General features: G+C 56.5%; 168 protein-coding genes, 1 tRNA gene and 7 pseudogenes. 79 read left to right on the plus strand and 97 right to left on the minus strand.

Features of this window, described 5'->3' with window-relative positions; all coding sequences use genetic code 11:
- Nucleotides 1-26 precede the first annotated feature (26 nt).
- Entirely contained in the window at nt 27-575 is a 549-nt protein-coding gene (locus tag A7Q03_RS07510) for an OmpA family protein (protein ID WP_049257983.1), read from the plus strand.
- Nucleotides 576-656: 81 nt separating this feature from the next.
- On the opposite strand, the gene A7Q03_RS07515 is transcribed toward A7Q03_RS07510, so the two are convergent.
- A complete protein-coding gene (locus tag A7Q03_RS07515) occupies nt 657-1010 on the minus strand; it encodes a PH domain-containing protein (protein WP_231863680.1) in 354 nt (117 codons plus the stop codon).
- Between the two features lie 606 nt (nt 1011-1616).
- On the opposite strand from A7Q03_RS07515, the gene fabG reads away from it, so the two are divergent.
- The 7 genes from fabG to A7Q03_RS07550 all read left to right on the plus strand — a co-directional run bounded on the left by fabG (nt 1617) and on the right by A7Q03_RS07550 (nt 11444).
- On the plus strand, nt 1617-2345 hold the full coding sequence (gene fabG / locus A7Q03_RS07520; RefSeq protein WP_067448700.1) for a 3-oxoacyl-ACP reductase FabG: 729 nt from the start codon (nt 1617-1619) through the stop codon (nt 2343-2345).
- Nucleotides 2345-3568 carry a beta-ketoacyl-ACP synthase gene (locus tag A7Q03_RS07525; RefSeq protein ID WP_067448702.1) on the plus strand — a complete coding sequence of 408 codons (1224 nt, stop codon included), beginning with the start codon at nt 2345-2347 and terminating at the stop codon, nt 3566-3568. The genes fabG and A7Q03_RS07525 overlap by 1 nt, the downstream gene beginning before the upstream one ends.
- Before the next feature lie 211 nt (nt 3569-3779).
- The gene (locus tag A7Q03_RS07530; RefSeq protein WP_067448704.1) at nt 3780-4943 is read left to right on the plus strand and encodes an efflux RND transporter periplasmic adaptor subunit; all 1164 of its coding nucleotides are present in this window, start codon (nt 3780-3782) and stop codon (nt 4941-4943) included.
- Between the two features lie 200 nt (nt 4944-5143).
- Complete coding sequence (locus A7Q03_RS07535) at nt 5144-7081, plus strand: MacB family efflux pump subunit (protein WP_067448949.1); 1938 nt, start codon at nt 5144-5146, stop codon at nt 7079-7081.
- 124 nt (nt 7082-7205) lie between these two features.
- Nucleotides 7206-8651, plus strand: coding sequence for a TolC family protein (locus tag A7Q03_RS07540; RefSeq protein WP_067448706.1), 1446 nt, complete (start codon nt 7206-7208; stop codon nt 8649-8651).
- Between the two features lie 506 nt (nt 8652-9157).
- Nucleotides 9158-11248: a carbon starvation CstA family protein gene (locus A7Q03_RS07545; protein ID WP_067440154.1), complete on the plus strand. Its 2091-nt coding sequence runs from the start codon at nt 9158-9160 to the stop codon at nt 11246-11248.
- Nucleotides 11238-11444 carry a YbdD/YjiX family protein gene (locus A7Q03_RS07550; RefSeq protein WP_067448708.1) on the plus strand — a complete coding sequence of 69 codons (207 nt, stop codon included), beginning with the start codon at nt 11238-11240 and terminating at the stop codon, nt 11442-11444. The genes A7Q03_RS07545 and A7Q03_RS07550 overlap by 11 nt, the downstream gene beginning before the upstream one ends.
- 296 nt (nt 11445-11740) lie before the next feature.
- Here the strand turns inward: A7Q03_RS07550 and A7Q03_RS07555 are convergent, their stop codons facing one another.
- A complete protein-coding gene (locus A7Q03_RS07555; RefSeq protein WP_067448709.1) occupies nt 11741-12322 on the minus strand; it encodes a LemA family protein in 582 nt (193 codons plus the stop codon).
- 952 nt (nt 12323-13274) lie between these two features.
- On the opposite strand from A7Q03_RS07555, the gene A7Q03_RS07560 reads away from it, so the two are divergent.
- From A7Q03_RS07560 to A7Q03_RS07600, 10 genes and pseudogenes are all read left to right on the plus strand, one after another.
- Nucleotides 13275-13928 carry a class I SAM-dependent methyltransferase gene (locus A7Q03_RS07560; protein WP_067448710.1) on the plus strand — a complete coding sequence of 218 codons (654 nt, stop codon included), beginning with the start codon at nt 13275-13277 and terminating at the stop codon, nt 13926-13928.
- Nucleotides 13929-14039: 111 nt separating this feature from the next.
- Nucleotides 14040-15944 (plus strand): ATP-binding cassette domain-containing protein, encoded by a 1905-nt coding sequence (locus A7Q03_RS07565; protein ID WP_067448712.1) that lies wholly within the window; start codon nt 14040-14042, stop codon nt 15942-15944.
- 82 nt (nt 15945-16026) lie between these two features.
- Nucleotides 16027-16473, plus strand: a pseudogene (locus A7Q03_RS10635) (glycosyltransferase family 2 protein); the annotation flags it as partial.
- Nucleotides 16474-16548: 75 nt separating this feature from the next.
- The gene (locus A7Q03_RS07570) at nt 16549-17691 is read left to right on the plus strand and encodes a glycosyl transferase family 2 (protein ID WP_067448951.1); all 1143 of its coding nucleotides are present in this window, start codon (nt 16549-16551) and stop codon (nt 17689-17691) included.
- The gene (locus tag A7Q03_RS07575) at nt 17684-18130 is read left to right on the plus strand and encodes a thioesterase family protein (protein WP_067448713.1); all 447 of its coding nucleotides are present in this window, start codon (nt 17684-17686) and stop codon (nt 18128-18130) included. The genes A7Q03_RS07570 and A7Q03_RS07575 overlap by 8 nt, the downstream gene beginning before the upstream one ends.
- Before the next feature lie 98 nt (nt 18131-18228).
- The gene (locus A7Q03_RS07580; RefSeq protein ID WP_067448715.1) at nt 18229-18825 is read left to right on the plus strand and encodes an outer membrane lipoprotein carrier protein LolA; all 597 of its coding nucleotides are present in this window, start codon (nt 18229-18231) and stop codon (nt 18823-18825) included.
- Nucleotides 18826-18974: 149 nt separating this feature from the next.
- Nucleotides 18975-19601 (plus strand): DUF4189 domain-containing protein, encoded by a 627-nt coding sequence (locus A7Q03_RS07585; RefSeq protein WP_067448717.1) that lies wholly within the window; start codon nt 18975-18977, stop codon nt 19599-19601.
- A gap of 237 nt (nt 19602-19838) precedes the next feature.
- A complete protein-coding gene (locus tag A7Q03_RS07590; RefSeq protein ID WP_067448719.1) occupies nt 19839-21494 on the plus strand; it encodes an AMP-binding protein in 1656 nt (551 codons plus the stop codon).
- On the plus strand, nt 21487-23799 hold the full coding sequence (locus tag A7Q03_RS07595; protein ID WP_067448721.1) for an MMPL family transporter: 2313 nt from the start codon (nt 21487-21489) through the stop codon (nt 23797-23799). Before A7Q03_RS07590 ends, A7Q03_RS07595 begins: the two co-directional genes overlap by 8 nt.
- A 44-nt stretch (nt 23800-23843) precedes the next feature.
- Nucleotides 23844-25088, plus strand: a complete 1245-nt coding sequence (locus A7Q03_RS07600; RefSeq protein WP_067448723.1) for an NAD(P)/FAD-dependent oxidoreductase — start codon at nt 23844-23846, stop codon at nt 25086-25088.
- 301 nt (nt 25089-25389) lie between these two features.
- Here A7Q03_RS07600 and A7Q03_RS07605 read toward each other — a convergent pair whose 3' ends face one another.
- The 14 genes from A7Q03_RS07605 to ndk form a co-directional block, all read right to left on the minus strand.
- A complete protein-coding gene (locus tag A7Q03_RS07605) occupies nt 25390-26805 on the minus strand; it encodes an OmpP1/FadL family transporter (RefSeq protein ID WP_067448725.1) in 1416 nt (471 codons plus the stop codon).
- A gap of 376 nt (nt 26806-27181) precedes the next feature.
- A tRNA-Met gene (locus A7Q03_RS07610) sits at nt 27182-27258 on the minus strand.
- 250 nt (nt 27259-27508) lie between these two features.
- The gene (gene rnhB, locus A7Q03_RS07615) at nt 27509-28093 is read right to left on the minus strand and encodes a ribonuclease HII (RefSeq protein WP_067448727.1); all 585 of its coding nucleotides are present in this window, start codon (nt 28091-28093) and stop codon (nt 27509-27511) included.
- Nucleotides 28090-29247, minus strand: a complete 1158-nt coding sequence (gene lpxB, locus A7Q03_RS07620) for a lipid-A-disaccharide synthase (protein WP_067448730.1) — start codon at nt 29245-29247, stop codon at nt 28090-28092. The genes rnhB and lpxB overlap by 4 nt, the downstream gene beginning before the upstream one ends.
- Nucleotides 29248-29442: 195 nt before the next feature.
- Complete coding sequence (gene pyrE, locus A7Q03_RS07625) at nt 29443-30087, minus strand: orotate phosphoribosyltransferase (protein ID WP_067448731.1); 645 nt, start codon at nt 30085-30087, stop codon at nt 29443-29445.
- A 135-nt stretch (nt 30088-30222) separates the two neighbouring features.
- Nucleotides 30223-32133, minus strand: coding sequence for an acyltransferase family protein (locus A7Q03_RS07630; RefSeq protein WP_067448733.1), 1911 nt, complete (start codon nt 32131-32133; stop codon nt 30223-30225).
- Between the two features lie 126 nt (nt 32134-32259).
- Nucleotides 32260-34071, minus strand: a complete 1812-nt coding sequence (gene typA / locus A7Q03_RS07635; protein WP_067448953.1) for a translational GTPase TypA — start codon at nt 34069-34071, stop codon at nt 32260-32262.
- Nucleotides 34072-34170: 99 nt separating this feature from the next.
- Nucleotides 34171-34590: a hypothetical protein gene (locus A7Q03_RS07640; RefSeq protein ID WP_067448735.1), complete on the minus strand. Its 420-nt coding sequence runs from the start codon at nt 34588-34590 to the stop codon at nt 34171-34173.
- Between the two features lie 93 nt (nt 34591-34683).
- Complete coding sequence (locus A7Q03_RS07645) at nt 34684-35079, minus strand: hypothetical protein (RefSeq protein WP_067440095.1); 396 nt, start codon at nt 35077-35079, stop codon at nt 34684-34686.
- A gap of 299 nt (nt 35080-35378) precedes the next feature.
- Nucleotides 35379-36656 (minus strand): flavodoxin-dependent (E)-4-hydroxy-3-methylbut-2-enyl-diphosphate synthase, encoded by a 1278-nt coding sequence (gene ispG / locus A7Q03_RS07650; RefSeq protein ID WP_067440094.1) that lies wholly within the window; start codon nt 36654-36656, stop codon nt 35379-35381.
- Nucleotides 36657-36668: 12 nt separating this feature from the next.
- The gene (locus tag A7Q03_RS07655; RefSeq protein ID WP_067448737.1) at nt 36669-37559 is read right to left on the minus strand and encodes a RodZ domain-containing protein; all 891 of its coding nucleotides are present in this window, start codon (nt 37557-37559) and stop codon (nt 36669-36671) included.
- Nucleotides 37556-38329: a type IV pilus biogenesis/stability protein PilW gene (pilW, locus tag A7Q03_RS07660; RefSeq protein ID WP_082880724.1), complete on the minus strand. Its 774-nt coding sequence runs from the start codon at nt 38327-38329 to the stop codon at nt 37556-37558. The genes A7Q03_RS07655 and pilW overlap by 4 nt, the downstream gene beginning before the upstream one ends.
- A gap of 5 nt (nt 38330-38334) precedes the next feature.
- Nucleotides 38335-39426 (minus strand): 23S rRNA (adenine(2503)-C(2))-methyltransferase RlmN, encoded by a 1092-nt coding sequence (gene rlmN, locus A7Q03_RS07665; RefSeq protein ID WP_067440088.1) that lies wholly within the window; start codon nt 39424-39426, stop codon nt 38335-38337.
- Between the two features lie 126 nt (nt 39427-39552).
- Entirely contained in the window at nt 39553-39978 is a 426-nt protein-coding gene (gene ndk / locus A7Q03_RS07670) for a nucleoside-diphosphate kinase (RefSeq protein WP_067448739.1), read from the minus strand.
- Between ndk and A7Q03_RS10240 the strand changes: the two genes are divergently transcribed.
- Nucleotides 39971-40165, plus strand: coding sequence for a hypothetical protein (locus tag A7Q03_RS10240; protein WP_151086444.1), 195 nt, complete (start codon nt 39971-39973; stop codon nt 40163-40165). The two genes, ndk and A7Q03_RS10240, sit on opposite strands and share 8 nt — an antisense overlap.
- A 57-nt stretch (nt 40166-40222) precedes the next feature.
- Here A7Q03_RS10240 and A7Q03_RS07675 read toward each other — a convergent pair whose 3' ends face one another.
- The gene (locus A7Q03_RS07675) at nt 40223-41035 is read right to left on the minus strand and encodes a sulfite exporter TauE/SafE family protein (RefSeq protein ID WP_067448741.1); all 813 of its coding nucleotides are present in this window, start codon (nt 41033-41035) and stop codon (nt 40223-40225) included.
- Nucleotides 41036-41178: 143 nt separating this feature from the next.
- A complete protein-coding gene (gene pssA, locus A7Q03_RS07680) occupies nt 41179-41967 on the minus strand; it encodes a CDP-diacylglycerol--serine O-phosphatidyltransferase (RefSeq protein WP_067448743.1) in 789 nt (262 codons plus the stop codon).
- 239 nt (nt 41968-42206) lie between these two features.
- Here pssA and lpdA point away from each other — a divergent pair, with 239 nt between their 5' ends.
- Nucleotides 42207-44009 carry a dihydrolipoyl dehydrogenase gene (lpdA, locus tag A7Q03_RS07685; protein WP_067448745.1) on the plus strand — a complete coding sequence of 601 codons (1803 nt, stop codon included), beginning with the start codon at nt 42207-42209 and terminating at the stop codon, nt 44007-44009.
- 363 nt (nt 44010-44372) lie between these two features.
- Nucleotides 44373-45401 (plus strand): ACP S-malonyltransferase, encoded by a 1029-nt coding sequence (locus A7Q03_RS07690; RefSeq protein ID WP_067448747.1) that lies wholly within the window; start codon nt 44373-44375, stop codon nt 45399-45401.
- Between the two features lie 432 nt (nt 45402-45833).
- Here A7Q03_RS07690 and A7Q03_RS07695 read toward each other — a convergent pair whose 3' ends face one another.
- From A7Q03_RS07695 to uvrA, 4 genes are all read right to left on the minus strand, one after another.
- Nucleotides 45834-46280, minus strand: coding sequence for a hypothetical protein (locus A7Q03_RS07695; RefSeq protein ID WP_067448749.1), 447 nt, complete (start codon nt 46278-46280; stop codon nt 45834-45836).
- Nucleotides 46281-46282: 2 nt separating this feature from the next.
- Entirely contained in the window at nt 46283-46693 is a 411-nt protein-coding gene (locus A7Q03_RS07700) for a hypothetical protein (RefSeq protein WP_067448750.1), read from the minus strand.
- Between the two features lie 327 nt (nt 46694-47020).
- On the minus strand, nt 47021-47176 hold the full coding sequence (locus tag A7Q03_RS10245) for a hypothetical protein (protein ID WP_153705531.1): 156 nt from the start codon (nt 47174-47176) through the stop codon (nt 47021-47023).
- A gap of 38 nt (nt 47177-47214) precedes the next feature.
- Nucleotides 47215-50064 (minus strand): excinuclease ABC subunit UvrA, encoded by a 2850-nt coding sequence (uvrA, locus tag A7Q03_RS07705; RefSeq protein ID WP_067448753.1) that lies wholly within the window; start codon nt 50062-50064, stop codon nt 47215-47217.
- A 303-nt stretch (nt 50065-50367) separates the two neighbouring features.
- Here uvrA and mnmG point away from each other — a divergent pair, with 303 nt between their 5' ends.
- The 8 genes from mnmG to hslV all read left to right on the plus strand — a co-directional run bounded on the left by mnmG (nt 50368) and on the right by hslV (nt 57337).
- Entirely contained in the window at nt 50368-52263 is a 1896-nt protein-coding gene (gene mnmG, locus A7Q03_RS07710; protein ID WP_067448755.1) for a tRNA uridine-5-carboxymethylaminomethyl(34) synthesis enzyme MnmG, read from the plus strand.
- Nucleotides 52264-52408: 145 nt separating this feature from the next.
- Nucleotides 52409-52693 (plus strand): hypothetical protein, encoded by a 285-nt coding sequence (locus tag A7Q03_RS10250; protein ID WP_153705530.1) that lies wholly within the window; start codon nt 52409-52411, stop codon nt 52691-52693.
- 466 nt (nt 52694-53159) lie between these two features.
- Complete coding sequence (locus A7Q03_RS07715) at nt 53160-54218, plus strand: AI-2E family transporter (RefSeq protein WP_067448756.1); 1059 nt, start codon at nt 53160-53162, stop codon at nt 54216-54218.
- Between the two features lie 125 nt (nt 54219-54343).
- Nucleotides 54344-54769 (plus strand): PACE efflux transporter, encoded by a 426-nt coding sequence (locus A7Q03_RS07720; RefSeq protein ID WP_067448758.1) that lies wholly within the window; start codon nt 54344-54346, stop codon nt 54767-54769.
- Nucleotides 54770-54892: 123 nt separating this feature from the next.
- Nucleotides 54893-55522 carry a 16S rRNA (guanine(527)-N(7))-methyltransferase RsmG gene (rsmG, locus tag A7Q03_RS07725; protein WP_003824470.1) on the plus strand — a complete coding sequence of 210 codons (630 nt, stop codon included), beginning with the start codon at nt 54893-54895 and terminating at the stop codon, nt 55520-55522.
- 60 nt (nt 55523-55582) lie between these two features.
- Nucleotides 55583-56356: a ParA family protein gene (locus tag A7Q03_RS07730; RefSeq protein ID WP_067448955.1), complete on the plus strand. Its 774-nt coding sequence runs from the start codon at nt 55583-55585 to the stop codon at nt 56354-56356.
- Nucleotides 56357-56396: 40 nt separating this feature from the next.
- Entirely contained in the window at nt 56397-56675 is a 279-nt protein-coding gene (locus A7Q03_RS07735) for a hypothetical protein (RefSeq protein WP_193563041.1), read from the plus strand.
- A 128-nt stretch (nt 56676-56803) separates the two neighbouring features.
- On the plus strand, nt 56804-57337 hold the full coding sequence (gene hslV, locus A7Q03_RS07740; RefSeq protein WP_067448760.1) for an ATP-dependent protease subunit HslV: 534 nt from the start codon (nt 56804-56806) through the stop codon (nt 57335-57337).
- 80 nt (nt 57338-57417) lie between these two features.
- On the opposite strand, the gene A7Q03_RS07745 is transcribed toward hslV, so the two are convergent.
- The 3 genes from A7Q03_RS07745 to A7Q03_RS07755 form a co-directional block, all read right to left on the minus strand.
- Nucleotides 57418-57720 (minus strand): hypothetical protein, encoded by a 303-nt coding sequence (locus A7Q03_RS07745; RefSeq protein WP_067448762.1) that lies wholly within the window; start codon nt 57718-57720, stop codon nt 57418-57420.
- A complete protein-coding gene (locus tag A7Q03_RS07750; protein ID WP_067448764.1) occupies nt 57717-58139 on the minus strand; it encodes a phage holin family protein in 423 nt (140 codons plus the stop codon). The genes A7Q03_RS07745 and A7Q03_RS07750 overlap by 4 nt, the downstream gene beginning before the upstream one ends.
- A 119-nt stretch (nt 58140-58258) precedes the next feature.
- Nucleotides 58259-58570 (minus strand): YqjD family protein, encoded by a 312-nt coding sequence (locus tag A7Q03_RS07755; protein WP_067448766.1) that lies wholly within the window; start codon nt 58568-58570, stop codon nt 58259-58261.
- Between the two features lie 469 nt (nt 58571-59039).
- Between A7Q03_RS07755 and A7Q03_RS07760 the strand changes: the two genes are divergently transcribed.
- The 6 genes from A7Q03_RS07760 (at nt 59040) to A7Q03_RS07785 (ending at nt 63190) form a co-directional block, all read left to right on the plus strand.
- Nucleotides 59040-59444, plus strand: a complete 405-nt coding sequence (locus A7Q03_RS07760; RefSeq protein ID WP_067448768.1) for a hypothetical protein — start codon at nt 59040-59042, stop codon at nt 59442-59444.
- Nucleotides 59445-59505: 61 nt separating this feature from the next.
- Nucleotides 59506-60003: an acyl-CoA thioesterase gene (locus A7Q03_RS07765; protein WP_023887520.1), complete on the plus strand. Its 498-nt coding sequence runs from the start codon at nt 59506-59508 to the stop codon at nt 60001-60003.
- A 139-nt stretch (nt 60004-60142) separates the two neighbouring features.
- Complete coding sequence (gene panD, locus A7Q03_RS07770; protein ID WP_003824535.1) at nt 60143-60526, plus strand: aspartate 1-decarboxylase; 384 nt, start codon at nt 60143-60145, stop codon at nt 60524-60526.
- Between the two features lie 178 nt (nt 60527-60704).
- Nucleotides 60705-61460, plus strand: a complete 756-nt coding sequence (surE, locus tag A7Q03_RS07775) for a 5'/3'-nucleotidase SurE (protein ID WP_067448770.1) — start codon at nt 60705-60707, stop codon at nt 61458-61460.
- A complete protein-coding gene (locus A7Q03_RS07780) occupies nt 61457-62122 on the plus strand; it encodes a protein-L-isoaspartate(D-aspartate) O-methyltransferase (protein ID WP_067448772.1) in 666 nt (221 codons plus the stop codon). The genes surE and A7Q03_RS07780 overlap by 4 nt, the downstream gene beginning before the upstream one ends.
- An 87-nt stretch (nt 62123-62209) precedes the next feature.
- Nucleotides 62210-63190, plus strand: coding sequence for a peptidoglycan DD-metalloendopeptidase family protein (locus tag A7Q03_RS07785; RefSeq protein ID WP_067448774.1), 981 nt, complete (start codon nt 62210-62212; stop codon nt 63188-63190).
- Nucleotides 63191-63340: 150 nt separating this feature from the next.
- Here the strand turns inward: A7Q03_RS07785 and prmC are convergent.
- A pseudogene (gene prmC, locus A7Q03_RS07790) lies at nt 63341-64159 on the minus strand (peptide chain release factor N(5)-glutamine methyltransferase); the annotation flags it as partial.
- Between the two features lie 57 nt (nt 64160-64216).
- Nucleotides 64217-64426: a hypothetical protein gene (locus tag A7Q03_RS07795; RefSeq protein WP_067448778.1), complete on the minus strand. Its 210-nt coding sequence runs from the start codon at nt 64424-64426 to the stop codon at nt 64217-64219.
- Between the two features lie 381 nt (nt 64427-64807).
- On the opposite strand from A7Q03_RS07795, the gene earP reads away from it, so the two are divergent.
- Nucleotides 64808-65998, plus strand: coding sequence for an elongation factor P maturation arginine rhamnosyltransferase EarP (earP, locus tag A7Q03_RS07800; RefSeq protein ID WP_067448957.1), 1191 nt, complete (start codon nt 64808-64810; stop codon nt 65996-65998).
- A 161-nt stretch (nt 65999-66159) separates the two neighbouring features.
- Complete coding sequence (locus A7Q03_RS07805; protein ID WP_067448780.1) at nt 66160-66948, plus strand: DsbC family protein; 789 nt, start codon at nt 66160-66162, stop codon at nt 66946-66948.
- A gap of 47 nt (nt 66949-66995) precedes the next feature.
- On the opposite strand, the gene A7Q03_RS07810 is transcribed toward A7Q03_RS07805, so the two are convergent.
- The 5 genes from A7Q03_RS07810 to A7Q03_RS10255 form a co-directional block, all read right to left on the minus strand.
- Nucleotides 66996-67364, minus strand: coding sequence for a DUF4298 domain-containing protein (locus tag A7Q03_RS07810; protein ID WP_067448782.1), 369 nt, complete (start codon nt 67362-67364; stop codon nt 66996-66998).
- A gap of 163 nt (nt 67365-67527) precedes the next feature.
- The gene (gene era / locus A7Q03_RS07815) at nt 67528-68442 is read right to left on the minus strand and encodes a GTPase Era (RefSeq protein ID WP_067448784.1); all 915 of its coding nucleotides are present in this window, start codon (nt 68440-68442) and stop codon (nt 67528-67530) included.
- 85 nt (nt 68443-68527) lie between these two features.
- The gene (locus A7Q03_RS07820; RefSeq protein WP_067448786.1) at nt 68528-68959 is read right to left on the minus strand and encodes a hypothetical protein; all 432 of its coding nucleotides are present in this window, start codon (nt 68957-68959) and stop codon (nt 68528-68530) included.
- Between the two features lie 136 nt (nt 68960-69095).
- The gene (rnc, locus tag A7Q03_RS07825) at nt 69096-69869 is read right to left on the minus strand and encodes a ribonuclease III (RefSeq protein ID WP_231863679.1); all 774 of its coding nucleotides are present in this window, start codon (nt 69867-69869) and stop codon (nt 69096-69098) included.
- Nucleotides 69870-69993: 124 nt separating this feature from the next.
- Entirely contained in the window at nt 69994-70152 is a 159-nt protein-coding gene (locus A7Q03_RS10255) for a hypothetical protein (protein WP_153705527.1), read from the minus strand.
- Between the two features lie 644 nt (nt 70153-70796).
- Between A7Q03_RS10255 and A7Q03_RS07830 the strand changes: the two genes are divergently transcribed.
- A complete protein-coding gene (locus A7Q03_RS07830; RefSeq protein WP_082880726.1) occupies nt 70797-71522 on the plus strand; it encodes a helix-turn-helix domain-containing protein in 726 nt (241 codons plus the stop codon).
- 82 nt (nt 71523-71604) lie between these two features.
- A complete protein-coding gene (trkA, locus tag A7Q03_RS07835; RefSeq protein WP_067448788.1) occupies nt 71605-73014 on the plus strand; it encodes a Trk system potassium transporter TrkA in 1410 nt (469 codons plus the stop codon).
- Between the two features lie 134 nt (nt 73015-73148).
- On the opposite strand, the gene dnaK is transcribed toward trkA, so the two are convergent.
- The gene (gene dnaK / locus A7Q03_RS07840; RefSeq protein WP_067448790.1) at nt 73149-75080 is read right to left on the minus strand and encodes a molecular chaperone DnaK; all 1932 of its coding nucleotides are present in this window, start codon (nt 75078-75080) and stop codon (nt 73149-73151) included.
- A gap of 405 nt (nt 75081-75485) precedes the next feature.
- Between dnaK and A7Q03_RS07845 the strand changes: the two genes are divergently transcribed.
- Together A7Q03_RS07845 and A7Q03_RS07850 are read left to right on the plus strand one after the other, a co-directional pair.
- On the plus strand, nt 75486-76241 hold the full coding sequence (locus A7Q03_RS07845; RefSeq protein WP_067448792.1) for a glutathione peroxidase: 756 nt from the start codon (nt 75486-75488) through the stop codon (nt 76239-76241).
- 178 nt (nt 76242-76419) lie between these two features.
- Nucleotides 76420-77817, plus strand: coding sequence for a dihydrolipoyl dehydrogenase (locus tag A7Q03_RS07850; RefSeq protein WP_067448794.1), 1398 nt, complete (start codon nt 76420-76422; stop codon nt 77815-77817).
- Nucleotides 77818-78473: 656 nt separating this feature from the next.
- On the opposite strand, the gene A7Q03_RS07855 is transcribed toward A7Q03_RS07850, so the two are convergent.
- The 6 genes from A7Q03_RS07855 to waaC all read right to left on the minus strand — a co-directional run bounded on the left by A7Q03_RS07855 (nt 78474) and on the right by waaC (nt 84954).
- Nucleotides 78474-79673 (minus strand): acetate kinase, encoded by a 1200-nt coding sequence (locus A7Q03_RS07855; RefSeq protein WP_067448796.1) that lies wholly within the window; start codon nt 79671-79673, stop codon nt 78474-78476.
- A 392-nt stretch (nt 79674-80065) separates the two neighbouring features.
- Nucleotides 80066-81331 carry a phosphoribosylamine--glycine ligase gene (gene purD, locus A7Q03_RS07860; protein ID WP_067448798.1) on the minus strand — a complete coding sequence of 422 codons (1266 nt, stop codon included), beginning with the start codon at nt 81329-81331 and terminating at the stop codon, nt 80066-80068.
- Between the two features lie 66 nt (nt 81332-81397).
- Nucleotides 81398-82036, minus strand: coding sequence for a YigZ family protein (locus tag A7Q03_RS07865; protein ID WP_067448800.1), 639 nt, complete (start codon nt 82034-82036; stop codon nt 81398-81400).
- A gap of 113 nt (nt 82037-82149) precedes the next feature.
- Nucleotides 82150-83085 carry an electron transfer flavoprotein subunit alpha/FixB family protein gene (locus A7Q03_RS07870; protein ID WP_067439984.1) on the minus strand — a complete coding sequence of 312 codons (936 nt, stop codon included), beginning with the start codon at nt 83083-83085 and terminating at the stop codon, nt 82150-82152.
- A 10-nt stretch (nt 83086-83095) separates the two neighbouring features.
- Nucleotides 83096-83845, minus strand: coding sequence for an electron transfer flavoprotein subunit beta/FixA family protein (locus A7Q03_RS07875; protein WP_067448802.1), 750 nt, complete (start codon nt 83843-83845; stop codon nt 83096-83098).
- Nucleotides 83846-83964: 119 nt separating this feature from the next.
- Entirely contained in the window at nt 83965-84954 is a 990-nt protein-coding gene (gene waaC, locus A7Q03_RS07880; RefSeq protein WP_067448804.1) for a lipopolysaccharide heptosyltransferase I, read from the minus strand.
- A 298-nt stretch (nt 84955-85252) separates the two neighbouring features.
- Here waaC and lpxC point away from each other — a divergent pair, with 298 nt between their 5' ends.
- A complete protein-coding gene (lpxC, locus tag A7Q03_RS07885) occupies nt 85253-86170 on the plus strand; it encodes a UDP-3-O-acyl-N-acetylglucosamine deacetylase (protein WP_064104127.1) in 918 nt (305 codons plus the stop codon).
- Nucleotides 86171-86372: 202 nt separating this feature from the next.
- Here the strand turns inward: lpxC and gnd are convergent, their stop codons facing one another.
- The 7 genes from gnd to A7Q03_RS07920 all read right to left on the minus strand — a co-directional run bounded on the left by gnd (nt 86373) and on the right by A7Q03_RS07920 (nt 97008).
- Nucleotides 86373-87839 carry a decarboxylating NADP(+)-dependent phosphogluconate dehydrogenase gene (gene gnd / locus A7Q03_RS07890; RefSeq protein WP_067448806.1) on the minus strand — a complete coding sequence of 489 codons (1467 nt, stop codon included), beginning with the start codon at nt 87837-87839 and terminating at the stop codon, nt 86373-86375.
- 322 nt (nt 87840-88161) lie between these two features.
- Nucleotides 88162-90030, minus strand: a complete 1869-nt coding sequence (locus A7Q03_RS07895) for a ribonuclease catalytic domain-containing protein (RefSeq protein WP_067448808.1) — start codon at nt 90028-90030, stop codon at nt 88162-88164.
- 152 nt (nt 90031-90182) lie between these two features.
- The gene (locus A7Q03_RS07900) at nt 90183-90980 is read right to left on the minus strand and encodes a phosphatidate cytidylyltransferase (RefSeq protein WP_067448810.1); all 798 of its coding nucleotides are present in this window, start codon (nt 90978-90980) and stop codon (nt 90183-90185) included.
- A 184-nt stretch (nt 90981-91164) separates the two neighbouring features.
- On the minus strand, nt 91165-91611 hold the full coding sequence (gene hpaR / locus A7Q03_RS07905; RefSeq protein ID WP_067439963.1) for a homoprotocatechuate degradation operon regulator HpaR: 447 nt from the start codon (nt 91609-91611) through the stop codon (nt 91165-91167).
- 481 nt (nt 91612-92092) lie between these two features.
- A complete protein-coding gene (fabB, locus tag A7Q03_RS07910) occupies nt 92093-93304 on the minus strand; it encodes a beta-ketoacyl-ACP synthase I (protein WP_067448812.1) in 1212 nt (403 codons plus the stop codon).
- Between the two features lie 93 nt (nt 93305-93397).
- The gene (gene fabA / locus A7Q03_RS07915) at nt 93398-93922 is read right to left on the minus strand and encodes a 3-hydroxyacyl-[acyl-carrier-protein] dehydratase FabA (RefSeq protein WP_067439957.1); all 525 of its coding nucleotides are present in this window, start codon (nt 93920-93922) and stop codon (nt 93398-93400) included.
- Nucleotides 93923-94170: 248 nt separating this feature from the next.
- A complete protein-coding gene (locus tag A7Q03_RS07920; protein ID WP_067448814.1) occupies nt 94171-97008 on the minus strand; it encodes a valine--tRNA ligase in 2838 nt (945 codons plus the stop codon).
- 194 nt (nt 97009-97202) lie between these two features.
- On the opposite strand from A7Q03_RS07920, the gene A7Q03_RS07925 reads away from it, so the two are divergent.
- The 3 genes from A7Q03_RS07925 (at nt 97203) to A7Q03_RS07935 (ending at nt 99867) form a co-directional block, all read left to right on the plus strand.
- Nucleotides 97203-97865 (plus strand): NAD(P)H-dependent oxidoreductase, encoded by a 663-nt coding sequence (locus A7Q03_RS07925; protein WP_067448816.1) that lies wholly within the window; start codon nt 97203-97205, stop codon nt 97863-97865.
- Nucleotides 97866-97954: 89 nt separating this feature from the next.
- The gene (gene gluQRS / locus A7Q03_RS07930; RefSeq protein ID WP_067448818.1) at nt 97955-98851 is read left to right on the plus strand and encodes a tRNA glutamyl-Q(34) synthetase GluQRS; all 897 of its coding nucleotides are present in this window, start codon (nt 97955-97957) and stop codon (nt 98849-98851) included.
- Nucleotides 98852-98997: 146 nt separating this feature from the next.
- Nucleotides 98998-99867 (plus strand): DMT family transporter, encoded by an 870-nt coding sequence (locus A7Q03_RS07935; RefSeq protein WP_067448820.1) that lies wholly within the window; start codon nt 98998-99000, stop codon nt 99865-99867.
- Between the two features lie 110 nt (nt 99868-99977).
- On the opposite strand, the gene A7Q03_RS07940 is transcribed toward A7Q03_RS07935, so the two are convergent.
- The 9 genes from A7Q03_RS07940 to A7Q03_RS07980 all read right to left on the minus strand — a co-directional run bounded on the left by A7Q03_RS07940 (nt 99978) and on the right by A7Q03_RS07980 (nt 106477).
- Complete coding sequence (locus A7Q03_RS07940; protein ID WP_067448821.1) at nt 99978-101159, minus strand: phosphoglycerate kinase; 1182 nt, start codon at nt 101157-101159, stop codon at nt 99978-99980.
- Nucleotides 101160-101384: 225 nt separating this feature from the next.
- Complete coding sequence (gene hpf, locus A7Q03_RS07945) at nt 101385-101705, minus strand: ribosome hibernation-promoting factor, HPF/YfiA family (protein WP_067448823.1); 321 nt, start codon at nt 101703-101705, stop codon at nt 101385-101387.
- Between the two features lie 43 nt (nt 101706-101748).
- The gene (gene rpoN, locus A7Q03_RS07950) at nt 101749-103119 is read right to left on the minus strand and encodes an RNA polymerase factor sigma-54 (protein WP_067448825.1); all 1371 of its coding nucleotides are present in this window, start codon (nt 103117-103119) and stop codon (nt 101749-101751) included.
- A gap of 18 nt (nt 103120-103137) precedes the next feature.
- A complete protein-coding gene (gene lptB, locus A7Q03_RS07955) occupies nt 103138-103872 on the minus strand; it encodes an LPS export ABC transporter ATP-binding protein (protein ID WP_067439935.1) in 735 nt (244 codons plus the stop codon).
- Nucleotides 103873-103952: 80 nt separating this feature from the next.
- On the minus strand, nt 103953-104309 hold the full coding sequence (locus A7Q03_RS07960) for a protease inhibitor I9 family protein (protein WP_067448827.1): 357 nt from the start codon (nt 104307-104309) through the stop codon (nt 103953-103955).
- A gap of 154 nt (nt 104310-104463) precedes the next feature.
- Complete coding sequence (locus A7Q03_RS07965; RefSeq protein WP_067448829.1) at nt 104464-104844, minus strand: MmcQ/YjbR family DNA-binding protein; 381 nt, start codon at nt 104842-104844, stop codon at nt 104464-104466.
- Nucleotides 104845-104854: 10 nt separating this feature from the next.
- Nucleotides 104855-105373: a lipopolysaccharide transport periplasmic protein LptA gene (gene lptA / locus A7Q03_RS07970; protein ID WP_193563040.1), complete on the minus strand. Its 519-nt coding sequence runs from the start codon at nt 105371-105373 to the stop codon at nt 104855-104857.
- The gene (gene lptC / locus A7Q03_RS07975) at nt 105351-105932 is read right to left on the minus strand and encodes an LPS export ABC transporter periplasmic protein LptC (protein ID WP_067448831.1); all 582 of its coding nucleotides are present in this window, start codon (nt 105930-105932) and stop codon (nt 105351-105353) included. Before lptC ends, lptA begins: the two co-directional genes overlap by 23 nt.
- Entirely contained in the window at nt 105929-106477 is a 549-nt protein-coding gene (locus tag A7Q03_RS07980) for an HAD family hydrolase (protein WP_067448832.1), read from the minus strand. The genes lptC and A7Q03_RS07980 overlap by 4 nt, the downstream gene beginning before the upstream one ends.
- 634 nt (nt 106478-107111) lie before the next feature.
- On the opposite strand from A7Q03_RS07980, the gene putP reads away from it, so the two are divergent.
- Both putP and putA read left to right on the plus strand, forming a co-directional pair.
- Nucleotides 107112-108629 (plus strand): sodium/proline symporter PutP, encoded by a 1518-nt coding sequence (putP, locus tag A7Q03_RS07985; RefSeq protein WP_067448835.1) that lies wholly within the window; start codon nt 107112-107114, stop codon nt 108627-108629.
- Between the two features lie 272 nt (nt 108630-108901).
- Nucleotides 108902-112501 carry a bifunctional proline dehydrogenase/L-glutamate gamma-semialdehyde dehydrogenase PutA gene (gene putA, locus A7Q03_RS07990; RefSeq protein WP_067448838.1) on the plus strand — a complete coding sequence of 1200 codons (3600 nt, stop codon included), beginning with the start codon at nt 108902-108904 and terminating at the stop codon, nt 112499-112501.
- A 317-nt stretch (nt 112502-112818) separates the two neighbouring features.
- Here the strand turns inward: putA and A7Q03_RS07995 are convergent, their stop codons facing one another.
- The 5 genes from A7Q03_RS07995 to A7Q03_RS08015 form a co-directional block, all read right to left on the minus strand.
- Nucleotides 112819-113685: a DUF808 domain-containing protein gene (locus tag A7Q03_RS07995; RefSeq protein ID WP_067448965.1), complete on the minus strand. Its 867-nt coding sequence runs from the start codon at nt 113683-113685 to the stop codon at nt 112819-112821.
- 317 nt (nt 113686-114002) lie between these two features.
- Entirely contained in the window at nt 114003-114836 is an 834-nt protein-coding gene (locus A7Q03_RS08000) for an HlyC/CorC family transporter (protein WP_067448840.1), read from the minus strand.
- A gap of 1 nt (nt 114837) precedes the next feature.
- On the minus strand, nt 114838-115365 hold the full coding sequence (gene ybeY / locus A7Q03_RS08005) for an rRNA maturation RNase YbeY (RefSeq protein WP_067448842.1): 528 nt from the start codon (nt 115363-115365) through the stop codon (nt 114838-114840).
- A 106-nt stretch (nt 115366-115471) separates the two neighbouring features.
- Nucleotides 115472-116302 carry a hypothetical protein gene (locus tag A7Q03_RS08010; RefSeq protein ID WP_067448844.1) on the minus strand — a complete coding sequence of 277 codons (831 nt, stop codon included), beginning with the start codon at nt 116300-116302 and terminating at the stop codon, nt 115472-115474.
- A gap of 384 nt (nt 116303-116686) precedes the next feature.
- The gene (locus A7Q03_RS08015; RefSeq protein WP_067448845.1) at nt 116687-118162 is read right to left on the minus strand and encodes an aldehyde dehydrogenase family protein; all 1476 of its coding nucleotides are present in this window, start codon (nt 118160-118162) and stop codon (nt 116687-116689) included.
- A 354-nt stretch (nt 118163-118516) separates the two neighbouring features.
- Between A7Q03_RS08015 and A7Q03_RS08020 the strand changes: the two genes are divergently transcribed.
- Nucleotides 118517-119593, plus strand: a complete 1077-nt coding sequence (locus tag A7Q03_RS08020) for an Ldh family oxidoreductase (RefSeq protein ID WP_067448847.1) — start codon at nt 118517-118519, stop codon at nt 119591-119593.
- Nucleotides 119594-119659: 66 nt separating this feature from the next.
- On the opposite strand, the gene A7Q03_RS08025 is transcribed toward A7Q03_RS08020, so the two are convergent.
- From A7Q03_RS08025 to A7Q03_RS08035, 3 genes are all read right to left on the minus strand, one after another.
- Nucleotides 119660-120136 (minus strand): low molecular weight protein-tyrosine-phosphatase, encoded by a 477-nt coding sequence (locus A7Q03_RS08025; RefSeq protein WP_067448848.1) that lies wholly within the window; start codon nt 120134-120136, stop codon nt 119660-119662.
- 15 nt (nt 120137-120151) lie between these two features.
- A complete protein-coding gene (locus A7Q03_RS08030; RefSeq protein ID WP_067448849.1) occupies nt 120152-120535 on the minus strand; it encodes an MAPEG family protein in 384 nt (127 codons plus the stop codon).
- A 382-nt stretch (nt 120536-120917) separates the two neighbouring features.
- Complete coding sequence (locus tag A7Q03_RS08035; RefSeq protein ID WP_067448850.1) at nt 120918-121823, minus strand: LysR family transcriptional regulator; 906 nt, start codon at nt 121821-121823, stop codon at nt 120918-120920.
- 165 nt (nt 121824-121988) lie between these two features.
- Here A7Q03_RS08035 and A7Q03_RS08040 point away from each other — a divergent pair, with 165 nt between their 5' ends.
- Entirely contained in the window at nt 121989-123140 is a 1152-nt protein-coding gene (locus A7Q03_RS08040) for an alpha/beta hydrolase (RefSeq protein WP_067448852.1), read from the plus strand.
- 133 nt (nt 123141-123273) lie between these two features.
- Here A7Q03_RS08040 and A7Q03_RS08045 read toward each other — a convergent pair.
- The 3 genes and pseudogenes from A7Q03_RS08045 to A7Q03_RS08050 form a co-directional block, all read right to left on the minus strand.
- Nucleotides 123274-124021 (minus strand): annotated as a pseudogene (locus tag A7Q03_RS08045) (class I SAM-dependent methyltransferase).
- Between the two features lie 56 nt (nt 124022-124077).
- Nucleotides 124078-124218 carry a hypothetical protein gene (locus A7Q03_RS10640; RefSeq protein WP_231863713.1) on the minus strand — a complete coding sequence of 47 codons (141 nt, stop codon included), beginning with the start codon at nt 124216-124218 and terminating at the stop codon, nt 124078-124080.
- Nucleotides 124219-124287: 69 nt separating this feature from the next.
- Nucleotides 124288-124827, minus strand: a complete 540-nt coding sequence (locus tag A7Q03_RS08050) for a hypothetical protein (protein ID WP_067448854.1) — start codon at nt 124825-124827, stop codon at nt 124288-124290.
- Between the two features lie 95 nt (nt 124828-124922).
- Between A7Q03_RS08050 and A7Q03_RS08055 the strand changes: the two genes are divergently transcribed.
- From A7Q03_RS08055 to A7Q03_RS08085, 7 genes are all read left to right on the plus strand, one after another.
- On the plus strand, nt 124923-125555 hold the full coding sequence (locus A7Q03_RS08055; RefSeq protein ID WP_067448856.1) for a 4'-phosphopantetheinyl transferase superfamily protein: 633 nt from the start codon (nt 124923-124925) through the stop codon (nt 125553-125555).
- 256 nt (nt 125556-125811) lie between these two features.
- A complete protein-coding gene (locus tag A7Q03_RS08060) occupies nt 125812-126558 on the plus strand; it encodes a beta-ketoacyl synthase chain length factor (protein WP_067448858.1) in 747 nt (248 codons plus the stop codon).
- Entirely contained in the window at nt 126537-127319 is a 783-nt protein-coding gene (locus tag A7Q03_RS08065) for a 1-acyl-sn-glycerol-3-phosphate acyltransferase (RefSeq protein ID WP_067448860.1), read from the plus strand. Before A7Q03_RS08060 ends, A7Q03_RS08065 begins: the two co-directional genes overlap by 22 nt.
- Nucleotides 127312-127572, plus strand: a complete 261-nt coding sequence (locus tag A7Q03_RS08070) for a phosphopantetheine-binding protein (protein WP_003771002.1) — start codon at nt 127312-127314, stop codon at nt 127570-127572. Before A7Q03_RS08065 ends, A7Q03_RS08070 begins: the two co-directional genes overlap by 8 nt.
- A gap of 82 nt (nt 127573-127654) precedes the next feature.
- The gene (locus A7Q03_RS08075; protein ID WP_067448862.1) at nt 127655-127915 is read left to right on the plus strand and encodes an acyl carrier protein; all 261 of its coding nucleotides are present in this window, start codon (nt 127655-127657) and stop codon (nt 127913-127915) included.
- On the plus strand, nt 127912-128451 hold the full coding sequence (locus A7Q03_RS08080) for a hypothetical protein (RefSeq protein ID WP_067448864.1): 540 nt from the start codon (nt 127912-127914) through the stop codon (nt 128449-128451). Before A7Q03_RS08075 ends, A7Q03_RS08080 begins: the two co-directional genes overlap by 4 nt.
- Nucleotides 128452-128501: 50 nt before the next feature.
- Nucleotides 128502-129161, plus strand: coding sequence for a DUF6707 family protein (locus tag A7Q03_RS08085; RefSeq protein WP_153705523.1), 660 nt, complete (start codon nt 128502-128504; stop codon nt 129159-129161).
- A 116-nt stretch (nt 129162-129277) separates the two neighbouring features.
- Here the strand turns inward: A7Q03_RS08085 and A7Q03_RS08090 are convergent, their stop codons facing one another.
- The 4 genes from A7Q03_RS08090 to A7Q03_RS08105 all read right to left on the minus strand — a co-directional run bounded on the left by A7Q03_RS08090 (nt 129278) and on the right by A7Q03_RS08105 (nt 133372).
- Nucleotides 129278-130618, minus strand: coding sequence for a pitrilysin family protein (locus tag A7Q03_RS08090; protein ID WP_067448868.1), 1341 nt, complete (start codon nt 130616-130618; stop codon nt 129278-129280).
- Nucleotides 130619-130746: 128 nt separating this feature from the next.
- Complete coding sequence (locus A7Q03_RS08095; RefSeq protein WP_067448870.1) at nt 130747-132057, minus strand: pitrilysin family protein; 1311 nt, start codon at nt 132055-132057, stop codon at nt 130747-130749.
- Nucleotides 132058-132185: 128 nt separating this feature from the next.
- Complete coding sequence (locus A7Q03_RS08100; RefSeq protein WP_067448872.1) at nt 132186-132683, minus strand: cupin domain-containing protein; 498 nt, start codon at nt 132681-132683, stop codon at nt 132186-132188.
- A 356-nt stretch (nt 132684-133039) separates the two neighbouring features.
- A complete protein-coding gene (locus A7Q03_RS08105; protein WP_067686612.1) occupies nt 133040-133372 on the minus strand; it encodes a hypothetical protein in 333 nt (110 codons plus the stop codon).
- A gap of 385 nt (nt 133373-133757) precedes the next feature.
- Here A7Q03_RS08105 and ffh point away from each other — a divergent pair, with 385 nt between their 5' ends.
- The 6 genes from ffh to A7Q03_RS10430 all read left to right on the plus strand — a co-directional run bounded on the left by ffh (nt 133758) and on the right by A7Q03_RS10430 (nt 138729).
- A complete protein-coding gene (ffh, locus tag A7Q03_RS08110; protein WP_067448875.1) occupies nt 133758-135119 on the plus strand; it encodes a signal recognition particle protein in 1362 nt (453 codons plus the stop codon).
- 207 nt (nt 135120-135326) lie between these two features.
- Nucleotides 135327-136025 (plus strand): DUF3108 domain-containing protein, encoded by a 699-nt coding sequence (locus A7Q03_RS08115; protein ID WP_067448877.1) that lies wholly within the window; start codon nt 135327-135329, stop codon nt 136023-136025.
- Nucleotides 136026-136154: 129 nt separating this feature from the next.
- Nucleotides 136155-137417 (plus strand): RsmB/NOP family class I SAM-dependent RNA methyltransferase, encoded by a 1263-nt coding sequence (locus A7Q03_RS08120; protein WP_067448879.1) that lies wholly within the window; start codon nt 136155-136157, stop codon nt 137415-137417.
- Between the two features lie 129 nt (nt 137418-137546).
- The gene (gene grxD, locus A7Q03_RS08125; protein ID WP_067448881.1) at nt 137547-137861 is read left to right on the plus strand and encodes a Grx4 family monothiol glutaredoxin; all 315 of its coding nucleotides are present in this window, start codon (nt 137547-137549) and stop codon (nt 137859-137861) included.
- A gap of 134 nt (nt 137862-137995) precedes the next feature.
- The gene (locus A7Q03_RS08130) at nt 137996-138289 is read left to right on the plus strand and encodes an H-NS family nucleoid-associated regulatory protein (protein ID WP_067439840.1); all 294 of its coding nucleotides are present in this window, start codon (nt 137996-137998) and stop codon (nt 138287-138289) included.
- 302 nt (nt 138290-138591) lie between these two features.
- The gene (locus A7Q03_RS10430) at nt 138592-138729 is read left to right on the plus strand and encodes a hypothetical protein (protein ID WP_197474760.1); all 138 of its coding nucleotides are present in this window, start codon (nt 138592-138594) and stop codon (nt 138727-138729) included.
- 54 nt (nt 138730-138783) lie between these two features.
- Here A7Q03_RS10430 and A7Q03_RS10885 read toward each other — a convergent pair.
- From A7Q03_RS10885 to A7Q03_RS08155, 4 genes and pseudogenes are all read right to left on the minus strand, one after another.
- A pseudogene (locus A7Q03_RS10885) lies at nt 138784-139307 on the minus strand (ATP-binding cassette domain-containing protein).
- A pseudogene (locus A7Q03_RS08145) lies at nt 139295-139978 on the minus strand (amino acid ABC transporter permease). Before A7Q03_RS08145 ends, A7Q03_RS10885 begins: the two co-directional pseudogenes overlap by 13 nt.
- A gap of 255 nt (nt 139979-140233) precedes the next feature.
- Complete coding sequence (gene rmuC, locus A7Q03_RS08150) at nt 140234-142081, minus strand: DNA recombination protein RmuC (RefSeq protein WP_067448887.1); 1848 nt, start codon at nt 142079-142081, stop codon at nt 140234-140236.
- 77 nt (nt 142082-142158) lie between these two features.
- Complete coding sequence (locus A7Q03_RS08155) at nt 142159-142503, minus strand: barstar family protein (protein ID WP_067448889.1); 345 nt, start codon at nt 142501-142503, stop codon at nt 142159-142161.
- A 146-nt stretch (nt 142504-142649) separates the two neighbouring features.
- On the opposite strand from A7Q03_RS08155, the gene purB reads away from it, so the two are divergent.
- Nucleotides 142650-144017 (plus strand): adenylosuccinate lyase, encoded by a 1368-nt coding sequence (gene purB, locus A7Q03_RS08160; protein WP_067448891.1) that lies wholly within the window; start codon nt 142650-142652, stop codon nt 144015-144017.
- 256 nt (nt 144018-144273) lie between these two features.
- Here purB and A7Q03_RS08165 read toward each other — a convergent pair whose 3' ends face one another.
- The 4 genes and pseudogenes from A7Q03_RS08165 to A7Q03_RS08175 form a co-directional block, all read right to left on the minus strand.
- Nucleotides 144274-144597, minus strand: a complete 324-nt coding sequence (locus A7Q03_RS08165; RefSeq protein WP_231881782.1) for a hypothetical protein — start codon at nt 144595-144597, stop codon at nt 144274-144276.
- A gap of 300 nt (nt 144598-144897) precedes the next feature.
- Nucleotides 144898-145245: pseudogene (locus A7Q03_RS10645) on the minus strand (tryptophan synthase subunit beta); the annotation flags it as partial.
- On the minus strand, nt 145241-146179 hold the full coding sequence (locus A7Q03_RS08170; RefSeq protein ID WP_067448893.1) for a DMT family transporter: 939 nt from the start codon (nt 146177-146179) through the stop codon (nt 145241-145243). The pseudogene A7Q03_RS10645 and the gene A7Q03_RS08170, both read right to left, overlap by 5 nt.
- A 53-nt stretch (nt 146180-146232) precedes the next feature.
- Complete coding sequence (locus A7Q03_RS08175) at nt 146233-146817, minus strand: uracil-DNA glycosylase family protein (RefSeq protein WP_067448895.1); 585 nt, start codon at nt 146815-146817, stop codon at nt 146233-146235.
- Nucleotides 146818-146958: 141 nt separating this feature from the next.
- Here A7Q03_RS08175 and A7Q03_RS08180 point away from each other — a divergent pair, with 141 nt between their 5' ends.
- From A7Q03_RS08180 to A7Q03_RS08205, 6 genes are all read left to right on the plus strand, one after another.
- On the plus strand, nt 146959-147177 hold the full coding sequence (locus A7Q03_RS08180) for a YdcH family protein (protein WP_067439820.1): 219 nt from the start codon (nt 146959-146961) through the stop codon (nt 147175-147177).
- A gap of 264 nt (nt 147178-147441) precedes the next feature.
- Entirely contained in the window at nt 147442-147897 is a 456-nt protein-coding gene (gene aroQ / locus A7Q03_RS08185; RefSeq protein ID WP_067448967.1) for a type II 3-dehydroquinate dehydratase, read from the plus strand.
- A 36-nt stretch (nt 147898-147933) separates the two neighbouring features.
- Nucleotides 147934-148383 carry an acetyl-CoA carboxylase biotin carboxyl carrier protein gene (accB, locus tag A7Q03_RS08190; RefSeq protein ID WP_067448897.1) on the plus strand — a complete coding sequence of 150 codons (450 nt, stop codon included), beginning with the start codon at nt 147934-147936 and terminating at the stop codon, nt 148381-148383.
- Between the two features lie 60 nt (nt 148384-148443).
- Nucleotides 148444-149823, plus strand: coding sequence for an acetyl-CoA carboxylase biotin carboxylase subunit (gene accC, locus A7Q03_RS08195; protein ID WP_067448899.1), 1380 nt, complete (start codon nt 148444-148446; stop codon nt 149821-149823).
- A gap of 244 nt (nt 149824-150067) precedes the next feature.
- Nucleotides 150068-151033, plus strand: coding sequence for a S49 family peptidase (locus tag A7Q03_RS08200; RefSeq protein ID WP_067448901.1), 966 nt, complete (start codon nt 150068-150070; stop codon nt 151031-151033).
- Between the two features lie 158 nt (nt 151034-151191).
- Nucleotides 151192-151428 (plus strand): GlsB/YeaQ/YmgE family stress response membrane protein, encoded by a 237-nt coding sequence (locus A7Q03_RS08205; RefSeq protein WP_067439810.1) that lies wholly within the window; start codon nt 151192-151194, stop codon nt 151426-151428.
- A 246-nt stretch (nt 151429-151674) separates the two neighbouring features.
- Here A7Q03_RS08205 and topA read toward each other — a convergent pair whose 3' ends face one another.
- The 3 genes from topA to dprA form a co-directional block, all read right to left on the minus strand.
- Nucleotides 151675-153975 carry a type I DNA topoisomerase gene (gene topA, locus A7Q03_RS08210; protein ID WP_067448903.1) on the minus strand — a complete coding sequence of 767 codons (2301 nt, stop codon included), beginning with the start codon at nt 153973-153975 and terminating at the stop codon, nt 151675-151677.
- Nucleotides 153976-154163: 188 nt separating this feature from the next.
- On the minus strand, nt 154164-154634 hold the full coding sequence (locus A7Q03_RS08215; protein WP_067448905.1) for a DUF494 family protein: 471 nt from the start codon (nt 154632-154634) through the stop codon (nt 154164-154166).
- Complete coding sequence (gene dprA, locus A7Q03_RS08220; RefSeq protein WP_067448907.1) at nt 154631-155869, minus strand: DNA-processing protein DprA; 1239 nt, start codon at nt 155867-155869, stop codon at nt 154631-154633. The genes A7Q03_RS08215 and dprA overlap by 4 nt, the downstream gene beginning before the upstream one ends.
- Nucleotides 155870-156093: 224 nt before the next feature.
- On the opposite strand from dprA, the gene A7Q03_RS08225 reads away from it, so the two are divergent.
- From A7Q03_RS08225 to A7Q03_RS08235, 3 genes are all read left to right on the plus strand, one after another.
- A complete protein-coding gene (locus A7Q03_RS08225; protein ID WP_067448909.1) occupies nt 156094-156531 on the plus strand; it encodes a type II toxin-antitoxin system RatA family toxin in 438 nt (145 codons plus the stop codon).
- The gene (locus A7Q03_RS08230) at nt 156524-156829 is read left to right on the plus strand and encodes an RnfH family protein (RefSeq protein ID WP_067448911.1); all 306 of its coding nucleotides are present in this window, start codon (nt 156524-156526) and stop codon (nt 156827-156829) included. The genes A7Q03_RS08225 and A7Q03_RS08230 overlap by 8 nt, the downstream gene beginning before the upstream one ends.
- Nucleotides 156830-156944: 115 nt before the next feature.
- The gene (locus A7Q03_RS08235; protein ID WP_067448913.1) at nt 156945-158966 is read left to right on the plus strand and encodes a UvrD-helicase domain-containing protein; all 2022 of its coding nucleotides are present in this window, start codon (nt 156945-156947) and stop codon (nt 158964-158966) included.
- 53 nt (nt 158967-159019) lie between these two features.
- On the opposite strand, the pseudogene A7Q03_RS10265 reads toward A7Q03_RS08235, so the two are convergent.
- The 8 genes and pseudogenes from A7Q03_RS10265 to A7Q03_RS08270 all read right to left on the minus strand — a co-directional run.
- Nucleotides 159020-159159 (minus strand): annotated as a pseudogene (locus A7Q03_RS10265) (IS1595 family transposase); the annotation flags it as partial.
- A gap of 193 nt (nt 159160-159352) precedes the next feature.
- Nucleotides 159353-160435 carry an iron-sulfur cluster carrier protein ApbC gene (gene apbC, locus A7Q03_RS08240; protein ID WP_067448915.1) on the minus strand — a complete coding sequence of 361 codons (1083 nt, stop codon included), beginning with the start codon at nt 160433-160435 and terminating at the stop codon, nt 159353-159355.
- A gap of 100 nt (nt 160436-160535) precedes the next feature.
- Nucleotides 160536-161786: a cell division protein ZipA C-terminal FtsZ-binding domain-containing protein gene (locus tag A7Q03_RS08245; protein WP_067448917.1), complete on the minus strand. Its 1251-nt coding sequence runs from the start codon at nt 161784-161786 to the stop codon at nt 160536-160538.
- A 184-nt stretch (nt 161787-161970) separates the two neighbouring features.
- A complete protein-coding gene (locus A7Q03_RS08250) occupies nt 161971-163410 on the minus strand; it encodes a cell wall metabolism sensor histidine kinase WalK (RefSeq protein WP_067448969.1) in 1440 nt (479 codons plus the stop codon).
- 183 nt (nt 163411-163593) lie between these two features.
- A complete protein-coding gene (locus A7Q03_RS08255; protein WP_067448919.1) occupies nt 163594-164271 on the minus strand; it encodes a response regulator transcription factor in 678 nt (225 codons plus the stop codon).
- Nucleotides 164272-164597: 326 nt separating this feature from the next.
- A complete protein-coding gene (tsaA, locus tag A7Q03_RS08260; RefSeq protein WP_067448971.1) occupies nt 164598-165293 on the minus strand; it encodes a tRNA (N6-threonylcarbamoyladenosine(37)-N6)-methyltransferase TrmO in 696 nt (231 codons plus the stop codon).
- 243 nt (nt 165294-165536) lie between these two features.
- Nucleotides 165537-165977 (minus strand): MliC family protein, encoded by a 441-nt coding sequence (locus tag A7Q03_RS08265; RefSeq protein ID WP_067448921.1) that lies wholly within the window; start codon nt 165975-165977, stop codon nt 165537-165539.
- Nucleotides 165978-166232: 255 nt separating this feature from the next.
- Nucleotides 166233-166871: an MBL fold metallo-hydrolase gene (locus tag A7Q03_RS08270; RefSeq protein WP_067448923.1), complete on the minus strand. Its 639-nt coding sequence runs from the start codon at nt 166869-166871 to the stop codon at nt 166233-166235.
- Nucleotides 166872-167000: 129 nt separating this feature from the next.
- Between A7Q03_RS08270 and orn the strand changes: the two genes are divergently transcribed.
- The 3 genes from orn to ampD all read left to right on the plus strand — a co-directional run bounded on the left by orn (nt 167001) and on the right by ampD (nt 169991).
- Nucleotides 167001-167582, plus strand: a complete 582-nt coding sequence (gene orn, locus A7Q03_RS08275) for an oligoribonuclease (protein ID WP_067440276.1) — start codon at nt 167001-167003, stop codon at nt 167580-167582.
- 149 nt (nt 167583-167731) lie between these two features.
- Entirely contained in the window at nt 167732-169375 is a 1644-nt protein-coding gene (gene pgi / locus A7Q03_RS08280) for a glucose-6-phosphate isomerase (RefSeq protein WP_067448925.1), read from the plus strand.
- 52 nt (nt 169376-169427) lie between these two features.
- Nucleotides 169428-169991 carry a 1,6-anhydro-N-acetylmuramyl-L-alanine amidase AmpD gene (gene ampD, locus A7Q03_RS08285; protein ID WP_067448927.1) on the plus strand — a complete coding sequence of 188 codons (564 nt, stop codon included), beginning with the start codon at nt 169428-169430 and terminating at the stop codon, nt 169989-169991.
- Between the two features lie 55 nt (nt 169992-170046).
- Here the strand turns inward: ampD and A7Q03_RS08290 are convergent, their stop codons facing one another.
- The 3 genes from A7Q03_RS08290 to A7Q03_RS10270 form a co-directional block, all read right to left on the minus strand.
- Nucleotides 170047-170541: a winged helix-turn-helix transcriptional regulator gene (locus A7Q03_RS08290; RefSeq protein ID WP_067448929.1), complete on the minus strand. Its 495-nt coding sequence runs from the start codon at nt 170539-170541 to the stop codon at nt 170047-170049.
- A gap of 195 nt (nt 170542-170736) precedes the next feature.
- Nucleotides 170737-172842, minus strand: coding sequence for a polyribonucleotide nucleotidyltransferase (gene pnp, locus A7Q03_RS08295; protein ID WP_067448931.1), 2106 nt, complete (start codon nt 172840-172842; stop codon nt 170737-170739).
- A 211-nt stretch (nt 172843-173053) separates the two neighbouring features.
- Nucleotides 173054-173224, minus strand: coding sequence for a hypothetical protein (locus tag A7Q03_RS10270; protein ID WP_153705681.1), 171 nt, complete (start codon nt 173222-173224; stop codon nt 173054-173056).
- 114 nt (nt 173225-173338) lie between these two features.
- On the opposite strand from A7Q03_RS10270, the gene yccS reads away from it, so the two are divergent.
- A complete protein-coding gene (yccS, locus tag A7Q03_RS08300; protein ID WP_067448973.1) occupies nt 173339-175534 on the plus strand; it encodes a YccS family putative transporter in 2196 nt (731 codons plus the stop codon).
- A 256-nt stretch (nt 175535-175790) separates the two neighbouring features.
- Here yccS and dusA read toward each other — a convergent pair whose 3' ends face one another.
- Nucleotides 175791-176831 carry a tRNA dihydrouridine(20/20a) synthase DusA gene (dusA, locus tag A7Q03_RS08305; protein ID WP_082880729.1) on the minus strand — a complete coding sequence of 347 codons (1041 nt, stop codon included), beginning with the start codon at nt 176829-176831 and terminating at the stop codon, nt 175791-175793.
- A 291-nt stretch (nt 176832-177122) separates the two neighbouring features.
- On the opposite strand from dusA, the gene A7Q03_RS08310 reads away from it, so the two are divergent.
- The 3 genes from A7Q03_RS08310 (at nt 177123) to A7Q03_RS08315 (ending at nt 179017) form a co-directional block, all read left to right on the plus strand.
- Nucleotides 177123-178070, plus strand: coding sequence for a tyrosine-type recombinase/integrase (locus tag A7Q03_RS08310; protein WP_369814464.1), 948 nt, complete (start codon nt 177123-177125; stop codon nt 178068-178070).
- Nucleotides 178071-178156: 86 nt separating this feature from the next.
- A complete protein-coding gene (locus A7Q03_RS09920; protein ID WP_082880730.1) occupies nt 178157-178348 on the plus strand; it encodes a type II toxin-antitoxin system HicA family toxin in 192 nt (63 codons plus the stop codon).
- Nucleotides 178349-178591: 243 nt separating this feature from the next.
- Entirely contained in the window at nt 178592-179017 is a 426-nt protein-coding gene (locus A7Q03_RS08315) for a type II toxin-antitoxin system HicB family antitoxin (RefSeq protein WP_067448935.1), read from the plus strand.
- A gap of 53 nt (nt 179018-179070) precedes the next feature.
- On the opposite strand, the gene A7Q03_RS10650 is transcribed toward A7Q03_RS08315, so the two are convergent.
- From A7Q03_RS10650 to A7Q03_RS08330, 4 genes are all read right to left on the minus strand, one after another.
- The gene (locus A7Q03_RS10650) at nt 179071-179736 is read right to left on the minus strand and encodes a site-specific DNA-methyltransferase (protein WP_067448937.1); all 666 of its coding nucleotides are present in this window, start codon (nt 179734-179736) and stop codon (nt 179071-179073) included.
- 84 nt (nt 179737-179820) lie between these two features.
- Complete coding sequence (locus tag A7Q03_RS08325) at nt 179821-180318, minus strand: lysis system i-spanin subunit Rz (RefSeq protein ID WP_067448939.1); 498 nt, start codon at nt 180316-180318, stop codon at nt 179821-179823.
- 3 nt (nt 180319-180321) lie between these two features.
- On the minus strand, nt 180322-180489 hold the full coding sequence (locus A7Q03_RS10275; RefSeq protein WP_156502950.1) for a hypothetical protein: 168 nt from the start codon (nt 180487-180489) through the stop codon (nt 180322-180324).
- A 5-nt stretch (nt 180490-180494) separates the two neighbouring features.
- Nucleotides 180495-181043 (minus strand): TIGR02594 family protein, encoded by a 549-nt coding sequence (locus A7Q03_RS08330; RefSeq protein ID WP_067448941.1) that lies wholly within the window; start codon nt 181041-181043, stop codon nt 180495-180497.
- Nucleotides 181044-181433: the final 390 nt, after the last annotated feature.

The following is a 181433-nucleotide window of genomic DNA, read 5'->3' on the forward strand; positions in this document are numbered from 1 at the left end:
AGGCTTCTGCCGCCAGCACAACTGTCATGCCCCAAACCGCATCTGATGCATCCAATGCCTCGGCACCTGCTGCCGAGCAGGCATCCGCTGTTGCATCAGCATCGTCTACCCTTTCCGCACAGGGCAACAGCCTTTCTTCCCAAGGCAGCAACCTGTCAGCACAAGGCAGCGGTTTGAGCGCTACCGAAACAGGGTTTAATATTGAAATCAATTTGTCATCAGATGTGCTGTTTGATTTCGACAAAGCCGAACTCAAACCTGAAGCCGATGCCGATCTGCAAAAAGCTGCCGACATCATTCGTCAAAAAGGCCAAGGGGTGATTCTGATTACCGGCCATACCGACAGCAAAGGCTCCGATGCTTACAACCAACGCTTGTCTTTAGCTCGTGCACAGGCAGTAAAAAACTGGTTTGAAGCAAAAGGCTTGCAACAGAATTATCAGCTTGAAGGCCTCGGCGCCACACGCCCCATTGCGCCCAACACCCATCCAGACGGCAGCGACAACCCGGAAGGCCGTGCCCAAAACCGTCGTGTGGAGATTATTGTGAATAAAACCACGCAATTAGGGAATTAAGTTCCCCCCTGCTTTAAGCAATAAGAGGCCGTCTGAAAACAGCAAAATCTGTTTCAGACGGCCTTTTTGCAGCCTGCATTATTAAGGCTTATATCGGGTGTGGTAGCCTGGGTTTTCTTCGGGGCGCAATTGGTTGGGGAATTGACGGTCTGTGGTGATGTCCACAGCAGTTTGCTGAATTAGCTTATAAACTTCGTAGGGATTTTCCACATAACGCAAGGCATTTCTGGCACCAAAGCGGATGGTGCCCCGTTTGAACATGGCTTCCAACACGCCTACATACACCCGCAAATTCTGCACTTCAGGCAGCTCGGCACTGGCAATATCCAGCCCGATCAGCCCGGAAGTGAAATACAGGCGTTTATCGGTGAGCGCATAATCGATGCGGTACCAATTGAAAAAACGGTAAACCGGCGAAAAAATTGCGTACCACACCGGAGCCAGATGAAAAAGTATAAAAAAATTCACATGCGGGAACAAACCGTGCGATGCGGCATTAAATTTGCCTATAAAAAACAAGTCGAACAAGCCCCAGCACAGGGCGAACGGATAAATCAGCGGATTGCCCAATACGTATAAAAAAACGGTGCGGCTTGCCCTGCCATAAGATGTTTTCGTTCGGGTCGGTGAAGCGTTGAAGCATATTCCCTCCTGACGGGTAATGAAGCATGGGTATTGTATCATTCAATCAATACATTCAATTTCATACTATCTCACATTGCCTCACCAAAACTTCCGCCCGCATACAGAGGCCACCCCTCATTTAATCTCATTAACATCCACTCTTTCAGACGGCCCCAAGCCGCCACAGGCTACCTGAAAACAAAATTTCAATGCCATCCAAATATGAAACGGCAACGAAATGCCAAAACAGCCGCATAGCCATTCCGACAAATCCGGTTCGCAGGTACAATCCATGTGCTGCGCATCCAATCCAAATACATCCCAAACTTCAGCTTTGTGGAAACTTACCACGCTTTGCTTTCAGGTAGCCTCCTCTCAGCATAGGCCGCCTCCAACCCATATCAAAGGAACCCCATCATGACCCAAACCATCCTCATCACCGGCTCCACCCGCGGCATCGGCCGTGCGGCTGCTTTGGCCTTGGCGCAAGACGGCTTCGGCATTGTGGTGCACGGCCGCAGCCGCATGGCGGATGCCGAGGCGGTGGCGGAACAAATCCGTTCGTTAGGGCGGCAGGCACGGGTGCTGCAGTTTGACGTGGCCGACCGTGCCGAATGCCGCCGCGTGCTGGAAGCGGATATTGAAGAGCATGGCGCGTATTACGGCGTGGTGCTGAATGCAGGGCTGACGCGCGACAATGCCTTCCCCGCGCTGGAAGACGAAGATTGGGACCGCGTATTGCGCACCAATCTGGACGGCTTCTACAACGTGCTGCACCCGCTCATCATGCCGATGATCCGCCGCCGCGCGCCGGGGCGGATTGTGTGCATGGCCTCCGTGTCCGGCCTGATCGGCAACCGCGGGCAGGTGAACTACAGCGCGTCGAAGGCGGGGCTGATTGGCGCGGCCAAGGCTTTGGCGGTGGAGTTGGCCAAACGCAAGATTACGGTCAACTGCGTCGCCCCCGGCCTGATTGATACGGAAATTCTGGACGAAAACGTGCCGGTGGAGGAAATTTTGAAAGCCATTCCGGCGCAGCGCATGGGGCTGCCTGAAGAAGTGGCGCATGCCGTGCGCTTCTTGATGAGCGAACACGCCGCCTACATCACGCGGCAGGTGATTGCGGTAAACGGAGGATTGTGTTGATGGAAACCAAACGGGTGGTGATTACCGGCGTGGGCGCGGTGTGCGCCTTCGGCCGCGAGTGGCACGAAATCGAAGCCGCTTTCCGCGCAGGCAAAAACGCCGTGCGCCGCATGGAGGCGTGGGATGCCTTCCCCGAAATGGCCACCCGCCTCGGTGCACCGCTGCCCGCCTACGCACCGCCTGCACATTGGACGCGCAAACAGTTGCGCAGCATGGGCCCGCTGGCGCAATACTGCACCGACGCCGCCGAACAAGCGCTGAAGCAGGCAGGCTTGCTCGATGATCCCATTATCCGCAACGGCAGCATGGGCGTAGCCGCCGGTTCTTCCAGCGGCAGCACCGCCGACGTGCTCGACATCGGCCTGCTGCTCGCCCACCAGCCCAACAATTTCAACGCCAACACCTATGTGCGCATGATGCCGCACACCACCGCCGCCAACGTGGCCATCTTCTTCGGCCTCACCGGCCGCCTGATTCCCACCTCCAGCGCCTGCACCTCCGGCAGCCAAGGCATAGGCTACGCCTACGAAGCCATCAAATACGGCAAAATCCCCATGATGCTGGCCGGCGGCGCCGACCAGCTCTGCCCCTCCGAAGCCTACGTGTTCGACAGCCTCTACGCCGCCAGCCGCCGCAACCACGAGCCCGAACTTACCCCACGCCCATATGACACCGCGCGCGACGGCCTCGTGCTCGGCGAAGGCGGCTGCATGATGGTGCTGGAAGAATTAGAACACGCCCAAGCACGCGGCGCGCACATCATCGCCGAAATCGTCGGCTACGGCGCCAACTGCGACGGCAGCCACATCACCCGCCCCGAGATGCGCACCATGCAACGCTGCATGGAGCTAGCCCTCGAAGACGCCGCACTGCCGCCCTCTGCCGTCGGCTATGTCAGCGGCCACGGCACGGCCACCGAACAGGGCGACATTGCCGAAACCCAAGCCACTGCCGCCGTGTTCGGCCACGTTCCCATCAGCTCGCAAAAAAGCTACCTCGGCCACACCCTCGGCGCTTGCGGCTCGCTCGAATCCTGGTTTGCCATCGAAATGATGCGCAGCGGCTGGTTCGCCCCCACGCTGAACTTGGACAACATCGACCCCCGCTGCGGCGAAGCCGACTACCTTACCGGCTCCGGCCGCCGCATCGACACCGAATACGTGATGAACAACAACTTCGCCTTCGGCGGCGTGAATACGTCGCTGATCTTTAAGCGGTGGTAGCACGGTATTTGAGTCAAGAGGCTACCTGAAACGATTGTGCCTGAGCAGCTGTTTTCAGGTAGCTTTCCCCGCACAAGCCCTAATTTCCGTAAAACCCTGCCAACAAAGTCCCACCGGGGTAAGGATAGGTTAATCAGATGGCACAAACAGCGACAGTTTCCTAGAATAGCCGCATTTCCCAACAGCTGTCGGAAAGGGCAAGCAGAGCAAAATGAAAAAACCATTGAAATGGACGTTGTGGGCAGTGGCTGCGCTGACCATGGGTGCGGCTGGTTATGCCTTTTTGAATCCAAGCAAGCCGCCAACCACCTATCTCACCGAAGAAGTGAAACGTGCCGACGTGCGCCAAACCGTATCCGCCACCGGCGAAATCTCTGCTGCACAGCTGGTAGACGTGGGCGCCCAGGCTTCCGGCCAAATCAAGCACTTGTATGTGAAGCTCGGACAGCATGTGGAAAAAGGCGACCTCATCGCCGAAATCGACTCCACCACCCAGCTCAACACACTGAACACAAACAAGGCCAAGCTGGAAACCTATCAGGCACAGCTCGTATCTGCACGGGTGGCACTGCAAAACGCCGAGCGCAAATACCGCCGCGAGCAGGCCTTGTGGGCGGAAAATGCCACTTCCAAAGAAGAGCTGGAAAGCGCGCAGGGCTCGTATGCCGCCGCCAAGGCGCAGGTGGGCGAGCTGCAATCTTCTATCCGCCAAACCCGCATTGCCATCAACACGGCCGAAGCTGATTTGGGCTACACCCGCATCACCGCGCCGATTTCCGGCACGATGGTTTCAGTGAAAGTGGAAGAAGGGCAAACCGTGAATGCGGCGCAGAGCACACCCGCCATCGGCCAAGTGGCCGATTTGAGCCGCATGCTGAATAAAATGCAGATTGCCGAGGGCGACGTAACCCGCGTGAAAGCCGGCCAAACCCTGCTGTTCACCACCCTGGCCGACCCCAATAGCGAACGGGAATCCAAGTTGGAGAGCATTGATCCGGGCTTGACTACCATGTCGCAAGGCAGCTACACCACTAGCACCGACACTACCAACACCGCCATCTACTACTACGCCCGCGCCCTCGTACCGAACGAAGACGGCAAGCTTGCCATCGGCATGACCACGCAAAACAACATCGTGATCAGTGAAGCCAAAAACGTGCTCACTGTTCCTGCCACCGCCGTGAAGCAGCGCGGCAGCGAGCGCTATGTGCGCGTGTTGAAAGCGGAAAATCAGGTGGAAGAACGCACCATTACCGTGGGCATCAGCGATGGCACACTCACCGAAGTGAAATCGGGCGTGACAGAGGGTGAGAAAGTGATCGTGTCGGAGAGCGATGGCACGGTGAAAGAGTGGCAGGGTGGTCCGCCGATGTAATAAGAGGTGTCAGACAGCAGATGTGCCTGCAGACTACCCGACACTTTCACCGTACTCCTGTCTTAAGTTAAGGCTACCTGAAACCCTCAACCCAAGCCGTATAGACAATTTAGCTTCGCAGCAACTCCGCGGCGCTCTGTTTCAGCTTCGTTGAAGTTATGCTTTCAGGTGGCTCCTGCCACAACAAAATCCGTACGCATATGAACCTAATCGAATGCCGTAATATCAATCGCTATTTTGGTGAAGGCGCCAACCGCGTTCATGTTTTAAAAGACATCAACCTCACCATCCAAAAAGGCGATTTCATCGCCATCATTGGCCAATCTGGCTCCGGTAAATCCACGCTGATGAACATCCTTGGCTGCCTCGACAGCGCCTCTTCCGGTTCGTATCAAATCAATGGTGTGGAAACCGCACAGATGAGCGGTGACGAGCTGGCCGCACTGCGCCGGCGCAAATTCGGCTTCATCTTCCAGCGCTACAACCTCTTGGGCGCATTGAGCGCGCGCGAAAACGTGGCCCTGCCCTCCGTGTATGCCGGCATGGATCAGAAAAAGCGATACGAGCGCGCCACCCGGCTTCTGGCCGATTTGGGTCTGGAAGGCAAAGAAGCCAACCGCCCCAACCAGCTCTCCGGCGGCCAACAGCAGCGTGTTTCCATTGCCCGCGCGCTGATGAACGGCGGTGAAATCATCCTGGCCGACGAGCCCACTGGTGCGCTCGATTCGCACAGCGGCGAAATGGTGATGGAAATCATCTGCGGGCTGCACGCCAAAGGCCACACCATTATTTTAGTTACGCACGACCCGAAAATCGCCGCCTTCGCCAACCGCGTGATTGAAATCAAAGACGGCGAAATCATCGCCGACACCAGCAAAAACGCCGAAATCCCACCCAGCAGCGTGGAAAGCCGCACCGAAAAGCAATCTTGGCTGTTTTATAAAGACCAGTTTGTGGAAGCCTTCAAAATGTCGGTGCAGGCCATCATGGCGCACAAAATGCGCTCCCTGCTCACCATGCTCGGCATCATTATCGGCATTGCTTCAGTGGTATCCGTGGTGGCGCTGGGGCGCGGCACGCAGGAGAAAATCCTTTCCGACATCAGCGCTATCGGTACCAACACCATCGGCGTGTATCCCGGCAAAGGCTTCGGCGACCGCCACCGAGGCCGCATCCGCACGCTTACCATTGCCGATGCCGAAGCCATCGGCAAGCAAAGCTATGTCGATAGCGTTACTCCGACGACCACTTCCAGCGCCACCACCACCTACCACAACACCAACGTTACCGCCCAGCTCTACGGCGCGGGCGAGCAGTATTTCAACGTACGCGGCATCAAGCTCGATCAAGGCCGGCTGTTTAACCAAGACGACGTGGACACCGCCGCGCAAGTCGTCGTTATCGACCCGAACACCCGCAAACAATTGTTCCCGGAAGGCACCAACCCTATCGGCCAAACCATTTTGTTCGGCAAACGCCCGTTGCGTGTGATCGGCATCAGTGCCGAAGACCAAAGCGGCTTCGGCAGCAACGACAGCCTGCAAATGTGGGCGCCCTACACCACGGTGATGAACCGCATTTCCGGCGAACGCTATATCAGCTCGGTAACCGTAAAAATCCGCGACGATGTGAGCACCTCCGTGGCCGAACAGGGCATCAAAGAGCTGCTGCTGGCGCGGCACGGCAAAGAAGATTTCTTCACCAGCAACAGCGATAGCATCAAGCAGACCATCGAAAAAACCACCGGTGCGATGACTCTGCTGATCTCCTGTATCGCCCTGATTTCATTGGTGGTTGGCGGCATCGGCGTGATGAACATCATGCTGGTGTCGGTAACCGAGCGCACCAAGGAAATCGGCGTACGCATGGCTATCGGCGCGCGGCAGGGCAATATTTTGCAGCAGTTTCTGATTGAAGCCGTACTCATCTGCCTCATCGGCGGCGCGGCCGGTATTCTGCTTTCCTATTTAATCGGCTTGGGCTTCAACGCTCTGGCCAGCGAGTTTGCCATGTCATTCTCCACCTGGTCGATTGTGAGCGCGGTGTGCTGCTCCACCTTCATCGGCGTGCTGTTCGGCTTCATGCCCGCCAAAAACGCTTCCAAGCTCAACCCGATTACCGCCCTGTCGCGCGATTAGAGACCCCCCTGGGAGCGTGAGAAGCCACGAAGCTAAAACGCTGCCTGATATTTTCAGGTAGCCTACAACCGGCAACCAAGGCTACCTGAAACCCACCCGACACCCAACCAAGAAACGAGGGTTTATGAACCACACAACCCACCTGCCCATCCGTGCGGCCGCGCTGGCTCTGCTTTTGCTCGCCGGCTGCGCCATCGACCAAACCCCCAACACCCAAATCGGCCTCGCCCAAGCTCAGCGCGATGGCAGCGTACAAACCGCCGCCAGCGAAAGCGGCCACTGCCCCGATCCCGCCGGCTGCGCCTACCAAACTGAAGGCGATTGGTGGCAAACTTTCGGCGACAGCGGGCTCAATGCCTTGGTGGAACAGGCCTTGGCCAACAATGTGGATTTGAAACAGGCCGCCGTCAGCGTGAACAAAGCCCTGTATCAGGCCAACATCCTCGGCGCCAACCTCGTGCCCGAATTCAACGCTTCGCTCGGCGCCAATGCCAACCGCAACCTCGACACCCGCCAAAACAGCCACAGCTACAGCAGCCAGCTCGGCTTAAGCTACGAGCTGGATTTGTGGCGCAAACTCAATGCCGCCGCCTCTGCTCAGGCGTGGGAGCAGCGCGCCACCGAGCAAGATTTGGCCGCCACCCGACTCACCGTAATCAACAATGTGGCCGATGCTTATTTTCAGGTAGCCTATCTCAACGAAGCCATCAAGCTTACCGAAAAAATCATCGAGCAATACAAACAAATCCTGCAAATCGCCCGCAGCAAATACCGCCACGGCCGCGTGGCCTCGGTTGAGGTTACTCAGGCCGAGCAATCCCTGCTCGCCGCCGAAAACAGCCTGCTGTCGCTGCAACAGAGCCGCAGCAACACCGAAGCCACCCTGCGCAATCTGCTCAACCTGCGCCCCGGCCAGACAATGGCCGTGCAGCCCGAATCCTTCCGCCTGCCCGAAGGCGGCAAGCTTGTTTTGAATGTGCCCATCTCCACCCTCGCCGCCCGCCCCGATCTCATCGCCGCCGACTACCGCCTACAGTCCGCCCTCAAAAGCCAGCAGGCGCAATACCGCAGCTGGTATCCCAGCATCACGCTGAACGCCGCGCTGAGTACCGCGTCTGAGCACAGCAAAAACCTATTCAATGTGCCGATATTGGGCGGCAGCGTCAGCCTCAATCTGCCCTTCCTCAACTGGCGCACCATGCACTGGAAAGACCGCAGCGCCGAAGCCGACTTTGACAACGCCAAACTCGCCTTTGAAAAAGCCCTCACTACCGCGCTCAACGAAGTCGACACCAACTACCGCCAATACCGCGCCAGCCGCCAAACATTGGAAAACCAGCGCCGCCGCCACCGGCTCGATGTTGAAAACAGCCGCTACTACCGTGTGCGCTACCAACATGGCCGCAACGAACTCAAAGACTGGCTCTCCGCGCTGAACACCGAATATTCCGGCGCGCAAAGCCTGCTTGAAGCCCGATACCAAGCCTTGCGCTACGAAAGCATGGTGTATAAAGCCATGGCCGGGCGCTACCGGAAAGCCCCTGCCCAAACGGCACAGCCCGCACAGTAGGCGGGGTATCAGGATATCGGCTGAACCACAAAAACCGGACAGGCACACAGCTGTCCGGTTTTGCTGTTTTCAGGCAGCCTATTAGGCTTCGGGCAATCGTCAAAGTGGTAGTGGCCAAAGGCTACCTGAAAGCGTCAGCGTGGCCAAACTCCACAAAGCAATCTTATATAATCTTTCTCCCGACCGATTTTTTGTAAAATCTAATAGGTTACTTTAAATCTATATAGCTGTTTATTGATTTAAGTCAAATCATCCTTGTTTAAGTGCATTTTTGTACTGAATTTAGGCTTTTCTGTCTAAACCATGGCAAAAATAGCAGCTGGCTCTTGAAAATTTAACGTAATTATTTCCACAAATATGTTAAGCTTATACTGTTTGGTAGTTTAAGACGTTTGTGCCTTATTAATGGTACAACGTCCGATTACCGGATAGGGGGCTGCCGAAGTTGGGCAGTACGGCCTGGCCGGACAGCCGTTTTATTTTTGTTGAATCGGAGTGTTGTTATCATGAACAAACTCAAAAGCTTCCTGATATGGGGTGCTGTGGTGCTGGCTGGCTTGGCCTCCTTTACCACTTTGGCTATCCATCGCGGTGAACAGGTAAGTGCAGTCTGGATGGTAATTGCTGCCGTCTCCGTATATGCTATTGCCTACCGCTTTTATAGCCTCTATATTGCCAAAAACGTAATGCAGCTCGATCCCAACCGGCTCACGCCGGCCGAGCGCCACAACGATGGCTTGGACTATGTGCCGACGCACAAAGGTGTGCTGTTCGGCCATCATTTTGCCGCCATTGCCGGCGCCGGCCCCTTGGTAGGCCCAGTACTAGCCGCGCAGATGGGTTATCTACCTGGTACGCTGTGGATTATCTTCGGCGTAGTGTTTGCCGGTGCGGTTCAGGACGCGATGGTATTGTTCGTGTCCATGCGCCGCGACGGTAAATCCTTGGGTGATATAGTTAAACAAGAGCTGGGCACCGTGGCTGGCGTGATTGCCTCCATCGGTATTCTGATGATCATGGTGATCATTATGGCCGTGCTGGCGCTGATTGTGGTGAAAGCCTTGATCCACAGCCCGTGGGGTACCTTCACCATCGCCACCACCATCCCGATTGCCCTGTTTATGGGTATCTACACCCGCTACATCCGTCCAGGCAAAATCGGCGAGATTTCCATCGTCGGCTTTATCTTGCTGGTGTTGGCGATTGTGTATGGTAAAAATGTGGCCGAAAGCTCCTTCGGGCATATCTTCGACTTGGAAGGCTTGTCTATCGCTTGGGCGGTAATGATCTATGGTTTTATCGCTTCCGTACTGCCGGTATGGTTGCTGCTCACTCCGCGCGACTACCTTTCCACCTTCCTGAAAATCGGTACCATCATTGCATTGGCCTTGGGCATCATTATTGTTAGCCCGCCGCTGCAAATGCACGCCGTTACCCGCTTTATCGACGGCTCCGGCCCGGTGTTCTCAGGTAGCCTTTTCCCCTTCCTATTCATTACCATCGCCTGCGGTGCGGTATCCGGTTTCCACGCCCTGATTTCTTCCGGCACCACCCCGAAAATGGTGGAAAACGAAGAACACGTGCGTATGATCGGCTACGGCGGCATGATTATGGAAAGCTTTGTGGCTATTATGGCGCTGGCTGCTGCTGCTTCGCTTGATCCTGGTGTGTATTTCGCCATGAACAGCCCGGCTGCCCTCATCGGCACCGATGCTGCCAATGCCGCACACGTGATCACCACCCAGCTGGGCTTCCCGGTAACTGAGGCCACTCTGCTGCATACTGCCAAAGAAGTGGGCGAACTCACCATCCTGTCCCGTGCAGGCGGTGCGCCGACTCTGGCCGTGGGCATGGCGCACATCATGAGCCAGTTGATTCCCGGCGAAGGCATGATGGCGTTCTGGTATCACTTCGCGCTGCTGTTTGAAGCTCTGTTCATTCTAACTGCAGTGGACGCCGGCACCCGTGTGGCCCGCTTCATGATTCAAGACTTGGGCAGTATCTTCTACAAACCGTTCGGCAACACCGACAGCCTGCCTGCCAACCTGATTGCCACCTTCATAGCCGTGGCTCTGTGGGGCTACTTCCTCTACACCGGGGTAACCGACCCGCTGGGGGGTATTAACTCCCTATGGCCACTGTTCGGTATCGCCAACCAGATGCTAGCAGGCGTGGCCTTGATCCTGTGTACTGTGGTTCTAATTAAGATGAAACGCGACCGCTACATTTGGGTTACTTTGGTACCGTCTATCGGCGTATTAGTGGTGACTTGCTATGCCGGTTGGCAGAAAGTGTTCGATTCCAGCCCACGCATCAGCTTTATGGCTCACGCTGCCAAATATAAAGCAGCCTTGGCCAACGGCGAAATCCTGGCTCCGGCCAAAACCGCCGAAGAAATGAGCCGCATCGCGTTCAACGACTATGTGAACTCCGGCCTGACCGTGCTGTTCTTGGCTGTGGTGGTATTTGTGGCTGTTTACGGCTTCCAGGTAGCCATGAAAGCCCGCAAAGTCGGCTGGGCCACCGCCCATGAAATCCCGCCGGTATTCCGTAACGAAACCGCCGGCGCAAACACCGAGTCCGTGAATGAAGCATAAACTGAAACAGCACCTACATCAGGCTTGGAAAACAGCCAAGTTGACCGCCAACCTGATGGTGGGCGTACCGGATTACGCCAACTATGTGGTACGCCAAAGGCGCTATAACCCCAACGCACCGGTGATGACCGAACAGCAGTTTGCAGATTACTGCCGCAAACGCCGCTGTGGCGCTAACGGCGGCCGCTGCTGCTGACTCTAGCTTTAGCGAAACCAAACCGCTTGAAAGGGCATGTCCTTTCAAGCGGTTTTTCTGCATGCTGCAATTGGCGTTCTACGGGTTATGGTAATGTGTTGTTATTATTGTTCAAAATATTTTCAAGCCTCTTCGCATTTTGAAAGGGCTGCCTGAAAACACTTTTTGCCTTACTATTGTCCTAGCCTGCAGAGCACATATAGCTGGAGCAACTTGTCACCCATGCAAAAACCACATCAGCCTTGGGCATACCGAATGGATTCAAAAAGGCTACCTGAAAACCTCATTATCTACCCTTAAAACCGCACCTCAGGCGGCACTTGGTGTTTGGCGCGGTCGGGAAACTCCAAAAGCTGTGCCGGCTGCCGGTGCCCGAAATAGGCGGCGATAATGCTGTGCGGAAACAGCTGGCGCAGCGTGTTGTAGCCCATGGCCGCGTCGTTGTAGGCCTGGCGGGCGAAGGCGATACGGTTTTCCGTGCTGGTAATTTCCTCGGCCAGCTGGCGCATATTGGCAGCAGCCTGCAAATCTGGATAGGCCTCAAGCTGCACCATCAAGCTGCGCACAGCTTGGGTGAGCAGGGTTTCGGCAGCAGAAAGCTGCGCCACCGCTTCCGCATTTTCCGGCCGCGCACCACCCAGCACGCCAGCGGCCTGATTGCGCGCCTGCGTAACCTGTGTAAAGGTGTCATTTTCGTGTTTCAGGTAGCCTTTGGCGGCAGCCACCAAATTGGGAATCAGGTCATGCCGACGTTGCAGCTGAACGCCGATTTGGGAGAAGGCGTTGCGGTATTGGTTTTGCGAAATCACTAAACGGTTGTACACCATCACGCCCACCACACTCAACGCGGCCGATAAAAGAAGGACAATCCACAACATGAGGCTCTCCTAAGTGTTAAAATTAACATTTCAATATTATCACAAAATTTCGTACGAACAACGGTTTGAATGGTTTTCAGGTAGCCTGAACCACAAAATCGCCCTACGCAACCACAGGATAACCGACCTTGACTGAAAAACTAAATAATGCAGACTTTAATTACGCTTGCTTGGACAAAATAGAAACGCTATTAAAGAAGCCTTGGAATTGGCTGTCAGCCTAATCAAATTCCTGAATAGATCCCATGATGATGACTATAATCGCTATCGGCGAGGCTCATCCGCATTTAAACGAGCCAGAGCAGACGTTCGAAATGCTCAATAAGGCTCATCAGCCAAGCAAGGCTCACGCATTCAAAGGGCATGATGATGCTTGGGAATTTCATAAACCGTACAACACATAGACCGAATTTCGAGCCTGGAACCCCTGTCAGGCTGCCGGAAAGCTTGATTTTTAGACGGCTTTTGCCTGCCCAACACCACCCGCCGCAAAAATGTACCACGACAAAGAAATCCACAGTCACCACCACAACCCTACCGCACAAACGCTGCAACTGTTTTTAAAACAACGGAGAAACACTGTTATTCCAAAACGTTGCTTATTTTTAGTTTGAAAACATCCGCCTACAAAATGGATTTTGGATTTGGAAAGTATTACCGTACACCAAATTACGGCAAACAATATTGCCAACTTTCCCACATTGGCGTTTTACCAAACTGCCGACACCCCATACATGTATCTTTCATGGGCTCATCCGCAGGGGCTGTAGGTTATATTATCTGTCGCGGCAAGCCATAAGCTATGAGCAAGGTGGACACTTGCTACCCGCACGTTTTGTATTTGGGGCTACCTGAAACCGCATAAGCATAAATGCCCACCCTACAACAATCGGCAATTTGTATCATCTGCCTACACTACACCTGCTTAAACTACAGACATTAAGGAGCCATAATGGAATTATCCGCTGAACAAACTGCCGCCCAACTGCGCTGTCCGCACGATGAAGCGGGAGTGCTTTTCGGGCAGGTGATGAACCTGCGCAACCTGGCCCAAATCATCAGCGCGTTCACCGCCGCCCGCCTGCGAAACAGCGACAAGATCTTAGAAACCGGCTGCGGCAACGGCGGTCTGCTGGGCTACATCCTGTCGCAGGCGAACGACCTGCACTACACCGGCTTGGAAATTTCGCCATTGATGTGTGAGCAAGCGCAGGCATTCAACGCGCCGTTTATTGCCGCAGGGCAGGCAGATTATTTGCTGTATGACGGCGGCGCGCTGCCCTTTACCGATGCCGCGTTCGATAAAACCGTGTCAGTCAACACTGTCTATTTTTGGGACGATGCGCCGCTCATGTTGTCCGAATTCTGTCGCGTGCTGAAACCCGCCGGCCGACTGTGCCTGAATTTTTGTGAAAAAGAATTCATGTCCAAATTGCCGTTTGCAGCTCACGGCTTCACGTTCTACAACGCCACCGACATCCATGCCCTAACTGACAACCTGCCGTTGCGTTGCGTACTTGAACAGCGCAGCCGCGATTGGGCAGTCAGCAAAAGCGGCAAACTGGTACGGCGTGAATTTGTGGATTTGGTATTTGAGCGGATGTAGCAGCGGTAGGTCAGATACTTGTATCCGACCTACCGCCTGCAGGCTGCCTGAAACCCCATCTGGAAACCAAATGCAGGCTGCAACCCTGAAACATCCACCCCAAGGACACCCATGACCATCCTCCAAGCCGAAAACCTATCCTTCGCCTTCGGGCACGTCGCGCTGCTCGACAAAGCGTCTTTCCAACTGGCTGCGGGCGACAAAGTCGGGCTTATCGGGCGCAACGGCGCGGGCAAATCCAGCCTGCTGAAAATCCTCGCCGGCGTGCAGAAGCCCGACGACGGCCGGCTCATCCTGCAAAACGGGCTGAAAACCGTGTATGTGCCGCAGGAGAGCTTTTTCGACGGCGCGGCCGCCGTGTTCGACATTGTGTCCGAAGGGCTGGGCAGCCTGCGCGGCGTGCTGCGGCGTTACCACGAAATCGGCCGCAAACTGGCCAACGGGCAGAACGACAGCCTCATCAAAGAATTGAACGAACTGCAAAACCAAATCGAAGCGCAAAACGGCTGGCAGTTCGATGCGCTGGTGAGCCAAACCATTGGCGAGCTGGGGCTACCTGAAAATGAGAAAATCGCCAATTTGTCCGGCGGGCAGAAAAAGCGTGTCGCGCTGGCGCAGGCATGGGTGCAGAAGCCCGACATCCTGCTGCTGGACGAGCCGACCAACCATTTGGACATCGACGCGATTTTGTGGCTGGAAAACCTGCTGAAAAACTTTTCAGGCAGCCTGATTGTGATTACCCACGACCGCCGTTTTTTGGACAATGTGGCCAACCGCATCGTCGAACTCGACCGAGGCAGCCTGCGCTCTTATCCCGGCTCGTTCGCCAAATACAGCGAGAAAAAAGCGGAAGAACTGGCCGTAGAAGCCGAACACAACCGCCTGTTCGACAAATTCCACGCGCAGGAAGAGGCGTGGATTCGCAAAGGCATCGAAGCGCGGCGCACGCGCAACGAAGGGCGGGTTAAGCGTTTGGAAGAATTGCGGAAACAGCGCGCGGCGCGGCGCGAACGGCAGGGGCAGGTGTCGTTCAAGCTGGACGCGGGCGAGAAAAGCAGCAAAATTATCGCCGAACTGGAACACGCCTCGTTTGCGTACGGCAACAAAATGATTATGAAAGATTTTTCCGCCGTGATTCAGCGCGGCGACAAAATCGGCCTGATTGGCGCGAACGGCATCGGCAAAACCACGTTTTTGAAGCTGATTTTGGGCGAACTCGCGCCCAACGGCGGCAAAATCCGCCTCGGCAGCAAGCAGGAAGTGGCGTATTTCGACCAGTTCCGCAGCGCGCTGAACGAAAACGACACCGTGTTCTACACGCTCGGCCAGGGCAACGATTATGTGGAAATCGGCGGCAAAAAGCGGCATGTGATGGGCTATCTGGAAGACTTCCTGTTCCACCCTGCCCGCGCCCAATCTCCCGTGTCGTCGCTCTCCGGCGGCGAGCGCAACCGCCTGCTGCTGGCCAAACTGTTCACCCGCCCCGCCAATATTCTGGTGCTGGACGAGCCGACCAACGATTTGGACATCGACACGCAAGAACTGCTGGAAGAGCTGCTGCGCGATTACGCCGGCACCGTGTTCCTCGTCAGCCATGACCGTATGTTTTTAGACAACGTGATTACGCAGAGCATTGTATTTGAAGGGGAAGGCCGTCTGAAAGAATACATCGGCGGCTATCAGGACTATGCCGACGCAAAAGCACGCGAAGACAAAGTGCAGGCTGCCACCGCCGCCAAGCCAGAAAAACAGCCGGAAAAAGACAAGCCCAAGCCCAACCGCAGCGTGAAGCTGTCGTACAAAGAACAGCGCGAACTCGACGCCCTGCCCGACGAAATTACCGCGCTGGAAGCCGAACAGGCCGATTTGAACACCCGGCTTTCCGACCCGGAAATCTTCAGAGATTACGAAAAAGCAAGCAGCCTGCAAGCGCGGGCGGAAGAAATTGAAATGCTGCTGCTGGAGAAATTGGAGCGGTGGGAGATGCTGGAAGGGAAGCAGAACGGGGAGAGTTGAGTTTGGCTTCGTTGAAGCTGCGCTTTCAGGTAGCCCTTCCGCCCTTTTGCTACAATCCAGCCTTTCCCACCGCCGCCCAATCATGAAGCTCCTCGCCATCATTCCCCACTACCGCCACCTCAGCACACTGCCGCAGGTGGTTTCCGCCCTGCGCCATTGCGGCCTGCCCGTTTTGGTGGTGGACGACGGCTCGGGCGAAGACTGCCGCGCCGGTTTGGAGGCGTTGCGTGGCGAGGGCGTTCAGGTGGCCTTCCGGCCGGTGAACGGCGGTAAAGGCAGCGCGATGAAATGGGGCTTCAAGCTGGCGGCGGAGCAAGGTTTCAGCCACGTTTTGCAGATTGATGCCGACGCGCAGCACAGCTTCGCCGACATCCCGCGTTTTGTCGAAACCGCGCGTGAAAGGCCGCAGGCCGTAGTGTGCGGGCGGCCGGTATACGACGGAGACGTGCCTAAATCGCGCCTCTACGGCCGCAAAATCACCGATTTTTGGAACGTGCTGCACACTTGGTCGTTCGACATCAAAGACGGCATGTGCGGCTTCCGCGTTTATCCGCTGGAGGCCGTTTTGCCCATCCAATACGGCGGCGGCATCATCGGCGAGCGCATGGATTTCGACAACGAAATCCTCATTCGCCTGCATTGGTCGGGCGCGCCCTTCGTGTGGCTGGACACGCCCGTGCGCTACGAAGCGGGTGGCGTATCGCACTTCAACCTGCGCCGCGACAACCTGCTCATCAGCAAAATGCATGCCCGCCTGTTTTGCGGCATGGTTGCCCGCCGCCTCGGCCGCCTTTTCAGACGGCCTCAAGCCGCACAAACCGAACAGGCGCATTGGTCGGCACAGCGCGAACGCGGCCACCGCCTCTTCCTCAAGATTACCGAATGGCTGGTGCGCTACCTGCCCCTGTGGCCGGTGCACGATATCGCCGCCCTCGTTGCCGCCTATTTCTACCTCACTTCCGCCGCCCAACGCCGCAGCGTGCGCCAATATCAAGGCTACCTGAAAACTAGTTTCCCCGCCGCACCGCTGCCCGCGTGTTTCCCCGTATACCGCCAATTCGCCGCCTTCGGCCAAGCCGTGGCTGACCGCTTTGCCGTGTGGCAGCATAAAATTACCGTGCCCGACCTCGTGGTGGAAGACCCCGACAACCTGTATGCCGATATAGACAACCACAACGTACGCGGCCAAATCCTCATCTGCTCGCATCTGGGCAACATCGAAGTGTGCCGCGCCCTCGTCTCCCACCACCAAGGCTTCAAACTCAATGTGCTCGTGCACAACGCCCACGCCGAAGATTTCAACCGCGCCCTCAAAGCCGCCGGTGCCAGCGATTTGCAGCTGATTCAGGTAGCCGAGCTCGACGCCGCCAAAATGCTCCAACTCTCGCAAAAACTCGATGCCGGAGAGTGGCTCGCCATCGCCGCCGACCGCACCCCCGTGCGCGGCAACAAAACCGTGCCGGTAAACTTCCTCGGCCACACCGCCCGCCTGCCGCAAGGCCCCTGGCTGCTCGCCGGCCTGCTACACGCATCCACCAACACCGTCTTCGCGTTAAAAGAACACGGCCGCTACCACCTCTGCCTCAAACGCTTCCGGCCCGCCCCTGGCTGGACAGCCGCCACCCGCAAACAAGTGATCGAAAACATGGCGCAACAGTACGCCGACGTCTTGGCCGCCCACGCCGCGCGCGCCCCCCTGCAATGGTTCAACTTCTACGACTTCTGGAGCAACACCCCACATGGCTAAACACATCTACTGCCGCCACCACACCGAGATCGAAGTCCCCTTTTTCGACGTAGACGTGATGCAGATCGTCTGGCACGGCCACTATGTCAAATACCTCGAAATCGCCCGTTGCGCCCTGCTCGATGCCATCGGCTACAACTACACCGTCATGCTCAAACACGGCCACACCTGGCCAGTGGTGAAGCTCGACCTCAAATACATCCGCCCCGCCCGCTTCGGCCAGAAAATCCGCGTGGAGATGGCCGTCACCGAATACGAAAGCTGCCTGCGCATCGACTACATCCTGCGCGACGCAGAAAGCGGCATCAAACTCACCCAAGCCCACACCACCCAAGTTGCCCAGCGCATCGACAACAGCGAAATGCAGTTCCAAACCCCCGCAAGCTGGCAACAGGCCGTGCGACAGTTTGCAGGATTCGTGCCCTTGGCCAAGGATTGAGGCTACCTGAAACCCCGCGCCCTCCTCACACTGCACGCCTTCCCCGCAAATCCACTATACTATGCTTCCCTTCCCACTCCCCGCATAACCCCGGCACCATGAAAAAACTCCTCCTCAGCCTCTTCCTTTCCCTTGCCGTCCTCCCTGCGCTTGCCTTCAGCACCGCCGAGCTCACCACGCAGCTGCAAGCCCCGCAGAGCGTGCAGGGCGGGTTTATCCAGCAGCGTTTTTTGCGCTCGATGGACAAACCCGTGCAAACCGGCGGCCGCTTCGCCCTGCGCCCCGGCCGCGGCCTGTTTTGGCATCTGCAAAAACCGTTTGAAATGAAACTGCGCGTGCGGCGCGACGGCATCAGCCGCCAAGATGCGCAAGGGCAGTGGCGCGCCAACGGCAGCCAAACCGCGCAGGCCGCACAAGTGAAACTCTTCATGGCCGTGCTCGGCGGCGACACGGCCGAGCTGCAACGCCATTTCAACCTCGCCCTTTCCGGCAACGCCCGGCAATGGCAGCTCACCCTCACCCCGAAAACCGCCGTGATGCGCCAGGTGTTCAACAAAATCGTTATCAACGGCGGCCAGCTGGTGCAGAAAGTGGAGCTGGATGAAAAACAGGGCGACCGCATCGTGATGCAGTTTAACCAGCTGCAAACCAACCGGCCCCTCAACCCCGCCGCCCAACAAGCCTTGGGCGAATAAGCCAAGCCAGAAATCACTTTTAACTACGCGGGAGCTGCGTTTTCAGGTAGCCTTCAAGCAGCGGGATAGATGTTTACAATATCTTGTTTTTTGTTACAATCCGATCATCGGCAATACCCTTATTCCCCTTTCCAAACAGGAGCGGCAAGATGAAGCAAACCATGATGAACACGGCAGCGGGCGTATTGGCGGTGCTGCTATTGGGCAGTGCGGGCTTGGCTTGGGCACAACTCACACCAGCGCAAATTCAGCAACAAGAATTCCAGCGGCAGCAAAACGAAATCGGTATGTATTACCAACAGCAGCAGAATAATCAGCAAGCTACTCCACGCGGCCCCACCGCCGCCGAAATACGCGCCTGGGAGCAGCGCGAGGCGGAGGTGCAAGCCGAAATCGCGGAACTGCGCCGCACGCCGTTTTATATGACCATCATCAATGATTTCGGTGTAGATAGTATCTGGTGGACAGGTGGACATTACAATAGGCAGCGTGCTATTGACGAGGCTATGAAGCATTGCCAAACCGATAAATGCCAAGTACTGACCACTTTTAGTAACACTTGCGCTGTCATGACTTTCCCTTCCGGCATCCGACGCAGCTCTGCGGGCGATTTCTTCTTCGGTTATGACCGAGATCACAACAGGGCGGCAGAAAAATCCATTCGTGCCTGCGAAGCCCGCCACGGTAAAGGCAACTGCCTGTATTCATCCGCCGAAACCAAGCACGGCACCGCCTTCTGTACTGGCTACGATTACAGTATCTACGGCCAGCATTAAGCCAGTTACAGCCAAAAGGCTACCTGAAATTTCAGGTAGCCTTTTGCCAAGCGTAGCCTGCACAAGTGACTTGCAGCTTCCGCCGCCCATGTGCCACTTCGTTTTATTTTTCGGCCCGCAGGGACTTCGGCCCACCGTTCCAAGCCTAACAGCGGCTGCCTATACGACACTTTTCAGATAGCCCCTAAAGCTGCCTGAAACACCGCCAATCCCTTATCCAACATCCAACCCGAAACCATGTCCATACTCCCGCTTTTAAACCGTTCCCCCGATTCCCTGTTGGCCGAAGGCTGGACAGCCTCGCAGTTTTCCGCCGCCACGCTCTCGCTGGCCGCGCGTTTGCGTGCACACAAGGTGCAGGCCGCCGCGCTGTGGTTCGACGATGCGGCGCGGCTTGCTTCCGCGCTGCTGGCCGCGTGGCTGGCGGGCGCGGAGGTGTATCTGCCGCCGAATCTGGCGGAGGAAAACCGCCGTTGGGCGGAAGCGGGCGGGGCGGTGTGGTTGAGCGACGTGCCGGAAGTTTCAGACGGCCTCTGGCTGTACGACGGGGCGGCGGAGCAGGCGGCCACACCGGCGGAAGCGTTGGAATGGCCGCGTGAAAACGTGCTGTATCTGAAAACTTCCGGCTCTTCGGGCGAAGCGAAGGTGGAAACCAAAACCCGCGCACAGATGCTGGCCGAAGCGGCGGCGCTGGCCGACAGGCTACCTGAAAGCTGGCACGGCTTGGCTGCCGTGGGCAGCGTGAGCCCGCAGCATTTATACGGGCTGACTTTCCGCGTGTTCGTGTCGCTGGCGGCGGGCTGGGCAATCGGGCGGCGGCAGTGCGTGTATCCCGAATTGCTGCTGGCCGATTCGCGCCGCGAGTGCGTGTGGATTGCCAGCCCCGCGCTGTTGAACCGTTTGGGCGAAGGGCGAGATTGGGCGCGGCTGCGGCAGCATGTGCGCGGCATCATCAGCGCGGGCGGAATGCTGCCGGCGGCCACCGCCGCGCTGCTGCAAGAGAAGCTGGGCTTTGCGCCGCACGATGTGTACGGCAGCACGGAAACCGGCGTCATCGCGCTGCGGCAGGGCGGCGCTTGGGAACTGCTGCCCGAAGTGGAGGCTTCGGTGAACGAAGAAAACATTTTTCAGGTAGCCTCACCGTGGAGCGGCGGGGTGCGGCAAACCGCCGATGCGGTGCGGCTGGACGGCCGCCGGCTGGAGCTGCTCGGCCGCCAAGACCGCATCATCAAGCTGGAAGACAAGCGCGTGTCGCTGGCGCAGCTGGAGCACGATTTGCTCGCCCACGCCTGGGTGGCCGACGCGCATTGCGCCCGCCATCCGCAGCACGGCCGGATTGCCGCCTGGGCGGCACTTTCCGCCGAGGGCATTGCCGCGCTGCACGAGCAGGGGCGCGCCGCCGTGGTGCAAACCCTGAAACAGCATCTGGCCAAAACGCAAGACACCGCCGCGCTGCCGCGCTATTGGCGTTTTGCCGCCGCCTTGCCGCGCAACCCGCAGGCGAAAATCCGCGAGCAGGATTTTCAGGTAGCCTTTACTCAGCCACAAACCGCGCCGCAGTGGGCTTTGCTGCACGCAAACGAAGAAACGCGCGAATATGCGTTTGAAGGCACGGTGCCGCTGGATTTGACTTATTTCGGCGGCCATTTCGCCGATTTCCCGCTGGTGCCCGGCGTAATCGAAATGCAGTGGGCGATGGATTTGGCGGCACGCTTCGACTGGGGCAGAAAACCAGTGCAACACATCGAAAACCTGAAATACCAACACTTTGTGCGCCCGCACGACACCGTGCAGCTCACGCTGCGGCACGACGCGGCGAAAAATAAAATCCATTTCGCCATCAGGCAGGGCGACACGCCTTGCGCTTCGGGCAGGGTGGCGCTGCATGACTAGGCTCGCGTGGCTGTATGCCCTGCTGCTGGCCTTCGCCGCCGCGTGGCTGGGCTGGGGCTTGGCGCAGGGAGGCCGTCTGCAAACCGACCTCACCGCACTGTTGCCCGCCGACGCGCAGGTGGACGCAGTGTGGCGCGCGGCAGACGAAGCGGGCGAAAAACAGCTCAACGGCCAAATCCTGCTCTTGGTGGGCAGCGAAAATGCCGACCGCGCCTTCGCCGCCGCCGAACAAGTGGCCGACCGCTGGCAGAAAAGCGGCCTGTTCGCCGCGGTGGACAGCCGCCTAAACCCCGATTTGGCACAACTGCGGCAGGAAATCCGCAGCCTCGGCATGAACGCCCTGCCGCGCGAACAGCAACAGCTGCTCTTGCACGACCCCGCCGCCTATTTCCAACAGCGCGCCGAAGACGCGGCCAATCCGTTTGCCGCGCAAATCGTGCCGCTGGAAGACGACTGGCTCGGCTTCGCCCGCTTCGTGCAGCAAAAACAGCCTTCCAGCCGCCTGCAATGGCACAGCGGCAACGGCATGATGTATAGCGAACAAGACGGCATCACTTGGGTGTGGCTGCGCGCCAGGCTACCTGAAAAAGCCACCGCCGATCAGGCCGAACGCCTGCTGCCACTCTTGGCCGATTCCCGCGCCCAAGCCGAGCGCGGCGGCTACCGCCTGCTGGCCGCCGGCGGCGCATTGTTTGCCGCCGAAGCCAAAACCCAATCCGAACGCGAAAGCGGCCTGATGTCTACCATCGGCCTGTCGCTCACCTTCGCCCTGCTATTGGCCGTATTCCGCAGCCCGCGCGTGTTTGCGCTGATATTGCCGCTGGGCGCGGGCATGCTGCTCGGCGCGGCCGCCGTGGTGGGCGCGTTCGGCCACATCCACATCCTCACCGTCGTGATCGGCACCAGCCTGGTGGGGATGCTGGTGGACTTCCCGCTGCACTGGCTCACACCCTCCGTGTTTTCGCCCAACTGGGCGGCCAAAGAAGCTATGCGCCGCGTCCTGCCCGCCTTCCTCGCCGGGCTGGGCATCACCGCCACCGGCTACCTGCTGCTCGCCTTCACGCCGCTGCCCGTGCTGCGCCAAACCGCCGTGTTTTCCGTGGCCGCGCTCGGTGGCGCGTTTGCCGCCACCGTGCTCCTGCTACCGCCGCTGTTTCATGGCTACCGCCCCCGCGCCGCTTGGTTCGCCGCCGCTATGCACAAGCTCGCCGCCGCCCGCCTGCACTGGCTGCTCCTGCCCATCCTGCCGCTGGCCGCCGCAGGCTACCTGAAAACCGATTGGCGCGACGACATCCGCGACTGGGCGGCCCTGTCGCCCCGGCTCATCGCCGAAATGCGCCAAGTGGCCGACATCAGCGGCAACGACACTGGCGGCCGCAGCATTCTCGTGCAGGCCGACAACGCAGACGAACTCTTGCGCCGCAGCGCACAAGTGGAAGCCGCCCTGCAACCCTTGGTCGGCAAAGGCGAGCTCGGCGGCGTGCAGTCGCTTAACCAATGGCTGCTGCCCGCCGAAGAGCAGCAAGCCCTGCTCGCCCAACTGCGCCGCCTGGCCGAACAGCCCGCCTCCGCCGCCAACCCCATGCTCCAGCTCGGCCTGAAGCCCGACACCATCCAAACCGCCCTGCAGCAAGCCGCCGCGCAACCCGTCGTCCCTCTTAATCAAGCCTTAAGCGGGCAGACCGCCGAAGCCTGGCGCACCCTCTATCTGGGCAATATCCAAGGCCAAGAAGCCGCCCTCGTGCGCGTGCAAGGCCTGAACGATGCCGCCGCCGTGCAAACTGCGCTGGCCGCACTGCCCTGCAACCAAGCCGGCACCTGCGCCCGGCTGGTGGACAAACGCGCCCATCTGAACGAACTCTTCCGCCACACCCGCAACCACACCGCCTGGCTCAAACTCGCCTCTTTCGCCTTGGCCTGGCTCGTGCTGAGGCGCATCTTCGGCGCACGGCGCGGCAGCCTCATCCTCGCCGTGCCCATGATTTCCGCCGCCGCCACCGTCGGCCTGCTCGGCTGGCTCGGCCTGCCCATCAGCCTGTTCGCCATGTTCGGCCTGCTCTTGGTAGCCGCCGTGGGCGCGGACTACGCCGTCTACGCCCTCACCGCCCGCGAAACCCCCGCCGTCAAACTCGGCGGCATCCTCCTCGCCGCCCTCACCACTGCCATCTCCTTCCTGCTGCTCGCCATCAGCACCACCCCCGCCGTCGCCGCCTTCGGCATCACCGTATCGCTCGGCGTGGGACTGAACGTATTGCTCTCGGCCTGGCTGCTGAAGAAGGAAGGCGCAGGGCGGGAGGCCGTCTGAAAGGCTACCTGAAACCCACACCCCCATCCTTAAGGAGACCAAACATGTCCCAATCCTGCGATATCGCCATCATCGGCGCCGGCCCCTCCGGCGCAGTCGCCGCCGCCCTGCTGCTCAAACACGGCTTTTCCGTGTGCGTGCTCGAAAAGCAGCATTTCCCCCGCTTCGTAATCGGCGAAAGCCTGTTGCCGCACTGCATGGAATTCATCGAAGAAGCCGGCTTCCTGCCCGCCGTAGAGGCCGAGCCCAGCTTCCAGTTTAAAAACGGTGCCGCCTTCACTTGGGGCAGCCGCTACACCTATTTCGATTTCACCGACAAATTCAGCCCCGGCCCCGGCACCACCTACCAAGTTCGCCGCGGAATCTTCGATAAAATCCTAATCGACGAAGCCGCCAAACAAGGCGCGGATGTGCGCTTCGGCCACGCCGTTACCGCCTTCGACAACAGCGGCGACACCGCCCGCCTCAGCGTGGAAACCGACAACGGCGAAGCCTACGAACTCACCGCCCGCTTCGTACTCGACGCCAGCGGCTACGGGCGCGTCCTTCCCCGCCTGCTCGACCTCGACACCCCGTCCTACCTGCCCATGCGCGAAGCCCACTTCACCCACATCGACGACAACATCGCCGACCCTGATTTCGACCGCAGCAAAATCCTCATCTCCACCCACTCGGTGCACCGCGACGTATGGCTCTGGCTCATCCCCTTCGGCGACAACCGCTGCTCCATCGGCGTGGTCGGCCTGCCCGAACGCTTCGCCGGCCTGGGCGATTCTGAAGCCATCCTGCGCCGCTACGCCGCCGAAATCCCCATGCTCGCGCGCATTTTGGGCAACGCCCAATGGGAAAACGACTTCCCCTTCCGCCACATCAAAGGCTATTCCGCCAACGTTAAAACCCTGTACGGCCGCCACTTCGCCCTCTTGGGCAACGCCGCCGAATTCCTCGACCCCGTCTTCTCCTCCGGCGTCACCATCGCCATGCACTCGGCCAAACTCGCCGCCGACCTGCTCGCCCGCCAGCTCAAAGGCCAAGAAGCAGACTGGCAGCGCGAATTCGCCGAACCGCTGATGACGGGCGTAAACGCCTTCCGCACCTATGTGAACGGCTGGTATGACGGCAGCTTCCAAGACGCCATCTACGCCCCCAACCGCAACCCCGAAATCAGCCTCATGATCAGCGCCATCCTCGCCGGTTACGCCTGGGATGGCAGCAACCCCTACGTGGGAAAATCTGAACGCTGCCTCCAAGCCCTGGCCGCAACCGTGGGCGTGCAGCAGTGCGGATAAGCGGGTGAGCTTTCAGATAGCCTCCAAGCTCGTCTGAAAGGCTACCTGAAAGTCCGCAAACTGGTATTTATGCTCGACAAAACTTAGGCGGTATCACCATACAGCCGTTTTAGGTTCCAGCTCATTTTTCAGGTAGCCTCTTGCCTGCCTCGGCATCATTGGCAAGCATCATTTGAGGCTACCTGAAAGCATTGGCTTCAGCACAAACTAAAACACAAAAGCAGCCTGCACTTGCTACCCAGCAAAGTGCAGGCTGCTTTTTGGTATTTTCAGGTAACCTTTTCCGTTGCCACTAATCTAATCAGAATTTATAGGTGTACTGCAAGCCTAATATATGGGAGTGGCTTCTGAATTTGGCCGAACCGTGGGTGCGGCTGGACACGCAGGCTTGCGAGCCGGGGCCGGAGGCTGTGCCGCCGCACCAGCCGTTTACGTTGGCAGAGGTGTTTTTCACGTGCACATAGCTGTAGGCGAGGTTGAGGCTGTGCTGCTGATTGATGTCGTATTTGCCGCCGAAGGAGAGCCAGAGGCGGTCGGCATCGGGCAGGGTGCTCATGCGGGTGTTGGCGCCGCGTACGGGGGATTGGTCGTAGGCGATGCCGAAGCGCAGTTGCAGGGGGTCGGTGATTTGGTAAGACGCGCCGAGGGAGAGCTTATAGGTGTTGCGCCATTGGGGGGTGAGGATAGTTTGGTTGCTGCGGGCAAGGCCGCCGGTTTGGGGGTTGGCCACGGTTTTGGTGTTGCCGAAATTCAGCTCGGCACGGTTGAAGCGGGAGTGGCGCGTCCAAGTGGCGTCGCTATAGAGCGACCAGCGCGATGTGAGTTTGTACATACCGTGCAGGGAGAAGGATTCGGGGGTAACGATGCGTACGTTGGCTGCTTCGGATTCGGCGTAACCATTGGCGCGGAGGGCGTTGGAAAGTGCGCCGCCCATCGGGGTTTGGAAGGCTGCGCCCACCAGTTTCCATTCGGCATCGCCGCGCAGGTTGTGGCTGACTTTGGAGCGGTAGTTTGCGCCCAAGCGCAGGGAATCATTCACGTCCCACAGCCAGGCTAGGTTGTAGCCGAAGCCCCAATCGCTGCCTTCCACGCTGGCGTAGCCGTCGGCAAAGCCGTTACGGCGCAGCGGAGGGAAAGCGCCGAAGTTGGCATATTGGCGCAGCTTGGCGGTGGTGTGTTGTGCGACGAGGCCGAGGGCGATGGAGTGCTGGTCGTTGATTTTATAGGCAACGGTGGGCTGGATGGCGATGGTTTTCACGCTCAACTCGTTCAGGTTGTAGCGCAAAACAGCATCATGTTGGTATTCGGTGCCGGAGCCGAAGGGAACGTACATGCCCAAGCCGAGGGCAACGTTATCGTTTAGGCGGTGCGACAAATAAAAATGTGGCGCAACCACTATGCTCTTCGGGCGGATGTTGCCGGAAGTGGCGCCTTGCACGGGTTGGTTGGTGCCGGGGTAGTAGGCTTCGGCATCGCTGTATTTCACGCTGGGAGCAACAAGGTTTACGTTGATGCTGACCTGCGTACCTTCGAGTTTGGTGAGGCCGGCCGGGTTGTGGAATAAAGTAGAAGGATCGGCGGCTTCGGCGGAGGAGGAATTGGCCGTGGATTGGCTGCTCACGGACTGGGTACCGAAATGGTAGCCGGAAGCCCAGGCTTGGGTGGAGAAGGCGGCGGCCAGCAACAAGGCGAGGCGGGAGAAATGGCGGGTTATCATGATGTATTCGGTTAAAGAAATAAGATGTTTGTCGATTAACAGGCAAGTTTTCAGGTAGCCTTAATGAAAGAGGCTACCTGAAACGTTACGCCATACAGCTAAACATCTGCATCCGTTGCGGCTTGCTGCCCCGCATACATAATAATGAAGCTGTTTGGCTATTAACGTTGAATAACTATTCTACACGAAACTTCGTGCAGAAATAAAACTCAGCGGCCAAAACAGTACGGGTCTATAATGTTAGAATTGGTAACTTTCCAACAGATTGCCAGAGCTCAACGAAATTTCGCCACATCGTTTTACTTTCTAGGCAGGTGAAGGCATAAAATTGCCGGAATGCAAAAACCTCCCGGCGATTTGCCGGGAGGTTTGAATTTGGTTGCGGGGGCAGGATTTGAACCTACGACCTTCGGGTTATGAGCCCGACGAGCTACCATGCTGCTCCACCCCGCGTTAGGGAAAGTTGACTATACGCGCCTTGGCGGAGCTTGTCAAGTTTGTGCACCACATAAAGGCTATTGGCCTGCATTGTTTGATTAATTTTGTTTGCGCAATTTGGCTGTTCTGCCCAGCAGGCTACCTGAAAGCGATGTCTTGGCGAAGCCAAGGCTGCGCTTCTGCGAAGCTAAAGCGCAAGCTTCAACGAAGCTAAAGTGATGGTTTGACGAAGCTAAAGCTGAGTTTCTGCGGGTGCAAACCTGATTCATTCAAACAGCCGCCCCTGCGCCAAAATTTCCCGCACCGGAGCAAAGCTGCGGCGGTGTTCGGGCAGGGCGCCGTGGCGCTGCAGGGCGGCGAGGTGTTCGGCGGTGCCGTAGCCTTTGTGCCGTTCGAAGCCGTATTGCGGATAATGCTCGGCCAGGGCATACATTTCCTCGTCGCGCGCGGTTTTGGCCAGCACGGAGGCGGCGGAAATCTGGATGATTTTGCTGTCGCCTTTCACCACAGCTTCGGCCTCGCAGCCCAAATCTGTTGGCACGCGGTTGCCGTCTATCCACGCTTTTTCAGGTAGCCTTTCCAGCCCGTGCACGGCGCGGCGCATCGCCAGCATGGTGGCGTGCAGGATGTTGAGCCGGTCGATTTCCTTCACCGAGGCGGCGGCCACGCACCAGGCCAATGCCTGCTGTTTAATCAACACCGCCAATTCGTCGCGGCGGCGTTCGCTCAGTTTTTTCGAGTCGGTAAGCCCCGGCAAATCGTATTCGTCCGGCAGCACCACGGCGGCGGCAAACACGCTGCCGACCAGTGGCCCGCGCCCGGCCTCGTCCACGCCGGCCTGCCAAATCATGGGTTTGCCCCTGCGGCGGCCAGCACTGCCGTTGCAGCTTCGGCGGCAGTGTCTTTGCGTAATAAATGGTGCAGCTCGGTGAAGTCCTGCTGCAGCGCGGCGGTTTTCTCCGGCGAGCGATACCAATCCAGCAGCGCGGCGGCCAGCTTTTCCGGCTCGGCATCGTGCTGCAGCAGCTCTGGCACGGCGGCGTGGCCGAGCAGCACGTTGGGCAGCCCCACATGGGGCACTTTGATTTTGTGCTTCACCAGCGCATAGGTGAGCGGCGAGATTTTGTAGCTGATTACCATCGGCCGCTTGCACAGCGCCACTTCCAGCGTGGCCGTGCCGCTGGTGACTAACACCACATCCGCCGCCGTGCAGGCTTGCGCCGTGCCGCCCGGGAGCAGTTGCAAGGGCAGGCGGCAATACGGCTCGGCGGCGAGCAGACTTTGCAGGCGCGTGCGGGTGGCTTCGGTGGCGTAGGGCAGCAGGAACTGCGCCTCGGGAATTTGTTGCCGCACCAGCTGAGCGGCTTGCAGAAACAGCGGTGCCATATAGTCGATTTCGCTCACTCGGCTGCCAGGCAGCAGGGCGAATACGGGCTGTTTTTCAGGTAGCCCCAACTCGCGGCGTGCGGCGGCGCGGTCGGCTTCCAAAGGCAGGGTTTGCGCCAACGGGTGTCCCACAAATCGCGCCCGCCCGCCGGCTTGCCGGTATAGCTCCGGCTCCATCGGAAACAGGCACAGCACTTCATCTGCCTGCTGCACGATTTTATGCACCCGCTCGCGCCGCCACGCCCACACCGAAGGGCTCACATAATGCAGCGTGGGGATGCCCGCGGCTTTGAGCACGGCAGCCACGCCCAGGTTGAAATCCGGCGCGTCGATGCCCAGGAACACATCTGGCCGCAGCCGTTTCATTTCGGCAATCAAGCCTTTGCGGATGCGCCAAATCGCCGGCAGATTTTTCAGCACTTCCACATAGCCGCGCACCGCCAGCGTTTCTTGGTCGAACAGGCTCTCCAGCCCAGCCGCCTGCTGCATACGCGGGCCGCCGATGCCGGTAAACCGTGCCTGCGGGCAGCGCGCGCGGATGGCCTCAATCAGGTGTGCGCCGAGCAAGTCGCCCGAAGCTTCGCCGGCACACAGGGCAATAAGGGGGGAAGTGTTCATGGTGGGAACGGCTGGAAAATGAAGATGCGGTATTGTACCGAATAATGCGGCTGCGGGCGGCTGGAACGTTGAAGGCTACCTGAAAATTTTAGCTTCGCAGGAATTTTAATTTGGCTGCGCCAGAGTCTCGTTTTAACTACGTTGAAGCTGGCGCTTTAGCTTCGCCAAGACATCGCTTTCAGGTAGCCTTTATTCTTAATCCGCCACCCCGTAGCGGTCGCGGTAGGCCTGCACTGGCTCGAGGTATTGCCGGAACTGCGCATCGTCTTGCAAGAGTGCGAGCAAATCGGCCAGGCTGGCAATCGGCACCACCGGCAGCCCGTATTGTTGACGTACTTCTTGTACCGCCGACTGACTGCCCGTGCCTTTTTCCATGCGGTCGAGCGCAATTGCCACCCCGGCCGGCGTGGCGCCCGCTTGCTCAATCAGGCGCACCGATTCACGCACCGAAGTGCCGGCGGAAATCACATCGTCAATAATCAACACCCGCCCGGCCAGCGGCGCACCCACCAGCGTGCCGCCTTCGCCGTGGTCTTTGGCTTCCTTGCGGTTGTAGGCAAAAGGCACATTGCGCCCCGCTTCGGCCAGCATCATCGCCGTGGCCGAAGCCAGCACGATGCCTTTATAAGCCGGGCCGAACAGCATATCGAACTCCACCCCGCTCTCGAGAATCGAACGCACATAAAACCGCGCCAGCGCAAGGGTGGAGGCGCCATCGTTAAACAGCCCGGCGTTGAAAAAATAGGGCGACAGCCTCCCGGCCTTGGTAACAACCTCGCCAAAGCGCAATACATCCTGCTCCAGCGCAAAGCGCAGGAAATCCTGCCGAAAATCGCTCATGATGCCTTCCCTGAAATCAAGCATTGGAAACGGTGGCATTATAGCCGATTCTGCGGCACTCTTCTGCTGATATGAAAAGGCTACCTGAAACCGATGGGCAGATTTCAAGTAGCCTTTTGGTAGAGCAGAATCGCGCTATTGATGGTTTACCGGTTGTTGATCAGCTGGTTTATCAGGCATCGGCTGCAATAAGCGGCGGCCGGAAGCGATAAAGCGTTTGCCCATTTGTTCCGAGCCGTATGGGTTGAAATGCTCACTATCAACATAGATGGGCAGGCCATCAACGGTAAAGTCTGAAGGAACCAAATCAGTAAAATCTATCCAGTGTACTTGGGGATATTTGCGGACAATCTCGTAAATGGTTTGGTTGGCTGCTTCCGAGTCTTGACGGATAAATTGCTGCCGTTCGGTTAGCTGCTGGAACAGGCCGATAGATTGCAAATACCTTTTACGGAGAATGCCTGCTCCGGCATTAGGATTGTCTTTCAATACATAAACAGTCTTCTGCCGGTTAAGCAGAAATTGTAGGGTTTTCTCGAAATTTTTCGGAAAATCAGGCTGCTCTAACCGTTGTTGCCAGCGGTTAGACAAAATTACTACTTGATATTTATCTAAATCCTGTTCCACTCGATGGCGCATGGCCAAACACCGCTCGCGCCATTCTGGCCGTTCTAAGTTTTTATGTACTGTAGTGGTGTTGTATAGGAAAGCACAGCTACCAGCAGATACGACATATGCTGCCCAACCTTCATGCCTGCCTACTACTTCATAGAAAGTGTTGTAGTGCGCGGTATGTGAATCGCCAACAGCCAGGACGGTTACCGGTTTGTTGCGGTCGCCTTTAACGCAATCATTATTTTCTCCGTCATTACAGATACCAGTATGCCAACCCAACTCTTGTTTTTCCGGAGTGTGGCGAAGCTGCTTATCGTAAGCTGAACGCCCTGCATTCACCCCAATCCCCAGCGCGAAATAAACCGCCATCACGCTGGCAAACTCCTTGCCAGACAGTTTTTTGCTGTGCCGAATCGGATTCTCAATCAAGCGGTATGATACCCACGAAGCCAATACCACGCCGGCCATTGACACCAATACCACATCCAACGGCAATACGCTGTCCATATATGCATAACGCAGCAGCGCCAACACCGGCCAGTGCCACAGATACAGCGGATAGGAAATCAGGCCGACGGCCACCATCGGCTTCCAAGCAAGCAGTTGGTTGAAACGGCTGCCGTTGCCGGCGGCAATCAGCCAGGCAGCAGCGCTGCATACGGCCAAGCGCTCAACATAGCCTTTGCCAGGCAGGAAGCCGTCGGGCAAACACAAACAAACCAGCATAACAATAGCGGCCAACCACGCAGTTGGGTTTAGGCTTTTGCCCGGGGTTTTACAGCGAGCCGGCACCACGGCAGCCAGCGAACCGATTAGTAATTCGTATGCGCGCACTTGCGGCAGGTAGTAGGCATCTGCCTCATAAGGCACCAAGCCGGAGAGCAGGCTGGCGGCAATCATGGCGATAACAGCGTGCACGGTGTATTTGGGCAGATATTTGTGCACCAGCCACATCAAGAGAGGGAAAACAAAATAGAACTGCTCTTCCAAGGAAAGCGACCAGATGTGCAGCAGCGGTTTTTCGGCGGAAGCAATATCAAAATAGCCTCCGCTTTTGGCAAAAAACAGGTTGGCACCGAAAAACAGCGAGGAGCGCAGCGAACGCAAATAGTTAAAAAAATCGTCCGGCATCAGCAGCCATGCGCCCACGGCCGTGCAGGCGGCGAGCACAAACAAGAAGGCGGGCAAAATGCGTTTGGCACGGCGCTGGTAGAAATTGAGCAGCGAAAAGCGTTGCCCGGTTAGCTCCTTGTGGATGATGGAGGTAATCAAATAGCCGGAGATAACGAAGAATATATCCACGCCGAGAAAGCCACCGGGGAGTAGCTTGGCATGAATATGAAACAGGATAACGGCAATCACGGCCACAGCGCGTAGACCGTCGATATCGGCTCGGTAGGAAAGGCTGCTGTTGGAGGCGGGGAGGCTCATGTTGGTGGATATGGCTGAAAGGTTGGGTTGGAATAAAGGCTACCTGAAAGATGGCGGAGATGTTCAGCTTCGTTTTCAGGTAGCCTGTTACCGGATTTTAAGCGGCCTGAGGCTTTTCAGGTAGCCTTAGTCCAATTTTTTAAAGTGGCGGCGACGTTCCAGTTCGCTCAGGTAGCGTTTGCGCAGGCGGATGGATTTGGGGGTGATTTCCACCAGCTCATCGTCGTCGATAAATTCCACTGCGCTTTCCAGCGTGAGCTTAATCGGCGTGGTGAGGCGCACGGCTTCGTCGGTGCCGCTGGCGCGCACGTTGGTGAGCTTTTTGCCTTTGAGCGGATTCACCACCAAATCGTTGTCGCGGCTGTGGATGCCGATAATCATGCCTTCGTAGATTTTGTCGTTGGGCGACACGAACATGCGGCCGCGTTCTTCCAAGTTCCACAGGGCATAAGCCACGGCTTCTCCTTGCTCTTGGGAAACCAGCACGCCGTTGTGGCGGCCGGGTATATCGGGCTTCACGGGGGCGTAGTCGTCGAACACATGGCTCATCAGGCCGACGCCGCGCGTGAGGGTCATGAATTCGCCTTGGAAGCCGATGAGGCCGCGTGCGGGAATGTGGTATTCGAGGCGGGTGCGGCCATGGCCGTCGCTTTCCATATTGGTGAGCTCGCCGCGGCGGCGGCCGAGTTCTTCCATCACCGCGCCTTGGTTTTCGTCGGGCACGTCCACAGTCAGATTTTCATACGGCTCGCATTTTTGGCCGTTGATGTCGCGGTATACCACGCGCGGTTTGCCCACAGCCAGCTCGTAGCCTTCGCGACGCATGTTTTCCAGCAGGATGGTGAGGTGCAGTTCGCCACGGCCGGACACGCGGAATACGTCGGCATCGGCAGTGTCTTCCACGCGCAGGGCCACGTTGGTGAGCAGTTCGCGTTGCAGGCGGTCGCGGATTTGGCGGCTGGTAACGAATTTGCCCTCAGTGCCGGCCAGCGGGCTGGTGTTTACCATGAAGTCCATGGTGAGGGTAGGCTCGTCCACGCTCAGCATTGGCACGCCGATGGGGTTGTCTTTGTCGCAAATGGTTACGCCGATGCCGATTTCGTCGATGCCGGAAATCAGCACGATGTCGCCTGCTTCGGCTTCCTGCAGTGGCACGCGTTCCAGCCCGCTGAAACCGAGCAGCTGGTTGATGCGGCCTTGGGCGATTTGTTTGTCGTGGTTCATTACGGCCACGGTTTGGCCGGGGCGGATTTTGCCGTTGAGGATGCGGCCGATACCGAGTCGGCCGGTGTAGTTGTCGTAGTCGAGCTGGGAGATTTGCAGCTGCAGCGGCGCAGCGGCGCTACCTGAAGGCGGGGGAGTGTATTTGAGGATGGTGTCGAACAGCGGGCGCATATCGCTGCTCTCGTCTTCTTCGTTCAGCTTGGCGAAGCCGGAGAGGCCGGAAGCATAGACGATAGGGAAATCGAGCTGCTCTTCGCTGGCGCCAAGGTTGTCGAACAAATCAAAGGTTTGGTCGATCACCCAGCTGGCGCGGGCGGTGGGCTTATCGATTTTGTTGATCACCACGATGGGTTTCAAGCCCAGCGCGAGGGCTTTTTTGGTGACGAAGCGGGTTTGCGGCATCGGGCCTTCTTGCGCGTCCACCAACAGCAGCACGCAATCCACCATGCCGAGCACGCGTTCTACTTCGCCGCCGAAGTCGGCGTGTCCGGGGGTATCGACGATGTTGATGTGGTAGCCTTCGTATTCGATGGCGGTGTTTTTGGCGAGGATGGTGATGCCGCGTTCTTTTTCAAGGTCGTTGCTGTCCATCACACGCTCGTCCACATGCTGGTTGGCGCGGAAGGTGCCGGATTGGCGCAGAAGTTGGTCTACGAGTGTGGTTTTGCCATGATCGACGTGGGCGATGATGGCGATGTTGCGGATGTTTTTCATGAGGTTGTCTGCTGCCTTGTAATCGGATCGGAAATAGAAAAAACCGTGCATTATAGCACGGCGGGGCAAGGGACTTCAGGCCGCCTTTGGGTTGGCCGTTTATTGTTTGGCGGCAAGCACATTCATGCAGGAGCGGTATTCTTCTGCGCCGATGCGTTCGGCGATGCGGTTTTTGGTATCGGCATCGAGCGAAGTTTTTGAATCGGCAGGTACACCACGGGCGCGTTGGGCTTTGCTGACGACCATACTGATGGTACCGTGCACCAGCCTGCGGGATTCGTCACTTTGGGCGGCGGGCGCATACTTCTGGCGCAGGCGGGCTTCAGTGTCGGCAGGCTTTTCGCCTTCCAGCCGTGCCAGGACGGCATCGTGGGAGACGGCTGCCGTGAGTTTGCAGTAGCTTTCCACGTTGGTTACTGATTGCAGCTGCGCTTCGCCCGCAGCTTGGGCGGGCGGTTTGGCGCAGGCAGCTGCGGTGAGCAGGGCGGTGAGGCAGAGGGCGGTTTTCCATGTTTGCATGGTATTTTCCTTGATTTCTATGGTTTATGGGATTGCCCTTCTCAGGCTGCCTTTTCGGTTTTCAGGTAGCCTGATTAGGATTTGAATTGCGGGTTAGTCGATAAACTGCCGCAACATGCTCACTGCCAAATGGCTGAACTGGCGGTATTTATCGGTTTTTTCGATTTTGTCTTTATCGAGCCCGATTTCGATAATAACGCCGGCTTTGTTGCCGTAGAGCACGGTGTTTTCAATTTCGTAGGCGCTGTGGGTTTTGCCTTTGCTATCGGGCGTGGGCACGATGAAGGCCTGCAGCATTTCGCCGCTGGCCAGATTTTGCAGGATCAGGCTTTTCTTCACGTTTTCGGCCACATCACCACTAACATATTGGAAGGGGTTGGTGGCCACATCGGTTACGCCGCGATAGGAGTAGATGTAAACCTTGTGTTCGAGTTTGGGGTTGTTGAGCAGATAGAGTTTGAGCAGAAGCTGACGAAGGTCGGCGGCCATGATGTTTCCCTTTGTGTGCCCGCTATAGCTGCGGTTGGTGGGCATTATAGCCAATCTGCGGAGCAAGCTCTACATGGGCAAGTGATAGCCGAAGCATATTTTATAGTGAATTAAAATAAGAACGCTACTGCGTGGCTCGCCTTGTCCTATTCTCATTTTTATCCACTATACATATGGCGGATTAGCTGAATTTTCGCTACGACGTTTCAGGTAGCTTGCAACGATGCAGCTGAGGCTGCTTGAAAATAAAAAACCTTTGCCAATCAAGGCAAAAGTTTCGTTTTCGTACGCCAATCCGGCTAAGCTTGGCGGATAGGGATGATTTTGGCGGCTTGGCTGAGGCGTTTTTTGCCGCCTTCGCCGTAGTTTTCAGCCACGTAGGTTTCCACAATCTGCAAAAACTCAGCAGCCATCTTGTCGCCCTTAAGCGTTACTTTGCGCTCTCCATCCACATACACGGGGGCAACCGGGGTTTCGCCGGTGCCGGGTAGGCTGATGCCGATATCGGCCAGTTTGCTTTCGCCAGGGCCGTTGACCACGCAACCCATCACGGCCACGTTCAGGCTTTCCACGCCGGGATATTTGTGTTTCCACACCGGCATCTGCATCCGCAGGTGCAGCTGGATATCGCGCGCCAGCTCTTGGAATACGGTGCTGGTGGTGCGGCCGCAGCCCGGGCAAGCGGTTACCATCGGTGTGAAAGAGCGCAATCCCATAGTTTGTAGGATTTCTTGCGCCACAATCACTTCCTGCGTGCGCGAACTGCCTGGCTCGGGGGTGAGCGAGATGCGGATGGTGTCGCCGATGCCTTCTTGCAGCAATACAGACAGCGCGGCAGTAGAAGCCACGATGCCTTTGCTGCCCATGCCGGCTTCGGTAAGCCCCAGATGCAGCGGATAGGCGCAGCGGCTGCCCAAATCGCGATACACCTGAATCAGATCCTGCACGGCACTGACTTTGCACGACAGGATGATTTTGTTTTCAGGTAGCCCCAAATCCACGGCTTTTTGTGCGGATTCCAGCGCAGAAAGCACCAGTACTTCTTTCATCACGGCTTCGGGCGGCTGCGGCTCGGGGCGGCTGCGGTTGGCATCCATCAGGCGTTTGGCTAGGCTTTGGTCGAGGCTGCCCCAGTTCACGCCGATGCGTACAGCTTTGCCGTTTTCGGCAGCAGTGCGGATGAGGAAGGCGAATTTCTCATCGCCTTTCGTGCCTTTGCCCACGTTGCCAGGATTGATGCGGTATTTGGCCAAGGCCTTGCCGCATTCGGGAAATTCGGCCAAGAGGCGTTCGCCATTGAAGTGGAAATCACCGATGAGCGGGGTGGGGCAGCCCATGTCGTCGAGCCGGCTGCGGATTTCGGCCACTTTGGCAGCGGCCTGCGGGTTGTTTACCGTAATCCGCACCATTTCCGAGCCGGCTTCGCTAAGTTCTTTTACCTGTAAGGCGGTGGCTTCGGCGTCGGCGGTGTCGGTGTTGGTCATTGACTGCACCACCACCGGCGAGCCGGAACCGACGGTGATGTGTTCAATTTCTACCTGATGCGTGCGCCGGCGGGAAGGAAGGGTTGTGTTCATAAACAGGTATGGTTATTGGGCGGCATCATCTTGGCCGCCGGCAGTGAAGGCGGCGGTTTTTTGGTCGACCATGTGCTCGGCCACATTGATGTCGCGACCGCTGTAGCTGGCTAAGCTGTTTTTGGCAAAGCCGATGCGTACGCGGTAGGGGCCGTTACCGGAGAAGCGGTGTTCGCTGCCGGCAGGCACGATTTTGCTTACCAGCATTTGGCCGTCTTTATCGGTTACGGTGAGGAAAGAGCGGAAGCGCAGTTTGAGCACCAATTCGCCCTGAGCCGATTGGATGCCTGCAGCAGCGGCCGGTGCAGAAGCAGGGTTTTCTACCGGCTGCGGCTGGCTACCTGAAACCGCCGGCAGGGAGGCAGCAGGCGTGGAGGCTTCTTGCAGCGGCAACACCTGCACATTGCTGCTGTCTAAGTTGGGCGGCAGGATTTGGTTTTCCGGAATGCTGGTTTGGGCATTCTGTTTTTGGTGTTCGGTATTGGACTTCATCTGCCACAACACTACCACGCCCACAATCGCGGCAGTGGCGGCCACGCCGAAAATCCAGCGCGGAAATGGCTTTTTAATCAGAGCGTTGTGGTAGGTCATCTTCACGTTGCCGTCTTCTTTGGCAGCAGGGCTTTGGAATTGGCTGGGGGTAATTATCTGCTCCAGATAGTTGTTTAATACGGTTTCATCCAAATTCAGGTAGCGTCCGTAGCTGCGCAGAAAGCCGCGCACAAACACGGGCTCAGGCAATTTGCTGAAATCGGCGTTTTCCAACGCCTCCACCTGGCGGGCGGGCAGTTTCAGGTGTTCCGACACATCGCCAAGCGACAGCTGTTGCTGTTCGCGGTTGTGGCGCAACAATTTGCCCAGTTCTTCAGCAGCGGCCAGCTGGGGGGTTGAGATCTCGGTCATTGGGGTCTTCCTGTGGTAATTTCTTGAAGTTCTGGCGAATACGGATAGTTGGTGCGCAGCTGCGCTTCGTATTCGTAGGCAGCCTGGGTTTGGCCGCGGGCGCGGGCAATCTTCCAGCCCAGCAGCAGATCGTCGGCACCTAGCCGGTCTACCTTACTTTGATATTGGCGGAACTGGCGGTCGGCCTCGCCCAAATTGCCTTCGAGCATGCGCACGCGTGCCATTTCTTTTTGCGCGGGGGCGAAACTCGGGTCGGCGGCTTGGGAGCGTTCCAGATAGGCCATGGCCAGGTTGTATTGCCCCAGGCGGGCGCTACAGATGCCTTTGTTCATGTAGGCTACCTGCGGGCTGGGATAAGTAGGGTCGGCCAGGGCGCGGTCGAAATAAGCCAAGGCCTGGTTTGCACGGCTGCCGGAGTTGCACAAAAACCAACCGTAGTTGTTGTTGATTTCCGCACTGTCGGGCTTGATAGACAGGGCGCGTTGGAAACTTTCTTCCGCTTTCTCCGGCACTTTCAGATATTGATAAATTTCAGCACGCACCAGCCAGGCGTTTTCGTTGCGTGGCTGAGCCTGTAGGGCTTCTTCAATCGCAGACACGGCGGCACGGTAGTCGCGCGAATTCATATATTCGATGGCAAGCTGGGTTTTGATGGCGGCAATTTCCTCTGGCCGGTTGCGCACTTCTTTGTTGCCGGTGTGGATAGTGATGCCGCCGCAGCCGGCGAGCAAAGCGAATGCCGTCAGGGAGGCAACTAAATTTTTTCTCATGATAATCAACCTTTTGCAACTTGTAATTGCAGCCATTTTTGTTGGCGGCGAGTTTTGTCCTGCACCTGTCCGGCCAGTTGGCCGCAGGCCGCATCGATGTCGTCGCCACGCGTTTTGCGCACGGTAACCACTAAACCGGCCTGATACAGGATGTCACGGAATACGCGGATATTTTCATCGCTGGAGCGGTTGTAGCCGGAATTGGGGAAGGGGTTAAACGGAATTAGATTGAATTTGCAGGGAACGTCTTTAACCAATTCCAACAGCTCGCGGGCGTGTTCGGGTTTGTCGTTTACGCCGTCGAGCATAACATATTCGAAGGTAACGAAGTCGCGCGGGGCTTTAACCAGATAGCGCTGGCAGGCAACCATCAACTCTTTGAGCGGATATTTTTTGTTTAGCGGCACGATTTCGTTGCGGATGGCGTCGTTTGGGGCGTGCAGAGATACAGCCAGCGCCACTGGCATGTCTTCTTTGAGCCTGTCCATTTGCGGCACCATGCCGGAGGTGGACACGGTAACGCGGCGGCGACTTAGAGCGTAGCCGTGATCATCCAGCATGATGGAGAGCGCGGTAACCACATTATCGTAGTTGGCCAGCGGCTCACCCATGCCCATCATCACCACGTTGGAAATCACTCGTTCGTCTTTGGGGGTGGCGCCCAGTGCTTTGTTTGCCCACCATAATTGGCCGATGATTTCGGCAGTGGAGAGGTTGCGGTTGAAGCCTTGGCGGCCGGTGGAGCAGAAAGTGCATTCCAGTGCACAGCCTACCTGCGAAGAAACGCACAACGTGCCACGGTCGGTTTCGGGGATGAACACGGTTTCCACGCCGTTACCGGTGCCCACATCCAACAGCCATTTACGCGTGCCGTCGCGGCTTTCCTGCGCGGCCATCAGCGCGGGCACGCCCACTTGCGCACTCTCGTTGAGCTTGGCGCGCAGCGATTTGGCCAGGTCGGTCATTTCATCGAAATCGCCGGCTGCGCCTTGGTGCATCCAGCGCATCACTTGGCGGGCGCGGAAGGGTTTTTCCCCCATTTGGGCGAAATGGGCGGTGAGGCCGGCGATGTCGTAGTTGAGCAGGTTGGTTTTCATATGAGCGCCGCAAATCGGCTGGTTGTGTTCTTGGGTTTTATGATTTATATATAAAGGCTTAAAGGCTACCTGAAAACTGCGTTTCAACACGTTTGAAACTTTCAGGTAGCCTGCAGCTTGGCCGGTTTAACGCGGGCAGATTTCCTGCTCGCTGAAAAAATAGGCCACTTCGATGGCGGCATTGGCCAAGCTGTCGGAACCGTGCACGGCGTTTGCATCGATAGAGGAAGCGAAATCGGCACGGATGGTGCCGGGAGCGGCTTCTTTCGGATTGGTAGCGCCCATCAACTCGCGGTTTTTGGCCACTGCGTTTTCGCCCTCCAATACCTGTACCACCACCGGGCCGCTAGTCATGAATTTCACCAAATCGGCAAAAAACAGGCGCTCTTTGTGTATGGCATAGAAGCCCTCGGCTTCCTCGCGGGTGAGGTGCTTCATTTTGGCGGCTACAATTTTCAGGCCGTTGCTTTCAAAGCGGCTGTAGATTTTGCCAATGACGTTTTTGGCCACGGCATCGGGTTTGATAATGGAAAGGGTGCGTTCAGTGGCCATTTGGTTCTCCAATCTAATTCGCTATCAACATATCGGCCGCATTGGATTTTTCATCCTACCCAAAGGCGTGCGGCTGGCGGATGGCATTTTAGCAAGTTTTCCGCGCGATTGCTTGTTTGGATACGGATTTTTGCATTTGTCGGCTTTGGTCTCGCATGCGCGGCTTGAAGGCTACCTGAAAGCGTAAGCTTCAGCGAAGTTAAAAACATACCGGCAGATTCTGTAGGGGTGAAAACATTTGGCCCTACGCCCCATGCAACAACTTCCACAGCATCTGGCTACCAATCACTACCATCAGCGCCCCAAATACCCGCTTCAAGCCGGCAGGCGGCAGGCGGTGTGCCGCTCTCACGCCCAAGGGTGCAAACAGCACCGTGCACACCCCCAACACCACGATGCACGGCACATACCAAAAACCCACTGCACCCGCAGGCAGCCCCGGTACATTCCAGCCAGAAAGCAGATAGCCTAGCGCCCCCGCTACCGCAATCGGCCAAGCCAGCACGCTGGAAGTGGCCACTGCCTGATGCACCGGCATGCGGCAATACATCATAAACGGCACCGACAACGACCCGCCGCCGATACCAACCCAGCTGGAAAGCAGCCCAAACAACCCGCCAATCCCCGCCTGCATCCGACTGCTTGGCAGCTTGGCCGCCGGTTTCGGATTGAGCTGGAATAGGTTTTTTGCCGCCATCGAATAGCAAAACACGATGAACAACACCTGCAGGCCGAAGGTGGGAATCCGGTTCGACACCAGCGAGCCCAGCAGGCTGCCCGCCGCCAGCCCGGGCGCCATACGCCGCACAAATTCCCAGCGCACCGCCCCCTGTTTCTGCTGCGCCAGTGCGCTGGAAAAGGTGGTAAACACAATCACTGCCATCGACGTACCCACCGCCAAATGCTGGCCGTGCTCGCCTGTAATGCCCTGCCTGCCCAGCACCCACAGCACAATCGGCACGATAATCATCCCTCCACCAATGCCCAGCAACCCGGCCAAAAACCCCGCCGCCGCGCCCACTGCCGCCAGCGGCAGCAACACTTCCATGCTCCACATTGTCTTGTCTCCACTATAAAAACCGCTGCCGGAAAGCAAATCGGCAGCGGCATTTCATATTTGAATTTTCAGGTAGCCTTTAGCCGTCCAGACCAATCTGGTTTGGCACTGGCCTATCCCTAAATTCAGGCTGTTGCCACTTTTCAGGTAGCCTCTGGTTCTTTTTCCGCTTCCTGTTGCTCTTTCTGCTTGCGGCTGCGCTGCCAAAACCACATCACATAGCCCGATAGGCTGTAGGCCAAAAACAGCAGAAACAGCACCAACGAAGGCTCCCAAGTAATTACCAAAAAGCCGATCACTGCCAAGAGCAGCCCGAAAAACGGCACCTTGCGCCGCACATTGATTTCCTTAAAGCTCCAAAACCGTACCTGCGCCACCATCGAAAGCCCGGCAAACAGTGTGATGATCAAGCACCACCAACGCGCCAGCGGTAGGCTGCCCAGGCTATGATCCATCCACACCAGCCCAATCACCAAGGCTGCTGCCGTCGGGCTTGGAATGCCGATAAACCAGCGTTTGTCCACCTTACCGATTAAAGTGTTGAACAAGGCCAGGCGCAAGGCCGCACAGGCGCAATAGACGAAGGCCACCGAATAGCCGATGCGTCCGAACTCGAAAAGCTGCCACTTATAGGCAATCAGCGCGGGCGCCACGCCGAAGCTCACCATATCGGCCAGGCTGTCGAGCTGTTCGCCGAACGCGCTCTGGCTGTTGGTCCAGCGCGCCACACGGCCATCCATGCCGTCGAGCAGCATCGACACAAACACCGCCACCGCCGCTGTGTCGTAGTGGCCGTGCATGGATTGGGTGATGGCGAAAAACGCGCAAAATAAGGCCGCCAGTGTAAACGAATTGGGCAGTAGGTAGATGCTGTTTTGGCGGAAGGCTTCGCGGCGGCTGGCGGGCTGTTCGGGGGAGCGTGGCTGGGTCATTTGAGGCTACCTGAAAACTTGATAATTAGGAACCTATTATATACCTATCCCGACATCGCTGCGCCTGCAGCAGAAAAACCTGCACCGATAAAGCTGCGGGGAAGACAGCGAAGTGCGTTATAATTCACTCTGTTGAACAATTAATCGGACAATACCGAAAACTTGGCAACATTGCGGGTTTCCATTTTTCAGGTAGCCCTTTGTGAATTAATCCAACACTCAAAATGAGGCGCAACACAATGAGCTTGATCGAATTGAAAGTACCCGACATCGGCGGGCACGAAAATGTAGACATCATCGCCGTAGAAATCAAAGCAGGCGACACCATCGCTATAGACGACACCTTGATTACGCTGGAAACCGACAAAGCCACCATGGACGTGCCGGCCGAAGCCGCAGGCGTGGTGAAAGAAGTGAAAGTGAAAGTGGGCGACAAAATCTCCGAAGGCGGTGTAATTGCCGTGATCGAAGCCGCCGGTGCGGCTGCTGCCGCCGAAGCACCGAAAGCTGCCGCCGCTCCGGCGCCGGAAGCTCCCAAAGCCGCTGCGCCCGCACCGCAAGCGGCACAGTTTGCCGGTTCTGCCGATGCCGAATACGACGTGGTGGTATTGGGCGGCGGCCCGGGCGGCTATTCCGCTGCCTTTGCCGCAGCCGACGAAGGCCTGAAAACCGCCATCATCGAGCAATACAGCACCTTGGGCGGCGTGTGCCTGAACGTGGGCTGTATCCCGTCTAAAGCACTGCTGCACAACGCAGCCGTGATTGACGAAGTGAAACACTTGGTGAAAAACGGCATCAAATTCGGCGAACCCGAAATCAATGTAGACGAACTGCGCGGCTACAAAGAAAAAGTGATCGCCAAACTCACCGGCGGCTTGGCAGGCATGGCCAAAGCCCGCAAAGTGGACGTTATCCAAGGTAACGGCCAATTCGTGGGCGCGAACCACATTGAAGTGTCGCTCACCGAATCCACCCAATACGAACAAGCCACCACAACCGGCGCGAAAAAAACCGTTGCCTTCAAAAACTGCATTATCGCCGTGGGCAGCCGTGTGGTGAAACTGCCCTTCATCCCTGAAGATCCGCGCATTGTGGACAGCACCGGCGCGCTGGAACTGCGCCAAAACGGCGGCAAACTGCCTGAAAAAATGCTGGTCATCGGCGGTGGCATCATCGGCTTGGAAATGGGCACTGTGTACAGCACACTGGGCGCACGCCTGGATGTAGTTGAAATGATGGACGGCCTGATGCAGGGCGCCGACCGCGACTTGGTAAAAGTGTGGGAGAAAATAAACGCCCACCGCTTCGACAACATCATGACCAACACCAAAACTGTGGCCGTGGAAGCCAAACCCGACGGCATCTACGTAACCTTTGAAGGCGAAAAAGCGCCGAAAGAGCCGCAACGCTATGATTTGGTATTGGTGGCTGCCGGCCGTGCGCCGAACGGCAAACTTTGCTCTGCCGAAAAAGCCGGCGTGGCCGTTACCGAACGCGGCTTCATCGAAGTGGACAAACAAATGCGCACCAACGCGCCGCACATCTACGCCATTGGCGACGTGATCGGCCAGCCCATGTTGGCACACAAAGCCGTGCACGAAGGCCACGTGGCAGCGGAAAACTGCGCCGGCCACAAAGCCTACTTCGACGCACGCGTGATTCCGGGCGTGGCCTACACCGACCCCGAAGTGGCTTGGGTGGGCGTTACCGAAGAAATCGCCAAACGCGACGGCATCAAAATCACCAAAGCTGTATTCCCGTGGGCTGCCAGCGGCCGCGCCATCGCCAATGGCCGTGACGAAGGCTTCACCAAGCTGATTTTCGATGCCGAAAGCGGCCTGATTATCGGCGGCAGCATCGTCGGCACCCACGCCGGCGACATGATCGGCGAAATCTGCTTGGCCATCGAAATGGGCTGCGATGCAACCGACATCGGCAAAACCATCCACCCGCACCCGACCTTGGGCGAAAGCATCGGTATGGCAGCGGAAGTAGCCAACGGCACTTGCACCGACTTGCCGCCGCAACGTAAAAAGAAATAAGTGTTTGACAGCTTAAACGCTGAATAGAAAAGGCTACCTGAAACTGTATTTAGCAGTTTTCAGGTAGCCTTTTAGTATGGCAGAGGCTAACTGAAAGCACCGTTTCAATGGAGAGGGTTTATTGCTTGGCAGAACCAAAGCTACACAGAAACTTCGCTTTAGCTATGCCAAGACATGGTTTTCAGGTGGCCTTCCCCGCATCCTATCCTTTCTCTCTACAAATAGCCCGATGTTTGACCTAACACAGCACCCGTTGCCACAGCAGCCCGTATAGTTATCGTAAACAGTTCATCCGCCAGCATTGATTGACATCTTGCGGACGGCATAGGTCGTCTGAAATCCATCACTTACGGGAGCAACATCATGGCTACACAAAACCGCCTGCTTGAACAACTGCATAACGAACCCTTCGCCCTCTGCTTTTCCGGGCAGGGTTTTGATTGGATTAGCACTTTGCGCGAGGCTTTGGCTGACGGGGCGCGGGACAAGGCAAACGAAGTGGCCGCCGCTGCCGCCCAAATCTTGAAGCCTGTGGCCGGGCAGATTGCCGCCGCCCGCCCGCAGGGTTTCGAGCCAATAAAATGGGCGGAAAACGGCGCGGACGGCATCGATTTGGTGCGTGCCGCCGTGAGCGCGCCCGGCATTTTCCTGTCGCAAATCGCCAATCTGCACACGCTGGAAACGCGCGGCTTGGACAGCGGCAAGGCGGCGGGCGTTATCGGGCATTCGCAGGGCATACTCGGGCGTTCTCTGATACGCGAGCCGCAGCATGCCGCCAAACTGCTGGCTTTGGCCGAATTGATTGGCGCGGCAGCCACGCTGCAAGGGCGCGCAACGGGTATGTATCTGCACGACGACTTGCATCCGATGGTGATGGTGCAGGGCGTGAGCCGCGGGCAGCTTGCCGCCGTGATTGACAAACTGTTCCCCGCAGATTCGGCCGACTGCCCGTGTATCGGCCTGCAGAACAGCGCGGACGGTTTTGTCGTCAGCGGCAAACCCGAATCGGTGGCGCGCGTGTGCGGCGTGTTGTCGGACACGGTTAAAGACGAAAACGGCCAAACGCCCGAAAACCTGCTGTGGCGGCTGGACGTGGAAGTCGGCTTCCACCACCCCGCCATGCTGCCCGCCGTGGCGCAAGTGGCCGAATGGGCGGCCGCCTGCGGTTTGGACGTGGAGCAGGCGCGCGGCATCGCGCACAATATCCTGATGGATCCGGTGGACTGGGTGGCCGAATGCCGCAGCATGGCCGCGCTGGGCGTGCGGCGGATTTTGGAAATTGGCCCCTCCGGCGGCGTGGCCATGCTGACACAGGCGGTGCTGGACGGGAAAGAGATTGAAGTGCTGGATGTTTCCGGCGCGGAAGGTAAGGCGGCGTTGTTTGGCGGATAACGGCGGTCTCTGATTTTTGAAACTGCGGCTGCCGTGAAGTTAAGAAAAGGCTACCTGAAAACGAACGAAGTGAGTTTTAACTTCGTTGAAGCTCACGCTTTCAGGTAGCCTTTATTGATAGGGCGTTTGAATGGCAGCTTGCCGAAAACGAAGCTTCAACGAAGTTGAAAAGCAGCCTGCACATTGGTTTGTTTTAGGTGGGCGGATGGTTTAGGGATTGATGGGTAGGCCGTATTGGTATTTGAGGCCGTCTGAAAAGTGGCAGCTTCAAAAGTAAATTTGAAAACGGCAAACCGTCAATCAACCCACCGCGTGCGTGTGTGCCGCAAACACCCTACACGTTGGCTTTGAAGTTTCGCGTGATTCCCAGGTAGGGTGTGTGGCACAGCCACGCACGCGGTTGCTTGGGTATGCAGGCTACGGCTTGCTAAATTATTTCTTTGATTTTTTACTTAATCCGTAAAAAACAAACCAAAATTTCTTTCCAATATCAAATAGTAAAAACAGAGATATAGCAAGAATAATTAAACTAATTTTTAGAATAAAAATACTTTCCTGTCTCTCAAGAAATGGGTTGATGAATGTTAGACATATCAAACCAAAGAAACTAAAAGTATTCCAGAATATTGATTTAATTAAAGTATAAAATTGTCCAGTTTTTTGCATTTTAGTAAGGAAATCATGATTCACTAATGAAGCAAACAATGCAAGAACAGCTAGCAATAAGCTAAATAAAGATACGGATAAATTATGTATCGAACCATATAAATCAGAAATTGATTTATTATCTAGCTTCATAATAACATTACTTCTAGAGAGAAATGCCCATAATCCTATTGATATGATGAAAATAGCAAGTAGAATTGTTTTATTTTTCATTATTATATCTCTATTGCTTCTTTAATCTGATCATACATTTTCTTTTTCCCTGTAGAAATTGATTGTAACATTTGACTTGTTTCTGGACGACGCGTTTTTTTCTTTTTTATTTCAACAGAGATTTTAGTTTTTATCTGATCTTTTAAAATATCAATAGGCATCTCTATCTCATTTAACTTTACTTTTAATCTTTTAGTTGTTTCTGATTGTTTAATTAATGTACTTATCTTTTCCTTTATCCATTTAGATAATCCCTTTTTTCGAGCATGTATTGATATTTTCCCATCAAATTTAGTTGCATTGCTATCATTCATCAGTTCCAATGCTGATTTGGTAAAATCATCTTCTGCGATATAGTCTTCTGTACGTGGCTTCGCAATAGTGTATTCCAAATAACGAACTTCCCCATTCATTACCCTATGCATAGCATCTTGGCGAATAATTTCTAAAATTTCTACTTCATCTGCATGAGTGATTAGTTTTTGTAATAATTTACCAAGAGTGTTAACTGTCCCAGCTTCTATTGCATATTGAAATGAGATAAGTTCTCGCCCACTAATTTCTTTACTAATAATAAAATGACTTTTTTCTAAAAATCCCTCGTTCGTTTTTAATTCAATATCTCGTTCAGTGTTTTGTTCTGCTGAACCAACAGGTGGGACATCTTCTCTTAACCGTGTTAAAGATCCCCCAATTTCGTTATCAGATAAACTACAAATATTTCTTAACTGGAAACGATTTTATCCTAATTCAATTGGTTTAGATAATTCAATATTTTTTTGGATAAATTCTTCCTGAAAAAAATCAAATGTACTGATTATTTTATCTTGTACTGAATTTTTTGCTTGTAATGTAAAAAAATATACAGTGTATTTTTTCATATTTAGTTTTGACATTTTAAATTCTCCTAGAAATAATTACTTGTTGTGGCAGATTACAAAACCACCTTCAAATACTTCCCAGTATAACTCCCCTTAACCTTAGCCACCTGCTCGGGGCTACCAGAAGCAATAATCCGTCCCCCACCGTCGCCGCCTTCCGGCCCTAAGTCCACAATCCAATCCGCGGTTTTAATCACATCCAGATTATGCTCGATAATCACAATCGAGTTGCCTTTGCCTTTCAGACGGCCTATTACTTCCAGCAGCAAGGCGATGTCGGCGAAATGCAGGCCGGTAGTCGGTTCGTCGAGGATATAAAGTGTTCTGCCGGTGTCGCGTTTGGATAGCTCCAAGGCGAGTTTGACGCGCTGGGCTTCGCCGCCGGAGAGGGTGGTGGCAGACTGGCCGAGGCGGATGTAGCCTAGGCCTACGTCCATCAGGGTCTGCAGTTTGCGCGATACGGTGGGGACGGCGTCGAAAAATTCGCGGGCTTCTTCGACGGTCATGTCGAGGACTTGGCTGATGTTTTTGCCTTTGTATTGGATTTCTAGCGTTTCGCGGTTGTAGCGTTTGCCGTGGCAGACTTCGCAGGGGACGTATACGTCGGGCAGGAAGTGCATTTCGACTTTAATCACGCCGTCGCCTTGGCAGGCTTCGCAGCGGCCGCCTTTGACGTTGAAGGAGAATCTGCCGACGTTGTAGCCGCGTTCGCGCGAGAGGGGTACGCCGGCGAAGAGTTCGCGGATGGGGGTGAACAGGCCGGTGTAGGTGGCGGGGTTGGAGCGCGGGGTGCGGCCGATGGGGGATTGGTCGACGTTGATGACTTTGTCGAGGTGTTCGAGGCCGCGGATGTCGTCGTATGGGGCGGGCTCTTCTTGGGCGCGGTTGAGTTCGCGGGCGGTGATTTTGGCGAGGGTGTCGTTAATCAGGGTGGACTTGCCGCTGCCGGATACGCCGGTGATGCAGGTAATCAAACCGAGCGGCAGTTCGAGGGTGACGTTTTTAAGGTTGTTGCCGCGCGCGCCTTTGAGGACGAGCTTCCGCTCGGGATTGACGGGCGTGCGTTCAGACGGCACGGCAATGGATTTTTTGCCGCTGAGATATTGTCCGGTAACGGATTTTTCGCATTGGGCGACGTTTTCTGGCGTGTCGGCAATCAGTACGTTGCCGCCGTGTTCGCCCGCGCCAGGGCCCATATCGACGACGAAATCGGCTTCGCGGATGGCGTCTTCGTCGTGTTCGACCACAATTACGCTATTGCCCAAATCGCGCAGGCGTTTGAGGGTGGCGAGCAGGCGGTCGTTGTCGCGTTGGTGCAGGCCGATGGAGGGTTCGTCCAAAACGTACATCACGCCGGTCAGGCCGCTGCCGATTTGGCTGGCGAGACGGATGCGCTGGGCTTCGCCGCCGGAAAGCGTTTCGGCGGAGCGGGAGAGATTGAGGTAATCCAGCCCGACGTTAATCAGGAAGCCGAGCCGCTCGGTGATTTCTTTGAGGATTTTTTCGGCGATTTGTTTTTTGTTGCCGTCCAAATCCAGCGTTTCAAAGAATTGGTGGGTTTTGGTGAGCGGCCAGGCGGAGACTTCGTGTAAAGGTTCGCCGCTGACGTAAACGTAGCGCGCTTCTTTACGCAAACGTGCGCCGCCGCAGCTCGGGCAGGCGCGGTGGTTTTGGTATTCGCGCAGTTTTTCGCGCACGGTTTCGCTGTCGGTTTCGCGGTAGCGGCGTTCGAGATTGGGGATGATGCCTTCGAAGGCGTGGCTGCGGTTGAACGTAGTACCGCGTTCGGATAGGTAAGTGAAATCAATGACTTCTTTGCCCGAACCGTGCAACACGACTTTTTTCACTTTTTCAGGTAGCGTTTCCCAAGCAGCCTGCACATCGAAACCGTAATGCCGCGCCAATGATTGAATCATTTGGAAATAAAACTGGTTGCGCTTGTCCCAGCCGTCAATCGCGCCCGTTGCCAATGATAATTCAGGATGGGCGACCACTTTTTCGGGGTCGAAGAAATTGGTGTTGCCCAAGCCGTCGCAAGTTGGGCAGGAACCCATCGGGTTGTTGAACGAAAAGAGGCGCGGCTCTAATTCGGGCAGGCTGTACGAACACACGGGGCAGGCGAAACGAGCGGAAAACCAATGCTCTTCGCCGCTGTCCATTTCCATCGCCAGCGCGCGTTCGTTGCCGTGGCGCAGCGCGGTTTCAAAACTTTCCGCCAGCCGCTGCTTGATGTCCGCCTTCACTTTCACGCGGTCGATGACCACGTCGATGTTGTGCTTGATGTTTTTTTCCAGCTTCGGCACTTCGTCCAACTGATAGACCTCGCCATCCACGCGCACCCGCGCAAAACCCTGCGCCTGCAAGTCGGCAAAGAAATCGACAAATTCGCCCTTACGCTCGCGCACCGCCGGCGCCAGAATCATCACGCGCGTGTCTTCCGGCAGCTTCAACACGGCATCGACCATCTGCGACACGGTTTGGCTCGACAACGGCAGATTGTGTTCGGGGCAATACGGCGTGCCGACGCGGGCGTACAAAAGGCGCAGGTAATCATGGATTTCCGTTACCGTGCCGACGGTGGAACGAGGGTTGTGGCTGGTGGATTTCTGTTCGATGGAAATCGCGGGCGACAGGCCTTCGATCAAATCGACGTCGGGTTTGTCCATCATCTGCAAAAACTGCCGCGCATAGGCGGAAAGGCTCTCGACATAACGCCGCTGCCCTTCGGCATACAGCGTGTCAAACGCCAGCGACGACTTGCCGCTGCCCGACAGCCCCGTGACTACCACCAGCTTGTGGCGCGGAATGTCCAAATCGACGTTTTTCAAATTATGCGTGCGCGCGCCGCGGATGCGGATGGTGTCGTTGTCGCGGGTGTGGTGTGGGTGGTTGTGATTGCACATGATGAAGCCGGAAAACTCGAATAAAAAGAAACCGTGTATTGTAACACTTTCAGCCCGCCTCTTGCCCTACGCCGCAAACCGGAAAGGCTACCTGAAAGCCGTTTTTCAAGCGCACAACTTTTTCAGGCAGCCTCTATCCCGGCACAGGCTACCTGAAAATGATTAAAGCGAATTTCGCCAAAACGAGATTTCCGGAGGAAGCCGAGTTTCTGCCAAGCTCAAAACCCATTTCCGTTTTTCAGGTAGCCTCATCCGGCAGCAAAACCGCGTATAATCGCTTGATTTTTTACTACCCACACAATCATGCCCACCATCCTCTACCCCAAAACCTACGACGTCATCGTCGTCGGCGGCGGCCACGCAGGCACGGAAGCCGCGCTCGCCGCCGCCCGCATGGGCGCGCAGACGCTTTTGCTCACACACAACATCGAAACGCTCGGACAAATGTCGTGCAACCCCTCCATCGGCGGCATCGGCAAAGGACATCTAGTACGCGAACTCGACGCGCTCGGCGGTGCGATGGCGTTGGTAACAGACAAATCCGGCATCCAGTTCCGCCGCTTGAACGCCAGCAAAGGCGCGGCGGTGCGTGCCACGCGCGCGCAGGCGGATCGTATTTTGTACAAAGCTGCCATCCGCGAAATGCTGGAAAACCAAGAAAATCTGGAGCTTTTCCAGCAGTCGGTTGACGACGTAACGCTGGACGGCGACCGCATTTCAGGCGTAATCACCGCGATGGGCGTGGAATTTAAAGCCCGCGCCGTCGTGCTGACCGCAGGCACGTTTTTGTCCGGCAAAATCCACATCGGTTTGGAAAACTACGAAGGCGGCCGCGCCGGCGACCCCGCCGCCAAATCGCTGGGCGGACGTTTGCGCGAATTGAACCTGCCGCAAGGTCGTCTGAAAACCGGCACGCCACCGCGCATTGACGGCCGCACGATTGATTTCTCCCAGCTCACCGAACAGCCCGGCGACACGCCCGTGCCTGTCTTTTCCGTGCGCGGCAACGCCGATATGCACCCGCGCCAAGTGTCCTGCTGGATTACGCATACCAATTTGAAAACACACGAAATTATCCGTTCAGGCTTCGACCGCAGCCCCATGTTCACCGGCAAAATCGAAGGCGTCGGCCCGCGCTACTGCCCGTCCATCGAAGACAAAATCAACCGCTTCGCCGACAAAGACAGCCACCAGATTTTCCTCGAACCCGAAGGCCTGACCACTAACGAATACTACCCCAACGGTATTTCCACCAGCCTGCCGTTCGACATCCAAATCGCGCTCGTGCGCAGCATGAAGGGTCTGGAAAACGCCCATATCCTGCGCCCCGGCTACGCCATCGAATACGACTACTTCGATCCGCGCAACCTCAAAGCCAGCCTTGAAACCAAAACCATCCAAGGCCTCTTCTTCGCCGGACAAATCAACGGCACGACCGGTTACGAAGAAGCCGCCGCGCAAGGCCTGCTCGCAGGCGCGAACGCCGTGCAATACGTCCGCGAACAAAACCCGCTCCTGCTGCGCCGCGAACAAGCCTACCTCGGCGTATTGGTGGACGACCTCATCACCAAAGGCGTGAACGAACCCTACCGCATGTTCACCAGCCGCGCCGAATACCGCCTGCAACTCAGGGAAGACAACGCCGACATGCGCCTGACTGAAGACGGCCACAAAATCGGCTTGGTGGGTGAAGAACAATGGCGCATGTTCAACGAAAAACGCGAAGCCATCGAACGCGAAATCCAACGTTTGAAAACAACGTGGTACACACCGCAGAAACTCGCCGAAGACGAACAAATCCGCGTGTTCGGACAAAAACTCAGCCGCGAAGCCAACCTGCACGACCTCCTGCGCCGTCCAAACCTCGACTACGCCGCACTGATGACGCTCGAAGGCGCAGAACCCGAGTGCAGGCTACCTGAAAACGTAATTGAACAAGTGGAAATCCAAGTCAAATACCAAGGCTATATCGACCGCCAAAACGAAGAAATCGACAGCCGCCGAGATTTGGAAACATTGAGGCTACCTGAAAATATTGATTACAGCAAAGTCAAAGGCTTATCCGCCGAAGTGCAGCAAAAGCTCAACCAACACAAACCCGAAACCGTGGGGCAGGCAAGCCGAATTTCCGGCGTAACGCCTGCAGCAGTGGCGTTGTTGATGGTGCATTTGAAGCGCGGGTTTAAAGGGGCGAAGTAGGCTACCTGAAAGCGTAGCTTTAATAAAGACTGCCTGAAACTGTGTAAGTATGAATAACCAACATTCCGCATATTGCCCACGCAATGCACACCATGCTTTGCAAGCTGCTTGTATTGTTCGAATAAACCACATAAGGAGGTAAAAAATGAATACTGCCCATTTCCCCAAATTCCTATCGGCTCTGCTGCTTGGCTTTGTTATGCCTGCTCAAGCATATGTAGAGTCAATAACTTGTGGTGGTATCGGCGGTCGTTGCAACATCATACATATAGAAGATTGCATCATGTTGCAGGCAAACGGTAGCCACCATACCGAACGCTGTTCGGTTCACTCCTTTGTAAGTGGATTTTTAGAGCCGAAGCCAACTAGACAAGTTGTCCATGCTGTCCACATGATTAGCTTCGGCAAAAATCCGGCCACCATTACTTAATGATGTCCGAAACAGCGCCAAATATTATGTGGACAACGCATTGCAATGCAGTGAAAAAACGGATGACAGCTATCTCTGCTTCCCCGACACCCGCCCCGATACCGCAATATGTATTAGTTCCGCTATAGTCAATAAAATGCCTTTTGAACATTGATTTTTAATGCTCTTAAGAAAACATTGCATTGACTTTATGTAAAATTCAGTGGTTGTAAATGAAAAATCAATGCTTGTTCCACTATTTAGATGTGCGGATTGAAGTGTGCGAAGAAGTGCGTGCAGCTTCTGCTTCTGGTATCCGCTTCTCCTTTTCAGGTAGCCTGAAAGAAAGGCTCAAAAGAAATTCTTGTTTTAGCAGAGTTGCCAAGCCTAACCCTCCACCCACCGCGCTATAATCCGCCGTTTAAAGGCTACCTGAAATCCAATCCCCGCTTTTCAGGTAGCCCCACCCTTTACACACCACCACATCATGCACACCGAAACCACCAAATTCCGCACCGCTTCCTATATCCTGATGGCCGCCGCGCTGCTGGTTATTCTGTATTTCCGCTTCCTGCCGCTGCTGCTCTCCATCATCCTTACCTACATTTTCATCAACCGCACCAACGGCCTGATTCTGTGGATGCGCCACCGCCTGCTGCCGCACAACACCTTCCTGCATCGCTCGCTCAATGTGCGCAACATCAATCTCGTTTCCGCCACGTTCACCATCAGCCTGGTGCTCTTAGCCATCACCTTGATGGCGCTGGGCGTGTACCGCCTGATTCACAGCGGGCACATTACGGTGATGCTGGCCAAGCTCGCCACCATTCTGGCCAACACCAAAAATAACGGCGAGCTGCCGCCGGCCATTTTGAATATGCTGCCCGAAAATCTGGCCGAAATTAAAGCCGCCGCTGCCGAACTGCTCACCGAATACGGCGCCACGCTCACCCGCATCAGCAAAAACAGCTTTACTTCCTTTGTGTATGTGCTCATCGGCGTGATTATCGGCGCGCTGCTCAGCTTCCACCGCCTCAATACCCGCCGCAGCCGTCATCAGATGCCGCCGTTCAAAGCCCAGCTGGTGCGGCGCATTACCAACTTCCAAACCAGCTTTGAGCGCGTGTTTATCGCCCAAGTGAAAATCTCCTTAATCGACACCGCCGTTACCGCCGTTTATCTGTATCTGATTCTGCCCGCCTTCGGCGTGGAGCTGCCTTTCCGCCTCACCGTGCTGGTGATTGCCTTTGTGGTGGGGCTGGTGCCGGTGGCCGGTAATTTGGTGTCCAACACGGTCATCATCATCCTCAGCCTGGGCGCGTCGCTCTATGTGGCCGCGGCTTCGCTGGTGTTTTTGGTGGTGGTACACAAGCTGGAATATTTCCTCAACGCCAAAATCATCGGCTCGCAAATCGAATCGAGCGCATGGGAATTATTGCTGGTGATGGTGGTGTTCGAACGCATTTTCGGCATCGGCGGCATCATCATTTCGCCGGTGTATTATGCTTATTTGAAGAACGAGCTGAAGCAGGCAGGGCTGATTTAGCCGGATGGGGCTACCTGAAATTCGGCAAGCCGCAGCTATTTAGAGTAAAGAGTAAGGAGGCTGCTTGAAAGTTTCAGGTAGCCTCTGCGCTATAATATCCATCCCTCCCCCACGCGAGCCGAATCGTGAGCTTCTTTGAGCGTTTTATTCATGCCTTGCTGTTTGAAACCGGCGCGGTGCTGATTTCCGCCGTGGCCGTGCTACTGTTTGGGCTTTCCCATGCCTGCACGGCGTTTGGCATGAGCGTGGCGGTGTCGGTAACGGCGATGGTGTGGAATTTCCTGTTCAACTGGGGGTTCGATAAAATCTTCACCGGCCGGCGCGAGCGGCGCGGCTGGGGCGTGCGGATGTTGCAAACCGGCGCGTTTGAAGGTGGGCTGCTGTTTTTCACCACGCCGCTGATTGCCTGGTTTCTGCAAATTACGCTGTGGCAGGCGCTGCTTACCGACATCAGCCTCACCCTCTTGATTGTGCTCTATTCTTTGGTTTACAACTGGACGTTCGACCACATCCGCGCCTATTGGCTGGCCAGTCGGCACAAGGTTTCCTAGCTGCCAGATTTTATTCTTTGTATAGATGGAGTAAAATCCGCCCAACATTCCAACAGGCTACCTGAAACAGCCGAAGCCTTTTCAGGTAGCCCTAATCTTTATCCAAAATTCAAACACACAATTATGGACAACAAACAACAACTGCAAGAAGGCCTAGCCGCCCTCGGCCTCAACCTTTCCACCGCCCAGCAACTTTTGCTGCTCGAACACGCCTCGCTGCTGCAAAAGTGGAACCGCACTTACAACCTCACCGCCCTGCGCCGCAACGACCAAATCATCAGCCGCCACATTCTCGACAGCCTCACCCTGCTGCCCTATGTGAAAGAAGCGAAAACCCTGATGGACGTAGGCTCTGGCGGCGGCATGCCCGGCATTCCCACTGCCATCTGCCGCCCCGACCTGCAAATCACCCTGCTCGATGCCAACACTAAAAAAACCGCATTCCTGCAGCAAACCGTGATCGAGCTTGGCTTGAGCAACGTTACCGTGGCCGCCGGCCGTGTGGAAACCATCTACGATAAAAAAGTGGACGTGGTAACCAGCCGTGCCTTTGCCGAGTTGGCCGATTTTGCCGCGCTCACCAAACACCTGCTCAATGAAAACGGCTACTGGGCCGCCATGAAAGGCGTGTATCCTTATGAAGAAATCGAGCAGCTGCCCGCGAATATCGAAGTGGTGTCTGCCGATAAGCTCGACGTGCCCATGCTGGAAGCCGAGCGGCATATGGTGATCATGCGTCCCAAGCGTGCATGAAACCGAAATTAGCCTGAATTTTCAGTTTCCCCCAACCCCTTCCCATAGAAAGGCCAGATGATGAGCGCTACCGTTATCGCCATAGCCAACCAAAAAGGCGGCGTGGGCAAAACCACCACCGCCGTCAATCTGGCCGCTTCCCTGGCCGAACGCAAACAGCGCGTGCTGGTGGTGGATCTCGATCCGCAGGGCAACGCCACCACCGGCAGCGGCATCGACAAAAGCAGCCTGAGCAGCGGCACCTATCAAGTGCTGCTCGAGCAGGCCGCAGCCGCCGACTCCCGCCTCAAAAGCCCGCACGGCCGCTACCACATCCTCGGCGCCAACCGCTCCCTGGCCGGCGCCGAAGTGGAGCTGATTCAGGAAATCGCCCGCGAGATGCGCCTCAAAACCGCCATCAAGCCGCTTTTGCCCGAATACGACTACATCCTCATCGACTGCCCGCCCACCCTCACCCTGCTCACCCTCAACGGCCTCGTGGCCGCCGACCGCCTCATCGTGCCCATGGTGTGCGAATACTACGCTCTCGAAGGCATTTCCGACCTCATCGCCACCGTGCGCAAAATCCGCAAAGCCATCAATCCTAAGCTCGACATCCTCGGCATCGTGCGCACCATGTACAACCCGCAAAGCCGCCTGTCGCTGGAAGTGGGCGAGCAGCTGGAAAAACACTTCTCCCGCCTCGTGTTCAACACCATCATCCCGCGCAACGTGCGCCTGGCCGAAGCCCCCAGCCACGGCATGCCCGCCCTGGCCTACGACCCCAAAGCCAAAGGCAGCATCGCCTATCTGGAACTGGCCGACGAAGTCATCGCCCGCTGCAAAGCGGCCTAAAGCCAGTGGGAAAGGCTATCTGAAACCCCGTTGGCCGAGTTTGCCACCCCCGACTCTCCCAACAAACCGCTACGCCCGCCACGCCGCTGCGCTGGCCGGCCGCCCATTCCGCCTCACTGCCCGCACCGAACAGCCCTACTACTGCACCATCCTCCTGCTCGACGCTGTGCACACCCAAGCGCCCGCCTTCAATCAGCCCTGGCAAAATATCGACCTGGCCGTATTTCGCGGCGAATACCTCTTCCCCGAAGCCTTCGCCCAAAGAAATATCGAGTGGCTCGCCGTCATCCCCGCCCAAGCCGCCACCAATGCCCGCTAAGGCAGTAAACCCAACCGCTAAATGTTTTCAGGTAGCCTCATCCCGCTTTTAGGCTACCTGAAAAATTGAAATCCGCGCCGCTGCCCTAATCTGCCGCCTATTCCCAACTGTTTTAAAAAGGAAGCGCCATGCAGCAATTCGACGGCACCACCATCGTTTCCGTGCGCCGGGGCCGCCAAGTCGCCATCGGCGGCGACGGCCAGGTCAGCCTGGGCAACACCATCATCAAAGCCACCGCGCGCAAAGTGCGCAAACTGTATAACAACACCGTTTTGGCCGGGTTTGCCGGCGGCACGGCCGATGCGTTTACCCTGATTGAGCTTTTTGAAGCCAAATTGCAGAAACACCAAGGCCGGCTCACCGTATCCGCCATCGAGCTGGCCAAAGAATGGCGCACCGACCGCGCCCTGCGCCGCCTCGAAGCCATGCTGATTGTGGCCGACAAAGATAACACCCTCATCATCACCGGCAACGGCGACGTGCTCGAACCGGAAGGCGGCATCGCCGCCATCGGCAGCGGCGGCTCCTATGCCCAGGCCGCCGCCCGCGCACTGGTGGAAAACACCGAGCTGCCGCCCGAAACCGTGGTGAAAAAAGCATTGGAAATCGCCGGCAGCATCTGCATCTACACCAACGACCAGCACACGATGGAAACGCTCTAAGCACCGGCCGAATGTAAGAAAGGCTACCTGAAAACGGTTCAAACCGGTTTTCAGGTAGCCTTTGCCGTCAGATCCAATATTTATTTTCCCTTTTTTCCTTTCTCTGGCTCGCTGCTCCACCAGCGCCACAGCATGCGGCCAAATTTGGGCAGCAATTGGCGTTGTTTGGGAGCGGGTAAGACGGCGGCCTGCCACAGCAGCATGGCTAAGGGCAGGCTGTTGGCCAGTTTGAGCCAGTCGATGGGCTTGCCGGCGCGGTTTCGGCCTTGTTTGCGCAGCTGTTCGCTGCGAATTTTCAGGCGGGCGAGTTCGGCCTGCAAGGCGAGCAGTTCGCGCTGCTGTGCCTTGCTGAGCGGCTGCTGGGGCTGAGGCTGGGAGTTCATTCGGGCTGCTCCGGCGTGATGTTGGCAGGTTGGGTGTTTGTGCCGGCGGTATGGCCGCGCAGGATGTCGAGGTCGCGGCGCATGTCGGCGAGAGTGGAGGCTACCTGAACACCAGCCTGCCGCCAGCCGGCTAGGGTGCGGGAGAGTAAGAACCAAGCGATAAGCAGGAGCAATACGGGCAGACTGAAAAATACCCAGATTTTGACGTGTACAGGCAGGACGGCATCGAGGCCGAAGAAGAGGCTGACTAGGGCGGCGAGCAGCAACACGCTGCCGGCGAGCAGGGTGGCAGTGATTTTGATGAAGCCTGTGGCTTGGCCGGAAAGGTCGATGCCGAGGATTTGCAGGCGCAGCAGCAAGAGATCCGCGCCTTGGTTGATGAGGAAGCAGATGTGGTTGATATTGTGTTTGAGGCTCATGCGGCGCTCCCGTTGGATGGGGATAGTGGTGCCAAATAGGCGGGCAATGCTATGCCTATTTGGAGCAACGATAAAACGCCCGCCTGCACAGGGCGGGGCGGGCGGCTGGGTGACAAGTATCAACGGCGGTTAAGCAGCACGCCCACTACCAAGCCGGCGAGGGCAGCGAAGCCCATGGCATAGTAAGGTTTGTCTTGCACCAGTTGGTCGGCCTGGCTGGCGGTCTGTTTCACGCGCTCGGCAGCCACTTCTTCAAAGTCGCCCAATTTGCGTTGGGCAGCCTGCAATTTACGCTGCAGCTTGCCGCGCAGCTGCTCGGCTTCTTTGCTGCCTTCTTCAACGCCGCTTTGGTACAGCTCTTCCACGTCATCGAGCACGGCGCGCACTTCTTGCAAGAGTTCTTCTTTCTGCTGGTCAAAATCTTTACTCATGTTTTAATCTCCTGATTGGGTTGGGGGAGAGCGGCATTTTGTCTGCCGCTTGGATTTATATAAGGCGGAAGGTCGGCTTATCAAGGCTGAAACCTTTACAAAATTCCATCTTCAGTACATTTCTTCGCGCCTCGCTTCTCGAATGCCTGAAAATATTCCAATCTTATCTGCGTATTCTGCAATGCTACCGCTTTGAACTGCACTCAAATCCGGGGTTTTGCAAAGGTCTCAGGCTACCTAAAATTCTGCACCGTACTCCGTAAGCCAATAGAGTGGATTGATTTCAATTTTGCCACAACGTTGGGCTGCAGTTCGCCGATTGGTATCGATAGGGTAGTTAATTCATTATATAATCACACTTTTCTGTATTCACTCCCCGGGTGTTTGTATCTGACTTGAGCAAAGGCGTGGTGTTGTGCCTGCTGTCGCAGCTGCTGTTTAGCGTGCTGTATCTCTGTTTAGCCATTGGATGCAGCCGATTAGCGGCACGGATGTGTCTGCGCTGCGCATGGTGATGACAGCGGCAGGGTTGTGGCTGATGATGACGTGGACGCTCGGTCTGGCAGCAATGCCGCGTTTTGTGCAACAGTTTCTCACCAGCCCGCGCCGTTGGCTGCTGTTGCCGCTGTTGGGCGGATTGAGCGCGGTGTCGATGTCGCTGAACATGAAATCGGGGCTGCTGCTGCCGGTCAACCTGTTCGGCATGCTCAGCTATGTGGAGCCGGCTTTGCTGTTTCTGCTGGCGGTGTTGGTGTTGAAAACACCTGTGCAGCCCTCGGCCTACATCACCTACGGTCTGATTTGGGCGGGGCTGCTGCTTTTGGTGGCCAATAGCTGGCGTGGCATGCAGAAATCGCACCATAAACAAGTTTAATCAAATCATGCCGTATTAATAGCATAGAATAATCTTTCACTCTCACACACCGAGGAATACCATGACCGAATCCCACACCCGCCAGCTGCCTGCGCACGAACTGGTGATGTCTGAACTGATGATGCCCAACGCCGCCAATTTCAGCGGCAATGTGCACGGCGGCGAGCTTTTGCGCCTGCTCGACCAGGTGGCTTATTCCTGCGCCAGCCGCTACAGCGGGCACTATTGCGTTACCCTGTCTGTGGACAAAGTATTGTTTAAAGAGCCGATTCACGTGGGCGAGCTGGTTACGTTCTACGCCAGCGTCAACTATACTGGCCGCACCTCCATGGAAATCGGCATCCGCGTGGAAGCGCAAAACATCCGCACCGGTCAGGTGCGCCACACCAACAGCTGCTATTTCACCATGGTGGCCATGGAAAACGGCAAGCCCGTGCCCGTGCCGCCGCTGCAAATCACCGGCGAACGCCAGCGCTGCCGCCACGAAAAAGCGCTGCAACGCAAACAGCTCAGCCTGCAAGCTTCTGCCTCCCTGCCCTGCGGCTGCGGAGCAGAATAAGGCTGCCTGAAACTTGCAGGCCGGGCAGAAATGCCCGGCAAACCGGCACGGTCGGAAAGAGGCTACCTGAAAATAACCGGCAGCCTTCAGCCCGCGCACCGCTTGCGATAAAATACCGCTTTTTTCCAGGATTCCCGATATGTTCCGAACTTTGCTGGGCGGCAAAATCCACCGCGCCACCGTTACCCGCGCCGATTTAAACTATGTAGGCAGCATCACTGTGGATTTGGATCTGCTTGATGCGGCTGGCATCTGCGTGAACGAGAAAGTGCAGATTGTGAATAACAACAACGGCGAGCGGCTGGAAACCTACACCATCGCCGGCGAGCGCGGCAGCGGCGAAATTTGCCTCAACGGCGCGGCGGCACGGCTGGTGCAGCCGGGCGACGTAGTGATCATCATGTCGTATGTTTTGCTCTCCGAGCCGGAAATTGCCGCACACCGGCCGAAAGTGGTGCTGGTGGATGCGCAAAACAAAATCCGCGACGTAATCGACTACGAGCCGGCCAATACCGTTTTGTAAACACCAAAGGCTACCTGAAAGCAAGGCCTTGGCAATGCCGGGCTTGGATTTTGTGTAGCCAAAGCGGCCGCTTTAACAGCGCCAAAAGGCCAAACCCAATTTCAGGTAGCCTGCTGCCCCGTTGGCAGGCTACCTGAAACCCCCAAACCACCCGTTCTTAGGCAGCCCCAAGCCAACCATGAATATCCTCATCAGCAACGACGACGGCTACCAAGCTGAAGGCCTCGCCATCCTCGCCCGGGTGGCCGCCGAATTTGCCAACGTGCGCGTGGTCGCCCCCGAGCGCAACCGCAGCGGCGCCAGCAATTCGCTCACGCTCGACCGCCCGCTGCGCATCCAAGAAGCCGCCAACGGCTTCTATTTTGTCGACGGCACGCCCACCGACTGCATCCACCTCGCCCTGCACAGCCTGCCCGATTTCCAGCCCGACTGGGTGTTTTCCGGCATCAACCACGGCGCGAATATGGGCGACGACACCCTCTATTCCGGCACCGTGGCCGCCGCCACTGAAGCCTATCTGCTCGGCATCCCTGCGATTGCTTTTTCGCTCAACGACAAAAGCGGCCGCTATTGGCACACCGCCGAACAGGCCGTGTGGCGGCTGCTCACCCATCTGTTTGCCGCGCCCAAGCCCGCCGCGCCCGTGCTGTGGAACGTCAACATCCCGGCGGTGCCGGAAAACCAAATCCAAGGCATCGCCACCGTGCGCCTGGGGCGGCGGCATCATCAGCAAAGCGTGGTGGCCGCCCGCAGCCCGCGCGGCGAGAATGTGTATTGGATTGGCGCGGCCGGCGAAGTGCTCGGCCGCGAAGAAGACACCGATTTCGCGCAAAACGAAGCCGGCATGATTACGGTTACCCCGCTTTCCGTGGATCTAACCGACCATGCCGGTTTAGACAGCGTGGCGCAATTTTGGCAGGATACCGAACTATGAACGCAGCACACACCAGCGGCAGCTTCGATTGGCGGCGGCGCAATATGGTGCAGCGGCTGGCCAAAATGGGCATCAGCCGCGCCGACGTGCACGCCGCCATGGGCAGCGTGCCGCGCCATGTGTTTGTGGAGGAAGCCCTGCGCTCGCGCGCCTATGACGATATGTCGCTGCCCTTGGGGCTGGGGCAAACCATCTCCCAGCCCTACACCGTGGCCGTGATGACCCAGCTCATGCTTGGCAACGAAACAACAGAAAATTTCGGCCCGGTGCTGGAAATCGGTACCGGCTGCGGCTACCAAACTGCCGTGCTGCAAGCTGTGGGGCTCAAGCAGATTTATTCGGTGGAGCGGCTGCAGGCGCTGCACGAAAAAGCCAAACACAACCTGCGCACCGCCCGTTTGCTCGGCGGCACGCGGCTGGTGTGCGGCGATGGCTACCTCGGCCTGCCCGAAGTCGCCCCGTTCAACGGCATCCTCGTCACCGCCGCGCCTGCCGAAGTGCCGCTGCCCCTGCTGCAACAGCTCGCCGTGGGCGGCCGCATGGTGATCCCGCTGGACGAAGGCGGGCAGCAATACCTGTGGCTCATCGAAAAAACCGCCCACGGCTTCCATGAAACCTGCGTGCACGAAGCCCGCTTTGTACCGCTGATTAACGGAACTTAACCGCGATAAACGCCGCCCAACCTTGCATGAAACCGCACGGATTGCTTATGATTGCGCTGTTCCCGTGCACAGAAAGCCCGCATCCCCATGAATCAATTGTTTACCTTCCGCACTCTTCCCCTCGCCCTCACCGTTTTCCTCGGCGCCTGCGCCCTCACCCAGCCGCCCGCCCCGGTGGTGTCTGGCAACGGTGCCGGCTACGGCAACAACTACGGCGGCAACACCGCCACGGCCGACAGCAACCCCTACGGCGCACAGCCTTACAGCCCGCCTGCCGCTACCCAAGCCGCTAATACCACCCCCTACACCCCGCCGGCTGCTGTGCCCGCTCCCTATACCCCGCCCGCAGCCAGCGCCGCTCCTGTCGGCGGCAGCGGCTACACCCCGTCTTACGCTCCGGTGGACGTAAACGCCGCCCAGCACACCGTGGTGCGCGGCGATACTGTGTATAACATCGCCCTGCGCTACCGCATCAGCCAAGACAATCTGCGCGCTTGGAACAATCTGTCCGACAACAACATCAGCGTCGGCCAAGTATTGCGCGTGAAACCCGCCGGCTACACCCCGCCCGCCACCGCGCAAACCCCGCCGCCCGCTACTCCGCCGCGCACCACCCCTGCGCCGGCGCCCACTCCCGCCCCGTCGGCTAACACCGCTGCCACTCCAGCCGCCACGCCTTCCGTATCCGGCAGCACCCGCAGCGCCGCCGGCATCACCTGGCAGCGTCCCACCGCCGGCAACATCCTCACCCGCTTCGGCGGCAGTGAAAAAGGCATCAACATCGGCGGCACCGCCGGCCAACCCGTAGTGGCCGCTGCCGACGGCAAAGTGGTGTACAGCGGTTCCGGCCTGCGCGGCTACGGCAACCTCATCATCGTGCAGCACAACCAAACCTACCTCACCGCCTACGGCCACAACCAGCGCCTGCTCGTGCGCGAAGGCCAAACCGTGCGCCGCGGCCAAAGCATCGCCACCATGGGCAACAGCGACAGCCAGCGCGTGCAGCTGCACTTCGAGCTGCGCAAAAACGGCCAGCCGGTAGACCCGCTGCAATATATTCCGAACTAATCTATCGGGCGAAACAAAGGCTACCTGAAAACCGGTTTGCGGTTTTCAGGTAGCCTTTTGAGTGCACCGACAAAATAAAGCCAGTTATTTCCGTGTATAGCGGAACACTGCCCATACCAAGGGCAAGCCAAGGCCGTCAAAGCGTGTTGGCTATACCGCCTTCCGCCCGATGCCCACCCTATCCAGCCCGGCCAAGTCGCGTAGGGTTTCCACCTGCTGCCAGCCGTGTTCAGCCAACATGCCGCGCACGGCCTCGCCTTGGTTCCAGCCATGTTCCAGCAGCAGCCAGCCGCCGGGTTTCAGGTAGCCTTGGGCTTGGACGGCGAGGGTGCGGATATAGCTGAGGCCGTCGGCAAAATCGGTGAGCGCAGCAGCGGGCTCGAAGCGCAGGTCACCTTGCTGCAAATGCTCGTCTCCGGCTTCGATGTAGGGCGGATTGCTGGCGATGACGTCGAACAGGCCTTCTGCCGCGGGCAGAGCCGCAAACCATGAGCCTTGCGCCCATTCGATGCTTACGCCCAACGCGGCGGCATTGGCTTGCGCCACGGCCAGCGCATCAGGGCTGATGTCGGAAGCGCGCACGGCGGCATCGGGACGCTCCAGTGCCACGGTAAGGCCGATGATGCCGCTGCCACAGCCCAAATCCCACAGCCGCCCGCCCGGGGGCAGGCGCGCAAGTGCCGCTTCCACCAAAAGCTCGGTTTCGGGGCGCGGAATCAGCACGGCGGGCGACACGCGGAAACTTCTGCCGTAAAACTCGCAGCTGCCGAGCAAATAAGCCATCGGCTCGCCACGGCGGCGGCGAGCCGCCAGCATGTCGAGTACGGCACGTTGCGGCTGCGGCAATTCGTCGCCGCTGCGGCTGATGAGCCGCACATGATTGATGCGGCACACGGCTTCCACCAGCAGCCGCGCTTCCAGGCGGGGCAGTCGGCAGGTATCCAGCCATTGTTGGAAAGTCATGATTGCTTCTTTAAACCAATAAAACGGCGGCTATGGTAGCCGAAACGGCGGCGCGGCAAAAGGCTACCTGAAAGCGTCGGCCTGGATGCAGTTTCTAACCAAGCTAAAAATGATGATTACCATTGAGGCGGCATTTTCAGGTAGCCTCCAGTTCCCGCAAGCTTGGAAACGCTTTTCCCTGCCCAACAGGCCATTTTTGCCGTCGTCATTGAGTGGTGCAGCAATGCGTAAGGCTACCTGAAACTTGGGCGGCTGCTCTTGCGGGAACAGCATCGCCTCCGAGCTGTCCGCCCATCTGCCGCAGGCAATAATCTGCCAAAAAAACGCGGCTATCGCAGCTTTATCCCTTACCCACAAAAGCTGTGGAAAACTTTGTGGAAAACCCTGTGGGAAGCGTAAGATTTCCTGATAAATCAGGCCTTGGCTTAGGTTGCGTAAAAAATGGCCAATTTTTTAAAAGTATATAAATATCAATATGTTAAATGAAATCGGATCTTGTCAAGCGGCAGATTTGAGCCTTTATGCCAATCCGAAAGCGGCTTCTTTAGCCCCTTGTGGGAAAACCAAAAAAATTTCCGCCAAAACGCTTGACAGAGCGCGTAGCTAACGTAAATTCCCGTCCTGTCTGAGAATTTGCCCAGCGAAAGATTTATCGTGCCATCAAACCCGTTTTTTCCATCCAAACATACCGACACTCAGCCTGCCGCCTGGTTGTTTTGCCGCGTGATCGACAACTACGGCGACATCGGCGTTTCCCTGCGGCTGGCACGCCGGCTGAACGAAGCCGGCTTTCAGGTAGCCCTTTGGCACGACCATCCCGCCGCGCTGGCCAAACTGCTCGGCGATGCCCCGTTGCCTGCAGCGATTCGGGCGCACCATTGGCAGGGCGACGCGGCCGAAAGCATCGCGGCCGAATTGGCTGTGGCTGCGCCCGCCTTGGTGATTGAAACCTTCGGCTGTGATTTGCCTCCCGCTGCGCTGGCCGCCGTCCGCACACACCGCCCGCTGTGGCTAAATTGGGAATACCTCAGCGCCGAACCTTGGGCGGAAGCCATGCACGGCAAGCTTTCGCTGCAAGCCGACGGCGCAGAAAAATATTTTTGGCTGATGGGTTTTAGCGAAATCAGCGGCGGCCTCCTGCGCGAAGCAGGCTACCTGAAAAAACAGCAGGCCTTTCTTGCTAACCCCGCTGCCCAAGCCGCCTTGCGCCGCCGCTTGGGGCTACCTGAGACTCCGCGCCGCGCCGTGCAATGTTTCTGCTTCGGCTATGCCGGCGCACAATGGGCCGATTGGCTCGCCGCCTGGCAGACAGCGGGCGAAGCCTTAGACGTATGGCTGGCCGACCGGCAAATTATCCACAGCCTGCGCCAAACCGGCGCGATTCCCGAGCATGCCCTGCACGAGCCTGGCAGCGTGTGGCAGGCCGGCGCGGTGCGGCTTATCCGCATTGGTTTTGTGCCGCAGGCCGAATTTGATGCCGTGTTATGGCTGGCCGATATGGCCATCGTACGCGGCGAAGACAGCTTTGTGCGCGCCCAGCTTGCCGGTAAGCCCCTGCTGTGGCACATCTATCCACAGGCCGAGCAGGCACACCTGCCCAAGCTGCACGCCTTCTGGCATAAAGCCGCCGCGTTTGCCCCGCTTCCCGCCGCCCACCAAGCCCTTTCCGACGACTTGAACCACGCCGCCGCGCTCACTCCCGCCGCCCGTGCCGAGAGCTGGCGGCAGCTGCTGCAACAGCTGCCGCAATGGCGGCAGGCCGCCGGGCAATGGCAGGGTGAATTGCTGCGCCAATCCGATGCTGTAGAGCGCGTATTGGCACGCTGGCCGGGGCTGTTGGGCTGAAAAACACATTGCTGCTGCCCAAACAGTTTCAGGTAGCCTTTACAAAGGCTACCTGAAAGCCAATCCGGACGATAAATGACATTTACACGCCACAAAAGCCCGCCTGCGCAGATTTCGGTATAATGCGCCCCTGTTTTTAACCATTTAATGAGAACAAACAAATGAAGCACACCCTCTCCGCCATCTTGCTGGCCGCACTGCTGCCCCTAGCTGCCTGCAATGCCCAGCCCGCCGTGCAGCAAAACGCCTCCGGTACTGCCGCTTCGGCTGCAGCCGCGCCTGCCGGCAGCCCCGAAGCCGTTATCCGCAGCAAGCTCACCCAAACCTACGGCAACCAAGGCCTGGAAGTGCTGAGCGTTACCCCCGCTCCCGTAGACAACCTATATGAAGTGTTCCTTTCTGGCAATCAGCTGGTGTACATGACTGGCGACGGCAACTATATGTTTACCGGCGATTTGATCGATGTGAACAAACGCAGCAACCTTTCCGAAACCCGCCGCGAAGAGCTCAACCGCATCGACTTCGCCGCCCTGCCGCTTGATTCCGCCATTAAAGAAGTGCGCGGCAACGGCAGGCTGAAAGTGGCCGTGTTCTCCGACCCCGACTGCCCCTTCTGCCGCCGTTTGGAAAAAGAATTCGAGCAGATGACCGACATCACCATCTACAATTTCATGATGCCCATCCCCGATTTGCACCCCGCTGCAGAAGCCAAAGCTGTGCGCATCTGGTGCAGCCCCGACCGCACCGCCGCCTGGATCAATTGGATGCGCAAAGGTACCGTGCCGCCCGAATCCGCCGGCTGCGAAAACCCGGTAAAAGAAACCATGGCGCTGGGCAACCGCTACGGCTTCAACGGCACCCCCACCATGGTGTTCCCCAATGGCAAAGTAGTGCCCGGCTATATGCCGAAAGATGCTTTGCAGCAAGCGCTGGAAGCCAACCAGAAATAAGGCATCTGCCCAAACAAAGGCTACCTGAAATTTCAGGTAGCCTTTGTTTATTCATCGGTTGCTGTCGGGTCGAAGTGGAAGCGGTTTTGCGGATCGAGCTCGTGGGTAGCGGCGCGCAGCCAGGCCCAGGATAGGTCGTATTGCTGCTGGAAGGCGTTCCACAGGGCGTCTTCGCTCATGATGCTGTATTCGCCTTCGGTGGCCAGGGAAACGGGCAGGCCGTTTTCGATGGCTTGGTGCAGCGGCATGTATTCGCGGTCGTAAAAATCGGACATTTCGCGCATCAGCCGCATGGCGTGCTGCCATTGCTCCTGGGCAGCCTCCAGCTCGGGCAGTAGGTGCTTCCATTCGCGGTAGAGGGCTTGGATGCGGTCGATGCGCGCTTGGGCGGCTTCGGGGGTGATGGGGTGCGACATATGGCCTCCGGTGGGGATGGTTGGATGGAGTACGGTGTGTTGCCGATACGGTCGGTTAGCGGGCAGAAGCGTTAAGGCTACCTGAAAGCGTGAGCTTCAACGCAGTTAAAATAAGCGAAGCCAATTTCTGCGCAGCTAAAACGTGAGCTGTAACGAAGCAGCCCTACAGCCCGAATTCTTGCAGGAAGCGGGCATCATCTGCCCAGCCGGATTTCACTTTCACCCAAACTTTGAGGAATACTTTGGTTTCAAACAGTTTTTCCATATCTAGCCGGGCTTCGGTGGAGATTTTTTTCAGTTTTTCGCCGCCTTTGCCGATGATGATGGCTTTTTGGCCGTCTTTATCCACCAACACGGCGATGTAGATGCGGTATAGCCCGTCTTCTTCTTCAAACTGTTCCACTACCACGTTGGCGGCATAGGGCAGCTCTTCGCCGAGGTGGCGGAACAGTTTTTCGCGCACGATTTCGGCGGCGAGGAAACGGGCGGAGCGGTCGGTGACCGCGTCTTCGGGGTAGAGCGGCACGCTCTCGGGCAGGTGGGGGCGCAGGATGGCAAGCAGCTCGCCTATGCGCAGCCCATGTTTGGCACTCACGGCCTCTACGCCGGCAAAATTAAATTCTTGCTGCAGCTGTTGGATAAAGTCGTCGAGCTCGGCCTTGCTTTTGGCGCGGTCGATTTTGTTCACCACCAAAATTACGGGCAGGTGTTTGGGCAGTAGGCGGATCACGGCGCGGTCGGCTTCGCTGAAACGCATGGCTTCCACCACGAAAGCCACCACGTCTACGCCGCCGATGGCTTCGGTAACGTTTTGGTTGAGCCGGTCGTTGAGCGCGTTGCGGTGGCGGGTTTGGAAGCCGGGGGTGTCCACGAAGATGAACTGGCTGCGCTCATCGGTATAAACGCCGGTGATTTTGTGGCGGGTGGTTTGGGCCTTCTTGCTGGTGATGCTGATTTTTTGGCCGATGAGGTGGTTCATCAGCGTGGATTTGCCCACGTTCGGCCGGCCAACGATAGCCACGAAGCCGCAGCGGAAGGCGGTTGGATGTTTGGTGTTGGAATAATTCATGTTGTTCATATGGATATATTTTCAGGTAGCCTGTGCGGAATGCTCAATAGGCTACCTGAAAACGTGGGCTTCAACAAAGCTAAAATATAGCGGCTTAGTTTTTAATGTGAACTTTGTCTTCTGGGTTGCCGAACACGATTTCGGGCAGATTCCACTGTGCCATGAGCTTGTTCAATGCTTTGATTTTCACCATGCGCACGGGTTTGCCGGCCAGAATGGGGGCGTTGATGGCGAAGCGGTTGATGCCGAGCAGGAAGTTAATGCACTCCTGAACCAACATATCGTTGCCTTCAAAGCGGATTTCGGTGGCGCTGGTGAGCATACCGGTGCCTTTGGCCCACACGCCTTTGTCGTTCAGTTTATAGCCGTTTTCCTGCGCCCACTCCTGCCATTCTGGCGAGCTTTCCGCTCCTTCAGGCACATGGATGCGCAGTTCAGGATGGTCTTTTACCGCGTTTTTGGAAGAAAACCATAAGAAGAAGATGCCGATAAATGCGCCGAATAAGACGCTGAATACAAAAACCATGATTGATTCCTTTATTAAGTTGAAAATGAGTAGCTATATATAATACGCCGTTTTCTATCAGTAAATCCTGCCAGTAAGGCTTGTTTGCATTAGCTCAAACATTATTGGCCTGAATGATGGCGGCATCAGCAGCGATTCAGGCACGGGATTTGCGGTGTTTTTTGTTTTTGCCGGGCAGCGGATGCTGCTCTTGCAGCCAATCCAGCGCCTCTTTGGCCGCAGCTTGTTCGGCGGCGCGGCGGCTGGCGGCTTGGGCACGGGTGATGTGGGCGAGTTCGCCCAGGTCACAGGCGATGTCGAAACGGGCGTCGCAGCCCTCGCCGGATTGGTGTTCGATGCGGTATTTGGGCAGGGGCAGGCGGCGGGCTTGCAGGGCTTCTTGGAGCAGGGTTTTCGGGTCTTTGCCCTGGTTGCTCAAGTCGATGTTGGCAATGCGCTGGGCAAACAGGCGGCGCACGGTTTGCTCGGCGGCGGCAAAATCGGCATCGAAGCTGATGGCGGCCAGCAGGGCTTCCACGGCATCGGCCAGGATGGAGGGGCGGTCGAAGCCGCCGCTTTTGAGTTCGCCCACGCCCAAATACAGCGCATCGCCCACGCCCATGCTGCGGGCGATTTCGGCGAGTACGTCTTGGTTGACCAAATTGGCGCGCAGGCGGGAGAGTTCGCCTTCGCTGTAGCCGGGAAAGGCGTCGAACAGCATTTTGGCCACACTGTAATCGAGGATGGCGTCGCCGACAAACTCGAAGCGTTCGTTGTTTTGGGCGCTGTAGCTGCGGTGGGTGAGCGCCTGCTCGAAGAGGCGGGGATTCTGGAAGCTGTGGCCGAGGTGGCGTTGCAGCTCTTCGCCGGCTCGGGCGTGACGCGGATCGGGCTTCGGGAGCTTGCGTGGTTTGGCGGTGGGTTTGCTCATGATGGCGGGATTATATCGGGTTTGGAGGGAGAGTCGCAGGATAACTAAAGCACTTCTTTCTTCCTATTGCGTTGGCTCACCTTAGATTCAACAAAATTAAAACAATGTCTTGGCGCAACCAAGGTTAAGTTTCTGTGAAGAAAAAAATGGCTAACACGATTTGCGAATATTTGGCGGCGGTATCGCGGGAGTGCAGATGGTGATTGAACATCATGGCGATGTTGCAGATGAGGAAATGGTCTTTTGGGGTAACGCTCAGGCTGGTTTCATTTAGCTCAACCAAGCCTTCGGCGGCAAAGTACTGGGACAGAGGGCTGTCGACATTCGGCGGAGCAGCAAGTCATTTTCGTTGAGCAAGTAGCCTCGGAAGAAGGAGCATGCAACCTTCACGCAAGATTATAGAGGGTTCGTCTTTAGGTTTGGCAAAGTGGTGTGTCCACACCGATAAAAATGTAGTTTTCACTGGCCAGTGCTGCACAATTTGCTGGAACATGTCTAGCTTGGTGTTGCTATCGGGCACGATGTTGGTGTCAATGCGGCATTGGAGGCAGATGGTGTCGCAGAAGGGAATGTGGATTAATAGAGCGAGAGGAGGCCAGGGGAGACTTTGCACGGCTCGGATGTAGTATTGGCAGTGAAGCTGTTGTAGAAGTGGTCAGCGGTGGAGATAGGGATGTAGTATGAATCATTGGCGGGTAGGGGGGCGATAAGCTAGCGGCCGAAGATAATTTCTTGAGTGTGGTCGGTAAGTATGGTTGTATTTATGTTGCTGTTACTATTTGATAAATATGCAGTATAGGTTTTGTTTGTGAAATCGGGTAAAATGCCAGTGTTCGGCAATTTGCCCCAAATATTGCAAGGTGGCAAGTATAAACGATAATTGCCGCCGCTTTATAGGCTCTTCTTGCTTAGAAAGTTAGCACACACATGAAAGCCATGCCCCACTCCACAACTTGCTCGCGGTGCGTTTTTAAAGAACTATGCCAGCCCAATGCCGCGATTGCGGTGGCGGTAGAGCGCGTTGATGCGGTTATCAAACGCAGCCGTCGCCTGAAAAAAGGTGATTTCCTGTTCCGTAATGGTGACGGGTTCGATTCGCTGTTTGTGGTACGCACCGGTTTCCTGAAAACGGTTATAGCCAACCAAGACGGGCGGGATCAAGTTACTGGTTTTTTTATGTCGGGCGAACTGGTGGGCATGGACGGCATCTGTAACCAAATACACTACTGCGATACGGTGGCGCTGGAAGATACGGAAGTGTGCGAGTTGCCCTATGCTAATATGGAAGAGCTGTGCGCGGCGGTACCCGAATTGCAGCTACATTTCTACCGCCTGTTCAGCCAAGAAATCGTACGTGACCAAAATGTGATGCTGCTTTTGGGCAATATGCGTGCCGAAGAGCGGCTGGCGGCATTTTTGCTGAATTTGTCACAACGATTGAAAAAACGTGGCCTATCGGCCAACGATTTTATTTTACGTATGTCGCGCGAGGAAATCGGCAGCTATTTGGGGCTGAAGCTGGAAACAGTGAGCCGAACACTCTCCAAATTCAGCCAAGAAGGGCTGATTGAAGTGGAATACAAACACATCCGCTTGCTCAAACCTGAGCAGCTCAAGCAACTAGTTTCCGGCATTCAGCCCGCTATGGTTTAAAGCGGCCTCTCGCATTTACCTTTATTTCCTAACCCTTTGGCAGGCTACCTGAAACTTTGGCCGCCAAGTCTAATCTTCCAATATGAAAATCCTCATCTTAGGTAGCGGCCAAGTAGGCACTGCCGTAGCACAGAATCTGGTGGAAATCCCCAACCACGACGTTACCATCATCGACAACGATCCCGAAGCCCTGCACAACATCGGCAGTAAGCTCGATGTGCAAACCCTGCTGGGCAACGGCTCCTCACCAGCCATGATGGCCGAAGGCGGCGCCTACGACACTGATCTGCTGCTTGCCCTCACCCGCCACGATGAAACCAATCTAGCCGCCTGCAAACTGGCTTCCAGCCTGTTCAACATTCCTAACCGCATCGCCCGCGTGCGCCTTTCCGATTATTTGGAATTCACCGGCTGCGATGTCGAAGAAGATAACGCTGGCCGCAGCACGCTCGATTTATTCGGTGTGAGCGAATCCATCTGCCCCGAACAGCTGGTTACCGAGCGGCTGGCCGATTTGCTCTGCCACCCCAGCGCCCTGCAGGTGCTCACCTTTGCCGAAGACAAAGTGCGCATGCTCGTGGTACGCGCACAAAGCGGCGGGCGGCTTTTGGGGCAGCCCATCCACACCATCCACGAACACCTGCCCGAAGACACCGACTGCCAAATCTGCGCCATCTACCGCAACAACAAGCTGATTATGCCCACGCCGCAAACCGTAATTCAGCCGGGCGACGAAGTATTCGTGGCCGCCGCCACTTCTCAAGTGACCGAAGTATTGCGCGAATTACGCCCGCAGCAGCAGCCCACGCGGCGTGTGATGATCGCCGGCGGCGGCCAAATCGGCTTCCGCCTCAGCCGCCAGCTGGAAGACTGCTTCGATGTGAAAATCATCGAAATCAACGAAAAACGTGCCGAATGGCTTTCTGAAAACCTCAACAGCACTCTCGTGCTGCACGGTTCTGCCGCAGACGAAAGCCTGCTTGAAGGCGAATACATCGACGAAATCGATGTGTTCTGCGCACTCACCAACGATGACGAAAACAACATCATGGCCGGTATGCTGGCCAAAAGCCTCGGTGCCAAACGCGTTATCGCCATCGTAAACCGCTCCAGCTACGTGGATTTGCTGCAAGGTAACACCATCGACATCGCCGTGTCGCCCCACTTGGTGACCATCGGTTCAATTTTGGCGCATATCCGGCGCGGCGACGTGGAAGCTGTACACCCCCTGCGCGGCGGCAATTCCGAAGCCATCGAAATCGTGGCACACGGCGACAAAGATACCTCCAAGCTGGTCGGCCGCCGCGTGAGCGCCGTGCGCTGGCCCAACGGTTGCCACGTTGCCGCCGTGGTGCGCGGTGAAGAAGTATTTATGGGACATCAAGACGTGCAACTGGCCGACGGCGACCACATCATCCTGTTTGTGGCTCGCCGCCGCGTGGTGAGCGAATTGGAGAAACTGATTCAAGTGCGCATGGGTTTCTTTGGCTAGCGACAACGGCCTGGATTTACAAAAAGGCTACCTGAAAAATTTAGCTTCGCAGAAGCTTTGCTGTGCTGCGTTTTAACTGCATTGAAGCTTCGCTTTCAGGTAGCCTTTTCATCATTCGCTAAAGCGGACAATACTTATTTGTCATCTTTCACTTCTTCAAACTCGGCATCTACCACATCATCGCCTTTTTTCGGCTGCTCGCTGTCGGCAGACTGGCCGGCTTGGGTTTCCTGAGCCTGCTTCTGGGCATCGGCGTACAGCATTTCGCCCAGTTTCTGGCTGGCTTTGCCCAGCTCTTCGGCTTTGGCATCGATAGCGGCTTTGTCGTCGCCTTTCACGGCTTCTTCGGCTTCTTTCAGCGCGGCTTCGATTTTTTCTTTCTCGGCTGCGTCGAGTTTGTCGCCGTAGTCGGCCAGTGATTTTTTCACGGAGTGAATCAAGGCTTCGGCCTGGTTGCGGCTCTGCACCAGTTCGTGCAGTTTTTTATCCTCTTCGGCATTGGCTTCGGCGTCTTTCACCATGCGTTCGATTTCTTCCTCGCTCAAGCCGGAAGAACCTTGGATGGTGATGTTGGCAGCTTTGCCGGTGCCTTTGTCTTTGGCAGACACGTGCAGGATGCCGTTGGCGTCGATATCGAAGGCAACTTCAATCTGCGGCATGCCACGCGGAGCGGGGGCAATATCGCCGAGGTTGAATTGGCCGAGTGATTTGTTGGCAGAAGCGCGTTCGCGTTCGCCCTGCAACACATGGATGGTTACGGCGCTCTGGTTGTCTTCGGCGGTGGAGAACACTTGCGAAGCCTTGGTGGGGATAGTGGTGTTTTTGTTGATGAGTTTGGTCATCACACCGCCCATGGTTTCGATGCCCAAAGACAGCGGGGTAACGTCGAGCAGCAATACGTCGCTGCGGCCGCCGCCCAACACTTCGCCCTGAATGGCGGCACCCAAAGCCACGGCTTCATCGGGGTTCACGTCTTTGCGCGGCTCTTTGCCAAAGAATTCTTTCACGGTTTCCTGAACTTTAGGCATACGGCTCTGGCCGCCCACCAAAATTACGTCGTCGATGTCGTTCACGCTCAGGCCGGCATCTTTGATAGCGGTGCGGCAGGGCACGATAGAACGCTCGATCAGGTCTTCCACCAGGCTTTCAAACTTGGCGCGGGTAATCTTCATGGCCAAGTGTTTGGGACCGGTGGCGTCCATGGTGATGTAGGGTAGGTTCACTTCGGTCTGCTGGCCGCTGGAAAGCTCGATTTTGGCTTTTTCGGCGGCTTCTTTCAGGCGCTGTAAGGCCATCACATCGGTTTTCAGGTCGATGCCTTGGTCTTTCTTGAACTCGGAAATGATGTAGTCGATCAGGCGTTGATCGAAGTCTTCACCACCAAGGAAGGTGTCTCCATTGGTGGAGAGTACCTCAAACTGTTTTTCGCCGTCCAAATCGGCAATTTCGATGATGGAAATATCGAAGGTGCCGCCGCCCAAGTCGTATACGGCGATTTTGCGGTCGCCTTTGGCGCCTTTGTCCATACCGAAAGCCAGTGCAGCTGCGGTGGGCTCGTTGATGATGCGTTTCACATCCAAACCGGCGATGCGGCCTGCGTCTTTAGTGGCTTGGCGTTGGCTGTCGTTGAAATAAGCCGGCACGGTAATCACCGCTTCGGTTACTTTTTCGCCCAAATAGGCTTCGGCGGCTTCTTTCATTTTACGCAGCACTTCGGCGGAAATTTGCGGCGGAGAAAGCTCTTTGCCTTGTGCTTCCACCCAAGCGTCGCCGTTTTTGGCTTTCACGATTTTGAAAGGCATCAGGTCGATGTCTTTCTGCACTTCTTTATCTTCAAATTTGTGGCCGATCAGGCGTTTTACCGCGTAGATGGTATTTTTTGCGTTGGTAACGGCCTGGCGTTTGGCCGGCGCGCCCACGAGGATTTCGCCGCCGTCCAGATAGGCGATAACGGAGGGAGTGGTGCGTGCGCCTTCGGCGTTTTCGATTACTTTAGTCTGGCCGTTTTCAGAAATGGCCAGGCAGGAATTGGTGGTACCCAAATCGATACCGATAACTTTTGCCATAATGGATTGCTCCTTAGAGATTAGTAGAATTCAGACAGCGCCTTGCTGGCGCTTTAACTTGCCCAGTAAATGGGTTTGGCCGTTTTTTTTTCAAGGGAAAAGGCTATTTTCATTTTAATATATTGATTTTTATTAGATAAAATAGTTTCAGGTAGCCTTGGGCAACAAATTTCTGCCTAGCCTATTGAATTTCTGCCGCCAGCCCTAATAAAAACAAATGTTGTTTCCCGTATATACGCACCGACAAGGTGCACGCGAGCTATTTATAGATCAAAGCAATTCATATTATTTGAACTATAAATTATACAAATCGCCTGGCGGCGGCTAGAATGCCGCCCTGTCGATACACCGTATCTCGCAAATTCATCCGCATTATTTCTGACACCCTGATATAAGGAGCTCTATATGTCTATCAACATCAAATCCCGCGACCAATTGGTTGGTCAGCAAGTTCCGAACGTAACCTTCCACACCCGCGTGGCTGATTCTTGGAAAGATGTCACCACCGACGAATTGTTCAAAGGCAAAAAAGTAGTGGTATTCGCCCTGCCCGGCGCGTTCACCCCCACCTGCTCTTCCAGCCACCTGCCGCGCTACAACGAGCTGGCTCCTGCATTTAAAGAAAACGGTATCGACGACATCCTGTGCGTATCCGTAAACGACACCTTCGTAATGAACGCTTGGGCTGCCGACGAAGAAGCCCACAACATCACCATGATCCCGGACGGCAACGGCGAATTCACCCGCGGCATGGGCATGGAAGTGAGCGATGAAGACATCGGTTTCGGCAAACGCTCTTGGCGCTACTCCATGCTGGTGGACGACGGCAAAATCGTGGAAGCCTTCATCGAGCCGATCAAAGAAGGCGACCCCTTTGAAGTTTCCGATGCCGACACCATGCTGAAATTCGTGGCTCCGAACTGGAAACCGCAAGAATCCATCGCCATCTTCACCAAACCCGGCTGTCCCTTCTGCGCCAAAGCCAAAGCCGCTTTGAAAGAAAAAGGCCTGGCTTACGAAGAAATCGTGTTGGGCAAAGACGCCAGCATCGTTTCCGTACGTGCCATTACCGGCAAAGTAACCGCCCCGCAAGTGTTCATCGGCGGCAAATACATCGGCGGCAGCGAAGACTTGGACGCATACTTGGCCAAACGCGCCTAATTTTCCAGCTATCCAGTTGCCAATACAGTAGATAGCTTTGCGAGCCGCCCGAACAGGGCGGCTCTTTTCCCAAGACCTTTCAGGTAGCCTGTTACCCCGCAGCAGCCGATATTTTCAGGTAGCCTTTTGTCAGCCATACAGGCTACCTGAAAGGTCTTCCCACATAAGGAAAGCAGACATGAAACACCTTACTGCAGACGTCGTCGTTATCGGCGGCGGCACCGCCGGCATGGGCGCCTTCCGCAATGCCCGCCTCTACACCGGAAACGTTTATCTCATCGAAAGCCACGTTTTCGGCACCACCTGCGCCCGCGTCGGCTGCATGCCCTCCAAGCTCTTGATTGCCGCCGCAGAAGCCCGCCACCACGCCCTGCACACCGATCCCTTCGGCGTGCATCTGGATAAATCCAGCATCAGCGTAAACGGCGAAGAAGTGATGAGCCGCGTCAAATCCGAGCGCGACCGCTTCGTCGGCTTCGTGCTGGAAGACGTAGAAGCCTGGTCTGCCGAGCGCCGCATCATAGGGCAGGCTAAATTCATCGACGACCACACCGTGCAAATCGACGACCACACCCAAATTCGCGCCGAACGCATCGTAATCGCCACTGGCTCCCGCCCCATCGTACTGCCGCAATGGCAGGCACTGGGCGACCGTCTCGTCATCAATGATGACGTATTCTCATGGGATACCCTGCCCGAGAGCGTGGCCGTATTCGGTACCGGCGTGATCGGCCTCGAGCTTGGCCAAGCCTTGAGCCGCCTCGGCGTACGCGTGGAAATGTTCGGCTTGGGCGGCCTCATCGGCGGTATTTCCGACCCTGTGGTGCTGGAAGATGCCAGAGCCATCTTCGGCCAGGAAATTCCGCTCCACCTCAACGCCCAAACCGAAACCCGGCTCAACGATAAAGGCCAAGTAGAAGTGGCATGGACGCAAGACGGCGAAAGCGGCGTATTCACCGCCGACTGCTTGCTCGCCGCCATCGGTCGCCGCCCCAATGTGGACAACATCGGGCTGGAAAACCTCAATATCAAGAAAGACGCACGCGGCGTGCCCGTGGCCAACCCGCGCACCATGCAAACCAGCATCCCGCACATTTTTATTGCCGGCGACGCTTCCAACCAACTGCCCCTGCTACACGAAGCTTCCGACCAAGGCAAAATCGCCGGTGAAAACGCCGGCCGCTATCCCGATGTGCGGGACGGCCTGCGCCGCAGCATGATCGGCGTGGTGTTCTCCAACCCGCAGATCATCAGCGTAGGCGCGCGCTTTGCCCAGCTGGAAAAAGAATACGGCAGCAAACTGGTGGCCGGCCAAGTATCCTTCCGCAACCAAGGCCGCAGCCGCGTGATGCTGGTAAACCAAGGCAGCCTGCGTGTGTATGCCGACCGCGAAACCGGCCGCTTCCTCGGCGCCGAAGGCATCGGCCCCGCGCTAGAACACATCGCCCACCTCCTCGCCTGGGCGCATCAGCAGCACATGACCGTGCCGCAAATGCTCGACATGCCCTTCTACCACCCTGTAATCGAAGAAGGCCTGCGCACCGCCCTGCGCGACGTAGCCGCCAAACTGGCCTAAAGGCTACAGAAAAACATTTTCAGGTAGCCTACCTAGTAACGTGAGGCTACCTGAAAAGGGAATTTGAATCATTTGGGTGTTGGATAATTCATATAGGTTAAGTTAGATTGAAATTCATAACCCAATCTTACGCTAAATAACTTAATCTTATACAACGCTATTCAATTCTCTTAAATCTTTCGCCTGTATCACGAAGAATCATTTCTCCAGTAGTTTGGTCAATAGCAAATTCAGTATTTCATTTACTATCAGTGTGTCATTCAGCAATTTGCCCTCTAGTGTATGAGCATCTAAAGGATTACTCCCCTATGATTTAACAACTAAAGGCATCTTCATTTTGTTTAATTTCATATTGATAGTTATTTAATTGGGATCTGCTACTTTCCCACAAACTCTGCCCCCGGCTTGTTACCACAACCGGCCAGCAGTAAGGTCAGTTCCAATACCAATACGGAAAACAGTTTTTCATCGCTTACTCCCCTCATCCAAAAACTATCGGTCAAATTGAGCTGCCCGCCTCGTTCACCACTCGCGCCGCTGTGCAGCATATGCGAGCAAGAGAAGACGGTAGCACACATATGGCAAGGTAAAGGCTACCTGAAACCGTTTGTCTTCAGTTTCAGGTAGCCTTTACCTTGCTTCAACAGTGATTTGGTTTATTCGATGCTGGCTAGATGGGCGGTATCTTGGGCAATCATCAACTCTTCATTGGTGGGGATAACCATGACTAGCGAGGTGCTGCCGGCTTGACTAATGATACCATCTTCGCCGAACCGGGCGGCAAGATTTGCTTTCTCATCTATGGTGAGTCCAAGGAAGCCCAGGTAGCCGATGGTTTTACTGCGGATGGTGCTGGAATTTTCGCCGATACCACCAGTGAAAACGAGTGCGTCCAGGCCGCCTGCAGCTACACTCATGGAGGCAACGTATTTAGCCAAACGGTAGGAAAATACTTCCAACGCGAGCTTGGCGCCTTCGTGGCCTTTGCTGGCAGCTTCTTCTATTTCGCGACAGTCGTTGGAAAGCTCAGAAATGCCAAGCAGGCCGCTTTGTTTATGCAGCAAGTCGGTGATCTGCTCAATATTCAGGCCGACGTTGTTGTGTAGAAATGGGAACACGTTGGCATCGATATCACCGCTGCGGGTGCCCATCACTAGGCCTTCAAGCGGGGTGAGTCCCATGCTGGTATCGCAGCATTTACCGCTATTGGAAGCAGCAATAGAAGCACCGTTACCAAGGTGGGCAATCACGAGGCGCAGGCCTTCTTCGCTACGGCCTAGCAAGCGGGCAGCTTCGATGGCCACGAAGCGATAGCTGGTACCGTGGGCTCCGTAGCGGCGCAAGCCGTATTGGCGATAAAGCTCGCGCGGCACGGCATAAGTGTAGGCGTACTCGGGCATAGATTGGTGGAAGGCAGTATCAAACACAACAGCATGCGGCACGTGACTGAAAATACTCATGGCAGCACGGATACCGAGCAGGTTGGCAGGATTGTGTAGCGGAGCAAGCATGATGCACTCTTCAATGCCTTTAATTACTTCATCGTTAATCAGGCAAGATTCTTTGAAGCGTTCACCACCGTGTACCACGCGGTGACCGACTGCGCCAATGCGTTTGTCAAGCTTACGTGCTTCCAATTCACTCATCAAGGCCTCAACAGCGCCGGTGTGATCGGGCTTCCCAGCGAGGCTTACGGTACGTTTTTCACCGTTTGCTTTAAAAATAATGCGCGCGTCGGACAGGTGGAGTTTTTCGGCCAGGCAGCTCAGCAGAACTTCGCCGTTGGTGCTGTCTAATACGGCACCTTTAACAGAGGAGCTGCCACAGTTTAATACCAGAATCAGTTTATCAGACATGATGTCCCTTTATATGTAAATTACACAAAAACGGCGGCTGCCCCGCCGGCTGCTTGTTTTTTCTTGCGAATACAATGAAATTGCTAAGAAAACCAGCGGCTATTATAACAAAACTACTCTATCTTCTCCATGCCTGCAGCCAATCTTGTACGGGCAGGGTATAAACTATGCCTTCAGGTAGCCTTCAGATATTGGCAGGCTACCTGAAACTCGCCGCGCACAGCTTAATTCACCTATCTAACAAAAACGTGATTCCAGTTGGAACCACGTTTTTGTTTAAATATTTAGTCGTTTCAAATAGGCATGAAACAAGGCGACGAGCCGTAGACAGTACAAATAGTACAGCAAGGCGAAACAACAACAGCTGTATCATGCCTTGGGGCGATTATATCTCAGCGCAAAGCCTTATCGGCAATATCATGGCGATACTGCATGCCGGGAAAATTAATCTCGGACACGGCTTGGTAGGCCTGCTGCTTGGCGGCCGCCAAATTATCGCCCAAGCCTACCACACACAAGACACGACCGCCGTTGGTAACGGTGTAGCCAGCCTCTGTGGCTGTACCGGCATGGAAAACTTTGCTAATGCGGTTAGCCGCTTCGATGCCTTCAATGATGCCACCTTTGCTGGAGCGTTCGGGATAGCCTGCGGAAGCCAGCACCACGCCCACGGCGCTTTGCGCTTTCCATTCGGCTTTAACCGTATCCAGTTTCCGATCCAACGCAGCTTGGATCAAATCCACCAAATCACTGTCCAAACGGCTCATAATCGGCTGGGTTTCCGGGTCGCCGAAACGGCAGTTGAATTCCACGGTATAAGGCGCACCATCGGCGTCAATCATCAGGCCGGCATAGAGAAATCCCGTGAATTCACGTCCTTCCTCGCACATACCGCGCACGGTGGGCAGGATGATTCCTTCCATGGCACGCTGATACACCTCGGGCGTAACGATGGGCGCGGGGCTGTATGCACCCATGCCACCGGTATTCAGGCCAAGGTCGCCGTTGAGCAGGCGTTTATGGTCTTGGCTGGTGGCCATCGGCAGCACGTTTTCGCCATCTACCATCACGATAAAGCTGGCTTCTTCACCCTGTAAAAAATCTTCAATCACCACGCGTGCACCGGCATCGCCCATTTTATTGTCGAGCAGCATTTGGTCGATGGCTTGATGTGCCTGTTCTTCGGTTTGCGCCACCACCACGCCTTTGCCGGCGGCCAAGCCGTCTGCCTTAATCACAATCGGCGCGCCTTTGGCAGCCACATAATCATGGGCGGCAGCCGCATCGGCAAAGGTTTGATATTGCGCGGTGGGGATGCCGTGCCGCGCCATAAAGGCCTTGGCGAAATCTTTGGAGCTTTCCAGCTGGGCGGCGGCGCGGGTGGGACCGAACGCTGGCAGACCGGCGGCGCGGAAATCATCCACTATGCCGGCTGCTAGCGGCGCTTCGGGGCCGACTACAGTGAAGGCAATCTGCTCACGGCGGCAGAAATCAATCAGTTCCTGATGCGTTTTCAAAGGCAAGTTTTGCAGCTTGGGTTCTTGCGCGGTACCGGCATTGCCGGGTGCGACAAACACAGTTTGCACTTTGGGCGACTGCGCCAGCTTCCACGCCAGCGCGTGTTCACGCCCGCCGCTGCCGATAACGAGTAATTTCATGAAGTTGTCCTTTTCAAATAAGATTTCGTTGGCTATAAAGGCTACCTGAAAATTAGAAACAGATTTTCAGGTAGCCTCTCCGTTTTCTTGTGCGTCTTCCAAAATTTCCACTGCCCGCATTTTCTGCCAGGCATCCAGGCAGGCGGCATAATTAGCTAGCGGCACGGCGCAATGCAGGCGGCAATCCAGTTGCAAATCCTGCTGCAACACTTCCACGCCGTGCTGTTTGGCCAGCCGCAAAACCTCGCTCAAATGCGGGTAATCGCAGCGCAGGGTTACCCGTTTTTCAATATTTTTTTCCACCTGCGCGGTTTGCTGCAAGGCTATTTGGGTGGCGGTTTTGTAGGCATGAATCAGGCCGGGCACGCCCAGCAGCGTGCCGCCGAAATAACGCACCACCACTACCAAAACATCGGTCAGCCCGGCCGAATCAATCTGGCCCAAAATCGGCCGGCCGGCGCTGCCGGAAGGCTCGCCATCGTCGTTGGCGCGAAACCGCAGGCCGTCTGTGCCTAAACGATAGGCATAGCACCAATGCCGCGCCTTGTGGTGTTCCTGCCGTAATGCGTCCACATGGTTTTTCACTTCTGCCGCCGTGCGCACGGGATAGGCAAAGGCGATAAAGCGGCTGCCTTTGTCTTTAAACTCGGCCTGGCCGGGTTCGGCCAAGGTGCGGTAGGTGCAGTGAATATCAGAAGTTGACATAGCAATGGTGGTATCAGGAAATAAGCTGATTATATAAGAAACAGGCTACCTGAAAGCAGATTGTTTTCAGGTAGCCTGCTGTGTTTCACGTGAAACACGAACGCATGAAACGCTTAATTACTCAATGCCGCAGTCAGCTCCGGCACGGCTTCAAACAGGTCGGCCACCAAGCCGTAGTCGGCAATATTGAAAATAGCCGCTTCCGGATCTTTGTTGATGGCCACAATCACCTTGCTGTCCTGCATACCGGCGGTGTGCTGGATGGCACCAGAAATACCGATAGCAATATACAGCTCTGGTGCCACCACTTTGCCGGTTTGGCCTACTTGGTAATCATTGGGCGCATAATCCGCGTCTACCGCTGCTCGTGAAGCGCCGATGGCAGCACCAAGTTTATCAGCCAGAGGCAGCAACAACTCATTAAACTGTTCCACACTACCCAAGGCGCGCCCACCGGAAACCACCACTCTGGCCTGCGTAAGCTCCGGGCGGTCGGATTTCACCAATTCGCGACTAATGAAACGGCTCAAACCCTGAGCCGGAGCGGCCTCTACCTGCACCACTTCGGCCTGACCGCCGCTAGCGGCAGCTTCGGCAAAGGCAGTGGTTCGGAAGGTAAGCACCAAAGTTTCCGCATCACTGGAAACGGTGGCGAAGGCGTTACCAGCATAAATCGGGCGCACAAAAGTTTTGCCGTCTACGATTTCGGTTAAATCGGAAACCTGTGGGCAATCCAAGAGGGCGGCCATGCGCGGCAGCAAGTTTTTGCCAAAGGTGCTGGCAGCAGCGGTAATGTAGCGGTAGCCCGCTGCCAATTTCACTACTAAAGGTGCAAGCTCTTCAGCCAAGCCACCTGCATAATGTTCGGCATCAGCCAGTAATACTTTGGCCACTCCGGCCACTTGTTTAGCCTGCTCGGCCACCGCTGCCGCGCCGCTACCGGCCACCAATACATGCACTTCACCCAGCTTGCTGCCGGCAGTAACGGCATGCCGCGTGGCGGCGGCCAAATGTTGGTTGTCGTGTTCGGCAATAATCAATACAGTCATGGCATTATCCTCAAATTACTTTGGCTTCGTTTTTCAATTTGGCCACCAGTTCGGCCACGCTTTGCACCTTCACACCGCCGCTGCGCGGTTTGGGCTCGGCCACTTTCTGCTGCTGCAATTTAGGCGCAATGTCCACGCCCAATTCTTCCACCGCAAGCTTTTCCAGCGGTTTTTTCTTGGCCTGCATGATATTGGGCAGTTTCACATAGCGCGGTTCGTTCAAACGCAAATCGGCGCTAACCACTGCCGGCAGCTTCAGGGCCACGGTTTCCAAACCGCCATCCACTTCGCGCACCACGGTTACTTCGTTTTCGCCCAGTTCCACCTTGCTGGCAAACGTGCCCTGTGGCGCATTAAGCAAGGCAGCCAGCATTTGCGCGGTTTGGTTGGCATCATCATCAATCGCCTGTTTACCCAGCAAAATCAGCTGCGGCTGCTCGCGCTCGGCGATTTTGCGCAACAGCTTGGCTACAGCCAAAGGCTCCAAATAATCATCGGTTTGCACATGAATCGCGCAATCACCGCCCATAGCCAGCGCGGTACGCAGCGTTTCTTCGCACTGCTTCACACCCAGCGATACGACTACGATTTCGCTAATCTTCCCGGCCTCTTTCAGGCGCACCGCCTCTTCCATGGCAATTTCGTCAAACGGGTTCATCGACATTTTCACATTGCCGATGTCCACATCCGAACCGTCGGCCTTCACCCGCACTTTCACGTTATAATCCACCACCCGCTTTACGGCAACCAGTGCTTTCATGAAATTTCCTTTTCCTTCTCTCTATTTAGTGATTCACTTATCCGGCAAAACGGGCTGATTGTGCCGATTTGGCGGGAATAATGCAAGTATGGCTAAAACCCAGCCATAAACTTCTGAGGCTACCTGAAAATCTTCCGGCTGTCTTGATAAACCTGCTCAAGCAGAAGCAAACGTTCCAACACTTCCTCCGGCCGTGGCAGGCAACCTATGCCACCCATATTCTCTGCCCAAGCTGAGGGCTGCACGCCGGTTTTTGCCGGATCGCTGTCGGTATAAATGCCGATCAGCGGCTTATCCAGCGCATTGGCCAAATGCAGCAGGCCGGTATCCACGCCGATAACGCTGCGCGCGCCGCGCAACACATAGGCCGCCTGCAGCAGGTCAAGCTTTTCTTCCGGCACCTGCGCCGCCTCTATCTGATCCGCCAACGTCAATGCGCGCTGCCGTTCCGCATCGCTGCCCCACGGCAGCCACACCACTGCACCATCTACTGCATGCAGCCGATTCAACAATTCCACCCAATATTCGTCCGGCCACAATTTGCTCTCACGGCTGGTGGCGTGCAAAGCCACACGGTAGTTTTCAGGTAGCCCCTGCACCGCCGCATCTTCCGGCACACGCACGCCGAAATCCGCCGTGCCGTCAAACCGATAACCGAACACTTGGGCAAACAGCTCGCGGTTGCGCCACACTGCATCACGCCCTTTGGCTACCTGAAAACCTTGCGCATAAAACGCCGCCGACCAGCCCTCGCGCGCGCTGTGTTTGTCCAAACCTTTCACCGGCACACCCGCTTGGCGGGCAAACCATGCGCTTTTTATCAAGCCTTGGCTGTCGAGCACGAAATCATAGCCGCCATCAACCAACTCCTGCTTCAGTGCACGCATCTGCTGCCACGTATCCGCTGCAAACAGCCGTTTGCGCCACTGCCGCCAACGCATCGGAATCACCTTGGCCACAAACGGATGCAATCGCGCAATATCAGCAAATCCGACTTCAGCCAGCCAATGCAGCTCCACCTGCGGGCAACGCCGGGCCAAATCCTGCACTGCCGGCAGGGTGTGGATAAGATCGCCCATGCTGGAGAGGCGCACCAGTAAAATCTTCATCGGAGGGAAAGCCTATGGTTGAAACGGGTGGAATTATAGTGGATTAAAATAAAAATGATACCAGGCGGCGAGCCACAGACAGTACAGGGAATACGTCAAGGCGAGCCAACGCCGTAGCATTGTGATTTTAAGCCACTATACAAGATGAAGCTTGGCAAGTAGGCTGCATTCCGTTTTCAGGTAGCCTTTTCCCTTGGAGCTACCTGAAAATAAACCATAGCCAAATTTAATCAGAAAGACAGGCAAACATATTTCCCGTATGATGGCAGCTGCTTTATGCAGATTTTTCGGAGTTTTTATGAAACAACGCACCCTAGCCCAATCCGTTCAAGCCACTGGCGTTGGCCTGCATTCCGGTGAGCGGGTTTTGCTCACCCTGCATCCGGCTGCCGAAAACAGCGGCATCGTATTCCGCCGCACCGATTTGGCCGGCGAACAGAGTCGCCCGATTAAGCTCGTGCCCGAACTGATCAACGACACCCGCCTCTCCTCCACCATTGTTACTGAAGACGGCGTACGGGTGGGCACGATTGAGCATTTAATGTCGGCACTGGCCGCCTACGGCATCGATAATGTGTTGATTGAATTGAATGCGCCGGAAATCCCGATTATGGACGGCTCCAGCCTGCCTTTTTTGTATCTGCTGCAAGATGCGGGCATTGTGGATCAAAAAGCCGAAAAACGCTTCCTACGTATTTTGAAGCCGGTAGAAGTACAAGAGCCGGGCAAATGGGTGCGCTTCACCCCGTATGACGGCTTTAAAGTCAGCCTCACCATCAATTTTGACCACCCCGTTTTCAACCGCAGCAACCCCACCTTTGAAATCGATTTTGCCGGTGCGTCGTATGTGGAAGAAATTGCCCGCGCCCGCACCTTCGGCTTCATGCAGGAAGTGGAAATGATGCGCGCACACGGCCTGGGTTTGGGCGGTAATCTAAGTAATGCCGTGGTAATCGATGACAACGACGTGCTCAATCCCGAAGGCCTGCGCTACCCCGACGAATTCGTGCGCCACAAAATCCTCGATGCCGTGGGCGATTTATATGTCATCGGCGCGCCAATAATCGGCGCATTCGAAGGCCACAAATCCGGCCACGCCATCAATAACGCCCTCTTACGCGCCATTCTCGCCGACCCGGAAAGCTACGAATGGGCCACTTTCCCGCACAACCAAAACCTGCCCGCCGCTTTCCATGCCCTGCCGGCTGCGGCGTAAACCGGCAAGCAGATATAGTGAATTAACAAAAATCAGGACAAGGCGACGAGCCGCAGACAGTACAAATAGTACGGCAAGGCGAGCCAACGCTGTACTGGTTTTTGTTAATTCACTATAAAAGGCTACCTGAAAACCAGCAAACAGTTTTCAGGTAGCCTTTAATTTTGGAGTGCCGCTAAGCTACACCAGCTTTCAGGTAGCCTCAAACATTGTAGGCGGTGGAAGCCGTGTCGCCGCCGGTGCCTGTCCAGTTGGTGTGGAAAAACTCGCCTTCCGGCCGATCGATGCGCTCATAGGTGTGGGCGCCGAAGTAGTCACGCTGTGCCTGCAACAGGTTGGCGGGCAAGCGGCCGCAGGTGTAGCTGTCGAGGAAGGAGAGGGCGGATACGGTGCAGGGCATCGGCAAACCGTGCTGCATCGCGGCCGCAGTCACTTTGCGCCAGCCCGGCAAGGCTTGCTGCAACAGGTTTTTGAAATAGGCATCACTGCCAAGGAACACCAAATCCGGATTGGCGGCGTAGGCATCGCAGATGTTGCCTAAAAACGCGCTGCGGATGATGCAGCCTTCTCGCCACAACAAAGCGGTATTCCCGTAATCCAAATTCCAGCCGTAATGCTCGCTGGCCTGACGCATCAGCATAAAGCCTTGGGCATAAGAAATAACTTTGGAAGCCAGCAATGCTTGGCGTAAAGCAGCCAGCCATTCTTCCCGCTTGCCGGCCACCGGCTCGATTTTATGCCCGAAAGCCGTTTCGGCTTGTACCCGTTGGGTTTTTAGAGCGGAAATACAGCGGGCAAATACTGCTTCGGTAATCAGCGTGAGCGGCGTGCCCAAATCCAAAGCATTGATACCGGTCCATTTTCCGGTGCCTTTCTGGCCGGCGCGGTCAAGGATTTTTTCTACCAGCGGCGTGCCGTCTGCATCGTTTGTGCCCAAAATATCGGCAGTGATTTGAACCAGATAGCTGTTGAGCTCGGTCTTGTTCCATTCTGCAAAAACAGCCTGCATTTCGGCATGGCTCATACCCAGGCCGTCTTTCATAAACTGGTAGGTTTCACAAATAAGCTGCATATCGCCGTATTCGATGCCGTTGTGCACCATTTTCACAAAATGGCCGGCACCGTTTTTACCCACCCAGTGGCAACATACCTCGCCACCGGCCGTTTTGGCGGCTACTGCCTGCAGAATCGGCTTTACTGCCGACCAGGCTTCCGGATTGCCGCCAGGCATGATAGACGGCCCATGGCGCGCGCCTTCTTCACCGCCGGAAATGCCGGTGCCGATAAATAAAATACCTTGTGCGGCCAACTCGGCGGTACGCCGTTCGGTATCGGGATAATGGGCATTGCCGCCATCGATGATGATGTCACCCTTATCCAAGAGCGGAACCAGCTGCGCAATCAACTCGTCTACCGCCCGCCCGGCCTGCACCATCAGCATCACCTTACGCGGCCGCTTTAATTGGCCGATTAATTCTTCCAAGCTGTAGGCGCCGATAATTTTTGTGCCTTTGGCCGGGCCGTTAAGGAATTGCTCGGTTTTGGCTGCCGTGCGGTTGTAAGCGCTCACCTGGAAGCCGTGACCGTTCATGTTCAGAGTCAGATTTTGCCCCATAACGGCCAGGCCGATAACGGCAATATCGCTTTTATTGTGAAGAGAGTTTTGCATGATATTTTTGGATTATGAAGTTTGAGATTTAGTACGGGGTTAGGTTGAACTGAGTTGGTTTTCTTTAATCTAATTTTTCTAATTTTTGTTGTTTATATTGAAGCAGCATAAGAATAGTGGATTATCCAGAAAATTCATTAAAACCATTTAAATAGGCTAATTAAACCCTGTTGCTTGCTTGTAGTTCAACTGTGGATTGTTGTGGAATAGTGGCTGGGTTAATCGCCTGTTTGTGGATAAATCGATTATTTGCCTGCTTTATCCGCAGAGAATAGTGGAAATAAGCCCTTGTTGTGTTGAACCAGTACCTTATCATTGTTATTTAGGTAGCTGGTTCAGGCGGCAATACATTCAAATATTTCAAAGACAATAGCTGCTGCTCGGCATCCAACTGAGTAATGGTTAGTTTCATGCGGGTTTTAGGCTGAATATCAATCGGTATACCGTGCACACGGTTGACCAGTGGCAAACCATCAATACGCACCAGATCTTCTTTCAGCAATACGGCGGTCAGTTCGCGGCATTGTTCTTGTTCCAGATATATTAAGCTCCAGTAAGCCTCCATTTGGCGTTGGAAGTCGGCATAGGCAGTATAGGTTGCGTCGAAGTCGCGTAGGGCGGCAAACAGGTTGCTGTCGTTTTTTTGGAAACGCGGTGATAGTTTGGAATCGATCAAACTAAGCAGCTGAAGCTGGTTAATGCAGTCGGCAGCGCGGCGTAATGGGGAGGTAAACCAGCCGTAATGCGCCACACCCATGCCGATGTGTGGTTCGGATTGGGTGCTCATGCGTACTTTGCCGCTGATTTGTACGCGGAATAAACCGGGTAGGTCGTTTTCATCCAGCATTTGTGCCCAGGTGCTGTTGGCTAGAATCATCATTTCAGATACTAGCGTATCGATGGGTGAACCGCGCTCGCGGCGGCTGATGCGCACGCTGCCGTCGGGATTGAATTCGATGCCGTAATCGTATTGCGGAGCGCGGTTTTCTTCGTAGCGGTCACGCTGTTTTTGGCGTTCGACGGCGAAGCGGTACAGCCAGCGCAGCTGCGGTTGGCAGGGGAATTGTATGGGCTCGTTCTCGGAGAGGCCGGTGTCGGCATTGAAGTGTGGCTCGATGTCTTGAATGCGCAGGTTATGCTTGATGGTTAGATTTTCGAGGCGGGTTTGCGGTGTGGAGGCTACCTGAAAATCGGCATCTACTTCTACATACAGGCTCAATACCGGCCGTTTGCCTTCGTCTAGGCTGAAGGTTTTAATCCAGTTATCCGGCAACATGGTGATTTTGCCGTCTGGATAATAAGCGGTGCTTTGCCTTTGTTTAATAAGGGTTTCAATCGGGCTGTTTTCGGCAATGGCCAGCGTGGGTACGGCGATGTGAATACCGACACGTTTGCTGCCGTTGGGCAAATCCTGCACCGATAAGGCATCGTCGATTTCGCTGGTTTCGGCATCATCAATGGAGAATGCGGGCAAATCGGCGGTATCTGGCAATTCAAGGATAGCAGGCACGGCGATTTCCGGTGCTGCAGTGCCTTGCGGGAAGTGTTTGCAGCAGAAGCCATCAAGCAGGTATTGCGGCAATGAGTTGACACCGCCGGTTTGCCGAGCCAGCTGATAGGCGGAAATTTTCAGTTCGGCAGCGGCTTTGGTGAAAGCTTTGTAGGTGAGTGATTGTTTGTCTGGGTTGTGCAGGATGGTGCGTAAATTGGTGGCGATTTCGGCAGGTAGGCGGCCTTGTGCTAATTCTTCCGCCCAAGCGGCTATTTGTGCGTCTTGCTGTTTTTTGCGCTCGATGGCGGCCAGTGCCTGCTTCAGGGTGTCTTCCGGTGCCGCTTTAAATACGCCTTTGCCTTTTTTATAGAAATACATTGGTGCGGCATAGAGAGCAATCAGGGTAGCGGCCAGTTCGTGCTGGCTTGGGGTATGGCCGAAGTAGTCGGCGGCGATGTTTTGGGCGGTGAATTCGTCTTCGCCGCAAAATTCCCACAACAAGTCGGTATCAATTTGTGCGGCTTCGGCCTGGGCGCGTTCGAGGAAAGCGTCCATCGGCTCGGTGAATTCCACGAAAACGTTGTTGGCTTTGATTTTGGCGCGTTTGCCATGCTGGGTGGTGGCCTGATAGGTGCTATCGTTTTTCTGCACCACGGCGGCTACTTTGAATTGGCCGCTTTCTTCGTAGAATATATTCATTTAAAAGGGGAAACCGCTTTGTCGGGTTGAAATATTGAGGGGGCGGATTTTAGCATAGAAACAGGCAGTTTCTCAGGAAGGCTACCTGAAGGCGAAGTGTGAACGTAGTTAAGTTTCCGCAAAGCCAACACTTTTCAGGTAGCCTTTTCTATTCAGCCAAACAACATGCCGATGGCGGCATATACGCTCAACACGGCTATCAGCGAATCCACACGGTCAAACACGCCACCGTGGCCGGGAAGCAGGTTGCTGCTGTCTTTCACGCCGGCAGCACGTTTAAACCAGCTCTCCAGAAGGTCGCCGCCGATGCCTACGAAGGTAAGTACAGTGGCAGTGAGCATGATGCCGAGCCAGGATATATTGAAGCCAAACCAGCCGGCAGCGCGCGCCAATGAGGTGTACACCAGCATGCATAACAGCCCGCCAAACACGCCTTCCCAACTTTTGCCGGGGCTGATGGTGGGTGCTAGTTTGTGTTTGCCCCATAGCCGACCGAATACATAGGCAAACACATCGGCAATCCACACTAGCATCATCACGGCCAAGAGATGGAGCGCGGATTGGCTGTTGGGGCGCAGTTCCAACAGGGCAAACCAGAAAGGCAGCATCAGCAGCCAGCCGGCGGCCATGCCTTTCCAATCGGCCTGCAAACGCCATTTGAAACGCAGCCAAGCAGGCATGCCGAGCAACCAGAAGGCGAGTACGATTGCCCACGCCGCTGCAGGCAGCTGCCAACCGCCGCTCCATGCCAGCGTCATAAACAGCGCGGTGCCGGCCAAATAGGGCCGCTGCACTTGTTCCGGCATACTGCACAGCTGGCTGTATTCCCACAGAGCGAGCAGAGCAATCAAGCCGGAAAACAGTGCCCACAGCCCGCTGTTGGCGATAAATAGCATACCGAGCATCATTGGTAGTAAAACCAAGGCGGTGAGGATTCGTTGTTTGAGCATGGTTGGGTTCTTTCAGGTAGCCTTTGGCATATTTGTTTTGCTGCAGGATTATAAGCGAAACTGCTGTACATATAGCTAAGAAGTAAGCCAACGTAGTAGGAAGTGAAGGGCTTTAGTCATAGAAAAGGCTACCTGAAAAACCGGATAAAGGTTTCAGGTAGCCTTTACGTAATGCGGCAAGGCCTTACATCCGTGCCATAGTGGCTACATGGATAGCAGCTATTTGGTTTAGCAATTCGTGCAACTGTTCCAGGTTTTCTTTGGAAAGCTGGGTTTCGATGTCGTCGTAGCAGGCATCGATTTTACCGACGAAGTTGTTGAAGGTACGCTCGCCTTCTTCGGTGAGTTTGAGGTAAACACGGCGGTGGTCATTGGCCGGGCGCAGACGCACCACCAGTTTCATTTTTTCCAGGCGGGTGAGAATGCCGGTGAGGCTGGGGCGCAGGATGCAGGCGCTGCGGGCTAAGTCTTGGAAATCCATCGTACCGTTTTCAGCCAAGAGGCGCAGGATACGCCATTGCTGGTCGGTGAGGCCGATTTCGTTGAGTAGTGGGCGAAAATGTGTCATCAATGCTTCGCGTGCCTGTATCAGCGCAATATTTAGCGAAGAATATTTGGAATGTTTGATCATTGTGGTCTCCCTTGGTTTAAATGAAGTAATGAAATAGTCGGAAACTTTTTCGTGTGGTTTTTATAATTAATTCTCTATTAACAATCAGAGTATTGTTTTAGTTTATTATATAACTCAATCCAATAGTTATAGTGTGCGGATAATTGATTTTCTTGATTAAAGTCAAAATATTGGATACAACCAGTCAAGTTATCTGTTCAATAAGGCGCGTATTGCCTACAAAATTAAAATAAATACATCATCATGGTGTATTTTAAAGAGCTATCGTTACTAAGATAATAGTGGGCTGGGTAATTATCAAGGCTATCTGAAAAAAATTGGCAGAAACTTTACAAACGATGTTGTATGTTTTGCCTCATTATTAGGTGAACAGAATCAGATGAACAGATATTGTATGCTGAAGTTGCCGTTTTTTATGCCAGAAAAACCCATATAAAAACAGCCGAACCAGTTTAGGGTTCGGCTGTTTTTAAGTAGGCCTCTACATGCAGCTGAAAATCAGGGTGGCATTAGTGCCGCCGAAGCCGAAGCTATTCGACATTACGGCGTTAAGCTTTTTGCCGATGTTTTCGCGTACAATCGGCAAATTGGCGGCTTTTTCGTCCAAATTTAGAACATTGGCACTGGCGCATACGAAATCGTTAAGCATCATCAGGATAGAGTAAATTGCCTCATTGGAGCCGGCAGCGCCCAACGCATGGCCGGAAAGGGATTTGGTGGAGCTGATGAGCGGCACTTTTTTGCCTTCAAAGGTTTCGCGGATGGCGCCGAGTTCTTTGGTGTCGCCCACCGGGGTGGACGTGCCGTGGGCATTGATGTAGTCCACGCTGCCGCCGTGCTGGGCGAGTGCCATCTGCATGCAGCGCACCGCGCCTTCACCGGACGGCTGCACCATGTCGTGGCCGTCGGAAGTGGCACCATAGCCGGTGAGTTCACACAAAATATTGGCACCGCGCGCTTTGGCGTGCTCGTATTCTTCCATCACCAAAATGCTGCCGCCGCCGGAAATCACGAAGCCGTCGCGGTCGGCATCGTAGGCACGGCTGGCTTGTTCGGGCGTATCGTTGTATTTGCTCGATAATGCGCCCATGGCGTCAAACAGGGAACTCATCTGCCACGATACTTCTTCGCCGCCGCCAGCAAACACGATGTCTTGTTTGCCAAGCTGAATCAGTTCGGCGGCGTGGCCGATACAGTGGGCGGAAGTGGAGCAGGCAGAACTGATGGAATAGTTCACACCTTTGATTTTAAACGGGGTAGCCAAGCAGGCGGCCACAGTGGAGGCCATGGTTTTGGTTACGCCGTAGGGGCCGATGCGCTTCACGCCGCTTTCGCGCAAGGTATCGGCTGCTTCCACTTGCGAGGCGGAAGAGGCACCGCCGCTGCCGGCCACGATGCCGGTGCGTACGTTTGATACCTGTTCTTCAGTGAGCCCGGCGTGGGCGATGGCTTCTTTCATGGCGATATAGGCATAGGCGGCAGCGTTGCCCATAAAGCGCAGGATTTTGCGGTCGATGTGCTCTTTGGTATCGATATTGATGTTGCCGGCTACGTGTGAGCGCAAGCCCATTTCGCGGTAGCTTTCATCAAAAGCGATACCGGATTTGAGCTGGCGCAGCGATTCGAGCACTTCGCGGCAGTTGTTGCCCAAGCTGGACACGATGCCGATACCGGTTACGACTACTCGTTTCATAATAATGAACTCCGTTAGGAAAGTAGGCTACCTGAAAAGTAAACGCAGAAGCTTTTGTTGAATTAAAGCCGGCGTTTTCAGGTAGCCCGTTGGCTAGAAATCGTCTGTGCTGGTAAACAAACCTACGCGCAGGCCGTTTCCTTCGTAAATCTTATGGCCGTCCACGCTCATTTCCGCATCGGCAATGCCCAACACCAGCTTGCTGTTCATCACACGTTTCATGTGGATGTGGTAAGTGATTTTCTTGTGCTTGGGCAATACTTGGCCGGTGAATTTCACTTCGGCGCAGCCCAAGGCGCGGCCGCGGCCAGGCGCACCCGTCCAGCCCAGGAAGAAGCCCACTAATTGCCACATGGCGTCCAAACCCAAGCAGCCGGGCATTACCGGATCGCCGATGAAGTGGCAGCCGAAGAACCACAAATCGGGGTGGATATCCAATTCGGCGATGATTTCGCCCTTGCCGTATTTGCCGCCGGTGCTGTTGATTTCAACAATGCGGTCGATCATCAACATATTGGGCACCGGCAGCTGCGCGTTGCCCGCACCGAAAAGTTCGCCGCGGCCGCAGGCCAAGAGTTCTTCTTTGGAGTAGCTGTTTTGTGGAACGAAATTGCTCATGGTGATCCTTAATGCTGCCAAAGGCAGCTTGATATAGTGGGAGAAGAACCAGAATTGTTGGTTAGCGAAGCGCTTACGGCACAATTTAGGTTTTAGCTCTAGATTAAGCATTCTATTTGATTATGCCGTGCCGCGCAATCTGGCCGATAGCTTTGCCAGCGGCATTTTAATCCTATCGAAGCGGCTTGTATAACAGAAGGCTACCTGAAACGGTTTTTCAGGTAGCCTTCTTCAAGCACAGGAGAAGTTTACTCTTTCAACTTCGCCAAAGCGTTTTGCAGCTTGGCCATCTTCTCTTCCAACTCCGCTAAATCGGCTTTGTCTTTTTCCACCAGATGCGCGGGGGCTTTTTCGGTGTAGCCGGGTTTGGAGAGTTTGGCGTTGAGTTTGTCCAAGGCTTTTTGCAGCTTCTCGGCCTCTTTGCCCAAACGGGCGGTTTCGGCGGCTTTGTCGATTTCGACTTTCAGCATCAGGCGCGCGCCGTTGCAGACGGCGACGGGCGCGTCTTCGCTTTCGGGCAGGGCGGCGACTTGCTGTGCTTCGGTCAGGCGGGTCATCATCGGCAGGTATTTGAGGTAGTCCGCCAAGTCGTCCGCGCTTTCGACAAACAGCGGGGCTTTTACGTTGAGCTGGATGCCCATTTCGCCGCGCAGGTTGCGGACGGCGCCAATCAAATCCTGCAACACGGTCATTTGCTCGAAGGTCGTCTGAACGATTTGTTCGCGGTCGGCTTCGGGGAAACGGGCGAGCATGATGCTGTCGGCGGTTTTCGCGTCGCACATGGGGGCGACGGTTTGCCAGAGTTCTTCAGTGATGAACGGGATAATCGGATGCAGCAGGCGCAGGGCGGCTTCGAGTACGCGCAATAAGGTATGGCGTGTGGCGCGCTGGCGGCTGGCGCAGCCGGTTTGGAGCTGCACTTTGGCGAGTTCCAAATACCAGTCGCAATAGTCGTTCCACACGAAGCTGTACAAGGTTTCCGCTGCCAAATCAAAGCGGTAGGTTTCGTAGGCTTGCGTAACCTGCTCGATGGTCTGATTCAGACGACCTATGATCCACATATCGGGGAAGGAGTAGCCGCGCGGTTCGGTGGCGGTTGCGACGTAGCCGCAGTCTTGGTTTTCAGTGTTCATCAAGACGAAGTTGGTGGCGTTCCAGATTTTGTTGCAGAAATTGCGGTAGCCTTCGGCGCGTTTGAAGTCGAAGTTCACGCTGCGACCGAGGCTGGCGTAGCTCGCCATGGTAAAGCGCAAGGCGTCCGCGCCCATGCTGGGGATACCTTCGGGGAAGAGTTTTTTCGTGGCTTCTTCCACTTTCGGCGCGGTTTCGGGTTTGCGCAGACCAGTCGTGCGTTTCACCAACAGTTTTTCCAAGTCGATGCCGTCAATCAAATCCACGGGGTCGATGACGTTGCCCTCGGATTTGGACATTTTTTTGCCTTCGTGGTCGCGCACGATGCCGTGGATGTACACGTCTTTAAACGGTACTTTGCCGGTGAAGTGGGTGGTCATCATAATCATGCGCGCCACCCAGAAGAAGATGATTTCGTAGCCGGTAACCAAGACATTGGACGGCAGGAAGGCTTTGAGTTCGTCGGTTTCAGACGGCCAGCCTAGCGTGGAGAACGGCACGAGCGCGGAGGAGAACCATGTATCCAATACGTCTTCTTCGCGGGTCAAGCCTGTTTTGCCGGCTTGTTTTTCGGCTTCTTCCTGATTGCGGGCGACGTAAACATTGCCTGCTTCGTCGTACCACGCGGGGATTTGATGCCCCCACCACAGTTGGCGCGAGATGCACCAGTCTTGGATGTTGTTCATCCATTGGTTGTAAGTGTTGACCCAGTTTTCGGGGATAAAGCGTACCGCGCCGCTGTCGACGGCTTTTTTGGCTTTGTCGGCGAGGCTCAAGCCTTTGAATTCGCTGTCAGGTTCGCCGCCGTTTGGCTTGGCGGACATCGCCACAAACCATTGGCTGGTCAGCATCGGTTCAATCACTGAGCCGGTTCGGTCGCCTTTCGGCGTCATCAGCGTGTGCGCTTTGATTTCGACCAACAAGCCTTGTTCCTGCAAATCGGCAACCATTTGTTTGCGCGCGGCAAAGCGGTCTAAGCCTGCGTATTTTTCAGGCAGGGCAAAGCCTTGTTGCGCTTCGCCTTTGAAGTTGAACACTTCGGCGTTTGCCAGCACTTTGGCTTCCAAATCGAACACGTTAACCAGACGCGTGTCGTGGCGTTTGCCGACTTCGTAGTCGTTGAAGTCGTGCGCAGGCGTGATTTTCACGCAGCCTGTGCCGAAGTCTTTTTCGACGTATTCATCGGCAATCACGGGGATGGTGCGGCCGGTCAGCGGCAGGATTAATTCCTTGCCGATTAAATGAGTATAACGTTCGTCTTCGGGATTGACGGCAACGGCCACGTCGCCCAGCAGCGTTTCGGGACGGGTGGTCGCCACGATAACGGCTTCGGCAGGATTGTCCGCCAGCGGATAGCGGATGTGCCACATAGAGCCTTGTTCTTCCACGCTTTCCACTTCCAAATCCGACACCGCCGTGCCAAGCACGGGATCCCAGTTCACCAAGCGTTTGCCGCGGTAAATCAAGCCTTGCTCATACAGGCGCACGAACACTTCGGTCACGGTTTCGGCGCGCACGTCGTCCATCGTGAAATACTCGCGCGTCCAGTCGGCAGAACAACCCACGCGGCGCATCTGCTGCGTAATCGTACCGCCGGAAACTTCTTTCCATTCCCACACTTTTTCCAAGAATTTCTCGCGGCCCAAGTCATGACGGGACACGTTTTGCGCGGCAAGCTGACGCTCGACCACGATTTGCGTGGCGATGCCGGCGTGGTCGGTGCCGGGAATCCAGGCGGTGTTGCAGCCTTTCATGCGGTAGTAGCGGGTCAGGCCGTCCATAATGGTTTGGTTGAAGGCATGGCCCATGTGCAGCGTGCCGGTTACGTTGGGCGGCGGCAGTTGGATGGAAAACGACGGTTTGGTCAAATCCATATCGGGCTGGAAATAACCTTGATTTTCCCAGTTTTGATAGTGTTTGGATTCGATTTCGGCGGGATTGTATTTGTCGAGCATCGGAGGCTACCTGAAAATTATTGGCGTAAAAAGCGAATTATAGTGGAAGCAGGTAGCTTTCAGGTAGCCCGATGCGGGGATGAAGGCTGCCTGAAAACATAAACACTAAAGAGGCTGAAGCCATCTATTTTGACTTCCACCCAGCGCCGCCGCTATCCTTTGTTTTTTCCCACACCTTTATTCAGGAGACCACCATGCCCCACACCAAACAAACCGTCCTCAAAGCCTTTCACCGCCGCTATGCCTGCAAAAAATATGACCCGGCTAAAAAAATCAGCCGAAAAGATTTTGAATTTATTTTGGAAACCGGCCGCCTTTCGCCTAGTTCCTTCGGGCTGGAGCCGTGGCGTTTTCTCGTGATCCAAAACCTTGCGCTGCGTGCCGAGCTCAAACCGCTGGCTTGGGGTGCGGCGGATAAAATCATGGATTGCAGTCACTTTGTTGTGATCCTTGCCCGCACCCAGGCCGCGATGCAGTCGGATTACCGGCACAAAATGTGGAGCGGGGTGCACCACATCCCGCCGCATATCGTGGAAATACGCGAAGGTTTCTTCAAGCAGTTTGCCGAACACAACTTCTGCATCACCGAAAGCCCGCGCGCCTTCCACGATTGGGCCAGCAAACAAAGCTATATCGCCCTGGCCAATATGATGACCGCCGCCGCCTTTATCGGCATTGACTCCACCCCGATCGAGGGCTTCCGGCAGGAAGAAGTTAACGCCTTCTTGGCCGCAAAAGGCTTGTTCAATCCCACCGAATACCACGTCAGCATCATGGCCGCCTTCGGCTACCGCAACGAAGAGCCGCGCGCCAAAACCCGCCTGCCGATGGAAGAGATTGTGCAGTGGGTGGAATAAACCTTTAGTTATAAAATTTCAGGTAGCTTGCATCCCGCACAGAGGCTACCTGAAAACCTGCTCCAACGCCGTTAAACCAAACCTTCCCTATGTATATCGGACGCTTCGCCCCCAGCCCTACCGGCCTGCTGCATATCGGCTCGTTGCTGACCGCCCTAGCTTCCTATGCCGATGCCCGTGCGCAGGGCGGCCGCTGGCTGGTGCGGATGGAAGACCTCGATCCGCCGCGCGAAATGCCCGGCGCCGCCGCCCATATCCTGCGCACCCTCGAAGCATTCGGCTTCGAATGGGACGGCGAAGTGGCCTACCAAAGCCGCCGCCACCATCTCTACCGCGCCGCCCTGCAAAGCCTGCAGCAAAGCGGCCTCGCCTATCCCTGCTATTGCAGCCGCAAACAATGGCACGCCCAAGCGCGGCAGGGCGCGGACGGCTTCGTTTACAACGGTGCCTGCGCACAGCTTGCCGCCCCACCGCCCGAAGCCGCCGGCAGAGTGCCAGCCTGGCGGCTGCGCGTGCCGGATGAAACCATCGCCTTCACCGACGGCATCGTCGGCCATTATGCGCAAAACCTTGCCCGCGACATCGGCGACTTCGTCCTCCTGCGCGCCGACGGCCTGTGGGCCTACCAGCTTGCCGTAGTGGCCGACGACGCCGAACAGGGCATCACCCATATCGTGCGCGGGCAGGATTTGCTCGTGTCTACCCCGCGCCAAATCTGGCTGCAACGCTGCCTCAGCTTTCCCACCCCGCACTACGCCCACCTGCTCCTGCTCACCAATGCCGAAGGGCAGAAATGGTCGAAACAAACTCTCGCTCCCGCGCTGGATTTACACCACAAAGAAGCCTTGCTGCGCCAAGTGATGGGCTACCTGAAACTGCCGCCCGCGCCCGCAGTGGATAAACCGCAAGAGCTGCTTGGTTGGGCAGTACAGCACTGGCAGCTGCAAGCCGTACCCACCCGGCCGATAGTGGCTGAGGCTACCTGAAAATCGGATTGGGCGGAGAAACCAAGGTTTTCAGGTAGCCTTCCCGCTTATCCCATCTGTCCCGCCGAACCCCCGTTGCTCCCGCTGCTCGGTGCGGAGTAAACTGCCGCCTTTTTCGCCTGCCGCGCTTCGGCTAAGGAAACACCGTGCTTTACCAAATCATCGCGCTCATTTTGTGGAGCAGCGCCTTCATTGCGGCCAAATACACCTACACCATGACCGATCCGCTCCTGATGCTGCTGTGCCGCCTGTTGCTGGCCTCGTTGTTGGTGCTGCCCGTGGCATTGCGCTTCGGGCGCAGTTTGGAAAAACGGCATTGGCGGCCGCTGCTGTGGCTGACGTTTTTAAACTATGTGGTGGTGCTCGCCATGCAATTTGTAGGGCTGAAATATACCTCTGCCACTAGCGCTTCCACCATCGTCGGGCTTGAGCCGCTGTTGATGGTGTTTATCGGCCACTTCTTTTTCCGCGACTTTGCCCGCTGGTATCACTGGTTGTGCGGGCTGGTGGCCTTTGCCGGGGTGGCGCTCCTGATTGCCGGCAGCGGCGGGGAAGGCGATATTAGCCTGTTCGGCTGCCTGATGGTGTTCGGCGGCGGCGCAGTGTTTTGCACCACCATGCGCCCCACGCAGCGGATGATTGCCGAAATTGGTGCGCCTGCATTCACCTCGCTTTCCATGGCCGTAGCGCCGCTGTTATGCCTGCCGGTTAGCCTAGCCTTCGCCGACAGCTTCCGCATTGAATGGAACTGGCCCGGCGCGCTGGGGCTGCTTTATTTGGGCGTGTGTTGCAGCTGGCTTTCCTATACGCTGTGGAACAAAGGTATGACCAGCGTGTCGGCCAACTTCTCCGGCATGCTTACCTCCTTCGAGCCGGTGTTCGGCACGTTGATGGCGGTGCTGGTGTTGGGCGAACAGGTTTCCGTGTTGTCGTGGCTGGGCATTTTGCTGGTGATTGCCGCCACGGCGGCTTCGGTGGCAATGCCGAAGCTGCTGGCACGCCGGCATATGACGTGAAGCTGGCTGCGGGCAGCGTTGCTGTTGGCATGGTTGATTTACGCTAAAGGCTACCTGAAAGTGCTTCAAAACACTTTCAGGTAGCCTTTTCCTAGGCATTCAAACCGGCATCAACCCGCTGCACGTTTTTCCAGCACGGCCACGCCGGGTAGTTGTTTGCCTTCTAGGAACTCCAAGAACGCGCCGCCGCCGGTGGAGATGTAGCTGATTTTGTCGGCAATGCCGAATTTGGCGATAGCGGCCAAGGTGTCGCCGCCGCCGGCGATTGAGAAGGCGCGGCTCTCGGCGATGGCTTCGGCCATCACGCGTGTGCCTTCAGCGAAACGGTCAAACTCAAACACGCCCACCGGGCCGTTCCACACAATCGTACCGGCTTCGCGCAGCAGCGCGGCAAGCGAGGCGGCGGATTGCGGGCCGATGTCGAGAATCATGTCGTCTGCGGCCACCTCGGCCACGGCTTTGGTTTCGGCGGCAGCATCGGCGGCAAAGGCTTTGGCGCACACCACGTCTTGCGGCAGCGGCACGGCGCGGCCTTTGGCTGCCATTTTTTCAGCCACGGCGCGGGCTTCGGCAGCCAAATCGGCTTCGGCCAAGGAGTTGCCGATTGGCTGCCCGGCGGCGAGCAGGAAGGTGTTGGCGATGCCGCCGCCCACGATCAGCTGGTCCACTTTATCGGCCAGGCTGTTGAGAATGGTGAGCTTGGTGGACACTTTGCTGCCGGCCACAATCGCCACCAGCGGGCGGGCGGGGTTTTTCAGTGCCTTGCCCAGCGCGTCCAATTCGGCAGCCAGCAAAATGCCGGCACAGGCAACAGGTGCGGCTTCGGCCACGGCCACCAGCGAGGCTTCGGCGCGGTGCGCGGTGCCGAAGGCATCGTTCACATAAATATCACACAACGCGGCGTAGGCCTGACCTAGCTCAGCATTGTTTTTCTTCTCGCCTTTGTTCACGCGCACGTTTTGCAGCATCACCACTTCGCCTAGCTGCGGGCGCGGCGGGTTTTGCTGCCAATCGCTGCTCACGAGCACGGTAAGGCCGAGCAGGCTGCCCAAATGCGCGGCCACGGGCGCGAGGTCGTCTTCGGGCTTGAACTCGCCTTCGGTGGGGCGGCCGAGGTGGCTCATCAGGATAACGGCCGCGCCGTTTTCCAGGCAGTAACGTACGGAGGCGAGCGAAGCGCGGATGCGGGTGTCGTCGCCGATTTTGCCGTCTTTAATCGGCACGTTCAGGTCGGCACGGATCAGCACGGTTTTGCCGCGCACGTTTTGTTCGGTGAGCTTGAGGAAAGACATAGTTATCTCTTTTAGTTTCAGTTATTTGGTTGGAAAAATCGAGCGACTGCGCCAGCCGCGTAAAACGCAGCCATTATCTTATAAACGGTTGGGCGGTGCAAACGGGAAAAATGGTTTGGGCCGCGCTAAAGTTTGCGTTTTCAGGTAGCCTTTCACAAATTCTCTCTTGTAAAAAAGCAGGCTGAAAAGCCTGCTTTATCTATACCCAATCGGGCGATTCAACGTTTATTCAACACTCAGCTTACCGCTGGGTTCAACGCGGTGCTGCTGTTTTTTCTCTTTGTGTTTGAGTACGGCGCGGTCGAGTTTGTCTACCAAGAGGTCGATGGCGGCATACATGTCTTTGTCGGTTTGATCGAGGTGCAGATCTTTGCCGGCCATATGCCAATCCACTTCTGCTTTCTGCACCAGTTTGTCCACCGACAGGGTAACAGTGGCGGAAATCACGTTGTCGCTGTGGCGGACGATGCGCTCGAGTTTACCGTTGATATAGCCTCTCAGAGCATCGGTCACTTCGATGTTGATTCCGTTGATTTTCAGGTTCATAGCTCACTCCTTTACAGGTGGGTTGGCTGCGCGCGGCAGCAAGCTAGGTTTTCTGCTTGCGTTGGTGCGCAGGCGGGAAATTGAGTTCTTCGCGATATTTGGCCACAGTGCGCCTAGCGAGTATGATACCTTGCAGAGCGAGCCTCTCGGACATGGCTTGGTCGGAGAGCGGCTTGCGTTTGTCTTCGGCGGCAATCAGGCTTTCGATAAGGGCTTTTACTGCGTTGGCGCTGATGCCGTCGCTGTCTTCTTCGCTGCTGTAGGCGGCTGCCTGGCTGAAAAAATAGCGTAGCGGAAATACGCCTTGCGGGCAAGCCAAATATTTTTGGTTTACGGCGCGGGACACCGTGCTTTCGGCTAGGCCGAGGTTGGCGGCGGTTTCTTTAATGGTGAGTGGCACGAGACCGATGGCGCCGAAGGAGAAGAAATCGGCCTGACGCTCCAAAATGGTTTCGGCCAGCCGCAACACGGTGCTTTTGCGCTGCTCCAGCGAGCTTAGCAATACTTTAGCCTCATTGAGCTTTTGTTTCAACTCCGGCGCTTCACTGCCATATTCGGCGAGCAGGTCGGAATATTCCTGATTGAGCTGCACCTGCGGCCAGGCCTGGCGATACATGCCCACCGTCCATTTGCCGGTTTCGGGGTCGGGGCGGATCCATACGTCGGGATCGACGTATTCGGTGTGGCCGGAGCCGGAAAGGCCATAGGCAGGGAAGGGGTTGAGGGAGGCAACGAGGGCTTGGGCGGCTTCGATGGTGGCGGCGCTGTATTGGGGGAATTTTTTGCGCACTTGCTGCGGCAGGCTGCTTTTGGCGATGTCGGGCAGGAAGTGTTTCACCAGCTGCACGGCGCAGAATACGGTATCGTCCGGCTGCTGGCGCGCCAGCTGGAGCAATAATGATTCGCCCAAATCGCGCGCACCCACGCCGGCGGGATCGAACTGCTGCAGATGGCGCAGGGCTTCGGCCATGTCGTCCTCATCGAGCATCCATTCCAGCGGAGAGTTTTCCACGATGTCGGTGAGGCTGTCGTTCAGGTAGCCTTGGTCATCGAGATAATCGATCAGCAAATGCACGCGGGCCGATTGGTCTTCGTCTAGCGGGTGTTCGCACACCTGCTCGTGCAGCATGCGGCGGAAATCGGCTTCGTCGGCCACGGTTTCCCACACATCGCTCTCTTCCATGCTGTTGGTTTTACGGGTAACCGGTATGGCGGCGGAATAATGGGGTTCGGGCGCGCCGCTGTCGGCCGGGTCGTATTCCGGCCGTTCGAGCAGGGGGTTGTCGGCCAGCCAGCTTTCCACTTCTTCGGCCAACTCCAGCGACGACATATGCAAAATGCGCAATGATTGCTGCTGCTTCTGATTGAGCTGCTGGGTTTGGCGCAGTTTGAGTTTGACGGATTGCTGGGTCATTTGAGGCTACCTGAAACCTTAGTAATCGAAGTTTTCGCCCAAATACACGGCACGTACTTCTTCGTTGCCCACCAATTCTTCGGGGCGGCCGCTGGCCAGCACGGCGCCGTTGTTGATGATATAGGCCCGATCGCAGATGCGCAGGGTTTCGCGCACGTTGTGGTCGGTAATCAGCACGCCGATGCCGCGCTGTTTGAGGAAGTTGATGATGTTTTGAATGTCGATAACGGCAATCGGATCGACGCCGGCGAAGGGTTCGTCCAACAGGATGAAACGCGGGCTCATGGCCAGCACACGGGCGATTTCCACGCGGCGCCGTTCGCCGCCGGAGAGGGCGGGGGCGGGGCTTTGCCGCAAGTGGGTAATGTTCAGGTCGGCCAGCAGGTCGTTGAGGCGCGATTCGATGGTATGGCGGTCGGTTTCATGCAATTGCAGGATGGCGCGGATGTTTTCTTCTACCGTCATCTTGCGGAAAATTGAGGCTTCCTGCGGCAGATAGCCCAGGCCTAAGCGGGCGCGCTGATACACGGTCATGTGGCGCAGCTCGTGCTCGTCTAGCCGGATGATGCCGTGATCGGCAGCCACCAGGCCGACAATCATATAAAAGCTGGTGGTTTTGCCCGCGCCATTGGGGCCGAGCAGGCCGACTACTTCGCCGCTTTCGATATCGAGCGAGAAATCCTGCACCACTTGGCGCTGTTTGAAGCTTTTGCGCAGCTGTTTAACGCTGAGGCGGCTGTGCGGTGTGGTCATGGTTTGGTTTTCCCTTGTGTTTGTTGGGTATCACGAGCAGCGCTGAGGCTACCTGAAAAATAGGGCTGCCATACGCGGTTTCAATGTGCGGCAGGGTTTTGCAGCTGCATCATTTGGTCGCGCTGCACCTGCAACACGCCCGGTACGCGTTCCAGGCGATGGATGGCCTGCGCCATCTCCTGCGGCGGCGGGATGCGGGCGGCAATGCCGTTGATGTTTGTATAACGGTACACCAGCTCGGCCTGCATTTCGCGCACGGCCTGAAGCAGCGGCTCCGCGCCGACAGCGGGGTCGTATAACACAATCAGCACGCGGTCGGCAGCTTGCTGTTCCAGCTGGGCGCCGGACATGTTTGGTGCGGCGGTGGCGGCAGGCGGCGGGGCGGTGCAGGCGGCAAGCATGGACAAGCAGGCGAGGAGGAGGGCGCGGATATTCATGGTTGCTTGGTTTTCAGTTTCAGGTAGCCTGTGCGGCGTGGGGCTACCTGAACATCCTGTTCAGCGCAGAAAAAGGTGTTTTATTTTTTCAGGTAGCCTCAAATTCGGGCTGCCTGAAACTGTTTAAGACTACCTGAAACCGGTATACAGGCTTTCAGATAGCCTGTTTCCTGATCTTGGCTTTGCCCTGCGTGAGACGGAAGCTGTCGTCGATCAGTTGGCGGATCAGCGCGTCGTCGGCCTGTTCCAATTCGATGCTCAGCCAGTGTTCTTTGCTCATGTGGTAGGCGGGCAGGATGCCGGCTTGGGCGCGCATGGCGCCAATGTGTTCGGGGCGGCATTTCACATTGAGTAGGGGCACGGTACGGCCGGAGGTGCGCCCGAGTTTTTCCGCCGGCACGGGCAGGTACACGCCAAACCATTTGCGGCTGCCGCTGTGGCGGAATACGGCGTATTCGGGGAAGCGGGAAAAGGGATGGTCGGGCACGGCACGATAGCGTTCGGCCATCTCGGCAAACAGGGTTTCGGCCTTCATCCCACCTCCGTTATTTCTGCTGCGGCTGGATGGTGATGCTCACGCGGCCTTTGTTGGCGTTACTGCGGCTGCCGCCCAGCACGGTATAAACTTCGGTACGGGTGTTGTAGGTAATGGTGTCGCCGCTGGCTCGGTCGCCGCTGCGTTCGAGTTTGGCGCCGCCGCTGAGTTTCACGATGCCGGTGGCGGATTGGTATTCCACGCGGGCGGCCTGGCCTTTCACGGTGCCTTGGCGGTCGAGCTGCTGGCCGAAGTGTACGGGGCTGCCGGAGGCGGTCATGGTTTGCGCGCCGTCGGTGGCTTTCACCACGCGCACCTTGGCGGCGCGGATATACATGGTGCCCTGCTGGATAACCACGTTGCCGGAAAATTCGGTGTTGCGGTTGCCCTGGTCGAGCGAGCCTTGGTCGGCTTCGATTTGGATGGGCTGGTTGCGGTCGGAGGTGAGCGCAGAAGCCGCGGCGGGCAGCAGCAAAGCAGCAGCAAGAAGGAGGGCGCGGGCGGGTTTAATGTTGTTGTTTGGGGTCATAAATCACGGCCTTAATGCGGGAGGAGAGGTTGAGCAATCCTTGTTTGTGGTTGTAGGTCATGCCTTGGGCGGTGCCGTGGGAGGCGCCGTATTGATAGTTCACCAAATCTTGGGTGTGGGCGGTTTGGGTTTGGGTGTTGACGGTGAGGCTGTTGGTTTCGAGGCGGCCGGCGGGCTGGCCGTTCATGGCGGGTTTGTCGAACACCACGTTTTTCTCGAACACCACTTGGTTTTCACTGCCGATATAGTGCGCCTGATCGGCGCTGATGCGGTACACCATCTGCCCGCCTTGCGAAAACATCACGTTGGGCTTGGCTAGGTAGCCATCTTGGCGGTTGGGGAACTGCCAGGCGTGGGTGGCGGTGAGCTGTTGGGTCAGGCTGCCGTCGGCGGCGAAGCGGCGGCCTCGGATGCCGAAAATCTGGTATTGCGGCTCGTGCGGGTCGAGCGGGGTATCTGCGGTTTCGAGTTGGCTGATGCGGTCGAGCCAGAAGCTCACGCCGCCGAGCGCGAGTGCCAACACCAGCGGAAACCACCAGCCGCCGAATCGTTTAATCATTCTGTGTATTGCTCCCAAGCGGTTTTCAGGTAGCCTTTGGCCTGCATGATGACTTCGCACAATTCGCGCACGGCACCGGCGCCGGCCGGGCGGCGGGTGATGTAGGCGGCGTGCTGCAAAACCCATTCGTGCGCCTCGGGCACGGCGGCGGGCAGGCCGCAGCGCACCATTACGGGCAAATCCACCACGTCGTCGCCGATGTAGGCGCATTCGTGTTCGGCCACGCCGGCGGCTTCGCGCAATTCGGCGTAGGCCGCGTGTTTGTCGCTGATGCCTTTGAAGTAGTGATGGATGCCGAGCTGTTTGGCGCGCACGGCCACAGAAGGGGCATCGCGGCCGGTGATGATGGCGGTTTGTACGCCGCATTGGTGCAGCATTTTGATGCCGTGCCCGTCGAGCGTGTGGAAAGACTTGATTTCTTCGCCGTTGTCGCGGATGAAGATGCGGCCGTCGGTGAGCACGCCGTCCACATCCATAATCAGTAGTTTGATTTCGGCGGCACGGCGGCGCAGGTATTCGGGCAGTTCAGGCAGAATAGGGCTCATGCGGCAGTCTCAATTTCGAATTAGACCAATGATAACATGCTCTAGCACGGGCACAAACCCGTTCGGCACGGTTTTTGCTTGGCGGGGCAGGGGAGAGGCTACCTGAAAACGTAAAACAGTTTTCAGGTAGCCTCTCCGGGTTTACATTTTGCCTGTGCGGTTTGTTTCAATGGCAAGTTTTGCGCCTCATCAAAGCTCGCGCTTTAGCCTCGCAGAAACCACTAGCCTTGGCTTAGCCAAGACATCGTTTAAGCTCCTGGAACTGCGCTTTCAGGTAGCCTTATATATCGCGCCGTCGGGGGCTAGTCCTGACGGCATCTTTGCCAAACAGGCATTATTTTCACAATAAGGCCGGACTAGCTCTCTCTGATCAAGCTAACTCAAGGGAGCTTTTTTCCATGTCTTATCAACTTCCAACCTATCCTAATATCACCGCCTACTTAGGCCAGCAATCAGGCGATCTTTCTCATTCTTAAATTGCATTTATCCTACTTTCCTATTGCAAGTTTTTTATACATATTGACTGCTTTTGTTGTTTCCCAGTATAAGCGAAACCAAGCCGCTTACTTTTGCAACAGGCAGCCACATCTCAAGTTGCCTCGGGGAAATTAAAGAAAATAATAAGGAGCAGCTCATGAACCCGATGTATATCACCTTCGGCATCTATCTGGTTGCCGTTCTGTTAATCGGCCTCGCGGCCTATTTCTCCACCCGCAATTTCGACGACTATATCCTCGGCGGCCGCAGCCTAGGCTCGTTTGTTACCGCCATGTCGGCTGGAGCTTCAGATATGTCAGGCTGGCTGCTGATGGGCCTGCCGGGCGCAGTGTATTTGAGCGGCCTGAGCAAATCTTGGATTGCCATCGGCCTGATTATCGGCGCGTATCTCAACTGGCTTTTGGTGGCCGGGCGGTTGCGTGTGCACACTGAATACAACAACAATGCGCTCACCCTGCCCGATTATTTCCACCACCGCTTCGGTGCGCACGGGCAGGCGATGAAAGTGATTTCCGCGTTCATCATTCTGTTTTTCTTCACCATTTACTGCGCCAGCGGCATTGTGGCCGGTGCACGCCTGTTCCAAAGCCTGTTTACCGACATGAGCTACACCAGCGCCATGTGGCTGGGCGCGGGCGCCACCATTGCCTACACTTTCATCGGCGGCTTCTTGGCGGTAAGCTGGACAGACACTGTGCAGGCCGCGCTGATGATTTTCGCCCTCATCCTCACGCCGGTGATGGTGTATTTGGGCGCGGGCGGCGCAGATGAAGTTTCCGCCCTCATCCAGACCGCCGCCGCTGCCAACGGCAAGGAATACGGCAGCCTGCTGCACGGCACGACCTTCATCGGCATCATTTCCACCGCCGCCTGGGGCTTGGGCTATTTCGGCCAGCCGCACATTCTGGCGCGCTTCATGGCCGCCGAAAGCGTGAAATCGCTGGTGGGCGCGCGCCGCATCGGCATGACTTGGATGATTTTGTGTTTGGGCGGCGCGGTGGCCGTGGGCTATTTCGGCATTGCCTACTTCGGTGCGCATCCCGCCGATGCCGCCGCCATGCAGGGCAACCACGAGCGCGTGTTCATTGCTTTGTCTACCCTGTTGTTCAATCCGTGGATTGCCGGCGTGATTTTGAGCGCGATTCTGGCTGCCGTGATGTCTACCTTGTCTTGCCAGCTTTTGGTGTGCTCCAGCGCCATCACCGAAGACTTCTATAAAGGCTTCCTGCGCCCGAACGCGCCGCAGAAAGAATTGGTGTGGGTGGGTCGCGTGATGGTTCTGGCCGTGGCCGTTATCGCCATCCTGATTGCCGCCGACCCCGAAAGCAAAGTGCTGCAACTGGTGGAATTTGCCTGGGCAGGCTTCGGCGCGGCATTCGGCCCCATCGTCATCCTTTCCCTGTTCTGGAAACGCATGACCGCCAACGGCGCATTGGCAGGCATGATTGCCGGCGCTGCGGTGGTGGTGTTGTGGGTGCAGGTGGTGAATCCTGCGCTGGCCAACGCCGGCATGGCTACACTGTATGAAATCGTCCCCGGTTTCATCGCCTGCGGCCTGACTGCCGTGGCTGTATCGCTGGTTGGCAAAGCACCTTCCGAGGAAATCTGCCAACGCTTCGAAAAAGCCGATGCGGATTACCGCGCCGCAAAATAAAGGGCGGCAAAAGGCTACCTGAAAAGCTTTCGGTAGCCTTCAAACTGCCCGTATCAAAAGGCTTCAGGCTAGCTGAAACCGCTCCCGGCCTTTTCAGGTAGCCCTTAACCGATTAACCACCCCCTCCCCTGCCAAACATTCTTTCACATTATCCGCAGTTTGGTTTATGATGCCGTTTTACCGATGTTCAAACCAAGCAGCTATTCATAACGAAACAGAGGCTACCTGAAAAGCGGTTTATCGGGCAGCCCCACCAACCACGGAGACCAACCATGTTCCAGTTTGCCCATCCCCAACAAACCAGCCTGCGTCAAGCCGTTACCGATGCCTACCGCCGCGACGAAGTTGAAGCCGTGCAGGATATGCTCGAACGCGCCCAGATGAGCCAAGACGAGCATACCGCCGCCGACCGGCTCGCCCGCCGGCTGGTGAAGCAGGTGCGCGAAGAGCGGCGCCGCGCCAGTGGGGTGGACGCATTGATGCATGAGTTCTCCCTTTCCAGCGAAGAAGGCATCGCCCTGATGTGCTTGGCCGAAGCCCTGCTGCGCATTCCCGATAAAGCCACCCGCAACAAACTCATCCACGACAAAATCTCCGGCGGCGACTGGAAAAGCCACCTCGGCAACAGCCCCTCTTTATTTGTAAACGCTGCCGCCTGGGGTCTGCTGGTAACCGGCAAACTTGCTGCCGCCCCCAGCGGGCAGAGCCTCGGCAACGCGCTCACCCGCATCGTGAGCAAAGGCGGCGAGCCGCTCATCCTCAAAGGCATAGACTACGCCATGCGCATGCTCGGCAAACAGTTCGTTACCGGCCAAACCATCGAAGAAGCCCTGAAAAACGGCAAAGAACGCGAAAAACTCGGCTATCTCTATTCCTTCGATATGCTCGGCGAAGCCGCCATGACCGAAGCCGATGCCGAACGCTATTATCAAGACTACGTCAACGCCATCCACGCCATCGGCCAAGATGCCGCCGGCAAAGGCATTTATGAAGGCAACGGCATTTCCGTCAAACTCTCCGCCATCCACCCGCGCTATTCCCGCACCCAGCACGGCCGCGTGATGAGCGAGCTGCTGCCGCGTATGAAAGAATTGTTCCTGCTCGGTAAAAAATATGATATCGGCATCAACATCGATGCCGAAGAAGCCAACCGCCTCGAACTCTCGCTCGATTTGATGGAAGCCCTGGTTTCCGACCCCGATCTGGCCGGCTACCACGGTATCGGCTTCGTGGTGCAGGCTTATCAGAAACGCTGCCCCTTCGTGATCGACTATTTAATCGACCTCGCCCGCCGCAACAATCAGAAGCTGATGATTCGACTGGTAAAAGGCGCATATTGGGACAGCGAAATCAAATGGGCGCAAGTGGACGGCATGAACGGCTATCCCACCTACACCCGCAAAGTCCACACCGACATTTCCTACTTGGCCTGCGCGCGCAAACTGCTGGATGCGCAAGACGCTGTGTTCCCGCAATTCGCCACCCACAATGCCTACACCCTGGCCGCAATTTACCAAATGGGCAAAGGCAAACAGTTCGAACACCAATGTCTGCACGGCATGGGCGAAACCCTATACGACCAAGTGGTCGGCCCACAAAACTTGGGACGGCGCGTACGCGTGTATGCGCCGGTGGGCACGCATGAAACCCTGCTGGCCTACTTGGTGCGCCGCCTGTTGGAAAATGGTGCGAACACCTCGTTTGTAAACCAGATTGTGGATGAAAACATCAGCATCGACACTCTCATCCGCAGCCCCTTCGACACCTTGGCCGAACAAGGCATTCATCCCAACAACAGCCTGCCATTGCCGCGCAATCTGTATGGCAACGAACGCCTCAATTCGCAAGGCCTCGACCTGAGCAACGAAAGCACGCTGCAAGAGCTGCAAACCGTTATGAACAATGCCGCTGCCACGCCCTTGCATGCCGTGCCGCTTTTGGCCGTGGCCGCCCCAACCCAGGCCGCGCATGAAGTGCGCAATCCGGCCGACCACAGCGAAGTGGTGGGCAGCGCCGCCTTCGTGGAAGCCGCTGCCGTGCCGGAAATCATCGCCGCCGCCAAAGCCGCCGAAAGCAGCTGGGCTGCCGTTTCCGCCACCGAATGCGCCAACATGCTGCGCCGCCTGGCCGACCTGATGGAAGCGCACATGCCCGAGCTGATGGCCTTGGCCGTGCGCGAAGCCGGCAAAACGCTGAACAACGCCATCGCCGAAGTGCGCGAAGCCGTGGATTTCTGCCGCTACTACGCCGACGAAGCCGAACACACGCTACCTGAAAACAGCCAAGGCGTGGGCACCATCGTTACCATCAGCCCGTGGAGCTTCCCGCTGGCCATCTTCACCGGCGAAGTGGTGGCCGCATTGGCCGCAGGCAACACCGTGGTGGCCAAACCCGCCGAACAAACCAGCCTGATCGCCTACCGCGCCGTGCAGCTGATGCATGAAGCCGGTATTCCGCGCAACGTGCTGCAGCTTGTGCTCGGCGCGGGCGATGTGGGCGCTGCCCTCACGCAGGACGAACGCATCAACGGCGTGGTGTTCACCGGCTCCACCGAAGTGGCTCGACTCATCAACCAATCGCTCGCCCGCCGCAGCGGCCAGCCCGTGCTGATTGCCGAAACCGGCGGCCAGAACGCCATGATTGTGGACAGCACCGCGTTGGCCGAGCAGGTATGCGTTGACGTACTTGCCTCCGCCTTCGACAGTGCCGGCCAGCGTTGCTCCGCCCTGCGTATTTTGTGCGTGCAGGAAGACGTGGCCGACCGCATGGTGAATATGATTCGCGGCGCAATGGACGAATTGCGCGTGGGCAATCCTGCCGAGCTGAGCACTGACATCGGCCCAGTTATCGACGCCGAAGCGCAGGCCAATCTGCAAAGCCACATCGATCGCATGAAAGGCATCGCCAAATCCAGCTACCAAATCAGGCTACCTGAAAATGCCGATAACGCCACCTTCATCGCGCCCACCCTGTTTGAATTGAACAATTTGAACGACTTGCAGCGCGAAGTGTTCGGCCCGATCCTGCACGTTATCCGCTACCGTGCCGACGAGCTCGACCAGCTCATCGACCAAATCAACGCCAAAGGCTACGCCCTCACCGGCGGTATTCACAGCCGCATCGACGGCACGGTGGAACACATCCGCCGCCGCATCGAAGCCGGCAACCTTTATGTGAACCGCAACATCGTCGGCGCCGTAGTGGGCGTGCAGCCTTTCGGCGGCCACGGCCTCTCCGGCACCGGCCCCAAAGCCGGCGGCCCCTTCTACCTACAACGCCTCAGCCGCCTCGACAGCTGGCGCACGCCCCCGCTCACCCGCAGCGGCCAGGCCGACGAAGACGCGCTCAACCGCCTGCAAACCCTGCTGCAAAGCCTACCGCTCACCCAAGAGCAGAAGCTGGACTTGGCCGGCAGCCTCGGCCGCGCCCGCGTACACACCCTGCGCCAAGCCGAGCAAGTGTTGCGCGGCCCCACCGGCGAACACAACGTGTTGAGCTGGCAGGCGCCCAAACGCGTATGGCTCTACGGCGGCGGCCTGCCGCAAGCCTTCGCCGCCTGGATTGAGCTCGCCGGCTCCGGTATCACCGCCCTCGTGTCCGACCAGCATCCATTGGCCGCCTACGCCGAACAGGCTCCCGACCTGCTGGAAACCTCAGCCACTCCCGCTTCCGCCGGCATCAGCCACGTGGTTGCCCTGGAGGAATTGCCGGTGGAACTCAAACAGACACTGGCCGGCAGCGACGGCGCACTGGTGCGCATAATCAACGCCCAACACGGCGTGGACGTGCTGCAGCTGTTTGAAGAAACCTCCTGCAGCATCAACACCACCGCCGCCGGCGGTAACGCCCACCTGATGGCCGCAGGCGATTAAACCAGCGTTTGTGCTAGAAAAAGGCTACCTGAAAGTTTCAGGTAGCCTTTATTACTGTGCAAATGAGAATGGAGCAAGGCGGCAAGCCGCAGACAGTACCGCTAGAACGGCCGGCAAACCAATGCTGCAGCATTCTTGTTTGCATTCACTATATTGAAAATATCAAATGCTTTGCTCGATGTTAAGTATCCGGCCTATCGTGTAGATAAGAAAAAGGCTACCTGAAACTTTTAGCTTCGCAGGAACTTTGCTGCGCTGTGTTTTGACTGCGTTGAAGCTGCGTTTTCAGGTAGCCTTTCGTTGCGCTATGCGCCAAATCAATCCTGCCGCCGCTTTTCCCACAATTTCATCAGCGGCAACACCACCGCGCAGGCAACCGCGCCCACGACGAGGCCGGTGATTAGGTAGGTGAGTGTACTGGTGAGGCCGCTGTCCCAGTGGTGTTCGTGCAGCCAATGGTGCAGTGTGCCCCAATTATGGGCAAAAATGCCGCCGCCCACGAGGAACATGGCCAGCGTGCCAACGATGCTGACACCGCGCATAAACCACGGCATAAACAAAATAAGGGCTTTGCCAACCGCAGCGGTGGCCGGGCGGCGCATCAGGGCGAAGCCGAAGTCATCGGCCTTCACGATCAACGCCACGATGCCATATACAAACACGGTGAGCCCGATGCCAATAAGCAGCAGGCTGATGATTTGGGTGGTGAGGCTGGATTCGGCCACCACGCCCAGGGCGATGATGACGATTTCGGCGGAGAGGATGAAGTCGGTGCGGATGGCGCCTTTGATTTTGGCGTTTTCGTCGATCAATTCGTCGGACACGCTGTGTGTGCTACCGTCGCGGCGGTGCATCAGCTTGTGCAGCAGTTTTTCCACACCTTCAAAGCACAAATAGCCGCCGCCGAGCATTAAGAGCGGCGTAATCAGCGCGGGCGCGAATACGGAAAGCAGCAGGGCGGCAGGAATCAGAATCAGCTTGTTCACCAGCGAGCCCTTGGCCACCGCCCACACGATGGGCAGCTCGCGGTCGGCGCGCACGCCGGTTACTTGGTTGGCATTGAGCGCCAAATCGTCGCCCACCACGCCGGCAGTTTTTTTGGCGGCCACTTTAGTCATCAAGGCCACGTCGTCGAGCACGGAGGCGATGTCGTCGAGCAGGGTGAGGAGGGAGGAGAAAACCATATAGAAGTATCTTTGGGAAGAATGCTGCGGCATTATACGGGCGTGTCCGTGCCAAAGGCTACCTGAAAGGCATCAATCATGATTTCAGGTAGCCTGCCCAAAACAGATTGCAACAAACATGGGATGGCCGGGTTGGCTACCCGCCCGCAGCCATATAGCCAACCAACTGAACTTTCGCTATCGCGTTGGTTTGCCTTGCCGTACTTCTGTACTGCCTGCGGCTTACCGCCTGGTATCGAAAGTCAATTTGGCCTGCTATAACAAAGGCTACCTGAAAAATGGGAAATCCGGTTTCAGGTAGCCTTTATCGTGCGGGTTTATTCGGGCTTGGTTTTCACCGCCATCAGCGTGTGCAGGCGGCGGTTGTCGGCGCGGGCCACGGTGAATTGCAAGGGGCCGATAACGGCTTTTTCGCCGCGCACGGGCAAATGGCCGAGCTCTTTAATCACCAGCCCGCCGATGGTGTTCACTTCTTCGTCGCTGTAGTCCGTGCCGAAAAATTCGTTCACGTCTTCGATTTCGGTAACGGCGTTGATGCGCCAGCGGTCGGGGGAAACAGCGAAGATATTATCCGCGCTGCCGTCTTCGTCGAACTCGTCTTCGATGTCGCCCAAAATCTGCTCGATCACGTCTTCCAGCGTTACCAGACCGCTGATGCTGCCGTATTCGTCCACCACCACGGCCAGGTGGTTGTGCATATCGCGAAACTCTTTAAGCAACACGTTCAACGGCTTGCCCTCGGGCACAAACACGGCCGGGCGCAGCACGTTTTCAAGCTTGAACTGTTCGGGATTAAGGGTGTATTTGAGCAGGTCTTTGGCGTGCAGGATGCCGAGCACGTTGTCTTTGTCGTCGGCAATCACGGGGAAACGGGAGTGGGTGGTGCCCACCACATAGGCGATGATGCGGCTGATGCTGTCGCCGGCTTTCACCACATCCATCTGGGCGCGGCTGATCATGGCGTCGCGCACTTCCAGCCCGCGGAAATCAATGATTTTTTCCAGCCATTGCTGGGTGTCTTCATCGAAGATTTTCTGTTCGCGCGCTTGGCGCAGCAGGGCGAGTATGTCTTCGGGGGAATCGGGGCTGTCGCCGGCGAGGCGGCCGAACAGCCGTTCAAAAAATCCGGGCTTGGCCGGGTGGTCGTCCATTTCAGTCTGCATCCTGTGCGTAGGGGTTGGGGTATCCTAACTGATTCATCAGGCGGATTTCAAGTGCTTCCATGGCTTCGGCTTCATCGGGCTCGATGTGGTCGTACCCCATCAGGTGGAGCACGCCGTGCAGGGTGAGGTGAGCGAAGTGTGCTTCTAAGGTTTTGCCTTGTTCGGCAGCCTCGCGCGCCACCACCTGCGGGCAGATGACTAGGTCGCCGCGCAAAACGGGCAGGCTACCTGAAAGCTCGGCCAAAGCGGCCTGCTCGCCTTCATCCAGTGCAAAGCTGAGCACGTTGGTGGCGTAGTCTTTTTGGCGGTAGTCGCGGTTGTAGGCGCGGGCGGTTTCTTCATCGAGCAGCAGCAGGCCGATTTCGGCACGGCGGTAGCGCGATTTCACGGCCTGCCATGCCCAGCGGCGGAATTGCGTCTCGCCCGGGCTGCCGGGCGGCTGGGTTTGGTCGGCAAAATACAGTTGCAGGCGTTGGCGCAACAGGGCGGGAAAGGGGTAACGTTTGGCGGTTTTCATGGGTTGGAGTGGGAAAGAAAACGGGCGCTATTATAGCGGGAAAGGCTACCTGAAAACCCGGAAATGCGTTTTTCAGGTAGCCTCTATTTTATGCCAAAATCACACGCTAACATTCCGATGTTGCCGTTTCCGCTGCCCGCTTCAATTCGGCCGCTAGCTTACTTTTCTCTCCCTTGCTCAAGCCTGCCACCGCCACCAGCTTTCTATCCAACGCCACCGGCACGCCGCCGCCATTGGGCACGAAAGCCAGCAGGTAGTGCTGCCCACTGGGGGTTTGAAACGTCCAAGCACGGTTTTCTTGTTTGCCGAAGCTGAGGCCGATCTTGCGGGTTTTGCCATCGATTTCGGCTTGATATACCGCGTCTTTACCCGCATTACCGGTATTCAGGCAGGGCACGGCGGCCAGCTGCCAAGGCTGGGCTTCGGGTCGGTTGATGGCGGCCAAAATCCGGCGGTAGCGCGGCACACGCACTAGCGCGACATAAAACGCGGCGCCAATCATCAACAGCCCCAGTCCGCCAAACAGCAGCACACCCATGCTGCGGTTACCCACTTTTTCCACCGCCACATCCAACGTCAGGCGCGAGGGATCGTTGGCATCAGCCAGCGCACGGGTGTAAATATCGCCGCCGGTACCGAAAAAGCTAAATGATTTTTTCACCGTATGACCGCGGTACGTGATGGTGGTGTTGCAGCTGGTGAAGATGGATTTGCGAGTGGTGCATTCACCATCGATCCGCGCGTTTACTGGTACGGCGTGTTGGCCGATTTGGTAGTCTTGATAAATTTCGGTGGCGACATGACTCTGCCACGCAACAAATATCGCGCCCACCGGCAGTAGTAGCAGTGCCACCAAAGCCATCATAATCGGCCGATGCGGCCCGATGCCGCGCATTTTGAAGGGCTTAACCGGCATGGAAAAAGGCAGAATGTACATAAATGGTTCTCCTCGAAAAATAAATGGCACTATAGCTGAAGCAGATTTCTCCATACAAGGTGGTTAAAGCTGTATGACAGAAATATTTAAGCTATACTGAAATACTTATTTCTTCCTACTGCGTTGGTTCGCCTTGCCCGTACTAGCTGTACTGTCTGCGGTTCGCTGCCTGGTATGACTGCGGTTCGCTGCCTGGTATGAAGAAATAATTATTTCAGCTATATATTAATTTTTAGGTAGCCTTTAAACAGGAAGCGTGATGCGCAAAGGCTACCTGAAAATCACAAAACACGCAGATAGTCTATCGACATAGCAACGCCCATCAATCACACAAAAAAGCTGCCGGGATACCAGCAGCTTTTGCGTTGCAATCAAGCAAAGCAATCAATACATGCCTTCACGCTCTTCACGGGTAGAGATATAGATGTTTTTCACCTGAGTGTAGGCTTCGAGCATCATTTTGTGGGTTTCGCGGCCGATGCCGGAAGTTTTGTAGCCGCCGAAGGGAGCGCCGGCAGGCAGACGGTTGTAGCAGTTCACCCACACGCGGCCGGTTTCCAGGGCGCGGGATACGCGCAGGGCGCGGTTGATGTCGCGCGTCCACACACCGCCGCCGAGGCCGTATTCGCTGTTGTTGGCCAGCTGGATAACTTCTTCTTCGGTTTTGAATTTAATCACGGTAGCCACCGGGCCGAAGATTTCTTCTTGGGCGATGCGGCTGTTGTTGCTGTCGGCAGCAATCAGAGTGGGCTCAACAAATTCGCCTTTGCCCAGTTCGCCTTCTACTTTTTTACCGCCGGTGATGATGCGGCAGCCTTCTTGTTCGCCGATTTGCACATACTTCAGAATAGTGTTGAGCTGACCGGCGTTCACTTGTGCGCCCATCTGGGTGTCGTCTTCCCAAGGCAGGCCGACTTTCACTTTCTTAAACTCTTCAGACAAGGCGGCTACGAATTTGTCGTAAATGCCTTCCTGCACGAAAATGCGCGAACCGGCACAGCACACTTGGCCTTGGTTGAACAAAATACCTTTTTGCGCGCCTTCCAAGGCTTTGTCGAAAGGCATGTCGTCGAAGAAGATGTTGGCAGATTTGCCGCCCAACTCCAGAGTAGAAGGAATCAGCAGCTCGGCAGCGGCGATGCCCACGCGGCGGCCCACTTCGGTAGAGCCGGTGAAGGCAAGCTTGTTGAAGCCTTTGTGGTGCAGCATGTATTCGCCGGATTTGCTGCCTTTACCGGTAATCACGTTGAGCACGCCTTTGGGCAGCAGGTGGTTGATTTTTTGGGCGAAAGACAGCAGGCTCAGTGAGGTGTTGGAAGAGGGGTGGATCACGATGGTGCAGCCTGCGGCCAGCGCGGGAGCAATTTTCCAGGCGGCCATGAGGAAGGGGAAGTTCCACGGAATGATTTGGCCAACTACGCCGATGGGCTCGCGCAATACGATGGAGAGATCTTCTTCATCCAGTTGGTTGGCGCTACCTTCTTCGCCGCGAATTACGCTGGCGAAATAGCGGAAGTGGTCGGAGGCCAGCGGGATGTCGGCGGCGCGGGTTTCGCGGATGGGTTTGCCGTTATCGAGCGTTTCCTGCAGGGCGAAGAGTTCGGCATTCTCATCAATCACATCGGCGATTCGATTCAGAATAGCAGCGCGCTCGGCGGCGGTGGTTTTGCGCCAGGTTTTAAACGCAGCCTGTGCAGCGGCCACTGCGGCATCCACATCGGCGTCGGTGGCGTCGGTGAATTTAGCCAAAAGCTCGCCGTTGGCGGGGTTGTGCGATTCCAGCAGGTTGCCGGGCTTTGTCCACTCGCCGTTGATGAGCAGACCGTATTCGCGGTCGAAAACGTTCAGATTTTTAGCCATTTCGTTGGTTCTCCTAAACAATAGTATGAGGCTGGCCGCCCCATTTCCGATAACATAGACAGCATCCTGTGATGCTGTGCGTGCAGCATATTCTTTTTTTTTAAGCCTTTCAAGGATACATCTTGCCAAAGTAGGTTTGTTTACAGATTAAAGGCTACCTGAAAGTGCAGCTTCAACAAGGTTAAAACCGTCACTTGCTACCACTTTCAACGCAGGGTTTGCATTGGTTGCCGTCTGGGATGAAAATCGCGGTATAATAAAGATATAACAAGCCTGCCGCCAAGGCAGTGAGTAGGCGAACACATCAGGTTGGAACCAGTTTTTTGTTGCCGCAGAAGCGGAGGAGGATAAACAATGCAAACGATTAAAAAAATTGATGCTGCAGCCCTACGTGCGTTCACCGAGGCCGCCTTTAAGGCTTACGGCTTCGTGCCGGAAGAAGCGGCGCAGATTACCGATGTGCTGGTAGCCGCCGACCTCTGCGGTGTGGACACGCACGGTTCGCAGCGGCTGGAAATGTACCGTCAGCACATCAATGGTGGCTTCGTACACATTGGCGCCAAACCGGAAACTGTGTTTGAAACGCCCGTATCGGCAGTAGTGGACGGCCACGCTGCAATGGGGCAGCTTGTGTCGCGCTATGCCATGCTGCTGGCCATCGATAAAGCCAAACAAAGCGGCATCGGCATGGTGTCGGTGCGCAATTCCAACCACTACGGCATTGCTGCCTACTACAGCAGCATGGCCGCCAGCCAAGGCTTGGTGGGCATTTCCATGACCAATTCCTTCCCCATTGTAGTGCCCACCTACGGACGCACCCCGATGATGGGCACCAACCCCATCGCCGTGGCCATTCCCGCCAGCCCGACCGATTTCAGCCTCGATGCCGCCACCTCTGTGGTTGCTTTCGGCAAACCCGAGGTATACCTCAAAAAAGGCTTAACCGCTCCGCTTGGCTGGGCAATTAACAGCCAGGGCGTGGACGAAACCGACCCGCAGATTATTGTGGAATGCGTGCGCCAAGGGCTGGGCGGCGGCATGTATCCCTTGGGCGGCAGCAGCGAGCTGTTTGGCAGCCACAAAGGCTATGGTTATGCCGTGCTGGTGGAATTCTTCTCCGCCTGCCTCTCGCAAGGCACCACTTCCAACCACACCATGAAAAACAGCCATGCTGGCATCTGCCACTATTTCGCTGCCTTCAACCCGGAAATCTTCGGCGATGCCCAAGCTATCCGCAGCCATTTCAGCGCCTACCTGCAAGAGCTGCGCGAATCGGCAAAAGCCGCCGGCCAAGAGCGGATTTATATCCACGGCGAAAAAGAAGCCGAATGCTGCCGCGAACGCAAACAAAGCGGCATCCCCATCCTGCCCAAAACGCTGGACGAAATGCGCCGCTTGGCCGAGGAACTCGGGCTGCCGTTTGAGTGGTAGAGCTTCGATACGGCAGTAATAAAGGCTACCTGAAAAACTTTCAGGTAGCCTTTTAGTGTTTGCCTGCTAGGACTGGTTGGCCAAATCTTTTTCAATCTTATCCAGCAGCGCGGTGCAGCAGGCGGTGAGGATGCGGCGGGTTTCGTTGAAGTTGCCAGTGTACCACGGGTCGGGAACGTGGCTGTAACCGCTATCGGGCAGAAGGTCGGTTATCTTGAATATTTTGCCGGGGTGGCGGCCGAAGCGTTGTTCCAGTTCGGCTAGGTTGTCGTCGTCCATGGCCAGCAGGTAGTCGAAACCGGCCAAATCCTGCGCACGCACGCGGCGGCTCACAAAGCCGCTGCTGTCGATACCTTCGTCGGAGAGGACTTCCAGGCTGCCGCAATGCATGCCTTCGCCGTCGTGCCAGCCGGATGTGCCCGCACTGGCGGTGTGCACCGGCAGGCCGCGGGCGGCCGCCATGCTGCGGCAGAGATATTCGGCCATCGGCGAGCGGCAAATGTTGCCCAAGCAAACGAACAAAACCTTAACGGGGCGTTCCATAAGGCTACCTGAAAATCAAATGGCGGCAATAAACAAAGCCACGATGCACAGCAGGTTCACACCGAACATGGCCGAGCGCAGCGTGGCTTTATCGTTGATGTAGCAATAGATAAAGGCGATGCGGCTGGCCACGAAGAGCAGCGCCCAGAAATTGATGGTGAACTGGGCGGCGTTGCCGGTGGCGTGGGCGATGATCACGGCGGCGGCAAACGGAGGGAAGATTTCGTAGCTGTTTTGCTGTGCCGCATCGGCGCGCGCGGCCTTGCCTTGGGCGCGGGCCAGGAAGGCGCGCGGGTTGTGGTTGTCGGCCGGGGAAAATCCAGCGCGGTATTTGGCATAGGCGGTGCAGAAAATGGGCAGGAAAATGGCGAAGAAGATGCACCAGTAGGCTAAGGTCATGATGTGTTTGCTCTTAAATATAGCTAAAGCGCTTATTTCCCCTGCCTGTACTGCCTGCGGCTCGTCGCTCGGTATGAGAAAATCATTGCTTCAGCCGTAATTGGTTGGAAAGATTGGTTTTGTGATAGGCAGGATTATACACTGGAGAAGAATAGACAGGCTGTTTCAGGCAGTATGCCACGGAATCGGTTGCTGCAATGATTGCAGGCTACCTGAAACTTAAGCTGCGCAGAAACTGCGCGGTGTTTTGACTGCGGTGAAGTTTCGCTTTCAGGTAGCCTGAAAAGTGTGTGTGATTAAGTCGGGCTGGTTTTCGCGCTTGGAGGCCGTCTGAAAAGGAGGTTAGCGATAACTGATGACTATCCTTGAGCTTGCCGGATTTTCAGGTAGCTTCTTTATCATACATTTCCCGCAACACCTCCGTCAGCCAGTCGAACACCTTTAACATGCGCCCGGAAGTTACTGTGCGTTGCGGGCGGTAGATATAGAGTTGCCACGGGCGGCGCGGGATTTCGGGGAAGAGTTCCACCAGTTCGCCGTTTTGCAGGTGGGTTCGGCACAGATGTTCCGGGATATAGGCCGCAACGCTGCCTGCCAGTGCGGCGGCGAGTTCGTTGGCAGGGTCGTCTGTGATGAAGCGGATGTTTTTCGGAAAAACGTGCATTTCTGCGTTGAGCGGCCAGCCCCACGGGCGGTTGGTGTTGGCGTTAATGAGTGACGATGCGGGGAAACGGCCGGTTAATTCGTCTAGGCTTCGCGGCGTGCCGTGGCGGGCGAGATAGGCGGGGGAGGCGACGATTTTGTCGGTGATGTCGCAGATTTTTCGGACAATCATCAAATCTTCCGCCTGTGTCCCGATGCGGATGCCGATATCGATTTGGTTTTCCACCGCGTTAAGTTTGGTATCGTTGCTGCGCCAATCGATATAAAGTTCGGGATAGTCGGCGCATTTTTCCAGCAGGCGGGCGAGTATGCGGTTGTTATCGCTCCAATGCGGTACGGTGATACGGACGATGCCGCGTATCTCGTCTTTTTCTTTGGCGGCAGAAAACAGGTTTTCGCTGTCAGCAAGGAGCTGCTGGGCGCGCGGCAGGAAGGCTGCGCCAAACTCGGTCAGGTGGATATTGCGTGTGTTGCGGGTAAAAAGCTGTTCGCCGAGGTGTTGTTCCAATTCGGCAATCACGCGCGTTACCACCTGCGGCGAAACGGACAGGCGCAGCGCGGTTTCGCGGAATTGCAGGGTCTCGGCGGCGGAGCAGAAGTATTTTAGGGCGTTGAGTTTGTCCATTTTGATTTCAAGAGATTGATTCAGGCAGTCTGAAAACCTTTTCAGGCAGCCTGCACCTTAATTGTTCCAAATTTTAGAATTAACAATTCAGATTTTATTCATTGTTTGCCAAACAGTCCATCCCTATAATGCACTCATTCGATAAGCAAATCGCGGAATAACCCCATGAAAAACCAAGTTAAAAAATCATTCCTGAAAACTGCTGCCGCAGCCGCCGTTGCATTGACTTTGTCCGGTCCTGCGCTGGCAGACGTGTCCATTACCCCGATGAAAGGAGTTCAAACTATGCAGCTTACCCAAGAATGGGACAAAATTTTCCCCCGGTCCAATAAAGTGGAACACCACAAAGTAACATTCAAAAACCGCTACGGCATCACATTGGTTGGTGATTTGTATGTGCCGAAAAATATCCGTTCGGGTCAGAAACTGCCTGCAATTGCGGTAGCCGGCGCGTTCGGTGCGGTGAAGGAGCAATCCAGCGGTCTATATGCCCAAGCGATGGCAGAACGCGGTTTTGTAACCTTGGCATTTGACCCGTCCTACCTCGGTGAATCCGGCGGTGAACCGCGCAATATGGCGTCGCCCGACATCAACACCGAAGACTTTTCCGCCGCCGTTGATTTCCTCGGCCTGCAAAACTTCGTGAACCGCGAACAAATAGGCATCTTGGGCATTTGCGGTTGGGGCGGCATGGCGTTAAATGCCGCTGTGGGCGATACCCGCATCAAAGCCGTCGCCACCAGCACCATGTACGACATGTCCCGCGTGATGGCCAACGGCTACGAAATCAACATGAAGCAGAACGCACAAGGCGGCTACGACCGCGCCCAGCCGCAAATGGATGCCGAAGCGCGCTACCAAATGAAAGTGCAATTGAACAACGGCCGCTGGGAAGCCGTGCAAAACGGCTACGCCACTCTTTCGCCCGCCAACAACCTTGACCCGGCAAAAGACATCACCGCCGACACACCGAAATTCATCGCCGAATACGCCAATTTCTACCGTGCCAAACGCGGCTTCCATCCCCGCGCGGTAAACTCCAATCCGCAAGGTTCGTGGGCGACCACCGTGCCGCTGGCGTTCATCAATATGCCCATCCTGCAACGTGCCGGCGAATTGCGCGCCCCCGCTTTAATCGTACACGGTGAAAAAGCACACTCACGCTATTTCAGCGAAGACGCGTTCAAATCTCTGGGCAGCAAAAACAAAGAGCTGTACATCGTGCCGGGTGCGAACCACACGGATTTGTATGACAACACCCGAGGCAAGATTCCGTTTGATAAGTTTGAGCAGTTCTTTAAAGCAAATCTGCATTAAGGTCGTCTGAAAGGCTACCTGAAAGCGTAAAAGCAGCCTGCACTTTTTTGTAACGAGTGCAGGCTGCTTTTTATTTTTCAGACGACCTTTTCAGATTTCGAGCTCGTCTGAAAAAGCAAATGTGGCGGCTGTATCAAACAGGTTTGCGGAAGGTAATGCAGTAAAAGCGGTTGTTCCACAGCAGCCGCGTTTTCTTTTCCTGTACGGTTTTGGGGATGCAGTTTTCGATTTGTGTCAGGTCGAAATCGGTGTCTTGGAAGTAGTTACGCGTGAATAGGCTTTTTTTGTATTGTTGTTGGATGAAGTCGGTGGTTTCGTCTGCGATCATGATTTTGGTGCCGGGCTTGGCGACGCGCAGTATTTCGTTGATGGCTTTTTGTTTGTCGCTGAAAAAATTGATGCCGCCCACATGGAATACGACGTCGAACAGATTGTCGGCAAAGGGTAAGTCTTCGGCGTTGCAGTGTACCAAGTCTAAGCCCGCCGCTTTTTTCCGCCATACGTTGCGGCAGCGTGCCAACATGCCAAGCGACAGGTCGGCGCCGGTTAAATCCAGCGCGGTGGGGTTGATGTTGGCGGGCAGGTGGTTTAAATCGGTACCTGTGCCGATGGAGACGTAGAGCGCAGTGCAGTCCTGCCGCCATTCCAGTTCGCCCATCAGGCTGCGCCGTGTCTCGTTGATGCTGTTGTCGTATTTGAGGCGGTATCCAGCGTTCGCCGAAATCGTACCAACGGGCAAAGCGGTTATACATTTTCATGTATTTGGCATTGTCACCCGTTACGCTGTCGGAATCGAGGCACAACAAGATGCCGTCTTGTTCGGGCGGAAGCTGGTTTTGCAGGGCGGGTTTGAGTTTTTGGATGAGTTTGGCGGAAGGCATGGTGTTATTCCTGTGGATGGTTGCAACAGCTTGAAAGGCCGTCTGAAAACCGTGCTTCAGGTTTCGTTAAAATTATACCCCAGCCCGTGATGGGTGTTGATGGTGTGCAGGTCGGAGGGGCGGTATCCACCCTGTGTGAGCGGCAATTCCTGCACTTGGTGGCGGATGCAGCAGGCGGGCGCGTAGTCATGCCACATGGGGGCGGCATAAAGGCTACCTGGAAACCGCATCAACAGTTTTCAGGTAGCCTTTATGCCGCAGCCGACTTAGCGGGCGATGTTGCCGCGCATCACTACGCGGGCGTGGAAAGTGCCCACTTCGCAGTCGTACTGCCCGCCGTGCAGCACTTGGCGGTTGTAGTAGCTGTGGAAGTTGCTCACGCGGCTGCCACCACGGGCTTGGGCGGTTTGCTGGAATTTATGGGCGGCGTTGATAAAGGCGCGTTCGCAGGCGGCTTCGTCTGATTTGTTGGAAGCATTGGCTGCCTGACGGGTGGATAAATTAGCCTGAATCACGCGGCCGCCGCCGCCGAAGCTCACAGGCACATTGGGATTGAGCAGACTTTTGGCTTCTTCGGAAGCCAGCACGGCGCGGCCAGAGCAGCGGTACACTACTTTGCGGCCGCTGCGGTTGGGGTCGTCGTCTTGTAGCAGGCGGCACACGCGGCCGGTGGTTTGGCTGGTGGCATGGGCGCCGTTGCGGCCGCCTTGACCGCTTGTGTTGTTCGGCGCACGGTTGTTGTTGCAGCCGGCGAGGCCGAAAGCGGCTACAATTGCAGCCGCCAGCATGATTTGGCGAGATTTCATATTTGCTCCCTTTTAAGCTGGGTTGGAAAACTGGAAATTCACGGCCAATCAACCGCGATTTCACAAAGTTTAAAGTATATTAAAAAACCTTGCCTATGCCTACCCGCCCGCCGCCGCAACACACCATCCGCCTCTATCTGGCCGCGCCCGACTGCGCCGCGCGCTACCCCGCCGGGCTGCTGGATGAGGCCGACTGCGCCCATCTCTCTCGCCACCTTGCCCGTGTGGCGCAAACCGGCTGGCAGGTGAGCCGCTTTCTCAAGCAGCAGGCGGCGGCAGACGGTTTTTCAGGTAGCCTCAGCCACAGCGGCGGCCATGCCGTGCTGGCGGTGCCGTCTGCCGATTTTCCCGTTGGCGTGGATTTGGAACGGCTGCGCCCGCGCCGTTTCGATGCCTGGCCGGATTGGGTGCTGCATGCAGACGAAGCACGCTGGCTGCAACAGCATGCCGAATTGGCCGATTATTATGCGTTGTGGACGCTGAAAGAGGCCTTGCTCAAGGCCACGGGGCAGGGGCTGGCGGATATGCCGCAAACCGGATTGCGGCCAAACGGGGACGGCTGGCGGCTCTGTGCAGGCGGCCGGTTTTGGCAGGGCGCGGTATTTCTACTGGATGGAGCTTGGTTGTGCAGTGTGGTGTGGCCGCAGGAAGTAGCAGCGGAATGGGCTTGGCACGGCTTCGGCGAATGGCAGGCGGTGGAAAAGCGGCTGCTTTATCGTTTTGTTTAGGCGCTTTGGTTCTTTCAGGTAGCCTCAAATTCGCGGGCAGCCAATGTGGAAACCTCAGAAATCAAGGCTACCTGAAACTTTTCTTTTCGCAGAAACGCTGTTCACATTTTTCAGCCCGCTCGTAAGATGCCTGAGTGCCGCATTCTTGTTATAATGCACCATCTTAACTGTCCTTAACAGGCTGCCTATTTTGAAAAAGGCTACCTGAAAGCGAAGCTTCAACGCAGTTAAAACGTAGCTTCAACGAAGTTAAAACATGACCGCCGATTTCCGTCTCCGCTTTTCTATCCAAAGCTGGCACGCCGCCTCCACCCGCCTGCACACAGGCGAAGACTGGGCCGCGTGGGCATCAGGCCGCTTGAACGCCGCCGATTTGCCCGACACGCCGCCGAAGGTGGATTTCCTGCCCGCCATGCAGCGGCGGCGGCTCGGTCTCTCGGCACGACTGCTGTTTGCGGCGGCGCATCCGCTCTTGGCGGAAGGCGAACCCTGCCCGCTGGTGCTCGCCTCACACGATGGCGAAATCAACCGCAGCTTCGGTTTGTGGACCATGCTTTTGCGCGACAACGAAGTTTCTCCCACCTCTTTCGGCCTATCCGTGCACAATGCCCTGGCCGGGCAGTGGTCGATGCTGCGCGGCGACATGAGCGAATACACCGCGCTTTCCGTGCGGCAGAGCGGCTTGGAAACCGCCGTGCTCGAAGCCGCCGGCCTGCTGGCCGATGGAGCGGAGCGCGTGTTGGCAGTGGTGGTGGACGAGCCCTTGCAGGCGCAATATCCCGCCACACCGGCCGAACGCGCGCCCTTCGCCCACGCGCTCGCGCTGCTGCTTACCGCCGGCGAAGAATGGGAACTGTCCCCCGCCGTGCACGATGTCGGCGGCATGGCAAACTGCGGTTATTGGGGCGCGCTCGAATGGCTGCGGCAACAGCATTCAGGCAGCTGCCAGTGGATAAACCATTACGCAGACAAGGCTTGGCAATGGCAGCGGCTTACCCCTTAAGCGCCCGCCTAAACCGCCTGTGGCGATTGCTGGCCACCGGGCTGGGCTTCGTGTTTTTCGGCGTGTTCGGCGTGCTGCTGCAAATCGTGCTGCTGCCCTGGCTGCTGCGCCGTTCGCCCATGTTGGCGCAGCAGAAGCAGGCGCGGCGCGTGGTTACGCGCACCTGGCTGTGGTTTAGCTATTATTTGATGCGCTCCGGCATTTTGAGTGCGGAATTTGAAGTCTTCGAGCGGCTCGGCCGCCCCGGCCAGCTGATATTGGCCAACCATCCCTCGCTGCTGGATGTGGTGTTCCTGCTCGGCCGCGTGCCCGAAGCCAACTGCATCGTAAAAGCCGATTTGCAGCGCAACCCGGCCATGGCCGGGCAAATCCGCGCCTGCGGCTACCTGCCCAATCAGGAAGACTTGGATTTTGTGGAAGCCGTACACGAAGTTTTGCAGCAGCAATGCCTGTTGGTATTCCCCGAAGGCACGCGCACTGGCTGGGACGGTGTGGTGAGATTTCATCGCGGTGCGGTGTCCATCGGCCTCAGAAGCGCGCAGGTCATCACCCCCGTGGTGATTAAAATGCAGCCGCCAAACTTCAAAAAAGGCCAGCCGTGGTACAAAATCCCGCTGCAAAAACCGGCCTACCGCTTTATCGTCGGCGACGACATCAACCCGCAGGACTGGTTAAACAAGCACCCCTTGCCCATCGCCGCCCGCCGCCTCAACGACCACCTGCAACAATACTTCAACGAAAGAAGCCAAGAAAATGACTGATTTGAAACAAGAAATAAAACAACTGATTATCGACAGCCTCGGCCTGGAAGACCTCACTCCCGCCGACATCGGCGATGAAGAAGCCCTGTTCGGCGACAGCGGCCTCGGTCTCGATTCCGTAGACGCACTCGAACTCGGCCTGGCCGTGCAAAAACATTTCGGCTTCCAGCTCGACGGCGAAAGCCAGGAACTGCGCGACAGCTTCGCTAATGTGTCCACGCTAGCCGCCTTCGTGCAGAAACAACGCGGCTAGCCGAAGCAGTATGATCAAGGCTACCTGAAACATAGGTCGGGCATTCCTGCCCGGCCGCCACCCATCATTATAAGGAACACCCATGACCGAAACCGAAATCCGCGCCTTCCTATTCGACATACTGGAAAACATGTTTGAAATCGACACCAGCAACGTAACCGGCAGTACCAACCTCTACGAAGACCTCGAAATCGACAGCATCGACGCCATCGACCTGCTCGACCAAATCAAACGCCAAACCGGCTACAAACTCCAAGCCGACGATTTCCGCAACGTCCGCACCATCGACGACGTAGTTGCCGCCGTGTCCAAGCTCTACCAAGAAGCCAAGCCCGAAGCGTGAAAACCGCCGCCAAAATCCTGCTCGGCATCTTGAGCGTACTCTACCCCCTGCTCTGGTATTACGGCCGCAAGCAGGGCTGGTTTTATCCGCTGGCCGGTTTCATGCTCCTGCTCTGGCTCGCCCGCGCCGCCATGCAACGCGATCCCGGCCAGCGGCGCGTTTCCTTGCTGGTGGCCGCCTTCTTCGCCGCCATCCTCCTTTTGAAGCGGCCCGGCAGCATGTATTGGTATCCCGTGTGGGTAAACGGCCTGCTGCTGCTGCTGTTTGGCCTCAGCCTCACGCAAAAACAAAGCCTGATCGAACGCCTCGCCCGCCTGCAACATCCCGACCTGCCACCCGAAGGTGTGGCCTACACCCGCCGCGTTACCCAAATCTGGTGCGGCTTTTTCATCCTCAACGGCAGCCTCGCCGCCCTGCTCGTGCTGCTCGAACAATACCGCTGGTGGGCAGTCTACACCGGCATCATCGCCTACATCCTAATGGGCATCCTGATGGGCGGCGAATTCGCCTACCGCAAGTGGGTGTTGAAGTTGTAAAGCCAAACAAAGGCTACCTGAAAACAGAGATAGCGGTTTTCAGGTAGCCTTTGAGCTTATCTGCAAATGAAACAGAGCGTATGCGCTGTCTAAATCGAAACCAAACTGAAGAAATTTTGAATGATGGAGAGGTAAACCTGATGTTTTCTGATTTACTGCTTTCGGACAATTTATCCCCGGCCCAGATGAAAAAAGCGGCGGCGTTGAGCAAGAAATTCAGCCCAACCAACAAAGCCGACTTGGAAAAGGCCTACCACCTGTTATTCAGCCTGTTTTGCACCAACCGCATTCAAGAAACGGAAATCTGCTTAGATGTTTTAACCAAGTTGAAATTCAACGGCAATTTCAACTTGTGGACGTTTATCGAACCTAGTTATTGTTTGAAATTCTTCTTAACCCGTGACGAAAGCGTCAAACAAGAAATCACCCGAATGCTGCGTGAAGACGTGAAATCGAAATGGCATGACGACGACGAACATCAGGAATGGATACAAAAAATTCTGGATGGCGAATCGGTGAAAAATGCGCAAGAAGAGCTAGACCGATATATTGAAGACGGAATAAAAACAGAATATATCTGGCGCGTTAGCTTACTGACAACATATTTGCACGTTTTGGCACTGGGTGCGACAGGCGTGCTGAATCCATCGGTTGTTAATGATGCCATCAATCAGAATCTGGCCAGATTAAGGGAAATAAGTGCGGCATAATCGGTTCTATAAGCAGGCATGTTTTGCCCATACAAAATCCCACACCAAAAAGGCTACCTGAAAGTTTCAGGTAGCCTTTTGTTTGATCACGCTTGGTTCAATCAAGCGGATTGTGCTTAACGCCTTCTGCCGTTGCTGCGGCGTGCGGCGGGTTTGCCGGATTGGGGCATGCCGACCACGGTGGTGTGCAGGCCGGTTACGCGGCGCTGCCAGGCGGCTTTCACTTCTTCGGCGCTCAGGCGGGAAATGGCTGCCGGATAGCGGCTGAGGTAGTCGTCGGGCAGGTTGTAGAGGCCGATGAGTTTCAGGTAGCCCAACAGTTCGGCATTGGTGTCGAAGCGCAGGGGGAAGCTGCCCACGAGATTAGCTTTGGCCTGTGCCAGTTCGGCTTCGGTGGGGCCGTTGGCGGCGAACTCCTGCAACACTTTCTGCGTGTCGGCCAGGGCGGCGGCGGCACGGGATTTCTCGGTGGCGAAGGAGATGGTGAGCGGGCCTTGGGCGCGCAGGGGGGTGAGGCGGGAAGAGGCGCCGTAGGTGTAGCCGTGTTGGTCGCGCAATACTTTCATCAGCCGGCTGTCGAAACTGCCGCCGCCGAGGATGTAGTTGCCCACGGCCAAGGCGTAGTAGTCGGGATCGTTCGGGGTGAGGAGGGGCATGCCCAATACGATGTGCGCCTGGGTGCCGCTATGAGGCAGGGTTTGGGTTTGCACCGCGCCATGGGTGGCTTCGGGCAGGGGCGGCAAGGCTTGGCCGGTGGGCAAGTCACCGGTGAGTTTGCTCACGATTGCTTCGGCCTGGCTGCGGCTGACATCGCCCACAATCGCCACCACGGCGTTGCGGCGGGTGAAATATTGCTGATGGAAGCGATGCAGGTCGGCAGGGGTGATGCGGCGGATGGTTTGCTCGCTGGTGCGGGCGGAATAGCCGTAGGGATGGGTGGGGTACACCTGCCGGGTGTTGGCCACGGAAGCGAGGAAATCGGGTTGGGTGCGGTTTTGTTTGAGGGTTTCCACCGCACGGTCTTGCTCGCGTTTGAGTACGGCGGGATCGAAACGGGGCTCAACCAATACGTCGCGCATCAGGCCGAGGGCAGGGTTGAGGATATCCGGCTTGGAGAGGCTGCGCAGTCGCACGCCGGAGGTGTCGGTGGTGTTGTAGCTGGAAAGGCTTACAGCCAAATCGGCCACGCGCTGGAGCAGGGCTTCTTCGCCCAGGCTTTTAGTGCCGGTGTCGGCCAAGCCGGCGGCGAAATCGGCCACGCCGATTTTGTTGGCGCTGTCGCGGCTGCTGCCGGCATCGAAGGCTACATCGATATCGACAATCGGGTTTTCATGCCGCTCCACCAGCAGCACTTTGGTGCCCTCGGCGGTTTGCCAGCGCTGAATGGGGATATTCTCGGCCAACGCGGCAGCGGGCAGCAGGCAGGCCAGCAGCAGGGTGCGGAACAGGGGTTTCATGGGGATTCACTCCTAAATTTGGATACGGTTTGGGCTGCGCTGAAGCGGGCGCTTTCAGGTAGCCTGTTAATTTAGAACCGGAAGGCTACCTGAAAAATATTCCTACGTTTTCAGGTAGCCTTTGCCGCTTACTTGGATTCGGGATACAGCACCACGGTGGTGTGTTTCTGCGCCAAAAGCCAGCGGGCGGCCTCGCGCACTTCTTCGGCGCTCACGGCCAAGCGGCGGCGGCGGATTTCGTCTTCATCCGTGTAGGAGAAGCCGGCCGATTCCAGCGAGCCGATGTTGGTGGCCTGGGTTTCCATCGAATCTTTGCCAAACTCGCGCGCGGCCAAGCTGCGGTTGCGCACGCGTGCCAATTCGTCTTCGCTTACGCCGTGTTCGGCAATCTGGCGTACTTCATTCAAAAACGCTGCCGTGAGCTGCTCGGGCTTCACATTCGGCGCGGGCGTGCCGCTAAACAGCAGCACATCCGGCGAGCGGGTGAGCATATCGTAGCCCAGCGAGGCTTCCACAGCGACTTTGCGGCCGCGCACCAGATTGCGCTCGATGCGGGCAGACATGCTGCCGTCGAGCACATCGGCCAACATATTCAGCGCATAGGGCAGTTTGTCGTCCACTTTGCGCAGGGCGGGCACCTGAATGGCCAAACCCACCACCGGCGAGCTTACCGGCGCGGTGGAACGGGCGGAACGGTTGGCCGTTTGCGGCGGCTCAGTTAAATCGTTGCGCGCGGGCAGCGGATGGTCTGGCAGGCTGCCGAACAGTTTTTCCGCGTTATCCAGCACTTCGCCCGCCTTCACGTCGCCCACAATCACCAGCGTGGCGTTGTGCGGCGCATACCAGGCGCGGTACCACTGGCGCAAATCTTCCGGCTTGAGCGTGTGCAAATCCGCCTCATAGCCGATAACCGGCGCACGGTTTTCCGGCTTGGCATAGGCATTCAGATTAATCTGTTCCCACATTTTGCCGTCTGGGTCATTATCCGTGGTGAGGCGGCGCTCTTCGCGGATCACCTTCATTTCGTTTTCAAAATCGGCATCGCTGAAATTCAGGTTCACCATGCGGTCGGCCTCCAGCTCCAGCACTTGCGGCAGGCTGGCCACGGCAAATTCTTGGTGATACACGGTTTCGTTGCGTGAAGTGAAGGCATTGTCGCTGCCGCCCAGTGCGGAAATGCGGCGGCTGAATTCGCCGGCGGGCACAGTGGGCGTGCCTTTAAACATCATGTGCTCCAAGGCGTGGCTCAGGCCGGTTTTGCCTGCGTGCTCGTCGGCACTACCCACCTTAAACCACAGCTGCGTAACCGCCACCGGCGCACGGTGGTCTTCGCGCACAATCACTTTCATACCATTGGCCAGCACGCGCGACTGAGTTTCTGCCGCCGCCGGCACCACAGAAGCCGCCAACACAACGGCCACAAGCAATGAACGGAACATAAGTTTTCCTAAAAACGGGAAGAGGCTGCATGATACCGAAATTTTCGGCAAAGGGCACTTGGAGCGATCTGCATAAAGATAGAGGCTACCTGAAACTTTCAGGTAGCCTCTGCCGTTATCGCGTCAGATTACTGCGCAGCCGGAGCCGTGCTCGGCAACTGGCCGATAAAGTTGATGAAGCGCAGCGGCCGGCGGCTGGTGTTTTTCAGCGCATGCGACTGACCGGGGCGGGCGATGGTGATGTCACCAGCAGACACAGGCACTTCCTTGCCATCTGTACCCATAAACGTGCCGCGGCCTTCCACAATCAGGTACACGTCTTCATTGTTGGTGTGCTTGTGCAGGCCGATAGACGCACCCGGCGGCAGCGTGAGCCAGCCGATTTCGCGGATAGCGTCTTGCTCGCCGGTTTGGTGGCGGGTGTAGGCAAAACGTCCCAGCAGCCTGCCTTCGCCGCCGCCGGCTTTTTCGCGGTTCCACTGCTGCAAGTTGGACATTCTGTACACCTGCACGCTACGGTCTACCGGCGTTTTGCTCGGTTCGTTCGTGCCCTGCACACCATGCGCCCAAGTGCCGGCGCTGGCAAACAGAGCGGAAGCGACAACGGACAACATCACTTTTTTCATTGGGTATCTCCTGTGGTTGGAATGAAGAGGAAACAAAGGATTTGGTGCAGAATAGGTGGTGGAACGGGAGTGGTCAAGATAGCTCATAAATGGAAACCGGTTTATTTGCTGTTTGTTTGATGTATGCTAAAAATTATGTTTACCAATGCTGCTTGAAAACTTGCCGAAGTACTTTTCAGGTAGCCTTTCGCCTTCACACTTGGTGCAGCAACACCTGCAACACAAACTTGCTGCCCACAGAAATGCTCAGCAGCACAAAACCCGCCAGCATGCTTTGAAACATCAGCTTTTCCAGGCCCAACAGCGGTGGCAAAACGACATCAGCGGCGAAATGCGGTGACTGCGCAGGCGGCGGTTCAGCAGCAAAACCAACGGCGCAAGCAACGCGGCAATATCGAACAGGCCGTACGATAACACCGATGTGCCCACGTGTAGAGAAAGGGCATATTGCCCACCGCATAATCCGCGCCCAGCGCCGGCCACTGCGCGGCAGCCGGCATGGAAAGCGCGGCAAAAGGGTAGAGCAGTTGCAAACCCTTCAGCGAATAAAAGAAACTGCCGCGCCAACACAACAGCAGCATCAACCAGGTAACCAGACACAGGGCATAGCCGATGCCGTTGGGGAAGCGGCTGAGTAGCAGCGGCTGACACACTACCGCCGCGTGCACGGGCAGCTGCGCCACCAGCAACAGCAGCTCACCTTTGAGCGGGCATGGCTGCCGGGCATCCTGCTTCCCGAACCACTAGGCAAACACGCCCATGCCGCCGTAGAGCAACGCAAGCAAAATAAACAATCCGGCCATGCTTCTTTATAGTGTAAAATACTACGATTTTAGCAAACTTTGCGGCCTGTCAGGGGCTGTCTGAAAGCGATGTTTTGGTGAAGCTGAAGTTGGATTTCTCAAAACCGAAAAGCTTGGAAAGGCTACCTGAAAAACCCAGCTTCAACAAAGTTTAAAAAAGCTGTTATCCCTATCCTGAATAAACCATCCATTTGTCGGCCGGGTGAGACTACCCTAAAACAAGACAAGCCAACGCAGCATCTTGGCGGCTTCACCCGGCATAAGGAACAATATGTTAGATAATCTATCCGGCCGCCTCAGCCAGTGGGCCAAAAAAATGCGCGGCCAAGCGCGCCTCTCCGAAGACAACATCAAAGAAGCCCTGCGCGAAGTGCGCATGGCGCTGTTGGAAGCCGACGTGGCGTTGCTGGTGGTGAAAGACTTTATGGCCAATGTGAAAGAACGCGCCGTTGGCCACGAAGTGATCGGCAGCCTCACGCCTGGCCAGGCCTTTATCGGCGTGGTAAACCAGGCGCTTACCGAGCTGATGGGCACGCAAAACAGCAGCCTCAATCTGGCCGCCGTGCCGCCTGCCGTGGTGCTGATGGCCGGCTTGCAGGGGGCGGGTAAAACCACCACCGCCGGCAAGCTCGCCCGCCTGCTCAAAGAAGAGCAGCGCAAGAAAGTGCTGCTGGTGTCGGCCGACGTATACCGCCCTGCCGCCATCGAGCAGTTGCGCCTCCTGGCCGAGCAAGTGGGCGCGGATTTTTTCCCATCCGACGTTTCCCAACAACCCGTGGCCATTGCCCAAGCCGCGCTTGATTACGCCAAAAAGCATTTCTACGACGTGCTGATGGTCGATACCGCCGGCCGATTGGCAGTGGACGAAGTCATGATGGCCGAAATCAAGGCCCTGCATGAAGCCGTGAATCCGGTGGAAACCCTGTTTGTGGTGGATGCCATGCTCGGCCAAGATGCCGTAAACACCGCCCAGGCCTTCAACGAAGCCCTGCCGCTCACCGGCGTTATCCTCACCAAAATGGATGGCGACGCACGCGGCGGCGCGGCACTTTCCGTGCGCCACGTTACCGGCAAACCGATTAAATTCATCGGTACCGGCGAAAAAATCGGCGGCCTCGAGCCCTTCCACCCCGACCGCATCGCCGGCCGCATTCTCGGCATGGGCGACGTGCTTTCCCTGATTGAAGATGTGCAAAAAGGCATCGATCAGGAAGTGGCCGAGCGCATGGCCAAAAAGTTGCATAAAGGCAAAGGCTTCGACCTGAACGATTTCAAAGCCCAAATCCAGCAGATGCGCAATATGGGCGGCATCGAATCGCTCATGTCCAAACTGCCTAGCGAAATGGGGCAGCTTTCCGCACAAATCCCGGAAGGTACGGCGGAAAAAGCCATGAGCAAAGTGGAAGCCATCATCAATTCCATGACCCCGAAAGAGCGCGCCAATCCGGCCCTGCTCAAAGCCAGCCGCAAACGCCGCATCGCCGCCGGTGCCGGCACCACCGTGCAGGAAGTGAACAAAATGCTCAAGCAGTTCGAGCAGTCGCAAAAAATGATGAAAATGTTCGGCGGCAAGGGCATGGGCAAACTCATGCGCATGGCGCAAGGCATGAAAGGCATGTTCCCCGGGCATTAAAATCAGCCTAGCGCAAAATAAAATACCGAAAGACTACCTGAAACTGATGTTTCAGCTTAGCTAAACGAACGTAGGGAATTTTTACAAAGCTAAAATTCCCGTCAAACCATATAACCGCCGCCCCTCCAATGCAAAACTTAAGGCTATGATGCCGCCTCAAAGCTGCTGCGCGCGGCATGCCATCCCTTTTCACCAAAGGAATTTCAAATGACTAGTCTCGCCCTCCGCCTCGGTACTGCCGCCGTCCTGTGCGCCGCCGCGCTGGCCGCGCCCGCCGCCGCTGCCGAAACCGCCTTTCCCAAAAACGCCGAGCTGCACTACATCGGCCCCTACGGCGTGCCCGCCGTGATGACCTTCAACCAAAACGGCGGCCGCTACAACGTAAACGCCGACATCAACGTGCCGCTCTACAAAATGCGCTTTTCCTCCAACGGCAGCATCAGCGGCAACCGCCTGCAGCCCGCCCGCTACAGCGACACCCGCAAAGGTCGCGCCTATGCCGGCGCCACCTTCGACTACGGCAGCAAAACCATCACCTACGGCAAAACCGGCCAAACCGAAAGCCAGCCCATCAGCGGCCCCACTTTCGACCTCTTCACCCTAGCCTGGCAGCTCGCGCTCAACAACGGCCAACTGCCTGCCAACCTGCACATTACCAATGGCAAACGTGTTTATCCCGTTCGCGGCATGACCCGCCTGCCTTCCGCCCGCTACAATATCAACGGTGCCAGCATTGTGGTAAACCGCTTCCGCGTGCAACGCGGCGACGACACCATCGAATATTCCTTCGCCCCCGATTTCGCCAACATCCCCGCCCTCATCAAATACACCGACGACGGAAAAACCTACGAGCTCAAACTGCGCAGCGGCAAAATCGACGGCGCGCCCCTGCAGCCGCCCAAGTAAGCAGCAAACGCAGGCGACCTGAAATGCCAAACCAAACAGACAAGCCGCCCCGCAGCCTGTCTGTTTCTTATCTGCCCATTTTCAGGTAGCCTTACCCCTTCCTAGGCTACCTGAAACCACCACGCCAAAATGACTCCTGCCCAACTCCTCCACACTTCCACCCTGCTCGGCCAAGTGCTCAGCTTCGAGCAGCCTGCCGACGCTCTCGTTTCCGCCTATTTCCGCAGCCACAAAAAACTCGGTCGCCAAGACCGGCACGAAATCGCCGAAACCGTGTTCGCCGCCCTGCGCCATTTGCAGAAAATCCAAAGCGTGCTGCCCGAGCCCGTACGCCAATCCCGCCGCGCCGCGCTGGTCGCCCTGGTATTGGGTCGCGGCATCAGCATTTCCGCCCTGGCCGATTGCGCCAATGCCGAAGAGACTGAGTTTCTAGGCTACCTGAAAGCCAAAAAAACCAAGTTTGCCGAGCAGCTGAACACCGCCGCCGAACTGCCCGAGTGGCTCATTGCCCAACTGCACGCCCAAGGCTGGAGCGACGAACACATCCTCGCCTTCGGCCGCAGCACCGCCACTCCTGCCCCGCTCGATTTGCGCGTGAACACCCTCCAAGCCAAACGCGACAAAGTGCTCGCCCAACTGCAAGATGAAGGCATCCGCTGCGAAGCCACGCCTTATTCGCCGTGGGGCATTCGCCTGCACGACAAATCCGCCCTCATGCGCCACCCGCTATTTTTGGAAGGCACCATTGAAGTGCAAGACGAAGGCAGCCAGCTGCTCGCACGCCTCACCGGCGCGCGGCGCGGCGAAATTATTGTCGATTTCTGCGCCGGCGCAGGCGGTAAAACCCTCGCCTTGGGCGCCGCCATGAACAACAGCGGCCGTCTCTACGCCTTCGATGTGGCCGAAAAGCGCCTGGCCAAACTCAAGCCACGCATGGTGCGTGCCGGCCTCACCAACATCAGCCCGCAGCTCATCGGCAGCGAAACCGACCAGCGCCTCGAACGCCTCATCGGCAAAGCCGACCGCGTGCTGGTGGACGCCCCCTGCTCCGGCCTGGGCACCCTGCGCCGCAATCCCGATTTGAAATACCGCCAATCGCCCGAACGCATCGCCGAATTGGCAAAGCAACAGGCCGCCATCCTCGAAGCCGCCGCCCGCCTGGTGCGCCCCAGCGGCCGTTTGGTGTATGCCACCTGCAGCGTGCTTGCGGCTGAAAATGAACACCAAGCTGAACGCTTCAGTGCCGCTCATCCCGATTGGCAGCTGGCAAACGCCACCGGACTCCTGCCCGATTGCCCCGAACTGTTTTCAGGTAGCCCCTATCTGCAACTCGCTACGGCCACCCATCACACCGATGGTTTCTTTGCCGCCGTATGGATATGCCCCGAATAGTTGTCAGATCGGTTATAGTGCATCAACTTCGCTTCTGCTTCTTGTATCGAAAGCAGATTTAATCCGCTATAATGACTGCTGTTTCGCATCTGCATTTTTATCCATATTTGATCCATAAGAAGAAACACTATGAGCATCCAAGAAGAAATCAGACAATTCATAAACAGCAACCGCATAGTGCTGTTTATGAAAGGCACCAAACAATTCCCGCAATGCGGCTTCTCCTCCCGCGCCGTGCAAATCCTGCAAGCCGCAGGCTGCAATGATTTCGTTACGGTAAACGTATTGGAAAACCCCGAAATCCGCCAAGGCATCAAAGAATACGCCAACTGGCCCACCATCCCGCAGCTGTATGTAAACGGCGAATTCGTGGGTGGCTCCGACATTTTGATGGAAATGTATGAAGCCGGCGAATTACAGGATTTGCTGAAAGCCGAAGCCTGATTTACCATAACGAAACTGAGCCGGTTTGGCGCGTATCTGTGCCAAACCGGCAATTTATTTCTGGCATAAGAAACCGAAATACCCTTATAATCAGCCCCGAAATAAATTTTAACAACCTTCACAAAGGAAACATCATGGCAGCACGTGAGACTTTAGACCAACTCCTGGAACAGAAGAAAACCTTGGAAGACCGAATCCAACGCCGTTTGGTTTCCGAGCGTAAAAAGAAAGTTAATCAAATTCTGGCCATTATGCGAGACTTTGAAATCAGCATTGCCGATATTGAAGCAGGCCTGAAAGAAAAACAAAGCCGCCCGCAATACCGCAATCCGAAAACTGGCGCAGTGTGGGGCGGCGTGGGTAAACGGCCGAAATGGATTGTAGAAGCCCAAGAAAAAGGCATCGACATCAAGAAATTCTTGGTATAACCGTTGCCTACAATAAAAAAGGCTACCTGAAAACTCAAAATCTGTGTTTTCAGGTAGCCTTTTCCATGCTGGGCGGCAGGGAAATGTGCCAATTGGAAAAGCATTTTGAGATTACCATTATGAATTGATATAAGCCGATTTCGGCAGATGCAAAATATCCATTTTATTAACGATAACGGAAGCTTTGTTTTTTGTTCCTGCCACAGGATCAATCTACACGCCGCCCTATTATTTTAACTTCATTGACGCTCACGTTTTCAAGTAGCCTCTACCAATTATATTCCTCCATAAGGATAGCCCATATGGAACAGTTAAACACTCTGTTTCTGATTATGGTCTTGTTTCTGTTTGTCAGTGTGGTGACCACCCGTATATCGGAGCGACTCGGTATGCCTCTGCTGTTGGTTTTCCTCGTTGTGGGCATGCTGGCGGGTGAATAATCCGCGCCGCTGAGAAACTGTTGGGCGCAGCTGCTTTCCGGTTTGGTGAAGAATTTAGCGGATGTACTTTCTTCGATGATGTTTCCTTGACCCATAAAGATAATCTGGTCGGCTACTTTGGCGGCGAATTCCATTTCGTGGGTAACGATGAGCATGCTCATGCCCTCGCGTGCCAGCTCCCACAGCGCGCGCAATGGCGATGCGCTGCTTCTGCCCGCCGGAAAGCTCGCGCGGGAAGGTGGTTTTGCGGTTGAGCAGGCCCACGCGGGCGAGCAGGATGTTGTCGATCACGTTCATGTGGGCAAAAAATTCATAGCTCTGAAACACCATGCCCACTTTCTGGCGGGCGATTTTCCCACGGCACGTTTTTGCCGAATTCGCCCACGCCTTCCATTTCGATGTTGCCGCCCGCCCTGATGCGGCTCCAGGCCGTTGATGCAGCGCAGCAGGGAGCTTTTGCCGCTGCCCGATAGGCCCAAAATCACCACCTCGCCCTTCTCTAGGCTAAAATCCAAGTCCTGCAACACTACGGTGTCACCGTAGCCTTTGCGCAGGTGACGCACGTTTAGCAAAGCCATATCAGCTCTCCTAATTTCTTTTCCAAATAGCCTGTCAGCAACGAAAGCGGCCGGCAGCACAAGAAATACAATATGAAAATCAGGCCATACACCCAAAACGAAGCGTTCGGCATGGTAAGTAGGGAATTCTCGATAATCTGTTGCCTCACCTCCACCACTTCCACCACGCCGGTCAAGGCTGCCAGCGAGCTGGTTTTCACCATACGCGTGAATAGGCTGATTGCGCCTGGCAGTGCCCGCTGCACACTCTGTGGCAACTCGATATACCAAAACACCTACCACCGGTTCAGCTCCAGCGCCTTGGCCGATTCCACCTGATGCTTTTCAATCGATTCCAGCGCGCCGCGCACCAAATCGCCCATCTCGCCGGTGCCCTAAACCACAAACACCCAAATGCATACCCACACACTGTTCAAATGGATATCCGTCTAGGCCGATAGCCCGAAATACAGTACAAACAACTACATCAGAATCGGCACGATCCGCACCACTTCCAAATACAGTGCACCCACAAACCACGCCAGCGGATGATGCACCCGCATCAGCAGCCCGAACAGCGTGTCCAACACACAGGGAAGCGTTATCGAAATCAACGAAATCTTTACCGTGAGCCACAAGCCTTGCGCCAAGCGCGCCGCATTATGGCCGGCAAACAGCCACTCAAGCACCATATTTCTCCTCCTCCGGCCTTTTTTCTACATCGCTAAAAGGAGGTACTAATGTAGATTTAAGAAGCACAAGTGGGGAGACTACCTAACAATATTAAGAAGAGCAGGTAGAATAAAATGTTGGCGTAGTAGTGCTGCTGTTTTACTATTGCATTGTGGTTTACGCTTTCAGTGAGGCACAAATATCGGGCATAAATGCTCAAGTTACGGCAGCATACAATATTAAGAGGCTACCTGAAATTTTCAGGTAGCCTCTCCCTACACCTTGTCTGCCGCGCCGCCTGTTTTATCTTCCAGCGCCTCCGGCTCTTTGCTGCCGGCTTGCTTCACCAGCTGCGCATCGAGCCGTTTGCCGGCTTTCACGCCCATTTGGCGCAGTTTTTCCACGCGGCCGACCAGGTTGCCGCGGCCGCTGTGGAGCTGTTTGTGGGCTGCTTGGTAGCTTTCTTGCGCCTGCTGGAGGTTTTTGCCTACTTTTTCTAGGGTTTCCACAAAGCCGACGAATTTGTCGTAGAGTTTGCCGCCTTCGCTGGCAATCTGCAGAGCGTGGCGGTTTTGGTATTCGTGCCGCCAGATGTTGGCCACGGTGCGCAGGGTGGCCAGAAGCGTGCTGGGGCCGACCAGGATGATGCGTTGGTCGAAACAGGTTTGGAAGAGCTCGGGGTCTTGCTGCAGGGCGAGCAGGTAGGCGGGCTCCACGGGTACGAACATGAAGACGAAATCGAGCGATACCAGGCCTTGGATTTCATCGTAGCGTTTGGCGGCGAGCTCTTTGATGTGCTGGTGTACCGAGGCGAGGTGGGCGGCGAGCTCGGCTTCGGCGGCTTCGGGGCTTTCGGCGCGGGTGTAGCGCACGTAGGCGGTGAGCGATACTTTGGAATCGACGATGATTTGTTTGTTGTCGGGCAGGTTGATGAGCACGTCGGGCTGGAGGTAGCGGCTTTCGCCGTCGCTGTCGGTTTGGCGGCCGCCGCTTTGCACGAAGTATTCGCGCCCTTTCACCAGGCCGGAGTTTTCCAGCACTTTTTCCAGAATCATCTCGCCCCAGTTGCCCTGGCTTTTGTTGCGGCTGCCGGTGAGGGCTTGGGTGAGGGCTTGGGCGTCTTGGTGCAGCCGAGCGTTGAGCTGTTGTAGGCGTTTGAGCTCGTTTTCCAACGTGAGCCGCTCTTTGGCTTCTTTTTCGTAGGTGTTTTGCACGAGCTGGCTGAAGCCTTGCAGTTTTTCGCTCAATGGATTGAGCAGTTGGTCGAGCTCTTGGCGGTTTTGCTCGGAAAAACGGCGGCTTTTTTCTTCGAGGATTTGGTTGGCGAGGTTTTGGAATTGTTCGCCTAGGTTTTGGCGGGCTTGGTTGAGCAGGGCGATTTGTTCGGCGTGGGCTTGCTGCTGCTGTTCGATTTGGGTTTGCACGCGTTCGTGCTGCAGGCGGCTGGCGGCCAGCTCTTGGCGGGTGGTTTCGTAGCGCTGTTGGAGCTGCTGCTGCTGCTCGGCGGCTTCAGCCAGTTGGCTGTTGAGGTGTTGCACGGATTTTTCGGCGGTGGCGGCACGGGTTTGCCAGTTTTGGCTTGCTTCCTGTTCGGCAGCGAGCTGCTGTTTGGCGGCGGCCAGCTCTTGCTGCTGTTGCTGCCGGCGCTCGGCGGCTTCGGCCAAGCTGCGGTCGAGGTGTTGCTTGGATTGTTCGGCGGCCACGGCTCGGGTTTGCCAGCTTTGGGCTTCTTCCTGTTCGGCGGCAGATTGCTGCTTGGCTACGGCGAGCTCACGCAACAGCTGCTGCTGCCGTTCGGCCGCCTCGGCTAGGCGGTTGGTGAAATGTTGCACCGATTGCTCGGCGGTGGCGGCACGGGTTTGGTAATCCTGTGCGGCTTGGCGGGCGGCGGAAAGCTGCTGCTGGCTGTCGGCCAGGCTTTGGGCAGTGTGGCCGAGGTGCTGTTCGCTTTGCTGCCAGGCTTGCTGTTGCAGGGCGAGCTGGTGTTGCAGGCGGTCGGCTTCCTGTTGGTGGCGGTGTTGCGCGGCTTGGTTGCGGGCGTTTTGCCACAGCCAGACGATGAGTGCGCAGAGTAGGACGGCGGCAAAGCAGGCGGCAAGTAGGACGGGGAGGGTGAAGGTCATAAAAGGCTACCTGAAAACGGTGTTTGGGCGCTAAAGCGTGAGCTTCAACGAAGTGTAAATGGGGGAGGGGCGGCGGTTTAATCCGCTATCGAAATCCGCACGATTTTATGCTCCTGCGGGTTACCGTGCCAATAATTGCGGTATAGCTCCAGGCAGTCGGCAATATCGGCAAACAGTTTGGGCTGGCGTTGCCTGAGGTCGGCCAGGCCGCAAAAGGCGATGTGGATTTCGCGTTGCGGCAGCCAGCCCAAGTCGCGCATACAGTCGTTGAGCGAATCGAGGCCGCCGCTGAAACAGGCGGGCAGTTCGAAGGCTTCTTGCATGCGCTGCATCAGGCTGTGCGGGGTTTTGATGTGGGATAAATCTACGCTGACGGCGAGGGCATCCGGGCTGAGTAGGGTTTGGCGGATAAAGCGGCTCATGTGAGAGGCTACCTGAAAACATGAAGTGAAAACGTATTCTACCGCTTTAGCTGTGCAGAATGCGCCAAGCCATCGCTTTCAGGTAGCCTTTCCGCTTTTCGGGTAGAATACCGCCGGTTTGTTGGCCTTTTTTCATAGGAAACCACATGTCTGCCCTGCTTGCCCTTTCCCCGCTCGACGGCCGCTATGCCGCCGCTGTTGAAGCCCTGCGCCCCGTTTTTTCCGAATACGGCCTGATCCGCGCCCGCGTGCGCGTGGAGCTGGAATGGCTAAAATTGCTGGCTGCCGAGCCCGAAATTAGCGAAGTGCCGCCCTTTTCCGCCGCCACCTTGGCCGAAATCGATGCCGTGATTGCCGGCTTTTCGCCCGAACACGCCGCCGAAGTGAAAGCCATCGAAGCCACCACCAACCACGATGTGAAAGCCGTGGAATACTGGCTCAAGCAGCGCTTCGAGAGGCTACCTGAAATCCAAAAGGCAAACGAATTCATCCACTTTGCCTGCACCAGCGAAGACATCAACAACCTTTCCCACGCCCTGATGCTGCGCGAAGCCCGCGATAGCGTGCTGCTGCCCAAACTGGCTGAAATCGCCGCCAAACTGCGCCAAATGGCACACGGCCTGGCCGCCCAACCCATGATGAGCCGCACCCACGGCCAGCCCGCCACCCCCACCACCCTGGGCAAAGAAATCGCCAACGTCCTCGCCCGTTTGCAGCGCCAAACCGCCCAGCTGGAGAAACAGGAATTCTTGGGCAAAATCAACGGTGCCGTGGGCAACTACAACGCCCATCTCTCCGCCTACCCCGATATGGATTGGGAAGCGTATTGCCGCCGCTTTGTCGAACAGTCGCTCGGGCTCACCTTCAACCCCTACACCATCCAAATCGAGCCGCACGACTACATGGCCGAGTTCTTCCAAACCCTCAGCCGCATCAACACCATTCTCATCGATTTCAACCGCGACGTGTGGGGCTACATTTCGCTCGGCTATTTCAAACAAAAAGTGAAGGCTGGCGAAGTCGGTTCCTCCACCATGCCGCACAAAGTGAACCCCATCGACTTTGAAAACTCCGAAGGCAACCTCGGCACCGCCAACGCCATCCTCGGCTTCATGGCCGAGAAACTGCCCGTATCCCGCTGGCAGCGCGACCTGACCGACAGCACCGTACTGCGCAACATGGGCGTGGGCGCCGGCTACACCCTGCTCGGCTGGGCCGCCCACCTGCGCGGCCTGAACAAACTCGAAGCCAACTCCACCGCCATGCAGGCCGACCTCGACGCCACCTGGGAGCTCCTAGCCGAGCCCATCCAAACCGTGATGCGCTGCCACGCTGTGCCGCGGGCCTACGAACAACTCAAAGCCCTCACCCGCGGCCAAGACGGCATCACGCCCGCCACCCTCCAATCCTTCATCCGCGGCCTCGACATCCCCGAAGAAGCCAAAGCACGCCTGCTCGCGCTCACTCCCGCGCTGTATGTGGGCAAGGCGGAAGAGCTGGCCAAGCGGATTTAAGGCCGCCTGCTGGCATTCAACAAAAGGCTACCTGAAAGTTTCAGGTAGCCTTTTATCCTTGCCGTGCAGCCGATTAGGGGCTGCGAACAGGTTTCTAGTAGGCCGAATATTGACTCGCCGGCAGCACGCGGGTGACGCCGTTAGCACCTTGCAGCACGCGCACGCGCTGGCCGGGCTGGAATTGGATGTCGTCTTTCTGCACCACGGAAATCGCATCGCGCGAGCCTTCGAACTGAACTACGATTTCATAGCCGCGTTAGCTGTCGAGCCCGCGGGTGAGCGACTGGGTGCCCAAACCGCCCACCACCGCGCCCAAAATCGCGCTCACTGCCTCGCCCCGGCCTTTGCCGAAATTGCTGCCGCCGATGCCGCCCAGCAGCGAACCGGCGGTGGTGAGCAGCGCGTTGTCTTCGCCGCGGATGGTGGTGGGCGTTACCGACAGCACTTCGCCGTAATATACCCGGGCGGTATTTTGCGCTTGGGAAGTGGTATATTGCAGGGCGGAGCTGTTGGCGCAGCCGCCCAGGTTCAGCAGCAGGACGGCGGATACGGCAGCGGCAAGCATACGTGAAGCAGACATGGCGTTTCCTGAAAGTATGATTAAACAAAATTATATAGTGGATAACATTATAGTGGGTTAAATTTAAACTAGTGCAGCGTTGGCTCGTCTTGTTGTACTACTTGTACTATCTGTGGCTTGCCGCCTCGCTCTGATTTTTGCTGAACCACTATATTTTTCGATATGGAGGAATGCCTGCTTTCCCTGTCGTATGAGGCTACCTGGAATCCGCGTGTTTTGAGTTCGGCTTTGAATAATTGTTCCAGCCACTGGCGTTTTACTCTGTCGCGGAATTTTTCACGCCCGCTTTCAGCTTGCCATGTATTCCACGCGGCTGATGTTGGCCAAAGGGCGGTATTCCGAGTTGATGCTGGGATAGCTGATGCTGGCGGAAACGGAATGTGTGCCGAGCACTTGGCTGTTGTCGTCCCGCAATTAATAGCTGCGGAAACCGTGCAGCACACCGATGAGGCGTATACTGCTTCCAGTATACGGGAAACAGGCCGATGGCGTTGTTGCTGCCACCCACACAGGCCATGGCCACGTTGGGTTGCCGCCCAATCGCTTCCTGCATCTGTGCTTTGACTTCGGTGTCATGTCGTCCATGCGGGTGGTTCATTCTAGCATGGCTTCGTTCATCGTGTCTTTGAGCGTACGGCTGCCACTATTTCACGCTTTCCAAAGCCCGTTTTCTCGCTGCGCCCCATTCCGAAGCCGCAATCCCTGCCGCCACCAAGATTAAGGCCGTGAGCACATAGCCGCCCAGCCGTTCGTCTGGAAAGGCCGCCGCGCCCACCAGCGCGCCGAACACTGGCAGCAGGTTCATCGTGAGCGCCGCCCGCCCCGCGCCAATCGCAATCACGCTTTCCATATAAAACAGCTTGGACAAAATCGCAATAAACACAGCAATATAAAGCAGCAACAACCAAGCCTGCCACGGCGGCAGCCGGAAGCCCCTCTCCACCCCTTCCCACACATAAAACGGCGCACTCGCCACCACCGCCGCTACGCACATCGCCCACAGCAGGCTTGCCCAATGCACCTTCGGCGCAGTGCGCAACGCCAGCGAATAGCCCGCATAAATCAAAGAAGTAGCCAATGCCAGCGCATCCCCTTGCGCCAAACCCGTTTCCAGCAGCGCGGCCGGATTGCCCCGGCCCACCACCCACACCACGCCCATAAACGACAGCCCCACCCCCAGCCATTGCAGCCCATGCGCCCGCGTGCGCCAAAACAGCACCTCCGCGAGCAACACCATTACCGGAATCAGCGCCGTGATAATCGACACATTCACCACCGCCGCTCCGCGCGCAAACGCGCTGTAGAGCACAATATTAAACAGCGCAAACCCGCTGCCGCCCACCAACAACAGCCACAACGCACGCGGCTTGAGCACAGGCAAATCCTCCCGAATCCGCATGCGGAACAACCACGAAAGCAGCAAAGCCGCCAGCACCCAGCGCCAAAACGTAAACTCATAAGGCGAAAGCCAAGCTTTGCCTAGCTTGCCCGCCACATTGCTCGTGGCCCAAAACGCCGGTGCCAAAAACAGCATCACATAAGGGTGCGGCAGGCCGTTTGCCTGCCAAATACGGAAACGCATGGTTTAATCCTCTTGCAACAGCCTGCCGCCGCTAACGGAAGGCTACCTGAAAACTATACCAATCCAGCCATCTCGAAAAACGCCCGATATGCTGCTGCCTTTTTCTGCAAGCTCAGCGGATATGCCCGCGAGGTGGAAGGCAGGCGGGTGAGGGTGAGATGCCGATTGGCTAAAGTGAAGGGCAGCGTTTCGCCGGTTTTCGGCATTTTCGGCGCATCGGGCAGCAGGGAGAGCAGCACTTCGGTGGCCTTGCCGCCGGTGGCGCATATATGGCGGCAGCACGGCAGCTGGGCGAGCACGGCGGGCAAATCCACGGTTTTCACCACGCGTAGGAATTTGTCGGAGGCATTGTCTTGCTCGCGCACGGCCTTGAGCACGGTGGGGCAGGAAGCGATACCGCGCTCGCGTAGGAAGACTTTGATTTTTTCTGCATCAAATGCCTTTTCGCCTATTTTTTGGAAATGTGCGGCATCGTTGAAGAACACGAGCCCGTATACGCGCCACATGTCGTTGATGAAATTGGGATAGTGAAACAGCATGGCGTGCTTTTCCACCTTGGGCGGGAAGGTGCCCATCATCATCACGGTGGCATCCGGAGGCAGCAGGGCGGGGAAGGGGTGGCTTTCGATTTCGGGCATGGCGGCAGTGTAATAATTTGGAGGGTTTCATTATAAAGCGAATAAAAGCAGGAGCCGTTCGATTTTTCCCGCCGGCTATGATAAAGTACAGTCAAGATAAAAAGGTTGTTCAACCCTTACCCACTCGAAAGCGAGAAAACAATGTTCCCCGAATACCGCGACCTCATCAGCCAGCTCAAACAATCCGACAAGCGCTTTGCCCGCCTGTTTGACGAACACAACGAGCTGGATGAAAAAATCGCCAATATGGTTAAAAACCCGGTTACCGGCAATTTGGACGAAGTGGAAGTTCTGAAAAAACAGAAGCTGCATTTGAAAGACCAGCTCTATCAAATTCTGAGACAGCACGACAAGAAATAAATACTTGCCTGGCAAAGGGCACAGAAGGCTACCTGGAAGTTTAGCTTCGCAGAAACTTAGCTGCGCTGCGTTTTCAGGTAGCCTTCGCCGCTTTAAATACGGTTGAAGCTGCTGCTTAACAAATCCTGCCGTTTCCATACAGATAAATACAAAAACTGGACATTTCCCCCACTATCGCCGAAAATGTGCATCTTGCCCGCTAGCGGCAAACTGCGTTTTCAGGCGCAATTATTCATTTCAACCGAATTTAAACTGCTCTCCAGCATGAAACCCGCCATCCTCGTTATGCACGGCCCCAACCTCAATCTTTTGGGGCAGCGCGAACCGGAAATCTACGGCCGCACCACCCTTGCCGACATCAATGCCGGCCTGCAGACGCGCGCCGAAGCTGCCGGTTTTGCCTTTGAAGCCGTGCAGAGCAATGCCGAAGCTGTGCTGGTGGAGCGTGCCCAGGCGGCTATGGCCGACCATACCGCCTTCATTATCATCAACCCGGCAGCCTACACCCACACCAGCGTCGCCCTGCGCGATGCGCTCGCCGCCGCCGGCAAACCCTTTATTGAAGTCCACCTCTCCAACGTGCACGCCCGCGAGCCCTTCCGCTGCCATTCTTATTTTTCCGATTTGGCGCAGGGCGTGATTTGCGGGCTGGGCGCACACGGCTACTCCGCCGCGCTGGATTTCGCCATTGAATACTTGCAACAAAAACAGGCTGGCTAAAGCCCGGCTCCGAATCCCTTAAAAGGACCTCTAATTATGGATTTACGCAAACTCAAAAAACTCATCGACTTGGTGGAAGAATCCGGCATTGCCGAGATTGAAGTAACCGAAGGCGAAGAAAAAGTGCGCATCACCCGCTCGCTGGCCGCGCCGCAGCCTGTGTATGCCGCCGCGCCTGCTGTGGCCGCTGCTCCGGCTCCTGCCGCGCCCGTTGCAGCCGCAGGCGCGCCTGCCGCACCCGCCCGCGATTTGAGCAAAGCGCAAACCTCGCCCATGGTGGGCACTTTCTACCGCGCCCCCGGCCCGAACGCGCCGGTGTTTGTGGAAGTGGGCCAGAGCGTGAACGCCGGCGACACCTTGTGCATCATCGAAGCCATGAAGCTGATGAACGAAATCGAAGCCGAACGCAGCGGCGTGGTGAAAGAAATTCTGGTGGAAAACGGCCAGCCGGTAGAGTTTGGCGAGCCGCTGTTTATCATCGAATAATTTTTCAGGTAGCCTCCTGCTGCGGCATAAAGGCTACCTGAAAACCATAAGGCAAAGATTATGCTGAAAAAAGTCCTCATCGCCAACCGTGGTGAAATCGCCCTGCGCGTATTGCGCGCCTGCCGCGAAATGGGCATCGCCACCGTGGCCGTGCATTCCACTGCCGACAACGACAGCCTGCACGTTAAGCTGGCCGACGAATCCGTCTGCATCGGCCCCGCCCCCTCTGCGCAGAGCTATCTGCACATTCCCTCCATCATCGCCGCCGCCGAAGTAACCGGCGCCGACGCCGTCCACCCCGGCTACGGCTTCCTGGCTGAAAACGACCGTTTTGCCGAGCAGGTGGAAGAATCCGGCTTCATCTTCATCGGCCCGCGTGCCGATACCATCCGCCTGATGGGCGATAAAGTGTCTGCCAAGAAAGCCATGCTCGAATCCGGCGTGCCTTGCGTGCCCGGCTCAGACGGCGCACTTCCCGACGACCCCGACGAAATCCTCAAAACCGCCGAGCGCGTGGGCTACCCCGTGATCATCAAAGCTTCCGGTGGTGGCGGCGGGCGCGGTATGCGCGTGGTGGAAAAACGCGAAGACCTGATTAAGGCCGTGGAAATGACCAAGGCCGAAGCCGAAGCCGCCTTCGGCAATCCGATGGTGTATATGGAACGCTTCCTGCAACGCCCGCGCCACGTGGAAGTGCAGGTGCTGGCCGACGAGCACGGCAACGCCATTTATCTGGGCGAGCGCGACTGCTCCATGCAGCGCCGCCACCAAAAGGTGATCGAAGAAGCCCCTGCGCCCGGCATCACCGCCAAAGAGCGCGAGAAAATCGGCAAAGCCTGCGTGGCTGCCTGCAAACGCATTGGTTACCGCGGTGCCGGCACATTTGAATTTCTGTACGAGGACGGAGAATTCTTCTTCATCGAAATGAACACCCGCGTGCAGGTAGAACACCCCGTAACCGAGCTGATTACCGGCATCGACATCGTGCAGGAGCAGCTGCGCATCGCCGCCGGGCTGCCGCTGCAATACAAGCAGAAAGACGTGGTGATCCAAGGCCATGCCTTCGAATGCCGCATCAACGCCGAAGACCCCTACAGCTTCATCCCCAGTCCGGGCTGCATCACCAGCTGCCATCTGCCCGGCGGCTTCGGCGTGCGCGTGGACAGCCACATTTATCAGGGCTACCGCATTCCGCCGAACTACGACAGCCTCATCGGCAAAATCTGCGTGTATGGCAACGATCGCGAGCAGGCCATCGCCAAAATGCACGTTGCCCTCTCCGAGCTTACCGTGAGCGGCATCAAAACCAATGCCCTACTGCACGACGACCTATTCCGCGACCCCGGCTTCACCAAAGGCGGCGTGAGCATCCACTATCTGGAGCACTGGCTGGAAGAGCGCAAAGCCCAGCTGCAAGCTGAAAAGCAGGCTGAAAAATAGTTTGTTGTCAGATGAATAAAAGGCTACCTGAAAAGTGTTTCTGCTTTTCAGGTAGCTTTTGTTTTCAGGTAGTCAGTGGGTTAGCCGGCCCTAGACATCTTTGGTAGGCAACCATAAGGGCTACTTGAAACCGCTGCCGCCGCCGCGTGTTACAATAGCCACCCTTTCCCGTCGGAATCAGGCGCATACCGTTTTCAAGTATGCCCTTCCGGCATTCCACATCATTCCAAGAAAGTTACCCGCCATGAAACACATCATTCGCCGCAATAGCGAGCCGAACAGTGGCAACTGGGAGCGCGACACCCTGGAAAAACTCCTGCTCGAAGCTTACCGCGAGCAACGCCGTGCCCGCATTTGGAAGCTCATTTTCCGCCTGTTGCTCATCGCCTTCCTGGCTCTCTATCTGTTTGCCATTTTCGGCAATATAGGCAGCCTCAATCCCGCCGCTGCCGGGCCGCATACCGCAGTGATCCGCTTGGAAGGTGCGATTACCGCCGGCGAAAACCAGGCTGGCAAACTGCGCCAAGGCCTTGAAGCCGCCTATAAAAACAAACAGGTACGCGGCATCATCATCCGCGCCAACAGCCCTGGCGGCTCGCCCGTGGTATCTGGCGTAGCCTACCGCGAAATCCGACGCCTGCGCGCCGAGCATCCCAACATCCCCGTGTATATGGTGGCCGAAGACATGTGCGCCTCTGGCTGTTACTACATCGCCGCCGCCGCCGATAAAATCTATGCCGACTCCTCCAGCATCGTCGGCAGCATCGGCGTGATCGGCAGTAGCTTCGACCTCACCGGCCTGATGCACAATATGGGCATCCAACGCCGCCTGCGCACTGCTGGCAGTAACAAAGGCATGGGTGACCCCTTCAGCCCGGAAACCCCCGAGCAAACCGCCATTTGGCAAGGCATGCTGGACGACATCCACCAGCAATTCATCAAAGCCGTGCGCGACGGGCGCGGCAAACGCCTGCACGAAGCCGACCATCCCGACCTGTTCAGCGGCCGCGTATATACCGGCAACGAAGCTCTCAGAACCGGCCTCATCGATGGCCTGGGCGATATCTACAGCGTATCGCGCGATATCATCAAAGCCCCCGAGCTGGTGGACTACACCCCTGCCGATGACATCAGTCGCCTGTTCAGCAAAGGAGTAGGCACCAGCGTGCGCCAAAGCTTGCAGGAAGCGGTGCAGGAACAGCCGTGGTAGGAATTTAGTTTGTTGCTTTGGTTAAATAGGAAAGGCTACCTGAAAACGAGCTCCGCGAGTTTCTGCGAAGCTAAAATTCAGGTAGCCTTTATCTTGAAAAGCCGGCCGTTTGCCTGATATGTATGCCATCTAATCACACCATAAGAGGAAAACTAACCATGATCGGTACCATCATCATCGGCTTCATCATCGGTGTTTTGGCCAAATTCCTGTATCCGGGCGGGCAACGCTTGGGTATCATCATGACTACGCTACTCGGCATCGGTGGCTCGGTGCTGGCCAGCTGGGTTGGGCAGATGATGGGCTGGTATGCCATCGGGCAGCCAGCAGGCTGGGTTGCATCCACGCTGGGCGCCGTGGCTATTTTGGCTATTTTCGCGAACCTGCGGAAATAATGTCCCCCTACTGACAACCGAAAGCAGCCTCAACCGATAGCGGTTGATGGCTGCTTTTTTATGTTCTAGCGTTGTACGGTAAATCTATTTGCATCCAGGATAACGTTGGCCGGGTTTGCTGTACTTAACTACACTTCTGCGGCTAGCTGCTTTGTCCTAATTTAAATTTGATTTATATATTTGCTCAATAAAGGCTACCTGAAAAATATTGCTCATTTTCAGGTAGCCTTCCGTTTAGTTACGACTTTAGCCTTTCGGAGCGGGCGGTTCGATTTGCTCTTTCCAGCCGCACTCTTTCTGTGGGCAGAATTTTTCCACACCCCAGCGTTTGGTGGTTTTGATGGTGAGCACTGGCCAGTGGCATTTCGGGCATTCTTCGGCCACGGGCGGGTTCCAGGTGGCGTAGTCGCAGTCGGGGTAGGTGTTGCAGCTGTAGAACAGCTTGCCGTAGCGCGATTTGCGCTCGATCAGGCTGCCTTTGCCGCATTTGGGGCAGGCCACGCCGGTGTCTTTGGGTTTTTCCAAGGGTTCGATGTGTTTGCACTTGGGGTAGTTGGCACAGCCGATGAATTTTCCGAAACGGCCTTTTTTATACACAAGCTGACCGCCGCATTTAGGACATTCTCGCCCTTCTACGATGGTGGGCTCTTCAGCGGCTTTGGCAGCTTCGTCGGCGGTTTCGTTGAGATTGCGGGTGTAGTCGCAATCGGGGTAGCCGGAGCAGGCGATGAAGCGGCCGCGTTTGCCGAATTTGATTTGCAGCTTGTGTTGGCCGCATTTGGGGCAGGTTTCGTCCAGCTCTTCGGTGGTGATTTTGGCGCGCTCGATGCCGGCTTTTTCCTCAATCTGTTTGTGGAAGCCTTTCCAGAATTTGTCCATCACGGGAATCCACTGCCGCTTGCCGTTGGCAATGTCGTCGAGCTGGTCTTCTAGCTTGGCGGTAAAGTCGTAATCCACGTATTGGGTGAAGTGTTCGGTGAGGAATTTGTTCACGATTTCGCCGGTGTCGGTGGGCAGGAAACGGCGCTGGTCGATAGTTACGTATTCGCGGTCTTTCAGGGTTTTGATGATGCTGGCGTAGGTGGAGGGGCGGCCGATACCGAACTCCTCCAAGGCTTTTACCAGCGTGGCTTCGTTGAAGCGGGGCGGGGGCTGAGTGAAATGCTGCTCGCCGTAGAGTTTGTTCACAGGCAGAGCGTCGCCCACGGCCAATTCGGGCAGTTTTTTGTTGTCTTCATCCTCGTCGTCGTCATCGTGGCCCTCCTGATACACGCTCAAGAAGCCGGCAAATACAAGTACTTGGCCGGTAGCGCGGAACACACCTTCGCCCACGCCGATGTCCACAGTGGTGGCGTCGAATTTGGCTTCCACCATCTGGCAGGCCATGGTGCGCTGCCAAATCATTTGGTAAAGCTTGAATTGGTCGGCGGACAGGAAGGGCTTCACGCTCTCGGGCGTGCGGTACACCGAAGTGGGGCGGATGGCTTCGTGCGCCTCTTGGGCGTTTTTGGATTTGGTGCGGTACATGCGCGGCGATTTGGGCAGGAAATCGGCACCGATTTTGTTATCGATGTAGTGGTGGATTTCGGCCAATGCGTCTTGCGACAGGGTTACGCTGTCGGTACGCATATAAGTAATCAGGCCGACCGAGCCTTGGCCTACGTCCACGCCTTCAAACAGCTGCTGGGCGGTGCGCATGGTGCGGTCGGTGGTGAAGCTGAGCTTGCGTACGGCGTCTTGCTGCATGGTGGAGGTAGTGTAGGGCGCGGCGGGCTTGCGGGTGGCTTTTTTCTTCACCACGTCGAGCACTTGCGCGGGTTTGCCCTGCATGGCGGCCAACACGGCGGCCTGGGCGGCTTCGTTAGGCAGGGAGAACTGCTCCAGTTTGCCGCCCTGCCATTGGGTGAGTTTGGCGGCAAATTTTTGGCGGCCTTTGTGGCTGTCGAGGTGCACGCTCCAGTATTCCTGCGTTTCAAAGGCGCGGATTTCGTTTTCGCGCTCGCAAATCAGGCGCAGGGCGGGGCTTTGCACGCGGCCGGCGCTCAGGCCGCGTCGGATTTTCTTCCACAGCAGCGGGGAGAGGTTGAAGCCGACCAAGTAATCCAAGGCGCGGCGCGCCTGTTGCGCGTCCACCAAGCCCATATCGAGCTTGCGCGGCTGCTTGAGGGCTTCCTGCACGCCTTTTTTGGTAACCTCATGGAACACCACGCGCAGGGTGCGCTCGTCCAGATTTTTGATGCCGCGTTTGGATTTGAGGATTTCGTAGATATGCCAGGAAATGGCTTCGCCTTCGCGGTCCGGGTCGGTGGCCAGATAGAGGGTGTCGGCTTCTTTGGCAGCGGCCACGATGGCGTCGATGTGCTTTTTGCTCTTGGCCGGCACTTCGTATTTCATGGCGAAATCGTGCTCGGGATCGACGGCGCCGTTTTTCGGCACCAAATCGCGCACGTGGCCGAAGGAGGCCAATACTTCAAAATCGCTGCCCAGGTATTTCTTAATCGATTTGATTTTGTTGGGAGATTCCACAATCAGCAGGTTTTTCGACATAGTTTCCTCGCAAAATACTTTTGTTTCCGGCCACGCTGTAGCTGAAGAAATATTGTGCTTTAGCCAATAAAAGCAAGGTTTCAGGTAGCCTGAATCCATCTTGGTGCAAGAGCGCTGTATTCAATCAAAGGCTACCTGAAAATCTCAATCTTTCAGGTAGCCTTATATTATAAGAGCAGTGGCCTTTCTCAATTCATTACTGCTCGGCCATGCAGCAGGGCATTGACCAAATCGTCGCTGATGAGCATGGGCAGCTCGGATTTGTCTGCCCACAACACCAAGAGCGACAGCACTTTCACGTGTGCATCGGTGAGCGGCTCGTCTGCTTTGGCCGAAAGGTGCATCAGCGCAAGCAGCACAAATTCCCGCTGCTCCACAGAGAGAGCGCCGTTTTGCACCAAAAAGTGCAGCAAACCCAAAGCTTCGGGCGGCAAAGCGGCAAGCTCTTCGGGCAGATACACACGCATCGCCTGCTCTTCGCGGAAATTGCGGTGTAGCGAGCGGCTGCGTTCTTGGAGCACATTCATAAATAATAGCGTATCACGAATTTCCTCATCCTGGAAACCCACCTGTTCCAAGAGGCTGCCCAAGGCCTCGCTGCGCGGGCAGGTGTCGAAGTCTTGGAAGTTGTTTATCAAAAATGCAATTACATCAATCATTTGGCATTCCTGTTTGGAGCAATACGTTGGTAACGGCCGCCGGAGAGTGGGGCAATTTGGCCGTTGATTTCTAATAGAGTCAGTTCGGCATACACATCGGCAGCGGGCAGTTTGAGCCGCTCGGCCAGGCTGTCGGGGTGTACTGCATCGTAGCCCATGGCTTGCAGCAGCGGCGAGGTTTCCGTTTCGGTCGGCTCCGGCACGGTATCGGCCAAGACGGGCTGTTCGCTTGGGAGCGATTCAGTTTCACGATGCTCGCCAGCTTCATTTTTGTTTCGCAGAAACTCGCTACGCTCGTTTTCAGGTAGCCTTTTGGTTTGAGCTGCCGTTTGGCGGTTAGGCGATACGGTTTGCGGCAGCTGCGGGCATTCTTCCAAAATATCGGCCAGCGTTTCGGTGAGCTTCGCGCCTTGCTTAATCAGCGCATGGCAACCTTTGCTGTGCGGATTGTCGATAGAGCCGGGCACGGCGAACACTTCGCGCCCCATGTCTGCCGCCAGCCGCGCGGTAATCAGAGAGCCGGATTCCACAGCGGCTTCCACCACCAGCACGGCGGAGGAGAGAGCGGCAATCAAGCGGTTGCGGCGCGGGAAGTTACCGGCCAGCGGACGCGTGCCCAAGGGGAACTCGGAGAGCACACAGCCTTGTTCGGCAATGCTGTGCGCCAAGGCTTTATTGGCCACAGGATACACGCGGTCGATGCCCGTGCCCCACACCGCCACCGTGCCGCCCTGCCTGCGCAATGCGCCTTCGTGGGCGGCGCTGTCAATGCCGGCGGCCATGCCGGATACGGTTACGATGCCGGCTGCAGCCAAGGCTTCGCCGAACTCACCGGCAATCCGCATCGCTTGCGGCGTGGCGTGCCGGCTGCCCACGATGGCCACTGAAGGCCGATGCAGCCATTCAGTATTGCCGCGGGCAAACAATAAGGGCGGGGCGGTGATGCCTTCGCCCAATTGCGGCGGAAAATCTGCGTCGCAAGCCAACAATAAACGGCAGTTTTCCTGCTGCTCCCATGCCAGCGCGGCTTCGGCAGTGGCCTCGGCCTCGTGGCGGCGGCTGCGCCAGGCTTCCTGCGCCGGGCGGCTGGGCAGAATGGCGCCCACTTCCTGCTCGGCAGCCCACACGGCGTCGGCCGAGCCGTAGTGGCGGCACAATTCGTAAAACGTTTCCGCGCCGATATACGGCATCAGCGCAAGCTGTATCCAAGCCAAACGTTCTGCGGAGTTTTCCATGTGTTTTACGTGTGCGGGGAATGGGGTTGGGGAAGTAGGTCGGCGACTGCCGAGCGGTATTGAACAAACTTCAAGCAAGTTTCGAGCCAAGAATGGCAAGCAACAAATAATCTATTGTTTCAAATTGATAATCTATGTTTTTATGCGCCATATGCGTGCTTGGCGGTGGGGCGGTTTGGCGTTTCGCTATATAATGCGCACTTTGCATTGCCAAGGCCGTTTGTATGTCGCTCAAAACCGTGAAGAAATCCCTGCTCGTGCCGCATTCTGCCGAGCAGATGTTCGAGCTGGTGGACAAAGCGGAGGATTATCCGCAGTTTCTGCCGTGGTACAGCCGCACCGAAATCATCCAGCGCAGCGGCAACGAATTGAAAGCACGGCTGTTTATGGACTATATGGGCGTGCGCCAATCGTTTGCCACACACAACCGCAACATCCCCAGCCGCGAAATCCGCATGGTGCTGCTGGAAGGCCCGTTTAAAAGCCTGAACGGAACTTGGCACTTCCTGCCCTTGGGCGACGATGCCTGCAAAGTGGAATTCGAGCTGCACTACGAATTTTCCAGCCGCGTGCTCTCCGCGCTCATCAGCCCCGTGTTCAGCCACATTAGCGGCACGCTGGTGGACGCTTTCGTGAAAGAGGCAGGCCGCCGCTATGCCTAACGATACCCCGCTCAATATCGAAGTGGCCTATGCTGAGCCGGGCAAACAACGCCTGCTGGCTTTTCAGGTAGCCTGCGGCACCACCGCGCGGCAGGCCGTGCTGCAATCCGCCTTGCCAACCGAATTTCCGCACGTGGATTTTGCTGCCGCGCCCATCGGCATCTTCGGCAAAAAAGTGAAAGACAGCACCCCGCTGCGCACAGGCGACCGTGTGGAAGTGTACCGCGCCCTGCTCATCGACCCGAAAGAAAACCGCCGCCGCAAAGCCGCCGCCAAACAGAAAAAAGAGGCTACCTGAAAATCAGGCAAACTATTTTCAGGTAGCCTGCATCCATTACCCAAACCACCCAAAGGCTACCTGAAAACGAGCGTAGCGAGTTTCGCCAAAACCCAAGCAGCCCTTATCCACCCCCATGTCCACATCCCCCTTCCAACTCAACCCCCAGCAGCTCGAAGCCGTGCATTATCTCGGCGGCCCCCTGTTTGTGCTGGCCGGCGCCGGCAGCGGCAAAACCCGCGTGATCACCGAAAAAATCGCCCACCTCATCCGCGAAGTGGGCTACGCCCCGCACAACATCGCCGCCATCACCTTCACCAACAAAGCCGCCGCCGAAATGCAGGAGCGCACCGCCGCCATGCTCGGCAGCCGCCAAACCCGCGGGCTTACCGTCTGCACCTTCCACTCGCTGGGTATGCGCCTCTTGCGCGAAGAAGCCCAGCACATCGGCTACAAACAAAACTTCTCCGTGTTCGACGGCTCCGACAGCGGCAAAATCATCGCCGAGCTGCTCGGCAGCAGCGGCCGCGACGCCGTTTTCCGCGCCCAGCACAAAATCTCCCTGTGGAAAAATGACCTCCTCACCCCCGAGCAAGCCTTTCAGGTAGCCTCCAACGAATGGGAACGCCAAACCGCCCAACTCTACGCAGGCTATCAGGAAACCCTGCACAGCTACCAAGCCGTCGATTTCGACGACCTCATCCTCCTACCCACCCGCCTGCTGCAAAACGAAGCCGGCATCCGAATCAAATGGCAGATGCGCTTGCTGCACCTTTTGGTGGACGAATGCCAGGACACCAACACCTGCCAATACACCCTCATGAAGCTGCTCACCGGCGCCGAAGGCCGCTTCACCACCGTGGGCGACGACGACCAAAGCATCTACGCCTGGCGCGGCGCCAACATGGAAAACCTCCGCCTGCTCCAGCAAGACTACCCTGCCCTCAAAATCATCAAGCTCGAGCAAAACTACCGCTCCTCCGCCCGCATCCTGCGCGTGGCCAACCAAGTTATCGCCAACAACCCCAAGCTCTTCCCCAAAACCCTCTGGAGCCAATACGGCGAAGGCGAGCCCGTGCGCATCATTGCCTGCCAAAACGAACAACACGAAGCCGAATACGCCGCCGGCAGCATCATCCGCCGGCGCAATCAAAGCGGCGACAGTCTCAACTACGCCGACTTTGCCATCCTCTACCGCAGCAACCACCAAGCCCGCCTGTTTGAAGAAGCCCTGCGCAGCGCCCACATTCCCTACCGCGTTTCCGGTGGCCAAAGCTTCTTTGAAAAAGCCGAAATCAAAGACATCCTCGCCTACCTGCGCCTGCTCGCCAACCCCGACGACGACCCCGCCTTCCTACGCGCCGCCACCACCCCCAAACGTGGCATCGGCGACGCCACCCTCAGCAGCCTCAACCGCTACGCAGCCGCCGCCTCCTGCAGCCTCTACGCCGCCGCCAACACCGCCGAAGCCCTAGCCCAGCTCCCCGCCGCCGGCCGCGAAGCCCTGCGCCAGTTCACTGCCCTCATGCAAAGCTACCAAAGCCGTGCCCAAAGCGAGCCCGCCGGCAGCCTCATCCAAGAGCTCCTGGCCGACATCCGCTACGAAACCTACCTGCTCGAACACGAAGAAGGCAAAAGTGGCGAAATCAAATGGCGCAATGTGCAAGATTTATGCGCCTGGCTGGCCAGAAAAGGCGAACAAGACGGCAAAACCCTGATCGAACTTTCCCAAACCATCGCCCTGATGAACCTGCTCGACAGCCGCAGCAAAGAAGAAACCGACACCGTAACCCTCTCCACCCTGCACGCCTCCAAAGGCCTCGAATACCCCCACGTTATCCTCGCCGGCTGCGAAGAAGGCCTCTTCCCCCATGCCGACAGCGTAGAAGAAGGTAACCTCGACGAAGAACGCCGCCTCATGTATGTCGGCATCACCCGCGCCAAACACAGCCTCACCCTCATCCACTGTGTCAAACGCCGCCGCCAAGGCGGCTGGCAATTCCCCGAGCCCAGCCGCTTTATCGACGAAATGCCCCAAGCCGACCTCAAAATCCTCGGCCGCAAAGGCGGCGAACCCATCGTGAGCCACGAAGAAGGTAAAGCCAACCTGCGCAGCATGCTCGATATGCTCAACGCCAAAATGGGGCAGAAAAAATAAGGGACTGACGTAGATTAGCCTTAAATTCCACACTATCCCCGCAGGATTTTAAGCTACCGGGATGGTGTATTGAAGTTAAATCGAAATTCGCACCTTTTCAAGAATAGTGGGAAATATTGCAGTCGATTCCGTTGTATTTATGTAAGACGTGCTTTGCCTGATTACAAAAATTTTCGATGCCGTTGATGCAGTTCCCGTAGTCTGTAAACCGGCTCGTACGGTCAGCCCGGCATGTTGCCAACGGCCTCCGCCTAGTAAGGCTACCTGAAAGCATCAGCTTCAGTGACGTGAAAACCAAGCTGCGGTTTGCCCCCCCGTTCCCCTGTTAGCCCACATCGGACGGGGAATGGTTTTCAGGTAGCCTTTTCGTATTTCAGCTGCGAAGTTTATTCCACCACAATCTGCGGGAAACGGTTGCTGAAGTCTTTGCCTTTGGCGGCCACGGCCAGGGCGGTTTGCCAGGCAGCTTCGGTGTAGATTTGGGCGATGGCGGGGTGGGCAGCCTGCATTTGGGCGGCGCTGCCGCTATCCATGGCTTCGCGCACGGGCAGGCTCAGGGGCAGCTGGCCCAGCAGCGGCACGCCGAGGCGTTCGGCCAGCGCTTTGCCGCCGTCTTGGCCGAAAATGGGCTCGTGGTAGCCGCAATGGCTGCAAATGTGCACCGACATGTTTTCCAGCACGCCGAAAATGGGGATGTTGACTTTGCCGAACATGTCCACGGCTTTGCGCGCGTCGATCAGGGCGATGTCTTGCGGGGTGGTGACCACGATAGAGCCAGTAACGGGGATTTTCTGTGACAAGGTGAGCTGGATGTCGCCGGTGCCAGGCGGCAGATCGACAAACAGGTAGTCTACGTTGTCCCATTCGCTTTGAAACAGCAGCTGCTGCAGGGCTCGGCTCACCATGGGGCCGCGCCACACCACGGCTTGGTCGGTGTCCACCAGAAAGCCGATAGACATCACTTGGATGCCTTCGGCCGAGCGCACGGGGATGAAGTGCTTGTTTTCCTGCTGCGGTTTGCCGGCAGGCACGCCGAGCATGGTGGGCTGGCTGGGGCCGTAGAGGTCGGCATCAAGAATGCCCACGCGCGCGCCCATGTTGTGCAGCGCTACGGCGAGGTTGGCGGCGGTGGTGGATTTGCCCACGCCGCCTTTGCCGGAGGCGACGGCGATGATGTTTTTCACGCCGCTGATGGTGCGCACGCCGGGCTGGACTTTGCGGGCGGTGATTTCGCTGCGGATATTGGTTTGCACGTTTTGGGTGTAACCGGCTTGGGCCAGCGCAGCGGCGATGTTTTGCTTGAGCCGGTCGGCAATGTGGCCGACGGGAAAGCCGAAGCAGAGTTCGATTTGCAGGCCGTCGGCGGTTGGTTCGATGGCTTGCAGGGCATGGCTGCTGCCGACGGTGAGGCTGCTGTTGGGGATGGCGACGGCCTCGACGGCGGCGCGCAGGGCGTTATCGTTATGCATGATGTTTTTCCTTGAGGTGTGTGGATTGGGGAAACAGGCTACCTGAAAACGGGAAATGCCGTTTCAGGTAGCCTGTTTGGCTGGCGTTCTAGCGGGTTGGCTACGAGAACAGCCGTTTGGCCAGCTCGCTGCCGGGCTCGATGCCCACCCGTTTCATCTCGTCTTGCCGCGCCACCACATAGCTGCGGATTTCTTTCAGCCATTGGGTGGAAAGCTCTTCGAGTTTGTCGTTTACCAAATCCAGGCCGAGCATGCTGGAAAGCTTAACCGCGATATCCATGAAGCGGTTGAAGTTTTTCTCGCCGTCGGGGATGTGCGGGGCATCAAACAGCATGCTGATGCCGCGGTAGTTTTGGGTGGAGAGCAGGGTGGCGGTGAAGGCGCTGTTGTCGAGGGTGGAGATGGCAAACAGCGGCTCGCCTTTGGCGTCGTTCAGGTAGAACATGCCGTCGTGGGAAAGCTCGAAGCCTTGGCGCTCTATGGCGTTGCGCAATTCCACGCCGCTCACGTTGTTGCGGGACACCAAATGAATGGCGATGGTTTGATCCACGCGGGCGCACAGATCGTCCAGCGGGCGGGCGATGGAGAGGAAGGTGTCGATGTCGGTGAGCAGCAGGCCGCCGTCCATTTTCTCGGCAAAGGCGTTGGCCTGTTCGCCGAATTGTTCCAAATCGGCAATGCTGGCCAAGCCGTTGCGGCTGATGGCTTGCAGACCGATCACGAAGCCTTGGTAGTACACGCTGGGAATCGGCTCAGCAATTTGGAAACGGTCGTCCATGGTGCAGCCGGCGATACGGAAGCGGTGGCGGCTGGAAAGGCGCGGCATGGCGTGCAATTCCTGCGGCTCTTTCAGGGAGATGTAGCAGAGGTAGTCGAAGCGGCTGTCGAACCAGGGTAGTTGCTGTTTGGCCAAATCCTGCAAATCGAGCAGCAGCTTGCGTTTGGCGGGCTCTTGGGTTTGCGAGGGCGCGGCGGCTGGTATGGGTTGGAAGTTGAAAGCAGGGGCTTTAACGGCGGGCTCGGCCTGCAATATGGGCTCGGCCGGGGTGTTGTCGGGTTCGGCAGGCGTTTCGGCAACGGGGATTTCGTCGGCCTGTTTGCCCGAGCGGCTGAATTTGATGAAGGCTGGCTGCAGGCGCGGGGCAGCCTCTGTTTCGGCGGCGAGGGCTTGCTGCTGGCCGTCGCGCACGGAATGGGTGTAGCTTTCCATCAGCGCGTCTTTATCGGCATGGCCGAACTGGGCGCGGATGGAATCGCGGTATTTCTTTTCCTGATAGGTGTTGTACAGCAATACGCCGAACACGGGGGCGAAAATGAGGATGGCGATAATTAGAATGGTGTTGGTGCTCATTGATACTTCCGAATGGGGTGCTGTCGAAACAGCGGAATTATATAGCGAAAAGACTTTCTTTCCCATAGATGGCCATTTCAAATAAAGCCATATTGTGTTGGTTTGGTTTGAAACGATTATTGGAGCGCGGGAGGAGTAAGGCTACCTGAAAGATACGTGCTATACAACGGCAACGGCTTCCTGTTTATTTGTCCTCATCCTGCCCGTGCTCTTTTCCTTCGCGTTCTTTTTTTTCCTGCTTCTGCTGCTTGGCGGTGAGCTCGGGCAGCTCAAAGTGGATGTTCAGGCCGTTGGGCTGCACGTTGGCGGCACTGATGCGGCCGTGGTGTTTGCCGATAACGTGGCGGGCAATGGCCAAACCGAGGCCAGTGCCGGGTTTGTGCGCGCCGCTGTCGGCGCGGTAGAAGGCGGTGAAGATGTGCGGCAGCTGGCGTTCGTCCACACCGGGGCCGTTGTCGGCAATGTCGATGTGCCAATGGTGTTTGTGGCCGGAGAGGCAGATGTGGATTTTGCTGCCTTCGGGGCCGTAGGCCATAGCATTGCGCAAGACGTTGTCGAAAGCGCGGTAGAGGTAGCCCTCATTGGCGGAAACAGTGGCGTCGGCATCGGCGGGGTCGTAGTGGAAATCGATTTGCTGATTGTTTTGGCAGGCGATGGCGCGACAGTCTTCTACCAGGTTTTCCAAAAAGGGCACGAGCTTGAGCGGGTCTTTTTCCATTTCCACGTTGGCAGTTTCCAAACGGGAGAGGGTGAGCAACTCGCCCACGAGTTTGTCCATGCGGGTGAGCTCAGATTCGAGGCGCTTGATGTTTTGCTCCTGTTTGTGCGGCTGCACTTGCAGCAGGGCAAGCAGCGCCTGCATACGCGCCAGCGGGGAGCGCATTTCGTGTGAAACGTGGTGCAGCAGATGGCGTTCGCGTTCCACCAGTTTTTGCAGGCGGCTGGCCATGTGGTCGAATTGGACGGCGAGTTTGGCCAGCTCATCGCGCCGACCGAGCAGCTGGTGGGAAATGCGGGTTTCAAGGTCGCCTTCGGCCAGACGGCTCATGCCGCGTTCCAGCGTGCGGATGGGTTGAGAGATATTGCGGGCGAGGATGTAGGCTAAGAGCAGGCCGACGATGATGATGAAGCTGAGGATGATGAGCTCGTGCCACACGGGCGCCATTTCCATGCCGGGAATCATCAGCGGGGAAGGCGGGCGGGTAGGCTGCTGTTTGTCCCAGTCGGCCAACATGAAGATATATTCTTCGCCCAAGGGGTCGTAGGCCACACGCACTGCGCGGGAGTTGGGATATTCAGAGGCGAATTTGCGTGCGGCGAGGATGCGCGAGGGCTCAATCTGACGCTGAAAAATATCGGTTTTGCTGTCGCCGGAAATTACTAGGATATTGTCGAAGGTGGGGGTATTGTTCCAGTCTTGCAGGGTTTCGCGTACACCGGAGAGGCCGCGGGTTTGGAACACGGTTACAGTGCTGTTGAGCAGGCCAGTTTCAAAGGCGCGCTGCTGTTTGAAACGGCTTTCGGCCATTTTGTCTTGCACCAGCCAGAAGGAGAAGCTGGCCACGAAAATGGCGGCGATGATGACGAAAAAAAAGGTGAGGAAAATCCGCTGGAACAGTTTCATGAATATGCTTTGGCGGGAAGGTCTGGCAGGCCACAAAACAATGCCGCCATCAGTCGGTTTGGGCTTGGCGGCGGCCGTTGGGTGAATGGCGCAAATGAAGAAGCGGTATTTCAAGTAGCCTTTATCTCGTTCGATGGAGGCTACTTGAAAGCGTAAGCTTCAACACAAGTTAAAATCAAAACATCAGTTTTTCACAAACAAATAACCTAGGCCGCGCACGGTTTGGATGAGTGAGGCATCGCCCAGTTTATGGCGGATGCTGGAAATATGCACGTCGATGCTGCGGTCGAACTTGGCTAGCTTGCGGTCGAGTGCTTCGAGAGAGAGGGTTTCTTTGTTTACCACCTGGCCGGCGTGACGCATCAGCACTTCCAGCAGGTTGAACTCGGTGCTGGTAAGTTCCAGCGGGGCTTCGTTGATGGTGGCTTGGCGTTTGGCTGGGTAGAGGGTTACACCGCTCACGGAAATCACATTGGGCGTGCTGTTGTCCGGCTCGGCCAGGCGGGTGCGGCGCAGGATGGCGTTGATGCGCGCTAAGAGTTCGCGCGGCTGGCAAGGCTTAGGCACATAGTCGTCGGCACCCATTTCCAAGCCGATGATGCGGTCGATGTCGTCGCCTTTGGCAGTAAGCATAATGATGGGGATTTTGCTCTGCTGGCGCACGGTTTTGAGCACATCCAGCCCGCTGAGCTTGGGCATCATGGAATCCAGCACCACCACATTGTAGTTGCCAGAGAGAATTTCGCTTACGCCGGCTTCGCCGTCCGGCACGCTGCTAACTTCCAGCCCTTCGGCGCTCAGGTATTCGGTTAAGAGCTCGGTGAGCAGGGCGTCATCGTCTACCAATAAAACACGGTTCATACTTACTCCTTAGTATTTTATGTGCCGTTGCAGCACGGAATTTTGCCACCGGGGCAAACCCGGCAATATGACCAACTAACGTGATTTTTCAATCTCAGCAGCCGGAATTAGGCTGGTTGACTGTTGAATTTCAAGCGTCTTAACACTTTGCCTGATACAGGCGAACAAGCCAAATTCTTTTGCGAATCTTTGCGTAAGCCGGGCGGGATATCACGGATGTTATGCTTATTTAAGCCCGGCAGGGGATTGAGCTTTATTTTAGCTTCACAGAAACTCAGCCTTGGCTGTGCCAAGACATCGTTTGAACTACGTTGAAGCTGGCACTTTCAGGTAGCCTTGCCTTCTGCCTCCATCACTGCTTCAATTAAAGCTGTTCCGTTTTCAATTCGAAACGCCACTTCCCAATCTTCCACTGCCATCTTATATACACGCTGCGGCGTATCCTGATAAGCCGGGCGCGGGTCTTGAGCGATGCTTTGTTCAAGCAACAGGCGGATAGTTGATGGCAAGGTGGTAGCTGTTTCCTCATTTAGCCAAGCTACTTCGAGCGGCACGGGTGGAATGGTGGCGAAGCCTGAAGCAGCATCGGGCTGAGCCTCCACAAAGGGCAGATAGGGCTTGATATCTAACACCGGCGTGCCATCGAGCAAATCCGCTCCGCCACACCATAGCCGTACTCCACCATCGGTTTCAATGCGCTCCAGCTTGAGTAGGGAAAGCCCCAACGGGTTGGGCCGGAACGGGCTGCGCGTGGCAAATACGCCCATTTTCCGGTTACCGCCCAAACGCGGCGGCCGCACCAAAGGCTGCCAGCCTGCCCCGGCCACGCCGTGAAACACGAACTGCACCCAAATATGGCTGAAGCTTCCCAACCCGCGCACGCAATCGGCAGGAAACTCGGGCAGCAGCTCGATATACACCTGGGCGGAAGGCACCAAGCCGGGCTGGCGCGGCACACCGAATTTCTGTTTATAAGGAGAGCGAACGTAGGCGATGGCTTGCAGGATATGGGTGGCTGGCATGGCTTGGAGCAATCAATATGAGCATAGAGTGAGATAAAAGGCTACCTGAAAACGCCAACTTCAGCAAAGCTGGAGCTGAGTTTCTGCGAAGCTGAAATTAAGTTTTGGCAAAGCAGCAAGGTGATGGCATCACAACGCCGCCTTACTGCGTCCTCCATTTTCTGCCCCAATGAAAACCGGCAACCTCGGAATTCTCGGGCTGCCGGCCTGATTTCACTAATGCGGCGTTGAATTTAAATCAGCTTACTGCTGGCGTTGGCAAGCGGTTTCTACGCGGTTGCCATAGGGGTCTTTGAAGCTGAACGCAGCTTCGTTGCCCTTGCGGTGCCACTCGGCGCCGCTGCCGAACAGGCCGCGGTTGCTGGTGTAGCGCTCGCCGGAGCCAGAAGTAGCGCGGTTGAGCACAGCGCTCTTGTCGTCAAGCTGCAGGCTCACGCGGTCGGTACCTTGCTGGCGCACAGTTACAGACAGGCCATTTTCACAGCTGAAACGCTCGGCACCGTGTGCGCGGCGCTCGCCACGACGCTCGTGGCGCGGAGCCGGCTCGTTGCCCGGGTCTTGCATGCTGTTTTCATGGCGTTGGTGATGGTGATGACGATGGCCGTCGTCTTGCGGGGCAGGCGCCACGCAGGCGGTCAGCAACAAAGCCAAAGAGGCCGGTACAGCCCAAGTACGTACTTTCATTGTGTATTTCCTATAAAATGAGAAAATACCGCCATAGCCGGCGGCGAGAACATCTTAGCCCAAAGTGTGCGGCATAAAAAGGGGGGTTAACCAAGATTTACGGCAATATCTTCTGGCGAAAAGGCTACCTGAAAGTGTTTGGTCGCTTTCAGGTAGCCTTTGTTTTGGCAAGCCTAAGCTTTGGTTTTCGTGTTTTTCAGGTAGCCTCTTTATAAGACAGGCTGTATGTATCGATTGCCCTGCCGCCTGTGGGTTTTAATCCCGCAAAAACGGATTGTGTTGTTTTTCGTGGCCGATGGTGGTGCTGCGGCCGTGGCCGGGCAGCACTATGGTGTTTTCGGGTAACGCCAGCAGTTTCCCGCGGATATTGTGTAGCAAGTCGGCGTGGCTGCTTCGTTCGAAATCGGTGCGGCCGATGGATTCGTAGAACAACACGTCGCCGGCAATCAGCAGGTTTTGTTCGGCGCAGTAAAACACCACATGGCCGGGCGTGTGGCCGGGGATGTGCAGCACTTGGAAGCGGTACGCGCCCACGTTCAACTCGTCGCCCTCTTCCAGCCAGCGACTCGGGCTCACCGGCTGGGACACGGGAAAACCAAAGTTGGCGGTGATTTCTGGCAGGTTGTCGAGCAGCCATTGGTCGTCGCGGTGTGGGCCGATTACCGGCAGCGGGGTATGCTGAATCATCTCGGCCACGCCGCCGGCATGGTCGAGGTGGCCGTGGGTGAGCCAGACGGCCTTGGGCTGCACGCCGAGCTTGGCGGCTTCTTCCAGCAGCTGCGGCACATCGCCACCTACGTCGATCCACACGGCTTCTTTGCTTTCTTCATCCCACAAAAGTGAGCAATTTTGGCGGAAGGGGGTAACGGCGAACACGGTAAGGTTGAGCGGCATGAGCGGGCTTTCTATAGATAAAGTTTTCAGGTAGCCAGCATTGTGCCGCCGTATCTGCTCGCGGTAAACCTTTTTAAGATTTGGCGTATCCGCTACAATGCACCATTTATCCTCTTTGCGAGCAAGTTCATGCACACTCCGCCCAATCCCAATCCCCTCAACCTCTGCTGGCTCGATATGGAAATGACCGGTCTCAACCCCGAGCACGACCGCATTATCGAAGCCGCCGTGGTGGTTACCGATGCCGATTTAAACATCCTCGCCCAATCCGAATCCTACGCCATCCACCAAAGCGACGAATTGCTCAACAGCATGGATGCCTGGAACACCAGCACCCACGAGCGCACCGGCCTCACCCGGCGCGTGAAAGATTCCACGCTTTCCGAAGCCGAAGTAGAACAACGCCTGCTTGATTTCGTGGCGCAATGGGCACCGCAAAGCGCAAGCCCCTTGTGCGGCAACACTGTACACCAAGACCGACGCTTCATGCAGCGCTACATGCCCCGCCTCGAAGCCTGGTTCCACTACCGCAACCTTGACGTATCCACCCTCAAAGAGCTCGCCCGCCGCTGGCATCCCGCCGCCTACAAAAGTTTCAGTAAAAAAGGCTCGCACTGCGCGTTGGACGACATCTTGGAGAGCATCGAAGAATTACGCCACTACCGCCGAACCTTCCTGCGCCTGCCCGAGGCTGAGAAAGAGGCTATCTGAAAGTGCAAGCTTCAACGGAGTTAAAACGCGAGCACAGCGAAGTTTCTGCGAAGCAAAAACCTGTTTCACCTTTTCAGGTAGCCTCTCCCAACCCGCACAAACCCACACCATGACCCGCAAAATCCTCCTTCCCACACACTAAACCCACCATGCTCCCTACCTCCCTACCCGCCTGGCAAGCCCTAGCCGACCACCGCCGCGCCACCGCGCACCTCCACTTGCGCGAGCGCTTCGCCGCCGAGCCGGACCGTTTCGAGCGGATGCACGCCGAACTCAACGGCCTCCTGCTCGACTACAGCAAAAACCTCATCGGCGAAGACACCCTCGATTTGCTCTGTCGCCTAGCCGACGAATCCGGCGCGGCCGAATTGCGCCGCCAAATGTATGCCGGCGAAAAAATCAATCTGAGCGAACACCGCGCCGTGCTGCACACCGCCCTGAGGTTACCTGAAACCGCCGCGCCCGTGTATGTGGACGGCATCGATATCGTGCCCCAAGTGCACGCCGAATTAAACCGCGCCCTCGATTTCGCCGAACGCCTGCAAAACGGCACGCACACGGGCTGCACCGGATTGCCCATCCGTGATGTGGTGAACATCGGCATCGGCGGCTCGGATTTGGGCCCGCGCATGGTGGTGCAAGCCCTCGCCCCCTATCGGCAAAACCTGAACGTACACTTCGCCGCCAATCTCGACAGCGCCGATTTAGACGGCATCCTGCGCCGCGTAGAACCCGAAACCACGCTGTTTATCGTGGCCAGCAAATCCTTCCGCACCCCCGAAACCCTGCTCAACGCCCAAGCCGCGCGCCGCTGGTTTCTGCAATCCGGCCGCAGCGAAGCCGACATCGCCCGGCACTTCGCCGCCGTATCGGCCAATGTGGCCGCCGCCGCCGCCGAATTCGGCATCGCCCCGCAAAACGTGTTCGGCATGTTCGGCTGGGTGGGCGGGCGCTATTCCGTGTGGTCGGCCATCGGCCTGCCCGTGATGTGCGCCATTGGCCGCGAACATTTCCGCGAATTCCTGCGCGGCGGGCACGATATGGACGAGCACTTCCTGCACGCCCCGTGGCGGCACAACATCCCAGCCCTGCTCGCCCTCATCGGCATCTGGCAGCAAAACTTCTGCGGCAGCACCAGCCACATCGTCATCCCCTACAGCCACGGCCTGCGCCGCCTGAGTGCCCACCTCCAGCAGCTCGATATGGAAAGCAACGGCAAAAGCCGCAACCGCCACGGCAACCCCGTGGATTTCGCCACCGGCGCCGCCATTTGGGGCGAAGCCGGCGTCAACTGCCAGCACGCCTTCTTCCAGCTCATCCACCAAGGCACGCAGGTGATTCCCGTCGATTTCATCGTCCCCCTCAGCGGCGAAGGGGCAGACGACGGCCGCCACCTCCGGCTCGTGGCCAACGCCTTCGCCCAAGCCGAAGCCCTTATGCGCGGCAAAAGCGAAGCCGAAGCCCGCGCCGAAACGGCCGGCAAAGGGCTGCCTGAAAGCGAACAAGCCGCCCTCGCCCGCCAGCGCAGCTTCCCCGGCAACCGCCCCAGCAACACCATCCTCGTCGAACGCATCACGCCCTACACCCTCGGCCTGATTCTCGCCATGTACGAACACAAAGTCTTCATGCAAGGCGCCGTGTGGGGCATCAACTCCTTCGACCAATGGGGCGTGGAATACGGCAAAGAACTCGTCCAAACCATCCTGCCTGAACTGCAAGGCGCATCCCCCGCCGGGCACGACCCCTCCACCGCCGCCCTGATCCAACGCTACCGGCAGCAGATAGCCAAATAGCCTTCCCTGTCAACCCGCTATAATCCCCATCCCATCTCTTCGGAATCCCATCATGACCACAACTTGGCACAATGGCTGGTGGCAGGGCGCAGTGCATTGCCCTTCACCCAACTTCTCGTCCCGCCCCGCCGGCGAAACCGTTTCTCTGGTGGTGCTGCACAACATCTCCCTGCCGCCCTTCGAATACGGCGGCAGCGCCATCCGCGATTTGTTCACCAACCGCATCAACCCGCAGGCGCACCCCTTCTTCCCGCAGCTGGTGGATTTGCGCGTGTCCAGCCATTTTCTGATTGAACGCAGCGGGCAGGTGGTGCAGTTTGTGTCGGGCAACGACGCGGCACACCACGCCGGCGTGTCGCAATATCGCGGCCGCAGCGGCTGCAACGCTTTTTCGCTCGGCATCGAGCTGGAAGGCTGCGATTTCGAACCTTTCACCGAGGCACAATACCAAGCCCTGATTCCGCTGCTGCACAGCATGGCGGCGCACTACCCCATCGAAGCCGTAACCGGCCACCAACACATTGCCCCCGGCCGCAAAAGCGACCCCGGCCACTTTTTCGACTGGCCTCGACTGGCCGCTGCGGGCGTGGTGCTGGCAAAGGGGGTTATGGATTAACCGTTGCTGCAACAATTTAAGAAAGGCTACCTGAAATTTTCAGGTAGCCTTTGGTTTACCCTTCCCAATCTTCCAAGGCCAGCGGCCCGTTTTCCTTTACTTCCTCCATCACCACATAGCTGCGGCTTTCCACGGCGGAAGGCAGTTGCAGCAGGATTTTGCCGAGCATATCGCGGTAGGCGGACATATTTTGCAGTCGCACTTTAATGAGGTAGTCGTATTCGCCGGACACGAGGTGGCATTCGAGGATTTGCGGGATTTTCAGCACTTCGCGGCGGAATTCTTCAAAAATATCGCCGGATTTGGAATGCAGTTTGATTTCCACAAATACCAGCAAGCCGTAGCCCAAGCGGGCGGGGTTGAGGCGGGCATGGTAGCCGCTGATGTAGCCGTCGCGCTCCAAGCGGCGCACGCGTTCGGTTACGGGGGTGGCAGATAGGCCGACGCGTTCGGCCAGCTCGGTCATGCTCAGGCGGGCATTTTCCTGCAAGAGCTTGAGGATGTGGTGGTCGATGCTGTCGGCTTCTTTGAAGGTGGGGCGGTTGGGCATGGGCTTCTCCTATCATTATCGTGATTGAAATAAGAATGCTGCTGCGTTGCCTGGCCGTACGTGGGAGCCGTCTGCGACCAGTCGCCTCGTCCCATTCTTATTTTAATCCGCTATGAAAGCACTTCTCTGTAGTTTCAAATAAAGGCTACCTGAAAAGGTTTCAGGTAGCCTTTGCTTTATCTAATCATCCTGCGCTTATTGTTCGCGGGTTTGATCCAGCAGGGCTTTCATGGAAAGGCGAACGCGGCCGCGGTCGTCCACTTCCAGCGCTTTCACGCGCACGTTTTGGCCGACTCTGAGGTAGTCGTTCACGTCTTTCACGCGCTCGTGGGCGATTTGGCTGATGTGCACCAGGCCGTCTTTTCCGGGCATCACGGATACGATGGCGCCAACGTTGTTGTCCAAAATCTTAATCACCACGCCGTTGTACACCTGGCCCACTTCCACTTCGGCCGTGATTTCTTCGATGCGTTTGCGGGCGGCTTCCACGGCTTCCACATTTACGGCGGCGATGGTGATGGTGCCGTCGTCTTCAATGTTGATTTCGGTGCCGGTTTCGGCGGTGAGGGCGCGGATGGTTTCGCCGCCCTTGCCGATAACGTCGCGGATTTTGTCTTGGTTAATCTTCATGGTGAAGAGGCGCGGGGCGTGCTGCGAGAGCTCCTGCGGGCCGGCCACGGCGGCTTTCATCTGCTCAAGGATGTGCAGGCGGGCTTCTTTGGCCTGTGCCAGGGCAATTTGCATGATTTCTTTGGTGATGCCTTGGATTTTGATGTCCATCTGCAGGGCGGTAACGCCTTCGGTGGTACCAGCTACTTTGAAGTCCATGTCGCCGAGGTGGTCTTCGTCGCCCAAGATGTCGGTGAGCACGGCGAATTTGTTGCCTTCCAGAATCAAGCCCATGGCAATACCGGCCACGTGGGCTTTGAGCGGCACGCCGGCGGAGAGCAGACTCAAGCAGCCGCCGCACACGGAGGCCATGGAAGAAGAACCGTTGGATTCGGTGATTTCAGACACCACGCGCATGGTGTAGCTGAATTCTTCGGGCGAGGGCAGCACGCCGAGCAGGGCGCGTTTGGCCAGGCGGCCGTGGCCGATTTCGCGGCGTTTGGGCGCGCCCATGCGGCCGCATTCGCCGGTGGAATAGGGCGGGAAGTTGTAGTGCAACATGAAGCGGTCGGTGTATTCGCCGCTCAAGGCATCAATGATTTGCTCGTCGCGCTGGGTGCCGAGGGTGGCCACGGCCAGGGCTTGGGTTTCGCCGCGTGTGAAGAGGGCGGAACCGTGGGTGCGCGGCAGCACGCCGGTTTGGATGTTGATGGGGCGCACGGTGCGGGTGTCGCGGCCGTCGATACGCGGCTGGCCGGCCAGAATCTGGCTGCGCACCACATTGGCTTCCAATTGTTTGAAAATGCCTTTGATTTGATTGGCGGCCAGGGTGTCGGTGTCTTCCGTAATCAGCGCGGCTTCCACGGCGGCCCAGGCTTCGTCCAGCTTGGCGGTACGTGCCTGTTTTTGGCGGATTTTGAAGGCTTCGGACACGGTTTGTCCGGCAATTTCCTGCACTTTGGCTACCAGGGCGGCATCGGTTTCGGGCGCTTTCCAGTCCCACACTTCGGGGTTGACCGCGTCGGCCAGCTCGTTGATGGCGCGGATAACGGCCTGCATTTCATTGTGGCCGTATACCACGGCGCCGAGCATCACGTCTTCGGGCAGGATTTGGGCTTCGGATTCCACCATCAGCACGGCTTGCGCGGTGCCGGCCACTACCAAATCCAGCTGCGATTTGGCCAGCTGGGTTTTGGTCGGGTTCAGCACGTATTCGCCGTTCAGGTAGCCCACGCGGGCGGCGCCGATGGGGCCGGCGAAAGGCACGCCGCTCAACACCAGCGCAGCGGAAGCGCCGATCATGGCGGGGATGTCGGAATCGATTTCCGGATCAACCGATACCACCGTGGCCACGATTTGGATGTCGTGGAAGAAGCCTTCGGGGAACAGCGGGCGGATGGGGCGGTCGATCAGGCGGCTGGTGAGGATTTCTTTTTCGCTCTGTTTGCCTTCGCGCTTGAAGAAGCCGCCGGGGATTTTGCCTGCGGCATAGGTGCGCTCCAGATAATCCACGGTGAGCGGGAAGAAATCCTGCCCGGCTTTCACTTCTTTATTGGCAGTAACGGCTACCAGCACCACGGTTTCGCCCATGGATACTTTTACCGCACCCGCAGCCTGACGGGCGATTTCGCCGGTTTCGATGGTTACGGTGTGCTGGCCGTATTGGAAGGATTTGACGTGTTTGTTAAACATTAAGATTCCTTTAGAAGAAGGCCGCTGCCGCTAAAACACTAAACATAAGCCCGCACAGACGCAGGCGCATGGTTAGGGTTTCAGACAGGCAGGGCAGGTTGGAAATAAAACAAAGGCTTGAGGCTACCTGAAAGTGCAGCCCGAAACCGGCGCGCATTCTAACACGCTGCCGGGCAGATTGCACTGTATCAACAAGATAATCTTTCGTTTTTCAGGTATCCCCTTCGTGCATACCCAAGGCTACCTGAAACTGCCTGCACGGTTGGAGCTTTATTGAAACTTTGCTTTCAGGTAGCCTGCCGTTCGCCTTCTCTGCCACAAAAGAAAGCGGGCATACTTGCTGCGGCACGAACAAAATACAATAGGGGTGCTCGTGTTCCATATTTCAAGGCTACCTGAAAACCCTGCCCCGCTGCCGAAGGTGCAGCCCGTATCATGCCGCGCCCGCCTGCGCTAAAATAGCACCCTTTCCCACTCATCCTTGATTTATTCCATCATGCCCCTTATCCCATCCCGGCTCAAATGGCTTTCCGCGCGCGTGCTGGCCGCGCTGCCGATGCTGGTTAGCGTATGCATGGCCGTGCTGGCCGTGTGGTATTGGCAGAAGCCGCTGATGTGTATGCCGTTGGTGCTCGGTGTGATTGCCGGTGGCCTGGTGGATTTAGACAACCGCCTCACCGGCCGCATCCAAAACCTGCTCTCCACCATTGCCGCCTTCAGCGTTTCCTCGCTCACCGTGCAATTTACGTTCGGCCAGCCGCTGCTGTTTCTGCCCGCGATGACGCTGCTCACCTTCGTGTTTACCCTGTCCGGCGCCATCAGCCTGCGCTACCGCACCGTCTCCTTCGGCACGCTGGTGGTGGCGCTCTACACCATCCTCACCATCAACCACAGCATGGTTTGGTATGCCAACACCCTGCTTATTTTGTGCGGCACGCTGCTCTACAGCGGCAACACCCTGCTGCTGCATCTTATTTTGCCGCACCGCCCCGTGCAAGACAGCATGGCCGCCGCCTATACTGAGCTGGCGGGCTATCTCGACATCAAAGCCCAATTTTTCGACCCCGACGACACCGACCAGCTCGAACAGCGGCAAATCGCGCTGGCCATGCAAAACGGCAAAGTAATCGCCGCCTTCAACCAAGTGCGCAGCGCCTTGTTTTACCGCATGCGCGGCCAGCACCGCCACCCGCGCACCGCCCGCATGCTGCACTACTACTTTGCCGCGCAAGACATCCACGAGCGCGCCAGCTCCAGCTACATCGGCGAATACCGCCGTTTTGTGGCCGAGCTCAGCCACAGCGACCTCATCTTCCGCATCCAGCGGCTGATCGAATGGCAGGCGCAGGCCTGCCGCGATGTGGCGCACAGCCTGCAACGCGGCAGCACGGCGCCGGACAATGCCAAACTGGACAAACTGGCCGCAGGCATCCGCCGCTCGCTCCAACACCACCAATCCACCCAGGCCGATAAGAGCCCACGCAGCCTGCGCCGCCTCATCGACAACCTCTACGGCATCAACTACCAGCTCACCCACCTGGCCGGAGAGCAAGCAGAATACACCGAGGCCAACGAGCAAACCCGCATCGTGCGCGAAGATGCCGGCAGCTGGCGCAGCCATCTCAATATCCTGCGCCGCCACCTCAGCTTCGAATCCGGCGTATTCCGCCACGCTGTGCGGCTTTCCATTGTGGTGTTCCTCTGCATCGCCTTAGTGGAAAGCCTCAAGCTGCCCATGGGCTACTGGGTGCTGCTCACCGCCGTATTCGTGTGCCAGCCCAACTATTCCGCCACCAAAAGCCGCCTTATCCAGCGCGTGGTCGGTACGATGGCCGGCGTGGCCGTCGGCTCGCTGCTGCCTTATTTTACTCCCTCGCTCGCCACCCAATTGGCCGTGGTGGCCGCTTCCAGCACCCTGTTTTTCTTCTTCCGCACCAATAAATACAGCTACTCCACCTTCTTCATCACCATCCAAGCCATCACCAATCTCTACATCGCCGGCCTGCACGGCATCGACGCCCTGCCTTGGCGGCTGCTCGACACCATCGTCGGCTGCGCGCTGGCCTGGTGGGCCGTATCCAGGCTCTGGCCCGACTGGCGCTATCTTTCCCTTGCCCGCACCGCCCAACGTGCCCTCGCCGGCAATGCAGGCTACCTGAAAAGCATCGCCGGCCAGCTCCAACACGGCGGCCAGTGCGACGATGCCGCCTACCGCATCGAACGCCGCCGCGCCCACGAACGCGCTGCCCAACTGAGCAGCACCCTTTCCGACATGTCCGGCGAGCCGAAAAAATACGCCGCGCACCTGCCCGGCGGCTTCACCCTGCTCAAAACCGTTTACGCCGTCAACGGCTATATCTCCGCCCTCGGTGCCTACCGCAGCCGCCTCAGCCCCGGCCAAATCGAGCCCGATTTCAACGCCGCTTTTGCCCGGGCTGCTAACGAAACCGCCCGCCTACTCGAACAGCTGCCCGGCCTGACCGAAGCCGAATTTCAGGTAGCCTACAGCGCCCTACGCCAACAACTCACCGCCCTGCGTCCCGATAGCAGCGCCAGCCTCCACGCCCACACCCTCTGGCAGCAGCTCTCCCTGATCGCTAAACTCCTGTTCCCCGCCTACCAAGCCTTGCAAGACGCGGATGACACCCAAACCGAAACGCAGGAGGCAGCCGCAGCGGACACCAGCGGTTAGGCAATGACAAAAGGCTACCTGAAAGCGTAAGCTTCAACGGAGTTTCTGCGAGGCCAAAAACGCAGCAGATTTTCCGCACAGCGAAGTGCCGCTGCCACGCAGTTAAAACGCGGCTTCCATCGGAGGCCGCGTTGCTATATAGGGTCTTCAGGTAGCCTGCACCTGCAGCCCGGCCATGCTATCCCGCATCATGCAGTTATTCAAACAAACGCCCAAGCAAAAGGCTACCTGAATTTTCAGGTAGCCTTTTATGCAGTTAAACCCCGGCGGAAACTTTCTCCCATGCTTCCAAAATCAATTCGGGGCGGTTGCTTTGCAGCAGGCTAGCATCTGAGAGCATCTGTCGCCACACCCGGGCATGGTTGCGGCCGTGCAGCAGGCCGAGGTAGTGGCACAACATGTGGCGGATGGTGAGGCCGGGGTCGGCAGCGAGCGAGCGCTGCATATAGAGGTAGAGTGCGTGAATCAGGGTGTCGAAATCTGTTTCAGGTAGCCTTTCGCCGTAAAACAGCCTGTCCCACGATTGCATCAACATGGGGTTGTGGTAGGCCTCGCGGCCAATCATCACGCCGTCGACGTGTTGCAGGTGTTCGGCGATTTCGTCATTGGTTTTGATGCCGCCGTTGATGATGATTTCCAACTGGAGAAAATCCTGCTTGAGGCGGTATACGTAGTCGTATTTCAAGGGCGGCACGTCGCGGTTTTCTTTGGGCGAAAGGCCTTCCAACCAGGCATTGCGGGCGTGGACGATATAGGTGCGGCAGGCGGTTTTGTCGGCGAGCGTGCCCACGAAGTCGCACACGGTTTGGTATTCGGTTTGGCGGTCGATGCCGATACGGTGTTTCACGGTTACGGCGCAATCGGGCGTAGCTTCCTGCATGGCGTTGAGGCAATCGGCCACCAAATCCACCTCGTTCATCAAGCAGGCGCCGAACGCGCCTTTTTGTACGCGCGGGCTGGGGCAGCCGCAGTTGAGGTTGATTTCGTCATAGCCCCAGCCTGCTGCGATGGCGGCGGCCTTGGCCAAATCGGCCGGGTTGCTGCCGCCCAGCTGCAGGGCAACCGGGTTTTCGCTTTCGTCTTTGCCTAAAAAGCGCTCGGCCTGGCCATGGATGATGGCGCCGGCATGAATCATTTCGGTGTAGAGCCAGGCATGGCGGCTGATTTGGCGTGCCATGTAGCGATAATGCCGGTCTGTCCAGTCCAGCATCGGGGCTACCGAAAGGCGGCGTGTACCAACATAATCAGCATCTTGCTTGTTTGTATTTGCTTTTTCTGGGTTTTCGGTTTGTATCATTTCGGATTATTTCGGTTTATTTTTGCTTATTTCCGTTTATTTGTTGTACCATAAATGCACCATTTTTGATTTTTTACCGATGGTGCAAATATGGGAACGATCACAAGGCGTACAAACCCCAGCGGGGCTGTGGTGTATCGGGCGCAAGTCCGCATAAAAAAGGCGGATGCGCCCGCTTATAGCGAGTCTAAAACATTTACGAAAAAAGCTCTAGCCGCCGAATGGCTCAAGCGGCGCGAAGCTGAGATTGAGGCAAACCCAGATTTGATATTTGGCATCCAAAAAATGCGGATGCCAACACTTGCCGCCGCCATCGATAGCTACCTAGCCGAGCTGCCGGCAGTTGGTCGCAGCAAAAAGCAGGGACTGTTGTTTCTGCGCGGCTTTCGGATTGCCGCGCTGCCGCTGGATAAAATTACGCGCGATCAGGTGGCCTTATTCGCCCAACAGCGCCGAACCGGCCTGCCGGAATTAGGATTAAAGCCGGTTAAACCACCCACTATTTTGCAGGATATACAGTATATCCGCGTGGTAATCAAACACGCATTTTATGTTTGGAATTTGAAGGTTAGCTGGCAAGAGATTGATTTTGCCCTCGAGGGACTGGAGAGAGGGAGGATAGTTGACCGCCCTACCATCCGCAACCGCCTACCGAGCAGCGAAGAGTTGCAGAGCCTAACCAACCATTTTTATCAGGCGTATGCCTGGCGGAAAACAACCGCCGTACCCATGCACCTGATTATGTGGCTGGCGATTTATACCTGCCGCCGACAAGATGAGATATGCCGCATGATGCTGGCCGATTTTGACCGTGAGCACGGCGAATGGCTGATCCACGATGTGAAACACCCGGACGGCAGCCGGGGCAACGATAAATCATTTGTTATCAGCCCGGCGGCGCTGCAGGTAATCGACGAGCTGCTGCAAGATAGCGTGCAGCGTGGCATGGCGCGACTCGGCGGACGCCCGGGCAGCCTTGTGCCACTCAAAGCCACCACCATCAGCGCCCAATTCACCCGCGCCTGCAAAGTGCTGGACATCCACGACCTGCGCTTCCACGACCTGCGCCACGAAGGCGCAACGCGGCTGGCCGAAGACGGCGCCACCATCCCGCAAATCCAGCGCACCACCCTGCACGACAGCTGGAGCAGCCTACAGCGCTACGTCAATCTGCGGCGGCGGGGCGACAGGCTGGATTTCGTTGAGGCTATGGATAAAGCTAAAAGCCCAGTAGTATAAATACACACGAATACACACAAAATATTTGACAATTATTTTTTCTGTGTGTAATAATACACACACTGTCTTTTTTGAGAGATCCCTAAATGAAAAGCAGCCACGAAATCATCAAAATCCTAGAAGCCAACGGCTGGGTGTCGAAAAGAGTAAACGGCAGCCACCATATCTTTTACAAGGAGGGTATGAAATTTCCAATTACGATTTCTCACCCGAGGAAAAATTTAACAATCGGACAAATCAAAGATATAGAAAGGAAATCAGGTCTAAAATTAAGATAGTAGATATGATGGATCTAAAATTGTAGGTAGTAATGCTCCTAGACACCTAATACAAAATATTGAACTAAATTTTATACATAGAACATACTACATAAAATATTGAACTAAATTTTATACATAGAACATACTACATAAAATATTGAACTAAATTTTATACATAGAACATACTACATAAAATATTGAACTAAATTTTATACATAGAACATACTACATAAAATATTAGGTCGAGGTAGGAGTCAAAATATGAAAGCTTTCGCATTAGCCATCTTCAAAGACGCAGATAATCCCACTTACGGCGTGGTTGTGCCCGATGTGCCGGGCTGCTACCCGTGCGGCGACAGCATCGAAGCCGCGATTGAGGACAGCAAATCAGCCATCAAAGCGCATATCGAATTCATGCTGGAAAATGATTTGGAAATAGATTTAGCTACACGGCCGATTGAAGAATTGCGCACCGATCCAGATTATGCCGACGCTGTAGCGTGGGGCATTGCCGAAATAGACGAAAGCGCCCTGTCCGCCAAGCAAACCCGCTTTAATGTGAGCTGGCCCGAATATCTGTTGGCACGGGTTGACCAATATGCTGCAGATAATCACGACACCCGTTCCGGCTTTTTGGCTAAAGCCGCACTGGCGGCAATTGAAAAAAAAGTGAAAGCAACAGTTTAACCGCCGAAGGCTGCCTGAAAATTCAGGTAGCCTTTTTTTCAGGTAGCCTGAAATCAAAACAACTGCCCTTGCGCCAGTGCGTGCTCAATACGCTGGCAGGCAATATCAAAGTATTTCGGCTCGCGCTCGATGCCGATAAAGCGCCGCCCGCGCTGCAGGGCCGCTACACCCGTGCTGCCTGTGCCCATAAATGGGTCTAACACCAAATCGCCCGGCGCGGATGCGCTGGCAATAGCCTTGTACATCACATACAGCGGCTTTACCGTGGGATGGTCAAAGGGATTTTTTTCGACGTTGCCCACCACAAAACGGGTTTTACTCTCCCAAATGTGGCGGCGGTAGGCGTGCACCATGTATTCCGTGTCCGGCAGATAGGTGCCGCAGGTGAGTGGAGTAGGATTTTTCTTGTTCCAGGTAAGCAGCATCCAGTTCAGGTCTTGTTTTTTTGCTTGGCTGATAATGTCCACAATCTGGCTTTTTGCGCAAAACACAAACCAGTTTTCAAATTGTCCGAGCAAGTCCGTATCAAATCCACTATCGATATTACCTTTGATGTCCTGCAGGTATTTCCGACCTGCACCCATCCCAGCGCCAGACGCACCAATCAAATACGGCGGGTCGGAAATCAGCGCATCCACCTTGTTTTCAGCCAGTACCGCCGGCAAAAGGCCGGCGCAATCACCCAGGTAGAGCGTTGCGCCGGCAAAAGGCCGGCGCAATCACCCAGGTAGAGCGTTGCGCCGGCAAATTCCTGCTTAATCATTTCACACACCTAAAACAAAACCGCCGCAAAGCGGCTGGTTTTACTTATCTGCCGTGCCCGCCACCACGCGCCCGTATGCCTGCCATTCGGCCAGGTCGTTGCGCTGGGTGTCGGCTATTTCTGCCAATCCTGCATATTCTTTCGCGCAGTTGCCGAATAGCTGCCAGCCTCGGGCAGCGGCTTCATCAACCGCGCCGGCGGAGCCGGTGGCTTGGGGCAGGGAGCGACTACGGGCAGCGGCGTAGGCGCGCACGCGCTCAAGCTCGCCGCGCAGATTATCCACAGCAATTTTTGCATTTTCTCTTTCCTTTTCCACTTCGGCCTGCGCGGCGGCCAATTCCGCCTGCGCCTGCCTTTCTTTTTCCAATACTGCACCGGTTTGCTTCGCCAGCGCCTCGGTTTGCTGTTGCTTCAGCTTGGTCTCGGCGGCACGATAGCCCGCGCTGTAGCGCTGCTCACCGTACCAATATTCCCCGCCTACCACCGCCGCCAGTAGCGCGGCAATGGCAAGCGGTTTCCAGTGTTTAACAATCCACATTTTTTACGCTTTCTGCGGCTCGAGCCGCGCTAAAAACTGCCGGTAGTTGCGCAATTCGTGCTCCGCGTGCCGTGCGGCGTAGGCATCGCCGATGGCCTCGGCATCTACCAGCGCCGCCTCCTGCTCGGCAATCATGCGGCGCACCCAATCGGCTGTGTTCTCATCCGCCATACTATCTATGCCTCGCTCTCGCCCTGTTTGCCGGTGGCATCCACCAGCGGCAGCTCGTAGCGGATGGCGGTTGGCTCGGATTTAACGCACTGCTTATCGCGCCAGTAGCTCGGCCAGTAAAAGCGCAGCTCGCTGGCGTTAAACGGAATGATGCTCACGCGGTTGCCTTGGTTTCCGCCCAAGCCCATCAGCCGGCCTTGCTTGTCTTTGCCTACGATAAAAAACACATGATTGCCGCCGGCGCGTTTTTTGACCGCCACGCAGCCATAGGCCGGCTTGCTCAAGCGGGTAAGGTAGCGCTCATCTGCCCACGCCCCGGCGCGATACCACGCAGACACCACGAAGCGGTCGGATTCAGCTAGGCACATACCAACAAACAGCCCGCACCACGCCACCTCGTCGTTTGCCCACCAGGCTTTCTCTTCGCCGTTGTAGCCACCAAACTTAACCAGCCAGCGCAGGATTTCCGGGTTGTGCTGCGGGCCCGGTATCTCACGCAAGCCCAGGTAGCCTTTGCCTTTGGCAATCCACGGCAATTCGGTTTGTTTCGTCATTTTTCACACCTCCAACAAAAAAGCCCGCGCAATGGCGGGCAGAAACGTAAGTCATTGATTTTCCAGCTAGCCGCATATTGGGTATTTTTACACCCAATTAAAAAAATATCCCGTTGTTTTAAAACAGGATATTTCTTGCGATCCAGCTAGCCTTGCTTCAGTTATTAAAGATTACTTAATAACTGGTTTCAGGTAGCCTAAAACCCACGAATTCGGGGGAATTAAGAGTTGTCAAAAATCCTTTGACAACTGGTTTTCAGGCTGCCTGGAAACGTTTTAATTTGGTGGTTTTACACCAGGTTAAATTCCAATTTACTGTTTATTCTGCCGTCTAGCGGCGTGCCTTGAAGGCGGGATTGGCGCGGCAGCTGTCGGCAAACTCTTCCAGCC

It is taken from the genome of Eikenella sp. NML99-0057, assembly GCF_001648535.1.
GTDB classification, from domain to species: domain Bacteria; phylum Pseudomonadota; class Gammaproteobacteria; order Burkholderiales; family Neisseriaceae; genus Eikenella; species Eikenella exigua.

Coding starts and splice junctions, on each gene's coding strand:
- A7Q03_RS07510 (WP_049257983.1), top strand. CDS start 27: ATGCCCCAAACCGCATCTGATGCATCCAATGCCTCGGCACCTGCTGCC.
- fabG (WP_067448700.1), top strand. CDS start 1,617: ATGACCCAAACCATCCTCATCACCGGCTCCACCCGCGGCATCGGCCGT.
- A7Q03_RS07525 (WP_067448702.1), top strand. CDS start 2,345: ATGGAAACCAAACGGGTGGTGATTACCGGCGTGGGCGCGGTGTGCGCC.
- A7Q03_RS07530 (WP_067448704.1), top strand. CDS start 3,780: ATGAAAAAACCATTGAAATGGACGTTGTGGGCAGTGGCTGCGCTGACC.
- A7Q03_RS07535 (WP_067448949.1), top strand. CDS start 5,144: ATGAACCTAATCGAATGCCGTAATATCAATCGCTATTTTGGTGAAGGC.
- A7Q03_RS07540 (WP_067448706.1), top strand. CDS start 7,206: ATGAACCACACAACCCACCTGCCCATCCGTGCGGCCGCGCTGGCTCTG.
- A7Q03_RS07545 (WP_067440154.1), top strand. CDS start 9,158: ATGAACAAACTCAAAAGCTTCCTGATATGGGGTGCTGTGGTGCTGGCT.
- A7Q03_RS07550 (WP_067448708.1), top strand. CDS start 11,238: ATGAAGCATAAACTGAAACAGCACCTACATCAGGCTTGGAAAACAGCC.
- A7Q03_RS07555 (WP_067448709.1), bottom strand. CDS start 12,322: ATGTTGTGGATTGTCCTTCTTTTATCGGCCGCGTTGAGTGTGGTGGGC.
- A7Q03_RS07560 (WP_067448710.1), top strand. CDS start 13,275: ATGGAATTATCCGCTGAACAAACTGCCGCCCAACTGCGCTGTCCGCAC.
- A7Q03_RS07565 (WP_067448712.1), top strand. CDS start 14,040: ATGACCATCCTCCAAGCCGAAAACCTATCCTTCGCCTTCGGGCACGTC.
- A7Q03_RS07570 (WP_067448951.1), top strand. CDS start 16,549: ATGGATTTCGACAACGAAATCCTCATTCGCCTGCATTGGTCGGGCGCG.
- A7Q03_RS07575 (WP_067448713.1), top strand. CDS start 17,684: ATGGCTAAACACATCTACTGCCGCCACCACACCGAGATCGAAGTCCCC.
- A7Q03_RS07580 (WP_067448715.1), top strand. CDS start 18,229: ATGAAAAAACTCCTCCTCAGCCTCTTCCTTTCCCTTGCCGTCCTCCCT.
- A7Q03_RS07585 (WP_067448717.1), top strand. CDS start 18,975: ATGAAGCAAACCATGATGAACACGGCAGCGGGCGTATTGGCGGTGCTG.
- A7Q03_RS07590 (WP_067448719.1), top strand. CDS start 19,839: ATGTCCATACTCCCGCTTTTAAACCGTTCCCCCGATTCCCTGTTGGCC.
- A7Q03_RS07595 (WP_067448721.1), top strand. CDS start 21,487: ATGACTAGGCTCGCGTGGCTGTATGCCCTGCTGCTGGCCTTCGCCGCC.
- A7Q03_RS07600 (WP_067448723.1), top strand. CDS start 23,844: ATGTCCCAATCCTGCGATATCGCCATCATCGGCGCCGGCCCCTCCGGC.
- A7Q03_RS07605 (WP_067448725.1), bottom strand. CDS start 26,805: ATGATAACCCGCCATTTCTCCCGCCTCGCCTTGTTGCTGGCCGCCGCC.
- rnhB (WP_067448727.1), bottom strand. CDS start 28,093: ATGATTTGGCAGGCCGGCGTGGACGAGGCCGGGCGCGGGCCACTGGTC.
- lpxB (WP_067448730.1), bottom strand. CDS start 29,247: ATGAACACTTCCCCCCTTATTGCCCTGTGTGCCGGCGAAGCTTCGGGC.
- pyrE (WP_067448731.1), bottom strand. CDS start 30,087: ATGAGCGATTTTCGGCAGGATTTCCTGCGCTTTGCGCTGGAGCAGGAT.
- A7Q03_RS07630 (WP_067448733.1), bottom strand. CDS start 32,133: ATGAGCCTCCCCGCCTCCAACAGCAGCCTTTCCTACCGAGCCGATATC.
- typA (WP_067448953.1), bottom strand. CDS start 34,071: ATGAAAAACATCCGCAACATCGCCATCATCGCCCACGTCGATCATGGC.
- A7Q03_RS07640 (WP_067448735.1), bottom strand. CDS start 34,590: ATGCAAACATGGAAAACCGCCCTCTGCCTCACCGCCCTGCTCACCGCA.
- A7Q03_RS07645 (WP_067440095.1), bottom strand. CDS start 35,079: ATGGCCGCCGACCTTCGTCAGCTTCTGCTCAAACTCTATCTGCTCAAC.
- ispG (WP_067440094.1), bottom strand. CDS start 36,656: ATGAACACAACCCTTCCTTCCCGCCGGCGCACGCATCAGGTAGAAATT.
- A7Q03_RS07655 (WP_067448737.1), bottom strand. CDS start 37,559: ATGACCGAGATCTCAACCCCCCAGCTGGCCGCTGCTGAAGAACTGGGC.
- pilW (WP_082880724.1), bottom strand. CDS start 38,329: ATGAGAAAAAATTTAGTTGCCTCCCTGACGGCATTCGCTTTGCTCGCC.
- rlmN (WP_067440088.1), bottom strand. CDS start 39,426: ATGAAAACCAACCTGCTCAACTACGACATCGCCGGCCTCACCGCCCAT.
- ndk (WP_067448739.1), bottom strand. CDS start 39,978: ATGGCCACTGAACGCACCCTTTCCATTATCAAACCCGATGCCGTGGCC.
- A7Q03_RS07675 (WP_067448741.1), bottom strand. CDS start 41,035: ATGTGGAGCATGGAAGTGTTGCTGCCGCTGGCGGCAGTGGGCGCGGCG.
- pssA (WP_067448743.1), bottom strand. CDS start 41,967: ATGACCCAGCCACGCTCCCCCGAACAGCCCGCCAGCCGCCGCGAAGCC.
- lpdA (WP_067448745.1), top strand. CDS start 42,207: ATGAGCTTGATCGAATTGAAAGTACCCGACATCGGCGGGCACGAAAAT.
- A7Q03_RS07690 (WP_067448747.1), top strand. CDS start 44,373: ATGGCTACACAAAACCGCCTGCTTGAACAACTGCATAACGAACCCTTC.
- A7Q03_RS07695 (WP_067448749.1), bottom strand. CDS start 46,280: ATGAAAAATAAAACAATTCTACTTGCTATTTTCATCATATCAATAGGA.
- A7Q03_RS07700 (WP_067448750.1), bottom strand. CDS start 46,693: ATGAATGGGGAAGTTCGTTATTTGGAATACACTATTGCGAAGCCACGT.
- A7Q03_RS10245 (WP_153705531.1), bottom strand. CDS start 47,176: ATGTCAAAACTAAATATGAAAAAATACACTGTATATTTTTTTACATTA.
- uvrA (WP_067448753.1), bottom strand. CDS start 50,064: ATGTGCAATCACAACCACCCACACCACACCCGCGACAACGACACCATC.
- mnmG (WP_067448755.1), top strand. CDS start 50,368: ATGCCCACCATCCTCTACCCCAAAACCTACGACGTCATCGTCGTCGGC.
- A7Q03_RS10250 (WP_153705530.1), top strand. CDS start 52,409: ATGAATACTGCCCATTTCCCCAAATTCCTATCGGCTCTGCTGCTTGGC.
- A7Q03_RS07715 (WP_067448756.1), top strand. CDS start 53,160: ATGCACACCGAAACCACCAAATTCCGCACCGCTTCCTATATCCTGATG.
- rsmG (WP_003824470.1), top strand. CDS start 54,893: ATGGACAACAAACAACAACTGCAAGAAGGCCTAGCCGCCCTCGGCCTC.
- A7Q03_RS07730 (WP_067448955.1), top strand. CDS start 55,583: ATGAGCGCTACCGTTATCGCCATAGCCAACCAAAAAGGCGGCGTGGGC.
- hslV (WP_067448760.1), top strand. CDS start 56,804: ATGCAGCAATTCGACGGCACCACCATCGTTTCCGTGCGCCGGGGCCGC.
- A7Q03_RS07745 (WP_067448762.1), bottom strand. CDS start 57,720: ATGAACTCCCAGCCTCAGCCCCAGCAGCCGCTCAGCAAGGCACAGCAG.
- A7Q03_RS07750 (WP_067448764.1), bottom strand. CDS start 58,139: ATGAGCCTCAAACACAATATCAACCACATCTGCTTCCTCATCAACCAA.
- A7Q03_RS07755 (WP_067448766.1), bottom strand. CDS start 58,570: ATGAGTAAAGATTTTGACCAGCAGAAAGAAGAACTCTTGCAAGAAGTG.
- A7Q03_RS07760 (WP_067448768.1), top strand. CDS start 59,040: ATGCAGCCGATTAGCGGCACGGATGTGTCTGCGCTGCGCATGGTGATG.
- A7Q03_RS07765 (WP_023887520.1), top strand. CDS start 59,506: ATGACCGAATCCCACACCCGCCAGCTGCCTGCGCACGAACTGGTGATG.
- panD (WP_003824535.1), top strand. CDS start 60,143: ATGTTCCGAACTTTGCTGGGCGGCAAAATCCACCGCGCCACCGTTACC.
- surE (WP_067448770.1), top strand. CDS start 60,705: ATGAATATCCTCATCAGCAACGACGACGGCTACCAAGCTGAAGGCCTC.
- A7Q03_RS07780 (WP_067448772.1), top strand. CDS start 61,457: ATGAACGCAGCACACACCAGCGGCAGCTTCGATTGGCGGCGGCGCAAT.
- A7Q03_RS07785 (WP_067448774.1), top strand. CDS start 62,210: ATGAATCAATTGTTTACCTTCCGCACTCTTCCCCTCGCCCTCACCGTT.
- A7Q03_RS07795 (WP_067448778.1), bottom strand. CDS start 64,426: ATGCTGTTCCCGCAAGAGCAGCCGCCCAAGTTTCAGGTAGCCTTACGC.
- A7Q03_RS07805 (WP_067448780.1), top strand. CDS start 66,160: ATGAAGCACACCCTCTCCGCCATCTTGCTGGCCGCACTGCTGCCCCTA.
- A7Q03_RS07810 (WP_067448782.1), bottom strand. CDS start 67,364: ATGTCGCACCCCATCACCCCCGAAGCCGCCCAAGCGCGCATCGACCGC.
- era (WP_067448784.1), bottom strand. CDS start 68,442: ATGAACAACATGAATTATTCCAACACCAAACATCCAACCGCCTTCCGC.
- A7Q03_RS07820 (WP_067448786.1), bottom strand. CDS start 68,959: ATGGTTTTTGTATTCAGCGTCTTATTCGGCGCATTTATCGGCATCTTC.
- rnc (WP_231863679.1), bottom strand. CDS start 69,869: ATGAGCAAACCCACCGCCAAACCACGCAAGCTCCCGAAGCCCGATCCG.
- A7Q03_RS07830 (WP_082880726.1), top strand. CDS start 70,797: ATGAAAGCCATGCCCCACTCCACAACTTGCTCGCGGTGCGTTTTTAAA.
- trkA (WP_067448788.1), top strand. CDS start 71,605: ATGAAAATCCTCATCTTAGGTAGCGGCCAAGTAGGCACTGCCGTAGCA.
- dnaK (WP_067448790.1), bottom strand. CDS start 75,080: ATGGCAAAAGTTATCGGTATCGATTTGGGTACCACCAATTCCTGCCTG.
- A7Q03_RS07845 (WP_067448792.1), top strand. CDS start 75,486: ATGTCTATCAACATCAAATCCCGCGACCAATTGGTTGGTCAGCAAGTT.
- A7Q03_RS07850 (WP_067448794.1), top strand. CDS start 76,420: ATGAAACACCTTACTGCAGACGTCGTCGTTATCGGCGGCGGCACCGCC.
- A7Q03_RS07855 (WP_067448796.1), bottom strand. CDS start 79,673: ATGTCTGATAAACTGATTCTGGTATTAAACTGTGGCAGCTCCTCTGTT.
- purD (WP_067448798.1), bottom strand. CDS start 81,331: ATGAAATTACTCGTTATCGGCAGCGGCGGGCGTGAACACGCGCTGGCG.
- A7Q03_RS07865 (WP_067448800.1), bottom strand. CDS start 82,036: ATGTCAACTTCTGATATTCACTGCACCTACCGCACCTTGGCCGAACCC.
- A7Q03_RS07870 (WP_067439984.1), bottom strand. CDS start 83,085: ATGACTGTATTGATTATTGCCGAACACGACAACCAACATTTGGCCGCC.
- A7Q03_RS07875 (WP_067448802.1), bottom strand. CDS start 83,845: ATGAAAGCACTGGTTGCCGTAAAGCGGGTGGTGGATTATAACGTGAAA.
- waaC (WP_067448804.1), bottom strand. CDS start 84,954: ATGAAGATTTTACTGGTGCGCCTCTCCAGCATGGGCGATCTTATCCAC.
- lpxC (WP_064104127.1), top strand. CDS start 85,253: ATGAAACAACGCACCCTAGCCCAATCCGTTCAAGCCACTGGCGTTGGC.
- gnd (WP_067448806.1), bottom strand. CDS start 87,839: ATGCAAAACTCTCTTCACAATAAAAGCGATATTGCCGTTATCGGCCTG.
- A7Q03_RS07895 (WP_067448808.1), bottom strand. CDS start 90,030: ATGAATATATTCTACGAAGAAAGCGGCCAATTCAAAGTAGCCGCCGTG.
- A7Q03_RS07900 (WP_067448810.1), bottom strand. CDS start 90,980: ATGCTCAAACAACGAATCCTCACCGCCTTGGTTTTACTACCAATGATG.
- hpaR (WP_067439963.1), bottom strand. CDS start 91,611: ATGATCAAACATTCCAAATATTCTTCGCTAAATATTGCGCTGATACAG.
- fabB (WP_067448812.1), bottom strand. CDS start 93,304: ATGAAACGAGTAGTCGTAACCGGTATCGGCATCGTGTCCAGCTTGGGC.
- fabA (WP_067439957.1), bottom strand. CDS start 93,922: ATGAGCAATTTCGTTCCACAAAACAGCTACTCCAAAGAAGAACTCTTG.
- A7Q03_RS07920 (WP_067448814.1), bottom strand. CDS start 97,008: ATGCTCGACAAATACAATCCCGCCGAAATCGAATCCAAACACTATCAA.
- A7Q03_RS07925 (WP_067448816.1), top strand. CDS start 97,203: ATGCCCCACACCAAACAAACCGTCCTCAAAGCCTTTCACCGCCGCTAT.
- gluQRS (WP_067448818.1), top strand. CDS start 97,955: ATGTATATCGGACGCTTCGCCCCCAGCCCTACCGGCCTGCTGCATATC.
- A7Q03_RS07940 (WP_067448821.1), bottom strand. CDS start 101,159: ATGTCTTTCCTCAAGCTCACCGAACAAAACGTGCGCGGCAAAACCGTG.
- hpf (WP_067448823.1), bottom strand. CDS start 101,705: ATGAACCTGAAAATCAACGGAATCAACATCGAAGTGACCGATGCTCTG.
- rpoN (WP_067448825.1), bottom strand. CDS start 103,119: ATGACCCAGCAATCCGTCAAACTCAAACTGCGCCAAACCCAGCAGCTC.
- lptB (WP_067439935.1), bottom strand. CDS start 103,872: ATGACCACACCGCACAGCCGCCTCAGCGTTAAACAGCTGCGCAAAAGC.
- A7Q03_RS07960 (WP_067448827.1), bottom strand. CDS start 104,309: ATGAATATCCGCGCCCTCCTCCTCGCCTGCTTGTCCATGCTTGCCGCC.
- A7Q03_RS07965 (WP_067448829.1), bottom strand. CDS start 104,844: ATGAAGGCCGAAACCCTGTTTGCCGAGATGGCCGAACGCTATCGTGCC.
- lptA (WP_193563040.1), bottom strand. CDS start 105,373: ATGACCCCAAACAACAACATTAAACCCGCCCGCGCCCTCCTTCTTGCT.
- lptC (WP_067448831.1), bottom strand. CDS start 105,932: ATGATTAAACGATTCGGCGGCTGGTGGTTTCCGCTGGTGTTGGCACTC.
- A7Q03_RS07980 (WP_067448832.1), bottom strand. CDS start 106,477: ATGAGCCCTATTCTGCCTGAACTGCCCGAATACCTGCGCCGCCGTGCC.
- putP (WP_067448835.1), top strand. CDS start 107,112: ATGAACCCGATGTATATCACCTTCGGCATCTATCTGGTTGCCGTTCTG.
- putA (WP_067448838.1), top strand. CDS start 108,902: ATGTTCCAGTTTGCCCATCCCCAACAAACCAGCCTGCGTCAAGCCGTT.
- A7Q03_RS07995 (WP_067448965.1), bottom strand. CDS start 113,685: ATGGTTTTCTCCTCCCTCCTCACCCTGCTCGACGACATCGCCTCCGTG.
- A7Q03_RS08000 (WP_067448840.1), bottom strand. CDS start 114,836: ATGGACGACCACCCGGCCAAGCCCGGATTTTTTGAACGGCTGTTCGGC.
- ybeY (WP_067448842.1), bottom strand. CDS start 115,365: ATGAAAACCGCCAAACGTTACCCCTTTCCCGCCCTGTTGCGCCAACGC.
- A7Q03_RS08010 (WP_067448844.1), bottom strand. CDS start 116,302: ATGTACATTCTGCCTTTTTCCATGCCGGTTAAGCCCTTCAAAATGCGC.
- A7Q03_RS08015 (WP_067448845.1), bottom strand. CDS start 118,162: ATGGCTAAAAATCTGAACGTTTTCGACCGCGAATACGGTCTGCTCATC.
- A7Q03_RS08020 (WP_067448847.1), top strand. CDS start 118,517: ATGCAAACGATTAAAAAAATTGATGCTGCAGCCCTACGTGCGTTCACC.
- A7Q03_RS08025 (WP_067448848.1), bottom strand. CDS start 120,136: ATGGAACGCCCCGTTAAGGTTTTGTTCGTTTGCTTGGGCAACATTTGC.
- A7Q03_RS08030 (WP_067448849.1), bottom strand. CDS start 120,535: ATGACCTTAGCCTACTGGTGCATCTTCTTCGCCATTTTCCTGCCCATT.
- A7Q03_RS08035 (WP_067448850.1), bottom strand. CDS start 121,823: ATGGACAAACTCAACGCCCTAAAATACTTCTGCTCCGCCGCCGAGACC.
- A7Q03_RS08040 (WP_067448852.1), top strand. CDS start 121,989: ATGAAAAACCAAGTTAAAAAATCATTCCTGAAAACTGCTGCCGCAGCC.
- A7Q03_RS10640 (WP_231863713.1), bottom strand. CDS start 124,218: ATGTGGCATGACTACGCGCCCGCCTGCTGCATCCGCCACCAAGTGCAG.
- A7Q03_RS08050 (WP_067448854.1), bottom strand. CDS start 124,827: ATGAAATCTCGCCAAATCATGCTGGCGGCTGCAATTGTAGCCGCTTTC.
- A7Q03_RS08055 (WP_067448856.1), top strand. CDS start 124,923: ATGCCTACCCGCCCGCCGCCGCAACACACCATCCGCCTCTATCTGGCC.
- A7Q03_RS08060 (WP_067448858.1), top strand. CDS start 125,812: ATGACCGCCGATTTCCGTCTCCGCTTTTCTATCCAAAGCTGGCACGCC.
- A7Q03_RS08065 (WP_067448860.1), top strand. CDS start 126,537: ATGGCAGCGGCTTACCCCTTAAGCGCCCGCCTAAACCGCCTGTGGCGA.
- A7Q03_RS08070 (WP_003771002.1), top strand. CDS start 127,312: ATGACTGATTTGAAACAAGAAATAAAACAACTGATTATCGACAGCCTC.
- A7Q03_RS08075 (WP_067448862.1), top strand. CDS start 127,655: ATGACCGAAACCGAAATCCGCGCCTTCCTATTCGACATACTGGAAAAC.
- A7Q03_RS08090 (WP_067448868.1), bottom strand. CDS start 130,618: ATGAAACCCCTGTTCCGCACCCTGCTGCTGGCCTGCCTGCTGCCCGCT.
- A7Q03_RS08095 (WP_067448870.1), bottom strand. CDS start 132,057: ATGTTCCGTTCATTGCTTGTGGCCGTTGTGTTGGCGGCTTCTGTGGTG.
- A7Q03_RS08100 (WP_067448872.1), bottom strand. CDS start 132,683: ATGAAAAAAGTGATGTTGTCCGTTGTCGCTTCCGCTCTGTTTGCCAGC.
- ffh (WP_067448875.1), top strand. CDS start 133,758: ATGTTAGATAATCTATCCGGCCGCCTCAGCCAGTGGGCCAAAAAAATG.
- A7Q03_RS08115 (WP_067448877.1), top strand. CDS start 135,327: ATGACTAGTCTCGCCCTCCGCCTCGGTACTGCCGCCGTCCTGTGCGCC.
- A7Q03_RS08120 (WP_067448879.1), top strand. CDS start 136,155: ATGACTCCTGCCCAACTCCTCCACACTTCCACCCTGCTCGGCCAAGTG.
- grxD (WP_067448881.1), top strand. CDS start 137,547: ATGAGCATCCAAGAAGAAATCAGACAATTCATAAACAGCAACCGCATA.
- A7Q03_RS08130 (WP_067439840.1), top strand. CDS start 137,996: ATGGCAGCACGTGAGACTTTAGACCAACTCCTGGAACAGAAGAAAACC.
- A7Q03_RS10430 (WP_197474760.1), top strand. CDS start 138,592: ATGGAACAGTTAAACACTCTGTTTCTGATTATGGTCTTGTTTCTGTTT.
- rmuC (WP_067448887.1), bottom strand. CDS start 142,081: ATGACCTTCACCCTCCCCGTCCTACTTGCCGCCTGCTTTGCCGCCGTC.
- A7Q03_RS08155 (WP_067448889.1), bottom strand. CDS start 142,503: ATGAGCCGCTTTATCCGCCAAACCCTACTCAGCCCGGATGCCCTCGCC.
- purB (WP_067448891.1), top strand. CDS start 142,650: ATGTCTGCCCTGCTTGCCCTTTCCCCGCTCGACGGCCGCTATGCCGCC.
- A7Q03_RS08165 (WP_231881782.1), bottom strand. CDS start 144,597: ATGTCTGCTTCACGTATGCTTGCCGCTGCCGTATCCGCCGTCCTGCTG.
- A7Q03_RS08170 (WP_067448893.1), bottom strand. CDS start 146,179: ATGCGTTTCCGTATTTGGCAGGCAAACGGCCTGCCGCACCCTTATGTG.
- A7Q03_RS08175 (WP_067448895.1), bottom strand. CDS start 146,817: ATGCCCGAAATCGAAAGCCACCCCTTCCCCGCCCTGCTGCCTCCGGAT.
- A7Q03_RS08180 (WP_067439820.1), top strand. CDS start 146,959: ATGTTCCCCGAATACCGCGACCTCATCAGCCAGCTCAAACAATCCGAC.
- aroQ (WP_067448967.1), top strand. CDS start 147,442: ATGAAACCCGCCATCCTCGTTATGCACGGCCCCAACCTCAATCTTTTG.
- accB (WP_067448897.1), top strand. CDS start 147,934: ATGGATTTACGCAAACTCAAAAAACTCATCGACTTGGTGGAAGAATCC.
- accC (WP_067448899.1), top strand. CDS start 148,444: ATGCTGAAAAAAGTCCTCATCGCCAACCGTGGTGAAATCGCCCTGCGC.
- A7Q03_RS08200 (WP_067448901.1), top strand. CDS start 150,068: ATGAAACACATCATTCGCCGCAATAGCGAGCCGAACAGTGGCAACTGG.
- A7Q03_RS08205 (WP_067439810.1), top strand. CDS start 151,192: ATGATCGGTACCATCATCATCGGCTTCATCATCGGTGTTTTGGCCAAA.
- topA (WP_067448903.1), bottom strand. CDS start 153,975: ATGTCGAAAAACCTGCTGATTGTGGAATCTCCCAACAAAATCAAATCG.
- A7Q03_RS08215 (WP_067448905.1), bottom strand. CDS start 154,634: ATGATTGATGTAATTGCATTTTTGATAAACAACTTCCAAGACTTCGAC.
- dprA (WP_067448907.1), bottom strand. CDS start 155,869: ATGGAAAACTCCGCAGAACGTTTGGCTTGGATACAGCTTGCGCTGATG.
- A7Q03_RS08225 (WP_067448909.1), top strand. CDS start 156,094: ATGTCGCTCAAAACCGTGAAGAAATCCCTGCTCGTGCCGCATTCTGCC.
- A7Q03_RS08230 (WP_067448911.1), top strand. CDS start 156,524: ATGCCTAACGATACCCCGCTCAATATCGAAGTGGCCTATGCTGAGCCG.
- A7Q03_RS08235 (WP_067448913.1), top strand. CDS start 156,945: ATGTCCACATCCCCCTTCCAACTCAACCCCCAGCAGCTCGAAGCCGTG.
- apbC (WP_067448915.1), bottom strand. CDS start 160,435: ATGCATAACGATAACGCCCTGCGCGCCGCCGTCGAGGCCGTCGCCATC.
- A7Q03_RS08245 (WP_067448917.1), bottom strand. CDS start 161,786: ATGAGCACCAACACCATTCTAATTATCGCCATCCTCATTTTCGCCCCC.
- A7Q03_RS08250 (WP_067448969.1), bottom strand. CDS start 163,410: ATGAAACTGTTCCAGCGGATTTTCCTCACCTTTTTTTTCGTCATCATC.
- A7Q03_RS08255 (WP_067448919.1), bottom strand. CDS start 164,271: ATGAACCGTGTTTTATTGGTAGACGATGACGCCCTGCTCACCGAGCTC.
- tsaA (WP_067448971.1), bottom strand. CDS start 165,293: ATGCCAGCCACCCATATCCTGCAAGCCATCGCCTACGTTCGCTCTCCT.
- A7Q03_RS08265 (WP_067448921.1), bottom strand. CDS start 165,977: ATGAAAGTACGTACTTGGGCTGTACCGGCCTCTTTGGCTTTGTTGCTG.
- A7Q03_RS08270 (WP_067448923.1), bottom strand. CDS start 166,871: ATGCCGCTCAACCTTACCGTGTTCGCCGTTACCCCCTTCCGCCAAAAT.
- orn (WP_067440276.1), top strand. CDS start 167,001: ATGCACACTCCGCCCAATCCCAATCCCCTCAACCTCTGCTGGCTCGAT.
- pgi (WP_067448925.1), top strand. CDS start 167,732: ATGCTCCCTACCTCCCTACCCGCCTGGCAAGCCCTAGCCGACCACCGC.
- ampD (WP_067448927.1), top strand. CDS start 169,428: ATGACCACAACTTGGCACAATGGCTGGTGGCAGGGCGCAGTGCATTGC.
- A7Q03_RS08290 (WP_067448929.1), bottom strand. CDS start 170,541: ATGCCCAACCGCCCCACCTTCAAAGAAGCCGACAGCATCGACCACCAC.
- pnp (WP_067448931.1), bottom strand. CDS start 172,842: ATGTTTAACAAACACGTCAAATCCTTCCAATACGGCCAGCACACCGTA.
- A7Q03_RS10270 (WP_153705681.1), bottom strand. CDS start 173,224: ATGGAACACGAGCACCCCTATTGTATTTTGTTCGTGCCGCAGCAAGTA.
- yccS (WP_067448973.1), top strand. CDS start 173,339: ATGCCCCTTATCCCATCCCGGCTCAAATGGCTTTCCGCGCGCGTGCTG.
- dusA (WP_082880729.1), bottom strand. CDS start 176,831: ATGATACAAACCGAAAACCCAGAAAAAGCAAATACAAACAAGCAAGAT.
- A7Q03_RS08310 (WP_369814464.1), top strand. CDS start 177,123: ATGCCAACACTTGCCGCCGCCATCGATAGCTACCTAGCCGAGCTGCCG.
- A7Q03_RS09920 (WP_082880730.1), top strand. CDS start 178,157: ATGAAAAGCAGCCACGAAATCATCAAAATCCTAGAAGCCAACGGCTGG.
- A7Q03_RS08315 (WP_067448935.1), top strand. CDS start 178,592: ATGAAAGCTTTCGCATTAGCCATCTTCAAAGACGCAGATAATCCCACT.
- A7Q03_RS08325 (WP_067448939.1), bottom strand. CDS start 180,318: ATGTGGATTGTTAAACACTGGAAACCGCTTGCCATTGCCGCGCTACTG.
- A7Q03_RS10275 (WP_156502950.1), bottom strand. CDS start 180,489: ATGGCGGATGAGAACACAGCCGATTGGGTGCGCCGCATGATTGCCGAG.
- A7Q03_RS08330 (WP_067448941.1), bottom strand. CDS start 181,043: ATGACGAAACAAACCGAATTGCCGTGGATTGCCAAAGGCAAAGGCTAC.